Source organism: Pseudoxanthomonas sp. PXM04 (assembly GCF_014851695.1).
GTDB classification, from domain to species: domain Bacteria; phylum Pseudomonadota; class Gammaproteobacteria; order Xanthomonadales; family Xanthomonadaceae; genus Pseudoxanthomonas_A; species Pseudoxanthomonas_A beigongshangi.
The window spans coordinates 166,787-369,693 of the sequence record NZ_JACVAG010000007.1 but is presented as its reverse complement, the minus strand read 5'-3'; the positions used below and the strand labels follow the sequence as shown (position 1 = coordinate 369,693).

General features: G+C 66.4%; 204 protein-coding genes and 1 riboswitch (1 of these 205 cut by a window edge). Of the genes, 93 read left to right on the top strand and 111 right to left on the bottom strand.

Annotated features, from left to right (window positions below; genetic code table 11):
* Window positions 1-774 precede the first annotated feature (774 nt).
* Complete coding sequence (locus IB228_RS18180) at window positions 775-2,334, bottom strand: phospholipase D family protein (protein WP_192199437.1); 1,560 nt, start codon at window positions 2,332-2,334, stop codon at window positions 775-777.
* A gap of 157 nt (window positions 2,335-2,491) precedes the next feature.
* Between IB228_RS18180 and IB228_RS18175 the strand changes: the two genes are divergently transcribed.
* From IB228_RS18175 to aqpZ, 4 genes are all read left to right on the top strand, one after another.
* Window positions 2,492-3,013, top strand: coding sequence for a phosphoglycerate mutase family protein (locus IB228_RS18175; RefSeq protein ID WP_192199436.1), 522 nt, complete (start codon window positions 2,492-2,494; stop codon window positions 3,011-3,013).
* 53 nt (window positions 3,014-3,066) lie between these two features.
* The gene (gene nfi / locus IB228_RS18170; protein WP_192199435.1) at window positions 3,067-3,765 is read left to right on the top strand and encodes a deoxyribonuclease V; all 699 of its coding nucleotides are present in this window, start codon (window positions 3,067-3,069) and stop codon (window positions 3,763-3,765) included.
* 253 nt (window positions 3,766-4,018) lie between these two features.
* On the top strand, window positions 4,019-4,879 hold the full coding sequence (locus tag IB228_RS18165) for a pirin family protein (protein WP_192199434.1): 861 nt from the start codon (window positions 4,019-4,021) through the stop codon (window positions 4,877-4,879).
* Between the two features lie 124 nt (window positions 4,880-5,003).
* Window positions 5,004-5,720 (top strand): aquaporin Z, encoded by a 717-nt coding sequence (gene aqpZ / locus IB228_RS18160; RefSeq protein WP_192199433.1) that lies wholly within the window; start codon window positions 5,004-5,006, stop codon window positions 5,718-5,720.
* Window positions 5,721-5,921: 201 nt separating this feature from the next.
* Here the strand turns inward: aqpZ and IB228_RS18155 are convergent, their stop codons facing one another.
* From IB228_RS18155 to IB228_RS18110, 10 genes are all read right to left on the bottom strand, one after another.
* Complete coding sequence (locus IB228_RS18155) at window positions 5,922-6,782, bottom strand: pirin family protein (RefSeq protein WP_183637825.1); 861 nt, start codon at window positions 6,780-6,782, stop codon at window positions 5,922-5,924.
* Window positions 6,783-7,014: 232 nt separating this feature from the next.
* Window positions 7,015-8,376: an NAD-dependent succinate-semialdehyde dehydrogenase gene (locus IB228_RS18150; protein ID WP_192199432.1), complete on the bottom strand. Its 1,362-nt coding sequence runs from the start codon at window positions 8,374-8,376 to the stop codon at window positions 7,015-7,017.
* Window positions 8,377-8,444: 68 nt separating this feature from the next.
* The gene (locus IB228_RS18145; protein WP_183637831.1) at window positions 8,445-9,287 is read right to left on the bottom strand and encodes an ABC transporter permease subunit; all 843 of its coding nucleotides are present in this window, start codon (window positions 9,285-9,287) and stop codon (window positions 8,445-8,447) included.
* Window positions 9,284-10,198 carry an ABC transporter permease subunit gene (locus IB228_RS18140; RefSeq protein ID WP_183637834.1) on the bottom strand — a complete coding sequence of 305 codons (915 nt, stop codon included), beginning with the start codon at window positions 10,196-10,198 and terminating at the stop codon, window positions 9,284-9,286. The genes IB228_RS18145 and IB228_RS18140 overlap by 4 nt, the downstream gene beginning before the upstream one ends.
* Window positions 10,195-11,343, bottom strand: coding sequence for a polyamine ABC transporter ATP-binding protein (gene potA, locus IB228_RS18135; RefSeq protein WP_183637837.1), 1,149 nt, complete (start codon window positions 11,341-11,343; stop codon window positions 10,195-10,197). Before potA ends, IB228_RS18140 begins: the two co-directional genes overlap by 4 nt.
* A gap of 97 nt (window positions 11,344-11,440) precedes the next feature.
* Window positions 11,441-12,577: a polyamine ABC transporter substrate-binding protein gene (locus IB228_RS18130; RefSeq protein ID WP_192199431.1), complete on the bottom strand. Its 1,137-nt coding sequence runs from the start codon at window positions 12,575-12,577 to the stop codon at window positions 11,441-11,443.
* A gap of 160 nt (window positions 12,578-12,737) precedes the next feature.
* Window positions 12,738-13,865 carry a polyamine ABC transporter substrate-binding protein gene (locus IB228_RS18125; protein WP_192199430.1) on the bottom strand — a complete coding sequence of 376 codons (1,128 nt, stop codon included), beginning with the start codon at window positions 13,863-13,865 and terminating at the stop codon, window positions 12,738-12,740.
* Between the two features lie 88 nt (window positions 13,866-13,953).
* The gene (locus IB228_RS18120; protein ID WP_192199429.1) at window positions 13,954-15,318 is read right to left on the bottom strand and encodes an aspartate aminotransferase family protein; all 1,365 of its coding nucleotides are present in this window, start codon (window positions 15,316-15,318) and stop codon (window positions 13,954-13,956) included.
* A gap of 702 nt (window positions 15,319-16,020) precedes the next feature.
* Complete coding sequence (locus IB228_RS18115) at window positions 16,021-17,412, bottom strand: glutamine synthetase family protein (protein WP_192199428.1); 1,392 nt, start codon at window positions 17,410-17,412, stop codon at window positions 16,021-16,023.
* 43 nt (window positions 17,413-17,455) lie between these two features.
* Window positions 17,456-18,235 (bottom strand): gamma-glutamyl-gamma-aminobutyrate hydrolase family protein, encoded by a 780-nt coding sequence (locus IB228_RS18110; protein WP_183637851.1) that lies wholly within the window; start codon window positions 18,233-18,235, stop codon window positions 17,456-17,458.
* 209 nt (window positions 18,236-18,444) lie between these two features.
* On the opposite strand from IB228_RS18110, the gene IB228_RS18105 reads away from it, so the two are divergent.
* The 3 genes from IB228_RS18105 (at window position 18,445) to IB228_RS18095 (ending at window position 21,685) form a co-directional block, all read left to right on the top strand.
* On the top strand, window positions 18,445-19,839 hold the full coding sequence (locus tag IB228_RS18105) for a glutamine synthetase family protein (RefSeq protein ID WP_192199427.1): 1,395 nt from the start codon (window positions 18,445-18,447) through the stop codon (window positions 19,837-19,839).
* The gene (locus IB228_RS18100) at window positions 19,836-21,125 is read left to right on the top strand and encodes an FAD-binding oxidoreductase (RefSeq protein ID WP_192199426.1); all 1,290 of its coding nucleotides are present in this window, start codon (window positions 19,836-19,838) and stop codon (window positions 21,123-21,125) included. Before IB228_RS18105 ends, IB228_RS18100 begins: the two co-directional genes overlap by 4 nt.
* Before the next feature lie 98 nt (window positions 21,126-21,223).
* Window positions 21,224-21,685 carry a bacteriohemerythrin gene (locus tag IB228_RS18095; RefSeq protein ID WP_141456210.1) on the top strand — a complete coding sequence of 154 codons (462 nt, stop codon included), beginning with the start codon at window positions 21,224-21,226 and terminating at the stop codon, window positions 21,683-21,685.
* Between the two features lie 181 nt (window positions 21,686-21,866).
* On the opposite strand, the gene IB228_RS18090 is transcribed toward IB228_RS18095, so the two are convergent.
* Complete coding sequence (locus IB228_RS18090) at window positions 21,867-23,150, bottom strand: MFS transporter (RefSeq protein ID WP_192199425.1); 1,284 nt, start codon at window positions 23,148-23,150, stop codon at window positions 21,867-21,869.
* A gap of 334 nt (window positions 23,151-23,484) precedes the next feature.
* On the opposite strand from IB228_RS18090, the gene IB228_RS18085 reads away from it, so the two are divergent.
* Window positions 23,485-23,769: a hypothetical protein gene (locus IB228_RS18085; protein ID WP_192199424.1), complete on the top strand. Its 285-nt coding sequence runs from the start codon at window positions 23,485-23,487 to the stop codon at window positions 23,767-23,769.
* Between the two features lie 402 nt (window positions 23,770-24,171).
* Here the strand turns inward: IB228_RS18085 and IB228_RS18080 are convergent, their stop codons facing one another.
* Window positions 24,172-25,674 carry an aldehyde dehydrogenase gene (locus IB228_RS18080; RefSeq protein WP_192199423.1) on the bottom strand — a complete coding sequence of 501 codons (1,503 nt, stop codon included), beginning with the start codon at window positions 25,672-25,674 and terminating at the stop codon, window positions 24,172-24,174.
* A 59-nt stretch (window positions 25,675-25,733) separates the two neighbouring features.
* The gene (locus tag IB228_RS18075; protein WP_183637868.1) at window positions 25,734-26,282 is read right to left on the bottom strand and encodes a cupin domain-containing protein; all 549 of its coding nucleotides are present in this window, start codon (window positions 26,280-26,282) and stop codon (window positions 25,734-25,736) included.
* A gap of 443 nt (window positions 26,283-26,725) precedes the next feature.
* Between IB228_RS18075 and IB228_RS18070 the strand changes: the two genes are divergently transcribed.
* From IB228_RS18070 to IB228_RS18060, 3 genes are all read left to right on the top strand, one after another.
* Window positions 26,726-28,102, top strand: coding sequence for an aspartate aminotransferase family protein (locus tag IB228_RS18070; protein WP_192199422.1), 1,377 nt, complete (start codon window positions 26,726-26,728; stop codon window positions 28,100-28,102).
* Window positions 28,103-28,181: 79 nt separating this feature from the next.
* Window positions 28,182-29,297 carry an alanine dehydrogenase gene (gene ald / locus IB228_RS18065; RefSeq protein WP_183637874.1) on the top strand — a complete coding sequence of 372 codons (1,116 nt, stop codon included), beginning with the start codon at window positions 28,182-28,184 and terminating at the stop codon, window positions 29,295-29,297.
* Window positions 29,298-29,319: 22 nt separating this feature from the next.
* A complete protein-coding gene (locus IB228_RS18060) occupies window positions 29,320-30,813 on the top strand; it encodes a CoA-acylating methylmalonate-semialdehyde dehydrogenase (protein ID WP_192199421.1) in 1,494 nt (497 codons plus the stop codon).
* Window positions 30,814-31,616: 803 nt separating this feature from the next.
* On the opposite strand, the gene IB228_RS18055 is transcribed toward IB228_RS18060, so the two are convergent.
* Window positions 31,617-32,738, bottom strand: a complete 1,122-nt coding sequence (locus IB228_RS18055; RefSeq protein WP_183637880.1) for an efflux RND transporter periplasmic adaptor subunit — start codon at window positions 32,736-32,738, stop codon at window positions 31,617-31,619.
* Window positions 32,735-35,962: an efflux RND transporter permease subunit gene (locus IB228_RS18050; RefSeq protein WP_183637883.1), complete on the bottom strand. Its 3,228-nt coding sequence runs from the start codon at window positions 35,960-35,962 to the stop codon at window positions 32,735-32,737. Before IB228_RS18050 ends, IB228_RS18055 begins: the two co-directional genes overlap by 4 nt.
* A 249-nt stretch (window positions 35,963-36,211) precedes the next feature.
* Here IB228_RS18050 and IB228_RS18045 point away from each other — a divergent pair, with 249 nt between their 5' ends.
* Window positions 36,212-37,147, top strand: a complete 936-nt coding sequence (locus tag IB228_RS18045; RefSeq protein ID WP_183637886.1) for an AraC family transcriptional regulator — start codon at window positions 36,212-36,214, stop codon at window positions 37,145-37,147.
* 4 nt (window positions 37,148-37,151) lie between these two features.
* Here the strand turns inward: IB228_RS18045 and xth are convergent, their stop codons facing one another.
* Both xth and IB228_RS18035 read right to left on the bottom strand, forming a co-directional pair.
* On the bottom strand, window positions 37,152-37,973 hold the full coding sequence (xth, locus tag IB228_RS18040; protein WP_225562523.1) for an exodeoxyribonuclease III: 822 nt from the start codon (window positions 37,971-37,973) through the stop codon (window positions 37,152-37,154).
* Complete coding sequence (locus IB228_RS18035; RefSeq protein ID WP_183637892.1) at window positions 37,970-38,350, bottom strand: VOC family protein; 381 nt, start codon at window positions 38,348-38,350, stop codon at window positions 37,970-37,972. The genes xth and IB228_RS18035 overlap by 4 nt, the downstream gene beginning before the upstream one ends.
* 132 nt (window positions 38,351-38,482) lie before the next feature.
* On the opposite strand from IB228_RS18035, the gene IB228_RS18030 reads away from it, so the two are divergent.
* Window positions 38,483-39,049 carry an isochorismatase family cysteine hydrolase gene (locus IB228_RS18030; RefSeq protein ID WP_225562522.1) on the top strand — a complete coding sequence of 189 codons (567 nt, stop codon included), beginning with the start codon at window positions 38,483-38,485 and terminating at the stop codon, window positions 39,047-39,049.
* Window positions 39,050-39,061: 12 nt separating this feature from the next.
* Here IB228_RS18030 and IB228_RS18025 read toward each other — a convergent pair whose 3' ends face one another.
* Entirely contained in the window at window positions 39,062-39,808 is a 747-nt protein-coding gene (locus IB228_RS18025; protein WP_192199419.1) for a metallophosphoesterase family protein, read from the bottom strand.
* 143 nt (window positions 39,809-39,951) lie between these two features.
* Between IB228_RS18025 and IB228_RS18020 the strand changes: the two genes are divergently transcribed.
* From IB228_RS18020 to IB228_RS18010, 3 genes are all read left to right on the top strand, one after another.
* A complete protein-coding gene (locus tag IB228_RS18020; RefSeq protein ID WP_192199418.1) occupies window positions 39,952-40,356 on the top strand; it encodes a VOC family protein in 405 nt (134 codons plus the stop codon).
* A gap of 171 nt (window positions 40,357-40,527) precedes the next feature.
* Entirely contained in the window at window positions 40,528-40,929 is a 402-nt protein-coding gene (locus tag IB228_RS18015; protein WP_192199417.1) for a VOC family protein, read from the top strand.
* Complete coding sequence (locus tag IB228_RS18010; protein ID WP_192199416.1) at window positions 40,929-41,474, top strand: dihydrofolate reductase family protein; 546 nt, start codon at window positions 40,929-40,931, stop codon at window positions 41,472-41,474. Before IB228_RS18015 ends, IB228_RS18010 begins: the two co-directional genes overlap by 1 nt.
* Before the next feature lie 102 nt (window positions 41,475-41,576).
* On the opposite strand, the gene IB228_RS18005 is transcribed toward IB228_RS18010, so the two are convergent.
* From IB228_RS18005 to IB228_RS17980, 6 genes are all read right to left on the bottom strand, one after another.
* Window positions 41,577-43,187 (bottom strand): PepSY-associated TM helix domain-containing protein, encoded by a 1,611-nt coding sequence (locus tag IB228_RS18005; RefSeq protein ID WP_192199415.1) that lies wholly within the window; start codon window positions 43,185-43,187, stop codon window positions 41,577-41,579.
* Window positions 43,188-43,208: 21 nt separating this feature from the next.
* Window positions 43,209-43,511 carry a hypothetical protein gene (locus IB228_RS18000; RefSeq protein ID WP_192199414.1) on the bottom strand — a complete coding sequence of 101 codons (303 nt, stop codon included), beginning with the start codon at window positions 43,509-43,511 and terminating at the stop codon, window positions 43,209-43,211.
* Complete coding sequence (locus IB228_RS17995; protein ID WP_183637908.1) at window positions 43,508-43,795, bottom strand: hypothetical protein; 288 nt, start codon at window positions 43,793-43,795, stop codon at window positions 43,508-43,510. The genes IB228_RS18000 and IB228_RS17995 overlap by 4 nt, the downstream gene beginning before the upstream one ends.
* Entirely contained in the window at window positions 43,792-45,162 is a 1,371-nt protein-coding gene (locus IB228_RS17990; RefSeq protein ID WP_192199413.1) for an alpha/beta hydrolase-fold protein, read from the bottom strand. The genes IB228_RS17995 and IB228_RS17990 overlap by 4 nt, the downstream gene beginning before the upstream one ends.
* Window positions 45,159-47,378, bottom strand: a complete 2,220-nt coding sequence (locus IB228_RS17985) for a TonB-dependent siderophore receptor (protein WP_192199412.1) — start codon at window positions 47,376-47,378, stop codon at window positions 45,159-45,161. The genes IB228_RS17990 and IB228_RS17985 overlap by 4 nt, the downstream gene beginning before the upstream one ends.
* A 268-nt stretch (window positions 47,379-47,646) precedes the next feature.
* A complete protein-coding gene (locus IB228_RS17980; protein ID WP_192199411.1) occupies window positions 47,647-48,282 on the bottom strand; it encodes a DUF6348 family protein in 636 nt (211 codons plus the stop codon).
* A 388-nt stretch (window positions 48,283-48,670) separates the two neighbouring features.
* On the opposite strand from IB228_RS17980, the gene IB228_RS17975 reads away from it, so the two are divergent.
* On the top strand, window positions 48,671-49,876 hold the full coding sequence (locus IB228_RS17975) for an acyltransferase (protein ID WP_192199410.1): 1,206 nt from the start codon (window positions 48,671-48,673) through the stop codon (window positions 49,874-49,876).
* 73 nt (window positions 49,877-49,949) lie between these two features.
* Here the strand turns inward: IB228_RS17975 and IB228_RS17970 are convergent, their stop codons facing one another.
* Both IB228_RS17970 and IB228_RS17965 read right to left on the bottom strand, forming a co-directional pair.
* Window positions 49,950-50,570 (bottom strand): glutathione S-transferase, encoded by a 621-nt coding sequence (locus tag IB228_RS17970; RefSeq protein ID WP_183637923.1) that lies wholly within the window; start codon window positions 50,568-50,570, stop codon window positions 49,950-49,952.
* A 101-nt stretch (window positions 50,571-50,671) separates the two neighbouring features.
* Window positions 50,672-51,568, bottom strand: coding sequence for a LysR family transcriptional regulator ArgP (locus tag IB228_RS17965; protein ID WP_183637926.1), 897 nt, complete (start codon window positions 51,566-51,568; stop codon window positions 50,672-50,674).
* Window positions 51,569-51,669: 101 nt separating this feature from the next.
* Here IB228_RS17965 and IB228_RS17960 point away from each other — a divergent pair, with 101 nt between their 5' ends.
* A complete protein-coding gene (locus tag IB228_RS17960) occupies window positions 51,670-52,287 on the top strand; it encodes a LysE/ArgO family amino acid transporter (RefSeq protein ID WP_192199409.1) in 618 nt (205 codons plus the stop codon).
* A 19-nt stretch (window positions 52,288-52,306) separates the two neighbouring features.
* Here the strand turns inward: IB228_RS17960 and IB228_RS17955 are convergent, their stop codons facing one another.
* From IB228_RS17955 to IB228_RS17945, 3 genes are all read right to left on the bottom strand, one after another.
* A complete protein-coding gene (locus tag IB228_RS17955) occupies window positions 52,307-53,722 on the bottom strand; it encodes a GGDEF domain-containing protein (RefSeq protein ID WP_183637932.1) in 1,416 nt (471 codons plus the stop codon).
* A 287-nt stretch (window positions 53,723-54,009) separates the two neighbouring features.
* Window positions 54,010-55,464, bottom strand: coding sequence for a serine hydrolase domain-containing protein (locus IB228_RS17950; protein WP_192199408.1), 1,455 nt, complete (start codon window positions 55,462-55,464; stop codon window positions 54,010-54,012).
* A gap of 100 nt (window positions 55,465-55,564) precedes the next feature.
* Window positions 55,565-56,335 carry a hypothetical protein gene (locus IB228_RS17945; RefSeq protein ID WP_192199407.1) on the bottom strand — a complete coding sequence of 257 codons (771 nt, stop codon included), beginning with the start codon at window positions 56,333-56,335 and terminating at the stop codon, window positions 55,565-55,567.
* Between the two features lie 230 nt (window positions 56,336-56,565).
* Here IB228_RS17945 and IB228_RS17940 point away from each other — a divergent pair, with 230 nt between their 5' ends.
* The gene (locus tag IB228_RS17940) at window positions 56,566-57,360 is read left to right on the top strand and encodes a winged helix-turn-helix domain-containing protein (RefSeq protein WP_192199406.1); all 795 of its coding nucleotides are present in this window, start codon (window positions 56,566-56,568) and stop codon (window positions 57,358-57,360) included.
* A gap of 101 nt (window positions 57,361-57,461) precedes the next feature.
* Here IB228_RS17940 and IB228_RS17935 read toward each other — a convergent pair whose 3' ends face one another.
* Both IB228_RS17935 and arr read right to left on the bottom strand, forming a co-directional pair.
* A complete protein-coding gene (locus IB228_RS17935) occupies window positions 57,462-57,911 on the bottom strand; it encodes a hypothetical protein (RefSeq protein ID WP_192199405.1) in 450 nt (149 codons plus the stop codon).
* A gap of 95 nt (window positions 57,912-58,006) precedes the next feature.
* On the bottom strand, window positions 58,007-58,408 hold the full coding sequence (gene arr, locus IB228_RS17930; RefSeq protein ID WP_225562539.1) for an NAD(+)--rifampin ADP-ribosyltransferase: 402 nt from the start codon (window positions 58,406-58,408) through the stop codon (window positions 58,007-58,009).
* Between the two features lie 322 nt (window positions 58,409-58,730).
* Between arr and IB228_RS17925 the strand changes: the two genes are divergently transcribed.
* Window positions 58,731-59,213 carry a LuxR family transcriptional regulator gene (locus IB228_RS17925; protein WP_225562521.1) on the top strand — a complete coding sequence of 161 codons (483 nt, stop codon included), beginning with the start codon at window positions 58,731-58,733 and terminating at the stop codon, window positions 59,211-59,213.
* A gap of 37 nt (window positions 59,214-59,250) precedes the next feature.
* On the opposite strand, the gene IB228_RS17920 is transcribed toward IB228_RS17925, so the two are convergent.
* The 5 genes from IB228_RS17920 to IB228_RS17900 form a co-directional block, all read right to left on the bottom strand.
* A complete protein-coding gene (locus tag IB228_RS17920; RefSeq protein WP_192199403.1) occupies window positions 59,251-60,822 on the bottom strand; it encodes a serine hydrolase domain-containing protein in 1,572 nt (523 codons plus the stop codon).
* A 142-nt stretch (window positions 60,823-60,964) separates the two neighbouring features.
* Complete coding sequence (locus IB228_RS17915; protein WP_183637953.1) at window positions 60,965-62,497, bottom strand: M56 family metallopeptidase; 1,533 nt, start codon at window positions 62,495-62,497, stop codon at window positions 60,965-60,967.
* Window positions 62,494-62,886, bottom strand: a complete 393-nt coding sequence (locus IB228_RS17910) for a BlaI/MecI/CopY family transcriptional regulator (RefSeq protein ID WP_183637956.1) — start codon at window positions 62,884-62,886, stop codon at window positions 62,494-62,496. Before IB228_RS17910 ends, IB228_RS17915 begins: the two co-directional genes overlap by 4 nt.
* A gap of 97 nt (window positions 62,887-62,983) precedes the next feature.
* On the bottom strand, window positions 62,984-63,388 hold the full coding sequence (locus IB228_RS17905; protein WP_192199402.1) for a VOC family protein: 405 nt from the start codon (window positions 63,386-63,388) through the stop codon (window positions 62,984-62,986).
* 544 nt (window positions 63,389-63,932) lie between these two features.
* Complete coding sequence (locus IB228_RS17900; protein ID WP_192199401.1) at window positions 63,933-64,325, bottom strand: GFA family protein; 393 nt, start codon at window positions 64,323-64,325, stop codon at window positions 63,933-63,935.
* Window positions 64,326-64,502: 177 nt separating this feature from the next.
* Between IB228_RS17900 and IB228_RS17895 the strand changes: the two genes are divergently transcribed.
* The gene (locus tag IB228_RS17895; protein WP_192199400.1) at window positions 64,503-65,594 is read left to right on the top strand and encodes an alpha/beta hydrolase; all 1,092 of its coding nucleotides are present in this window, start codon (window positions 64,503-64,505) and stop codon (window positions 65,592-65,594) included.
* 31 nt (window positions 65,595-65,625) lie between these two features.
* Entirely contained in the window at window positions 65,626-66,024 is a 399-nt protein-coding gene (locus IB228_RS17890) for a hypothetical protein (RefSeq protein WP_192199399.1), read from the top strand.
* A 78-nt stretch (window positions 66,025-66,102) separates the two neighbouring features.
* Here the strand turns inward: IB228_RS17890 and IB228_RS17885 are convergent, their stop codons facing one another.
* Complete coding sequence (locus IB228_RS17885; protein ID WP_192199398.1) at window positions 66,103-66,972, bottom strand: type II toxin-antitoxin system RelE/ParE family toxin; 870 nt, start codon at window positions 66,970-66,972, stop codon at window positions 66,103-66,105.
* Between the two features lie 280 nt (window positions 66,973-67,252).
* Between IB228_RS17885 and IB228_RS17880 the strand changes: the two genes are divergently transcribed.
* Window positions 67,253-67,864 carry a DUF1294 domain-containing protein gene (locus IB228_RS17880; protein WP_192199397.1) on the top strand — a complete coding sequence of 204 codons (612 nt, stop codon included), beginning with the start codon at window positions 67,253-67,255 and terminating at the stop codon, window positions 67,862-67,864.
* A gap of 84 nt (window positions 67,865-67,948) precedes the next feature.
* Entirely contained in the window at window positions 67,949-68,689 is a 741-nt protein-coding gene (locus tag IB228_RS17875) for a hypothetical protein (RefSeq protein ID WP_192199396.1), read from the top strand.
* A gap of 146 nt (window positions 68,690-68,835) precedes the next feature.
* Here the strand turns inward: IB228_RS17875 and IB228_RS17870 are convergent, their stop codons facing one another.
* Complete coding sequence (locus IB228_RS17870; protein ID WP_183637986.1) at window positions 68,836-69,732, bottom strand: SDR family oxidoreductase; 897 nt, start codon at window positions 69,730-69,732, stop codon at window positions 68,836-68,838.
* A gap of 26 nt (window positions 69,733-69,758) precedes the next feature.
* Window positions 69,759-70,502: an SDR family oxidoreductase gene (locus IB228_RS17865; protein WP_183637989.1), complete on the bottom strand. Its 744-nt coding sequence runs from the start codon at window positions 70,500-70,502 to the stop codon at window positions 69,759-69,761.
* Between the two features lie 106 nt (window positions 70,503-70,608).
* On the opposite strand from IB228_RS17865, the gene IB228_RS17860 reads away from it, so the two are divergent.
* The 5 genes from IB228_RS17860 to IB228_RS17840 all read left to right on the top strand — a co-directional run bounded on the left by IB228_RS17860 (window position 70,609) and on the right by IB228_RS17840 (window position 73,302).
* The gene (locus tag IB228_RS17860) at window positions 70,609-71,502 is read left to right on the top strand and encodes a LysR family transcriptional regulator (RefSeq protein WP_192199395.1); all 894 of its coding nucleotides are present in this window, start codon (window positions 70,609-70,611) and stop codon (window positions 71,500-71,502) included.
* Between the two features lie 110 nt (window positions 71,503-71,612).
* Window positions 71,613-71,909, top strand: a complete 297-nt coding sequence (locus IB228_RS17855; protein WP_183637996.1) for an autorepressor SdpR family transcription factor — start codon at window positions 71,613-71,615, stop codon at window positions 71,907-71,909.
* Entirely contained in the window at window positions 71,906-72,280 is a 375-nt protein-coding gene (locus IB228_RS17850) for an ammonium transporter (RefSeq protein ID WP_183637998.1), read from the top strand. The genes IB228_RS17855 and IB228_RS17850 overlap by 4 nt, the downstream gene beginning before the upstream one ends.
* 46 nt (window positions 72,281-72,326) lie before the next feature.
* Complete coding sequence (locus tag IB228_RS17845; protein WP_192199394.1) at window positions 72,327-72,692, top strand: cupin domain-containing protein; 366 nt, start codon at window positions 72,327-72,329, stop codon at window positions 72,690-72,692.
* 115 nt (window positions 72,693-72,807) lie between these two features.
* Window positions 72,808-73,302: an SRPBCC family protein gene (locus IB228_RS17840; RefSeq protein ID WP_225562520.1), complete on the top strand. Its 495-nt coding sequence runs from the start codon at window positions 72,808-72,810 to the stop codon at window positions 73,300-73,302.
* Between the two features lie 39 nt (window positions 73,303-73,341).
* Here IB228_RS17840 and IB228_RS17835 read toward each other — a convergent pair whose 3' ends face one another.
* The 3 genes from IB228_RS17835 to IB228_RS17825 are packed head-to-tail and all read right to left on the bottom strand — an operon-like array spanning window position 73,342 to window position 76,537.
* Window positions 73,342-73,908 carry a gluconate 2-dehydrogenase subunit 3 family protein gene (locus IB228_RS17835; protein ID WP_183638008.1) on the bottom strand — a complete coding sequence of 189 codons (567 nt, stop codon included), beginning with the start codon at window positions 73,906-73,908 and terminating at the stop codon, window positions 73,342-73,344.
* Window positions 73,905-75,587, bottom strand: a complete 1,683-nt coding sequence (locus tag IB228_RS17830) for a GMC family oxidoreductase (protein WP_192199393.1) — start codon at window positions 75,585-75,587, stop codon at window positions 73,905-73,907. The genes IB228_RS17835 and IB228_RS17830 overlap by 4 nt, the downstream gene beginning before the upstream one ends.
* Before the next feature lie 2 nt (window positions 75,588-75,589).
* Window positions 75,590-76,537, bottom strand: coding sequence for a DUF1080 domain-containing protein (locus IB228_RS17825; RefSeq protein WP_192199392.1), 948 nt, complete (start codon window positions 76,535-76,537; stop codon window positions 75,590-75,592).
* A gap of 407 nt (window positions 76,538-76,944) precedes the next feature.
* On the opposite strand from IB228_RS17825, the gene IB228_RS17820 reads away from it, so the two are divergent.
* Entirely contained in the window at window positions 76,945-77,271 is a 327-nt protein-coding gene (locus tag IB228_RS17820) for a YciI family protein (protein ID WP_141456158.1), read from the top strand.
* A 423-nt stretch (window positions 77,272-77,694) separates the two neighbouring features.
* Here the strand turns inward: IB228_RS17820 and IB228_RS17815 are convergent, their stop codons facing one another.
* Entirely contained in the window at window positions 77,695-78,510 is an 816-nt protein-coding gene (locus IB228_RS17815) for a trypsin-like serine protease (RefSeq protein ID WP_192199391.1), read from the bottom strand.
* Between the two features lie 280 nt (window positions 78,511-78,790).
* Between IB228_RS17815 and IB228_RS17810 the strand changes: the two genes are divergently transcribed.
* The 3 genes from IB228_RS17810 to IB228_RS17800 are packed head-to-tail and all read left to right on the top strand — an operon-like array spanning window position 78,791 to window position 81,528.
* Complete coding sequence (locus tag IB228_RS17810; RefSeq protein WP_192199390.1) at window positions 78,791-79,942, top strand: SPFH domain-containing protein; 1,152 nt, start codon at window positions 78,791-78,793, stop codon at window positions 79,940-79,942.
* A gap of 21 nt (window positions 79,943-79,963) precedes the next feature.
* On the top strand, window positions 79,964-81,280 hold the full coding sequence (locus IB228_RS17805) for a TFIIB-type zinc ribbon-containing protein (RefSeq protein WP_192199389.1): 1,317 nt from the start codon (window positions 79,964-79,966) through the stop codon (window positions 81,278-81,280).
* A complete protein-coding gene (locus IB228_RS17800; RefSeq protein ID WP_192199388.1) occupies window positions 81,277-81,528 on the top strand; it encodes a hypothetical protein in 252 nt (83 codons plus the stop codon). Before IB228_RS17805 ends, IB228_RS17800 begins: the two co-directional genes overlap by 4 nt.
* Window positions 81,529-81,633: 105 nt before the next feature.
* Here IB228_RS17800 and IB228_RS17795 read toward each other — a convergent pair whose 3' ends face one another.
* Together IB228_RS17795 and IB228_RS17790 are read right to left on the bottom strand one after the other, a co-directional pair.
* The gene (locus IB228_RS17795; RefSeq protein ID WP_192199387.1) at window positions 81,634-82,467 is read right to left on the bottom strand and encodes an alpha/beta hydrolase; all 834 of its coding nucleotides are present in this window, start codon (window positions 82,465-82,467) and stop codon (window positions 81,634-81,636) included.
* 358 nt (window positions 82,468-82,825) lie between these two features.
* Entirely contained in the window at window positions 82,826-83,191 is a 366-nt protein-coding gene (locus IB228_RS17790; protein ID WP_183638035.1) for a hypothetical protein, read from the bottom strand.
* Between the two features lie 12 nt (window positions 83,192-83,203).
* Between IB228_RS17790 and IB228_RS17785 the strand changes: the two genes are divergently transcribed.
* From IB228_RS17785 to IB228_RS17765, 5 genes are all read left to right on the top strand, one after another.
* Window positions 83,204-83,698, top strand: coding sequence for a hypothetical protein (locus tag IB228_RS17785; protein ID WP_192199386.1), 495 nt, complete (start codon window positions 83,204-83,206; stop codon window positions 83,696-83,698).
* Between the two features lie 404 nt (window positions 83,699-84,102).
* Window positions 84,103-84,765 (top strand): methyltransferase domain-containing protein, encoded by a 663-nt coding sequence (locus IB228_RS17780; protein WP_192199385.1) that lies wholly within the window; start codon window positions 84,103-84,105, stop codon window positions 84,763-84,765.
* Window positions 84,762-85,082 carry a YkgJ family cysteine cluster protein gene (locus tag IB228_RS17775; RefSeq protein ID WP_183638045.1) on the top strand — a complete coding sequence of 107 codons (321 nt, stop codon included), beginning with the start codon at window positions 84,762-84,764 and terminating at the stop codon, window positions 85,080-85,082. The genes IB228_RS17780 and IB228_RS17775 overlap by 4 nt, the downstream gene beginning before the upstream one ends.
* A 9-nt stretch (window positions 85,083-85,091) precedes the next feature.
* Complete coding sequence (locus IB228_RS17770; protein ID WP_192199384.1) at window positions 85,092-85,358, top strand: hypothetical protein; 267 nt, start codon at window positions 85,092-85,094, stop codon at window positions 85,356-85,358.
* 18 nt (window positions 85,359-85,376) lie between these two features.
* The gene (locus tag IB228_RS17765) at window positions 85,377-85,607 is read left to right on the top strand and encodes a hypothetical protein (protein WP_192199449.1); all 231 of its coding nucleotides are present in this window, start codon (window positions 85,377-85,379) and stop codon (window positions 85,605-85,607) included.
* A gap of 83 nt (window positions 85,608-85,690) precedes the next feature.
* Here the strand turns inward: IB228_RS17765 and IB228_RS17760 are convergent, their stop codons facing one another.
* Window positions 85,691-86,275 carry a hypothetical protein gene (locus IB228_RS17760; RefSeq protein ID WP_225562519.1) on the bottom strand — a complete coding sequence of 195 codons (585 nt, stop codon included), beginning with the start codon at window positions 86,273-86,275 and terminating at the stop codon, window positions 85,691-85,693.
* A 51-nt stretch (window positions 86,276-86,326) separates the two neighbouring features.
* Here IB228_RS17760 and IB228_RS17755 point away from each other — a divergent pair, with 51 nt between their 5' ends.
* The 4 genes from IB228_RS17755 to IB228_RS17740 all read left to right on the top strand — a co-directional run bounded on the left by IB228_RS17755 (window position 86,327) and on the right by IB228_RS17740 (window position 90,121).
* Complete coding sequence (locus IB228_RS17755) at window positions 86,327-86,728, top strand: helix-turn-helix domain-containing protein (RefSeq protein WP_183638050.1); 402 nt, start codon at window positions 86,327-86,329, stop codon at window positions 86,726-86,728.
* 259 nt (window positions 86,729-86,987) lie between these two features.
* Entirely contained in the window at window positions 86,988-88,856 is a 1,869-nt protein-coding gene (locus tag IB228_RS17750) for an alpha/beta fold hydrolase (protein ID WP_192199383.1), read from the top strand.
* Window positions 88,853-89,383 carry a hypothetical protein gene (locus IB228_RS17745; protein ID WP_192199382.1) on the top strand — a complete coding sequence of 177 codons (531 nt, stop codon included), beginning with the start codon at window positions 88,853-88,855 and terminating at the stop codon, window positions 89,381-89,383. Before IB228_RS17750 ends, IB228_RS17745 begins: the two co-directional genes overlap by 4 nt.
* 300 nt (window positions 89,384-89,683) lie before the next feature.
* Window positions 89,684-90,121, top strand: coding sequence for a hypothetical protein (locus IB228_RS17740; RefSeq protein ID WP_192199381.1), 438 nt, complete (start codon window positions 89,684-89,686; stop codon window positions 90,119-90,121).
* Between the two features lie 94 nt (window positions 90,122-90,215).
* On the opposite strand, the gene IB228_RS17735 is transcribed toward IB228_RS17740, so the two are convergent.
* The 5 genes from IB228_RS17735 to IB228_RS17715 all read right to left on the bottom strand — a co-directional run bounded on the left by IB228_RS17735 (window position 90,216) and on the right by IB228_RS17715 (window position 94,079).
* Window positions 90,216-90,530, bottom strand: coding sequence for a hypothetical protein (locus tag IB228_RS17735; protein ID WP_192199380.1), 315 nt, complete (start codon window positions 90,528-90,530; stop codon window positions 90,216-90,218).
* A gap of 582 nt (window positions 90,531-91,112) precedes the next feature.
* Window positions 91,113-91,547: a hypothetical protein gene (locus IB228_RS17730; RefSeq protein WP_192199379.1), complete on the bottom strand. Its 435-nt coding sequence runs from the start codon at window positions 91,545-91,547 to the stop codon at window positions 91,113-91,115.
* Window positions 91,544-92,152: a hypothetical protein gene (locus IB228_RS17725; RefSeq protein WP_192199378.1), complete on the bottom strand. Its 609-nt coding sequence runs from the start codon at window positions 92,150-92,152 to the stop codon at window positions 91,544-91,546. The genes IB228_RS17730 and IB228_RS17725 overlap by 4 nt, the downstream gene beginning before the upstream one ends.
* Window positions 92,153-92,208: 56 nt before the next feature.
* The gene (locus tag IB228_RS17720; protein ID WP_192199377.1) at window positions 92,209-92,694 is read right to left on the bottom strand and encodes a nuclear transport factor 2 family protein; all 486 of its coding nucleotides are present in this window, start codon (window positions 92,692-92,694) and stop codon (window positions 92,209-92,211) included.
* Between the two features lie 212 nt (window positions 92,695-92,906).
* Window positions 92,907-94,079 (bottom strand): serine hydrolase domain-containing protein, encoded by a 1,173-nt coding sequence (locus IB228_RS17715; protein WP_192199376.1) that lies wholly within the window; start codon window positions 94,077-94,079, stop codon window positions 92,907-92,909.
* A 271-nt stretch (window positions 94,080-94,350) separates the two neighbouring features.
* On the opposite strand from IB228_RS17715, the gene IB228_RS17710 reads away from it, so the two are divergent.
* Window positions 94,351-94,572 carry a SymE family type I addiction module toxin gene (locus IB228_RS17710; protein WP_192199375.1) on the top strand — a complete coding sequence of 74 codons (222 nt, stop codon included), beginning with the start codon at window positions 94,351-94,353 and terminating at the stop codon, window positions 94,570-94,572.
* A 72-nt stretch (window positions 94,573-94,644) separates the two neighbouring features.
* On the opposite strand, the gene IB228_RS17705 is transcribed toward IB228_RS17710, so the two are convergent.
* From IB228_RS17705 to IB228_RS17685, 5 genes are all read right to left on the bottom strand, one after another.
* Complete coding sequence (locus tag IB228_RS17705) at window positions 94,645-95,154, bottom strand: hypothetical protein (protein WP_192199374.1); 510 nt, start codon at window positions 95,152-95,154, stop codon at window positions 94,645-94,647.
* Between the two features lie 181 nt (window positions 95,155-95,335).
* The gene (gene rlmKL, locus IB228_RS17700; protein ID WP_192199373.1) at window positions 95,336-97,468 is read right to left on the bottom strand and encodes a bifunctional 23S rRNA (guanine(2069)-N(7))-methyltransferase RlmK/23S rRNA (guanine(2445)-N(2))-methyltransferase RlmL; all 2,133 of its coding nucleotides are present in this window, start codon (window positions 97,466-97,468) and stop codon (window positions 95,336-95,338) included.
* Window positions 97,469-97,573: 105 nt separating this feature from the next.
* Window positions 97,574-99,187, bottom strand: coding sequence for an ABC-F family ATP-binding cassette domain-containing protein (locus IB228_RS17695; RefSeq protein ID WP_192199372.1), 1,614 nt, complete (start codon window positions 99,185-99,187; stop codon window positions 97,574-97,576).
* A 182-nt stretch (window positions 99,188-99,369) separates the two neighbouring features.
* On the bottom strand, window positions 99,370-99,912 hold the full coding sequence (locus IB228_RS17690; RefSeq protein ID WP_192199371.1) for a hypothetical protein: 543 nt from the start codon (window positions 99,910-99,912) through the stop codon (window positions 99,370-99,372).
* Window positions 99,909-100,400, bottom strand: a complete 492-nt coding sequence (locus IB228_RS17685; RefSeq protein ID WP_141456144.1) for an MOSC domain-containing protein — start codon at window positions 100,398-100,400, stop codon at window positions 99,909-99,911. Before IB228_RS17685 ends, IB228_RS17690 begins: the two co-directional genes overlap by 4 nt.
* 86 nt (window positions 100,401-100,486) lie before the next feature.
* Between IB228_RS17685 and IB228_RS17680 the strand changes: the two genes are divergently transcribed.
* From IB228_RS17680 to IB228_RS20105, 5 genes are all read left to right on the top strand, one after another.
* Window positions 100,487-101,053 (top strand): N-acetylmuramoyl-L-alanine amidase, encoded by a 567-nt coding sequence (locus IB228_RS17680; RefSeq protein ID WP_192199370.1) that lies wholly within the window; start codon window positions 100,487-100,489, stop codon window positions 101,051-101,053.
* 724 nt (window positions 101,054-101,777) lie between these two features.
* Window positions 101,778-102,692 carry an acyl-CoA thioesterase II gene (gene tesB / locus IB228_RS17675; RefSeq protein WP_318287498.1) on the top strand — a complete coding sequence of 305 codons (915 nt, stop codon included), beginning with the start codon at window positions 101,778-101,780 and terminating at the stop codon, window positions 102,690-102,692.
* 6 nt (window positions 102,693-102,698) lie between these two features.
* The gene (locus IB228_RS17670) at window positions 102,699-103,223 is read left to right on the top strand and encodes a pathogenicity-like protein (RefSeq protein WP_192199368.1); all 525 of its coding nucleotides are present in this window, start codon (window positions 102,699-102,701) and stop codon (window positions 103,221-103,223) included.
* 68 nt (window positions 103,224-103,291) lie between these two features.
* Entirely contained in the window at window positions 103,292-104,530 is a 1,239-nt protein-coding gene (locus tag IB228_RS17665) for a sigma-70 family RNA polymerase sigma factor (protein ID WP_192199367.1), read from the top strand.
* A gap of 660 nt (window positions 104,531-105,190) precedes the next feature.
* Window positions 105,191-106,336: an RNA polymerase sigma factor gene (locus IB228_RS20105; protein WP_192199366.1), complete on the top strand. Its 1,146-nt coding sequence runs from the start codon at window positions 105,191-105,193 to the stop codon at window positions 106,334-106,336.
* A 239-nt stretch (window positions 106,337-106,575) separates the two neighbouring features.
* On the opposite strand, the gene IB228_RS17655 is transcribed toward IB228_RS20105, so the two are convergent.
* Both IB228_RS17655 and IB228_RS19960 read right to left on the bottom strand, forming a co-directional pair.
* On the bottom strand, window positions 106,576-107,292 hold the full coding sequence (locus tag IB228_RS17655) for an EF-hand domain-containing protein (protein ID WP_192199365.1): 717 nt from the start codon (window positions 107,290-107,292) through the stop codon (window positions 106,576-106,578).
* A gap of 16 nt (window positions 107,293-107,308) precedes the next feature.
* The gene (locus tag IB228_RS19960; protein ID WP_255431451.1) at window positions 107,309-107,440 is read right to left on the bottom strand and encodes a hypothetical protein; all 132 of its coding nucleotides are present in this window, start codon (window positions 107,438-107,440) and stop codon (window positions 107,309-107,311) included.
* On the opposite strand from IB228_RS19960, the gene IB228_RS17650 reads away from it, so the two are divergent.
* The 3 genes from IB228_RS17650 to IB228_RS17640 are packed head-to-tail and all read left to right on the top strand — an operon-like array spanning window position 107,439 to window position 110,023.
* A complete protein-coding gene (locus tag IB228_RS17650) occupies window positions 107,439-108,026 on the top strand; it encodes a phosphatase PAP2 family protein (RefSeq protein ID WP_192199364.1) in 588 nt (195 codons plus the stop codon). The genes IB228_RS19960 and IB228_RS17650 overlap by 2 nt on opposite strands.
* Window positions 108,026-108,763, top strand: coding sequence for an arginyltransferase (locus IB228_RS17645; RefSeq protein ID WP_183638119.1), 738 nt, complete (start codon window positions 108,026-108,028; stop codon window positions 108,761-108,763). The genes IB228_RS17650 and IB228_RS17645 overlap by 1 nt, the downstream gene beginning before the upstream one ends.
* A 45-nt stretch (window positions 108,764-108,808) precedes the next feature.
* Complete coding sequence (locus tag IB228_RS17640) at window positions 108,809-110,023, top strand: endonuclease/exonuclease/phosphatase family protein (RefSeq protein ID WP_192199363.1); 1,215 nt, start codon at window positions 108,809-108,811, stop codon at window positions 110,021-110,023.
* Window positions 110,024-110,225: 202 nt separating this feature from the next.
* Here the strand turns inward: IB228_RS17640 and IB228_RS17635 are convergent, their stop codons facing one another.
* Both IB228_RS17635 and purT read right to left on the bottom strand, forming a co-directional pair.
* On the bottom strand, window positions 110,226-110,519 hold the full coding sequence (locus IB228_RS17635) for a hypothetical protein (protein WP_141456134.1): 294 nt from the start codon (window positions 110,517-110,519) through the stop codon (window positions 110,226-110,228).
* 10 nt (window positions 110,520-110,529) lie between these two features.
* On the bottom strand, window positions 110,530-111,714 hold the full coding sequence (purT, locus tag IB228_RS17630; protein WP_192199362.1) for a formate-dependent phosphoribosylglycinamide formyltransferase: 1,185 nt from the start codon (window positions 111,712-111,714) through the stop codon (window positions 110,530-110,532).
* 131 nt (window positions 111,715-111,845) lie between these two features.
* Here purT and IB228_RS17625 point away from each other — a divergent pair, with 131 nt between their 5' ends.
* The 9 genes from IB228_RS17625 to IB228_RS17585 all read left to right on the top strand — a co-directional run bounded on the left by IB228_RS17625 (window position 111,846) and on the right by IB228_RS17585 (window position 118,701).
* Window positions 111,846-112,730, top strand: a complete 885-nt coding sequence (locus tag IB228_RS17625; protein WP_183638129.1) for an SPFH domain-containing protein — start codon at window positions 111,846-111,848, stop codon at window positions 112,728-112,730.
* Window positions 112,731-112,751: 21 nt separating this feature from the next.
* A complete protein-coding gene (locus IB228_RS17620) occupies window positions 112,752-112,940 on the top strand; it encodes an Arc family DNA binding domain-containing protein (RefSeq protein ID WP_183638132.1) in 189 nt (62 codons plus the stop codon).
* 57 nt (window positions 112,941-112,997) lie between these two features.
* On the top strand, window positions 112,998-113,177 hold the full coding sequence (locus IB228_RS17615) for a DUF4177 domain-containing protein (RefSeq protein WP_183638134.1): 180 nt from the start codon (window positions 112,998-113,000) through the stop codon (window positions 113,175-113,177).
* 1 nt (window position 113,178) lies between these two features.
* The gene (locus tag IB228_RS17610; RefSeq protein WP_183638137.1) at window positions 113,179-114,483 is read left to right on the top strand and encodes an alpha/beta fold hydrolase; all 1,305 of its coding nucleotides are present in this window, start codon (window positions 113,179-113,181) and stop codon (window positions 114,481-114,483) included.
* Between the two features lie 2 nt (window positions 114,484-114,485).
* Entirely contained in the window at window positions 114,486-115,025 is a 540-nt protein-coding gene (locus IB228_RS17605) for a PH domain-containing protein (protein WP_183638140.1), read from the top strand.
* A 10-nt stretch (window positions 115,026-115,035) separates the two neighbouring features.
* Entirely contained in the window at window positions 115,036-115,866 is an 831-nt protein-coding gene (locus tag IB228_RS17600; RefSeq protein WP_183638143.1) for a M15 family metallopeptidase, read from the top strand.
* Window positions 115,856-117,286, top strand: coding sequence for an FAD-binding oxidoreductase (locus IB228_RS17595; RefSeq protein ID WP_225562518.1), 1,431 nt, complete (start codon window positions 115,856-115,858; stop codon window positions 117,284-117,286). The genes IB228_RS17600 and IB228_RS17595 overlap by 11 nt, the downstream gene beginning before the upstream one ends.
* Window positions 117,287-117,337: 51 nt before the next feature.
* A complete protein-coding gene (locus tag IB228_RS17590) occupies window positions 117,338-118,057 on the top strand; it encodes a DUF4328 domain-containing protein (protein ID WP_192199361.1) in 720 nt (239 codons plus the stop codon).
* A gap of 104 nt (window positions 118,058-118,161) precedes the next feature.
* Window positions 118,162-118,701 carry a cytochrome b/b6 domain-containing protein gene (locus tag IB228_RS17585; protein ID WP_192199360.1) on the top strand — a complete coding sequence of 180 codons (540 nt, stop codon included), beginning with the start codon at window positions 118,162-118,164 and terminating at the stop codon, window positions 118,699-118,701.
* 249 nt (window positions 118,702-118,950) lie between these two features.
* Here IB228_RS17585 and IB228_RS17580 read toward each other — a convergent pair whose 3' ends face one another.
* The 5 genes from IB228_RS17580 to IB228_RS17560 form a co-directional block, all read right to left on the bottom strand.
* Window positions 118,951-119,625, bottom strand: a complete 675-nt coding sequence (locus IB228_RS17580) for a DNA-3-methyladenine glycosylase (protein WP_183638152.1) — start codon at window positions 119,623-119,625, stop codon at window positions 118,951-118,953.
* 4 nt (window positions 119,626-119,629) lie between these two features.
* Complete coding sequence (locus IB228_RS17575; RefSeq protein WP_192199359.1) at window positions 119,630-119,998, bottom strand: DUF423 domain-containing protein; 369 nt, start codon at window positions 119,996-119,998, stop codon at window positions 119,630-119,632.
* 145 nt (window positions 119,999-120,143) lie between these two features.
* On the bottom strand, window positions 120,144-121,322 hold the full coding sequence (locus IB228_RS17570; RefSeq protein ID WP_183638158.1) for a polyketide cyclase: 1,179 nt from the start codon (window positions 121,320-121,322) through the stop codon (window positions 120,144-120,146).
* A gap of 241 nt (window positions 121,323-121,563) precedes the next feature.
* Window positions 121,564-122,205, bottom strand: a complete 642-nt coding sequence (locus tag IB228_RS17565) for a response regulator transcription factor (RefSeq protein ID WP_183638160.1) — start codon at window positions 122,203-122,205, stop codon at window positions 121,564-121,566.
* Window positions 122,202-123,443, bottom strand: a complete 1,242-nt coding sequence (locus IB228_RS17560; RefSeq protein WP_183638162.1) for a sensor histidine kinase — start codon at window positions 123,441-123,443, stop codon at window positions 122,202-122,204. The genes IB228_RS17565 and IB228_RS17560 overlap by 4 nt, the downstream gene beginning before the upstream one ends.
* 205 nt (window positions 123,444-123,648) lie before the next feature.
* Between IB228_RS17560 and IB228_RS17555 the strand changes: the two genes are divergently transcribed.
* The 10 genes from IB228_RS17555 to IB228_RS17510 all read left to right on the top strand — a co-directional run bounded on the left by IB228_RS17555 (window position 123,649) and on the right by IB228_RS17510 (window position 132,735).
* A complete protein-coding gene (locus IB228_RS17555; RefSeq protein ID WP_183638165.1) occupies window positions 123,649-124,245 on the top strand; it encodes a GNAT family N-acetyltransferase in 597 nt (198 codons plus the stop codon).
* Window positions 124,246-124,247: 2 nt separating this feature from the next.
* Entirely contained in the window at window positions 124,248-125,027 is a 780-nt protein-coding gene (gene minC, locus IB228_RS17550; protein WP_192199358.1) for a septum site-determining protein MinC, read from the top strand.
* 42 nt (window positions 125,028-125,069) lie between these two features.
* Entirely contained in the window at window positions 125,070-125,879 is an 810-nt protein-coding gene (gene minD, locus IB228_RS17545) for a septum site-determining protein MinD (RefSeq protein ID WP_183638169.1), read from the top strand.
* Between the two features lie 3 nt (window positions 125,880-125,882).
* Entirely contained in the window at window positions 125,883-126,137 is a 255-nt protein-coding gene (gene minE, locus IB228_RS17540; RefSeq protein WP_141456118.1) for a cell division topological specificity factor MinE, read from the top strand.
* An 81-nt stretch (window positions 126,138-126,218) separates the two neighbouring features.
* Window positions 126,219-127,013, top strand: coding sequence for a tetratricopeptide repeat protein (locus IB228_RS17535; protein WP_192199357.1), 795 nt, complete (start codon window positions 126,219-126,221; stop codon window positions 127,011-127,013).
* On the top strand, window positions 127,010-127,522 hold the full coding sequence (locus tag IB228_RS17530; protein ID WP_183638173.1) for a hypothetical protein: 513 nt from the start codon (window positions 127,010-127,012) through the stop codon (window positions 127,520-127,522). Before IB228_RS17535 ends, IB228_RS17530 begins: the two co-directional genes overlap by 4 nt.
* A 1-nt stretch (window position 127,523) precedes the next feature.
* On the top strand, window positions 127,524-128,213 hold the full coding sequence (locus tag IB228_RS17525; RefSeq protein ID WP_192199356.1) for a YrbL family protein: 690 nt from the start codon (window positions 127,524-127,526) through the stop codon (window positions 128,211-128,213).
* Between the two features lie 43 nt (window positions 128,214-128,256).
* Window positions 128,257-130,281 (top strand): M2 family metallopeptidase, encoded by a 2,025-nt coding sequence (locus IB228_RS17520; RefSeq protein ID WP_192199355.1) that lies wholly within the window; start codon window positions 128,257-128,259, stop codon window positions 130,279-130,281.
* Window positions 130,282-130,406: 125 nt separating this feature from the next.
* Window positions 130,407-131,945 (top strand): hypothetical protein, encoded by a 1,539-nt coding sequence (locus IB228_RS17515; protein WP_192199354.1) that lies wholly within the window; start codon window positions 130,407-130,409, stop codon window positions 131,943-131,945.
* Window positions 131,946-132,195: 250 nt separating this feature from the next.
* Window positions 132,196-132,735 (top strand): metal-dependent hydrolase, encoded by a 540-nt coding sequence (locus IB228_RS17510; RefSeq protein ID WP_192199353.1) that lies wholly within the window; start codon window positions 132,196-132,198, stop codon window positions 132,733-132,735.
* A gap of 372 nt (window positions 132,736-133,107) precedes the next feature.
* Here the strand turns inward: IB228_RS17510 and IB228_RS17505 are convergent, their stop codons facing one another.
* The 3 genes from IB228_RS17505 to IB228_RS17495 are packed head-to-tail and all read right to left on the bottom strand — an operon-like array spanning window position 133,108 to window position 135,265.
* On the bottom strand, window positions 133,108-133,536 hold the full coding sequence (locus IB228_RS17505; protein ID WP_192199352.1) for a hypothetical protein: 429 nt from the start codon (window positions 133,534-133,536) through the stop codon (window positions 133,108-133,110).
* A 20-nt stretch (window positions 133,537-133,556) separates the two neighbouring features.
* Window positions 133,557-134,813 carry a multidrug effflux MFS transporter gene (locus IB228_RS17500; protein WP_183638186.1) on the bottom strand — a complete coding sequence of 419 codons (1,257 nt, stop codon included), beginning with the start codon at window positions 134,811-134,813 and terminating at the stop codon, window positions 133,557-133,559.
* Window positions 134,810-135,265: a VOC family protein gene (locus IB228_RS17495; protein ID WP_183638188.1), complete on the bottom strand. Its 456-nt coding sequence runs from the start codon at window positions 135,263-135,265 to the stop codon at window positions 134,810-134,812. Before IB228_RS17495 ends, IB228_RS17500 begins: the two co-directional genes overlap by 4 nt.
* A gap of 166 nt (window positions 135,266-135,431) precedes the next feature.
* A riboswitch (glycine riboswitch) is annotated at window positions 135,432-135,545 on the top strand.
* Between the two features lie 40 nt (window positions 135,546-135,585).
* Here IB228_RS17495 and gcvP point away from each other — a divergent pair.
* Window positions 135,586-138,516, top strand: coding sequence for an aminomethyl-transferring glycine dehydrogenase (gene gcvP / locus IB228_RS17490; RefSeq protein ID WP_192199351.1), 2,931 nt, complete (start codon window positions 135,586-135,588; stop codon window positions 138,514-138,516).
* Window positions 138,517-138,904: 388 nt separating this feature from the next.
* Here the strand turns inward: gcvP and IB228_RS17485 are convergent, their stop codons facing one another.
* The 4 genes from IB228_RS17485 to IB228_RS17470 all read right to left on the bottom strand — a co-directional run bounded on the left by IB228_RS17485 (window position 138,905) and on the right by IB228_RS17470 (window position 140,879).
* Window positions 138,905-139,378, bottom strand: coding sequence for a GNAT family N-acetyltransferase (locus IB228_RS17485; protein WP_192199350.1), 474 nt, complete (start codon window positions 139,376-139,378; stop codon window positions 138,905-138,907).
* 47 nt (window positions 139,379-139,425) lie between these two features.
* Window positions 139,426-139,728 (bottom strand): hypothetical protein, encoded by a 303-nt coding sequence (locus IB228_RS17480; RefSeq protein ID WP_192199349.1) that lies wholly within the window; start codon window positions 139,726-139,728, stop codon window positions 139,426-139,428.
* A 192-nt stretch (window positions 139,729-139,920) separates the two neighbouring features.
* A complete protein-coding gene (locus IB228_RS17475) occupies window positions 139,921-140,262 on the bottom strand; it encodes a cupin domain-containing protein (RefSeq protein WP_141456105.1) in 342 nt (113 codons plus the stop codon).
* A 125-nt stretch (window positions 140,263-140,387) separates the two neighbouring features.
* A complete protein-coding gene (locus IB228_RS17470) occupies window positions 140,388-140,879 on the bottom strand; it encodes a pyridoxamine 5'-phosphate oxidase family protein (RefSeq protein WP_192199348.1) in 492 nt (163 codons plus the stop codon).
* A 165-nt stretch (window positions 140,880-141,044) separates the two neighbouring features.
* Between IB228_RS17470 and IB228_RS17465 the strand changes: the two genes are divergently transcribed.
* The 9 genes from IB228_RS17465 to IB228_RS17425 all read left to right on the top strand — a co-directional run bounded on the left by IB228_RS17465 (window position 141,045) and on the right by IB228_RS17425 (window position 151,421).
* Window positions 141,045-141,554, top strand: a complete 510-nt coding sequence (locus tag IB228_RS17465) for a DNA-binding protein (protein WP_192199347.1) — start codon at window positions 141,045-141,047, stop codon at window positions 141,552-141,554.
* A 337-nt stretch (window positions 141,555-141,891) separates the two neighbouring features.
* Complete coding sequence (locus IB228_RS17460; RefSeq protein WP_192199346.1) at window positions 141,892-143,337, top strand: hypothetical protein; 1,446 nt, start codon at window positions 141,892-141,894, stop codon at window positions 143,335-143,337.
* Between the two features lie 258 nt (window positions 143,338-143,595).
* On the top strand, window positions 143,596-143,928 hold the full coding sequence (locus IB228_RS17455) for a hypothetical protein (protein ID WP_183638197.1): 333 nt from the start codon (window positions 143,596-143,598) through the stop codon (window positions 143,926-143,928).
* Between the two features lie 281 nt (window positions 143,929-144,209).
* Window positions 144,210-146,120 carry a hypothetical protein gene (locus IB228_RS17450; RefSeq protein ID WP_192199345.1) on the top strand — a complete coding sequence of 637 codons (1,911 nt, stop codon included), beginning with the start codon at window positions 144,210-144,212 and terminating at the stop codon, window positions 146,118-146,120.
* Window positions 146,117-147,403: an MBL fold metallo-hydrolase gene (locus IB228_RS17445; RefSeq protein ID WP_192199344.1), complete on the top strand. Its 1,287-nt coding sequence runs from the start codon at window positions 146,117-146,119 to the stop codon at window positions 147,401-147,403. The genes IB228_RS17450 and IB228_RS17445 overlap by 4 nt, the downstream gene beginning before the upstream one ends.
* 32 nt (window positions 147,404-147,435) lie before the next feature.
* Entirely contained in the window at window positions 147,436-148,641 is a 1,206-nt protein-coding gene (locus IB228_RS17440) for a patatin-like phospholipase family protein (RefSeq protein ID WP_192199343.1), read from the top strand.
* An 18-nt stretch (window positions 148,642-148,659) separates the two neighbouring features.
* On the top strand, window positions 148,660-148,938 hold the full coding sequence (locus tag IB228_RS17435) for a hypothetical protein (RefSeq protein ID WP_192199342.1): 279 nt from the start codon (window positions 148,660-148,662) through the stop codon (window positions 148,936-148,938).
* Window positions 148,925-150,145, top strand: coding sequence for a hypothetical protein (locus IB228_RS17430; RefSeq protein WP_192199341.1), 1,221 nt, complete (start codon window positions 148,925-148,927; stop codon window positions 150,143-150,145). Before IB228_RS17435 ends, IB228_RS17430 begins: the two co-directional genes overlap by 14 nt.
* A gap of 178 nt (window positions 150,146-150,323) precedes the next feature.
* Window positions 150,324-151,421, top strand: coding sequence for a DUF3578 domain-containing protein (locus tag IB228_RS17425; RefSeq protein ID WP_192199340.1), 1,098 nt, complete (start codon window positions 150,324-150,326; stop codon window positions 151,419-151,421).
* A 111-nt stretch (window positions 151,422-151,532) separates the two neighbouring features.
* Here IB228_RS17425 and IB228_RS17420 read toward each other — a convergent pair whose 3' ends face one another.
* Entirely contained in the window at window positions 151,533-151,802 is a 270-nt protein-coding gene (locus IB228_RS17420) for a hypothetical protein (RefSeq protein ID WP_192199339.1), read from the bottom strand.
* A gap of 571 nt (window positions 151,803-152,373) precedes the next feature.
* Here IB228_RS17420 and IB228_RS17415 point away from each other — a divergent pair.
* Together IB228_RS17415 and IB228_RS17410 are read left to right on the top strand one after the other, a co-directional pair.
* A complete protein-coding gene (locus IB228_RS17415; RefSeq protein WP_192199338.1) occupies window positions 152,374-152,772 on the top strand; it encodes a hypothetical protein in 399 nt (132 codons plus the stop codon).
* A 95-nt stretch (window positions 152,773-152,867) separates the two neighbouring features.
* Window positions 152,868-153,152 carry a hypothetical protein gene (locus IB228_RS17410; protein ID WP_192199337.1) on the top strand — a complete coding sequence of 95 codons (285 nt, stop codon included), beginning with the start codon at window positions 152,868-152,870 and terminating at the stop codon, window positions 153,150-153,152.
* A 273-nt stretch (window positions 153,153-153,425) separates the two neighbouring features.
* On the opposite strand, the gene IB228_RS17405 is transcribed toward IB228_RS17410, so the two are convergent.
* From IB228_RS17405 to rlmE, 13 genes are all read right to left on the bottom strand, one after another.
* Window positions 153,426-155,684, bottom strand: coding sequence for a P-loop NTPase fold protein (locus tag IB228_RS17405; protein WP_192199336.1), 2,259 nt, complete (start codon window positions 155,682-155,684; stop codon window positions 153,426-153,428).
* Between the two features lie 401 nt (window positions 155,685-156,085).
* Window positions 156,086-156,373 carry a YrhB domain-containing protein gene (locus tag IB228_RS17400; protein WP_192199335.1) on the bottom strand — a complete coding sequence of 96 codons (288 nt, stop codon included), beginning with the start codon at window positions 156,371-156,373 and terminating at the stop codon, window positions 156,086-156,088.
* 130 nt (window positions 156,374-156,503) lie between these two features.
* Window positions 156,504-157,796 carry an adenylosuccinate synthase gene (locus tag IB228_RS17395; protein WP_141456083.1) on the bottom strand — a complete coding sequence of 431 codons (1,293 nt, stop codon included), beginning with the start codon at window positions 157,794-157,796 and terminating at the stop codon, window positions 156,504-156,506.
* Between the two features lie 390 nt (window positions 157,797-158,186).
* Complete coding sequence (locus tag IB228_RS17390) at window positions 158,187-158,372, bottom strand: DUF2065 family protein (RefSeq protein WP_183638220.1); 186 nt, start codon at window positions 158,370-158,372, stop codon at window positions 158,187-158,189.
* Window positions 158,373-158,551: 179 nt separating this feature from the next.
* The gene (locus IB228_RS17385; RefSeq protein ID WP_183638223.1) at window positions 158,552-159,415 is read right to left on the bottom strand and encodes a protease modulator HflC; all 864 of its coding nucleotides are present in this window, start codon (window positions 159,413-159,415) and stop codon (window positions 158,552-158,554) included.
* A complete protein-coding gene (hflK, locus tag IB228_RS17380) occupies window positions 159,412-160,542 on the bottom strand; it encodes an FtsH protease activity modulator HflK (RefSeq protein ID WP_183638227.1) in 1,131 nt (376 codons plus the stop codon). Before hflK ends, IB228_RS17385 begins: the two co-directional genes overlap by 4 nt.
* Before the next feature lie 321 nt (window positions 160,543-160,863).
* Entirely contained in the window at window positions 160,864-162,165 is a 1,302-nt protein-coding gene (gene hflX / locus IB228_RS17375) for a ribosome rescue GTPase HflX (protein ID WP_141456079.1), read from the bottom strand.
* A gap of 119 nt (window positions 162,166-162,284) precedes the next feature.
* Window positions 162,285-162,566, bottom strand: a complete 282-nt coding sequence (hfq, locus tag IB228_RS17370) for an RNA chaperone Hfq (RefSeq protein ID WP_141456078.1) — start codon at window positions 162,564-162,566, stop codon at window positions 162,285-162,287.
* Window positions 162,567-162,683: 117 nt separating this feature from the next.
* Window positions 162,684-163,640 (bottom strand): tRNA (adenosine(37)-N6)-dimethylallyltransferase MiaA, encoded by a 957-nt coding sequence (miaA, locus tag IB228_RS17365; RefSeq protein WP_192199334.1) that lies wholly within the window; start codon window positions 163,638-163,640, stop codon window positions 162,684-162,686.
* 219 nt (window positions 163,641-163,859) lie between these two features.
* The gene (folP, locus tag IB228_RS17360) at window positions 163,860-164,759 is read right to left on the bottom strand and encodes a dihydropteroate synthase (RefSeq protein WP_192199333.1); all 900 of its coding nucleotides are present in this window, start codon (window positions 164,757-164,759) and stop codon (window positions 163,860-163,862) included.
* Window positions 164,759-164,929, bottom strand: a complete 171-nt coding sequence (locus IB228_RS17355; RefSeq protein WP_181444283.1) for a hypothetical protein — start codon at window positions 164,927-164,929, stop codon at window positions 164,759-164,761. The genes folP and IB228_RS17355 overlap by 1 nt, the downstream gene beginning before the upstream one ends.
* A gap of 104 nt (window positions 164,930-165,033) precedes the next feature.
* Window positions 165,034-166,959 (bottom strand): ATP-dependent zinc metalloprotease FtsH, encoded by a 1,926-nt coding sequence (gene ftsH / locus IB228_RS17350; RefSeq protein WP_181444286.1) that lies wholly within the window; start codon window positions 166,957-166,959, stop codon window positions 165,034-165,036.
* A 49-nt stretch (window positions 166,960-167,008) separates the two neighbouring features.
* Complete coding sequence (gene rlmE, locus IB228_RS17345; RefSeq protein WP_183638255.1) at window positions 167,009-167,641, bottom strand: 23S rRNA (uridine(2552)-2'-O)-methyltransferase RlmE; 633 nt, start codon at window positions 167,639-167,641, stop codon at window positions 167,009-167,011.
* A 99-nt stretch (window positions 167,642-167,740) separates the two neighbouring features.
* Here rlmE and yhbY point away from each other — a divergent pair, with 99 nt between their 5' ends.
* From yhbY to IB228_RS17330, 3 genes are read left to right on the top strand one after another with little or no spacing between them, the layout of a single operon-like run.
* Entirely contained in the window at window positions 167,741-168,046 is a 306-nt protein-coding gene (yhbY, locus tag IB228_RS17340) for a ribosome assembly RNA-binding protein YhbY (protein ID WP_183638258.1), read from the top strand.
* 28 nt (window positions 168,047-168,074) lie between these two features.
* Window positions 168,075-168,458 (top strand): Mth938-like domain-containing protein, encoded by a 384-nt coding sequence (locus IB228_RS17335; protein ID WP_192199332.1) that lies wholly within the window; start codon window positions 168,075-168,077, stop codon window positions 168,456-168,458.
* Window positions 168,455-169,066, top strand: coding sequence for a D-Ala-D-Ala carboxypeptidase family metallohydrolase (locus tag IB228_RS17330; RefSeq protein ID WP_192199331.1), 612 nt, complete (start codon window positions 168,455-168,457; stop codon window positions 169,064-169,066). Before IB228_RS17335 ends, IB228_RS17330 begins: the two co-directional genes overlap by 4 nt.
* A 501-nt stretch (window positions 169,067-169,567) precedes the next feature.
* Here IB228_RS17330 and IB228_RS17325 read toward each other — a convergent pair.
* The 4 genes from IB228_RS17325 to surE are packed head-to-tail and all read right to left on the bottom strand — an operon-like array spanning window position 169,568 to window position 172,441.
* Window positions 169,568-170,338 (bottom strand): peptidoglycan DD-metalloendopeptidase family protein, encoded by a 771-nt coding sequence (locus tag IB228_RS17325; RefSeq protein ID WP_183638267.1) that lies wholly within the window; start codon window positions 170,336-170,338, stop codon window positions 169,568-169,570.
* A 31-nt stretch (window positions 170,339-170,369) separates the two neighbouring features.
* On the bottom strand, window positions 170,370-170,981 hold the full coding sequence (locus tag IB228_RS17320) for a YqaA family protein (RefSeq protein ID WP_192199330.1): 612 nt from the start codon (window positions 170,979-170,981) through the stop codon (window positions 170,370-170,372).
* A 6-nt stretch (window positions 170,982-170,987) separates the two neighbouring features.
* A complete protein-coding gene (locus IB228_RS17315; protein ID WP_183638273.1) occupies window positions 170,988-171,665 on the bottom strand; it encodes a protein-L-isoaspartate(D-aspartate) O-methyltransferase in 678 nt (225 codons plus the stop codon).
* A complete protein-coding gene (gene surE / locus IB228_RS17310) occupies window positions 171,662-172,441 on the bottom strand; it encodes a 5'/3'-nucleotidase SurE (protein ID WP_141456067.1) in 780 nt (259 codons plus the stop codon). Before surE ends, IB228_RS17315 begins: the two co-directional genes overlap by 4 nt.
* Before the next feature lie 90 nt (window positions 172,442-172,531).
* On the opposite strand from surE, the gene IB228_RS17305 reads away from it, so the two are divergent.
* On the top strand, window positions 172,532-173,068 hold the full coding sequence (locus tag IB228_RS17305; protein ID WP_183638276.1) for a Smr/MutS family protein: 537 nt from the start codon (window positions 172,532-172,534) through the stop codon (window positions 173,066-173,068).
* 97 nt (window positions 173,069-173,165) lie between these two features.
* On the opposite strand, the gene truD is transcribed toward IB228_RS17305, so the two are convergent.
* The 10 genes from truD to IB228_RS17255 all read right to left on the bottom strand — a co-directional run bounded on the left by truD (window position 173,166) and on the right by IB228_RS17255 (window position 182,091).
* On the bottom strand, window positions 173,166-174,212 hold the full coding sequence (gene truD / locus IB228_RS17300) for a tRNA pseudouridine(13) synthase TruD (protein WP_192199329.1): 1,047 nt from the start codon (window positions 174,210-174,212) through the stop codon (window positions 173,166-173,168).
* On the bottom strand, window positions 174,209-174,700 hold the full coding sequence (ispF, locus tag IB228_RS17295; protein ID WP_183638283.1) for a 2-C-methyl-D-erythritol 2,4-cyclodiphosphate synthase: 492 nt from the start codon (window positions 174,698-174,700) through the stop codon (window positions 174,209-174,211). Before ispF ends, truD begins: the two co-directional genes overlap by 4 nt.
* 164 nt (window positions 174,701-174,864) lie before the next feature.
* Window positions 174,865-175,563: a 2-C-methyl-D-erythritol 4-phosphate cytidylyltransferase gene (gene ispD / locus IB228_RS17290; protein ID WP_192199444.1), complete on the bottom strand. Its 699-nt coding sequence runs from the start codon at window positions 175,561-175,563 to the stop codon at window positions 174,865-174,867.
* Window positions 175,560-175,931, bottom strand: a complete 372-nt coding sequence (gene ftsB, locus IB228_RS17285) for a cell division protein FtsB (RefSeq protein WP_183638287.1) — start codon at window positions 175,929-175,931, stop codon at window positions 175,560-175,562. Before ftsB ends, ispD begins: the two co-directional genes overlap by 4 nt.
* 3 nt (window positions 175,932-175,934) lie before the next feature.
* Window positions 175,935-177,221 carry a phosphopyruvate hydratase gene (gene eno, locus IB228_RS17280; protein ID WP_192199328.1) on the bottom strand — a complete coding sequence of 429 codons (1,287 nt, stop codon included), beginning with the start codon at window positions 177,219-177,221 and terminating at the stop codon, window positions 175,935-175,937.
* Window positions 177,218-178,486, bottom strand: coding sequence for a hypothetical protein (locus IB228_RS17275; RefSeq protein WP_192199327.1), 1,269 nt, complete (start codon window positions 178,484-178,486; stop codon window positions 177,218-177,220). Before IB228_RS17275 ends, eno begins: the two co-directional genes overlap by 4 nt.
* A 97-nt stretch (window positions 178,487-178,583) precedes the next feature.
* On the bottom strand, window positions 178,584-179,090 hold the full coding sequence (locus tag IB228_RS17270; RefSeq protein WP_192199326.1) for a hypothetical protein: 507 nt from the start codon (window positions 179,088-179,090) through the stop codon (window positions 178,584-178,586).
* A gap of 25 nt (window positions 179,091-179,115) precedes the next feature.
* Window positions 179,116-179,949 carry a 3-deoxy-8-phosphooctulonate synthase gene (gene kdsA, locus IB228_RS17265; RefSeq protein ID WP_192199325.1) on the bottom strand — a complete coding sequence of 278 codons (834 nt, stop codon included), beginning with the start codon at window positions 179,947-179,949 and terminating at the stop codon, window positions 179,116-179,118.
* 91 nt (window positions 179,950-180,040) lie between these two features.
* Window positions 180,041-181,702 carry a CTP synthase gene (locus IB228_RS17260; protein ID WP_141456059.1) on the bottom strand — a complete coding sequence of 554 codons (1,662 nt, stop codon included), beginning with the start codon at window positions 181,700-181,702 and terminating at the stop codon, window positions 180,041-180,043.
* Window positions 181,703-181,833: 131 nt separating this feature from the next.
* Window positions 181,834-182,091, bottom strand: a complete 258-nt coding sequence (locus tag IB228_RS17255; RefSeq protein ID WP_141456058.1) for a hypothetical protein — start codon at window positions 182,089-182,091, stop codon at window positions 181,834-181,836.
* Between the two features lie 245 nt (window positions 182,092-182,336).
* Between IB228_RS17255 and parE the strand changes: the two genes are divergently transcribed.
* The 3 genes from parE to IB228_RS17240 all read left to right on the top strand — a co-directional run bounded on the left by parE (window position 182,337) and on the right by IB228_RS17240 (window position 187,561).
* Window positions 182,337-184,226: a DNA topoisomerase IV subunit B gene (gene parE, locus IB228_RS17250; protein ID WP_183638303.1), complete on the top strand. Its 1,890-nt coding sequence runs from the start codon at window positions 182,337-182,339 to the stop codon at window positions 184,224-184,226.
* A 143-nt stretch (window positions 184,227-184,369) separates the two neighbouring features.
* On the top strand, window positions 184,370-186,322 hold the full coding sequence (locus IB228_RS20100) for a S9 family peptidase (protein ID WP_192199324.1): 1,953 nt from the start codon (window positions 184,370-184,372) through the stop codon (window positions 186,320-186,322).
* A 105-nt stretch (window positions 186,323-186,427) separates the two neighbouring features.
* Complete coding sequence (locus IB228_RS17240; protein WP_192199323.1) at window positions 186,428-187,561, top strand: carboxylate-amine ligase; 1,134 nt, start codon at window positions 186,428-186,430, stop codon at window positions 187,559-187,561.
* 6 nt (window positions 187,562-187,567) lie between these two features.
* Here IB228_RS17240 and mdtD read toward each other — a convergent pair whose 3' ends face one another.
* The 5 genes from mdtD to IB228_RS17215 all read right to left on the bottom strand — a co-directional run bounded on the left by mdtD (window position 187,568) and on the right by IB228_RS17215 (window position 194,343).
* On the bottom strand, window positions 187,568-188,995 hold the full coding sequence (gene mdtD, locus IB228_RS17235; RefSeq protein WP_192199322.1) for a multidrug transporter subunit MdtD: 1,428 nt from the start codon (window positions 188,993-188,995) through the stop codon (window positions 187,568-187,570).
* 60 nt (window positions 188,996-189,055) lie between these two features.
* Window positions 189,056-190,036 carry a DMT family transporter gene (locus tag IB228_RS17230; protein WP_183638314.1) on the bottom strand — a complete coding sequence of 327 codons (981 nt, stop codon included), beginning with the start codon at window positions 190,034-190,036 and terminating at the stop codon, window positions 189,056-189,058.
* Between the two features lie 111 nt (window positions 190,037-190,147).
* A complete protein-coding gene (locus IB228_RS17225) occupies window positions 190,148-191,614 on the bottom strand; it encodes a DUF418 domain-containing protein (protein ID WP_192199321.1) in 1,467 nt (488 codons plus the stop codon).
* A 123-nt stretch (window positions 191,615-191,737) separates the two neighbouring features.
* Window positions 191,738-193,099 carry a glutathione-disulfide reductase gene (gorA, locus tag IB228_RS17220; RefSeq protein ID WP_192199320.1) on the bottom strand — a complete coding sequence of 454 codons (1,362 nt, stop codon included), beginning with the start codon at window positions 193,097-193,099 and terminating at the stop codon, window positions 191,738-191,740.
* The gene (locus IB228_RS17215) at window positions 193,096-194,343 is read right to left on the bottom strand and encodes an FAD-dependent oxidoreductase (RefSeq protein ID WP_192199319.1); all 1,248 of its coding nucleotides are present in this window, start codon (window positions 194,341-194,343) and stop codon (window positions 193,096-193,098) included. The genes gorA and IB228_RS17215 overlap by 4 nt, the downstream gene beginning before the upstream one ends.
* A gap of 303 nt (window positions 194,344-194,646) precedes the next feature.
* On the opposite strand from IB228_RS17215, the gene IB228_RS17210 reads away from it, so the two are divergent.
* Window positions 194,647-196,251: a M4 family metallopeptidase gene (locus tag IB228_RS17210; protein ID WP_192199318.1), complete on the top strand. Its 1,605-nt coding sequence runs from the start codon at window positions 194,647-194,649 to the stop codon at window positions 196,249-196,251.
* Between the two features lie 69 nt (window positions 196,252-196,320).
* Here the strand turns inward: IB228_RS17210 and IB228_RS17205 are convergent, their stop codons facing one another.
* Window positions 196,321-197,595, bottom strand: a complete 1,275-nt coding sequence (locus IB228_RS17205) for a DUF418 domain-containing protein (protein ID WP_192199317.1) — start codon at window positions 197,593-197,595, stop codon at window positions 196,321-196,323.
* A 159-nt stretch (window positions 197,596-197,754) separates the two neighbouring features.
* Here IB228_RS17205 and IB228_RS17200 point away from each other — a divergent pair, with 159 nt between their 5' ends.
* Window positions 197,755-198,258 (top strand): RidA family protein, encoded by a 504-nt coding sequence (locus IB228_RS17200; RefSeq protein ID WP_192199316.1) that lies wholly within the window; start codon window positions 197,755-197,757, stop codon window positions 198,256-198,258.
* Window positions 198,259-198,348: 90 nt separating this feature from the next.
* Here the strand turns inward: IB228_RS17200 and IB228_RS17195 are convergent, their stop codons facing one another.
* On the bottom strand, window positions 198,349-198,828 hold the full coding sequence (locus IB228_RS17195; protein WP_183638327.1) for a peptidylprolyl isomerase: 480 nt from the start codon (window positions 198,826-198,828) through the stop codon (window positions 198,349-198,351).
* Between the two features lie 81 nt (window positions 198,829-198,909).
* Here IB228_RS17195 and IB228_RS17190 point away from each other — a divergent pair, with 81 nt between their 5' ends.
* Both IB228_RS17190 and IB228_RS17185 read left to right on the top strand, forming a co-directional pair.
* On the top strand, window positions 198,910-199,470 hold the full coding sequence (locus IB228_RS17190; RefSeq protein ID WP_192199315.1) for a C40 family peptidase: 561 nt from the start codon (window positions 198,910-198,912) through the stop codon (window positions 199,468-199,470).
* Between the two features lie 116 nt (window positions 199,471-199,586).
* Window positions 199,587-200,366 carry a C40 family peptidase gene (locus tag IB228_RS17185; RefSeq protein ID WP_192199314.1) on the top strand — a complete coding sequence of 260 codons (780 nt, stop codon included), beginning with the start codon at window positions 199,587-199,589 and terminating at the stop codon, window positions 200,364-200,366.
* 338 nt (window positions 200,367-200,704) lie between these two features.
* Here the strand turns inward: IB228_RS17185 and IB228_RS17180 are convergent, their stop codons facing one another.
* The 3 genes from IB228_RS17180 to IB228_RS17170 all read right to left on the bottom strand — a co-directional run.
* Window positions 200,705-201,199: an acyl-CoA thioesterase gene (locus IB228_RS17180; protein WP_141456042.1), complete on the bottom strand. Its 495-nt coding sequence runs from the start codon at window positions 201,197-201,199 to the stop codon at window positions 200,705-200,707.
* A gap of 122 nt (window positions 201,200-201,321) precedes the next feature.
* Window positions 201,322-202,737: a pitrilysin family protein gene (locus IB228_RS17175; protein ID WP_225562516.1), complete on the bottom strand. Its 1,416-nt coding sequence runs from the start codon at window positions 202,735-202,737 to the stop codon at window positions 201,322-201,324.
* A gap of 11 nt (window positions 202,738-202,748) precedes the next feature.
* On the bottom strand, window positions 202,749-202,907 hold the 3' end of the coding sequence (locus IB228_RS17170) for a pitrilysin family protein (protein ID WP_192199313.1). Its footprint extends 1,215 nt past the window's final position; the window shows 159 of its 1,374 coding nt (coding positions 1,216-1,374); the start codon falls outside the window, past its right edge; it ends in the stop codon at window positions 202,749-202,751.

The window sequence follows — 202,907 nt, the reverse complement described above, 5'->3', positions numbered from 1 at the left end:
TTGTGGGAGCGACGTGAGTCGCGATTGCCGTTGGCCACATGGCTGAAAAGCATTCGCGACTTACGTCGCTCCCACAGTTGGAGAATTGCCAACGCTACAACTGCGATTCGATTGGCAGCCATTCCAGCGGCTTAGCGGTGCCTCTACTCCACTGGCCGATGCCTGCCGGATTTGTGGGAGCGACGTGAGTCGCGATTGCCGTTGGCGACATGGCTGAAAAGCATCGCGACTGACGTCGCTCCTACAGTTGGAGAATTGCCGACGCTACAACTGCGATTCGATTGGCAGCCATTCCAGCGGCTTGGCGGTGCCTCTACTCCACTGGCCGATGCCTGCCGGATTTGTGGGAGCGACGTGAGTCGCGATTGCCGTTGGCGGTCTGGCTGAAAAGCATCGCGACTGACGTCGCTCCCACAGTTGGGGAATTGCCAACGCTACAACTGCGATTCGATTGGCAGCCATTCCAGCGGCTTGGCGGTGCCTCTACTCCACTGGCCGATGCCCGCCGGATTTGTGGGAGCGACGTGAGTCGCGATTGCCGTTGGCGACATGGCTGAAAAGCATCGCGACTGACGTCGCTCCCACAGTTGGGGAATTGCCAACGCTACAACTGCGATTCGATTGGCAGCCATTCCAGCGGCTTGGCGGTGCCTCTACTCCACTGGCCGATGCCTGCCGGATTTGTGGGAGCGACGTGAGTCGCGATTGCCGTTGGCGACATGGCTGAAAAGCATTGCGACTGACGTCGCTCCCACAGTTGGGGAATTGCCGGCACTACAACTGCGATTCGATCGGCAGCCATTCCAGCACCTTGACGGTGCCGCGGCGCCACAGGCCGACGCCGGGTTCGTGGTCCCAGGTCCGCGGCGGGGTCACCGAACCGTCGTCCCAGCGCAGCTTGCCGTCGGCGAGCCGCAATTGGTAGCTGTGCGCGGGCGAGGTCTTGTCACGGTAGCGCTGGGCCAGTTCGGCGGCGGTGTCGGCGTCCTCGAAGAACACGCCCATCTCGGTATTGAGGCTGACCGAGCGCGGATCCAGGTTGAATGAACCGACGAAGCCGGAAGCGCCGTCGACCACGAACGCCTTGGTGTGCAGGCTGGCACCGCTGGACCCGAACAGGCTGTTATCCTCCTGCGCGCCGCGCGGCATCAACTCGTACAGCTTCACGCCCTCGCGCAGCAGCGGCACCCGATAAGGCGCATAGCCGCTGTGCACGGCGGTCACGTCGGTGGCCGCCAGCGAATTGGTCAGCACGCCCACCTCCACGCCGCGCCGGCGCAGCCCCGCCAGCCACGTCACGCCGTCACGGCCGGGCACGAAGTACGGCGAGATCAGCCAGACCCGTTCGCGCGCCCCGGAGACGGCCGGCACCAGCCGGTTGATCAGCCAGCCGTCGCCGCCGTTGCCCTCGCCTTTCTCCGGCGGATCGGAATGCACCTGGGTCGACGCGGGCCAGTGCAGCGGCATCTGCCCCTCGACGAAGGCGCGCACGCCGGGGGAGTTTTCCACCCGCTTCAGATACGGCGCGGCGCGGCGCGATCGCTGCGCCTTGTCCACGTCGGCGCGCAGTTCCGCCAGCGCGTTTTCGTCCGCGCGCGCCAGCGCATGCAGCGGGATCACCGAGCCGCTGTTCCAGAACGCGTCGAAAATCGCTTCGGTCTGCCGCACCGCTGGTCCCAGCAGGGCCGCGTCCAGGTCCAGGAAATTGGTATCGGTGGCCGCGTCGAAATACTCGTCGCCGATATTGCGTCCCCCCACCACCGCAATCCGCCCATCGGCGATCCACGCCTTGTTGTGCATGCGCCGGTTGAGGCTGACACCGCGCAGCAGCATTTCCATGCCGCGTCCCAGGAAGCCGGCCCGGTTGCGCGACGGATTGAACATCCGCACTTCGATGTTGGGATGCTGGTCCAGCGCCACCAGCAGCGAATCGCGGCCATGCGCGTTCATGTCGTCCAGCAGCAGGCGCACGCGCACGCCGCGGTCGGCGGCGCGCAGCAGTTCGCGATCGAGCAGTTGTCCGGTGAGGTCGTCGTGCCAGATGTAGTACTGCAGATCCAGGCTGCGCCCCGCCGCCTGCGCGGTCAGCGCGCGGATCGCGAAGGCATCGAGGTTGTCCGACACCAGGCCAAGCCCGCTCCGATCCGGATGCGCTTCGGTCAGCGGCGCGATGGCGCGATCCAGCGTGGTGGCGTTGGCGGCGATCGGCAGGGCCTGCGTCGCCGGTCCGTGCACGCGCGCGGCGAACCGGCCGTAGCTGTAGAGCGACACCAGGCTGGCGATGACCAGCGTCAGCAGGATCAGGCCCAGCAGGCGAAGCTTGCGTGCCATCATGGGCTCCTCGGTGACATGCATCGATTCTACCGGGTGTGTCCTGACGGATGTGTTGGCGCCTCCCCGGCGGCCGGCCTCGCCGGTTCGCTGCCGCCACCTCAGGACCGCCCGCCAGGACGCCTGCGATATGCTGCGTGCGTCTTCGCCGGAGTTCTCCATGACGATCCCGCTGAACCGCTTCCTGTGCCTTCTGCTCGCGGCGGCCGCGTTGGCCCTGTCCGGCTGCGCCAGCACGCCGTCTTCCGACGGCACCACCTTCGTGGTGGTCCGGCATGCCGAGAAGGCCACCGACGATCCGGAGGATCCGCAACTGTCGGAGATTGGCCTGCGCCGCGCGCAGCGGCTGGCCGAGGTCCTGGCCGACGCGCCCGTGGTCGCGGTCTACGCGACCGAGTTCAAACGTACCCGCCAGACCGCCCAGCCCACCGCGGATCGCCGGCATATTCCCGTCAACGCCTACTTTTCGCGCGGCCCCGCCGCCGAAAGCGCCGCCCGCTGGCGTCGCGATCACGATCACGGCACGGTGCTGATCGTCGGCCACAGCAATACCGTGCCGGATCTGGTGACCGCCCTCTCCGGCCAGCCGGCCGCGCCGATGCCGGACACCGAGTACGACCGCCTGACCCGCATCCACGTCGGCGCGGATGGCCGCGTGCGGGTCGAGATCGCGCGCTACTGACCGCGCGCGCCGCCTGCACGGAGCGCACAGGCGGCATCGGTTACCCTGCATCGATGAACGACGCGACCAACGTGTTCGGCGCGTGGGACGGCAGCGCCCGCCACGCCCGCCTGCTGCAGAAGGAACTCGCCCGCCAGGTCCGCCTGCGCGACGACTTTGATCCACCGCGTCACCTGGCGGGTTTCGATGTCGGTTTCGAGGATGGCGGCGCAACCACGCGCGCGGCGGTGGTGCTGCTCGATGCGCGCGATCTGCAGCCGATCGAAACCCATGTCGCGCGCGTACCGACCTCGATGCCCTACGTGCCGGGCCTGCTCAGTTTCCGCGAACTGCCGGCGTTGGTCGCGGCGCTGGCGATGCTGCGGCAGGCTCCGGATCTGGTGATGATCGACGGCCAGGGCATCGCCCACCCGCGCCGGCTCGGCATCGCCGCGCATTTCGGCGTGGCGACCGGCCTGCCCAGCATCGGAGTGGCGAAGAAACCGCTGTGCGGCCGCTTCGATCCGCCCGGCGATCGCGGCGGCGACCACACCCCCCTGCTCGATGGCGGCGAACAGATCGGCTGGGCGCTGCGCAGCAAGCCGCGTTGCCTGCCGCTGATCGTCTCGCCCGGCCACCGCGTCTCGATGGCCGGTGCGCTCGACTGGACCCTGCACTGCCTGCGTGGCTACCGCCTGCCGGAACCCACGCGCCTGGCCGACCGGCTGGCGTCGCGGCGCGGCGACGTCCCGCTCGCGCCCGCCTCGCGATAGCCAGGTGGATAGGAGCGGCCTCCGGCCGCGAGCTTTTCCGCTGAATTCGCGGGGGACACGTTCATGCCGTTCGTCCCCCTCTCATGGCGAACGAAGAGCTCGCGGCCGGAGGCCGCTCCTACCCCTCCAGGTCGGGCGACGGGGATGGATGCGGGGCGATGCATCCATCGCGGAAACAATCCGTTGCCGCCGCCGGCCCTGCGCGCGTCATGACGCTGTGCCATCCTGCGCGCAGCCACCCACGGAGGACGCCATGACCCTCATCATTCCCCCCCGCACCCACGATCTGGGCGGATTCCAGGTCCGTCGCGCGGTGCCCAGCCTGCAGGCGCGCAGCGTCGGCCCGTTCGTGTTCGTGGACCACATGGGTCCGGCGACCTTCGACGAGGGCCGCGGCGTGGACGTGCGCCCGCACCCGCACATCGGTCTGGCCACGGTGACCTTCCTGTGGAGCGGCGCGATCAATCACAAGGACACGCTGGGTTCGGAGCAGGTCATCCTGCCCGGCGACGTCAACTGGATGACCGCCGGCCGCGGCATCGCCCATTCCGAGCGCACGCCTTCCGACGTGCGCGCGCATCCGCATCCGCTGCACGGCATGCAGACCTGGGTCGCGCTGCCGAAGGCTTACGAGGAGGTCGCGCCCGAATTCCACCACCACAAGGCCGACACCCTGCCGCAGCGACGCCATGACGGCACCTGGCTGCGGGTGATCGCCGGCCGCGCCTATGGCGAGGAATCGCCGGTGCGGGTGTTCGCCGACACCTTCAACGTGGCACTGGATCTGGAGCCCGACGCCGAGCACGCCATCGATGGCGGTCATGCCGAGCGTGCGCTGTACTTGCTGGAGGGCGACGCGCAGCTCGACGGCGCCGACATTCCCGACAAGCACCTGGTGGTGCTGGATCCCGGCACCCGGCCGGTGCTGCGCGCGAAGACACCGGTGAAGGCGCTGCTGCTTGGCGGCGAACCGCTCGACGCGCATCGGCACATCTGGTGGAACTTCGTCTCCAGTTCGAAGGAGCGGATCGAACAGGCCAAGGAGGATTGGCGCGAAGGAAAATTCGGCCAGGTGCCCGGCGAGACCGAGTTCATTCCCTTGCCCGATCATTAATCAAGAGTGATAGCTGTCACACTTTTTTGAGTTACCCAAGGCATACTGGTGCCGCACCCGCGCGATCCTCGTGCGCGTGCGGCCCGTCGGACGACGGTTCCATCCATTCCTTGGGGGATTACAGATGAGTCTTGGAAAGAAACTCGCGGCGGAGTTCCTGGGTACTTTCTGGCTGGTGCTGGGCGGTTGCGGAAGCGCCGTGCTGGCGGCCAAGTTCGGCGGTGACGCCAATCCACTCGGCATCGGATTCCTCGGCGTGGCGCTGGCCTTCGGCCTGACCGTGCTGACCGGCGCCTACGCGTTCGGCCACATCTCCGGCGGCCATTTCAATCCGGCGGTGAGTTTCGGCCTGTGGGCCGGTGGCCGCTTTTCGATCAAGGAGCTGGTGCCCTATCTCGTCGCCCAGGTGCTGGGCGGCATCGCGGCCGGATTCATCCTGCTCCAGATCGCCGGCGGCGCCAGCGGCTTCGCGATTGATCCGAATGCAGCCGGCGCGTTCGCCAGCAACGGCTATGGCGCGATGTCGCCGGGCGGCTATTCGGTGGCGGCGGCGTTCCTGACCGAAGTGGTGCTGACCGCGTTCTTCCTGATCGTCATCATGGGTTCCACCCACGGCCGCGCCCCGGCGGGTTTCGCGCCCATCGCGATCGGCCTGGCCCTGACCCTGATCCACCTGATCAGCATCCCGGTCACCAACACCTCGGTGAATCCGGCCCGCTCCACCGGCGTGGCGCTGTTCGCCGGCCCGACCGCGATCAGCCAGTTGTGGCTGTTCTGGCTGGCGCCGATCCTCGGTGGCCTGCTCGGCGGCGTGATCTACAAGGCGATTGGCAAGGACTGACTTCGCCGCATCCGTTGCAAAAAAAGCCGGGCATTGCCCGGCTTTTTTTCTCCGTTCATCTCTTCCCTGTGGGAGCGACGTAAGTCGCGATGACCATCAGCCGCGGGATGGCGGGAAGTAAGGCTCCCTTCTTTCGGAACTCGATGCCGGAAACGGTTCGCGACTTACGTCGCTCCCACAGGCCGGCATCTCGGGATGCGATCAGAACCGCCCTTCCTGGAAGTCGACGAAGGCTTGCATGATTTCCTGCTTGCTGTTCATCACGAAGGGGCCATGCCGCACCACCGGTTCGCGCAGCGGGCGCCCGGCCACCAGGATGGCGCGGGCCGGCTGGTTGCCGGCGCGCAGGCTCAGTCCACTGCCACCGCCGAGCACGCCCATCTCATGGGTTTCCAGTGCGCGCGCATCCTCGCCCTCGCCCACCGTCAGCGCGCCCTCGAACGCATACACGAACGCGTTGTGGCCTTCGGGCAGCACGTAGTCCCATGCCTTGCCGGCGTCGAGCGCGATGTCGAGATAGACCGGATCGGTGGCCGGTTGCGAGATCGGACCTTCCACGTCGCCGACCCGGCCGGCGATCACCTTGATGCCCACGCCCGGTCCGGGCGAGGCGGTCGGAATGCGTTCCGGCGCGAATTCCTGGTACTTCGGCGCGGTCATCTTCTCGCGCGCCGGCAGGTTCACCCACAGTTGGAAACCGCGCATGCGCCCGGATTCCTGCTCGGGCATTTCCGAATGCACCAGGCCGCGGCCGGCGGTCATCCACTGCACCGAACCCGGCGTCAGCAGGCCCTCGTTGCCGTGGTTGTCGCGATGGCGCATGCGCCCGTCGAGCATGTAGGTGACGGTCTCGAAGCCGCGATGCGGATGTTCCGGGAAACCGGCGAGGTAGTCCTCGGCGCGATCGGTGCCGAACTCGTCCAGCAGCAGGAACGGATCCAGATCCGGCAGGTCCGGGCCGCCGATGACGCGGGTCAGCTTGACGCCGGCGCCATCGGAGGTGGCGCGACCGCGCACCTTGCGCAGGACGCGGGCGGGATGGATATCGACGGGGGTGTGCATGGTGACCTCCTGGGCAATGCCGGAAAGATGGCAGCGCGGCACCGGTTTCGGAATGCCGGCACCCGTAACCATCTGTTCCAGCCATGGACCCGGTAGCCCTCAAGGAGCCGACCCACCCGGTAGGAGCGGCCTCCGGCCGCGAGCTTTCGGCGGAATGCCCGCACACGCGGTTCGTCCGCCTGGCACGATGAGAAAGAGCTCGCGGCCGGGGCCGCGCCTACCATTCGCGGCGTCAGGCCACGTAGACGGACTTGATGTTCATGAACTCGTGGATGCCGTGCTCGGCCAGTTCACGCCCGAAGCCCGAACGCTTGGTGCCGCCGAACGGCAGGCGCACGTCGCTGCGCACGATCGCGTTGACGAAGGCCGCGCCGACCTGCAACTGGCGCGCCACCCGATCGCCGCGATCGGCATTGCCGGTCCAGACGCTGCCGCCCAGGCCGAACGTGGTGTCGTTGGCGACCCGCACCGCTTCGGCCTCGTCGCGCACCCGCAGGATGCTGGCGACCGGACCGAACAGTTCTTCCTCGTAGGCCGGCATGCCGGGCTTCACTCCATCCAGGATCGAAGCGGGGTAACCGGCGTGCGAGGCATCCGGCTCGCAACCCAGCAGGGCCTTCGCACCCTTGGCGATGCTCGCCTGCACCTGGCGATGCAGTTCGTCGCGCAGATCCTGGCGCGCCATCGGCGCCAGCGTGGTCGCGTCGTCCTGCGGGTCGCCCAGGCGCAGTTTCGCCGCCGCTTCGCTGAAGCGCTGCACGAAGCGATCGGCGATCGCCTCGACCACGATGAAGCGCTTGGCGGCGATGCAGGTCTGCCCCGCATTGCCGAAGCGGGACGCAATCGCGCCGGCCACGGTCTTGTCCAGGTCCGCGTCCTCCAGCACCACGAAAGCATCGCTGCCGCCCAGCTCCATCACGCACTTCTTGAGCTGCTGGCCGGCGTTTCCCGCCACCGAGCGGCCCGCGCGCTCGCTGCCGGTCAGGGTCACCGCGGCGACGCGCGGATCCCGGATGACCTCGGCGGCCTGGTCGTTGTCGATATGCAGCACGCCGAACACGCCGGCCGGAACGCCCGCGCCATGCAGCGCGTCGGCGATGACGTCGGCGCAGCCCGGCACATTGCTGGCGTGCTTGAGCACGGCGACATTGCCCGCCATCAGCACCGGCGCCAGGAACCGGAACACCTGCCAGATCGGGAAGTTCCACGGCATCACCGCGAACACGCAGCCAATCGGTTCGTAGCGCACGTAACTGCGGCTGCCATCGGTGTTGATCGGCTCGTCCCTCAGGTAATCGGCCGCATGGTTGGCGTAGTAGTCGCAGGCGCCGGCGCACTTGTCGATTTCGGCCAGGGCCTCCTTGCGCAGCTTGCCCATTTCGGCGGTCATCACCCGCTGGATGTCGTCGCGACGGCGGCGCAGTTCCGAGCCGACCCGGCGCAGCAGTTCGCCACGCTCGGCCAGCGGACGCGCCGACCAGGCACGGAAGGCCGGCTGCGAGGCCGCCAGCACGGCCTCGACCGCGGCGGCGTCCATCAGCGGTTGGGAACGGTCGACCTGGCCGGTCGCGGGATTGACGATGTCTACCTTCATGACGATCTCTGGGTTCTCGGGCAGGCGCCCATTCTGGCGCCCGCCGCGTTAGCGCCGGGTGGGCCCGGTCAGCCGTTTTCCTGCAACGCCAGTTGCATGTCGCGCTGGCGGCGCTTCTCCTCGCGGTACATCAGCCACCAGCCGGCCAACGCCGCGAGCGAGACGATCGCGATCATCAGCGTCGCCAGCGCGTTGATTTTGGGACTCAGGCCCAGGCGCACGGAGGAGAACACCTTCATCGGCAGGGTGGTCGAACTGGGGCCGGCGACGAAGCTGGCGATCACCACGTCGTCCAGCGACAGGGTGAATGCCAGCAACCAGCCCGACACCAGCGCCGGCGCGATGATCGGCAGGGTGATCAGGAAGAACACCTTGAGCCGGTTCGCGCCCAGGTCCATCGCCGCCTCCTCCAGCGACTTGTCCAGTTCGGACAGACGCGAGGAGATCACCACGGTGACGAAGGAGACGGTCAGGGTGACGTGGGCGATCCAGATCGCGATGACGCCCTTGGACGGCAGGCCCAGCAGTTCGCCCATCGAGACCAGCATCAGCAGGATCGACAGGCCGATGATCACTTCCGGCATCACCAGCGGCGCGGTGATCAGCGCGCCGAACAGGGTCTTGCCGGGGAAGCGCCGCATCCGGGTCATCACCAGCGCCGCCAGCGTGCCCAGCACCATCGCCGCGGTCGCGGTCCAGAACGCGATCTTCAGGCTGATCCAGGCCGCCTGCAGCATCTGTTGATCGCGGAACAGCTCGCCGTACCACTTCACTGAAAATCCCGACCAGACCGTAGCCAGGCGCGACTCGTTGAACGAGTACACCATCAGGATCAGGATCGGCAGGTACAGGAAGGCGAAACCGAAACCCAGCACCAGCCAGGTCAGGCTGCGTTGGCGCAGGCGGCTCATGTCAGCCTCCCTTCCAGCTCGCGCTGCTGCACCCGGTTGAAGATCAGGATCGGGATCATCAGCAGGATCAGCATGACGATCGCCACCGCCGAGGCCGCCGGCCAGTCACGGTTGTTGAAGAACTCGTTCCACAGCACCCGGCCGATCATCAGCGTGTCCGGACCGCCCAGCAGTTCGGGGATGACGAATTCGCCCACCGCCGGAATCATCACCAGCATGCAGCCGGCGATGATGCCGGCGCGCGACAGCGGCAGGGTGATGGTGAAGAACGCCTTCCACGGCTTGGCGCCCAGATCGTAGGCCGCTTCCAGCAGGCGCTGGTCGTGCTTGACCAGGTTGGTGTAAAGCGGCAGCACCATGAACGGCAGGTAGGCGTAGACGATGCCGATGTAGGCGGCCATCGGCGTGTACAGGATCTGCAAGGGTTCGCTGATGATGCCCAGCTTCATCAGCAGGTTGTTGAGCAGGCCGTTGTTCTTGAGGATGCCGATCCAGGCGTAGATGCGGATCAGGAACGAGGTCCAGGACGGCAGCACCACCAGCATCATCGCGATGTTGCGGCTGGAGGGCGGCAGGCGCGCGATCACGTAGGCGATGGGATAGCCGATCAGCAGCGCGAAGAAGGTCGAGATGGCCGCGATCTGGATCGAGCTCAGGTAGGCCTGGATGTACTGGGAATCGGTGAACAGCGCCGCGTAGTTGCCCAGGTTGAGCTTGAGCGAGAGCGCCTCGTCCACGTATTCCAGGATCGGCGTGTACGGCGGCATGGCGATGGCCAGCCGCGAGAACGAAATCTTCAGGACGATCAGGAAGGGAATGGCGAAGAACAGCAACAGCCACAGGTAAGGGACCGAGATCACCGCCCAGCGCGGGCCCGGCGTGGCTTTCTTGATCAGGTCGCGGAGTTTCATGAGGTCAGCACCACCCCGTCGTTGTCGCCCCACCACACCCAGACCTCGTCGTTCCAGGTCAGGCCTTCGCTGGCCCAGCGCTGCACGTTGGCGAAGTTGGCCATGAACTTGTAGCCGCCCGGCAGGCGCACGTGATAGACCGAATGGCTGCCGAAGTAGGCGATGTCCTCGATCACGCCCTTGGCCTTGTTGTACTCCTGCGCCGGTTCCGCCTTGCCGATGCCCAGCTTCTCCGGGCGAACGGCGAACGAGACTTCCTGGCCCTCGAAGCCGGAGATGCCATGGCCCACGTAGACCGGCACCGGCAGTTGCGGGCTGCGGATGGTGACGTAGTCGGACTCGTCCTCCTCCACCACGCCATCGATCAGGTTGACCGAGCCGATGAACTCGGCGGCGAAGCGGCTGGTCGGTTGCTCGTAGATTTCGTCCGGCGTGCCGACCTGGCGGATCCAGCCCTGATCCATCAGGGCGATGCGGGTGGCCATGGTCATGGCCTCTTCCTGGTCGTGGGTGACCATCACGCAGGTCACCCCGGATTTCTCGATGATGTTGACCAGTTCCAGTTGCATCTGCGAGCGCAGCTTCTTGTCCAGCGCGCCCATCGGCTCGTCCAGCAGCAGCAGCTTCGGCCCCTTGGCCAGCGACCGCGCCAGCGCCACGCGCTGTTGCTGGCCGCCGGAGAGCTGGTGCGGTTTGCGCCTGGCCAGCTTGCCCAGCTGCACCAGCGCCAGCATTTCCTCGACCCGCTTCTTGATGGCCTCCCTGGACAGGCCGTCCTGCTTCAGGCCGAAGGCGATGTTCTGTTCCACGGTCATGTGCGGGAACAGCGCGTAGGACTGGAACATCATGTTGAGCGGCCGCTCGTAGGGCGGCAGGTCGTTGAGCAGTTGCCCGTCCAGGTAGATCTTGCCGGCCGTGGGCTTCTCGAACCCGGCCAGGCAGCGCAGCAACGTGGACTTGCCGCTGCCGGAACCGCCCAGCAGGGCGAAGATCTCGCCCTTGCGGATGGTCAGGTTGGTGTCGTCCACGGCGACGAAGCCGTCGAATTCCTTGCGCACGTCGACGATGCGCAGGTAGGCATCGACACCGGCCTTGGCGGTCGCGGTGTCCTTGCCGTTGCCGGGAGGTGGGTTGTCAGCCGCCATCGGGTTCCCCTGTACCGCGCCGTGCATGCGGCGCCGGTATTTTCTTGAAAATGGAAACGCTCCGGGGCGGGCGTCGTCGCCCGCCCCTTCGCATGGGTTACTTGCCGGTCTTCAGTTCCGTCCAGATCCGGGTGTACTGGCGATCCACTTCCGGCGGGAGCACCGCGAAGGTGAACAGCTTGGCTTCCACTTCCGGTGGCGGATACACGGTCGGATCCTCGACGATCGCCTTGTCCATCAGCGCCTTGGCCTTGGGAATGGCGTTGGGGTAATGGATGAAGTTGGAATTGTTGGCCATCACCTGCGGATCCAGCAGGTAGTTGATGAAGGCGTAGGCGTTGTCCACGTGCTTGGCGTCCTTGGGGATGGCCAGCATGTCGAACCACTGCGGCGCGCCTTCCTTCGGGATGGCATAGGCGATCTTGATGCCGTTGCCGGCTTCCTCGGCGCGATCGCGCGCCTGGATGATGTCGCCGGACCAGCCCACCACCAGGCAGGTGTCGCCGTTGGCCATCGCGTCGATGTACTGCGAGGAGTGGAAGTTGGTGATGTAGGGGCGCACCGACTTCAGCAGCGCGGCGGCCTTGTCGATGACCTTGGGATCGAAGCTGTTGGGATCCTCGCCCAGGTAGTTCAGCGCCATCGGGATGATTTCCGACGGGGTGTCCAGCAGGGTCACGCCGCAGTCCTTGAGCTTGGACACGTTCTCCGGCTTGAACACGATATCCAGGCTGTTGGCGATGTCGGTGTTGCCGAACGCCGCCTTGACCTTGTCGATGTTGTAGCCGATGCCGGTGGTGCCCCACATGTACGGAATGGCGTACTGGTTGCCGGGATCCTGCCGCTCGATGCGCTTCATCAGCTCCGGGTCGAGGTTGGCGTAGTTGGGAATCCTGCTCTTGTCCAGCGGCATGAACACGCCCGCCTGGATCTGCCGGCCGAGGAAATTCAGGGTCGGCACCACGATGTCGTAGCCGCTGGAGCCGGCCAGCAGCTTGGTCTCGACCACCTCGTTGCTGTCGAACACGTCGTAGGTGACCTTGATCCCGCTCTGTTTCTCGAAATTCGGGATGGTGTCCTCGGCGATGTAGTCCGACCAGTTGTAGACGTTCACTTCCTTGGCCCCTTCGGCCTTGGCGGTGCCGGCCGCCCCCTTGTCGGCATCGGGCTTGCCGCCGCAGGCGGCCAGGGTGGTACAGAGGAGGACAGCGGTGGCCAGGATTCGCAGTTTCATCAAGCTCTCTCCAGAGTTGCGCCAGGCATGGCAGTGATGAGTGGTGCGTTCTTGCGGTTTGACTGCGGGCATTCCGGGGAATGCCCTGTTCGTGCCCGGGACCGAGGCCCCGGCAATCCCCCCCAAAGACCAGGGCCGCGCGAGGCGGCCCTGCTCCGGCTTACTTGCCCGTCTTCAGTTCCGTCCAGATCCGGGTGTACTGGCGGTCCACTTCCGGCGGCAGCACCGCGAAGGTGAACAGCTTGGCGTCGACCTCGGCCGGCGGATAGATGGTCGGATCGTTGGCGATCGACGGCTCGATCATCGGCTTGGACGCCGGCACCGCGTTCGGATAGGTCACGAAATTGGTGTTGGCCGCCGCCACCTTCGGGTCCAGCATGTTGTTGATGAAGGCATAGGCGTTGTCCACGTGCTTGGCATCCTTGGGAATGGCCATCATGTCGAACCACTGCGGCGCGCCTTCCTTCGGAATCGAGTAACCGATGTGCACGCCGTTCTGCGCCTCGTCGGCGCGATCGCGTGCCTGGATGACGTCGCCCGACCAGCCCACCACCAGGCACACGTCGCCGTTGGCCAGGTCGTTGATGTAGGACGAGGAATGGAAGTTGCGGATGTAGGGACGGATGCCCTTCAGCAGCGCCGCGGCCTTGTCGATGACCTTGGGATCGAAGCTGTGCGGATCCTCGCCCAGGTAGTTCAGTGCGATCGGGATCAGCTCGGACGGGGTATCCAGCACGGTCACGCCGCAGTCCTTGAGCTTGGACAGGTTCTCCGGCTTGAACACCAGGTCCCAGCTGCCGGTGACGTCGGTGTTGCCGAACGCGGCCTTGACCTTGTCCTCGTTGTAGCCGATGCCGCTGGTGCCCCACAGGTACGGCACCGCGTACTGGTTGCCCGGATCCTGCAGGGCGATGCGCTCCAGCAACTTGGGATCGACGTTCTTCAGGTTCGGGATCTTCGACTTGTCCAGCGGCAGGAACACGCCGGCCTGGATCTGCCGGCCGAGGAAGCTCAGCGAGGGCACCACCACGTCGTAGCCGCTGGAACCGGCCAGCAGCTTGGTCTCGACCATCTCGTCGCTGTCGAACACGTCATAGGTAACCTTGATCCCGGTCTGCTTCTCGAAGTTCGGGATGGTGTCCTCGGCGATGTAGTCCGACCAGTTGTAGACGTTGACGACCTTCTCGTCGGCCGCCTTGGCCGCCTTCTTTTCCCCGTCCCCGCCGCCGCCACAGGCCGCCAGGGCACCGGCCGCGGCCAGCGCAATCGTCAATGCTCGGAACTTCATGGGGCTTCTCCTGGAAGAAAGGTGATGGCGGACATGATACGCCCCGCCACCCGCCTGGGAACCCGTTGACGGGCCGGCGTTCCCACCGTCAGCGGCCCAGCGCCTGGGCGGTGTCGTCCAACGCCTTCCAGGCCTTGTCGAACAGTTCGTCGACCTGATCGCGGGTGATCACCAGCGGCGGCGACAGCAACATCGCATCCCAGGTGGCGCGCAGGATCAGGCCGCGCTTGAGGGCGAAGTCGCGGCACATCACCCCGACCGAACCGCGATCCGGGAAGAACCCGCGCCTGCCCTTGTCCGGCACCAGTTCCAGCGCCCCGACCAGGCCGGCGATGCGTGCCTGCCCGACCAGCCGGTGTTCGCCCACCTCGGCCCAGCGCTGCGCCAGGTAAGGCGCGATCTCGTTCTTGGCCCGTTCGACGATCTTTTCTTCCTGCAGGATGCGGATGTTCTCCAGCGCCACCGCCGCGCACACCGGATGGCCGGAATAGGTGGCGCCATGCGCCAGCTCGCCGCCCTGCGCCTTGAGCACGTTCGCCACGCGGTCGTTGAACATCGCCGCGCCCAGCGGGATGTAGCCGGAGGTGATGCCCTTGGCCACCGGCATGATGTCCGGCTGGAAACCGAAGTATTGCGAGCCGAACCATTCGCCGGTGCGGCCGAAGCCGCAGATGACCTCGTCGGCGATCAGCAGCACGTCGTACTTGCGGCAGATGCGTTCGATTTCCGGCCAGTAGGTGCGCGGCGGGATGTACACCCCGATGGCGCCCATGATCGGTTCGCCGATGAAGGCGGCGACCCGTTCCGGCCCCAGCTCCAGGATCTTGTCTTCCAGCCGGCGCGCCGCGACCCGACCGTACTCGTCCTCGGACAGCTCGCCGCCGTCGGCGAACCAGAACGGCGGATCGATGTGGTGGATGTCCGGAATCGGCAGCCCGCCCTGCTTGTGCATGCCCTTCATGCCGCCCAGGCTGGCACCGGCCATGGTGGTGCCGTGGTAGCCGTCGTGGCGACCGATGAAGATGTTCTTGCGCGGCTGGTCCTGCACCGCCCAGAAGTGCCGCACCAGCCTCAGGATGGTGTCGTTGGCCTCGGAACCGGAATTGACGAAGAAGGAATGGTTGATGTCGCCAGGCGCCAGTTCGGCCAGCTTGGCCGCCAGTTCGATGGTCGGCTCGGTGGTGCACTGGAAGAAACTGTTGTAGTACGCCAGTTGCGTCATCTGTTTCGACGCGACCTCGCCCAGCTCCTTGCGCCCATAACCGATGTTGACGCACCACAGGCCGGCGAAGGCATCGAGCAGTTGGTTGCCTTCGGCGTCCCATACATAACAGCCCTCGCCGCGGGTAAGGATGCGGGTGCCTTTCTTGGCCAGGGCGGCGTTGTCGTTGAAGGGGTGCAGGTGGTGTTCGGCGTCGAGTTTCTGGAGGGTGCGGATGTCGAGGTGTTCCATGGGGACTCCGGGACGGTGTTCTTGTGGGATCTGCGCTCAGGCGCATGCGGATGGTGAGCGGGCGCTGCCGCGCAGGATTGCTACCGACGATTCGTCATGGCGCGCTCGCCGCGGGGCGTCACTTTCTTTGCTTGTGCAAAGAAAGTAACCAAAGAAAGCACACCCCGGCCTTCGCGCCCCAACGGCTACGCCGTCGGGGTCCGTGTCGCCGGCGGGAATTTTGGGAAGGCACATCCCTGTGCCTGCCCAAAACGCCGCGCGTCGTGCGCGGCGCCCTTCGGGTTTACCCACCGTCGCCACCGCTGCGGAAGGGGCCCCCGGAGCAAAGGCAGGAGCACAAGCAAAGGCGGGCGAATGCGTGAACGCCACCGCTGTTGTCGTTGCTCCTGCTTTTGCTTCCCGGGCCCCCGTTAAGGCGTGGCAAGCGGGCCGGGTCAAACCCGCAGGGCGGCGCACAGGACGTGCGCCGTTTTCGGCAGGGGCAGGATGCCCCTTCCGAAAATTCCCGGAACGATTGCGAACCCTTCGCGAAGCGAAGGGCACGCCGCCAGGGGTGTGTTTCTTTTGGTTACTTTTCTTTGCACAAGCAAAGAAAAGTGACGCCCGCGGCAGCGCGTGCGCCGCAAGCGAACGGGCGCTCCGCCGCGCCAGCGCCCGGACATGCGTTCTACGGCAACCCAAAAAATCTCGCACCATGAACACTCAGACGTTCAACAACAGGAATTCCCGCTCCCACGAACTGATCACGCGGAAGAAGGTCTCGTACTCCTTGCGCTTCACCGACACATACGCCCGCACGAACCGCGGCCCCAGCATCTCCTGCAGCGGCTTGCACGCCTCCAGCCCGTCCAGCGCCTCGCCCAGCGAACGCGGCAGGTCGTAGCCGATTTCCTTGGCGCTGCCGGCGGTCGGCGCGGTCGGCTTGAGCTTCTCGCGGATGCCCAGCAGGCCGCAGGCCAGGGTCGCGGCCATCGCCAGGTAGGGATTGGCATCGGAACCGGCGAAGCGGCTTTCCACCCGCATGTTCTCCGGAGTGTCCATCGGCACGCGCAGGCCGCAGGTACGGTTGTCGTAGCCCCACTGCACGTTGCTGGGCGAGACCTCGCCGAACATCAGCCGGCGGTAGGAATTGACGTTGGGCGCGAAGAACGCCATCGCCATCGGCACGTACTTCTGCAGGCCGGCCAGGTAGTGCCCGAACACCGGACTGAACTTGCCCGGATCCTTGCCGGTGAACACGTTGTGGCCCTTCTTCGCGTCCACCACGCTCTGGTGGATGTGCATCGCGCTGCCGGGCTCGTTCTCCATCGGCTTGGCCAGGAAGGTGGCGTAGACGCCGTGCCGCATCGCCGCCTCGCGCATGGTGCGCTTGAACAGGAACACCTGGTCGGCCAGCGCCATCGCCCCGGCGTGGGTGAAATTGACTTCCAACTGGGCCGCGCCGGATTCGTGGATCAGCGTGTCCACGTCCAGTTCCATCGCCTCGCAATAGTCGTACATCAGGTCGAGGATCGGATCGAACTCGTTGACCGCATCGATCGAGTACGACTGGCGCGCGGTCTCCGGGCGCCCGGAGCGGCCGGCCGGCGGCAGCAGCGGGAAATCCGGGTCGGTGTTCTTCTGCACCAGGAAGAATTCAAGCTCCGGCGCGACCACCGGTCGCAGGCCGGCCTTTTCGTACTCGGCCAGCACCCGCCGCAGCACGTTGCGCGGCGCCAGTTCGTGCGGCTGTCCGGCCTTGGTGTAACAGTCGTGGATGATCTGCGCGGTGGGATCGGCCGCCCACGGCACCATCCGCACCGTGTCCGGATCCGGGCGCAGCATCATGTCCGAGTCCGACGGCGAGGTCAGTTCGTAATAGTCGTCCGGATAATCACCGGTGACAGTGGTGGCGAAAATGCCTTCCGGCAGGCGGGTGCCGTAGTCGTGCGAGAACTTGTCGGCGGGAATGATCTTGCCGCGCGCGTTGCCGGTGATGTCCGGCACCAGGCATTCGACCTCGGTGATGCGGCGTTCCTTCAGCCAGCGCCGCAGCGCGCTCTCTTCGGCCTGCTGCGGCGTGGTCTGTTTTCGGGAGTTCTTTTTCTGGCTCATGGGAATACGGTTCGGAGAGGGGAACGGGAAGGACGCAATCGCTTCACGCCGCGCGGGGCGGCGGGCGTTCCCGCGCGCGCCGTTCGGCGCGCTCCCGGCAGGCGGCTCCGAACGCCTGGAAGATCGACAGGTAGAACGGGTTTTCGGCGACCCGCCATTCCGGATGCCACTGCACGCCGAGCAGGAAACCCGGGCCGGCGTGGCGGAAGGCTTCGATCAGCCCGTCCGGCGCGGTGGCTTCCACGATCAGATCACGGCCGAGCCGGCGCACGCCCTGTCCATGCAGCGAATTGACCTTCACCCGTTCCACGCCGGCCCAGTGCGCCAGCAGGCCGTCCGGCGCCAGCGCGACGTCGTGCGCGGGGCCGTACTGGACGTCGAGCGGATCGTCCGGGCGTTCACGGTGATCCATGAAGCCCGGTTGCTCGTGCACCTTCTGGTACAGGCTGCCGCCCAGGGCGACGTTGACTTCCTGGAAGCCGCGGCAGATCGCCAGCAGCGGCACGCCCATGTCCATCGCCAGCGGAATCAACGCCAGGTTGGTGGCGTCGCGGCGCGGATCCAGCAGGTTGCCTTCGTAGCTGGATTCGTCGCTGTAGTGATGCGGTTCGATGTTGCTGACCGAGCCCGTCAGCAGGATGCCGTCGACGCCGCGCAGGAACTCGCGCAGCGGCAACGCCGGGTCCAGGGTGGGCAGCAGCACCGGCATCGCGCCGGCGCCGTCGACCACCGCGCGGATGTACTTCTCCCCGACCGCGAGGAAGGGATGCGCGCCGATTTGTTTGTGATCGGTCGGCAGGCCGACCAGCGGCTGGCTGGTCATGCAGGGGGCTCGGGATGGCTTGGAGCCACCTTAGCCCGGCCGTTTTATTTTTACAACACAGGGGGCGAATCAGCGCCCGTGCGCCCCGTAATGGTGCGCAGCAGCACCGGTTTCGGGCGTTTTCGGGGTACGAGGCCGCGAGTGTCGTTGAGTATTCTTGACAACACATCTCCTCTGCTAAGCTGCCTCCGGCCTTCCGGAGCGCCTGCATGAACCTCCCTTCCCACCCCGAATCGACTACCGTCCCGGGCCTTCCCGAAGACGACGCCGCCACCCTGCGCGGCATCGACGGCTGCGAACTGATCGACCTCATCCTGCCCGACATGAACGGCCTGCTGCGCGGCAAGCGCATCACCCGCGACGCGCTGGACAAGGTCTACGCCGACGGGGTGTGCCTGCCGATGTCGCTGATCGCCACCGACATCACCGGCAACACGGTGGAGGAGACCGGACTGGGCTACGACATCGGCGACGAGGATCGCATCTGCCGGCCGGTGCCGGGTTCGCTGCGATCCGTGCCATGGGCACCGCGGCCGATGGCGCAACTGCTGCTGGCGATGGAGGACGCGGCCGGCGGCCTGTTCGAGGCCAATCCGCGCGAGGTGCTGCGGCGCGTGCTGGCGCGTTACGCCGCGCGCGGGCTCACGCCGGTGGTGGCGGTGGAACTGGAGTTCTACCTGTTCGAACAGCGCCCGGACGCCGACGGCCGTCCGGTGGCGTCGCGCAATCCGGCCACCGGCGCGCCCAACCGCAGCACGCAGGTCTACTACATGGAAGACCTCAACGATTACCGCGGCTTCACCGACGCGGTCGCCGCCGCCTGCCGCGCCCAGCGCATTCCCGCCGACACCGCCGTCGCCGAATACGCACCGGGCCAGTTCGAGATCAACCTCAAGCACCGCGACGACGCGTTGCTGGCCTGCGACGACGCCATCTACCTGAAGCGCGCGATCAAGGCGATCGCCCAGCAGCAGGGCGCGCTGGCCAGCTTCATGGCCAAGCCGCTGGTCGACCAGGCCGGCAGCGGCATGCACATCCACGTCAGCGTGCTGGATGGCGAGGGCCGCAACGTGTTCGCCTCGCCGGTCGGACAGCCGGCCGACGCACTGCGGCATGCCATCGGCGGCCTGCAGCGCAGCGCCGCCGACTGCCTGCTGCTGTTCGCCCCCAACGCCAACAGCTACCGGCGCTTCGTGCTCAACGCATTCGTGCCGCTCAATACCTGCTGGGGCTACAACAACCGCACCGTCGCCATGCGCATCCCGCACGGCGGCGAGGCCAACACACGGGTCGAACATCGCATCGCCGGCGCCGACGCCAACGTCTACCTGGTCACCGCCGCGGTACTGGCGGGGATGCTGCACGGCATCGAGAACGGCTTCGACCCCGGCCCGCCGATCATCGGCAACGCCTACGAGCAGACCGAGAACCTGACCCCGTTCTGGCGCGACACCATCGACGACTTCCTCGCCAGCGGGTTCGTCGCCGAATGGTTCGGTACGTCGTTCCGGCACATCTACGGCCAGCAGAAGCTCAAGGAGATGCGCAGCTTCAATACCCAGGTCACCGACCTGGAGTACGACTGGTACCTGCGGTCGGTATGAGCCGGCGCGACATCGCCGCCTATCCGCCGTCCTGGTACGCGGCCAGCGCCGCGCCGCTGCCGCCGCAGCCGCGGCTGGAGGGCGAACTGCAGGCCGACGTGTGCATCCTCGGCGCGGGCTATACCGGCCTGTCGGCGGCGCTGGAGCTGGCCGAGGCCGGTTATCGCGTGATCGTGCTGGAAGCCGAGCGGATCGGCTGGGGCGCCAGTGGCCGCAACGGCGGCCAGGCGATCGTCGGCTATGGTTGCGAGCAGGACACCCTGGAACGACTGGTCGGGCGCGCCGACGCGCGCCGCCTGTTCGATTTTTCGCGCGAGGGCATGGCGCTGATGCGGGATCGCATCCATCGCCACGCCATCGCCTGCGACTGGCGCGACGGGCACGCCAGCGTGCCCATCAAACCGCGCCAGGAACAGGCGCTGAAGCGCTGGCAGGCGCACATGGCCGAGCACTATGACTACCCGATGGAATGGTGGGACCGCGAACAACTGCGCGCGCAACTGGCCAGCGATCGCTATCTCGGCGCCATCTACGATCCGCTCAGCGGCCATCTGCATCCGCTCGAATACGCCTTCGGGCTGGCCCGCGCGGCGCTGGCGGCGGGCGTGCGCATCTTCGAGCATTCGCGGGTCGTCCGGCTGGAACGTGGCGCCGCGCCGATACTGCATACCGACGCCGGGCGGGTCCGCTGCGAGTTCGCCGTGCTGGCCGGCAATGCCTGGCTGCGCGGCGTCGCGCCGGAACTGGAATCGCGGATCATGCCGGTCGGCACCTACATCGGCGCCACCGCGCCGCTGGGCGAGGCACGCGCCCGCGCCCTGATCCGCAACGACATGGCGGTGGCGGACGTGAACTGGGCGCTGGACTATTTCCGCCTGAGCCGCGATCACCGCCTGCTGTTCGGCGGCCGCGCCAGCTATTCCACCCTGCCCCCGCCCAACCTGCGCGGGACCATGGCGCGACGGATGCGGCGGGTCTTCCCGCAATTGGCCGATGTCGACATCGAGTACGTCTGGGGCGGCTACGTCGACATCTCGCTCAACCGCGCCCCGCACTGGGGCCGGCTGGCGCCCAATGTCTATTTCGCCCAGGGATTCAGCGGCCACGGGGTGGCGTCCACCGGCCTGGCGGGCAAGGTCATCGCCGACGCCATCCGTGGCCAGGCCGAGCGCCTGGACGCCTTCGCCCGTATCCCGCACCGCCCGTTCCCCGGCGGCCGCCTGCTGCGCACGCCGATGCTGGTGGCGGCGATGGCCTGGTACAAGCTGCGCGATGCGCTCTGGTAGGGATTTCCCGCCGGTTTGATCGGAATCAATGCCCGGTGGACGGGTCCTTCCTAGAGTATTTCCAGGCACGCACACCCCGGCGTGCGGGAAGTACCGACATGGCCCTACTCGTCTGGCAGGACGACCTCAACACCGGCGTGGACGTGATCGACGCCCAGCACCGCCGCATCGTCGAGATGATCAACCGCCTGCACATCGCCAACCGTTCGATGGAGCGGATCGCGGTGGCCGAGGTGATCGAGGAACTGGTCGACTACACCCTCTCCCACTTCGCCTTCGAGGAGGAGCTGATGGAGGAGGCCGGCTATCCGTTCTCGGCCGCGCACAAGCGCGTGCACCAATTGTTCGCCAAACGCGTGGGCGAATACCGGATGCGCTTCGAAGCCGGCGACGACATCGGGGACGAGCTGCGTTCCATGCTCGCCCGCTGGCTGTACAACCACATCCGCAGCGACGACAAGGACTATGCCGACGCGGTGAAGCACCACCTCAACCTGTTCGCCCGCGAGCACCAGGAAGGTGGCTGGCTGGGCCGTACCCTCAAGCGGCTGTTCCGGTGAGGCGGCGCTTGCTCCGCTGACCGGCCAGCGGCTTCGGACGCAGCCCGCCGAGCAAGCTCGGCGCTACACGCCGGCTTCGCTCCGCTGCGCCACCAACACATTCGGACGCATTCCGCCGAGCAAGCTCGGCGCTACACGCTGGCCTCGCTCCGCTGCGCCATGCCCGGCCAAGCCACGCCCCTCAACGAGAACGCGGCATCAGCCAAAGCGCCAGCAGGGTGAGCACCGCGGCACCACACAGGTAATACCCCACGTAGGCCAGGCCGAACTGTTCGGCCAGCTTGGTCGCCACGTAGGGCGCCAGCGACGCGCCGAAGATACCGGCCAGGTTGAAGGCCAGCGACGCGCCGGTATAGCGCACCTCGGTGGGAAACATCTCCGCCAGGATGGTGCCGCACGGGCCGTAGGTCAGGCCCATGATGCCCAGGCCCAGGGCCAGGAACAGCAGTACGCCGCCGGCACTGCCGGAGGAGAACAGCGGCGCGAACGCCAGCCCGAACGCGAAAATCGCGACGCTGGCGAGGATCATCGCCCGCCGCCGTCCGCGTCGGTCCGCATACAGTGCGGCCACCGGAATGCCGATGGCGAAGAACAGCACGCCGACCATCTGCAGCAACAGGAACTGCTCGCGCGAGTAGCCCAACCGCGAGGTGCCCCAGCTCAGCGCGAACACGGTCATCAGGTAGAACAGCACGAAGGTCGCCATCGCCGCGAAGGTACCGGCCAACAGCGCGCGTGGATGCTGCTTCAACACGGTGATCATCGGCAGGCGCACGCGCTCGTCGCGGTCCAGGGTCTTCTGGAAATCCGGTGTCTCGGTGATGCGCAGGCGTACCCACAGGCCGACGATCACCAGCGCCGCGCTGGCCAGGAACGGGATGCGCCAGCCCCAGGCGAGGAACTGCGCGTCGGTCATCAATTCGGTCAGCAGCAGGAAGATGCCGGTCGAGCACAGGAAGCCAATCGGCGCGCCCAGTTGCGGGAACATGCCGTACCAGGCGCGCTTGCCCGGCGGCGCGTTCTCGGTGGCCAGCAGCACCGCGCCGCCCCATTCGCCGCCCAGCCCCAGGCCCTGGCCGAACCGGCACAGCGCCAATAGCAGCGGCGCGAAGATGCCGATGCTTGCGTAGGTCGGCAGCAGTCCGATGGCGACGGTAGACAGGCCCATCGTCAGCAGCGCGGCCACCAGCGTCGCCTTGCGGCCGATCCGGTCCCCGTAGTGGCCGAATATCGCCGAACCGACCGGTCGTGCGAAGAACGCCAGTGCGAAGGTCGCCAGCGATTGCAGCGTCGCCGCCCCGGCGTCGCCCTCGGGGAAGAACAGTTTCGGGAACACCAGGACCGCCGCGGTGGCGTAGATGTAGAAATCGAAGAACTCGATGGTGGTGCCGATGAGGCTGGCAAACAGGACGCGGCGGGGCGAGTTACCCGGCAAGGCGGGATCGGCGACGGCGGTGGCGGTCATGGAGGCGTGGAAGGGGGTGACGGTCCGATTCTGGCAGATCCGGGTGGGGCGCAAAGGCAAATCCCCCTCAATCCCCCTTTTACAAAGGGGGAGGATCTGCGGTTCGATCGGCTTGCCTCTGGCGCAAAAGGCAAATCCTCCCCGGTCCCCTTTGCCGCTTTTGCCCCCTTTGCAAAAAGGGGGCAGGCGTCTGCGAGGCAGGCGACGGGGGAATGACCCGCCATTCGGCGGTTGTGAAGCGCTTGCTCCTGGCGCCATCCCACCGGGCCAGCAACATCCCTTCCCCGCATTCATGCGATCCTCGTCGCGTTCCCCTTCATGCAGGAGCCCGACCATGGATGAGGACCTGGACACCCTTTCGCGCGACGAACTGATCGCCGAAGTACGCCGCCTGCGCGCCGGCATCCGCGAGCACCGCGACAGCACCGGCCACGACCTGTGCTGGCACCATCCGGCGCTGTGGGGCCTGCTGCCTGAGAAAAGCGATCCGCAACCGGACGTCCCCGACTGGCCGCAGTTCCTGCGCGGCTGCATCCGCTACCGGCAATCGCTGGATCGGCAACTGCCCGATGCCCCGCGCACGAATCGCCCGTTCACCCCCGACGATACGGATCGGTAGGAGCGACGTCAGTCGCGACCGTGGTCCCGATGAACGTCCTGTGGGAGCGACGTGAGTCGCGAAAACTCGCAGCGATCCGCAAAGTCTCTCGTATGCGGAACAAAAGCATCGCGACTCACGTCGCTCCCACAGGGAAACATGTTTTTGGCCGTATCAATCCGCCAGATTGATCCAGGTCGCCTTGATCTCGGTGTGCTTGTCGAAGGCGTGCAGCGATTTGTCGCGGCCGTTGCCGGACTGCCCGTAGGAGCGACGTCAGTGTCGCGACCGTGGTCCGAGGAACTTCCTTGTGGGAGCGACGTCAGTCGCGAAACTCGCAGCGATCCGCAAAGTCTCTCGTATGCGGAGCAAAAGCATCGCGACTCACTTCGCTCCCACAGGGAAACATGTTTTTTGGCTGTATCAATCCGCCAGATTGATCCAGGTCGCCTTGATCTCGGTGTACTTGTCGAAGGCGTGCAGCGATTTGTCGCGGCCGTTGCCGGACTGCTTGTAGCCGCCAAACGGTGCGGTCATGTCGCCACCGTCCCAATAGTTCACCCACACGCTGCCGGCGCGCAGCTTGCGGGCGACGCGGTGGGCGCGGGCGATGTCGCGGGTCCAGACGCCGGCGGCCAGGCCGTACTCGGTGTCGTTGGCCATGCGCAGCGCCTGTTCCTCGTTGTCGAAGGCGATCACCGACAGCACCGGGCCGAAGATTTCCTCGCGCGAGATGGTGTGCTCGTGGGCCACGCCGTCGAACACCGTGGGTTCGATGTAGCAGCCGCCGGACACCACCTCGGCGCGCCCGCCGCCCAGCACCAGCCTGGCGCCTTCGGCCACGCCCTTCTCGATATAGCCGAGCACGCGGTTGGTCTGGCTCTCGTCCACCATCGCGCCCATCGGCGCACCGGGGTCCAGCGGATGACGCGGCTGCATCTTCCGTCCCGCCTCGACCACGCGGGCGACGAACTCGTCCTTGATCGCGCGCTCCACCAGCAGGCGCGAGGCGGCGGTGCAGACTTCGCCCTGGTTGTAGAAGATGCCGCCGGCCGCGGCCTCGGCCGCCTTGTCCAGATCCGGCGCGTCGGCGAACACGAGGTTCGGGCTCTTGCCGCCGCACTCCATGTAGGCGCGTTTCATGTTCGACAGGCCGGCGCACTGCAACAGGCGCTTGCCGACCGCGGTGGAGCCGGTGAACACCAGCCCGTCCACGTCCATGTGCAGCGCCAACGGTTCGCCCGCTTCCTTGCCGAAACCGGGCACCACATTGAATACGCCGGCGGGAATGCCCGCCTCCATCGCCAGTTCGGCCAGCCGGATCGCGCTCAGCGGCGATTTTTCCGAAGGCTTCAGCACGATCGAGTTGCCGGTCGCCAGCGCGGGCGCGAATTTCCACGCCGCCATCAGCATCGGGAAATTCCACGGCACGATCGCGCCGACCACGCCCAGCGGCTCGCGGGTCACAAGGCCCAGTTCGTCCGGGCCGGTCGCGGCGATTTCGCCGTACACCTTGTCCAGCGCCTCGCCGGTCCAGCTCACGCAGCGGATCGTCGCGGCCACGTCCACCTGGCGCGCATCGGTGACCGGCTTGCCCATGTCCAGCGACTCCAGCAGCGCCAGTTCATCGCCGTGCGTTTCGATCAGCCGGGCGAATTTCAGCAGCACCTTCTTGCGGTGGGTCGGTTTCGCGTTGGCCCAGGCGCCGGTCTCGAAGCTGCGGCGCGCCGCCGCCACCGCGCGATCGATATCCTCGCTTCCGCCCTCGGCCACCTTCGCCAGCACCCGCCCGTCGATCGGACTGACGCAGTCGAAGGTCTTGCCGCTGGTCGCGTCCACGTAACGGCCGTCGATGAAGGCCTGGCTGCGGATGGACAGACCGGCGGCCATCGCCAGCCAGTCTTCGCGGGTGCGGGGTGCATTCATCGTCGGCTCCTGGGGGAAGGGGGTGCGATACCGTCGCCGCGCGGGCGACGGCGATGGAATCAGAACGTGGCGGGCGTGTTCGCGCTGACGATCACCGCATCGCCCTCGCCCACGTTGCGGAAACGGTGCGGCACCCGGCTCTCGAAGTAGTACGCCTCGCCGGGGCCGAGCACGCGGACCTGGTCGCCGACGGTCACCTCGACCTGTCCGGCGATGATCACCCCGCCCTCTTCGCCGTCGTGGCGCAGCATCGTCTCGCCGGTGTCGGTGCCGGCCGGCATCACCTCGCGCAGGATGCACATCTGCCGCTGCGGGCGGTGCTGCCCGACCAGGAAGTAGTGCACGCCATTGCTGCCCACGTCCGGCAGATCCTCCACGCCGTAGAACGGGTTGTCCGGCAGGCCGGCTTCCAGGTCCAGGGTGAAGAAATCGGCCAGCGAGATCGGAATGCCGTCCAGCACCTTCTTCAGCGAGCTGACCGAGGGGCTGACCTTGTTCTGTTCGATCAGCGAGATGGTGCTGTTGGTGACGCCCACGCGCTTGGCCAGCTCGCGCTGGCTGAGGTGCTTGGATTTGCGGACCAGTTGCAGGCGGGCGCCGATGTCCATTTCCCGTGGGCGTACCGGTGGCGGATGTTGCGGATACTTTACACCTGGTGAGAAGGGCGTCAATTTGATTGGCCGCACGCGCTTTTGCCTTTGCTCCTGCCTTTCGGTCCCCCGTGAAGCCGGCAGGCCGGGCGGGCGAATACCCCGAAGGGGCGGCGCGCAGGACGCGCGCCGTTTCGGGCAGGCACAGGGATGTGCCTTCCCGAAATGCCCGCCTGGACTGCGAACCCGGCCCGCGCAGCGGGTCGGGCGGCGCCTGAGGGGGTGTGCTTTCTTTGGTTACTTTCTTTGCACAAGCAAAGAAAGTGACTCGCGCCCGCAGGCGCGAAAGCCGTTGCCTTTGCTTCAAGGGCTCCCGAACCGCCATCGGGGCTACCAACGGCAGTTGTAAAGTTTATTCAACGCGGTAAGCTGCGGCCCTACCCCCGCAGCCAGGAGCCGCCATGAGCGCCGACGCCCCCTCCTCCTCCCGCGCACTGGCGGATTTCTACGAGACCCAGGCCCTGCAGGCGCCGGAATCGCTCAATGCGTTCTGGATGCCGTTTACCGCCAACAAGCAGTTCAAGGCGGCGCCACGCCTGCTCGCCAGCGCCTCCGGCATGCATTACCGCTCGGTCGATGGCCGCGAGATTCTCGATGCCACTTCGGGTCTGTGGTGCTGCAACGCCGGCCACGCGCGGCCGCGCATCGTCGAGGCGGTGAAGAAGCAGATCGAGACGCTCGATTTCGCGCCCAATTTCTCGATGAGCTCGCCGCTGCCGTTCGTGCTGGCCGAGCGGCTGGCGGAGCTGACGCCGGGCGATCTCAACCATGTCTTCTACACCAACTCCGGATCCGAATCGGTCGACAGCGCACTGAAGATCGCGCTGGCCTACCACCGTGCGCGCGGCGAGGGCCAGCGCACCCGCCTGATCGGCCGCGAGAAGGCCTATCACGGCGTTGGTTTCGGCGGCATCTCGGTCGGCGGCCTGCCGAACAACCGCAAGTGGTTCGGCAGCCTGCTGCCGGGCGTGGATCACCTGCGCCATACGCTGGACCTGGAGCGCAACGCGTTCTCGCGCGGACTGCCGCCGTCCGGCATCGAACTGGCCGAGGATCTGGAGCGGATGGTCGCCTTGCACGACGCCTCCACCATCGCCGCGGTGATCATCGAACCGATCTCCGGCTCGGCCGGGGTGATCATCCCGCCGGATGGCTACCTGCGCCGGATCCGCGAGATCTGCGACAAGTACGGCATCCTGCTGATCTTCGACGAGGTCATCACCGGCTTCGGCCGCCTGGGCCGCGCATTCGGCGCGCAGCGCTTCGACGTCACTCCCGACATCATCACCGCCGCCAAGGGCCTGACCAACGGCTGCGTACCGATGGGCGCGGTGTTCGTCTCGGAGAAGATCCACGACGTATTCACCCACGGTCCGGACAACGCCATCGACCTGTTCCATGGCTATACCTATTCCGGCCATCCGCTGGCCTGCGCCGCCGCGCTGGCGACGCTGGACACCTATGCGGAAGAGAACCTGTTCGAGCGCTCGCTGGAACTGGGCGACTACTGGGAAGACGCCATCCACGGCCTGCGCGGACTGCCCAACATCGCCGACATCCGCAACTTCGGCCTGGTCGGCGCCATCGAGATGGTGCCGCGGGCCGGCGCGCCGGGCGCCCGCGCCTACGACGTGTTCAATCGCGCCTTCCACGAGGGCAACCTGCTGACCCGGGTCACCGGCGACGTCATCGCGCTGTCGCCGCCGCTCATCGCCGAGCGCGGCCACATCGATCGCATCTTCGCCACCCTGGCCGATATCATCCGCACCACTGCCTGATCCCCTGCTCCAGTTCCCGCTTCCCGACCACGCCCCGGCGCTCCCCACGCGCATCCATCCTCACGCAACGGAGAGAAACATGCTGATCGGCGTTCCCAAGGAAATAAAGAACCATGAGTACCGCATCGGCCTGACCCCGGCCGGTGCGCGCGAACTGATCGCCCATGGCCATCAGGTGATGGTGCAGAAGGACGGCGGCAAGGCGATCGGCCTGACCGACGAACAGTATGCGAAAGCGGGAGCGGAAATCGTCTCCGGCGCCGAGGAAATCTTCCGCCGCGCCGACATGATCATCAAGGTCAAGGAGCCGCAGCCGGTGGAGTGCGCAATGCTGCGGTCCGGCCAGGTCCTCTACACCTACCTGCACCTGGCACCGGATCCGGAACAGACCAAGGCGCTGGTCGCGTCCGGCGTCACCGCGATCGCCTACGAGACCGTCACCGACCACCGCGGCGGCCTGCCGCTGCTGGCGCCGATGAGCGAAGTGGCCGGGCGCATGTCGATCCAGGCTGGCGCGCATGCGCTGGAAAAGGCGCAGGGCGGATCCGGCATCCTGCTCGGCGGGGTACCGGGGGTGAAACCGGCGGAAGTGCTGGTCATCGGTGGCGGCGTGGTCGGATTGAACGCCGCGCGCATGGCGATGGGGCTGGGCGCGCACGTGACCATTCTGGATCGCTCCATCGATCGCCTGAAGTACATCGACGAGTTGTACGGCGATCGCCTGACCACCATCTACTCCACCCACGACGCGATCGAGGAGCGCCTGCCGTACACCGACCTGGTGATCGGTGCGGTGCTGATTCCCGGCGCGGCCGCGCCCAAGCTGGTATCGCGCTCGCAGCTGAAGCTGATGCGTCCGGGTTCGGTGCTGGTGGACGTGGCCATCGACCAGGGCGGCTGCTTCGAGACCAGCCATCCCACCACCCACCAGGATCCGACCTACGAAGTGGATGGCGTCATCCACTACTGCGTCGCCAACATGCCCGGCGGCGTCGCCCGCACCTCCACCTTCGCCCTGACCAACGCCACCCTGCCCTTCGCCGTGCAGCTGGCGAACAAGGGCGCGCGGCGCGCGTTGCTGGACGATCCCCACCTGCTCAACGGCCTGAACGTGTACGCCGGCACGGTGACGTACAAGGCGGTGGCCGAGGATCTCGGCTATCCCTATGTGCCGGCGGCGCAGGCGCTGGGCTGATCCGCTTCCCAAGACATCCCCCATGACCGAACTCCTGCACCATTTCATCAACGGACAGCCGGCGGCCGGCACCAGCGGCCGCCACGGCGAGGTCTTCGATCCGGCCAGCGGACAGGTGTCGGCGCACGTGCCGCTGGCATCGGCGGCGGAAGTCGGTGCCGCGGTCCAGGCCGCGCAGGCGGTGTTCCCGGCCTGGAGCGCGGTCACCCCGCTCAACCGCGCGCGGGTGATGTTCCGGTTCAAGGAACTGCTGGAACGCCACGCCGACGAACTGGCGCTGCGCATCACCTACGAACACGGGAAAGTGCTGTCGGACGCGCGCGGCGAAGTGACCCGCGGACTGGAAGTGGTGGAGTTCGCCTGCGGCATTCCGCATCTGCTCAAGGGCGAGCATTCGATGAACGTCGGCCGCGACGTGGATTCCTGGAGCGAGTACGCGCCACTGGGCGTGGTCGCCGGCATCACCCCGTTCAATTTCCCGGCGATGGTGCCGCTGTGGATGTTCCCGGTGGCGCTGGCCTGCGGCAACACCTTCGTACTCAAGCCATCCGAACGGGATCCGTCCGCCTCGCTGATGCTGGCCGAACTGCTGCGCCAGGCCGGCTTGCCGGATGGCGCGTTCAACGTGGTACACGGCGACAAGGAAGCCGTCGATGCGCTGCTGGACGATCCGCGCGTGCAGGCGGTGAGTTTCGTCGGTTCCACCCCCATCGCCGAATACATCTACGCGCGCGGCAGCGCCAACGGCAAGCGGGTACAGGCACTGGGCGGTGCCAAGAACCACATGGTGGTGATGCCCGACGCCGACTTCGATGGCGCCGCTGCCGCCCTGCTGGGTGCCGGCTACGGATCCGCCGGCGAACGCTGCATGGCGATCTCGGTGGCGGTGTGCGTAGGCGATCACACCGCCGATGCGTTGATCGAACGGCTGGCGCCGAAAGTCGCCGCGCTGAAGATTGGCCCGGGCGCCCAGGACACCGAGATGGGGCCGCTGGTCACCGGCGCGCACCGCGACAAGGTGCGCGGCTATGTCGACCTGGGCGTGGCCGAGGGAGCCACGCTGCTGGTGGACGGACGCGGGGTGACGGTGGAAGGCGCCGGCAACGGTTTCTTCCTCGGCGGTTGCCTGTTCGACCACGTCACCCCGGACATGCGCATCTACCGCGAGGAGATCTTCGGTCCGGTGCTGTGCGTGGTGCGGGTGCCGGATCTGGACACCGCGCTGCGGCTGGTCAACGAACACGAGTACGGCAATGGCGTGGCGGTGTTCACCCGTGACGGCGGCGCGGCGCGCGAATTCGCCCACCAGGTGCAGGCCGGCATGGTCGGCATCAACGTGCCGATCCCGGTGCCGATGGCTTTCCACAGCTTCGGCGGCTGGAAGCGCTCGCTGTTCGGCCCGCTGCACGTGCACGGCCCGGACGGCGTGCGCTTCTACACCCGCCTGAAGACCATCACCGCCCGCTGGCCCGAAGAACCCCGCCACGCCGAATTCGTCATGCCGACGATGAAGTGAGTGTCAGTGCTCCTTACCAGCTGATTGTGGGAGCGACGTAAGTCGCGAGCTTTTCGCGATTTTCCCGGCTCCGTCATCGCGACTCACGTCGCTCCCACAAGGGGTACTTTGGCTGGCGTCACGTCTTCATCGCATTGACCCTGGCCGTGACCATTGGCCCGGCCGGAGCTAGCGTCGGCCCATCCTTCCGTTTGACTGTGGGAGCGACGTAAGTCGCGAGCTTTTCGCGATTTTCCCGGCTCCGTCATCGCGACTCACGTCGCTCCCACAAGGGGTACTTTGGCTGGCGTCACGTCTTTATCGCATTGACCCTGGCCGTGACCATTGGCCCAGCCAGAGCGAGCGTCGGCCCATCCTTCCGTTTGACTGTGGGAGCGACGTAAGTCGCGAGCTTTTCGCGTTTTCCCCGGCTCCGTCATCGCGACTCACGTCGCTCCCACAAGGGTACTTTGGCTGGCGTCACGTCTTCATCGCATTGACCCTGGCCGTGACCGTCGGCCTAGCCGGAGCGAGCGTTGGCGCATCCTTCCGTTTGACTGTGGGAGCGACGTAAGTCGCGAGCTTTTGTGCGTTTTTCCCGGCTCCGTCATCGCGACTCACGTCGCTCCCACAAGGGGTACTTTGGCTGGCGTCACGTCTTCATCGCATTGACCCTGGCCGTGACCATCGGCCCAGGCGGAGCGAGCGTTGGCGCATCCTTCCGTTTGACTGTGGGAGCGACGTAAGTCGCGAGCTTTTGTGCGTTTTTCCCGGCTCCGTCATCGCGACTCACGTCGCTCCCACAAAGGCAAGAATGGTGGAGGTTACTTCTTCACGACATTGGCCTTGGCCGTGACCTTCTGGCCGGCGGTCAGCATGGCGTTGGGGGCCAGGACGACCTGTTCGCCCGGCTTCAGGCCGGAGAGCACTTCGGCTTCGTTGCCCAGGTTGCGGCCCAGCACGACCTTGCGGAACTGCAGCAGCGCGTCGCCGCCGACCACCGCCACCTGCGCGCCGCCGGCGTCCTGCGTCACCGCCGAGACGGGCACCAGCACCGCTGGCACCGCGCGCGGCACCTTCAGGCCGATTTCACCCAGCATGCCGGCGGGAATCCGCCCTTCCGGATTGGGCAGGCGCAATTCGATCCGCATCGCGCCGACGCTGCTGGAAATGTTCTGCGCGCTGCGCACCACTTCGACCTCGAACGCCTGATCGGCCAGTTCCAGGAAACGCATCTGCCCGGCCATGCCCGGACGCACCTGCAAGGCCGCGTTCTGCGGCACGTCGACCACGATGCGCAGCGGATCCAGCGCGTTGACCTCGAACATCGGCAAGGTCGCCGAGGCCGAATCGCCGACCACGCGATCACCGCGTTCGACATTGCGCGCCACCACCACGCCGTCGAACGGCGCACGCACCACCTGGAAGCCCTGGCGCTCGCGGGCACTGGACAGGCGCGCCTGCGCCGCCGAGGTGGCCGCGCGCGCGGCGCTCAGGCTTGCCAGGCGTTCGCTGTGCAGTTCCCTGGAGATGGCGCCGGATCCGACCAGCACGTCGGCGCGATCGAAGTTGGCCTTCGCCAGCGCCTGGTTGGCCTGCGCCAGTTCCAGATCCGCGGCGGCCTCGCGCACCGCCTGATCGACTTCCGGGGTGGCGATCGTCGCCAGCACCTGGCCGGCTTTCACGTGATCGCCGAGGTCCACCCGGCGCTCGCTGACGAAACCGGTGGCGCGCGCATACAGCTTGGCCGACTCGCCGGCTTCGGCGCGCGCCGGCAGCCTCAACTCGGATTGCGGGTCCGCGGCCTTGGCCGGAGTGGTCAACACGTCCGGCACGGCGGTTGCGGGCTGGGTGGCGGCGGAGCTGCGGCCGCAGCCGCTGAGGGTGGCGATGCCGGCCACGACGGCGGCGGCCAGCAACAGGCCGGTAACGGGAACGGTCTTCATGGGGAGACTCCTGCACCGGCAGCGTCGCCGGTGGCGGTGGGGGAGGAAACATCGGAGATATCGATGGCCCGCGCGGCTTCGGCGCGTCGCTTCTGCCGGCGGCCGACCACGGCCAGGATCGAGGGCACCAGCACCAGCGTGGCCGGGGTGCCGAACAGCAGGCCGCCAATCACCGCGCGGCCCAGCGGCGCGTTCTGCTCGCCGCCGTCGCCCAGTCCGATCGCCATCGGGATGATGCCCAGCACCATCGCGCTGGCGGTCATCAGCACCGGGCGCAGGCGCACGGCGGCGGATTCGTACGCGGCCAGTTCCGGATCGTGGCCGTCGGCGATCAGGCCACGTGCGAAGCTGGTCACCAGCACGCTGTTGGCGGTGGACACGCCGATCACCATCATCAGGCCCATCAGCGCGGGCACGCTCAGCGGCGTGCCGGTGACGAACAGGCCGATCGCCGCGCCGGCGATCGCGACCGGCAGGCCGGACATCGCCACCAGCGGCTGGATCCACGACTGGAAGTTGATCACCAGCACCAGGAATACCAGTACCGCCGACATCAGCAGACCGCCGGCCAGTTCACCGTAGGCGCTCTGCATCTCGCCGGCCTGGCCGGTGATTTCGATCCGGTTGCCCGGCTTCATCCGCGCCTGCACGTCGGCGGTGATGCGGGTCAGGCGCGAATACACCGAACCCAGGTCAGTGCCCTGCACGTTCGCCAGCACGCTGACGGTGGGCGCGAGCGTGGTACGGGCGATGCTGGCCGGCACGTTGCGCGGCGTGACGGTGGCGATGTTGCGCAGCAGGACCGCCTGCCCTTCCCCGCCGATCCGCAGCGGCATGTTCAGCAGGGTTTCGGCATCGGGCAGGCTGGCCGGCGGCGCCTGCACCTGCACGGTGTAGGCGATCGCGTTGACGGTGTCGGTCCAGTACACCGGCGTGACCGTGCCGGAGGTGCCGAGCACCGACAGCACCGCGCGGCTGGCCTGCTGCGCGTCCAGGCCCAGCTGGGCGGCGCGGGTGCGATCGATGTGCACGCGGTACTCGGGTAGATCCAGGATCTGCCGCAGCGCCACGTCGACCGCGCCCGGTTCCTGGCGCAGGCGGCTTTCCACTTCCCGCGCCAGCGCCAGGTTGCCGGGCACGTCGCGCCCGATCAGGCGCACCTCGAAGGCGGCGGCGGCCGAGCCGGCCAGGGTCCGGCTGGTGGCGTCCGGCGGACGCTCGAATACCTTCACATCGGGGAAGCGCTCGGCCATGCGCTGGCGGATCTGGGCCAGGTAGTCGCGGGTCGGCGCATGCGGCGAGCGCAGCTGCAGCATCAGCTCGGCCTCGAACGATCCGACCACCGCGCTGTCCACCAGCGACAGGTTGATCGCGTCCGGCACGCCGATCTGTTCGTACACCGTCTGCAATTCCCCGGCCGGGATGATCCGGCGGATCTCGCGCTGGATTTCGGTCAGCCGCTGGGTGGTCTGCTCCAGCCGCGTGCCCGAGGGCATGCGCACCTGCAGGCGCAGCTGGCCGGCATCGACCTGCGGGAAGTACTCGCGTCCCAGCAGCGCGCCGGCGCCCACGCCCACCGCGACCACCAGCAGCGCGGCGATCGCCAGCACGCCGCCGTGATGGCCCAGCCGCACCAGTAGCGCGTGATGGCGGTCGCGCAGCGCATCCAGGGTGTGCTCGACCCTGTGGTTGATGCCCAGCAGCAGTTTTTCTGGCGCCCAGCGCGGGTTTTCGCGGCTGCGGATGTCGGCCGGCAGCAGCAGGTAGCACAACACCGGGATCAAGGTGCGCGAGAGCAGGAACGAGGCAATCATCGCGAAGATCACCGCCAGCGCCAGCGGGGTGAACACCCACGCCGACAGGCCGGTCATCAGCAGGATCGGCGTCAGCACGATGCAGATGGAGACCGTGGAGACGAACTCGGGGAACACCACCTCGCGGGCGCTGTCCAGGATCGCCGTGCGCACGTCCTTGCCCAGGGCGATGTTGCGGTTGGTGTTCTCCACATCCACCACCGCGTTGTCGACCAGGATGCCGATCGCCAGCGCCAGGCCGCCGAGGGTCATCACGTTGAAGGTGTAGCCCAGCAGGTCCAGCATCGCCACGCTGGCCAGCAGCGCCAGCGGGATGGCCGACAGCACGATCAGGCTGGAACGCCAGGAGCCGATGAACACCAGCACCACCAGCGCCACCAGCAGGCCGACCAGCACCGCCTCGTGCTGGATGGAGGCGATGGCATTGTCGACGAACACCGACTGATCGAAGATCGGCGCGATGCGCATGCCCGGCGGCGCCGAGGCCTCGATTTCCGGTAGCCGCTCGCGCACCGCGCGCACGATTTCCACCGCCGAGGCGCCGCCCAGCTTGATCAGCGCCACCGACACCGCGCTGGAACCGTCCATCCGCGCCACGTTGGTCTGCAACGCACCGCCGTCACGCACCGAGGCGACGTCGCGCACGTACAGCACGACGCCGTTGCGGGTGGCGACCGGCAGGTCGAGGAATTCCTGCACCGAAGCCGGACTGGCGTCGAGCGAGATCTGCAGTTCGCGCGCACCCTCGCGGATGGAACCGGATGGCAGGGTCGGGCTGCCGCGCTCCAGCGCGCCAGTGATGTCGGACGGGGTCAGGCCGTAGGTCTGCAAGGCGGACGGATTCAGGTCCACCATCACCTGCCGCGCGGCGCCACCGTAGGGCAGCGTCATGCGGATGCCGGGAATGGTCTGGATCTGCGAGCGCAGTTGCAGGCGCGCGTAATCGTACAGCTGCGCTTCGGTCAGCGAGTCCGACGACAGCACCAGTTGCAGCACCGGCGTGCTGGACACGTTGTTGCGCACCACCAGCGGCGGTGAAGTGCCCGGCGGCATGCGCCGCAGGATGGTCTGCGACACCGCGGTGATCTGGCCCAGCGCGCGGTCCAGGCTGACGTTGGGCTGGAAATCGATGCGGATGATGCTGGCGCCGTTGATGGTTTCCGAGCGCACTTCCTTCAGGTCATCCACGGTGTTGAGGATGGCCGCCTCGGAGAAGGTGGTGATCTTGGCGGCCATGTCCGCGGCCGACAGGCCGTTGTAGGTCCAGACCAGGTTGATGGACGGAATGCCGACCTCGGGCAGGATGTCGGTCGGCATGCGCCGGGCCGACAGGGTGCCGAACAGCAGGATCAGGATGGCGAGCACCCCGATGGTATAGCGACGGTTGAGCGCGTACTGGACGATCCACATGGGGCGTGCTTCCAACGGCGGGGGAAGCCGGTACGCGGGCGGCGCCGCTGGCGAGCGGGCACCGACCCGCGTCGCGAGGCGCGCGGGCGCCTCATCCGGTGGGGGGCCTTTACGTTAGTCGGCTCATCGGCACACTGGTTAGTACATTGCTGTCCAATGCTTGCCTATTTCTGCAAAACCGCCGCCCGGGCTTTGCACCGCCGCGCCGGGTTCCGAATAATCGGCCTACCCCCACCCCCACGCATCGCCATGAGCGCCAATACTTCCGCGGATACCCTCGCCCAGCGCGCGACCTGCGCGGCGAAGGCCGAACTGGCGGATCGGATTGCCCAATTGGCAACCTCCGACGGCAGCCACGCCACCGTCATCCCGCAACTGCACCTGATGCGGCGCAATTCGCCCACACCGTGCATTCCCACGGTCTACGAACCGCGCCTGTGCATCGTCGCCCAGGGCAGCAAGGAATCGACCCTGGCCGGGCAGACCTACCGCTATGACCCGCTCAACTACCTGGTGGTGTCGGTGACCCTGCCGATGATCGGCCAGGTCATCGAAGCCACGCCGGAGAAGCCCTACCTGTCGCTGCGCCTGGACATCGACCCGGCGGTGATCGCCTCGCTGATGCTGGACGCCGGCCCGCAACCCACATCCAACCGCCTGGACCCCGGACTCTACGCCGCCAAGGTGACGACGCCATTACTGGACGCGGTACTGCGGCTGATGCGCCTGCTCGACACCCCGGCGGATCTGCCGGTGCTGGCGCCGCTGGCGATCCGCGAGATCTTCTACCGCGTGCTGGTCGGCGACCTCGGCCACAGCCTGCGCGAGATCGCCGCCGCCGACACCCGCTCGCACCGCATCTCGCGCGCGGTCGCGCACCTGCGCCAACGCTTCCTGCATCCGCTCAACATCGAGGAACTGGCGCAGTCCGTGCACATGAGCACCTCGTCGCTGCATCACCAGTTCAAGGCGGTCACCACGCTCTCGCCGCTGCAATTCCAGAAACAGCTGCGCCTGCACGAGGCGCGCCGGCTGATGCTGGCCGACGGCATCGACGCGGTCGCCGCCGCGCATCGGGTCGGCTACGAGAGCCCTTCGCAGTTCAGCCGCGAATACAAGCGCCTGTTCGGCGCGCCGCCGCGTTCGGAGATCGGGCAGGTCCGCTTCAACGCGCGCCAGGTCTGAGGTTTCAGGCGCCGGCCTTTTTCCGCAGTTTGGCGGGCCGGGTCATCCGGATCCAGGTCGGCGCGTGATCGCTGGGCTTGGGCAGCCCGCGCACCCAGCGGTCCACGCCCGCCTCCTTCAGGCGCATGGCGGCCGGCGGATTCAGCAGCAGGTGATCGATGCGCAGTCCGGCGTCGCGCTCCCAGTGCTGGCGGAAATAGTCCCAGAACGTATAGACGCGCTTCTCCGGATGCCGCTCGCGAAGCGCGTCGACCCAGCCCGTCTCCAGCAGCTTCGCGTAGCGCTCCCGGCTTTCCGGTTGCAGCAACGCGTCCTTTCGCCAGGAGCGCGGGTTGTAGATGTCCTCGTCGGTGGGCACCACGTTGTAGTCGCCGGCCATCACCACCGGCTGTTCCAGCGCGTACAGCTTGCGCGCGTGGCGGATGAAGCGATCGAACCACTTGAGCTTGTAGTCGAACTTCGGTCCCGGTTGTGGATTTCCATTGGGCAGGTACAGGCAGGCCACGCGCAGGTCGAAGGCATCGACTTCCAGATAGCGCGCGTGGCTGTCGCCGGGATCGCCCGGCAGGCTGCGGCGCACCTCCGTGGACGCTTCGCCGCGGGTCAGCACCGCCACGCCATTCCAGGAGCGCTGGCCCACCCAGCGCGCGTGATAACCCTCCGCTTCCAGTTCCGCGCGCGGGAACCCCTCGTCCACCGCCTTTAGTTCCTGCAGGCAGGCCACGTCCGGCGTCTCCCGCCGCAGCCATGCGATCAGATGCGGCAGGCGGGTGCGGATGCCGTTGACGTTGAATGTCGCCACGGCCAGCGTGCGTCGCCGGTTCATGGCCATCGATGGCCTTCTTTCGGCAGGTCGTCGCGCTGCTGGCGCAGCACGCAGAAGCGGTGTCCGGTCGGCGCCTGCATCACCCACCAGTCCCGGACCTGCGCGACCCGCCGCGCGCCGAGCGCTTCCAGCCGGCGCACTTCTGCTTCCACGTCGGTCGATTCGATGTCCAGGTGGACGCGGCTGGGATGCCGGACCGCCTGCAACAGGATGCCCGGCTGGCCGGGCGCGGTGTCGAGCTGTCGATAATGGCCATCGTCCGGATCCGGCAGGCGCCGCCATGGCTGGCCCAGCGCGCCGGACCAGAACCCGGCCGCGGCATCCAGTTCCGGCTGCCGGCAATCGATGACCAGTTGTGCCAGGCGGCTACGGTGCATGCCCTACTCTCCATGCGGGTGTGCTTCCAACCTAGGGTCGGCACCATCACGGACGGGTGAAAAGCGCGCGCCTTCACGTGCCGCTGGCATCGCCCGAACGATGCTGCGGGAAGATGCCACCGGAGACACCGCTTGGTTTCGCGCCTTTCCACTCCGCCTGCGCCCGCCGCGCTGCTGATCATCGACATGATCAACTTGTTCGACTTTCCGGGCGGTGCGGCCCTGGCGCGCCAGGCCCGGCCGCTGGCGCGTCGCCTGCAGGCGCTCAAGCAGCGCTTCCACCAGGCCGGCGCGCCGGTCGTCTACGTCAACGACAATTTCATGCACTGGCAGGCCGACTTCAAGGAACTCGTCGCGATCTGCGCGCATCCGCGCGCGCCCGGCGCCGAAATCGCCGAACGCCTGCGCCCGGGACCCGAGGACTACTACGTCCTCAAGCCCAAGCATTCGGCCTTCCTGTGCACCCCATTGGCGCTTTTGCTGGCGAAACTGGGCGTGCGCCGGCTGGTGCTCACCGGCATCGCCGCCGACGCCTGCATCCTGGCGACCGCGATGGATGCGCACGCGCGCGAATACGCGCTGGAAATCCCCCGTGACGGCGTGGCCTCGCGCACCCCGCGCCTGCGTGATCTCGCGCTGGCGACCCTGCAGGGAGCCGCAGGCATCGGCATCAGCCGGGTGTCGCGCGTCCGGCCCTGAGAGCGGGCCACATCACTCCGGGACGTAGCCGGTCAGCAGCGCTCGTTCCCATTCCGGTCGCCCGCGTTTGCGCGCCAGCCGGGCCATCGCGAGGTGGTCATAGGGCAAGGCGATGTGCTCCACCTGCCAACCGTGCGCGCCCTTCTCCAGGATCGCGTAGCGCGCATCCGGTGAACCGTTTTCGACCACATAGGGCACAGGATGATCGTCGCGATACGCCTGCAGGCCGACGCTGCCGGGATTGAAGAGCAGTTGCCCGGCCGGCGTACGCAGCGCGCGCGGCACGTGGGTGTGTCCGCACGCAATGACGGGAGCGGTTTCGCCCGCCAGGCGCCGAACCACTTCCTCCGCCGAGGCCATCCGCGTCCCCGGCCCCACCACCGTTTCCAGCAGGTGTTCGCAATCGCTGCGCGGAGTGCCGTGGCAGAGCAGCAACGCGTCGTCCACATGCACGCATGGCGACAGCGAACGCAGCCAGTCCAGTTCCGCCTTGCCCAGTTGCGAGGCCGCGTGGCGATCCGATTCCCCGCCCCGCCCGTCACGCAGCAGTTCCAGGATCTGGCGCTCGTGGTTGCCGGCCAGCGACAGCCAGCCGGAGTCCATCAGGAAGCGGGCGGTTTCGAGCGGCAGCAGCGGCCCGGACAGGTTGTCGCCCAGGTTGACCACCCGCGCCACGTCACGGCGGTGGATGTCCGACGCCACCGCCTCCAGTGCGGCGAGGTTGCCATGGATGTCGGAGACGACGGCGATGCGGGTCATGCGGACACCAGCGTGTCGGGAGGCCGGTGAATCTAGCAGAATGCTGCGCCGCGGACGGTGCGATACTGCGACGCCACCGTCCGCGGACCGGTCCCGCTCGTCCGCCGCCGGGAACACGGACATGACCGCCGCTGGAGAACATCATGAGCATCGAAGTGCGTGGCGTGTGCGCCTTGCTGCAGGTTTTCGACATGCCGACCTCGGTCCGCTTCTATCGCGACGTGCTGGGGTTCGAGATCGTCCAGACCTCGGCACGCGAGGGCGACCGGTTCGACTGGGGATTGCTGCGGCTGGGCGAGGCGGAGCTGATGCTGAACACGGCATACGAGGCGGATGACCGGCCGGCATCGCCGGATCCACAGCGCCGGTCGCAGCACCGCGACGTCTGCCTCTACTTCGGTTGCCCCGATCCGGACGCGGCCTACCGGCAGTTGCGGGAGCGCGGTGTCGACGTGGAGCCCCCCAAGGTGGCGCCGTATGGGATGAAGCAGTTGTACGTCAGCGATCCGGATGGCTTCCTGCTGTGTTTCCAGTGGTCGGCGGAATAAGCCGTCCCTGTTGCCGCAGCCATGATCGGCATCGCCCGGCGGTTGTCCTGATCGTCGACATTCGATCATCGTGCACTCGGCAGATGATCGATGCCGTCCAAACTGTCCATTCACCGGCAACGCTGATACTGTTTCCGCCCACAAAAAATCACCGTTCCCGGAAGAGGTTCCATGTTCAGCCACGTTACCGTCGGTGTCAGCGATCTGGATGCCGCGGCCGCGTTCTACGACGCGATCCTGTTGCCGCTGGGTTTGCGGCAGCGTGAAGTGATACCGGATGGTGGCCCCGCGGCCCGCTGCTGGATCAAGCCGGGCCAGGCATTGCCCCGGTTCTATGCCTATCAACCATTCGATCGGCAGCCCGCCAGCGCAGGCAACGGCAGCATGCTGGCATTCCTCGCCGGTGATGAGCAGCAGGTGCGGCAGGCTTATGCCGCCGGCCTGCTGGCGGGTGGCAGAAGTGAAGGCGAGCCCGGTGAGCGCCCGCACTACGGCAAAGGCTATTTCGGCGCCTACCTGCGCGATCCCGATGGCAACAAGATCCATCTGGTCCATCGTGGGGATCTGGCGTGATGAAGTGTTCGGTCTACATCGCCACCAGCGTGGACGGCTACATTGCCGGAGCGGATGGCGATATCGATTGGCTGCTGCGCCCCGAATACGCCGTCTCCCTGCTCAACGGGCTCAGCTACGAAGCCTTCATCGCCGATGTCGACGTCCTGGTGATGGGACGTCATACCTACGACAAGGTCCGCACCTTACCAGAGTGGCCCTATGGCGCCCTGCCGGTCGTCGTGCTGTCGTCGCTGCCGCCTGACACCTCCGCCGGCCAGCCCGCCGACGTGCGATGGATGAGCGGTTCACCGGAAGAAATCACCCGGCGACTGGCCGAAGAAGGATGCCGCCACCTATATATCGACGGCGGCAACACTGTGCAACGCTTCCTGCGGGCCAGACTGATCGATGAGCTGACCATCACCCGCGTCCCACTGCTGCTGGGCAATGGCATACCGCTGTTCGGTGCCGATGTCCCCGAACAAAACCTGCGCCTGATCGCGGCAACGCATTCCGAAAATGGTTTCGTCCAGGAACGCTACGCCGTTCAGCACCCGCGGTAGCGCGCCGTCCTCAAGCGCTTTGCGCGCCGCAAGGCAATGGAGGCTCCCTTTCTTCGCATCGCCTTGCCGTATTGGCCCGGACATGCCTGTCGCGCGGAATGGCTACTCCGATGCGAGAGGTTCCGGTGATGCCACCAGGGCGCCTGTGTCCGGCCCGGCCCACACGCTGTCACGCGGACCGAAGCGCGCGCGCCGTCGTGCATGCAGCGCCATCAGCATCAGCGCGCCGGCTCCCAGCAACGCGATGCCATCCACCCATGGCAGAACGCCCGGCGGGAACCACGCGCCCCCCAGATGCCAACGACCGGCCAGACTGCTGAGCGGAATCAGCAGGGTGGTCGCCGCGGCGAACAGCGCCAGTTCCGACGACGCGCGACCGGCGCCACGCAGGAACGCCCATCCGATCGTCCCCAGGAACACCGCGTAGTAGGCGATGCGATGCCACAGCGCCGGATCCTCGACGCGCCCCGGCAGCCATTTGGCCGCGGCGAGCGTGGCGGAGATGCCGGCCACGCAACCCAGCGCCACGCCCACGGTCAGGCAGGCCATCACCCGGCTCGAACGGCGCTGCGCGACGATGCCCTGGCCACGTTCCTTCCTGCGCCGCGACTCCAGCCAAAGCACGTTGCCGGTGTAGAACAGCATCGCCCCGGCCAGGCCCAGCAGGAAATAGGCCCAACGCACGGGCAGGCCACCGAAGTTGCCGAAGTGCAGGCTGAAGAAGCTGGCGATCGCGGTCTCGTAGCCCGCATGGCGCCCGGGAATGTCGTCGCGGTGCAGTTCACCGGTATAGGGATTGGCGCCGACCAGGGTGGAGACGCGGCCACGGATCGGATGGCGCGGATCCACGCCCTCCAGCCGCACCTGGGTCACCCCGCCACGGCTCTGGTAGTTCACCGCCAGCACCTCGAAGCCCGGCGCCTGCAACCGCGCCTGCCGTACCAACTCGGCCGGCGCCAGTACCTGTGCGCCGGGTGGCCGTTCCGGAGGCGGCTCCCTGCCCCATTCGATCGCGGTCGGATACACCGCCCGTTCCTGCAGATCGTAGAACTGGTCGTGGAAGGCGAACACCACGGCGGTGAGCGCCATCACGATGTGGAATGGCAGACTCAGGATACCCAGCGCGTTGTGCGCGTCCAGCCACATGCGCTTGAGGTTGTGGCCGATGCGCAGCGCGAACAGATCCTTGACCAGGGTCGGCAGCAGGACGATCACGCCGGACACCAGCGCCACGCAGTACAGCAGCGCGATGACGCCCATGATCGGCATCGCCACTTCGTGCGGGAACGGCAGGCCGACCTGCTGGTGCAGAACGTCGATCCATTCGGCGACTTCGGCCTTCTCCAGCGCCTGGGTCCGCAGATGGCCGTCGCCATCCAGCGACGCGGCGAAGCTGGCGACCTCGCCACTTCGCTCGCCTCGCACGTGCCACAGCATCCGCGCCGGCTTGTCCGGGGTGGGCGTGACGCGGATTTCGTAGTCGCGCGCGGCTTCCGGATGTGCGGCGACAGTGGCGGCGACGAGTTCGGGCGCCCGTTCCAGCGGCACGGCGGGCGCGAGTTGGCTCGGTGGACTGGCCCAGCGCTCGATCGGTTTTTCAAACATGGTCAGCGCGCCGGCATAGAACGCGATGAACAGGCACAGCCCACTGAGGATGCCCACCCAGATATGGACGTCCTTGTAGACCTTGATGATGTCGTTGCGGATGCGCATGCGAAAAACCGGTGGAAGGAGTCAGCCCAGCAGCCCGCGGCTGGCATGCAGCAGGCCGAACGCCAGCGCGTTGGCCAGTGACAGCCACAGCCACGCGCGCAACGAGGTGCGGAACAGGAACACGAAACCCAGCACGACCGCCCAGATAGGCGCCATCAGCCACATGTTGAATTGCAGCTTGCCCGGCCCGCCGGCGATGCCGCCCGGTCCCCACCAGGCAAACAGGCCCGACAGCGCCAGCGCCAAACCGAAGCCCAGCAGCAGGCCCGCGCAACTCTTGCCCAGCCAATGCCGGCTCTGCAGTTTCGGCGCGGCCCGGCTCATCGCGCCGCCCTCTTGCGGTTGCGCGCGCGCCATGCGCCGAGGAACGGCATCAGCGACCACACCAGCATCAGCAGGGTCAGCCAGGTGAACGTGGCGGCGAGCGCGCCCAGCAATTGCAACAGCGCCAGCAGCGAGATCAGCAGGCACAGGCCGCCCGGCCAGCCGCGTGCGCGCGCCGGCCACGGCCCGGCGGCGCGCCACGCCTGTTGCGGCGAGGCCAGGTAAAGCAGCGCGGCGCCGGCGATGCCGGTACCCGCGGCCAATGCGATCAGGATGGGATTCATGGCGGCGCCATGCCTGCGAACGCGGGCAGGAACAATGGCAATGACGCGCCCAGCGTCTGTCCGTGCGAAAGACCCGGCAGCGGGACGTAGCGCGCTTCCACGCCACGCGCCCGTTGCCGTTCCACCAGATCCTTCGCCGCGCCCGGTGGTACCGCGTCGCGTGCGCGCCGCATCGGGGCGTGATCCGGTCGGTCGGCGTTTGCGGGTCGGGGTTCGGCTTCGATGGCCCCCACCCCAACCCTCCCCCGCACGCGGGGGAGGGAGCTGTCTTCGTCGTTTGCGGGTCGGGGTTCGGCTTCGGTGGCCCCCACCCCAGCCCTCCCCCGCACGCGGGGGAGGGAGCTGTCTTCGGCGTTTGCGGGTCGGGGTTCGGCTTCGGTGGCCCCCACCCCGGCCCTCCCCCGCACGCGGGGGAGGGAGCTGTCTTCGGCGTTTGCGGGTCGGGGTTCGGCTTCGGTGGCCCCCGTCCCGGCCCTCCCCCGCACGCGGGAGAGGGAGCTGTCTTCGTCGTTTGCGGGTCGGGGTTCGGCTTCGGTGGCCCCCACCCCGGCCCTCCCCCGCAGGCGGGGGAGGGAGTCATTGGGCATCCCGCTTTCGCCCCTTCCCCCGCTTGCGGGGGAAGGCTGGGATGGGGGCGCCTTTCCCGAAGCGGCATCAGCGCCGTTCTCACCCGCCGCCAACCACAACGTCACAGCCGTGGCGGATGCAGCATTGCCGGCCTCCTTCAACAGATACCCCTCCCCCCACCACAACGAAGGATCCACCGCCGCATAGGTGGCAAACGCATCCGGCCGCGAGAACAGCGCATGCAACACGAACACGCCGCCGTAGGAATGTCCCCAGATCGCCTGCCGCGCATCGTCCAGTGGCACCACCTGGCGCACGCGCTCGCGCGCGGCGCCGGTGAGGAGGTCGAGGAAACCGTCGGCGCCACCGTTGCGCCGCCCCAACGGATCGACCTGCGCGGCCTCCCCGCCAGGCAAGCGCGGGGTGTAATCATGCGCGCGCGCCGCGCTGTCGATGCGCAGATCGTTGTCGTGGGCGACGAACACCAGCAGCGGCGGCGAAGGTGCTTTCGCCAATGCCTGCAACAATGCTGCCGGGATCTCCATCAGCGCCGCGTTGCCGTCCAGCAGCCAGACCGCCGGATAGCCCGTCGCGTGTGGCGGCGCCAGCGGAATCGCGAGATTGAACCGATATCCCTGCCCGCCTCCTTCGCCAGGCAGGATGACGCGTTCGAAGCGGTATCCCGGCGCGCCCGTATCGGCGACGGTGGTACCGATGCGCCGGCTCAGGTCCGGCTGCGCGACCACAGGCATCGCCGTCGCCAGCAACACGGCCGCGATGAGGACAAGCAGCGCCCTCACCAGCTGAACCTCGCCGTCGCCGTCACCGTGCGGCCGCTGCCGTAGTAACAGGAAGAGATGCCACCGCAGGTCGAGACATACAGTTTGTCCGACAGATTGCTGACGTTGAGGCTGAACTGCGTATGCACGCCACCGAGATCGCCCAGGTCGTAGCGCAGAGCCGCATCGAACAGCGTGTAGGCGGGAATCCGGAACACGTTGGCGCTGTCGCCGTAGCTTTCGCCGTTGTAGCGCACGCCCGCGGCCAGGCTCAGTCCGCCCAGCGCACCGCCCTGGAAGGTGTAATCCGCCCACAGCGACGCGGTGTAGTCCGGCACCATCGCGATCTGCTTGCCCCGGTAGAGGTCGCTGCGGGTCATCTCCGAATCCATCCGGGTCGCCGCGCCGATCACGCTGAAGCCTTCCAGCGGGGTGATGCGGCCTTCCAGTTCGATGCCGCGCACGCGGCCCTCGCCATCCTGGATGGAACAGCGATCCTGGCCGGTGGCGCCGCAGTTGCTGTGCGCGGTATCCGGATCCTGGGTCAGCACGTTCTGCTGGCGCAGGTCGTACACCGACAACGTCACCAGGCCATCGAAACCGGCGGGCTGGTACTTCAGGCCCGCCTCCCACTGTTTTCCGGTGATCGGATCGAACGGCGTGCGGGTGAAACTCTGCAACACGCTGGTGGTGGACGGCTGGAACGACTCGGCGTAGCTCACGTACGGCGTGAGTCCGTTGTCGAACAGGTACACCACGCCGGCACGGCCGGTGAACGCCTCGGCGTCCAGTTGCGTGCGCGTCCACGGACCGGTAACGCCGGTGGGCACGGTATGGGTGGCGGTCGCGGTGTCGTCCTTGGTCCAGTCGTAGCGGCCACCAAGAGTGAAGCGCCAGTTGTCTAGCGCGATCTGGTCCTGCAGGTACACGCCGGTCTGGCGGTTGATGCCACGCGACAGGCTGATGCTGCGGGTGACCGGGACGTAACCGGTGTAGACCGGACGGAAGATGTCGATCGGCGCGGGATTGGTCATCGCTCCACGCTGGGCGTCCCAATCGGCCTTCTGCCAGTCCATGCCCAGCAGCAGCGTGTGCGAGGCCGCGCCGGTGTCGAACTTGCCCTGCAGGCGGGTATCGACGGTATCACCATCCGAGTTGCCCGTGCCCCAGGTCGCGCGCCGGTTCTGGGTACGGCCATCGGGATTGAGGCCGCCACTGGTGACTACCGTGCGGAACAGCGAATCCACATGCGTGCGCCGCGCGCTCTGGCTCACCGTCCAGTTCGCATTGAACACGTGCTCGAACAGCCAGCCGGCGGTCCAGATGGTGCGATCGAAGGTGTTCCAGTCCGGCTCGCCGATGAAGGTGGTGTTCTTCATCCGGCCATAGCGGGTCGGTCGCAGGGTGCCGTCCATCGGCAGGAACTGGTAGGTCGATCCACCATCGTCCTTCTGGTACAGGCCCAGCAGGGTCAAGCGGGTGCGCTCGGCAATCTGCCAGCTGTAGCTGGGCGCGAGGAAGCCATGCTTCTGCTCGGTGTGCTTGATCTGGGTATCGCCGTCACGGTACAGGCCAACCAGCCGGAAAAGGTGCGCGTCGCCCTGCTTGCCCGTGCCGACGTCGAACGCCGCGCTGGCCTGGCCGTGACCATCCACGCCGATGCGCAGCTGCTGCTCCGCGTCCGGCCGCGGGGTCTTGCTGACCTGGTTGACCATGCCGCCCGGGGCGACCTGCCCGTACATCACGGCGGACGGTCCCTTCAGCACTTCCACCCGTTCCAGGTTCCAGCTGTCGAACATGGTCCGGTTCCACTGCCCGCCCTGCGGCGCGCGCATGCCGTCGAGGGTGACGTTGTTGCTCCAGCTGCCGGCATCGAAGCCGCGGATGCGGAAATCGTCGACGCGGTTGTCGATACCGGTGCTTTCCAGGCTGACACCGGCCACGTAGCGCATGGCGTCGTTGAGGTTCTGCACGCCGCGCGCATCCAGTTCCTCGCGCGCGATCACCGACACCGACTGCGGCGTCTCGGCGATGGTGGTATCGGTCTTGGTCGCGCCTTGCGCGTGGGAAGTGGTCCGGTAGGCGTTGACCCGGACGGTATCGAGCGTGGTGGGCGCGGGGGCGTCCGCCTCGCCTGCCGACGGCAACGTGGTCTGCGCCGTGGCGGCGCCGGACAATGCCAGAAGCGAGGCGAGGGAGAGGGAAAGCGGGGTGCGCGCGAAAGCGCGCCGTTGCATGCTGGACACGGAACCAACCTGGAATGAAGAGGGTTGGCTGACTGCGTCCGCAGCGGCTATTGGGGCAATTCTACCTTGATGAGAATGATTCGCAATTGATTTGAATCAAGCCGGCGCTCGGTTGTGGCGGGAAAGCCTGTCCCCCGTCGTCCCGGCGAACGCCAGGCCCCATTTTTTCGCGCGAGTGGGAACCACTGGAATCCCGCGGCATCACGCAAAGAGCGATTCCAGCATTTGCTGGAGTGACGAGGACTGGGATTTGGCCCCCTCAGACCGCCCGCAGCATCAGGAACAGGCGGACGCTGTAGTACCCGTCCTGCGCCGCCCAACCCGCTGACGCCAATGCCTGTTCGCCCACATTCCACGGCTCGCTGTCGCGCAAGGCCTCGACGGTGAACGCACCATTGAGATTGCAGAAGAAAAACCGGAACCAGTGCGTATGCCCCGACAACGGCTCGGCGCGGATGGCAGCTTCCAGCCGCGCGAACAGCCCGTCAGGTATCGGCGGCTGCATGCCCGCCGAACCACGCGTGCCGAAGTTGCCGATGTGCGCGGCGTAGTCCCTGCCGCCGATCGACCAGGTCTCCACCGTCACCTGCTCCTCGTCCACCCGACCCCAGAGCGCCGACAGCAACACATGGAAGGAATTGCGGGTGAAATTGGCCAATCCGTCATTGAGCCCATCCTCGCCCTCGCCGATACCGGCGAAGTTCTCCTCGACGATGGTCTTGTCCGGCAGCACCACGTGCACGTCCAGTCGTCCGGTCGTTTCGCCTGGATGCCAGACCGCGCGCATCGCCGGCAGCTCGCCGTTCGGCGCGATCCAGTCGCCCTCCACCACATGGGCGATGCCATGGCCGTCGAACAGTTGGGACAGCGCTTCGGTAACGGTGGAGATAATCATCAAGGCTTCACTTCATTTCCAGCCGCCATCATCGCGGCTACCACCCGTTCCGCCAAGCACTCCCAGAACTCCCTTCCCCCGCTTGCGGGGGAAGGTGCCCGAAGGGCGGATGGGGGCACGCGATGCCGTGAAGCGGAGCTCCACCGATACCGGCACGCCCTCCCCGGACAGGCTCGGGCTGAACATCGGAGCGCCGTGATTTTTTCCGTCCCGGCGCGAATCACGGTCGTACCTTCATCCGGAATCGCCTCCATGCCATCCGTCGTCCACCCGCCGGACCGCTGATCCGCCCAGCGGCCGCGTGCCGCGTCATTCCCTGTTTCCACGCGTGCTCCTGCCGTCCCACGGCGGGCCGGGGACGCGCATGTCCCAAAAAAGGAATCCTGCCATGTCTTCCTCTTCACTTCCCGCTTCCCCCGCCGACGGCGAGCGCCTGCATGGCCTGGACGCACTGCGCGGGCTCGCGCTGCTGCTGGGCCTGGTGGTCCACGCCAGCATGGCTTTCATGCCGGGCGCGAAGGCGTTCTGGATCGCCCACGATCCGGATCCTTCCGCCTGGATCGGCCTGGGCTTCTACATCCCGCACATGTTCCGGATGGTGCTGTTCTTCCTGCTGGCCGGCTTCTTCGGCCGGCTGGCTTGCGAACGATTGGGAACCGGCGGTTTCATCCGCGATCGCGGCAGGCGCATCACCCTGGTCCTGCTGGCCGGCTGGCCGCTGGTGATGACCGGCATCGTCTCGGCGCTGGCGCTGGGTGCGATGCTGGACAACGGCGGCACCCTGCCGCCGTCGCCGCCTCCGCCACCGCTCACGCCGGAGACGTTTCCGCTGACCCACTTGTGGTTCCTGTATGTGCTGACGCTCTGCTACGCGGTGCTGCTGGCGCTGCGCGCCGTCATCGGCCGCCTGCCGTTCTCGCCGGTCCTGCTGCGATGGGGCGACGCGGTCACCCGCGTGCTGGCATCCCGCGCCGGACCGGCGTTGCTGGCCCTGCCGCTGGCGATCGCATTGGCGACCACGGCGAAGTGGTACGCGTTCTTCGGCATTCCCACTCCGGATCAATCGCTGTATCCCCCGCTGGCCGCGTGCGTCGCCTTCGGCAGCGCATTCCTGTTCGGCTGGTGGCTGCATCGCGGGCGCGATCTGCTGCCCGGATTGGCGCGACACTGGCGAGCACAGCTCGTCATCGCGGCGGCATGCACGCTGATCTGCCTGGCACTACTGGGAGGCCAGGTGGTGCTGGTCCCCGCCGCGCGGGAGCCGCGCACCTGGCTATACGCGGCGCTTTACGCGCTGGGCGCGTGGAGCTGGACCTTCGGCCTCACCGGCGCGGCGCTGCGGGCATTCGCGCAGGCACATCCCTTCCGTCGCTATCTGGCCGACGCGTCCTACTGGATCTACCTGGCACACATCCCGGTGGTGATGGCCCTGCAGGTGCTGATCGTGCGCGTGCCCGGCCCGGCCGGCTTGAAGTTCATCGCCGTCCTGCTGATCGCGCTGGCATTGCTGCTGGGCAGCTACGGGCTGTTCGTCCGCACCACCCGGCTGGGCGGCTGGATCAACGGGCGTCGGCATCCGCGCCGCTGGTCGTGACGGGTAATTCGTGGACGAATCCGCCCCACGCCGTCGCGGGGATGCCGGTTCCCTCACGCGCTTCGTTGGCGCGTCAGGTCAACGCGGTCATCACCGCGGCCCGATAGGCGGGCCGCGCCTTCAGACGCTCATACCAGGCGGACAGATGCGGCGTGGCCGCGCGCTCAATCGGCATCTCGAACCATGCATAGATGAAACTGCCCAGCGGGATGTCGCCCATGCCGAAACGCTCGCCGGAAAGGTAAGGCTGTCCGGCCAGCGCCTGCTCGGGAATCCGCAGCAGTTCGTCGATTTCGTGGATGGCGGCATGGATCGCATTCCAGTCCTGCTGCTCGGGCGGGGTGCGCAGGACACCCCAGAACACGGTGCGGAACGGTCCGGCGAAGGTGGAGGTGGTCCAGTCCATCCATTTGTCCGCGACCGCCCGCGCCATCGGATCCGTCGCATACAGATCCGCGGTGCCGTACCGCGCCATCAGGTAGCGGACGATGGCGTTGGATTCCCAAAGGACGAAATCGCCATCCTCGATCATCGGCACCCGGCCATTGGGATTTTTCCGCCGGTACTCCGGACCATCCACAACGCCGAACGCGCCGCCGGCATTGATGGATTCATGGGCCAGGCCCAGTTCCCGCGCCGCCCACAACACCTTGCGGACGTTGGAGGAATTGATGCGGCCCCAGATCTTCAGCATGTCGCGGGTTCCTTCGGCAGAGATGGGCGGCGGATGTCCGACGCCCGGTTTGTCGGGCACGCAGTATAGCGACGGCCTGATGATCTCTTCGTTCTGTTTCGTCAGCCGCGCAGTGTTTCCGCCGCCACTTCGCGCAGTGCATCGCTGATTTGCCTGAGCGTGGTGGACCGCACCGCCGCGTGCTGCCAGTACAGCGGCACGTCGATCCAGCGTGACGGGGCGATGTTGACGATCGCCTTCGCTTTCAACGCGGGCGCGGCCATGGAGGCCGGTGCCAGACACCAGCCCAGGCCGAGCGCGGCGGCGTCCACGAAACCTGTGGACGTGGGAAGGTAATGCGTGGGTGGGGCGATGCGCGCGCGGGTGATGCGGCGGACGAAGCGCGCCTGCAGCTCGTCCTTGCGGTTGTAGACCACCATCGGCGCCCGCGCGAGCGAGGCGGCGTCCACGCCCGACGGGAAATGCCGCGCGGCAAAGTCTGGCGAGGCGATCGCGCAGTAGCGCATGGTGCCCAGCGGATGCACATTGCAGCCCTGCAGCGCGCGTGCTTCGGCGGTGACGGCGCCCAGTACGGTGCCGTCGCGCAGCAGTTCCAGGGTGTGATCCTGATCGTCCACGCGCACATCGAACAGGTAGCCGTGGCGCTGGTGCAGGCGTGCCAGCGCGACGATGAACCAGGTTTCCAGCGAATCGTCGTTCACCGCGATGGCGATCGAGCGCGTGGCTGGCGCCGCGCTGGTCTCGGGCAGGAAGTCCGCCAGCGCCTCGGCTTCCAGCGCCTGCATCGGCCGGACGCGCCGCAGCAGTTTTTCCCCGGCGGGCGTGGGCCGGCATGGCGCCTGGCGCACGACGATGACCTGGCCGAGGCGGTCTTCCAGTGCCTTGATCCGTTGCGAGATGGCCGAAGGCGTGACCGAGAGGCGGCGTGCCGCGGCTTCGAAGCTGCCTTCTTCCAGCACGGCGGCGAATGCGGCCAATTGGGGATGGATGAGGTCCATGGGTGGCCTTGATTAGATTTGCTTCATTGCGTGAAGTAAAAACAGTTTGCCTTAATCCAGCGGGCGCGACAGGCTCCCTTCCCGCCCAATGGAACACCACCATGCTGTTTGCCCCCGCCTCCGCCGGATTCGTTGCCGGCGCCGGCCTGATCATCGCCATCGGCGCGCAGAACGCCTTCGTGCTGCGCCAGGGCCTGCAACGCCGGCATGTCGGCCTGGTCGTACTGACCTGCATGTTCGGCGACATCCTGCTGATCGCCTGCGGCGTGGCCGGCATCGGCGCACTGGTGCGGCAGTGGCCGGCGTTGCTGGAAACGCTTCGCTACGGCGGCGCCGCGTTCCTGGGCGTCTACGGATGGCTGGCCGCGCGGCGCGCCTGGCACGGCACGGGTTCACTCTCGCCTTCGACCGGCGCGGAAGCCGACTGGCGCCGGGTGTGGCTGGCCTGCCTGGCCTTCACCTTCCTCAATCCACACGTCTACCTGGACACGATGGTGCTGCTGGGCAGCCTGTCCACCCGCTATGCGGGATCGGCACGGACCGCGTTCGCGGTGGGCGCCTGCCTCGCCAGTGTGGCGTGGTTCTCGACCCTCGGCTACGGCGCACGCCTGTTGCTGCCGGTGTTCCGCAATCCGGTAGCCTGGCGGGTGCTGGATGCGCTGATGGCGGTGTTCATGGGCGCGCTGTGCCTGCTGTTGTTGCTGCGGCCGCTGGACTGAGTTCCGGCTTGCGAGCCCGCTATCGCGCGCCCCGCTCCCGCACCCGGTTCCGTCCCTCGGCCTTGGCCTGGTAGAGCGCCTCGTCCGCTTCGGTCAGCACTTCGTGCGCGCGTCCGCCCTGCACCGCCGCGATGAATCCCACGCCGATGCTCACGGTGACCCGCCCTTCGGGCGTGGGAGACGGCAGCGCAAGTTGTTCGATGGCCTCACGCATGGCCGTGGCAACGTTCAGCGCGCCCGCCCGGCTGATCGACGGCAGCAGCGCGGCGAACTCCTCGCCGCCATAGCGCGCCACCGTATCGGACGACCGCGAGGCGCAGCCCGCCAGCGCATGCGCGACCGCCTGGAGGATGCGATCCCCTTCCGGATGCCCGTAGGTGTCGTTGAGCTGCTTGAAATGGTCGATGTCGATCAGCAGCAGCGCCAGCGAATCGCCCGAGCGCATCGAGCGCCGCCACTCGCGCTCCATGGTTTCCTCGAAGTGGCGGCGATTGGGAATCCGGGTCAGTCCGTCGATGCGCGAGAGCGCGTCGAAGTAGTCGCGTTCCTCGTAGGTCTGGATTTGCAGGAGAACCCCGCGGATGCCTGCACCCAGCGTCGCCAGCACGAAGCCCACGGTGCCCAGCAGGGGCTGCGCCTGCACCACCAGCGCGGAAATCAGCATCAGTGTCAGCGGCAGGAACAGATGGCTGCCGGCCCGCGCCAGGTGGCTGCGGCGCGGCGGATAGACGCGGATGGGTTCCTCTTCCGGAACCTTCCACGCCAGCACCGCCAGCCACAGGAAGGGAAGCGGGATGATCAGATCGGCCCAGTGGCCGAAATCGACATCGGCGAAGAAGTGGTTGATCGCCACCGCGACCAGCAGGTAGGCGATCGCGAAACACGACAGCGCGCGGAAAAACGCGCGGGCGCGGGATGCGGTGGCAGTCACCAGCCGGGTCACCGCGAATACGGCGATGAACAGGTTCTCCAGGTCCAGCATCATCCGCAGATCCAGGAAACCGGCGCTGCCGACGTCCTGATCCGTCGCCAGCGCCGCGGTGCGCATTGCGTACAGCACGCCCAGCGCGAGCGCCAGCACCGCGTCGATCAGCCGCAGGTACCAGGCTTCCCTGCCAACGCTGGCAATCGCGAATGTCAGCGGCACTCCGTAAAGCACGTACAGCAGCAGGCTCGCGGTGCCGGCGGCCGGGCTGCCGGTGCGGACCTGCCACATCGCCATGAACATGCCTGACGCCCATAGCAGCATGGCGACCCCGACGGCCGGCCAGCTCTGGTCCCACCGGCGCGTTCGCCACATCCGCGCCACGCAACTCGCCGCCGCGATCGTCGGCGCGGCCACCAGGAATGGAAACGACGCCATCGGCGCCGCGGCCGACAGACCGATCGCGCACGCATGCGCCGCGACATACAGCATCATGATCAGGTAGGCCATGTCGGCGCCGGTATCCTTTCTCCCCCCGTCATCGCCACTAAAAATTGATCTTCGTGATGCCGGGGTCAAGAGGGGGCGCCGGCAAGCGGACCGGAGCGCCATGTCGTTCAGGTCCACGGGGAAATGACGCTATCCGGATTCCCCTTCGGGCGCCAAGCGTAATGCTGCCCGTCATCCCTCCCCTTGCTCCTGCTGCCGCCAGAGGTGCCTGCCTTGCGCGCATCGGGTTGTCCGGAGACATCAGAGATGTCCTCTAATCCCTGCGCGACGTGTATTCCCGAGTTCCACTATCGCGGCGGCGGCTCACCCGCTGGCACCGCGAGTTGCCGCGCCTTGTCGCGCAGTGCGCTCGCCTTGTCCATGTCGCCTTTAGCCGCGTGGGCCTCCGCCAGGCTGTCCCAGACATTGGCCGACGCGGGAAACAGGACGGTATTCAGTTCGAACACGCGCAATGCCGCGTCCACGCCCAGGTTCTCGCGCACGGCGTAGCCGGTGGTGTTGACGAGTCGTTCCAGTTCAGCGGCGTCGAGGACGCCGCCTGCGCGAATCGTCCGGGCCTGCGCCTGCACATCTCCCTCGACGGGAGCCTGCAACGCGTACGTCACCAGCCTTTCCGACAACGCCTCCGCCGTGAACCGTTCCGGCGCCGTCGCCGCCATCGCGCTGTCCACCAGCACGCGCGACCAGACATTCCGGGTACTGCCATTGGTCAGATAGGCGAAGACATGGACGTCTTCGTCCAGCGAATTCTTGAACACGATGCGGACCCGCACGCGGGCGCCACCGTCATGGCCAACCTGCCGGTAGCCGTCGCTCTCGCCGTACTCCCAGCCGGCGGCGAACCAGCCGCGCTTTCCGCCGGACAGCGTGCGCGGCTGCCAGAGGCGGCGCAGTGTCGCCTTGCCCACCAATTCACCCGAGGTCATCGCCCGCAGGAAACGGCCCAGGTCGTCCAGCGTCAGATACAGGCCGGCATGGCCGTAGGCATAGGCGGGCCAGGCCAGATCCTGTTCCTGTTGCAGGCGACCTTCCTTGCCGATGTAGCTGGTCACCACGCCTCGAGGGGGCAATCCGGCCGGACCCAGCCAGGTGTGGCGCATGCCGAGTCTGCCGAGGATGCGCGTCTCCACGATCCGCGGATACGGCTTCCGGTAGCGGGCTTCCAGCAGCGCGGCCAGCACCAGATAGTTGGTCTGCGTGTAGCGCGTGTCGGTGCCGGGAGCGAACTGCATCGGCCTGTCCGCCAGCGACGTGAACACACCCGCCAGATCCGGGGCGAACACCGTGTCCGCCGCCGCGCCGGCACCGTTCCGGTTGTCGAAGTATTCCGGCACGCCGGAGGTGTGATCGAGGAAATTCCGCACGGCAATGGTCCGCCAGGTCGCCGGAAGTCCGGGCAGGTAGGTGCTTGCCGGCGTATCCGGATCCACCTGCCCCTTCTCGACCAGTTGCATGATCAGCGTGCTGGTGAACAGCTTGGCCAGTGAATAGGCGGGAAAGACATCGCCGCTCGCGACCCGTCGGCGCGTTTTCACGTCGGCCTCGCCGTCCACGCCCCGGAACACCACCTTGCCATCATGCGCGACCAGCAATGCCTGGCCGGCGATGCCGTAGCGCTCGCGGTTGAGCGTCATTTGCCGTTCCAGTGAACGGGACAGCGTGTCGTCGTCGCGCGCGAAGGCGGCACCCGGCAACACGGCAACCAGCACGATCAGCATCGCCATCAACCTTTTGCACTTCATTCCGTCGCTCCTGTTGCCGGGCCCCCACCCAACCTCCCCCGCAGGCGGGGGAGGGGCAGTTTTTTGCTTGCCTTGTGATGCATGCGATCTGGCCAGGCGCTCACTGGACGAAGAAGGCGGTGCGCGCCACGCCCGCATTGTTGCTCGGCCCCATCCAGGCGCGCACTTCCAGCTCATGCAGCCCGGGCTGGTCGGCGGGAATGTCCGCGCCGAACAAGCCGCTGTCCGGATCGAACCGGAGCGGGTAGCGGCGCGGCGCGCCGCCGTCGACCGTCACATGCAATTCGACCTCGGTGTCGGCCACGCGCCACGGCCCCTGCGCGGAAATCGTGCAGCCGCACAGCATCGTGACCCCCGCCCGCACCGGCACGTTCGTACCGGTCTTGATCCACTGATAGGCGACCGGGCTGGCCAGATCGACAATCAGGCCCGGCAATTCCAGCAGCCAGCCATCGCCCGCGGTCAGGTGGCGGCCCGGCAGGATCCACTGCGTGCTGGTGGCGGTCGTGATGGCCTGCGGTTGGCCGAGCGGCCCGGTCACGCTCGCGGTGACCCGGCGCGGACCATCCAGATCGAGGGTCGTCCGGAACAGCGCCGAATCGGCGGTGGAAACTTTCCCGCCCGGTTTTCTTCCGGCGTCCATGATGAGCCGGGTGTCGCCGGTGCTGCCCGATGTCTGGCCCCGGACCAGGATCTCGCCGGTGTCCGCATCGCTCAGGACCACCCGCACCCGCGCGGTGTAGCCGCCGAGGAACTTGGCGCCCCGCGCCAGTACCCGGACTTCCACGTCCGTCCGTTCCGCATGGGCCGGACCGGCCACGCCGGCGCAGACGAGAAGAAGGCACCACGCAACACGGATGGGAAAATGCATGAACAGGCTCCAGGGGAATGTGGAAAGACGACAGCGACGACCGCCCGATATCACCGGCATGCCTGCCGTCAGGGCGGACTCGCAGGGGGAAACCCTTCCCGACCGGATACCGGCGGCGCGGTCCGGAAAAGCCTGGGGCCATCTGGCAGAATCGGCCACTGACATGTCGTGACATCGGCTGACATGTCGTCACCGCAAGGCTTTCGGGCCACGGGAATCAGGAGAAAGCGATGCTGTGCTTCGATGACGTCCGGCTGGACACCACCACCTTGCAGGCGTTCCGGAACGACGTTCCGCTGGATGCGCCGCCGCAGGTGGTGGAAGTCCTGGCCTACCTGATCGAGCACCGGGATCGGATCGTTCCCCGCCAGGAACTGCTCGAACGATTCTGGCCACGCGCCGGCACCGGCGGCGACGCCGCCCTCAACACCTGCATCCGCCGCATCCGCACCCTGCTGGAAGACGACGTCGAAGCCCCGCGTTACATCCAGACCCGACCTCGCGCGGGCTATCGCTTCATCGCCACGCTGGCCAGCGAAGTCGATGCGCCGGGACCACCGCCCCCGACCGCGCGCACCCCGAACCGGTGGCCGCTGGCCGGCGGCCTGCTCGCCGTGGCGCTGGGCATCGGCGGCGCGCTCTGGGCGCACGCGGCGCTCTCCCCGCCCCGGCATCGCATCGCCATCGAACCGGTGCAGGGTCTGTGCGAATACGTGCTGTTCCCGAAATTCAATGCCGGCCTGCGCGAAAGCCTGACCGCGCGGCTCAGCCACCACCTGCCCGCGGGCTACAGCGTGGCCGCCGACAGCCGGGAAGCGGATCTGCATGCGCGCGTCAGCGTCCGGCAGACGCCCCGGCGGACCGTCGTGGTGCTGACCCTGGTCGACAAGCGGGACGGGCGCCTGCTGTGGTCGGACGAATTCACCGGCGACACGGACATGGACGACTATGTGCCCTTGCAGCGCTCGCTGGCCGAGCGCATGGCGGCGGGACTGACCGGCGCGCTGGAAAACAAGCGCTCGTGACCGCAACGATGCGGCCGTGATGGCGCATCGCGACACCGGCGGCGGATGGGCGGCCCGCTGACGTCACTGGGAGCGACGACTCCACACCCGCTTCGCCCGCATCATTGCCCGACCATTCGATACTCCCCGGGCGCGCCGAGGACGGCCTGGAACGTCCGCGCCCCCCGCGAATACGTATGCGTGGTGTCGATGGTCAGCGTGCTGTTGATCGGCATGCTGTGGGTAGGCGCGTTGTTGGTCAGCGCGATCGCCTTGCCCCCGGGGTCGCACGACCAGAATCCGGTCGAGACCTCGGCGAACGGCACGCGCGCCGCCACCCGGGCAGGTTGTCCGGGTTCGGGCAAGCTCATCCATTCGATCCACACCCGGCAACTGACATGTTCGAAACCGACGCTTTCGACCACGACGCGGTAGGTTCCCTCCCGGGCGTCGGCTTTCCAATGTCCGCCGCTGATGGTCGTCGCGGGCGTGGTTGCTTCATCGGGCCAGGCCATAGCCGTGGGCGCGGCGGGCAGGAAGATCGCATACAGCAACGCGGTGGACGTCTTCATGATTGACCCGTGCGATCCCGGGATGCGGCCGATGGAACGTCATTACAGCGCCCGGCGCGCCTTGGCACAACGACGGCACCGAAGCGGCACGCGGTTCACTCCTCGATCGCCTCGATACCCTGCTGGCGCAGGCTCTCAAGATGCGCACGCATCTCCGCCACCCGCTCGGGGGCATGCCCCTCCCACGCCGCGACCTCGCCGATGACGCGGAAGGGATGCGAAGAACGGTATGAGCGGGTGGGATTGCCGGGAAACCGCTTGTCGGTGAGGTTGGGGTCGTCTTCGATCGGCCCGGTCGGCGCCACGAGGTAGATCCTGCCCGGTCCGTCCCCCACCGCCAGTTCCGCGCCCCAGATCGCCGCGTCCAGGGTGGCGGAAAGGTAGACGAACCGGGACGGTCGGCGACTGCCGTAGTTGGAGGTGCGCCCCGGCGCGATCAAATCACCCGCTTTCAGGTCGGCCTTGGTGCCGTGGTAATAGGTTTGCGAATCCGCCATCGCCTTGTTCCGGTGTCCTGCCGTTTCGACAGGGCGGCGATGCTGACGCATGGGCGGGGCCTTGCCGCAAGTCCCCCGCCGTTATATAAATTTGTGGCGGGAGGCGCGTGGCGTCTCCCGTTTTCGTTTTCACCGCCTTGGTTTGGCCCGGTTCTCACTGGGCGACTGGAAAAACCGTCCGGAGGCCGTTCCCGGCCTTCCCGAAGCAGACTCGACCGTGGTCTCGGGCAGAATGTCGCAATCTGCCAATTACATTCCCCCGGGCCGGCGGTACGCTTGCTTCCTTGCGCCCGTACCTCATCCCTCCCCTTCGGAGATTCCCATGAAGACGATGTTCGCCATCCTGCTGACCGCCGTCGCACTGCACGCCGCGCCAGTCCTCGCCGACTCGCCGGTATCGTCTCCCTTGACCGGAAAGTGGGCGATCGACGTTGCCAAGCTGCCGATGCCTCCGGAAGCGCGGCCGAAGAGCGTGACCCTGGAGTTCAGCACCCAGGCCGACGGCAAGTGGAACACACAGGTCAAGATCGTCAATCCGGATGGCAGCACGATGCACTCCGATGCCACGCTGCCCTTGGACGGTACGCCGGGTCCGGTCACCGGCGACTACTGGGCCGACGTGTCGGCGATGAAGATGCCCGCTCCCAACGTGCTGGTGCTGCAACTGGCGTACAAGGGCACGCCCTCCTCCACCCGCATCTACACCGTCACCGGGGACGGCAAGACGCTGACCGAAACCAAGGCCTTCTTCAGCAAGGAAGGCAGCCCGATGCTGCAGACCACGACGTTCAGTCGCGTTCCCTGACAGCCTGGCCAGCGGTGGAGAATCAATATCCGCCGCCCTACCGGGTCGGGCTTGCACCCGCGTCCGGCGACATCGGCGGTGTTGCCTGCCGCCGGTAGTAGGCGCGAGCGGTGGGCGTTTCCACGCTCAGCGCCCGCACGACGCCATGAGCGTCGCGATGGAAGCGCAGTTCCGCGTCGTAGCGCGCGGCCAGGAAGCGCACCGGCGTCAGCGGCAGCAGCGGCGATGATTCCTCCGGCTCGTCGGACGGGCCGACCGTGAAGGCGCCATCGGCCCGCTTGACTTCCAGCGCGTCGAATTCGAACCGGTCGGCCAATTCACCACGCAGGTCCATCGGAACAGCCGCATCCAGCCGATAGGTGCCGGCGTAATCGGCATAGGCCGGCGCGCTGGTATCCAGCGCGATCGTGCGGACCAGCGGCTTCACGCCGTGCCCCAGCGCATCCGACAGCGCATTGCGGATTTCACCGCGCAGTCCCTTGCTGTTCTTGCCATTGGTCAGGATGACGAAGCCATCGCCGGAGTCGAGATAGCCCTCGAACCCGGCGTGGTAGCTGTCGTTGTCGCCATTGTGGAAGAACCGGCGCGTCGCGCCGGTACCGGACAGTTCCGGGCCCAGCCCGCGCGTGCCCGGTGAAACCTCGCTCATCATCTGTATCGCCGTGTCACGCGGCAGGAAGTCGCTCCGGCCCTGATAACTCTTGATCAGCGCGCCGACGAATGCGCCCAGCTCGTTGGCGCTGGTCCACAGGCCCGAGGCGGCCTGCTCCGGAAACGCTTCCCAGCCACGCGGCAATGCGGTTGGCCGGCCCTGTTCGTCGTGTGCCTTGGCGATGTTGCCGCGCCGCGCCGGCAGCGGATTCTCGAAGGTGCTGCGGCGCATGCCGATGCGTTCGAAGACCTGCGCCCGCGCCGCTTCGACGAACGACGTGCCGGTCACGTCCTCGATGACCTGCTGCTCGACCATGACACCGCCACCGGAGTAATCGCTCTCCGTACCCGGTTCGCGCTTCAGGCGGACCGGATCGTTCTTGGCGGGCGGGGTGCCGTCGAGGGTCTGCACCAGCGTGGGCAGCTTCTCGCCGGGCAGATAGTCCTGGAATCCGTGCACGGTCAGCCCGGAGGTATGCGACAGCAGCATGCGCATCGTCACCGTGGGATTGCGGATGCCTGGGGCTTCCGGGATCCGCCACGACGTCATGTAGCGATTGACGTCGCGATCCAGATCGATCCTGTCCTGCGCGACCAGTTGCAGCGACGTCGCCGCCGCGACCACCTTGCTGACCGAACCCACCGAGAACAGCGTGTCCGCATCCACCGCATCTGGGGTGCCGGCTTCGCGCACGCCGAAGCCGGCGGCGTAAACCACCTCGCCATTCCTCAGCACCGCCACGGCCACGCCGGGCACCTTGTAGTGCGCCATGCGCTCCTGCAATGACCAACGCGGCACGGGTTCGCCCGCCTTGAGTAGACTGGGGCGCAGGCCCTGCGCCAGAGCGGTTTTCAGTGGCGCGGTATCGCCACCGGCCGGCGCCTGCGCGCCCGCCATGCCCATCACGCCCGCCAGCATCAGCGCCGACAGCATGCGGACCGATCTCCTGTTCTTCATCTGCAATCCTCCGTTGATGCGTTGATGAGTGTTGTCGCGCGGGGCTTCAAGCACGGCGCCGCCCGCGTTGCCGCGCGTTTCGCGGCGACGGCGGCTTTTTCTGCATCCATCGGGTGCCCTCCCGCCCGATGTCGCGCGTTCTTCAACCTCCGGCTTTCGCGCCCTGCTCCAGCAGATAGGCACGCACCGCCGGATCGCGGGTCTGGTTCAGCGGTGTGCGCCAGCGTCCCAGCCAGCCGTCGGCTTCCACGCCCAGATTGACGTCGGCACCGCGTTCGACCAGATAGCGGACGGTCGGAAGATGGCCGGCGCGGGCGGCATTGATCAGCGGCGTTTCGTCATAGGTCACCACGCGGTTGACGTCGGCACCGGCGGCGACCAGGCGCTCCACGATTGGCTGTGCGCCCAGGCCCGAAGCCACGATCAACGGATTGCCTTCGCCGAGCGAGGCCCGGTTCGGATCCGCACCGAGTTCCAGCAGCGCATCAACGGTCCCCACATCCCGCGAGCGGACCGCCTGGATCAGCGCCGTGCCTTCGTCGAGCACGCGCGCATCCACGTCGGCGCCCGCCCGGACGAGTTCGCGCGCCATCTCCCGATCCCCGTCGCGGGCGGCGGCGAGCAAGGCAGTGACCTGCGCATCGGGTTTGGCGGCACATCCCCCGGGCACGTCCAGGCGCGGCGTAGCCGCTACCGCCAGGCCGGTGCACGCCGTCAGCAGGGCGACACTGAGCGCCATCGCGCCACGGCGCCGGGCGAAGCCGGCTCCCGCACCGTCCTGGATCAACCCATCAATGCGCTGCGCGAGATGGCCGCGATGCTCGACCATGCCCACTGCAAGCCACTCGCGCTGTTCGCCCAGATCCAGCATGGCCTCGGCGCTGGCCAGCAACGAGTCGGCGTAGTCGGTCGGCGCATCGCAATCCTGCGCGGCGCGCGCATCGCAGGCCATTTCCCGCGCCAGTTCCAGGCGTGCATTGATGGCGCGCAGGAACGGATTCCACCAGAACAAGGCCAGCAGGCCGCGCAAAGCGGCGGCGAGCCAGAGATCGCCACGCCGGATATGCGCGATCTCGTGCCGCAACACGTCGCGCAGCGCGTCCACCGGCAGGCTCTCCACCAGGCCGCACGGAACCAGAATGCGTGGACGAAGCAGCCCGACGACCATCGGCCCGTCGGCGGCGGTGCTGGCGATGCGCGCGTTCCGTGGCAAGGCCACGCCCAGCGTCGCTTCCAGCGCGGGCGCGGGCTGTGCCACGCGGCGCAGGCGGCGCGTTTCCCGCCATCCCTCGAACAATCGCATCCATTGCCATAGCAGGCCGAGCCCCCACGCCAACACCAGCACCGTCGAGAAGGAGCGCGGAACTTCCAGATACATCGTGTCAGGATGTTGTCCCGCCTCGTACACCGCCTCATCCGCGCGCGCGCCTTCTCCCGGCAGCACGACGACGTGCTCGGGTTCGGTGACCCGCGCCGGCAGCGTGGTCGTCCAGTCCGGCAGGAACGATGCGAACGGCAACGCCACCGCCAGCGCGAACACCCCCAGCAGCAGCCATGAGCGACGTTCGGCACCCAGCGCGCGCAGGCGCATCAGCCACACCGCGACGCCGAACAGCACGATGCTCAACAGCAGGTGCCGGACCGCGAAAGCCAGCACCATCTCGATGATGTTCATTTGCGTCCCTTGGCCCTGGCCTGGTCGACCTTGTCTTGGAGTGCCTTGATTTCCTTGCGGCCGATGCCTTGGTCCTGCAGCAGATGCTGGGCCAACAGGTTCGGCGACCCTTCGAAGAACTGCGACAGCAGATGGTCCAATGCCTGCTGGCGGGCTTCTTCCCGGGTGATCACGGCCCGGTAGATGAAGGCTCGCCCTTCCTGGCGATAGCTGACGAAGCCCTTCTTGCCAAGAATGTTGAACATCGTCAGCACCGTCGTATAGGCCGCTGGCTTCTGCTTGGACAACTCGTCGGCAACTTCGCGGACGGAAGCCTCGCCGCGGTCCCACAACACCTCGAGGATCGCCTGTTCGGATTTCGTCAGCGTGGGCGAAGCGGGTCTGGCCATGCCGGATCTACTTGTTAATTAGTTGGCGGATGGAATCACGGGCCGGGACGGCTGTCAACTAGTTAATTCGTAGATTCGATTGCCCCGTGCCGGGCGGTCAGGCTCCCTTGTTCTTCTCGTCCCAGGGCATGGGTTCCCACAGTTCGACCTTGTTGCCGTCCGGATCCATGATCCAGGCGAACTTGCCGTTCTCGTGCGATTCCGGGCCAGCCACGATCTGCACATCCTCCGCGCGCAGCTGGGCGAGCAACTCATCGAGGTTGTCGACGCGGTAATTGATCATGAAGGACGATTCGCTGGGACTGAACCACTGGCTGTCCCGCTGGGCGAGATGCCACACCGTCAGTCCGCCGTCCTCGGCCTTGTCGTCCGGCCAGCGCAGGACGGCGCCGCCCCAGGACTCCAGCGGCATGCCCAGGTGTTTCTCGTACCAGGCGGCCAGCGCGGCGCTGTCGCCCTTGCACTTCAGGAAGACGCCGCCGATTCCGGTAATCCTTGCCATCTCCGCCCCCAACCCGTTGAGTTGCCGATGCCGAAAACCAGCCCGCGCGGGCGAATGCTCGGTGGGTCGCCGCCGGGAGTCAATGGGCAACCGGCCACCGCACCCAGGGGTTCACCAGGAATTCGTCAACGCGTGTCCTCATTGGCACAGGCCAGGGCACCCGGAGGCATGAATGGCCCGCCATTTTCGGCGACGTCCTTATCGGTGTATACGCCAGGGGAACACAGATGTTGGCATCCCCCGCCGATGTGTTTGGCACCTCCGCCAAGCTCGCACTGGACCAAGCATTTGTCCGATTTCGTGCTGCATCGCAGCGCTGCATGTTTGACCGTGCACCAGGTGCCCCGGAGGTAGTCGCTCGCATTCAGGGACGAAATGTCGCACTCACCGGAATAGGGCGACTCTGGACGGGAAGCGCACCCCATCGTCACCAGTGCGACGACACATGTGCCTATCCTGAAACACCAGACGGCCAATCCTTTGCTACGCATCAAAGTACCCCTGGCACCGAATGAACGATGTCGCGACCCTATACCATGGCGGGCTATTCCTCGAACCTCCCCCCTTCCTCGCGATCCCGCTCGTATCGCTTCCCCAGCGGGAACGCCGGCAGCCATGCCTCCCGGCGGACGGTCCAGCACTCGTAGGTCGGCACCAGCTGATCGGGGACGTCCAGCGCCCCCAGATGCAGTTCGATTTCATCACCACTGCGGGCGAACACCGAAGAGCCGCAACGCGGACAGAAATGACGCCCGGCGTAGTCGCGGGTTTCACCTTCGATGGTCACCGCTTCCTGCGGGAACATCGCAGCCGCAAAGAACAGCGCGCCATGATGCTTGCGGCAATCCAGGCAATGGCAGATGCCGACCCGATAGGGACGTCCCGACGCCACCAACCTGACGTCGCCACACAGGCAGCCGGCAGTGAATCGCTCCATGGGCGCATGTCCTCGTATCGGTCGGTCTGCCCTTTTACAACATCGGTGTTCGGTTCGCATGTCCGGGCACGCGGCTTGGCCGAAGCACGATCCGCCACGCTTTTCCGCATTTGCGGTGTAGTGGAACAGACCGGACGGATGCTATGTTCGCCCGGCCGCCAATCCAGGATGGACGCCATGCCCGTAGTTGCACGACTCGCTCTTCTTCTCGGCATCTCCCTGTTCGCACCGCACGCGCTCGCCGGGGCGCCGGTTTCGGAAACCGGCGAACTCCAGGGCGCCCCGTGGCGCATCGATGTTCCGGACAACTGGAACGGCGAACTCATCATGCTGGCGCATGGATTCGAACCCGTCGGAACGCCACGCCCATCCGCCTGGCCCGCGAACGAGGCCACGCCCGCGCTGCTCGGCGCCGGCTACGCCGTGGCGCAAAGCGGTTACCGCACCCAGGGCTGGGCGGTCGCCGACGCGATCGCGGATACCGAACGCCTGCGCCAGCATTTCATCGCCGGGCACCCGGACACCCGGCGCACCTGGATTCTCGGCTACTCGATGGGCGGCGCGATCGCGGTCGCCAGCCTGGAGCGGCAGTCCCGCCATTACGACGGCGGGGTCGCGCTGTGCGGCGCCACCCTCCCCGGCGACACGCTGGCCGGCGACTTGCTGACCACGCTGGTGGCCTTCGACTACTTCTTCCCGAAGGCGGAAGGATTGCCCATGGATGGCCTGGCCTCGCCGGCGGCGGCCGCGCTTCCCCAGATGCAGCTCCACCAGGGCATCGCGGCGGCGCTGCAAACGCAGCCGGAAACGGCGCAACGACTAGCCACCCGCATGGAAGTGACACCCGAGGAACTCGCGGGCGTGATCAGCCTGCATGCACTGGTGTTCCATGACATGGCCACGCGATACGGCGGCATGCCGGTCGGAAACCAGGACACGGTCTATGCCGGATTCGGCGATGACGCGGCCTTCAACGCCGGCGTGAAGCGCTACCCGGCGGATCCGGCGGTCAGTGCCAGGTTCGCCGACGAACTGGCGCTGACCGGCGCGCTGAAGCGACCGCTGGTGATCCAGTTCAATCACCGCGATCCCACCATCGTGCCGCGCATGCAAGGCGTCTATCCGCAGCTGGCGGCCAAGGCAGGGGCAACGCCACTCCCCACGGTGCTGCCGGCGGCGGGCGAAGGACACTGCGGCTTCTCCGACGAGCAGACCGTCGCCGCATTGAAAGTGCTCGCCAACAAAGCTGAGGAAACGCCAGCTCCTTGATCGCCCAACAACGGATGGACCAGTACACCCCATGGACCTGCTCGTCTATTTTCTGTTTGTGCACACATTTGCGGCTGGCATTCTGGGCATCTTCGTCTTGAAGCATGTGGCCGCATGGAAACTCTCCACCGAGTCCATCGAAAGCCCGGATTTTGGCAGGCGTTGGTTCTATCGTTACCTGACCTTTTCGTTCTGGTTTCTACTTTCGTTTCTTTCCCTAGGTCCACTCACCACCTGGCAGGTTATTAAACTTCCAGAAATCCAAGCATTCGGACGCAATCATCCTTGGCTCATTTTTGCCCTGAATATTCCGCCGACAATGCTTCTTTATTACTTCTACCGGAAGTTCACGATTTGGGCAGACGCTCGCAAGATAGAGGGGCGAAAACGGCTGGCCGCCAAGTTGTCGGCAAAAGCCCGCAGCCGCTAGTGCCCAGTCGAGGGCTGAAGCCGTTGTCGTAGGAATCAACCGGTGGAACGAGAGAGCATGCGGCTACGCCCCGGACCCTCATCGGTAAGGCCCGGGTCCGTTCCAGACTAGTTCGCCCTGTTTGTAGACCTGCATCATGTTGACGGCCTGGCGGGCGTCGCCGATGGCTTTCATTTCCGGTGCGTCCGGATCCAGCGCGCGGCATTTTCCCGAGCCGCGCTTCAGCGCGATCTCCAGCGGGCAGACCATGTAGTAGCGTGTTCCCGGCAGCGGCAGGAACAGTTCCTTCATGCCCTGGTCGGCCCAGGAGCGCAACTGGACTTCGTTGCGCACGTCGTAATAGACCAGATAACCGCCCAGTTCCATGCTGGGTCCGTTGGCCGTCATGTCGCGGCCGCGTCCGTTGCGGATGGCGGGGCTGTTGGTCATCCCGGCGTTCTCCGGCGCGGCGTCTTCCGCCATCAGGCCCGGCGGCCGTCCCGTCCATGTCTCGGGACGGCGGCGGGCCGACGAGGGCGTGCTGGGCGGCTGTGGCTGCGATTGGCTCTGGCGCGAGACCGTGCTGGGGCTACGTCGCGCATCGCGACTGTCGGACGGCATCCGCGCCTCGGGCGGTACCGGATCGTCGGCCCGGTCGACCAGCCTGGACGGGATGCGCGACGCCGCGGGCGGCGGCGGGACGGGTTCGGGTGGGCGCGCTGGCGGCGGGCTGGGCGGCGCCTGCACGGGCTGGTCGGACTGGTTGGGTTCGCCGATGAAATCCACCCGGACCCGGCTGCCCCCGGCAGCGCTCTGCGGTGCAGTCACCGTGGGCTTGGAGGAATACAACAGGATGAACAACATCAACAGATGCAGCAGCGCGCTGAACAGCGCGGCGATCCAGGATTGCGAGCGTTCGACCCTGGGATCGGCTACCCAGGTCTCCACGCGCTTCGAGGCGTTGCTCATGCCGCCAGGGGTGCGTGGGGGATACGGGCCATCATGGGGGAGATCGACAGTACGCGACGTGGGGAGTTCCGCATGGTAACGCGTCAGGGTGCGGCTTCCGATCCGGAACTTGTATAGGTTCCCCACTTTCCCGTCGCCGGTCCGCGTCTCTTCCCCCCAACTCGACGGGCCGGCGCCCGCGCGGCTTGTGAGCCAGCCACCGGAAACATAGGATCGCCCGCATCAGGGGATGGCGCGCCCACCGGCGCCCATGGACAAATCGCGTGGCCGGAGCACTTCCATGAGGTTCGCAGGACGCATCACCGACTGGAACGGCGAACGGGGCTTCGGTTTTGTCGTCCCCCACGGAGGCGGCGACCGCGCCTTCGTTCACGTCAGCGAATTCCAGCGAGGTTCGCGACCGCCGGTGGTTGGCGATCTGATCTCGTACGAAACCAGGAAAGACGCCAAGGGCCGATTGAACGCAAAGACCATCCGTTTTGCCGGCCAGAAGATTGAAGCCCCCGGGAAGCACCGACGCATTCCACGCCTGGGCATCGCCCTGGCGTTCTTCCTTCTGGTGGCGATTTTCACTCTTTTCGGCAAAGTCCCCGTCATGGTTTCGCTAGCCTACCTGGGCGTCAGTCTGGTTTCCTATGTGCTGTATTGCCTCGACAAGGCAGCGGCGGAAAAGGAATATCGCCGGATTCCGGAAACGACTCTCCATTTCATCGACCTTCTTTTCGGTTGGCCGGGCGGGCTGGTCGCGCAGCAACAATGCCGGCACAAAACCGCGAAGGATTCATTCCAGCGCACTTTCTGGCTGACGGTCCTGTTGAATCTCGCAGGTGCGTTCGTGCTGGTCGCGAGCGGCATCGCCCAGCGGCTTTCCAGCGCCTTGCTCGGGGCCTGACAAGGCGCGTATCCGAAGTCGTTCGACGATCCGGCGCGGTTCGTCGTCCGGTATCACGACATCGTCCATCCGACAGCCCGCGACATGAAACCGATCCGCAGATTCAATCTTCACCTGGCTCCCCTGCTGGACTTTCCGACGATACGAAGCGGTCGGGTCATCGACAGGCTGAATCGCGTCGATAGCACGGAGTGCCCTCTGTTCATCGCCGCGCTGGAGAGCGGTTTCCTGCACGCGATGCCGAAACTGCGCGAGGTTCACCTGACCTTGCTGGCATCGGACCGGGAGGAGGTGGCGGAAGCGCCATCGGAGCGTCGAGGTTCCGCCCGCGTCACGGTTCGTTTCGACGCGACGTCCGTGCTGGACGCAAGCGACGCCGACCTCGGCTGGCGGCTCTACCGGGCCGGCCTGTTGGGCCTGCTCGCGATATGCGATCACGGAATCCCCGATCACGCATCGCGATCCGCGCTCGGCTCCCTCCACGCATCGATCCCGCTTCCCCGGGCGCATCCCTTCCCGACCGCCACGAAGGAGCAATGGGCGCTCTTCCATGCCTACTCCCTTCATTCGGAGGGGAAAGCATCAGGAAGCCTCACCATCGAACTTGCAGCGCCGGAAGGCAGTCCTCCGGGCTACGACTTCCAGCCCGTCTTCGACCAGCTGACCGCCGCACTCGCCGACAGGAAACTCGGTACTTGGGTGGGAGACAGCGGAAACGACATCGAATTCAAATCGAAAGACCTGAACACCGCGCGGGCTTTGGTGGAGGACCTGCTTGCAGGCAGCTTCGCGGGCAGCTTCAAGATTGGTCTGCTGCACGACTAGCGTCCCGCCAATCGGGCGGCTTCGGGCATCGCCGTCGACGGATCGCGTTCGCCCCCGCACGGTATCGGGCCGGGCAGTGCCCGGCCCAGGCCGAATTCGCATCTTGCGGCTTCGGACGTTCCGCGAAGTCGTTCCAACGGGTTCGTTCAACGCGATACCGGCTTCAGCAGATCCTCCATGCCGAGATTCCGGTACATCTCGCGGCGCACGCGGTCACCCACGGCGTTGACCGTTTCCGCGCCGTCCTGCGAAGGATCCACGTGCACGCGGAAGGGGCGTTGCCCGTGCGGCAGGTCGACCACGCGGGCGATGGCCGCCGCCACGTCGTCCACGTTGGCGTCGGCGGGTTCCAGCGCCTTCAGTCCTTCCAGGATCCGCTCGGGCACGCCGGCATAGGGACCGGTGTCGTACTCGGCCGCACGCGCCGCGTCGGCCGGCTTGCCCGAATGGGCGAAGTGGTTGGTGCCGGCGGTATAGGCGCCCGGTACCACGATGGTGGTTTCGATGCCCCAGCGGGACAGTTCGGTCGAGTAGGACACCGCCAGCGAGTCCATCGCCGCCTTGGCGGCGAAGTACGGCGCCAGATAGGGCGGCGTGCCGCCGCGCGTGCTGCTGGAACCCACCCACACCAGCAGTCCCCTGCCCTGTGCGCGCAGGTGCGGCAGCGCCGCGCGGTTGACCCGCTGCGTCCCGACCACATTGACGTCATAGAGTTGCAGGTATTGCTCGGGCGAGAACGCTTCGGCCGGTCCCAGCACCATGTGGCCGGCGTTGTGCACCACCCCGTCGAGGCGGCCGGCATCGGCCAGGATGGCACGCACGGCGGCGTCGGCCGAAGCGTCGGACTGCACGTCCAGTTCCAGCGTGCGCAGGTCCACGCCTTTCTCGCGCGCGTACCGCGCCGCCGCTTCCACCTGCGGCGCGTTGCGCCCGGCGGTGTCGCGCATGCTGGCGTACACCGTGTGTCCCCGGTCCGCCAGATGGCGGGCGGTCAGGGCGCCGAAGCCGGACGAAGCGCCGGTCACCAGGATGATCTTGTTCATTGCGAAGTCTCCGGAAGGAAAAGGGTTCAGACCATGCCGCCGTTGGCGCGGATGACCTGGCCGTTGATCCAGCCGCCCTGCGGGCCGGCGAGGAAGGCCACGACCGCGGCGATGTCCGCCGGCGTACCCAGACGCTCGAGCGGATTCATCTTCGCCAGGCGTTCGATCAGTTCCGGCGACTTGCCTTCCAGGAACAGATCGGTCGCGGTCGGCCCCGGCGCGACGGCATTGACCGTGATCGCGCGCCCGCGCAGTTCCTTGGACAGGATCGCCGTCATGGTTTCCACCGCCGCCTTGGTCGCGGCGTATACGCCGTAGGTTTCCAGCTTGGTACCGACCAGGCTGGTGGACAGGTTGACGATGCGGCCGCCGTCGCGCAGGCGGCGCGCCGCTTCGCGCATGCCGTTGAAGCTGCCCTTGAGGTTGATGGCGATCAGCCGGTCGAACGCGGCATCGTCCACCTGTGCAAGAGTGGCCTGTTCCAGGATGCCGGCGTTGTTGATCAGCGCATCGACGCCGCCGTAGCGGGCCTCGGCCGCATCGAACAGACGCTGCACCGCGACCGGATCGCTGACGTCGGCCTGCAGGGCGATGGCTTCCGCGCCTCCGGCGACGAGGCGGCTCGCCAGCGCCTCGGCGTCGTCGCGCCGGCCGGCGTAGTTGATGACCACCGCATGGCCATCGGCGGCCAGGCGTTCGGAAATGGCGGCGCCGATGCCGCGGGAACCGCCGGTGACGATGGCGACCGGACGGGAGGTTTGCGTGTTCATGGAGGGGGCTCGTTGGACCGCCCGATTGGCGGTGGAGCTACCTTATTGGCGGAGCTGTTCCGGATAATCTGGCAATATCCGCCAACACTATTCGGGAATCCGGACAATGGACCGCTTCGACGCCCTGCGGGTCTTCGTCAGGATCGTGGAACGCCGCAGCTTCACCCGCGCCGCGGAGGATCTGGCGCTGCCCCGCGCCACCGTGACCGACGCCATCAAGGCGCTGGAATCGCGCCTGGGCGTGCGCCTGCTGCAACGGACCACCCGCCAGGTCAGCCTCACCCTGGAAGGGGAAATCTTCTACGCCCGCTGCCTGCGCCTGATCGCCGACATGGAGGACGCGGAAGGCGCCTTCCGTGATACGCGCCCGAAAGGCCCTCTGCGCATCGAAGTGCATGGCACCCTCGCCCGCCATCTGCTGTTTCCACGGCTTCCGGCGTTCCTGGAGGCCTATCCCGACATCGAACTGGATGTCAGCGAAGGCGACCGCTACGTGGACCTGGTGCGCGAAGGCGTCGACTGCGCGGTGCGCGTCGGCGAACTGCGCGACAGCGATCTCGTCGCGCGCCGCCTGACCCTGCTGCCCGAAGCCACCGCCGCCTCGCCGGCCTACTGCGAGCGGCACGGCATGCCGACGGACGTGGATACCCTGGAAACCGGCGGCCACGTGATGGTCGGCTTCAAGTCGACCGCCATCGGCGCGCTGTTGCCGCTGGAGTTCCAGCAGGAAGGACGCGTCCGCCACCTCACCCTGCCCACCCGCGTGCGGGTCAGCGGCGCCGAATCCTACGTGGGCGCGGCCTTCGCCGGATTCGGCATCATCCAGGCGCCGCGCTACCGGCTGGACGGCTATTTCGCCACCGGCGCGCTGGTGCCGCTGCTCGAACGTTTCCCGCCGCTGCCCAGCCCGGTCAATATCGTCTACGCGCGCACCCGCCTGCCGTCGCCACGGCTGCGGGCGTTCATCGATTGGGCGAGCGGGGTTTTCGACGCGGGCTGACTCCGCGCCCGAACGCGGAGGCGGCGCCGGCCGAGCGCCATCCCGAACCAGTCGTCGGCTTCCCGGTCTTTCCACTTGACACAATTAGATATTTAGCTAATTGTCGCAACATGAGCCAAGTATTCAGAGCCCTTTCCGATCCCACCCGCCGCCGGGTCCTGCAACTCCTCCGGCAGGGGCCGCTGAGCGCGGGCGAGCTCAGCGACCAGTTCGATGTCTCCAAGCCCACCATGTCGGCGCATTTCGCCGTGTTGAAGGAAGCCGATCTGGTCCACGCGGAAAAGGCCGGCAAATCCGTGATCTACCACCTGAAGCTCTCGGTGCTCGAGGAAGCGCTGCTGGGCTTCGTCCATTCGTTCGGCGTCGGCGCCGGGTCGCCGAAGTCCAAGAAGGAGACGGCACGATGAACAAAGAACTGATTTCGGATCTCGCGTGGGGCGTCGGCATCGTGCTGCTCGCACTCGGCGCCACCTACGCGCGCAAGCTCGGCTACATCGATGGCGAAACCGTCACCCGTCTGGTCATGGGCGCCATCGGCCTGATGGTCGCCTGGTTCGGCAATCGCATGCCCAAACGCTTCGTTCCGGAGGCCTGGGCGCGCCGGGTCACGCGGGTCGGCGGTTGGTCCCTCGCCCTGAGCGGCCTCGTCTACGCCGGACTCTGGGCATTCGCCCCGATCCAGGTCGCGGCGGCGGGCGGTTCGCTGGCCGTGTTGCTGGGAATAGCCGTGACCATCGGCTATTGCCTGTCGCTGCGTGGCAAGACGAAAGCGTCCTAGCCGATACGGCAGAATCGGGGTCCAACCGTCAGGGAGTCAGGTGCATATGTCGGATACCGCAATCAACCTGCGGGACAAGCTGGCCCGGTTCTCGGACCACTGGTCGCCCCGCGTCGTCGCCGAGATGAACGACTACCAGTTCAAGCTCGCCAAGGTGCAGGGCGAATTCATCTGGCACGCCCACGCGGACACGGACGAAGTGTTCATCGTCCTGGACGGTGAAATGACGCTCGAGTTCCGGGACAAGGCGGTCCCCCTCGCCGCCGGCGAAATGTATGTCGTTCCCAAGGGCGTCGAACATCGTCCGGTCGCCCCACAGGAGTGCTGCATCATGCTGGTGGAGCCGCGTGGTGTGGTCAACACGGGGGATGCTGGGGGCACGTATACCGCGCGGAATGATGTGTGGGTTTAGTGCACGCGCGTTATTCGGGCAAGCGCACTTTATTTCGTGGAGGCGACCCTGCGTCGTCGAAACCTTTGCTTCACGCGACCACGGGTAGCGTGCTCTCCAACATTCAGGAGGCCTCATGGACAAGTCACCATCAGGCGGAAAGGCCATAGCGAGAACCGGCATGCTCATCCGCAAACCCGTAGCAGAAGTATTCGCCGCCTTCATCGATCCCCGCATCACCACCCGATTCTGGTTCACCAAGAGCAGCGGTCCGCTCGAAGCGGGCACGCCGGTGACCTGGGAATGGGAAATGTACGAAGCATCGACCCACGTCGTACCGAAGGTTATTGAGCCCGAACAACGCATCGTCATCGAGTGGGACGGTTACACCGGACGTACGAACGTGGAATGGGAGTTCGTGCCCATGGGGCCGGACGCCACGTTCGTCGGCATCACGGAATCCGGCTGGACCGGGACCAGCGATGAACTGCTGGAACATGCGACCAACGCCACGCAGGGCTTCACCTGGACGCTGGCGGGCCTCAAGGCATGGCTGGAACACGGCGTGGAACTGAACCTGATTGCGGGTCGTTTCCCCAACGGACCCGAGGATCCCTATCCCACCCGCTAGCCTGCGGATGGTCGCTCCGCTATCCGCAAAAAACCTTCATCACGCCCACGCCGGCTGCCCCGGCTCCAGCGGCACGCAACCGTCGTAGCGTCCGGGCACCGGGATATAGCGCAGGGCCTGGGTGAGGCCGACTTCGGAATTGAAATAGGTCTGCAGCGCAAGCGCGCGCACGCTGTTGAACCAGTGTTTGTCCCCGGCCTTCTGTGCCGCCGCATCCAGTTCCGTGAGCAGGCGTTCGCGTTCCGCAACGGGCAGCGAGGCGAAACTGCCGCCGCGCTCGCGGCAGGCGGCGCGGAGTTCCTGCAAGCCCGTGGCGACACGCTGCTGCGTTTCGGGGCTCTCGCAGTCGGCCAGCATCAGCACCATCATCGCGCCGACGCCGGCGGCCCTGGCACCGGGAGATGCAGGCGTCGTCGGCAGCAACGTATCCGCGATGTCCTCCAGCAAGGTCCGGTCGTCCTGCGCCGGGGACGGCGTCGCGGGAGCGGCCTCGGTGTCGCCGGGCATGCCGGCACCCAGCAACAAGCCGGTCGCAGCCAGCGCACTGCCGGCCAGCGCGGTCTTCAACGCCTCGCGGCGGGTGATCTTTTGCTTGGCATCGCTCACAGGTTCTGCCTCCCCAATTCCTCGACGGCGCGGTTCACCGCGCGCGCGGTCAACGCCATGTAGAGCAGCGACGGCGACTGGTTGCCGGTGGAGGTCATGCAGGCGCCGTCGGTGATGAAGACATTCGGGCATGCATGCAGCTGGTTCCACGCATTGAGCATCGAGGTGGCCGGATCGCGTCCCATCCGGCAACCGCCCATCTCGTGGATGTCGCGTCCGGGATACCACTGGGTATCCGCGGTTTCGATTTCACGGCAACCGGCGACTTCCATCATCTCCTTCGCCTGCTCACGCCAGTCGCGGACCATCTTTTCGTCGTTGTCGTCGTACTCCACCGACGTGACCAGTTGCGGGATGCCCCAGGCATCCTTGAGCGTATCGTGCAGGCGGACGTGGTTGCTTTCCTTGGGAACGGTCTCGCCCTGCATATACATGTAGACCTTCCACTGTCCCGGTCGCGCCTGCGCATCCTTGTAGACACCGCCCATGCGCGCGGACGAAGGCGCGCCACGCTCGCGGAAGGCGCCGGTGAAGGTGGTGTAACCGCCGACGAAATCCATCTCGTGCCGCTTGAGATTGCGGAAGTTGGGGATGATGCATTCCGAAGGACGGCGCCCGTAGTAGTAGCCGTCCTCGAACCCGTCGATCAGACCGCCGCCGTTGGCACGATAGCTCTGGAAGGCCACGTACTTGCCGAGCAGGCCATTGTCGTTGCCCAGTCCGTGCGGAAAGCGCGCGGAGATCGAGTTCAGCAGGATCAGCACGGAGTTCAGCGCGGATGCATTCACGAACACGATGCGCGCGCGGTATTCGGTGATCTCCCCGGTATGCGCATCGACCACCCGCACGCCCGCCGCGCGACCCTTGCGCTCGTCGTGGATGATCGAGTGCACCACCGCATCGGGCCGGATGGTCAGGTTGCCGGTCTTGGCCGCCCACGGCAGCGTGGACGAGTTGGAACTGAAGTAGGCGCCATAGGGGCAGCCGCGCCAGCACATGTTGCGCGACATGCAGGGACCGCGCCCCTGATCCAGATGGATCTGCTCGGGCTTGGTCAGATGCGCCCAGCGGCCCTGCACCACGTAGCGGTCGCCGTAGTGTTTGCGGATGCGTTCGCTGTAGGCCTTCTCGACGCAGTTGAAATCGAACGGCGGCTGGAACTCGCCATCAGGCATCGAATCCAGGCCGTCCAGGTTGCCGGACACGCCGATGAATTTCTCCACGTGCGAATACCACGGTGCGATGTCGTCATAGCCGATCGGCCAGCCGATGCCGTAGCCGTCACGTTCCGGCGCTTCGAAGTCATAGCGGCTCCAGCGCTGGCAGGCGCGTCCCCACATGATCGATTTCCCGCCGACCTGATAACCGCGAATCCAGTCGAACGGCTTTTCCTGCACGTAGGGATGATCGGCGTCTTTGGTGAAGAAGTGCAGCACATCCTCGGCGGCGATCCGGGAAGCCACCGGGTTCTCTTCCCGGTACTTGCGCGTCAGCGCCCCGCCATGTGGCAGCTCCCACGGCGACAACCACGCGGTCGGATAGTCCTTGATGTGCTCGACGTTGCGGCCGCGTTCCAGCACCAGCGTCTTCAAGCCCTTCTCGCACAGTTCCTTGGCGGCCCAGCCGCCGGAGATCCCGGAACCGATGACAATGGCGTCGTAGGTATTGTCGTCGGCCATGCTCACAACGCCGGGGTCAGGGTGATGTTGCGGAACTCGACGGGGCCATGGTCGCCTTGGAGCATCAGCGGACCCGGCGCGCCTTCGTCGCTGTCCAGCGCGCCGCCGGTGATGCCGGGAATCTCGCGATCGCAGATCACGGTCTTGCCGTTGACCGCGACGGTGACCTTGCGCCCGACCAGGGAGATGTCCAGCGACTGCCATTCGCCGGGCTTCGCGGAAGCATCCTCGCTGGGCGCCAGGAAGCCATAGATGGCGCCGAGGCTGTCGCTGGCCGGCTCGCCGAAGGTGTCGGCGATCTGCACCTCATGGCGTCCGCGCAGGTACACGCCGCTGTTGCTGCCCTTGGGAAAACGCAATTCCACGTGCAGCTTGAAATCGGTGAAGCGCTGTTCGCTGACCAGGTTGGCGCCGGCCTTGGCATTGCGCAGCACACCGTCTTGCACGGACCATTGCGACGACTGGCCGATCGCACGCCAGCCTTCCAGCCCCTTGCCGCCGAGCAGGCGGATCGGCTGTCCCCAGCGCGGCGGTTCCGCGCGCTGCAACGACGGCGCGCGCACCGCGCTCCAGTCGTGGCGTTTGCCATCCGGCAATTGCATCGCTCCGGAGAGCTTGCCATCCCGCAGATGTCCCTGGAACGACAGGTCGTCGTTGCCTCCCTCCCATTGCGGCGGAATGGCGAAGCGCATTTCGCCATTGTCCGTTTCCACCCGCGCGATCGGTCGCGCGCTGCCGGCCGCGCCGACGAACTGTCCGACCAGCGCACTGGCGCCGGAGCGGCGGATTTCCAGCCAGGAAGGCACGTCGCCGGTGGGCGTATGCACGGTGATATCCCAGCGTCCAGTCAGCGCGTCGGCGGGATTTTCCGCAGCCGTCGCGGAAACGGCGGACAGGCTCGCGAGCAGACCAAGCGCGAGCAGTGCTGGCGGGGTTCGGCGTGCGGCCATGGCGTTCCCGTTTGCTGGCAGAGGCGACCGACTTTAAATGACAGCGCTGGACAACGCTACGTGCCAGGCCGGACATTTCCACGAATCCAGTACTGGAGAAGGTATCGGATTGGCATCGGATTTCCATTCGCAACGCGCCGTCGGAAGCGGTCTTTCATTTTGTGCGGTGCGAGAAAATCCGTATCCGGCAGGAGGCGCGCCCTGTTCAGATAAAGGAAGCTTCGTCCGTCAGGGTCCTGCCGGGACCTCGGCGCTTTGATGCGACGTCGATTCGGGCATCATGCAATCTCCCTCTCGCCAGGCATACGGTCCGGAATGGGAGCGACCGGCTCTCTCCGGAAGGCGGAAGGCAGCGGAGCAAGCTCCGCTCTACGCGGCGTTGTTTCCCCAGACAAGACGAGGGCACCATGGCGATGTACCTGATTTCCTTTCCCAGCGCGGCGATGGTCGTGCCCGATGACGAAATGCAGGCGGTGGGCCGTGACGCCAATGCCGTGATCGACGAGGCCAAGGCCGCCGGCGTCTACCTCTTTGCCGGCGGCATCGAGGAACGCGTGTCCCCCGTGCTCGTTTCCGCCAACGGCACCTTCGCCGAAGGTGGCTACTCCTGGGCGCCCCCGCTTACCGGCGGCTTCACCGTGCTGGAACTGCCTTCGCGCGAGGAAGCCATCGCATGGGCCGCACGTATCGCGAAGGCTTGTCGCTGCGATCAGGAGTTGCGGGTCATTGTTTGAACCGCGATCTTGAAGCCACCAGAGAAAGTGCGTACCAACCGATACGCCCCAGGGTAGATTCGATGTCTGATTCTGATCAGGATCTGGAAAAGCGACTAATGGCAGCCGCAGTCTTTGAGTTGCGGGTGCTTCTTGCGTCTTATATTGGCGGTGACCAACCGCCCTCCATCCGTGCCCCGGCCGAGTTTGCGTATGCCCTCCACAACCAGGCCCTTGCGATTCTGGAAGGGAAACCTGTCGATGTCCCGGCAGCCCTCAGGTCGTTGGAACGTTTGACCCCCCTCCTAGGTGAGAGGTATCTGAGTCATTTCCATCGCGTTGTGTTCGCAGATTCGGACACACCATAAGCACACACGGAATGATGTTCCGACCAGCGAACTTTGCTCGTTCGCCCATCCATCTGGGTGAACCCTCAGGCTACGCCTACGGTTGCCCCGACATCACGCCTTCAATCCACTCGCGGTAATGGCTCACGCGGACATTGCAGCTGATCTGCCCGTAGCGTCCCGGCCGTGCCGTCATGACGTGGCCGTGGACGAATTTCCAGGACGCCAGTCCGGCCAACGCCCGTTGGCCCTCGTTCTGGATCAGCACCGGGCCGCCGCTGTCCCCGTTGCCCAGTATGCCCTCCAGGGGCAGGGCCGCAGGCGGTTCGTCGAATTCGTAGCAGAACCAGCGGTCATGCGCGCTGCTGACTTTGTTGAACGCGCGGCGAAGCTCCGTCCGATGGGGACTTTCCGGAGCGTAACCGCTCGCGCCCGTGCCCGTCGCGCCCTTCCCCACGATCTCTACAATCTGGCCGAACTCCTTGCCGTCCTTGTAGAGCGCGACGGGAGCGACGTCCTCGACAGGCTGTTTCAACCTGACAAGGGCGACATCGTCGGAGTTGGCAAGAAACACCACGATCAGCATGGCCTCTCCGGTGGCCGTGGCCTGTTCGATCAGCTCGTGCGGCAGCGTCTTGTAGCCAGGATGGGTGACGACGCGTTCAACGCTTCTGGATACGCCGTTGACAACGACCTGCTCAAGTTTTGAATCCGCGGGAATCGTGTGCGCCGCCGTGATAACCCACTGCGGAGCAATCAATACCCCGTGCCCTTCGCCCGGCATGTCGACGAGCGCGGGAAGCTCGGAGGCCGGAATCCGGTACTTCGCATCATCGACGTCATGCCGGATGACGATGGCGGTCGCCGCCGATGACATCATGAGGAGCGCTGCGAGCAACAAGGTTCGGGTCATGTGCGGGGCCGGAGCGGGAGTGCGTTTCTGGTGAAGCGGCAAGATACTTGAATCCGTTCCCGCACGCCTGCCCGGCATCTACCCACGACGCACGACGGGGCTTCGCGCAGCCCCCGGGGAGAACCCGAGTCCCGTGCACAGGACTTTCGGTCCTTGCATGACAAGCGGCGGATCGGTGGCTTCGACCTGCCGCCCCGCAACCTTTCCCGACCCACCGCACTGGTATAGTGCGGCGAGCATAGGGGCACGGTGCCCGTCCACGAACAGAAGGGAGTTGGTCATGGGTCTTGTACAGGCGGTGGCAGGCGCGGTTGGCGGTGTTCTGGCCGACCAGTGGAAGGATTTCTACACCGTGCCGGAAGGATTGCCGGCAACGGCGGCACTGTTCGCGGCGGTTCCGCGCGGGACCAATGCCGGACGGGGTTCGAACACCCGCGGCTCCTCCAACATCATCACCAACGGGTCGAAGATCGTCGTGCCCGAGGGCTACGGACTGCTGCTGTTCCAGGACGGCGCGGTGACCGGCTTCGTCGCCGAACCGGGTGGCTATGAATGGCGCTCGGACGACGTGAACTCGCAGTCGATCTTCGCCGGCGACGGCCTGGTGAGCCCGCTGATCAAGCAAAGCTGGGAGCGCTTCAAGTTCGGCGGCCAGCCGGGTTCCCAGCAGGCCGCGTTCTTCGTTTCGCTGAAGGAACTGCCCGACAACCGCTTCGGCACCCAGTCGGAAATCTACTGGGACGACAGCTTCCTCAATACCCAGGTCGGCGCGGTGACGCGCGGTTCCTACACGCTGAAGATCACCGACCCCATCCTGTTCGTGAAGAATTTCGTGCCGGCGCGCTACCTGCAGCCGGGCGAAGTATTCGATTTCACCGACATGGACAACGCCGCCGCCAGCCAGTTGTTCAATGAAGTGGTGGGTTCGCTGGCGCCGGCCTTCAGCCTGTACACGAACGATCCGGCCAAGGGCAATCGCATCACCAAGCTGCAGCAGGACTCGCTGGGCTTCGCCAAAAGCCTGTCGGACGCGGTCGAGCAGGGCTACCAGTGGAGCTCGCAACGCGGGCTGGCGATCGTCAAGACCGCCATCGTTTCGATCGAGTACGACGCCAACACCCGCGAACTGCTCAAGACCGTGCAGCGCGCCGACGCGCTGTCCGGCGGACGCGGCAACTCCAACCTGCAGGCCAGCGTGGCGCAGGGCATCCAGTCGGCCGGCGAGAACGGCGGCGCCGCCGGGCTGGTCGGACTGGGCATGGCGACCGGCATGGTCGGCGGTGTCGGCAGCCTGCAGCAGCCGGTGGCCCCGGCCGCGCCAGCGGCCGAAGACCCGGTGGCCCGGTTGAAGAAGGCCAAGGAGATGCTGGACCTCGGCCTCATCACCCAGGCCGACTACGACGCGCTCAAGGCCAAGGCATTGGGTCTGTAAGCGAGCAGGCGTTCCGCATCCATGTCCGATCCCAAGACCCCGCCGCCGTTGCCGGCGGCGCCCGTGACCGGCCCCGGCTCGCCGCGGGACGTGCCGCCCCTGCCCGGCCAGTTCCCGGTCGTTCCGGCCACCCTGCCCGGCGCCATCCGCGATGAGCTGGAGGCGCCTGATCCGGTGGCGCTGGACACGGCATCGGCCGAACTCCGGGACGGCCTGAACCGCTGCCCGAAATGCGGCGCCACCGATGTCCGCCTCAGGCTCGGCACCGACGTGCTGGTCTGCCAGTACTGCCGTCATGAATGGCACGGCGCGCGCGTGGAAGAGGAATTCGGGCTGGGCGAAGGCCTCGACCAACTGCGCGGCACCGTCATCGCCTCGGGCGCGCGGGACATCGAGGCCGACGCGTCCAGCCTGATGAGCTTCAAATGCACCGGCTGCGGCGCCGAGGTCACCGTCAATACCGAAACCACGATGACGGCGCGCTGCCACTGGTGCCGTCACGTGTTCGGCGTCAACGAACAGGTCGCCAACGGCGCGGTGCCCGATGCCGTGCTGCCGTTCCACATCGGCAAGGAGGATGCGGTCGCGCGCATCCGCCAGTTCGTGGACAAACGCCGCCTGTTCGCGCTGAAGGCGTTCAAGGAACAGTTCACGCCCGAGAATGTCGTCGGCGTCTACCTGCCCTACATGATCGTTGACGGCAACGCGAGCGCCGCCGTCACCGGCAAGGGTGAAATCAAGACCCGCGAATACACGCGCGGCAGCGGCGACAAGAAGAAGACCTACTACGACGCCGACGTGTACCAGGTCAGCCGCGCGGTGGATTTCACCGTGGACGACCTGCCGCTGGAATCCTCGTCCGATCGCGGCAACCTGGACACCCGCGTCAATACCAACAACATCATCAATACCATCCTGCCGTTCGACACCAAGAACGCGCTGAAGTGGAACGCCTCGTACCTGCTGGGTTTCACCTCGGAGAAGCGCAACCTGGACGTCGAACGGATGCGACCGAGGCTGGAAGACCAGCTGCTGTCGATCGCGCGCGCGCAGGTCGAAAGCTCCGTGCGCCGCTACGACCGCGGCGTGCGCTGGGAGCGCGAGCAGCTCGAAGTCCACGGCACCCGCTGGGTGTCGATGTACCTGCCGGTGTGGCTGTACTCCTATCACCAGCCCGGCCGCAACGGCGGCATGCTGCACTACATCGCGGTGAACGGCCGTACCGGCGAAACCATGGGCAGCGTGCCCGTGCAGCAATGGAAACTGCTGCTGGCCGCGCTGGCCACCGGCACTTTCATCGAATCCCTGGTCCTTTGGTTCCTGGTGGTGGCGTCATGAGCGACGACGGCGGACTCTGGTTGCTGGCGGCCGGCCCGGTCGGCGCGACGGCACTCTATTGGGCCCTGTACCGGTACTACCGCAACACCGACAAGTCACACGCCTTCGAGCGCGAGACCACGATCGAAGCCAAGCCGGTGACCGGCTCGGATTCGAAGGTCGATACCGTGACCGGTACGCAGGAGACCCGTATCCGTGGCGACAATGTGCATGACTATCGGGCGCGGGTGCAGCGGGATGATGGGTGACGGCGGCGCATATCAGTCGCCGCTGTTCCTGATCCGAACACTTCCCTTGCAATCGACACACGCCCCGCCTTCAATGCGGGGCGTGTGCTTTTGTACCAACGAGGATCAACCTTCCTGCAGGAACGCCAGAAGATCCGCGTTGATCTGATCGGCATGCGTGGTGGGAAGGCCATGCGGCCCGCCCTTGTAGGTGTTGAGCCGGCCGTTCTTCACCAGCTTCGCCGACAGCACGCCCGAGTCATCGTAGGGCACGACCTGATCGTCGTCGCCGTGAATCACCAGCACCGGGATGGAAATGCCTTTCAAATCCTCGGTGAAGTCGGTCTGCGAGAACGCGACGATGCCGTCATAGTGGGCCTTGGCGCCGCCCATCATGCCCTGCCGCCACCAGTTCCAGATCACCGCTTCCGACGGCTTGGCGCCGGGGCGGTTGTAACCATAGAAGGGACCGGCGGGAACGTCGTAGTAGAACTGCGCACGATTCGCCGCGACCTGCGCCTGGAAGTTGTCGAACACCTCCTTTGGCGTCCCGCCCGGATTGCTCTCGGTCTTGACCATCAGCGGCGGCACGGCGCTGATGAGCACGGCCTTGGACACCTTGTCCTGGCCGTGCCGCGCGATGTAGCGCACCACCTGGCCCCCGCCGGTCGAGTGCCCGACATGCATCGCCCCGCGGGTGCCGAGCTTCTCGACCACCGCCGCCACGTCGTCGGCGTAGTGATCCATGTCGTGGCCGTCCCAGACCTGGCTGGATCGGCCATGCCCGCGCCGGTCATGCGCGACCACCCGGAAACCCTTGTTCAGGAAGAACATCATTTGCGCGTCCCAGTCGTCGGAACTGAGCGGCCAGCCGTGATGGAAATGGATGACCTGCGCATCGCGCGGGCCCCAGTCCTTGTAGAAGATCTCGACGCCGTCTTTCGTCGTTACGTATCCCATGGGTCTTCTCCTGAGCAGTGGTTGGGAGGGGAGTCGCCAGTTGCGAAACGAATGTCCCGGACGCGGTTTGCATGCGCATGACACGCCGGGACGGAGCCGGCCCGGCATCCAGCTTCGGGCCACTCCGGATCATGCCTTCCGGAGCGTTGCGCCACTGTATGTTCAAGGCAGGCCTCCGGACGGACGGCATGATGAGCGACGACTGCCGAAGCTGACAGCCTTCCCTCCTACCCTATCCGCTTCCACGAGAGCGCCGGACTGCTCCAGGCGGTCGCATGCATGATCAACCGTTGTCGTGATTACCCTGCCGGTTCGGCCACAATGCCGGACATCATCGACAGCGCGGCTCCGGACAAGTTCAGCCACGCTCCCGGATGGCGTTCAACGAATTACGAGCGAGGAATACGACAAAGAAACCCACAAAACACAGTTCGATGAGCGCGGCGACCGTAAGCAAATAGGAAACCGGGCTGGTGGCATACGAGAACCGTTGCTTGAAGCACCTGCGGCAGACTTCGCTCACATCACCCGCGGCAATCGCATGGAGCACCACCAGCAGCATCCCGACGCCGATGACCACCCCAACCAACATGAGCAGCCATGAAACCCGGGGGCTGGTCGTCAGAAAACGGAGGTTGCCTGGGCCAATCTCCCTGGCCTTCCTGACCGTCTCACGGACAGCGAGGAAGAAGATCACGTTCCAGCAGACGGCAACTACCGGCATAGGAACTCCTTAGTGGATCTGTCAATTGCGCTCATGCCCGTCTATATAGTCAAAACGATACATCCTGCCATTGAAGTCAATGGCTTCGACATGATCACCGCGCAGGGTGACCGCTCCCGTAAAGGCATCTTCGCCGGATTTCGACCAGACGATCTGCCCGGATTCTGTAAAACGGGAGATATCAAGCTCTCCATGGGAAACAAGCGCATCTGCTTCGTCACCGTAATGAACGCCAAAACAGGTGACCTCGTCTATCCGCAACGTCCAGAGATACTCAAACGGTTTCACTCCAAAGCAAACGACGTGCGATCCTACCGCCAAGTAGCAACGGTCCTCCGCCCGGATGAAGGAGTGGTCATGGACGCCGGTGGCGCCGCCGCTGGCGGCGAAGACAGCCGTTGGCACGCCATCCACGAGGACTCGATGAATGGAGCTCGGGGAATATTCACCGGAGAGATCCAGTTCGAAGGCGTACCGCCGGGAATTGTCTTGGGAGCCAAGGTGTAGGCCAGCTCATTCACGATTTCGATGCTTTCCATCGCCATAGCGTCAGGTCTTCGCCTGATGCGTTATGCCCTGAATACCATACGCTGTAAATGCAGATGCATTGCGAAAGCCGCCTTGGACCAGTGGTGCAGCCTGTCCCGGGTGCGGAGCGGCAGGAATCGGTCCCTGCGGGCCGCCATCGCCGGAAAGACCGGCAGGGCGGACCGATGACCGCATGGACGGCCGTGTAGACCTCGGGGCTACCGTCCGTCTTGCTCCCTGGTCCGCTTCAGGTTCGCGCACGTCTTATGGCGTACGATGGCGCGGCAACATCGTGCGTCCCGTCCGACCGTCCCTGCCGTCGCTCGCTGCGCTTTTCTTCACGCGTCACCGTCCTTCCGGCAGACGCACCTCCTGGAGTGCCCATGACGGGCTACCAAGTCCGCGAGACCCGCCACGCCGTGGGTGGTCACGTCTATCGCCTGCGCGTATTGAGCGACAAGCAGCAATTCGCCGACCCCGACGGCCATGGCGCGCGCATCGGTATTTCGTCGGCGCAGTGGAGTCTGTTCGGGCAGCTTTGGCCTGCGGGCCGCCTGCTGGCCCAGGCAATGCAGCGTTTTGACATCGCCGGCAAGCGCATCCTGGAGATCGGCTGCGGTATCGGCCTGGCCAGTCTGGTGCTGCAGAAGCGCGGCGCCAACGTGGTCGCATCGGACATGCATCCGCTGGCGGAGGTATTCCTGGCCTACAACGCCGCGCTGAATTGCCTGCCGGCGCTCAACTACCGGCAGCTCCGCTGGGATACCCCGCTGCCGTCACTGGGTCGCTTCGATGCGATCGTCGCCAGCGATGTCCTGTACGAGCGCGACAGCGCGGACGTACTGAGCGCCGTGATCGAACGCCATGCGGAACCCCGTGCGGAGGTGCTGATCACCGATCCCGGGCGCGGCAACAGTGCGCGCTTCAGCCACATGCTGGCGGCGCAGGGGTTCGGGGTGGAGGCCACGCCCTGTCCGATGGACGACCGCGACGCCCCTCCGCATCGCGGCCGGCTGCTGCACTACCGGCGGGGACTGGCCGCATGAGCGCCATCCCTGCTTCCGAATTGCCGCTGTGCGCGAGTTGCGATGCCGTGTGCTGCCGCCTGACGGTCGTGTTGCAGCCGGAAGACCGTATTCCCGCGCATCTGACCGAGCACACGCCGGCCGGCCTGACAGTGATGGCGCGCGATGCGGAAGGTTGGTGCGTGGCCATCGACGCGGCACGCATGTGTTGTTCCATCTATGACACACGACCCGATGTGTGTCGCCGCTTCGTCATGTTGGGACCCTACTGCCGCGCGGTGCGCACCGAATATCTGGACAGCACCTCGCGTGGCATCCCCCTGACGCTGTACTCATAGGAGAGCCGCATGTCCCGTCCCCACAAGCAGATACCGAACGCCGCGACCTCGCCGAAAGGCCACCGCGAAGTCAGCCGGATGTTCGCGCGCCACCCGGGCAGCAGCGACCGCGTCCCCCTCACGCACGAAACCCTGGCGGCCGACCTGGTCGCCTTCCACCGCGACGGCGGGACCATCGAAGTACTGGGCACGACGTACACGCGGAGCAAGCCAGGCCAGGACGGCAAGCCCATCCCGCCCGCTGACGGCAGCCCCGCCGCCAAACACCGACGCTGAGCGAACAGGAGTATCTCCTTGCCCGTTACCCCCAACTACGCCTTCGAGAAGCGCCAGCGCGAACTGGCCAAGAAAAAAAAGCTGGAAGAGAAGAAGAGCCGCAAACGCGATGCGGCTGCGTCCATGCCCGACACACCTCCACCCGATGCGGCGGCGCCCGGTACGGGAAGCGACACGGATCCGGAGCGCACGCCCGTGACGGCGTCGCCGCCGGAGCAGCCACGCATCTATCGCAAGCGTTCCCCTTGACCCGATCGCTACCGCGTTCCCGTCACCGCCCAGGTCCTGGAATGCATTGCCGAAGCGGGTCTTGAGGGTGTGATTCCGCCGCTCTACTCCGCATCCCCGATGCGCGTATCGACCGCAATCCAGTTGGTCTCCCAGTTGCGTCCGCCGTCGTCCGAATAAGCCTGCTCGAATCGCGCCGAGTCGGGGGTGATGTCGGAGATGACGAAGCGCACGAGGATGGCCTTGCCGTCTAGGTCTTCCTGGCCGTAGAACTCGCCGCGGCCGTTGCGGAAGACGCCGTGGACCGGGCGGGTCAGGGTGCCGCTGCGGGCGCCGGCGTAGTGCAGGCTCCACTGCCCGGCCTGCGGGTTGTACAGGCGCAGACTCACGCCTTCGATGTTTCCGGTCGGGCCCGCCACGCGCAGTTCGACCAGGTTGGCGCGTCCGTCCAGCACTTTCCGGACGACGCTGGTGCCGGCGTACTCCACCCACTCCTGCGAGCCGGACAACGGCTTGGCCAGCCGCCGCAGTTCGGTCTTCCAGGTGCCGATTTCCCAATCGAAGTCGTGCTGGCCGTCGCCCGGCGCGGCGGCGGGAGCGGCCTGCGGTGGCTGTGCCGGCGCGTTCATCGCCAGCAATGCCATGGCCAGGCAGGTGCCGCCGAGCCAGCTTCGTGCGGGGTTTTGCATCGTCTCGTCCCGTCTCCCATGATGCGCGCAGGATAGGAACGCGAGGCCAGCATGAACAAGAAGGTACCTGCGGGTAACCATGCCCGGCCCAATCCGCTCGAAGGCTGCCCGCTGGCGGCCGCCTTCGCGGCCATCGGCGGCAAATGGAAACTGACGATCCTCTACTGGCTGGCGCACGGCGAACTGCACTTCGCCGGCCTGCAACACCGCGTCACCCCGATCTCGAACAAGGTCCTCGCCGAACAGCTGCGGGAGCTCGAAGCCGATGGCCTGGTCGATCGCACTCCCACCGGCAGCGTGCCTGCGCCGGTGATTTACCAGCTGACGGCATACGGCAGGACCCTGTTGCCGATCGTCGAGGGGGTGCGGGTGTGGGGGGAAGGCCATTTGCGGCGAGCAGCGGCTGAACCACGATCAGACAGCATGGGATGTGGTGCAGCGGTCCCTGGTTGAAAGCACAACAAACGCGAGCAACAAAATAAAGCACGAATGGACCGATGCGGCGGGCATCTGTCCTAAGCGAAACGTCCTGAGGGGTTGGAAGCCCGATCCCACCCCGGCTAGACTTGCCATGGGGAACATCCAGGCATCCGGGGCAAAGGGAATTCAGAACATGGGGAAGGTTCCATCCACGGTACGCGTTGCTGCTGCCGTGATTTGTTTCGCTTGCGCAGCTCATTCCGGGTCCATACGGGCAGATGAGCCTACCGGTATGTCGCCGGCCTGGCTGGCCTTCCTCAAGCGCCCGACCATCGAGAATGTCCAGATATCGCCGGACGGAACGCGTCTGGCGGTCGCGGAGCGCGCGGATGACCGCACCTTCGTCACCATCCGCGAAACCAAGACGCTGACGTTGCTGACGCGCTTCAATCCAGGCGATGGTGGCGAGATCCATACGCTGCGCTGGCTGGATGATACGCGCTTTCTGGTATCGGCCAACGCGGTGATGGCGCGATACAACCTCGCGATCAACAAGCCGGTCATGGCAATCGTCCAGAGTGACGGCAAGGGTCGCTACATGGTGCCCGCCAACTTCCTGGCCACCATCGACGGCGATCCGGATCATCTGCTGGTCACGCAATGCACCAACTGGGGTGAAGGTGGCTGCTTCGACGCCGTGCACAAGGTGGAGATCGGACACACCAACCGCATCGGCGATGCCATCATCACCGCACCCGATCGCGACTCGGTGCTCTTCCCCGACCGGCGGGGCAACGTGCGATTCGCCACCTCCGTCGACGACAAGGCGGATACCAAGCTCCATGCACACATCGGCGAGGACAAGGGCTGGACGCTAGTCAATGACAGCAAGGAGAGTGGTGTCGACGTCTGGGCCATCGGCGTGGACCGTGACGGCGCCTCTGGTTTCCTGCAGGCGGAAAGGTCCAGCGGTCCGGACGTCATCGAGCGTTACGACTTCGCGACCGGCAAACGTACCGAGGTATATCGCCATGCGACTTCCGACCCCATCCGCTACATCCTCGCGTTCGACAAGTTGACCCCCATCGGGGCGTACTACGGCGCGACCCGGCCGCAGGCGGTGATCTGGAATGCCGCGCATCCCGACGCGCAGGCCATCGCCTCGATCATCGCGGCCTTCCCCGGACGTATCGTCAGTATCACCAGTACCTCCGCCGATGCCGGCAAGGCCATCGTCAGCACCGTTGGCGATCGCGACCCCGGCACCTGGTACCTGTATGACCGCGCGACCCAGAAGGCATCGCTGCTTGCACGCGCGAAATCATGGCTGACGGAAACAAGCCTCCCGAAGAACCAGGAAGTCGTTCTCACCGCGCGCGACGGCATCACGCTCCATGGCATCCTCACCCTGCCCCCCCAGGCGCCGGAGACCGGCTTGCCGATGGTCGTCGTGCCCCATGGGGGGCCGCATGGCGTGTACGACTCGGCCATGTATGACAGCGAAGCCGCGCTGCTCGCCAGCCAGGGCTATGCGGTTCTGCGGGTGAATTTCCGGGGCTCCGGCGGTTACGGCCGGCAATTCCAGCAGAGCGGCTGGATGCAATGGGGCCGCGCCATGCAGGACGACATCACCGACGCCACGAAATGGGCCATCGCCGAAGGCATCGCCGCACCGGACCGCATCTGCATCTCCGGCTGGAGTTACGGCGGCTACGCGGCGCTGATGGGCGCGGTTCGCGAGCCGTCGCTGTACCGCTGCGTCGTCGGTGGCGCGGGCCCCTACGATCTCGCCAAGCTGTACAAGTGGGGCAATATCCGCCGCAGCGATTACGGCCTGGAATACCTGGCGAAAGTGGTGGGGAAGGACCAGAAGGTGCTCGCGGAGCGCTCCCCGGTGGGTAACGCGGCCGCGGTCAAGGTGCCGGTGCTGATCGTGCACGGCAAGCTGGATGCCCGCGTCGACATCGCCCACGCCAGGCGCATGACCAAGGCGTTGCGCCAGGCAGGTGTCGAGGTGGAGTCCCACGAGTATACGAATGCGGGACACGGGTTGATGCTCGATGCCGACAAGGTCGATTTCTATACGCGGCTGCTCGCCTTCCTCGCGAAACACACGCAGGCGCGTACGGGTGCGGGTGCCCGTACCGCGGACGCGCAATGAGCGCCGAGGCCCGGATGTGGAAATGGCTATGGATGATGGGGATCACCCAGGTGCTGCTGATTGCAGTCCTGGCGACACTCTGGAGTTCGATGCCAGCAGCGGTACCAGCCGCTGATTCGGACCCTGCCCCCATCTGCTTCAACCGCGTGCCTGGCTCGGACAAACCCTGTCTCACCAGCTTCACCCGACTGGCGACCGCGCCGGGCGAGGTCGCCGGACGCAGAATCATCATCACCGGGTATCTCGCCATGCGCTACGGCGTCCCGATGCTGTATGCCAGTCAGCACGACTATGAGAACGACATCGCGGTCAACGCCCTGGCCATCGAGGGCGACCACCCAGCGCTGGAACAGTTGATCCGGCAATTTTCCTACCAGTATGTCGTCATGGACGGCGTCTTTCGCGAGAACGAACAGAATCTGGCATGGCTGGGGCGGCTGACTCCGCCATTCAAGGCATCCAAGCCCATCACACCGCTAAGACAGACGCACGAGGATGTGCTGGTGCCGGTCGAATTCATGAAGTAGCCGCGCGACAGGTCGGCCCTGATCTTGGCTCAAGATGGCGCCAATGCCGGCCAGCCTCAGGAACCGCGATCAGAGCGCGGTCTCGTCAGGCAAGTAGAGTCCTCTTCCTCTTTTTTTTTCGGCCCCATTCTTTACCCGCCCGACAGATTTCATGCATATGAAACTTACCGCGCTAGCCACCTTGTTGTTGTTGAGCACTCTGGTTGCGGATGTCAGCAGCACCGCCCCCGAGGCACCGCCCACCGGAGTGTTTTCCACCCTTACATGACGGTGAGCAGACCTGCGGGAGGAAATTGGCGGATGCAAAGCGAATCCGATTTCGAGGTGCGGTTTTCCCGTGGCGAGGCGACCAATTCCTTTGTCGCGGCCGTCGCGCTGTTCCGAATGGGACCCGCCGGCTCGCCCGAGGAGTATGAGGAGCTGATTAGAAGGTCATCCGCGAGCGACACCGACCCTCGGATGCCTGACCGGTATGAACTGCTGGAACAATCCATCAAGTATTCAAGCGAGCGAGCGTACCCATGCGTACGCTATCGGGCGACTTCAAAGGACCGGGGAGCCAAAGGCGCAAATGGACCGCTACTGTTGGAGCTGGATGGCCTGTATTGCCGTCATCCGGCGGATGAGTCCGTAGGCGTATCCATCCTGTATTCGCACCGTGGCCTGACGCGCCACGCGCACCTGAAAACCGACGCGGATGAGTTCATTCAGAACGTCGTCCTGCATGGATCCGAATAGCCTCATGCGTCACCCAGATGCCCCTCTTTCTAGCCGCTCTGGAACAGAAAAAGCACATCCTGTTCCGCAATGACAGTGCTTTGAACCCGGTCTTTTACCAGAACCGCTGTCCCTTTCGCGGTTTTGCGATCAGCTGCCAATCGTCCTCATAGACCACTGAACCCGGCTCCGAAGTCCTGAGTACTTCGACATGGTGGCCATGGCGGTCAAGCAGGTACTTGAGGTGCCACATGCGTCGGATGGCGTCCTCCGCCGCTGGCTTGAACCAGGAGATCGCTCGGCGATGCTCTAGCCGCTCCAGCACCCTGGGCACGAACAGCTGCTCGTTGAACCAGGACAACGCTTCGCGCAACTCCAGATGCTCATCCGAGGTCAGATCACCTTCATCGCGCAAGGTATGTGCAGCCACCAAGATTCCGCTGGCATAGCCAGAGTCTCGGTCCATTGCAAGCGTGGCGAATCGAATGAGCATTGATAGTGACCGAGAATCCGGCTCTCTTAACAACAAAGTACCGTGAACCGACCTTTCCGAAAATGGCATTGGCAAAGCGTGTTGCCCAGGGTATCTCGAAGCGCTGCCTGTGACGATGGATCTCGACGAGTCTGTCGTCGTTGAAAGTCAAGCGGACCGAATTTAAGAACTTGTCCGACCCATCAAGAAGTACGTCCCATTGGTCGTGCGCTTGCAGTTGTTCTATTCGTACCTGCGAAGGCGCGATGCTGAAGTGGTCCCCGGTTCTCGGACCGTAGCTGATATACACGACTGCACGCCGGTGGTCATTGAGGCTTCTGGCCGCCGCCAGCACTTCCTGCCTGGAAGCGCCGATGGTAAATCCGTAGGCCGTGCCGGAGACAACCGTCTCATCAAGATAGGTGGCCCAGAGATAACCCGTGTATCAGGCGACTGCCAGGAGGGGGGCGAGCATGGCAATGACCAGCATTCTTTTCCACGGTCGCATGGCGATATGTCTCCCTATCCCGATATCGCACTCTAAACGGGCGCTTCCGTAACAACCAATGCTACGGACTCCGCGCCCACCTTGATGCTCAAGCCGCTCATGAACATCGCAGCCACCTGTGTGCATCCCTCTATGGGTTCGTTCCTGGCAAAACCATTCATTTCCTCAACCATGTCGTCCCACATGAATCCGATTGCGCTCAGGCAGTCGTCCTCGGTGTATGGCATGTCCGGATCCCGCTCGCGGACCTTGAACAGGTAAACGCCGGAAAAGGCAAGACGAAGTTCAACGGGATCCGTTGGCTTCACCCATTTACGGGAGCGACGATGCCAGCGCAGTACCAAGGTCCGCTTCGTGGGGTTGTACAGGAACTCAACGAATTCGAAATCGTTATGAAGATCGAAACGCCTCGCATCGCACTGAAGCGAAATGAAATCATCCACGATTGATAACCCGAGCAACTTCACGAAGCGCTCCCTTTTGAAGGCACTTCCGCAACCAGTAGGCCCGCGAGTTCCGGGAGGGGCAAGTACCCAGTGGATTCGGGGCTGGATGGCAATGCCGTCACCTCGATGTACTGCACCTGCTCGGCGAGCGCGAGCTCACCGATGGCGCACTCCAGCATGATGAAGGTTCCTGTCAGGAATGCCTGCTCTCGGGCCGCATCGTAGTGTGCGTAGCCGACGCGAACGCCCAGTCCAGTCGGGTCGCTGGCGGATCGGAGTGGCATGAACCATGTCGCCTCTGGGCTGAATGTGATGTCTTCGTAGTCGGTGACGAAGCCGAATCCGCTGCCGGGCTTGAACGCGATGAACCTCCACCCTGGAATCGATGGCGCGGTTGCAACGAGGGTGCGGACCGCTGAGAAGTGGCGCGTGTCGCCTTCCGCCGAGATGATCAGCTCGTTGTGTCCGTCCTCTGCCCTCCCGGTCTCGAACCAGAGATGGGGGCAATACTCGTGCAGGGCGTCCAGCAATTCGTCGAGCAGTTGCTCTTTCTCCGGCACCTCAATGTCACGAAACCTCGCCTCGCTTCGCTCGAACCAGGACCAGAATGTACGTTGTTCTTCCATGCGATGCCCACTGCCTCATATCCGAATCCCGGGATGTTTGATAGCCGCCCCGCTCTTCAAGGCGTATCCGAAGCACGCCGGGGCTTCGGCGGTGCGTTCTGATTGTCCATGTCCGAGAAGATCAGCCACGGCTGGCCGGGGGTGCGGCGGAGCGTGAGGGTGAACTTGCCGGTGTCGCCGGGTCCATCGCCGTAGCCGTAGGCGCCGACGATGTAACCGCTCGTAGCTTCGGTGTGAAAGGCGAGCGCGCGTAGCCGCAGCGGGCCGCCGCTTCCGCCTTCATAGGCGGCCTGGATGGCCTTGCGTCCGCGGACGGGCGGACGATTGCTTTGCAGGATGAAGCCATCCTCCGCGAACAGCGCCGCCAAGGCCGCCGCATCTCCTGCGCGCCAGGCGCGCTCGTAGTCGCGGAGTATCCGGTCCAGTTCGGGTGGCAGCGCGATGCTGGGAACGCTTGTGGGCTCTGGAGCATCTTGTGAAAAAGCCGGTCCCGCAACCAGCATCAGGGCGAAGGCGACAACAGCAAGAAAAGGACGGCTCATAGGTCTCAACCCAATTGGAGTTCGCTAGTTGGAACAACGGAATGGAGCCTCAATAGGCGGATCAGTATCACGGAGTCAGAAAACCCACACCGCCTCTGTTTTTTCAACCGTGCTACCCCCCTGTCGAGTGGATGTCCTTTCGGCCAGAAACGGTCATTCAAAACTACTCAGCCAAGCCGGGGTGCAAAACGCGACCGGGACAGGCTCTAACTCTAACCGGAGACGTTTTCTCGCGCAGCGATTCGCTCAACCAATGTATTGATCGCTGCCTCCATGGCGCCGGCAGTCTGGTCGCCGCTTTGGTTGGTGATTACGAAAATTCCCAAATCGTACTTCGGCAGGATGTAGATGTAGCACTGCGAGCGGGGCACGCCGCCATGATGGGCGTAGTAAACACCCTTCAAGCGGTCGCCGGCGACGATGTTCCAGAAATAGCCGATGCTGAACTCGTAATCGAATTTCACAAGCGTACGATGCGACTCCTTCACCACGGGCCCGTCGGCCAACTGGAATTCAAGGTACTTCACCATCTCCGGGACAGTCGCCTTCACGTTTCCGGATGCGCCCCAGGGCAACTGGGGCATCGGCGTTGTCGGTACCGCGTTGTCGCTGTGATAGCCGATCGCAAGTCGGGGAATTTCGGCATCGCTCAGTCTGATTCCGAGGTCCGTCATCGCCGCGGAATCGCGAAAGAATCCGCGCAACAGAGACTCGTAGTCGCTCTTGTATACCGTTTCCAGAATATGCGCCGTCAACTCGGTTCCGGCACTGGAGTAGGCGTAGTCTTTTCCGGGCGCCTCGTGAATCTCGACAGCGTGCAGGTCCCTGAAGAAATCAGCCTTGTCGTAGCGCGCATAGATGGCATTGAGCTCTTGGGGCGTACGCTGATCGGTGAAGTCCGCGAGTACCGTGTTCGCGCGTTCCGGCAACATGTTCGGCAGCCCGCTCGTATGCGACAGCAGGTGACGGATGCGAATGGGATCGCCCTTGTACTGCAGGTTCGGATAGTCCCCTTGCAGATACCTCCGAACATCATCATCCAAACCAAGCCTGCGCTCCAGGACGGCATTGGCCATCAGGGTTCCCGCCAGGGTCTTGCTCAGCGAACCGATTTCGTAGAGGGTCGCATCGGTCGGAGGGCCCGGCCTGCCAGCTTCCATGTCGCCGCGATGACGGATGAATTGCTGGCCCCGATATACGACTGCGATCGAGGTCGAGTGCAGCAATGGCTGCTCTATCAGTGTTGCGGCGACCTCATCGATGTCCGCTCCCAGATCCTGCGCCGGCACATGCTCGCCCTTGCAGCCCGCAGCCAAGAGCGTGGCGGACAATACGAAGTAGTTGAACCACGGCCTGTTTCGAACAATCCTCGAAATCGCTTGCATGCGTCAGTGCTTGAAGGGCCGTGGAAAGGATTCCCAAGATAGCCGATTGCCGGCGCCAGCGCCTGCATCTGTTCTCGCAGAAGCCGCCCCAGGCGCCAACCAGAAGACGGGTGTGGAAGTCCGCTTCGGGACATAAGCCGTCAACCGACAAACAGCGTCATGGTCTTCAGCCTTTGAGGGACTAGTTTAGTCCCCGGTGCTCAACACACCTCCCCCGCTAGCGGTGTCCGCGTCCGTCCTCGCGGTTTTCCGATATCGACCGGAGGCCAACATGGCAGGCAACAAATCCCGCCGCCCCTTCCCGCGTGAGCGCCAACTCAAAATCGGCTACGCCTATTACCCTCACACCGGCAAAGGCCGCCCCACCCCGCCCTTCCCCTCGCTGCGCCTGCAAGGCCGCTGGCTGGAACGGGCCGGCTTTTCGATTGGTCAGAGCATCCAGGTACGCATACGCGCCGGCCGTCTGGTGCTGGAGCCGGTGAAGTCGGATTGAGGAGGTAAGCCCGCCGCCCCGCTCTGCGGGGCAGCGTTGCCTGGATCCGGAGGAGAGTCTCAAGTCGGGAAGCTAGTCGCTCTTGATCCGATTGAGCACGCGGTTAAGCACATCAAGCTGGCTCTCCAGGGTAGGCGCCGCCTTTGAGCTCAGTGACTTCTTTGTTTCCGCCCGAGCGATCAGGTCAAGAACGAAGTGTTCGATGCTTTCCATCTTCCGAGCCATTGCAAGATTTCTATCCGTTTCGTTATCGAACAGGGAGGCCAGATCTCTTGCAATACCCAGTAGTTCGTCCACGGCGTAAGGCTCATGCGCGATCTCGACGGCACTTCCTTGGACGGTCCTTTCCTCCCAATCCCCATCAGACATGGCTGAGAATGAGACTGGGGTAGCCGAGTAATCGACAAGCAAGGACTCGCGAAACACCTCGAAGGCCTGGGTTGCGGCCAAGCGGTCTATCGGCTCCACTACCGTTACCACAAGAACGGGGCAATCGGAGTTCGGAAGGAAGGTGTCGGGAATGAACCTCGCAGTTATCCTCTTTTCGGCTTCTGTGATGCCTGCCAGCATGTACCAGGACATATAGAGATCGCTGCCTCCTTGGTAACGAATGTGGGTGCGGACTTTTGTCTGAGCCCTAGCCTCGGCAAAGTTTAAGAAACGCAGCTCATGTCAACAATCGCTGTTCCCCGGCTTCGACACCGGTTAAGCCGGATCAGGAGATAGACCCACCGCCCCGGTCTACGGGGCGGCGGTATCCGGCTCAGAAGCGGGTGAGCTTCCAGCAGCGGTGGATGCGGGCGTTGCGCTCGAAATCCGGGGGGATGGTCTGCGGGGTGATGTCCTCGCAACGGGCGAAGGCGGCGATTTCGTTTTCGTCCAGGCGGAAGCGGCGGAAGTTGTTGCTGAAGTACAGCACGCCGTGGGGCGCCAGCCGGGCGACCGCCGCGCGCAGCAGGCGCACGTGTTCCTTCTGGATGTCGAAGTCGTCGGCGCGGGCGGAGTTGGAGAAGGTGGGCGGGTCGCAGAAGATCAGGTCGTATTCGCCCTGCTCGGCTTCCAGCCAGCGCACGGCGTCGGCCTGCACGAGGCGATGCTGGGCGCCGCCGAAGTTATTGCCGGCCAGATTGCGCCCGCACCATTCCAGGTAGGTGCCGGACAGGTCCACGCTGGTGGTGGTGGCCGCGCCGCCGACGGCGGCCTGCACGCTGGCGACACCGGTGTAGCTGAAAAGGTTGAGGAAGCGCTTGCCGCGCGCTTCCTGGGCCATGCGCCGGCGCAGCGGGCGGTGATCCAGGAACAGGCCGGTGTCGAGGTAGTCGAACAGGTTGACCTGCAGGCGGGCGTTGTTTTCCCGCACCCACAGGGTCTGGTCCTTCTGGTCGAAGCGGCCGTATTTGCTGCCGCCCTTGCCGCGCGCGCGCGACTTGATCGCCACCCGCTCCGGCGGCGCGGCGAAGACTTCGCGCGCGGCGGCCAGCAGTTCGCTGAAACGACGGCGCACGTCGGTTTCCGGGATGCTGGCCGGGGCGGCGTATTCCTGGATGTGCAGGTAGGTGCCGCCGTCGTTCTCGGCTTCGTACACGTCGATGGCGGCGGCGTATTCGGGCAGGTCGGCGTCGTAGGCGCGATAGCAGGTGACGTCCTCGCGGGCGCGCCAGCTCTTGAGCTTCTTGAGGTTCTTGCGGATGCGGTTGGCGACCATCTGCGCGCCTTCGCTGAGCGGGCGCGGTTCGCTGCGCTCGCGGGCGGGCGCGGCGACGGGGTCGCAGACGATCAGCGCGCACTCGATGGCGCCGTTGAATACCTGGTATTTCTTCTGCGCGCGCAGGCCGGTGGCGTGGGCCAGATCGGCGTTGCCGCACAGCAGGCTGGCGCGCCAGCCGGGCACGGCGCGTTGCAGCGCGTCACCGAGCATGCGGTACAGCGCCGCGTCGGCGGCCAGACGCTCGTCGTAGGGCGGATTGCAGACCACCAGGCCGCCGCCTTCGCCGGGGGCTTCCAGTTGGGCGACGTCGCGGGTCTGGAATTGAATCTGTCCGGCCAATCCCGCCAGGGTCGCGTTCTCGCTGGCGGCACGGATGGCGCGTGAATCCAGATCGCTGCCGAAGAAGCGCGGTTGCAGCGCGCGGCGGCCCTCGGCCTCGCGGGCGACGGCGTCGGCGAACAGATCGCGCCAGGCCTGCGTGTCGAAGCCCAGCCAGCGCGTCGGCAGCGCGTTGCCGTGGCGTTGCAGGCCGGGGGCGACGTCGGCCGCCATCAGCGCGCCTTCAATCAACAGGGTGCCGCTGCCGCACATGGGATCCAGCAGCGCGCCACCGGCGTGGTACAGCGCCGGCCAACCGCCGCGCATCAGCACGCCAGCGGCGAGGTTTTCCTTCAGCGGCGCCTCGTTCTGTTCGCGGCGCCAGCCGCGGCGGTGCATCGGACCACCGCCGAGATCAATCGACAGCGTGGCGCGGCCTTTGCGCAGCGACAGGTTGATGCGCACGTCCGGCTGTTCGACATCCACCGAAGGACGTTCCAGTCCCTGCTGGCGCAGGCGATCCACCACCGCGTCCTTGATCCGCTGGGCGGCGTAGCGCGCGTGGGTGATGGTCTGGCCGGAGACGTGCGCGTCCACCGCGAGGGTGAGTTCCGGGCGCAGGTGGTTTTCCCAGGCGATGGCAGCGGCGCCGTCGTAGAGCGCCTGTTCGTCCGGGCAGTCGTAATCAGCGATGGGCCACAGCACGCGGCTGGCCAGGCGCGACCACAGCACGGCGCGCTGGGCGTCGCGTAGTTCGCCTTCGACGTTGACGCCGGCGATGGTGGCGGTGGCGCGGTGGGCGCCCAGCGCCGTCAGCTCGTCGGCGAGCAGGTACTCCAGGCCCTTGGCGCAGGAAACAAAGAACTTCAAGTGGACTCCGGAACTCGGGACGACGGGGCGCGGACGGGCGCGGTTTTGCCGGGCAATTTTGCCGGATCGGGGGTGGAAACACACGGAAAACCGGCTCCGTGCGCGTCAGGCGAGCGACAGGGCCCAGCTTTCCCGCGACAGCTCCAGGCGGTGGGTCAGGTCCAGCCGCTCCAGCAGGGCCTCGTCGTGGGAGACCACGGCCAGCGCGCCGCGGTACTGGCGCAGCATGCTTTCCAACGCCTCCAGCCCGGCCAGATCCAGATGGTTGCCGGGTTCGTCCAGCAACAGCAGACCGGCCGGCTGCGCGGCGTACAACACGCAGGCCAACGCGGCCTTGAGGCGCTCGCCGCCGCTGAGTTTCGCGCTGGGACCGTCGATGTGGCCGGCGTCCAGTCCGAGCAGCGCCAGCCGGGTGCGCAGTGCCGCCTCGCCCGCGTCCGGGTTGGCCTCGCGCAGCTGCGCCAGCACGCTGGCGTCGGGATCCAGCCCGGCCAGGCGCTGATCCAGCCATGCCACCGGCACGTGCGCGCGGCGGCGCCCGGACAGCGGCGGCACCTGCCCGGCCAGCACCTTGAGCAGCGTGGATTTTCCGCTGCCGTTGGCGCCGGTGATGCCGATGCGCTGGCGGCCGGTGATCGACAGGTTCACGCCGTGGGCGGTGGCGGGCACGAACGGCAGCACCGCGTCTTCCAGGCGCAGGGCGATGCGGTCCTGCGCGGAAGTCGCATCGGGCGCGAACAGGGCCAGTTCCACCGTCGGCTCCTGCCTGCGCGCGGCCTCGCGCAACTGCGCGCCGAGTTGTTCGCGCGCGGCCTGCTGGCGGGCGGCGAAGCGGCCGGCGCTATCCTCGCTGCGATCCTTGCGCAGGCCCATCAGGATCGGCGCCTGGTTGGCGTCGCGCGCGTCGCGGTTGCCGCGTGCCTGCCGACGCTGCTGGCGTTCGCGCTGTTCGCGCAGCGCGCGTTCCTGGCGCTGCACGGCGGCTTTGGTCTGTTCGAGCTCGCGTTGCGCCTGCGCCTGTTCCTCGTCCTTGCGCGCGGCGTAGAAACCGTAGCCGCCACCGTAGGTCCGCAGGCCGTGCGGCGACAGTTCCTCGATACGGGCGAAGGTGTCGAGCAGGCGGCGGTCGTGGCTGATCACCAGCAGGCCGTTCTGCCATTGCGCGAGTTGCGCGTGCAGGCGCTGGCGTTGCGGCGCGTCGAGGTGGTTGCTGGGCTCGTCGAGAATCAGGAAGTCGGCCTCGGACAGGAAGGCGCCGGCCAGCGCCACGCGCATCGCCTCGCCGCCGCTGAGGGTGTCGGCGGCGCGATCCGGCGCGAGACCCGGCAGGCCCTGCGCGTCCAATGCCTGCGCGAGTTGCTGGCGGATGTCCCAGCGATCGCCCAATGCATCGAAATCGCGCACGTCGGCGCTGCCGGCCTCGATGCGCGCGAGCGCGTCCAGCGGGCCATCGACACCGGCGAGCGAGGCGACGGTGGCGCCGGGCGGCACGCGGATCTGTTGCGGCAGGTAGTGCACGCGGCCGCTGGCGGCGCGCTTGCCGGCGGTCGGTTCGACCTCTCCGGCCAGCAGGCGCGCAAGCACGCTCTTGCCGACGCCATTGCGCCCCACCAGCCCGGTCGGACGGCCGTCCAGGTGCAGGTCGAGATCGGAGAAAAGGATCCTGCCGTCGGGCAGGGACAGCGACGCGCGGTCGAGCGTCAGGAAAGGATTCGTCATGCGGATTCCATGTGATGCCACAAGAACTCCCTCGGCGCGGGGCCGGCGGGAACCTGGGCCGTCTGAAGCGACGGCGGCATCAATGGCGCATGGGCGTGGACACCTGGGACGAATCGAGGCCGCGATTCTAGCGGCAGTCGCGCGCCCGCGGCCAGACGCGGGCTGAACGCGGTGCGGAGGAGTTACAGCGAGGCCAGCAGTTGGCCGAAGGCGTCGGCGGAAGCTTCGACGTGCGAAGACAGGCGATGCGCGTCGTCGACCATCAGCAGGCGCGCGCGGCGGGCGTGGGCCCAGTCGACGACAAGCTGCGCGGGAATCAGTTCGTCATCCCAGCCGTGGATGACCGAAATCGGCACGGGCGCGGCGTCCAGCCCCGGCAGCGGGCCCATGGTGGTGGGCGGCGCCATCAGGAACAGCCCGCGCACCGGCACTTCCAGCGAGATGCGGCCGGCAATGTAGGCGCCGAGACTGGAGCCGGCGAGCACCAGCGGGCCGCGGCTGGCGGCGGCGAGCGCGAGGCCGCGCAGGCGCTCCAGCCGCGCGGGCACGTCGCCGAGCGAGCTGATGTCGCGGCGGGCGTCCAGATCGGTGTAGTCGGGGCGTTCGTGGGTCCAGCCCAGACGCTCGGCGACGTCCGCCAGCGCGGTGACCTTGGTGGCGTCGGGGCCGCTTTCGAAACCGTGCGAGAGGATGCAGTGGCCACGAAGCCGGGAGGGCTGGCTCACAGCGCCTCCACCCGATCGCCGATGCGGAACACGCCGCCTTCAAGGATGCGCGCGCACAGGCCGCCGTGGCCGCGCATGGCGTTGTAGCCGCCGGGGCCGAGCGCGTCTTCCATGCGCGAGCAGGGATCGCATTCGTCGGTGCCTTCCAGTACGACGTCGCCGATGCGGAAGCGGCGCTCCTTCAGCGCGATCAGCGGAATGCCGGAGACCACCACATTCCGTCGCAGCAGCGCCGGTTGCAGATCCGCACGCGCGGCCAGCGCGGCGATGGCCGGCAGGTGTTCGGCCTGGATGAGGGTGATGCCGCGCTTGCCGCTGCCGCCGGCATAGCGATCGCCGACCAGGCCGATGCCGGTGACGGCTTCGACCTGCTGCACCGGCACCATCGCCACATCGCGGGCGGGACGCAGGCCGATCCATTCGACCTGGCCGGCGCGCGGCAGGCGGGCCATCAACTGGGCAAGCGGGGAATCGGGAGACAGGGGCATGGGGGGCATCCCGCCGCGACGGCCGCGGCGCAGGCCGCCAGTTTACTTGAGCCGCGCGCGGGTATCGGCCTGCTAGCATGCCCGGCATGTCCGACGCGCCCGCCATCCACTCCGCTCCCCTGCCCTATGAAACCCGGCTGGAGCCGCGCCCGCTGGCACAGGTGGATCTGGTGGTGATCCATTGCACCGAGCTGCCGGATCTGGCGACGGCGCGGCGGTTTGGCGAGGAGATCCTGTATCCGGGGTCGGGCACCGGCAACAGCGGGCACTTCTACATCGATCGCGACGGCAGCGTGCACCAGTACGTGGCGCTGGATCGGGTGGCGCACCATGTGCGCGGTTACAACCCGCGGGCGATCGGGATCGAACTGGTGAACATCGGGCGCTATCCGCATTGGCTGGCGAGTGATCACCAGCGGATGGAGGAGTCGTATACCGCGGCGCAGATCGAGGCATTGATTGCGCTGCTGCGCTGGCTGCCTTCGCAGTTGCCGGCGTTGCGGTGGATTGCCGGACACGAGGATCTGGATCGGACGCTGGAGCCGGCGAGCGATGATCCGGCTGTGCAGGTGCAGCGGAAGCTGGATCCGGGGCCGATGTTTCCGTGGGAACGGGTGATGGCGGCCGTGGGGCTGGCGCGGTTGGAGCCCTGATGGGGTTTTCTTGTGGGAGCGACGTCAGTCGCGACCGGAAGCCATCGGTCGCGACTGACGTCGCTCCTACAGGGTGGTTTCCCGCCAAAAGCAAATCCCCCTCGGTCCCCCTTCTGCGAAGGGGGAGGCAAAGCTTGCTTCCGAGCGGAATTTTGGGCGGCGCATGTTTTCCGCAGGTACAGGTGATGGCAGCAGTGGGACTGGTGCGGTGGGTGCCCTGATGGGGTTTCCTTGTGGGAGCGACGTCAGTCGCGATTCGGGATCCCGGATTCGCGACTGACGTCGCTCCCACAGGTGGGGGTTGTGGGTTTCCCGCCAAAAGCAAATCCCCCTCGGTCCCCCTTCTGCGAAGGGGGAGGCAAAGCTTGCTTCCGAGCGGAATTTTGGGCGGCGCATGTTTTCCGCAGGTACAGGTGATGGCAGCAGTGGGACTGGTGCGGTGGGTGCCCTGATGGGGTTTCCTTGTGGGAGCGACGTCAGTCGCGATTCGGGATCCCGGATTCGCGACTGACGTCGCACCCACAGGTGGGGGTTGTGGGGTTTCCCGCCAAAAGCAAATCCCCCTCGGTCCCCCTTCTGCGAAGGGGGAGGCAAGAGCGGGGCTGTTCTCGATCTGATGCTCCAATCCCGAATCCCGAATCCCGAATCCCGAATCCCGGCCCTGAGGCCCCAAGCCCCTGCCCCGTATAATCCCCAGCCTCCCGCACCCGCCCTGCGAGCCGCCGTGTCTTCCAATCCTGAACCCGTCGTCAGCGAACTCATCGACCTGCTCTCGCTGGAGCGGCTGGAGGACAACCTGTTCCGGGGCCAGAGCCGCGATATCGGCACCAAGTACGTGTTCGGCGGGCAGGTGCTGGGACAGGCGCTGTCGGCCGCGCAGGCGACGGTGGAAGGCGAAGGCGAGCGCCGCGCGCATTCGCTGCATGCCTACTTCCTGCGCGCCGGCAACATCGAGGCGCCGATTGTCTACGAGGTGGATCGCACGCGCGATGGCGGCAGTTTCTCGGTGCGCCGGGTCACGGCGATCCAGCATGGGCGGGTGATCTTCTTCTGCGCGGCCTCGTTCCAGGGCGAGGAAGCCGGCGCGGAACACCAGTTGTCGATGCCCGAGGTGCCGCAGCCCGAGGACGTGACGCCGGCGCCGCCGGTGCCGGCCGAGGTGATGGCGACGCTGCCGATCAAGGTGCAGCGCTGGCTGTCGCGGCGCGGGCCGTTCGAGTTCCGCCACGTGTATCCGCGCGACGAACTGAATCCGCCCAAGCGGCCGCCGTTCCAGCAGGTGTGGTTCCGGCTGAGCGAGAAGGTCGGCGATTCGCCCGAGCTGCATCGCGCCCTGCTGGCCTACGCCTCCGATTTCCAGTTGCTGGGCACGGCGACCTATCCGCACGGCATCAGCTATTACCAGCCGAACGTGCAGATGGCCTCGCTGGATCACGCGCTGTGGTTCCACCGCCCATTCCGCGCCGACGACTGGCTGCTGTACTCGATCGACAGCCCCAGCGCACAGGGTTCGCGCGGGCTGGCGCGCGGGCAGATCTTCGATCGCCATGGCCGGCTGGTCGCCAGCACCGCCCAGGAAGGCTTGATCCGGGTGGTACCCGACGCCCACGCCGCGGCCGCCGTGCCGGCGAAGGACTGATCGACGATGCGCCAGATTTTCACCAGCCAGCGTCTGGAAACCGTCGAGGGTGTGGCCAAGCTGCTGCGCGACGCCGGCATCGAGGTCCACATCAGCAACGAGCGCTCGTATCGCGGCAAGCGCGGCAGCCAGTTCCGCTATACCGAACCGGTGCCGAAGGGCCTGCAGCCGGCGGTGTGGGTGCGGCATCCGGAAGACCAGCCGCGCGCGCGCCAGATCCTGCGCGACGCCGGGCTGCTGGAAACCACCCGCCCCGGCGCGGGTCCGGCGCCGCTGACCTTCACCAGCACCCAGGACGATCCACCGAAGCGCAACTCCTGGGCCTGGCGCATCCGCCTGATCCTGCTCGGCCTGATTGCGGTGGCGGCGGTGTTCACGGTGTTGCGCCACCGCGCGCCGCGCCCGGCCGCGCCCGCTCCGCCACCGGCCACGGCGCCGGCCACGCCCACGCAGCCGGCACCCGCGCCCGCCGACGAGACCGAGGAAGACGACGCGGTGCGGGTACAGGTGAAGCCGGCCTCCGAAGGCTGATCCGGCTCGGTCACATTTTTCGGGCGGTCTCGTCCCGGGGACCAGGAACCCAAGGAAGCCCCGCCCCGATGAATGCCCAGACCCTCGACCTGATGCTGCAGCACGAGCTGCCCGCCGCCGCGCGCGGCAATCAGGATGCCTATGGCCGCATCGTCAGCGCCTGCCAGAACACGGTCACCGCGATTGCCTACGCCATCACCCGCGACGTGCAGGCCAGCGAGGACATCGCGCAGGAAGCCTTCCTGCGCGCCTGGCAGCGGCTGGACCGCCTGAAGAACAGCGCCAGCTTCCTGCCCTGGCTGCGCCAGATCACCCGCAACCTGGCGCGCGACTACCTGCGCACCCAGCACCACAAGCCGATGTCGGGCGAAGCGGCGGAACTGGCGATCACCCTGACCGCCGATCCCTCGCCCTCGCCGGCCGAACGCCTGCTGCGCACCGAGGAGGAAATCGCCGCCGCCGACATCATCTCGTCGCTGCCGGAGGACGCCCGCGAAACCCTGCTGCTGTTCTATCGCGAAGGGCAGAGCTCGCTGCAGGTGGCCGAATTGCTGGGCCTGAGCGACGCGGCGGTGCGCAAGCGCCTGTCGCGTGCGCGTGGCATCGTGCGCGAGGAAATGCTGAAGCGTTTCGGCGAGTTCGCCCGCTCCACCGCGCCCGGCGCGGCCTTCACCGTGCTGGTGGTCAGCGGGCTGATGGGTGCGGCGCCGGTCGCCAGCGCCGCCATCGCCATCGGCGCCGGCGCGGTCGGCGTGGGTTCGGCCAGCGCCGGCAAGCTGGGCGCCAGCGGGCTGGGCATTTCGTCGCTGTCCGGCGGCACCGCGATGGGCACGCTGATGGGCGCCTACGACACGCTGGCCCACGGCGGCGTCACCGCCGGTTTCTCGCTGGGCGCGGTGATCGGCGGCGTGGTCGGTGGTGCGCTGGGCACGTACTTCGGTGGCCGCCTGCTGCTGAGTTTTGCCGATACCGAGACCGAACGCGCGCAGTTGCGTCGCTTCATCCGCATGAACACCGCTACCGCGGCGGCGGTCGGTGTCAGCATCATGGCCGCCGCCGCGCTCAGCCGCAGCTGGTTGCCGATGACGCTGGCGGCGGCGATCGGCATGGCCGTCATCAACTACCAGTGCCTGGTGCCGCTGCGCCGGATGATGAAGCCCATGGTGGCGCGCGATATCGCCCGGCGTGGACACAAACGCGGCGCGTGGCTGTACGAGAGCATGTACGGCGCGACCGGCGTGGTGCTCGCCTCGGTGCTGGCATTGGGCGGGATGATCGTGTCGATGAAGGTGTCGGGGCGGTTTTGAGTTTTCTGGGGCGTTGCAGGTTTCCGGAGGCTTCGGTTTTTCCAGTCGTCATCGCTTCCTTGCCCGTCGTCCCAGCGAACGCTGAAGGATCCTGCCCCCATCCCAACCTTCCCCCGCATGCGGGGGAAGGGGCGGAGCACGCATCAGCCCGGCAGCGTACGGATACCGCTCCCTCCCCCGCTTGCGGGGGAGGGCTGGGGTGGGGGCCAACGCACGCGGCCCACTCCCCGCAAACGTCGATGCATCGCGCCGGAATGACGATGATGGGGTTTCCGGATTGCCCTGCCCCGTCATTCCGGCGAACGCTGGAACCTTGCCCCCATCCCAACCTTCCCCCGCACGCGGGGGAAGGAGCGGAGCAGGCATCAGCTCCTTCAGGAAAATGGCAGCGTACGGATACCGCTCCCTCCCCCGCGCGCGGGGGAGGGCTGGGGTGGGGGCCAACGCCGCAGCCCACTCCCCGCAAACATCGATGCATCGCGCCGGAATGACGATGACGGGGTTTCCGGATTGCCCTGCCCCGTCATTCCGGCGAACGCTGGAACCTTGCCCCCATCCCAACCTTCCCCCGCACGCGGGGGAAGGGGCGGAAACGGCACCGGGTCACATCGCGTCTCCCCGGGCGTCTGTGCTTCCATAGCCGCCTGGAGCCGAACACCGATGACCGCCGCCACGCTGGAACTGACCCTGCGCCATGAGTTTCCCGCCGCCCAGCGGGGCGACCGCGATGCCTACGGGCGGATCATCGGTGCGTGCCAGAACACCGTCACCGCGATCGCCTACGCGATCACCCGCGACGTGCACGCCAGCGAGGACATCGCCCAGGAAGCCTTCCTAAAGGCCTGGAAGCACCTGGGCAGCCTGAAGAACCCGGACAGCCTGCTGCCGTGGCTGCGCCAGATCACCCGCAATCTGGCCCGCGATCACCTGCGCGCCGGGCAATACCGGCCGATGACCGGCGAAGTGGCCGACATCGCCATCGAACTGGCCACCGACACCGCGCCAACCCCGGCGGAAATGGTGCTGCAGACCGAGCAGGAACGGGTGGCCGCTGATGTCATCGCCGCGCTGCCGGAAGACAGCCGCGAAGTGTTGTTGCTGTACTACCGCGAGAGCCAGAGTTCACAGCAGGTCGCGCAGTTGCTGGGACTGACCGACGCGGCGGTGCGCAAGCGCCTGTCGCGGGCGCGTGGCTACGTGCGCGAGGAATTGATGAAGCATTTCGGCGAGTTCGCCCGCAGCAGCGCGCCGGGCGCGGCGTTCGCCAGCATCGTGCTGGGCGCGTTGGCGGTGGGCGCGCCGCCGACCGCCGCCGCGGCGGTACTGGGCACCGGTTCGGCGCTGGCCGGCAAGGGCCTGCTGAAGGTGCTGGGCGCGTCGTTCGGCGCGGTGGCCGTCGGCCTGGTTGGCGGCATCGGCTCGGTCTGGTTCGGCATCCGCAAGCAGTTGCGGGATCCGCTGGATGCGCGGGAACGGCGGGCGCTGATTGCCTACGGCACGGTCAACACGGCGATGATCCTGGCGTTCCTGGCCGGCGCCCTCGCATTGCAGAAGGTACCGGGCTGGATTCCGCACCTGCTGCTCACCGCCGCCTATTGCGGCGGCATCATGTGGTCGTGCAACCGCTGGCTGCCGCGCATCCTGGCGCGCCGACGCGCGCGCGACATGCAACTGGACCCGGTGACCGAAACCGCCGACGCGGCACGCCGGCGCAAGTGGCAGATCATCGGGGTGACCGTGGGACTCGTGCTGGGGTTCGGCGGTCTGTTGTATGGATTGGTTGCGAGCGGGCGGTTGGTGTTCTGAGCGGGTTGTCTTTGGTGTCATGTAGGAGCGACGTCAGTCGCGACCGTGGTCGATGCCGATTGAAGGACGCTCTGCCGGGGATGGATGGCCGAGCGCCGGAGGGTTTCGGGCGCTTTGATTTTCCCGTCGCGACTGACGTCGCTCCTACAAATAATCCAGCAACTGCCAGGGAGCGGTGGCGAATGCGACACCGGCCGCGCGTGGCGGCCGGTGTGCGATGGAACGGTGGACTGCGCGGCTCAGCGCGGCGAACGCGGCTTCAGTTCGTCCTGGCTGAGGAAGCCGTCCTTGTTCGCGTCGAGCTGTTCGAAGCGCTCGGCCAGGCGTGACTTGCCCTTGGCTTCGTCACGGCTGATGCGGCCGTCCTTGTTGGCGTCGGCGGCGGCGAAGCGCTCGGCGCCACGCGCCTGCATGCGCTGCTGGAACTGCGCGCGCCGGTTGGCGTCGGCGGCGTCGATCTCGGCGCGGGTCAGCTTGCCGTCCTTGTCGGTGTCGGCGCCGGCGAACCATTCGTCACGGCGCTGTTTGCCGCGCAGTTCGCGATCCTTGGCGTCGACATAGCCGTCGCCATTCGCATCCATCCTGGCGAAATGCTCGGCGAAGCGGGGCTGCTTGCCGGCCTCGGCCTTGCTGATGCGGCCGTCGCCGTCGGTGTCCAGTTGCTTCATCATGCCGCCTTGACCACGACGGTGGCCGCCGCCGTCCATGCCGTGCCGGCGATGCGGGCGTTCCTCGGCACTGAGCTTGCCGTCCTTATTCTTGTCGAGCGTGTCGAAACGCTCGGCCAGGCGCGGATGCGCGGCGGCTTCGGCGCGATCCACGACGCCGTCGCCGTTGTTGTCCAGGGCCGGGCGCGAGACGCCTGCGGCCGGCGCGGACTGGGTGGCGGCGAAGGCGGTGCCGGCGGCGAGCGCGGTCAGCACGGCCACCAGGAGCAGGGTCTTGTTGCGGGTCATGTTCGGGTTCTCCTGATCACGCGGCGCGGTTGCGCCACTGACCGGGAAAACGCCCGGCGGCCGCCACGGTTGACGCGGCGACGAACGGATTCAGCTTCCAGCCGGTCGCATGCGCCGCGACGACGGCCGCGCAGTATGCTGGCCGCATGGTCCACGCCTTCGCCCGCGCCGTTTCCATTCTCGGACACCCGATGCTGGTGCTGCCGGTGGCGGCGCTGTTGCTGGCCACGCGCACCCTGGGCGTGCGCGAGGCGGCGTGGATGGCGTTGGGCTTCGCCGGGTTCGCCGCACTGGTGATGGGCTGGTCGGGATGGCAGGTGCGGCGTGGCCGCTGGCAGCACGTGGACGCGAGCCGGCACGAGGAACGCCGGACCTTGAACCGCTTCCTGCTGGTCGCGCTGGCGCTGGCGGCGGTGCTGGGCTGGGTCGCCGGCCAGCCGGTGCAGCTGGCGCTGGGACTGATCCTGGCGGCGGCGCTGATCGCGGTGGCGATGGTGGGCGCACGGTGGTGCAAGCTGTCGCTGCACATGGCCTTCGTCATCTATGCGGCGATCCTGCTGTCGCAGCTCCATCCGGGCTGGGGCATCGCCGGGTTGGCGTTCGCCGCGTTGGTGGCGTGGTCGCGGCTGAAACTGCGCCGGCACGTGCCGCGCGATCTGGTCGCCGGCGCGTTGGCCGGCGCGACGGCGGGCGGCCTGTTCGTCTGGCTCGCCCCGAAACTGGCGGGGGCGTGATGGGCAACAATCCTCCGCAGCCGGCCGAAGACCTGCGCCTGTTCCATACCGGCGAACATCCCTGCGGCTACTGGCCGGATCGCAACGCGCGCGATCTGGTGCTGGACCCGCGCGACCCGCGCCTGCCGATGTTCTATCCGAACGCGCTGGCGTGGGGTTTCCGCCGATCCGGCGACATCGTCTACCGACCGCATTGCCTGGGCTGCCAGGCATGCGTGGCGGTGCGGATTCCGGTGGAACGGTTCCAGCCGGATCGCAGCCAGCGCCGCTGCGCGCGGCAGAATCCGGACGTGGACGTGCGGGTAATGGTGGCCGAGCGCAGCGAGGAGCACGTCGCGCTGTACCAGCGCTACCTGACCGCACGGCATCCGCTGGGCGGCATGGACGATCACGGCGCGGTCGAGTTCGAGCAGTTCCTGATCGGCAGCTGGGCCAACAGCCGCTTCCTGGAACTGCGCGAACACGGACGGCTGCTGGCGGTGGCGGTCACCGACGTGTTGCCGGAAGCGCTGTCGGCGGTCTACACCTTCTACGATCCGGATCTGGCCGCGCGCGGGCTGGGCACGTTGGCGATCCTGCGCCAGATCGCCTGGGCGCGCCGCGAGGGCCTGCCGCACCTGTACCTGGGCTACTGGATCCACGGCCATCGCAAGATGGACTACAAGCGCCGCTTCCAGCCGCTGGAAGCCTACGACGGCCGCGGATGGCGGGACTTCCAGCCGCCGCCGGATCCGTAACCGCGCTGTCATCGGCGGCGCTGGCGCCCATGTCAGAATGGCGGCATGCGAACCTTCCTCCTGCCCGCCTGCCTGCTTTCCCTGCTCACTGCCTGCGTGAACGTCAACGTGCACGGTGATCCCGCCGCTACCCTCGCCGACAGCCCCGCGCGCCTACGCGTGGCCACCTACAACACCTCGCTGTACTCGGACGAAGCCGGCGGCGTGATCCGCGAACTGGAAGGCGACAGCGCGCATGCGCGCAAGATCGCCGCGGTGCTGCAGAAGGTGCGGCCGGATCTGGTGCTGCTCAACGAATTCGATTACGACGAGGCACATCGCGCGGCGGATCTGTTCCAGCAGCGTTATCTGGAAGTGGCCCAACCCGGCGGCGGCGAAGCGCTGCGCTATCCCTACCGCTACCTCGCGCCGGTCAACACCGGCGTACCCAGCGGGCTGGATCTGGACGACAACGGCGAGGCCGGCGGCGAAGGCCGCGCGCGCGGCAACGATGCCTGGGGCTACGGCCTGCATCCGGGCCAGTACGGGATGCTGGTGCTGTCGAAGCATCCCATCGATGCCGCGCAGGTGCGCACCTTCCAGTTGCTGCGCTGGAGCGCCCTGCCCGGCGCGGCGCGTCCGATCGATCCGGCCACCGGCAAATCCTGGTATCGCGACGAGGTGTGGTCCAAGCTGCGGCTGTCGTCGAAGTCGCACTGGGACGTGCCGATGCGACTGCCCTCCGGCGTGGTGCATTTCCTGGTCTCGCATCCGACCCCGCCGGTATTCGACGGTCCGGAGGATCGCAATGGTGCGCGCAACCACGACGAGCTGCGCCTGTGGCACGAATACATCAGCGCGGGCGACAAGCCCTGGCTGTGCGACGACGCGGGCGTCTGCGGCGGGCTGGCGCAGGAGGCGCGCTTCATCATCGCCGGTGATCTCAACAACGATCCGGTCGATGGCGACGGCCGCCACGAGGCGATCCTGGAATTGCTGGAACATCCGCGGGTGATGCGCCACGCCACCCCGCAGAGCCGCGGTGGCGCCGAGACCGCCGAAGCCTATGCCGCCAAGGGCATCGCCCGTCGCGGCGCGCCCGGCCACGTCACCGGCGATTTCGGTCCGAAGGCCGGCGCGATGCGGCTGGACTACGTCCTGCCCTCGACCGGCTTCGCCTACGAGGGCGGCGGCGTGTTCTGGCCCGCGAAAGCGGAAGCCGACGCCGCCATCGCCGACGGCAGCGACCATCATCTGGTGTGGGCGGATCTTCTGCCCTGAGGGCTGTTCTTTTACCCGTAGGAGCGACGTAAGTCGCGACCGCAATCCGACCGACTGAGATAAAGCGCAACACATGGGGATGGTTGCTCGCGCGTCCCCGACATTCCCGGCCCATCTGTTTTCCCGTCGCGACTCACGTCGCTCCTACAAGGGGGTTTTCCTGTGGGAGCGACGTGAGTCGCGAATACGGGATGTGGGGCGCCTACGACCCCACCACCGTCGTGCGCGGGCTGAAGCCGATGGCGCCGTCGCTGCGTGCGGAGACGATCATCTTGACCATGCTGCCGGGGATCATCACTTCGATCTGCACGGTCTTGCCGTCCGGCGCGAGGCCTTCCAGGGTCATTTCGATCAGTGCGCCGGCGGTGTCGATCTCCCGGCACAGGATGTGCGGTTCGCCACCTTCCACCTGTACCAGATAGGGCTTGATCGCCTCGCCCAGCGCTTCCAGCGCCTGCGGGAAGAAGAACACCGCGTAGCCTTCATTTCCGTTCATGGTCCGATCCTTACTTGAGTTCGATGCCGAGGGCTTCGGCGGCGTCGCGCGCGATGGCGCGGGCGGTGTCGATGTCGGCGGCGCGCGCCAGGGTCACGCCGACCCGGCGATGGCCTTCCACGCGCGGCTTGCCGAACAGGCGCAGCGCGGTGTCCGGCGCCACCAATGCCTTGTCCACATTCGAGAACACCGGCACGCCATGGCCGTGCGCCAGCACCGCGCACGAGGCCGACGGGCCCTGCTGGCGGATGACCGGAATCGGCAGGCCAAGGATGGCGCGCGCGTGCAGCGCGAATTCGCTCAGTTCCTGCGAGACCAGGGTGACCAGGCCGGTGTCGTGCGGACGCGGCGAGACTTCGCTGAACCACACCTCGTCACCCTTCACGAACAGCTCGACCCCGAACACGCCCCAGCCGCCCAGGTTGTCGGTGACCGCGCGCGCCACCGCCTGCGCGTTTTCCAGCGCGCGCGGCGACATCGGCTGCGGCTGCCAGCTCTCGCGGTAGTCGCCGTCGCGTTGCAAATGACCGATGGGTTCGCAGAACGAGGTGCCGCCGGCGTGGCGCACGGTCAGCAGGGTGATTTCGTAGTCAAAGTCGATGAATCCCTCGACGATGCAGCGGCCGGCGCCGGCACGGCCGCCGGTCTGCGCGTATTCCCAGGCCGGCGCGATGTCGGCGGCTTCGCGCACCGTGCTCTGGCCCTTGCCGGAGGAGGACATCACCGGCTTGACCACGCACGGCAGGCCGATGGCGGCGATGGCCTCGCGATACTCCGCCTCGGTGTCGACGAAGCGGTACGGCGAGGTCGGCAGGCCGAGGGTTTCGGCGGCCAGCCGACGGATGCCTTCGCGATCCATGGTCAGGCGGGCGGCGCGTGCGGTCGGGATGACCCGGGCCGCGCCCTCGGCTTCCAGCGCCACCAGGGTGTCGGTGTGGATGGCCTCGATCTCCGGGACGATCACGTGCGGGCGTTCCCGCGCGACCAGCGCGCGGACCGCGACCGGATCCAGCATGTCCAGCACGTGGGAGCGGTGCGCGACCTGCATGGCCGGCGCGTCGGCGTAGCGGTCGGCGGCGATGACTTCCACGCCCAGCCGCTGCAGTTCCAGCGCCACCTCCTTGCCCAGTTCGCCCGACCCCAGCAGCAGGACCCGGGTGGCGTGGGGGCTAAGCGGGGTGCCGAGGTCGACCATGGGACGGAATTCCGATGCGGGGAGGGAGCGGCATTCTACCGGCCCGGCTCCCCCGCCTTTCCCGGCCGACGGACGGCACTTGCCAAGTGATATCATTTTGATATCTTTCCAGCCAACAAGGAGAGACCACCATGAAAGAGAACCCCATCCGCTCGCTGCCCGGCATCCCCTTCCTGCTCGCCCTGCTGGCCGTGACCGCCCTGGCCGTCTGGCTGTTCGTCACCGGCATCGGCCCCGATCCGAAGTATTCCGGCGTCGTCTCCGGCATGCGGATCGCCGCCGGCGTCATCCTGGGCGTGCTGGCTTTCTTCAGCCTGATCGGCCTGTACACCGTGCAGCCCAACCAGGCCGCGGTGGTCAGCCTGTTCGGCAAGTACGTCGGCACCGTCAAGGACAACGGCCTGCGCTGGAACAACCCCTTCTACTCCAAGAAGAAGGTCAGCCTGCGCGTGCGCAACTTCGAAAGCGGCAAGCTCAAGGTCAACGAGCTGGACGGCAGCCCGATCGAGATCGCCGCCGTCATCGTGTGGCAGGTGGTCGATGCCTCCGAGGCCGTCTACAACGTGGACGACTACGAGAGCTTCGTGCACATCCAGTCCGAATCCGCGCTGCGGGCGATGGCCACCAGCTATCCCTACGATCAGCACGAGGAAGGCCAGCTGGCCCTGCGCAGCCACGCCACCGAGATTTCCCAGCACCTGAAGAACGAACTGGCCGAACGCCTGGCCGACGCCGGCGTGCAGGTCATCGACGCACGCATCAGCCATCTGGCCTACGCGCCGGAAATCGCCCAGGCGATGCTGCAACGCCAGCAGGCCAACGCGGTGATCGCTGCGCGCACCCGCATCGTCGCCGGCGCGGTCGGCATGGTCGAGATGGCGCTGGCCGAACTGCAGAAGAACGGCGTGGTGCAGCTGGACGAGGAGCGCAAGGCGCAGATGGTCAGCAACCTGCTGGTGGTGCTGTGCGGCGATCGCAGCACCCAGCCGATCGTCAACACCGGCTCGCTGTACTGAGCCGGGCGGAAGGCAGGCGTCGTGGCCGAGAAGAAAGCCTATCCCCTGCGCATCAGCGCCGACGTGCTGAACGCGGCGCAGCGCTGGGCGGATGACGAGTTGCGTTCGCTCAACGCGCAGATCGAATACGTGCTGCGCGATGCGCTGCGCAAGGCCGGGCGCCTGCCCAAACCGTCGCCCTCGCCAGACGCCGACAGCGACGACGAGTAATCGCGCCACGACAGGCGCAAGCTCGCGGTCCACCGCGACCCGGACAAGGAGAAGGACATGAGCAAGCGTTGGACCTACCAGGTCATCGAAGTGAAGCCCGGCCTGATGGGCGGCCTCAAGCGCGAGGATCTGCAGAACGAACTCAATCGCCTGGGCGCGCAAGGCTGGGAACTGGTCAATACCATCGTGCCCGCCCCGATGGCCGCGGTGCAGATGGTGTTCAAGAAGGAGGCTTGAGATGCGCGTTGCGTTATGGATTGTGCTGGCGCTGGGCGCGCTGTTCACCCCGCCCGCTTTCGCCGCCGACACCGCCGATGCGATTGCCGAACGCCTGCTGGATCGCCTGCAGGCCGGCGACTACGCCGCCGCCGAGGCGATGTTCTCGCCGGAGATGGCCGCCGCCGTGCCGCAGGACAAGCTGAAGGCCGTGTGGGAATCGCTGCCGGCGCAGATGGGCGCGTTGCGCACGCGCGGCGAGCCCAGGGTCGCGGCGCATGAGGGCATGCAGGTCGCACTTACCCGGCTGGAGTTCGCCAATGGCGCGATCAACGCGCAAGTCGCGGTGAATGCACAAGGCAAGGTCGCCGGCTTCCTGCTGCAACCGGCACCGCCGGAAGCCGCCACGCCGGTCCCCGCCGACGCGGCATACCAGGAGCGCGAACTCACCGTGGGCACCGGTGGACAGGCGCTGGCCGCCACCCTGGCGATGCCCAAGGGTGCGGGTCCCTTCCCCGCCGTGGTGCTGGTGCACGGTTCCGGTCCGCAGGATCGCAACGAAACCATCGGCCCCAACCGCCCGTTCCTGGATATCGCCCGCGGCTTGGCCGCGCAGGGCATCGCGGTGCTGCGTTACGAGAAGCGCAGCAAGGCGCGTCCGCAGGATTTCACCGGCGGCAAGTCGTTCACCGTCGATGACGAAGTCACCGACGATGCGGTCGCCGCGATCGCCACCCTGCGCGCCCAGCCCGGCATCGACGGCAAGCGCGTATTCGTGCTCGGCCACAGCCAGGGCGGCATGCTTGCGCCGCGCATCGCGCAACGCTCCGGCCAGGTGGCCGGTCTGATCCTGTTCGCCGCGCCCGCGCGTTCGCTGCTGACGATCCTGCCGGAACAGAACCGCTACCTGCTGGCCAAGCGGGGGCCGACGACGCCGGAAGCGCAAGCGTTCCTGGACAAGCTGGATGCGCAGATCGCCAACGTGCGCGGCAACGCGCCCGACGATTCCACCGACACGCCGCTGGGCCTGCCGGCCCGTTACTGGCGCTCGCTGGAGGCCATCGACCCGGTCGCCGAGGCCAAGGCGCTCGACCTGCCGCTGCTGCTGTTGCAGGGCGGCCGCGACTTCCAGGTCGTCGATGCGGACTGGCAGCGCTGGCGCAGCGGACTGGCCAATGATCGCCAAGCGACCTTCCGGCACTACCCGGCCCTGAATCACCTGGGCATCGCCGGCGAAGGCGCCGGCACGCTGTCCGAGTACCAGCGACCCGGCCAGGTCGATCCGCAACTCATCGCCGACACCGCCCGCTGGATCAAGGAACACTGAGCATGACCCGCGATTTCACCGTTGCCCCGCTCGACCGCTGGACCCTACTCGGCCTGTGGCTGCCGATGACCAGCGCCATGGCGATTGCGGCGGGCGCCGTGCTGTGGAACACCAGCGAAACCGTGCCGCGCGGCCTGCTGTTCACCCTGCCCTTCATGCTGCTGGTCGGCGCGGTCCTGCACGTACTGCTGCGCCGCCGCCGCATCCAGCTGGAACATGATCAGTTGCGGATCACCGCGACCATGTTCCGCAAGCAAGTCCCGGTCAGCGCCATCGATCTGGACAAGGCCCGCATCGTCAATCTCGACGAGCACACCGAACTCAAGCCCGCCTTGAAGACGAATGGTTTCAGCCTGCCCGCGTTCACCGCCGGGAACTACCGCCTGCGCAACAAGGCCAAGGCGTTCTGCCTGATCAGCGACCGCGCGCGGGTGCTGGTGCTGCCGCTGCGGGACGGTCCGCTGGTGCTGCTGAGTCCCGAGAAACCGCGGGAATTGCTGGACGGACTGCGCGAAGTGGCGGCCTCCGCGCCGCGCCGCTAAGCTGCCGGGCATGCACACGCCCCCGGTTCCGCTCAAGACCCGCCTGCTCAACACGCCCGACGTGGAACTGTGGCCCGGCGGCCTGCTGCGCGCGCGCGGCAACGCCGATGCGCGCATCCTCGCCCGCGCCCGGCGGGTGCTGCGACGCAAGCGCGACGGCCGCTACCTGGCCGCGGAACTGCCCGAGGGACTGATGCCGTTGATACCGGGCCTGCCTCGCGAGCCCGGCATCGAGGCGGCGCTGGATCGGCTGGACCACGACGGCGGCGGACGCGGCCCCTGGCGGGGCGAAGCCGGCGAACTGCCGCTGGACGCACTGCGCGACCATCTCCATGCGCTGGGCCTGGACGACAGCTACGGCGAACGCACGGGCCTGCCGCTGGTGGCCGAGCCGGACACGCTGGCCTTCGCCGGTTTCGATCGCTACCGCCGTGCGCTGTGGCTGATCCACGCCGCCGCGCGCGCCTGGCTGGGCCTGCGCGACGCCGCCGCGCGCGAGGGCGTGGTGCTGGAGGCCATTTCCGGCTACCGCAGCCACGACTACCAGCTCGGCATTTTCGAACGCAAGCTCGCGCGCGGACAGACGGTGGAGGAGATCCTCTCGGTCAACGCCGCGCCCGGCTACAGCGAGCATCACAGCGGCCGTGCGCTGGACATCGGCGCGCCGGACGAGCCTCCCGCCGAGGAGAGCTTCGAGCACACCGCCGCATTCGCATGGCTGGTGGCGAACGCCGGCGCATTCGGCTTCTCGCTCAGTTACCCGCGCGACAACCCGCACGGCATCGTCTACGAGCCGTGGCATTGGTGCTTCGCCGCTGATGTCGCGGCCGATGCGGACTGAAGCCGAACGCCAGCGCCGAAGGCTGTTGCAGGCCATGGCATTCGGCGGCGCGGCCGCCGCCGCCGGCTGCCGTCGCGACGACGCGGAGGCCGGTGCGGTCAGCGATGTCACCGACATCGACCACATTCCGGTCGCCGGCCAGCTCCGCCCCACCACCACCGCCGTCCTGCAGCAGGCGCTGCGCCGGACCCGCGGGCCGATCTCGATTGGCGGCGCACGCTACAGCATGGGCGGGCAGATCGCCGCCGACGGTTCCACCCACGTCGACATGCGCGGCATGAAGCGCATGCTCCACCTGGATGTCCAGGCACGCACCGCGCGCGTGCAGGCCGGCATGTGCTGGCGGGATCTGCAGGATCATCTGGATCCGCACGATCTGGCGGTGCGGATCATGCAGAGCTACAGCAATTTCTCGATTGGCGGCTCGCTGTCGGTGAACTGCCATGGCCGCTACGTTGGCGCCGGTCCACTCGCGCACTCGGTGCGCGCCCTGCAACTGGTGACCGCCGATGGCGGGGTCCGCGAACTGGATCGGCAGCGCTCTCCGGAACTGTTTTCCGCCGTGCTGGGTGGCTATGGCGGCCTGGGCGTGGTCACCGAGGTGGAACTGGATCTGGACGAGAACTTCCCGATCCGGCGCGACGCGCAGCGGGTGGCGCTGGACGAGTATCCGGAGTTCTTCCGCGAACACGTCCATGCGCGACCCGGCATCCTGCTGCACAACGCCGATCTGATGCCGCCGGATTTCAACCGCCCCCTCGCGATCAGCTGGACCCGCACCGATCAGCCGCTCACCCTCGCCGAACGGCTGGTGCCGCGCCATCTCGACTACGGGCGTGAGCAGAACCTGATCTGGACCGCGTCCGAACTGCCGGGCGGCGGAGCGTTGCGGGAGAAATTCCAGACCGATCGGATCCTGCGCGAGCCCGTGGTGGTCATGCGCAACCACGAGGCCAGCCTTGACGCCGCTTCGCTGGAACCACGCACGCGAATGGTGTCCACCTACCTGCTGCAGGAGTACTTCATCCCGGTGCGGTCATTCGCGATCTTCGCCCGCAGGATGGCGGCGATCCTGCGCCGGCACGAGGTCAACGCGCTCAACGTCTCGATCCGGCATTCGCCGGCCGATACGGTATCGCTGCTGAAATGGGCGCCGCAGGAGGTGTTTTCCTTCGTGCTGTACCACAAGCAGCGCGCCTGGTCCGGCGCCGACCGGCAGGCCGGCACCTGGACCCGGCAACTGGTCGACACCGCGCTGGCGCTGGGCGGACGCTACTACCTGCCCTATCGGCTGCATGCCACGCCGGAGCAGTTCCACCGCGCCTATCCGGAAGCCGCCGCCTTCGCCGCGCTCAAGCGCCAGGTCGATCCGCAACGCCGTTTCCGCAACCGCCTGTGGGACAAGTACCTGCCCGCTTGAACGGCACTCTCCTTCCGGCGTAACGTAGCGGGCATCATTCGGGGGAATGGCATGGAAAATCCGTATCAGTCGTCGGCCACCAGCGCCGGCGCGGTGGCACCGCTGCGCTCGTCCGCATACTTCAAGAATCCCAGGCTGCTGACCGTTACGACCCGGATTTTTCTGTGCCTGGGCGTACTGGTGTCCCTCGGTGCGGGTGCGCTCGCGCTCACCGAGCTTTCGCTCATGGAGGAATACTCGCCGACGGACGGCCTGGACGATGTCTACGACGATCTGATCATTCCCACGCTGCTGCTGGGATTGACCCAGTTCGCCACCGGTATCGGCACCATCGTGGTCATCGCGATGTGGGTCTACCGCATGGCCTGGAATGCACGCTACTTCGCCGGCGCGCGCAATATGGACTACACCCCGGGCTGGGCGGTGGGCTGGTATTTCATTCCTTTCGCCAATCTCTGGAAGCCCTATCAGGCCATGAAGGAAATCTGGCGCGCGAGCGACGAGCCGGCCCGCATGAACCAGATCCCGGTTCCATTCTGGCTGCCGCTTTGGTGGTGCCTCTGGCTGGTCACCAATATCCTCTCCAATGTCTCCACGCGGCTCACTTTCCGTGCCGACGATATTTCCGAGGGCATGTTGGCCAACCAGGCGTCGCTGCTGGCCGAGGCAGTCAACATCCCGCTGTGCCTGGTGTTTCTCCTCATCGTCAACCGGCTGTCGCGGATGCAATGGCATCAACAATCGCTGCGCCAAGTACAGGCCGTCGCCTGAACGAGGCAGCATGCCTGGCCCTTCGCCGGGGACTTGAGCGAGATCAATGAGGCATCGGACCCGGGTGGGGATACTCACGGCGTTCTCCCGACGTGGCCGCCCCGATGTTCTCCACGCACGCCCGCTATCGTCCATCGCTGGTCGCGCTGCACTGGCTGACCTTGCTGTTGCTGAGCGGCGTCTACGCCACCATCGAGTTGCGCGGCCTGTTCCCGCGCGGCAGTGATGCGCGCGAGCTGATCAAGACCGCGCATTTCTTCCTGGGTATCAGCGTATTCGGCCTGACCCTGCTGCGCCTGCTTGTGCGGGTGTCGTCACCGACACCGCCGATCGCGCCGGTGCCGCCGACCTGGCAGAGACTGGCGGCCGGCACGATGGCGCTGGCGCTGTATGGGCTGATGCTGGTCACGCCGGTGCTCGGCTACCTGCTGCTCAATGCGGAAGGTACTTCGCCCACGTTGGGCGGCTGGGCATTGCCGTCGCTGATGGCCGCACAGGAAACCCTGGGTGACGGGCTGAAGGAATGGCACGAAACCATCGCCGTCGCCGGCTACTGGCTGATCGGGCTGCACGCGCTGGCGGCGCTCTATCACCATCATGTCCGGCACGACGACACCCTGCTGCGCATGACGTTCCGGCGCTGACGCGCAACGCGGAGCCTGTTCCGCCGCGGCGCCCAGGGACCGGACGCCGGGGGTTCGGCGGAGCAGGCTCCGCCTTGCGCACCGCCGCGTAGAGCGGAGCTTGCTCCGCTTCCACGGTACGCCGGAACTCCCAAAAGCAGCGGAGCGAGCTCCGCTCTACATTGCCCCATTGCGTAGAGCGGAGCTTGCTCCGCTTCCACGGTACGCCGGACCTCCCAAAAGCAGCGGAGCGAGCTCCGCTCTACGGGGTCAATCCTGGGAGCGCTTGGTGGGCGTTTTGGCCTCGGTGCCGAAGTCGGCGATGCGCCACAGGTACTGGGCGGCATAGGTGCGGTACGGGCCCCAGCGTTCGCCGCGGGCCACCAGTTCCTTCGGGGTCGGCGCGGTTTCAAGCTTGTCGACGAACTGCGCGCCCTTGCGTACGCCCAGATCGTCCACCGGCAGCACGTCGGGGCGACCGAGCCGGAACATCAGCATCATTTCCACCGTCCAGCGGCCGATGCCGCGGATCGGCACCAGCGCCTCGACGATGGCGTCTTCGCTCATGGTCGACATTCGTCGCAGGTCGGGAATCTCGCCGCGTGCCTCGCGCGCGGCCAGGTCGCGCAGGGCCAGGGTCTTGTTGCCGGACACGCCGCAGGCGCGCAGCGCGATGTCGTCGATCCGGCCAAGTGTGTCGAAATGCAGCCGGTTGCTGCCGATCGCGGTTTCCACCCGTCCGACGATCGTTGCCGCCGCCTTGCCGCTGAGTTGCTGGTACAGGATGGCGCGGGCCAGCGCATCGACCGGATCGAACGGCTTGCGCCAGGTCGGTTGCGGTTCGATGTAGCCGATCCGCTTCATCCAGGTGCCCAGCTTGCGGTCGCGCCGGCTCAGGTGATCGAAGGCCGCCTCGGTATCGAATCCGCGCGAATAGCGGGGCATGGACTTACCTGCGCACCGCGTCGATGGCCCACAGCAGCCAGCCCGCCATCAGCGCCATGCCGCCGGCCGGCGCCAGCTGGGTGGACAGGCCGGCGAACACCGCCGCGATCAGGCTGCCGGAAAACAGCAGGGTGCCGGCCAGCAACAGGAACAGGCCGGTCTTGCCTAGCCAGCGGGTCGTTCCCGGCGCCAGCGCGGCCAGGGCGATGCCATGGCCGAACGCGAACAGCGCCGCGGTTTCCAGCCGCGACTGGGCCGCCGCTTCGTTGATCGCATGGGCGGCGTAGGCCGACAGGCCGACCGAGGCGCCGGCCAGCAGGCCGCCGCACAGGGCGAACACGGAGGGTTTGCGTTGGCGTCGGTCGTAATGCATCAGCGTGGCGTCCTGCGGGTGCCGGCAGCCGTCCTTCCGCGCGGGAAAAACGGCCGTACAAAAAAACAACGCGCCGCAATGAGCGGCGCGTTGTCGGGTTCACGCATGGGACCTTGCACGAACAAGGCAGGAATCCCGAAGCGGATTACTTGATGGCCCAGTAGATGTCGAACTGGCCGTCGGCCTCGAACGACTTGTCCACGCCGCTCTTCCAGGACTCGTACGGACGGTCGACCACTTCGTAACCGTTGGTGACGGCCCAGGCGCGCAGCGCGCTGCGGTTGGCGTCCAACTCGGCCATGAAGCCGGTGTAGTTGGCGAACGCGGAGCGGTGGGCCTTGGTGACCACGTGCTCGACCGGGGCGCCGGACGGGATGGTGACCTTCAGGTCGCCGGTCGAGGCCACCGGAGTGGAGGTAGCCGGCACCGGAACCGGGATCGGGTTGCCGTCCTTGTCCTTGGCGTCGGCGCTCGGGGCCTTCGGACCGGTGCCCGCCTTGCGGACCGGCAGGGCGACGTCGAACGCGTACTTCTCCGCGCCGAAATCGGTGGTGATGATGCGGACCGGGCCGGCGGCTTCCAGGCCATTGGCGTCCATCACCCGCTTGATCCACTCTTGGTTGGACTTGATCGAAGCCTTGATGGCGTCATTGTTGCGGTCGATGTTGCCGGCGTTGACGACCAGCAGGTCCTCGGCGGGCAGCTCGACGATCTTCAGGCCCGTCAGCTTGCTGCCTTCGGTGCGGTAGTCGAAGTTCGGCACGGTGGCCAGCATGTTGGTCAGCTTTGACAGACCGGCCTTGACCGCGTCGCCGACGTGGCGGCTGACGTACATGCCGGCGTAGCGGCCGATCAGGTTCCAGCCGTAACTGACTTCATAGGTCTGGGTGATCTTGACGTTGCGGTTGTTCTTGCCGGTCGGCTCCAGGTTGAACGCGGTGACCTTGTCCGTACCCAGCTTCTGATCGGTGATCGCGTAGACGATCTTGCCGGTGCCGCCGTTCGGCGCCGGACGCTCGCTGGCGGTGATTTCCCAGCTGCCCTTGCCCCACTGGCCCTTGGAATCGTAGTCGACGCGGGCACCGACGCCGGCGTGGCCTTCGTCGCCACCGGAATAGGAAAGTTCGTTGGCAGCGTGCGGCAGCAGCGGGTTCCAATCCTTCAGACGGCGCACGTTGTTCAGCGTGTCGAACACGATGGTCATGCGGCGGTTGGTCTCGGCGCTTTCCTCAAGCTGACGCTTGGAAGGCAACACCAGGCCGATCACCAAAAACAGCGCCAGGACCAGCGCCAATGCAATCAGGAACTCGATCAAACGGGTCATTCAGGGAGTCTCCGGGGGCCGGTGCCTCGGCCATTGAAAATGTGCACCGCGCATCCTATCAGGCTTGGCGGGTTCCGCGCAGCCCATTCCGGCGACGGATCGCGCCCTTGTTCCGAACGCCCGGAAACACGCGCCCTTCACGCCCTTTTCGGGACAGCAACGGCCCCGTCGGCGGCGCCGGGATGCCGGCGCCTCATAGGCAGACCAATCGCGACCGGACCGCCGCCGGTCGCCGCCCCGCTCAGACCAGTTGCAGCTCGAACGCCTTCAGGACCGCGCGGGTGCGGTCGCGCACGCCGAGCTTGGAGAGGATGTTGGAGACATGGTTCTTGATGGTGCCCTCGGCCACGCCCAGCGAGTTGGCGATCTCCTTGTTGGAGAAGCCGCTGGCCATCAGCCGCAGGATTTCGGTCTCGCGATCGGTCAGTGGGTCCGGGCGATCCAGGCTGACGAAATCGTTGCGCATGTGCTCCAGCCCGGACAGCAGTCGCTGGGTCACCGCCGGCTGCACCAGGGATCCGCCATCGGCCACGGTCCGGATGGCACCCACCAGTTGTTCCAGCGACACGTCCTTGAGCAGGTAGCCCTTGGCGCCGGCCTTCAGCCCGGCCAGCACCAACTGGTCGTCGTCGAAGGTGGTCAGGATGATCGCCGGCGGCAGCTGGCCGGCGCGGGCCAGCGCCTGCAGGGCCTCCAGGCCGGACATCACCGGCATGCGCATGTCCATCAGGACCACGTCCGGCTTGATCTGGGGAATCAGCTCCACCGCCTGCTTGCCGTCCGCGGCTTCGGCGACGACCTCGATGCCGTCGTCCAGCGCCAGCAGCGAGCGGATGCCCTGGCGCACCAGGGTTTGGTCATCGACCAGGCAAACACGGATCACAGGCTACCTCCAGGGGCTGTCTCGGACAGCGGTTCGGTTTCGGGTTCGGCGCGCAGCGGGAGCACGCCGGTGCTCTCGGCCGCGGGGAGCCGGATGTGCAGGCAAAAGCCCTTGCCGGGCTGGGTTTCGATGTCCAGGGCGCCGCCGTACTGGGCCAGGCGCTCGGCCATGCCGCGCAGGCCGTTGCCGGAGATCACGGCGTCGGCGCCGGCACCGTCGTCGCGGGCGTCGATGAGAATGCTCCCGGCCTCGCGCCGGCAATGCACCCACAGGTTGCGGGCGCCGGCGTGGCGGACCGCGTTGGTGATGATTTCCTGGGTGCAGCGCAGCAAAACGTGGGCGCGCTGGGGGTCGTCCAGGGTCAGCGGCTCCTCGATGTCCATGTGGATGGCCAGCGCCGGCACCTTCTCGGCCAGCGGCAGCAGGGCCGCGCCCAGATCGATGGCGCCGCTGTCGCGGAGCTGGCTGACCGCCTCGCGCACGTCGGTCAGCAGCAGCCGGGCCAGGGTATGGGCCTGGCGCACGTGTTCCTGGGCCCGGCCCTCGGTGATGTGCCCGGCCACTTCCAGGTTCAGGCTGAGCGCGGTCAGGTGATGGCCCAGCAGGTCGTGCAGTTCGCGGGAGATGCGGGTGCGCTCGTTGACCCGCGCGCTCTCGGCCAGCAGTACCCGGGTGGCGCGCAGTTCCGCGTTCAGCCGGCGCTGCTCCTCGCGCGCCTCGGCCTGCTGGCGGGCCACGTAGGCGGTGATCAGCACGAACGCGGCGAAGCCCACGTAGAAGGCCGACTGGAACAGGGCCTCCCAGAAGTTGAAGTCCTCCAGGGCCATGAACGACCACACCAGCGGCGCGTGCCCCAGCAGCAGCCAGGCGATGGCCACCCGCAGGTTGAGCAGCCAGGGCAGCACTCCGGCCACGATCACCATCAGCATGGCGCTCAGGCCGGTCCGGCTGTAGACGCCCACCGCCACGGCGGCCAGGGTCAGCACCAGCGCCAGCGGGATGTTCCAGGCCTGGGACACCCGCGCCCCGCGCGCTCCCAGCGAACGGGTGGCGAACCAGTAGCAGATGCCGAAGGTGAAATAGGCCAGCGCGGTCAGCGGAATGTCCACGCCCTTGCCGTCCGCGCCGCTCGACGGCGGCAGGAACCACACGTTCAGGACGATCGGAATACCGACCAGGGCCCAGGTATACAGGCCGGTGGCGCGTAGCAGGCGGGTGTGGCTGAGTCGTCCCAACATGGGCGCAGTTTAGGCGCAATCCCCGGCCCCGGCCGTCCATCGAAAGTCATGCGACAGGCCGCCGGTCCGTCCCGGCCGGTTCACGGACCGCTTACCCGGAAGCTGCCACCCTCCCGCCACAAATGCGATAATCCGCCGTCGGCCGCCGCGCTGCGGCCGCCCGAACGAAAGCCTTTTGCAAGACCTCCCGCCCCGGAGCCGAGTAATGTCGATTGTCATCCGCGACGTGCGCGAGCACGAGCTGGATTCCGTTCTAGCCCTCAACAACAATGCCGGACTGGCGATCCTGCCGCTGGATTCGGCCAAGCTCCACCGCTTCTACGCGCAGGCCGAATACTTCCGCGTCGCCGAACGTGATGGCAACCTGGCCGGCTTCCTGGTGGGCTTCGGCTCCGATGCCGACCATGACAGCAGCAACTTCGCCTGGTTCCGCGAACGCTATCCGCAGTTCTTCTACATCGATCGCATCGTGGTCGCCAGCCGCCGCCGCGGCGGTGGCGTCGGCCGCGCGTTCTACGCGGACGTGCAGAGCTATGCCGAACTGCGCTACCCGCAGCTGGCCTGCGAGGTGTTCCTCGATCACGGCGCCGATCCGGCGCTGCTGTTCCATGGCAGCTTCGGTTTCCGCGAGGTCGGCCAGAACACGATGGCCGACGTCGACGTGCGCGCCAGCATGCTGATGAAGGAACTGTGCAGCTACCCGTGGGTGCAGGAAACCTACGGCGACGCCCTGCCCGATCTGCCCTGGGCCCGTACCCGCGCGCTGGCCGCCTCGCGCACCGAACGGCCCACCGGGACATGAGCGTGACCTCAGCGAACCTTGACTACGAACAGGCCGGCGAACTGAAGATCGGCCAGGTCGGCATCGCCAACCTGCGGGTCCGGACCCTGGATGTCGAGCAGCTCGTGCGCGAGATGCGCGAACGGGTCGAACGCGCGCCCAAGCTGTTCGGCCGCGCCGCCGTCATCGTCGATTTCGGTGGCCTGATCCGCACCCCGGACGTGGACACCGCGCGCGCGCTGATCGACGGCCTGCGCGGCGCCGGCGTCATTCCGGTGGCGCTGGCCTACGGCACCCGCGAAATCGAGCAACTGGCCGAACAGCTCGGCCTGCCGCTGCTGGCCAAGTTCCGCGCCCAGTACGAACGGGTCGACGCGGCGCCACCCGCGCCCGCCCGCCCGGCGTCCGCGCCGGAGCCGGCTCCCGCACCCGCCAAGCCCGCCGCGGCTGCCAAGGCGGCCGCCAACGCCGGCAAGCCGGGCCTGATGCAGAAGACCCCGGTGCGCTCGGGCCAGCAGCTGTACGCGGAAAACCGCGACCTGACCGTGCTCAGCACCGTCGGCGCCGGCGCCGAAGTCATCGCCGACGGCTCCATCCACATCTACGGTGCCCTGCGCGGCCGCGCCCTCGCCGGCGCCCAGGGCAACACCGATGCACGGATTTTCTGCCGCGAATTCCACGCCGAACTGGTCGCCATCGCCGGCCACTACAAGGTGATGGAGGAAGTACCCCAGGAACTGCGCGGCAAGTCCGTGCAGATCTGGCTGGACCAGGACCAACTCAAGATCGCCGCCCAGGACTGACGCGGCCCTACCTCACTAGAAGAACGACCAAGGAGAACACCATTGGCTGAAATCATCGTAGTCACGTCCGGCAAGGGCGGCGTCGGCAAGACCACCACCAGCGCCAGCATCGCCTGCGGCCTTGCCCGTCGCGGCAAGAAGGTCGCGGTCATCGACTTCGACGTCGGCCTGCGCAACCTCGACCTGATCATGGGCTGCGAACGCCGCGTGGTGTACGACTTCGTCAATGTCACCCAGGGCGAGGCCACGCTGAAGCAGGCGCTGATCAAGGACAAGCGTTTCGAGACGCTGTACATCCTGGCCGCCTCGCAGACCCGCGACAAGGACGCGCTGACCAAGGAAGGCGTGGAGAAGGTGCTCAAGGATCTGGGCGACGACGGTTTCGACTACGTGGTCTGCGATTCGCCGGCCGGCATCGAGAAGGGCGCGTTCCTGGCGATGTATTTCGCCGACCAGGCCATCGTGGTGGTCAATCCGGAAGTGTCCTCCGTGCGCGACTCCGACCGCATCCTCGGCCTGCTGGATTCCAAGACCCGCCGCGCCGAGAACGGCGAGCCGCTGAAGGCCAACCTGCTGCTGACCCGCTACAGCCCCGGCCGCGTCGAAAGCGGCGAGATGCTGAGCATCAAGGACGTGGAGGAGGTGCTGGGCCTGAAAACCCTGGGCGTGGTTCCCGAATCCGGCGACGTGCTCAACGCCTCCAACAAGGGCGAGCCGGTGATCCTGGATCTGGAGTCGCCGGCCGGCCAAGCTTACGACGACACGGTCGCCCGCCTGCTGGGCGAGGAGCGTCCGTTGCGTTTCACCACCCTGGAGAAGAAGGGCTTCTTCAGCAAGCTGTTCGGAGGTTAAGGCATGGGTCTGTTCGATTTCCTGCGTACCAAGAAGAACACCGCCGAAACCGCCAAGAACCGCCTGCAGATCATCATCGCGCAGGAACGTTCCTCGCGTGGCGGTCCCGACTACCTGCCGCTGCTGCGCCGCGAGCTGCTGGAAGTCATCAAGAAGTACGTCAACGTGGATGCCGAGGCGGTCAAGGTCGATCTGATCAAGGACGGTGAACACGACGTGCTCGACATCTCGGTCGCCCTGCCGGAAGGCCAGGGCTGACCGGAACGTCCGTCCCGAGCCGGTCCGCACCGGGCCGGCTCATGCCATAGTCGGCAAACCTACACCCGCCGGGATTCCGACATGGATGCCACATCGTTTCGCCGTTGCCGGTATGCCCTGGTCATGGTCAGCGCGTTGTCGGCGGGGACCGCGATGGCACAAACCCCGGCTGCGTCCCCCGCGCCGCCAGCGGATTCCCCGACGGCGGATGCCCCGGCCGAAACCAAGGCCGACCCTTGGCAGGCGCAACAGGACCGACTCATCGTCATCGGCGACGAGTTGCTGAAGAAGCGCCAGCCCGAGGCTGCCATCCGGGAAGCTTTCGATCCCGTCATCCAGGCGCATGAAGCCCGCTACGCCGGCGACGGCACGATCTACTTCTGTTCCCGCGACCCAGCGGAGGCGCTGCTGTACCTGCTGGGCGTGGCCGCCGATCATACCGAGGGCAAGGGGGGCAGCGATGCCAGGGTACTGGGGCCGACCTGGGCCTATGGCTACTACGGCAAAGCGTACGCGCTGATCGAACTCAACCGCTTCGACGAGGCCGCCGCGGCACTGGACAGGGCCCTGGAGCTCTCGCCGGCCAACCCGCAGTTCCTGACCGAACGCGGCTACCTGTACCGTGCCAGCCGCGAGTGGGACAAGATGCTGGCCAGCAACCAGGCAGCGCTGGAACATGTCGCGCTTGCCCCCGAATCGCTGCGGGATACCGAACGCGCGCGCGCGCTGCGCGGCGCCGGCTATGCGCTGATCGAACTGGACCGGCTGGACGAAGCCGAACGCCATTTCCGCGATTCGCTGAAAATAGAACCCAAGAACCAGGTCGCCCTGGGCGAGCTGGACTACATCAAGCAACTGCGCAAGAAAAAACCATGAACGCACCCGCCCCGCCCTCCGCCGAACCCGAAGTCCTGCGCGTGCGTGATCGCGTGTTCGCGGATCTGGCGGATCTGCTCGCCCGCTACGATCTTCGCCTGCATCAGGTTGCCGACGGCGAGAAGATTCCCGGCAGTTTCTGGGGCGAGCCGGAGGCCGGCGTGATTGCCGACAACGTCTACGTCCGCGGCGACACCCCGCTGCATTCGATGCTGCACGAGGCCTGCCACCTGATCGTGCTGCCCCCGGAACGGCGCGCGGCGGTGCATACCGACGCCACCGATTCGGACATCGAGGAAGACGCCACCTGCTACCTGCAGATCCTGCTGGCCGACGGCATTCCCGGCGTCGGCCGCGAACGCCTGATGGCCGACATGGATGCCTGGGGCTATTCGTTCCGGCTGGGCACCACCCGTGACTGGTTCGAGGGCGACGCCGAGGACGCGCGCCAGTGGCTGGGCGAACGCGAGCTGCTGGCACCGCGCTTCGGCCAGCGGCACGCGGCCTGAGATGTCCGCCAGGCCGCACGCTCCCTACCCACCGCTGGGCGCGCACTGGGGTGGCCTGACGGTATTGGCACGCGGCGCCAACCGCCTTTGCGCGCTCGATCCGGACGACGCCGGGCATTGCCTCAAGTTCGAACTGCATCCCGATGAACGCCCCGCGGCGGGCCTGCGTGCGCGCCTGCGGCGTTCGCTGGCGCGGCGGCTGCCGGCGCTGGGCGAAAACGCCACCGAACTGCGCGCCTGGCGGCGCCTGCGCGCGCGCATCGGTTCCGTGCTCGACGGCTGGCTCGCGCCCTGCACCGGCATCGTCGCCACCAGATGGGGCCCGGCGCTGCGCTGCGTGCTGGTGCGCGATGCCGACGACGCGATCGCACGCAGCCTGTACGCGCACCTGTTCGAAGGCACCCGCTCCTCGCCCGACTCGCTGTGCGCGGCGGTCGACGCGATGGAACGTGAATTGCTGGCCCACGACGTGCCGCTGTTCGATCTGAATGCCGGCAATTTCGTCGTTGCCGGATCCGCCACGCAGCCCCGGCTGGTCTGCGTCGACGCCAAGTCCACCCTGAGCGGCAAGGAGATCCTGCCGTTCTCGCGCTGGTCGCGACGCTTGATGCACCGCAAGATCCGGCGCCGGGCCGGGCGGTTGCGCCAGCGCATCCGCGCCGCCCTTGCGGACGCACCGCCGCCGCACTAGCCTTCCGGGTTCCTGCGCCTGCCGCACCCTCGAAGGACTTCCCGTGAAGCAACGCCATCTCCTGCTCGCACTCGCCGTCGGCGCCAGCGTGCTGGCCCTGTCCGCCTGCAAGAAGGACGAATCCAAGGATGCCGCCGCACCGGCCGCCGCCCCCCAGGGCGAAACCGCGGATCAGTTCATCGCCCGGGTGAACCAGGAACTGCGCAAGATGTATCCGGAGATCACCGCGTCGCAGTGGTTGTCCAACACCTACATCAACGACGACAGCCAGTTGCTGGAAGCCAAGTACAACGAGCGCTACCTGGCGCAGCTGAACGTGTGGATCGAGCAGGCCAGGAAGTTCGAGGGCCAGCAGATGTCGCCGGAAACCGCGCGCGCCATCCAGTTGCTCAAGCTCTCCACCGCCATGCCCGCGCCGAAGGATCCGGCCAAGCTGGAGGAAATCACCAAGCTGGCGTCCAAGATGGGCGGCATGTACGGCGCCGGCAAGTACTGCACCGGCGAAGGCGACGCGAAGAAGTGCCGTGACCTGGGCCAGCTGGAAGACGTGCTGCGCAGCAGCCGCGACTACGACGCGCAGCTGGACGCCTGGCAGGGCTGGCACACCATCGCCCAACCGATGCGCAAGGACTACACGCGCTTCGCCGAACTGGTCAACGAAGGCGCCAAGGAACTGGGCTACGCCGACGCCGGCGAGATGTGGCGCAGCGGCTACGACATGACCCCGGCGGAAATCGCCGCCGAGACCGATCGCCTGTGGGGCCAGGTCAAGCCGCTGTACGAACAGCTGCACTGCTACACCCGCACCAAGCTGCAGGCCACCTACGGCGTGGAGAAGGGCCAGGTCAACGGCATGCTGCCGGCGCACCTGACCGGCAACATGTGGCAGCAGGACTGGGGCAACCTGTGGGACATGCTGCAGCCGTACAAGAACGCCGGCAGCCTGGACATCAGCGAAGCACTGAAGGCGCAGTACCAGGCCGATTTCGTCAAGGAACTGGGCAAGGCCGGCCCGGCGCCGACCACCGAGCAGCAGTTCCAGGCCGAACGCGCCGCGCAGTTGGCGGTGGCCAAGCAGATGACCGAGCGCGCTCAGGATTTCTACGTCTCGCTGGGGATGCCCAAGCTGCCGGAAAGCTACTGGTCCAGGACCCAGTTCATCAAGCCGCTGGACCGCGACGTGGTCTGCCACGCCAGCGCCTGGGACATGAACATGGGCGGCGATCCGGGCGGCGGTCCGGACGTGCGCACCAAGATGTGCATCAAGCCCAACGAGGAAGATTTCACCACCATCTACCACGAACTGGGCCACGTCTATTACTACTTGGCCTACAACAAGCTGCCGCCGCTGTTCCAGAACGGCGCGCATGACGGCTTCCACGAGGCCATCGGCGACACCATCGTGCTGGCCATGACCCCGGACTACCTCAAGTCCATCGGCCTGGTCGGCGATCAGCAGCAGAGCCACGACGCGCTGATCAACGCGCAGATGCGCATGGCGCTGGCGAAGGTGTCGTTCATGCCGTTCGGGCTGATGATCGATCGCTGGCGCTGGGGCGTGTTCGACGGTTCGATCAAGCCGGCCGACTACAACAAGGCATGGTGGGATCTGAAGGCCCGCTACCAGGGCGTGGCGCCGGTGAGCGCGCGCGGCGAGGACTTCTTCGATCCGGGCGCCAAGTACCACGTGCCGGGCAACACCCCGTACACGCGCTACTTCCTCTCGCACATCCTGCAGTTCCAGTTCTACAAGGGCCTGTGCGACGCCGCCGGCTACAAGGGCCCGCTGTACAACTGCAGCTTCTACGGCAACAAGGTCGCCGGCCAGCGCTTCTGGGCGATGCTGGAGAAGGGCGCCAGCCAGCCGTGGCAGGCCACGCTGAAGGAACTGACCGGCACCGAAAAGATGGACGCCAACGCGGTGCTGGAGTACTTTGCCCCGCTGCAGGAATGGCTGAAGCAACAGAACGAAGGCCAGACCTGCGGCTGGCAGCCCACGCCGCCGGCCACCACCGCCGCGGCGCCTGCCGCGCCGGCGAAGGCGGAACCGGCCAGGAAACAGGGCTGAGATTCTCGCGAAGGGTTACGAAAAGGCCGGCGGAAGCCGGCCTTTTCAATGTTACGCGCATGCACATCAGGCTCGTCCTTATCGTTGATACCATTCCCGGACCATGGACGAATCAGGGGAAGCAGATGGGCAAGCGGATATATCTCGGCCTGGGAATGCTGGCATTGGCGTGCGCCATCGCCATGCCAGTCGGCTGGGCCCAGAGCGTGCCCGGCGAAACCAGCCGCACGCCGGCGCCGCCGGCAACGCATTGGCGCACGCCAGATTTCAATGCGCTGCAAAGTGCGCGCCTGCGTTATCGCGAGATGCCGGTGCAGCGCCTCTTCGACGTGCAGAACCGCAATGCGCTGCGGCAGATGAAGGCCGTGCAGATCGGCGTTGGGCGTCGGCTGGATTCCGAAGGCACGACCCTCCTCGCCCAGCCCGCGCTGAGCTGGCGCGCACTGGCGCACGGCGCATCGGCACGAATCGAAATCACGTCTCCGGACGCGCTGGCGGTGCGCACCGGCCTGCAGGTAGCCTCGCTGCATCCCGACGTGGAACTGCGCTTTGCCGGTTCGGACAATCCGAATCGGGTCATCGCTGTGGTGACCGCAGGCGAAGCGCAGCGCCAGTTAGATGCGCAAGGCCTGTACTGGACGCCCAGCACCGACGGCCAGACCCAGCTGATCGAAATTTACCGTCCCGCCCACGTCAATGCATCGATGGCGCGCGTCGGTGCCCCGCAACTGACGCACCTGCTGACCAACAGCCGCAGCGACTTCAAGATTCTGGAGAAAATCGGCGAGTCCGCCAGTTGCAACGTCGATACGGCATGCCGCGTCAATGAACTGGGCGAACGCTTCGTCAAGGCGAAAAACGCGGTCGCGCACATGGTATTCATCAAGAGCGAGAATGGCCAGACAGGCGCTTTCATCTGCACCGGTACGCTGCTCAACGATACCGTCACCGGCACTCAGGCGCCCTACTTCTACTCCGCGCATCACTGCATAAGCGATCAAGGCACCGCCTCCACGCTCAATACGTTCTGGCGCTACGAAACCACCAGTTGCAACAGCGGCGTGTCGCAAAAGGTGACCCAACTGACCCGCGGTGCCACCTATCTGTATTCCAGCGGCGAGACCGATGCCCTGCTGTTGCTGCTGGCCGAACCCGCGCCCGCCGGTGCCGAATTCAGCGGCTGGGACGCCGCCGCGCTCCCCGCTTCCAGTGCCATCCTCGGCATCCATCATCCGTCGGGCGACGCCAAGAAGGTTTCCTCGGGTCAGCAGATCCCGGCCAGCAGTAACGCCACCCACAACGGCGTCGCCTGGCTGAGCGGCAGCACCGAGGGCGGCAGCAGCGGCTCCGGCCTGTTCACCCTGCATCCGGAGGGCTACCGCCTGCGCGGTGGCCTGTATGGCGGCGATGCCGCCTGCACCAACAGCGGCGCGATCAACAACTCCGGAAATCGCGACTGGTACTCGCGCTTCGATGTGGCCTATCCGCATATCCGGCAATGGTTGGCGCCGACCACGCCCATCCGCATGCACGGCGCTCAGCCGTTGATCCCCGGCCAGGCCAACGCGGCATCCGCCCGCGCGATGCCCACCCGTGCCGCCACCCAGATCAAGGCCCGCCCCGTATTCAAGCGCCGCCCCATCTATCGCCACCGGACTCCGTAGAGCGGAACCTGCTCGGCTCGGCACTCCGGCTGCCATGGCGGAATTTTGCTCAGCCCCGGCGTTCCCTTGGAACGGAGCTCACTCCACTCCGGTTCCATATCCGGGTGCTGCGCAGGCGAGCGCCTGACGTGAGTTTATGGATGCATGGAATGTCGTCAGCGGAGCAAGCTCCGCTCTACGGCTCGGGCTTCACCGTTACTTCAAATGCAGCGGCGATGGTGAGCACCTCTCATCCATGCCGGAGTTCCAGATGCCCACCGTGTTTGCCCACGCCCTGGTTCCCGTCGCCGTTGGTCTTGGTCTGGGACGCCGGCGTATCCCCGCACGCTTGCTGATTACGGGCGCGGTGGCGGCGATGCTGCCGGATGCGGATGTGGTGGCGTTCAAATTCGGTATCGCCTACGCCGATGCGCTGGGGCATCGCGGCGCCAGTCATTCCCTTGTGTTCGCGCTGCTGCTGGGCGCGTTGGCGGCGTGCTTCCATCGTCCGCTGCGCGCGCGGGCCTGGACGGCGTTCCTGTTCGTCGCCTGCTCGGTGCTGTCGCATCCACTGCTGGACATGCTGACCAACGGCGGCCTGGGCGTGGCCCTGCTGTGGCCTTGGTCGGAACAGCGTTTCTTCGCCCCTTGGCAGGTCATCGAGGTATCGCCGTTCGCGCACAGGTTCTTCAGCGCGCGCGGCGTGGAGGTGCTGTGGTCGGAAGCCCGCTGGATTGGCGTGCCGGCGCTGCTGCTGATGGCCGTGCTCGCCGCCCCGCGTCTCTTGTGGGAGCGACGTCAGTCGCGATGAAGCATCCGGATCACTCCTGTCGCGACTGACGTCGCTCCCACAGGATGGACGATGGAACGACTCATGCCATTGTAGGAGCGACGTGAGTCGCGACGGAACATCCGGAGCATCCCAACCGTCCCGGTCGCGACTTACGTCGCTCCTGCAAGGGGGTTGATGGAATGCGGCTCATGCCATCTGTAGGAGCGACGTGAGTCGCAACGGAACATCCGGAGCATCCCAACCGTCCCGGTCGCGACTTACGTCGCTCCTGCAAGGGGGATGATGGAATGCGGCTCATGCCATCTGTAGGAGCGACGTGAGTCGCAACGGAACATCCGGAGCATCCCGACCGTCCCGGTCGCGACTTACGTCGCTCCTACAGGAAACCATTCAATGCTGGGTGGGGGCGGCGTCCGGTTCGGAATCGGCGTCTTCGGCGCCGGCACTCATCTCCGCTTCCAGCTTCTTCTCGAAATCTTCCAGGCTCATGCCCTGGGCGGCGGCTTCGATGACGGCGGTGTCGCGCAGCTCATCCGAGTAGACCAGCCGCACCGGCTGGCCGTTGGCTTCGTGCAGGGCGGCGGCGCGCTTGATCATCGCCAGCACCTCGGCGGCACTGTCGGAACTGCCGGCAATGCGGCCGTCCATGCCCAGCACCCACACGCCGGCCTGGCGCACGATGCCGGCCAGCAGGTCGCCCTGCGGATTGCGCAGCTCGGCGTGCGGTTCGATCGCCGGGGCGTTGGCGCGGGCCAGGTTGCGTGCCTTGATCGCCCTGCGCTTCTTGGCGTCGCGGCGGGCCTTTGAATGGGTAGACATCGGGGATTCCTTGTCGAAGGTCAGATCTGATCGGTGGGTTCAAGCGCGGCGGGTTCTTTCGGACAGGCTTCGGCGCGCCGGCTCACCTGCGCCTCCCAGCGCCACATCGCCCAGCCGGCCAGCGTCAGCACGCCCGCGCCCAGCGCCAGCCACAGGCCGTGCCGGCTCAACAGCGCCGAAACCACGCCGGCGATGATCGTGTTGATGAACAGGTTGCTGAAGGCCTGCAGCGACGACGCCGCACCGCGCTGGCGCGGATACATGTCGAGGATGGCCAGGGTGAGGATCGGGAAGATCAGCGCCACGCCGAATGCCGACAGGCACATCGGCAGCACCGCCCACGGGATGGTGATGGCATCGCCCACCCACGCGTTGTAGGCAAGGTTGGCGAGCGTCGACACGCCCATGCAGGCGAAACCGATGCGGGTCAGCTGGGTGCCGCTGATGCGGCCTGCGGCGCGCCCGGACACGAACGCGCCCAGGGTCATGCCGCCGATGGTCGGCAGGAACAGCCAGGCGAACTGCTGCTCGTTCAAGCCCAATCGATCCATCACGAAAATCGGCGCCGAGGCGATGTACAGGAAGATGCCGCCGAAGCTCAGCGAGCCGGCCAGCGCCAGCCGCTGGAAGCGCGGGTTCAGGGCGATGGCGAAGTAGTCACGCAACAGGTGCTTGGGCGAAACCTTCACCCGCACTTCCGGCGGATGGGTTTCCGGCAGCCACAGGCCGACGGTCAGCAACAGCAGCAGCGAGAAGCCGGCCAGGAACCAGAAGATCACCGGCCACGCGCTCCAGCCCAGGATCCAGCCGCCGATGATCGGCGCGATCGCCGGGGCGATGCCGAAGATCATCGACACCTGGCTCATCAGCCGCTGCGCGTCGTCGCCATGCAGCACGTCGCGGATCACCGCGCGGCCGACGATGAAACCCACGCCGGCCGAGAAACCCTGCAGCGCGCGGAACAGCAGCAGCGTGGTCATGTCGCGCGACAGCGCGCAGCCAATCGACGCCAGCAGGAACAGGAACAGCCCGCCCAGGATCACCTTGCGCCGGCCGAACGCATCCGACAGCGGGCCGTGCACCAGGCTCATCAGCGCGTAGGTCAGCAGGTAGACGCTGATGACCTGCTGCATCGCCAGCTTGTCCGCGCCCAGCTGCGCGCCCATCGCGTTGAACGCGGGGAAGATGGTGTCGATCGAGAACGGGCCGAACATCGCCAGCCCGCCCAGCAGCAGGGCCAGGCGGCGGTTGGACGGCAGCTTGCGAACGCCGGTCATGGCGCGCTCCCGGCCACCGAAGGGTCCACCGGCGGCGAAGTCGGCGGGCCCTTCAACTCGACCGTGTTGCCTTCCGGGTCCCGCAGGTACTGGGACGGCCCCATGCCGTCAGCGCCGTAGCGCTCACCGAATTCGGCCAGGGTCGCCCCGGCCGCTTCCAGGTACGCCGCCAGCGCCTCGCGGTCGAAGGGTTCCACCCGCAGGCACAGGTGGTCGACGTTGTGGCCTTCGGGCCCCGGCGCGGCCCCGCCCAGCCGGCCCAGCTTGCCGTCCACCGGCACCAGATCGATCAGCGACTCGCCGGCCCGCAGTTGCAACAGGCCCAGCTCCGGCCGGTCCCGCTCCACCGTGCAGCCCAGCACCCCGCAATAGAAGGCGCGCATGGCCGCCAGGTCGCGGACGCGCAGGACGATGTGGTCCAGGCGCAGGAGTCGGAAAGGGGGCGCATTCATGAACAGGGATGGCCGGCGCGGGGGGCCGGACATGGTAAGGCCAACCGGGACGATGCGGGCGGCCGCAGGCTATAATCCGCGCCGCAAGACCAGGTGGGAGAAGCGGGGAAACCCGCTGCCGAAGGCGCAAACGCCCGTAATCGCTCAGGCCCGATACCACCCCCGCTGCAAACACTCTGGAGAGATCGGCCACGCGCCGGCGCCGAAGGGGCACGAAGCACCACCGCGACCTCGTCCGCGGCGCTTCCAAACTCTCAGGCAAAAGGACAGAGGGGCACCCACGTGCGCACTTCGCACGCCCGGCTTCATGCCTTTTCCGGATGCCCCTGCCCATGTCCCAGACTCCGTCCTCGCTTCGCGATCTCGAGCACCACGACGCTTTCATCGCCCGCCACATCGGTCCCAACGACGCCGAAATCGCGCACATGCTGCGCGTGGTCGGCCACGACTCGCTGGAGGCGATGACCGATGCCATCGTGCCGGCCAACATCAAGTCCGCCGCCCCGCTGGCCCTGCCCGAAGCGATGACCGAGGAAGAGGCGCTGGCCAAGATCCGCGCCGTCGCCGACCGGAACCAGGTGTTCAAGAGTTTCATCGGCCAGGGCTACTACGGCACCCACACCCCGAAGGTGATCCTGCGCAACATCCTGGAGAACCCGGCCTGGTACACCGCCTACACCCCGTACCAGGCGGAAATCTCGCAGGGCCGCATGGAAGCGCTGATCAACTTCCAGACCATGATCACCGACCTGACCGGCATGGAAATCGCCAGCGCCTCGCTGCTGGACGAAGCCACCGCCGCCGCCGAGGCGATGACCCTGGCCAAGCGTTCGGCCAAGTCGAAGTCCAACGTGTTCCTGGTCGCCGGCGACACCCATCCGCAGACGATTGAAGTCCTGCAGACCCGCGCCGAGCCGCTGGGCCTGACCGTGGACATCGTCCGTTCGACCGAAGCGTTCCATGAAAAACTCGCCGCCGGCGATTACTTCGGCGTGCTGGTGCAGTACCCCGCGTCCAGCGGCTGGCTGGAGGAATGGGGCCGCGACGCGGAGATCATCCACGGCCACCAGGCGCTGTTCGTGATGGCCACCGACCTGCTGGCGCTGACCCTGCTCAAGACTCCGGGCGAGATGGGCGCCGACATCGTGGTCGGCAACACCCAGCGCTTCGGCGTGCCGTTCGGCTTCGGCGGCCCGCACGCGGCCTTCATGGCCTGCCGCGACGCCTACAAGCGCTCCATGCCGGGCCGCCTGATTGGCGTGTCGGTGGATGCCGACGGCAATCCCGCCTACCGCCTGACCCTGCAGACCCGCGAGCAGCACATCCGTCGCGAGAAGGCCACCTCCAACATCTGCACCGCGCAGGTGCTGCTGGCGGTGATGGCCTCGATGTACGCCGTCTACCACGGTCCGGAAGGCCTGACCCGCATCGCCCGCCGCGTCGCCCGCCTGACCGCCATCCTGGCCGAAGGCCTGCGCACGCTCGGCCACGCCACGGTGCACGCCAGCGCGTTCGACACCCTGTGCATCGACGCCGGCGACGCCGCCGAGGCGATCCTGGCCCGCGCCAAGCAGGCCCGCATCAACCTGCGCGTGCGCGGCAACGGCACGCTGTGCATCTCGCTGGACGAAACCACCACGCGCGCCGACGTGAAAGCGCTGTGGGGCGTGTTCGCCAATGCCGGCGCCACCCTGCCGAGCATCGACGCGCTGGACGCCAGCGCCCCCTCGCTGATCCCGGAAGCCCTGCGCCGCACCAGCCCGTTCCTGACCCACCCGGTGTTCAACACCCACCACAGCGAACACGAACTGCTGCGCTACATGCGTGCGCTGGCCGACAAGGATCTGGCGATGGATCGCACCATGATCCCGCTGGGCAGCTGCACCATGAAGCTCAACGCCACCGCCGAGATGATCCCGGTGACCTGGCCGGAGTTCGGCAACCTGCATCCGCTGGCCCCGGCCGATCAGGCCCAGGGCTACAAGGAACTGATCGACGGCCTGGAAGCCATGCTGGTCGAATGCACCGGCTATGACTCGGTCAGCCTGCAGCCCAACTCCGGCGCGCAGGGCGAATACGCCGGCCTGCTGGCCATCCGCGCCTACCACCGCTCGCGCGGCGAGGCCAAGCGTGACATCTGCCTGATTCCCGAATCCGCGCACGGCACCAACCCGGCCAGCGCGCAGATGTGCGGCATGCAGGTGGTGGTCACCAAGTGCGACAGCAACGGCAACGTCGATGTCGAGGACATCCGCCGCGCCGCCGAGAAGTACAGCGATCGCCTGGCCGCGATCATGATGACCTACCCCTCCACCCACGGCGTGTTCGAAGAGGACGTGGTGGAGATCTGCAACATCATCCACCAGCACGGCGGCCAGGTGTACACCGACGGCGCCAACATGAACGCGCTGGTCGGCGTGGCCAAGCCGGGCAAGTGGGGTTCGGATGTCTCCCACCTCAACCTGCACAAGACCTTCTGCATTCCGCACGGCGGCGGCGGCCCGGGCGTGGGCCCGTGCGCGGTCAAGTCGCACCTGGCGCCGTTCCTGCCGCGCACGCTGGGCGGTGAGGGCGACGTGGGCATGGTGTCGGCGGCCAGCTTCGGCAGCGCCAGCATCCTGCCGATCAGCTGGATGTACATCACCCTGATGGGCTCGGCCGGCCTGCGCAAGGCCACCCAGGTGGCGCTGCTCAACGCCAACTATGTCGCCAAGCGCCTGGCCCCGCACTACGAGACCCTGTACACCGGCCGCAACGGCCTGGTCGCGCACGAGTGCATCCTGGATCTGCGCCCGCTCAAGGACGCCACCGGCATCAGCGCCGAGGACGTGGCCAAGCGCCTGATCGACTTCGGCTTCCATGCCCCCACCCTGAGCTTCCCGGTGGCCGGCACGCTGATGGTCGAGCCGACCGAGAGCGAATCGCAGCACGAACTGGATCGCTTCATCGACGCGATGATCCAGATCCGCGAGGAAATCCGCGCGGTCGAGGACGGCCGCCTGGATCGCGAGGACAACCCGCTCAAGCACGCCCCGCACACCGCCACCCAGGTCAGCGCCAGCGAATGGACCCACGCCTACCCGCGTGAACTGGCCGCGTTCCCGCTGCCCAGCCTGAAGCTGCAGAAGTACTGGCCGCCGGTCGCACGCGTGGACAACGTGCACGGCGACAAGAACGTGTTTTGCAGTTGCATCCCGGTGGAAGCCTTCGCCGGCGAACCGGAAGCCTTCAGCGAGCCGAACGTGATGTAAGAAAAAAAGCCCCGCGATGCGGGGCTTTTTTTTGGGGAGTACTCGCACGCTGCGACGCCCCCTTCCCCCGCCCGCGGGGGAAGGTGCCCGAAGGGCGGATGGGGGCAAGTTCGTATGCTTCCTCTTCCCGACCGCGCCAAAAGCAAGCGCTTCTCAACAGCCGAATGGCTGGTCAATCCCCCGTCACCCGCTTCGCGGGCGCCCGCCCCCTTTTTTCGCTTTCAACAGCCGCATGGCTGATCACGGGGGCTTTCTAGTGCAGTTCAACGGTCGCCGCCTTTCCTCCCCCTTCGAAGAAGGGGGACCGAGGGGGATTTGCTTTTGTGCTCCCATACCCACGCCCTTCCCAACCAGCGAGGGAAACTGTCCAAAAAAGATAAGAGCAACCCTAAAGCTGCTTGATGAGGTTATGACTTACCGTCAAATACCCCAATTTCGCATACAGCGCCTGCGCACCCGCGTTGTGCGCAAACACATGCAGGCCAATCCGATCGATGCCCTGCGCGCGCACCTGCGCCTCCATCGCCGCGAACGCGTCTGCCGCGTAACCGCGGCGGCGATGCGCGGGATGCACAAGCACATCATAGACATGCACCTGCCGCTGCTCGCCTTCGGAATACACGCCGTACCACAGCGATCCGACCGTGCCCTCCGTGCTGGCAACGATCTCGAACAGATAATGATCCGGCGTGGCGACGCCCTGCGGCAGCAACTGCGCAAAGGCCGCCTGCGAACGCTCCCGCGCGCCGTCTGCCGGCCAGCGTCCGGCGGAGACATTCTCCCCGGCGTAATTTTCCACCGCGGTGTGCAGGAACGTGCGGAACGCGCGCTCACTCATCGGGACCAGCGAAACCTTGGACATGGACGAAAGCCGCGGGACGGGAGCGGCGACTCTATCCCAGTCCGGCGTCACACGCGTGGCGGCGGCGCGGCGGGAACCGGAATCGACGGGCGGGTCCCGTCGCTCAGCGCCATCAGCTGGCAGAACGTGGCGTCATAGGCCGCCGCTTCCTCCTGATAGCCGGCGACGGCCCGCAGCGAACCGCGCGCGGCCAACTTCTGCGCGACTGCGCGCAAGCGCTCGCCATCCGGATGGGTCTGTACCAGCGCCGCCATCCAGACGGTCAACGCTTCCAGTTGACCGATGGCGCGCGCATCGGTGGCCTCCAGCCGGCACAGATGGGTATGGATCTGGGTGTCTGACAACAGCATGCAATCGACTTCCGACATAAGGGGGGCACCGCCGCAAAGCCCCCTCTCCGCGCCGTTGGTTTCCCTCACGCGGCGGGCACGACGGATCGGACAGGCCGCACGCGCCGTGGTCATTCACCGTTCGGGCCGGTGAAGCCGGAACTGAATATCCGGCTCCCCGTATTCAGCCACATGCCGGCCCGCCCAATTCCCTCAGCCCTCGCCCGCCGGCAGGGTTTCCTCGTCCTGGTCGTAGGCCGGCGGGTAATAGAAGTTGAGCGTCTTCAGGAAGGTCCGCCCGGTATTGCGGATCTCGTGGCGCTCGCCGTGTTCGATCACCAGCAAGCTGCCCGCGCGCAGCGTCTGCCGCTCACCTTCAATGGTGGCCACGCCCGTACCGGACACCACATACAACCACTGGTCCGCACCGCGATGCCGGTTGTCAGGCCCACCCTCGGCCTCGCCCGGCGCGATCACCATCTCCGCCGCCTGCACCTCACGCACCGCGAACGCGGTGCGAAAGCCTTGTCCGAAACGCAGGTGTTTGTATTGCATGCCGGTTCCAATGACCTTGTCCTGACGACCGAGAAGTTCCCTTCCCCCGCGCGCGGGGGAAGGTGCCCGAAGGGCGGATGGGGGCAAACCGTCCAGCATCCGCAATGACGGCCTCACCCAATCCCTCAATGCCGCAGATTCACCTCGGCCACGCGATCGCGGTAATGCTTCTTCGGATCCATGCCCAGCATCAACTTCACCCCGGCCAGCATCGAGTTCTCGTTCAACCAGATTTCCGCGTGCTCGGCATCGAAGCGCAGCAGCGCCAATCGTGGATCCTCCATCCCGCCTTCGTACCAGGCGGCCAGGTAGGGATTCCACAACCGGTCGACCACTTCGCGATCCGTATGCTCCACCAGCACCCCGTTGACGCTGGCGAACAGGTCATGGCCCTTCGCGCAGAACGTGGCGATGGCGCGCTGCGGCGTGCCCACGCGCTGGGCCAGGCGATTGTCGGTGGTGGTGAAGAACCAGATGGGCCCGTGTTCCTCGTCCTCCATCTGCGCAGTCATCGGACGGGTGTGGCCGTCCTCGGCGCCCTCCAGGCCAATCATCATGACCATGTCGGACTTCAGCAGCTTCCAGAATTTCTTTTCGAGTTCCTGTGGCGTATGCATGACGATACTCCCTCGAAACAGGTGGCTTCACGCTAGCCCCGCGCATGTCACGCCGCCGTCAAGCAAGCGTTATCGCCGTGATAGTCGCGCCCGCCAACCGTCCTTCGCCGCCTGTTCACGCCGACGGGACTAACACAGGCTCGTTGTCCGAAGGAGGACGCCGCCATGCCGGAAGAAAAAACCCGCCGCGCGGTCGAACGCGACAAGCGCGAAGGCAAGTCCGCCAGCACCCAGGCCGGCGAATTCGTTCGCGAGGAAATCGAACACGTGCGCGAAGGCAAGCACGGCGTCCAGAACACCAAGCAGGCCATCGCCATCGGCCTGTCCAAGGCCCGCCGCGCCGGCATCGATGCCGAACCCGGCGACAACGCCTCTCCGGCGGTCAAGAAAAAAGCCCGCAAGGACATCGCCAAGGGCAGGAAAACCGCTACGAAACGCCCCGCCGCCAAACGCTCGGCCGGCGCCAAGAAGGCGTTGAAGGCCACCAGCAAGACGACCGCCAAGAAAGCCGTCAGCCGCACCGCTCTGTCCAAACAGGCCAAGAAGGCGGCCAGCAAGCGCACCGCCGCCGACCGTTCCGCCGCGGCAAAGAAAGCCGCCCGCACCAAGGGCCCCGCCAAGCGCTCGGCCGCCGCCAAGAAGGCCGCGCGTACCCGCGAGAAGTCGTCCTCCTGATCCTCCGGTGGGCCTCGGCCCACCATTGCCGTCGCCGGGCGCCGGTACCGGGTGAAGCCACGAAGGCTCACCCACCGCCCGGCACCGCGATGGTGGACCCAGACCCACCCGACCACGGTCCGCGGACTCTCCCCCTGCACCGTCCAACACCCGCGTAGAGCGGAGCTTGCTCCGCTGCCGTTGCCCCACCCCGGCCGCCGGGCAAGCCCGGCGCTACAGTCCTGGTATACGCTTGCCGATATCGCCGATACGGCCCTGGGGAGGGCCGGCGAGGAAGTGGAGCTGGCGGCCGCGCGCCACCGGCAAGGATGTTTGAAGGATCAACCGGGGAATCGCCATGCACCTGTTCCGTCCGCTCGTCGCGGTCGCCTGCCTGTGGCTGGCCGGTTGCGCGCACAACGTCGCCTATCGCGTGCAGCCTGCATCGGCCACGCCCTGCCAGGAAACCGAGCAGCGCGACTGCCGCGCGGCGATCCGTCATCCGCTGCGCAGCGGGCCGGACGGCGCCTACATCACCTATGTCGAATTCGATGACCAGGGTGCGCTGCACGATCGCGCGCGCACCCGCCAGGCGCTGGACCTGGTGCGCGAACGCACCCGCCAGCGCGCCACCCTGCTGGTGTTGTTCGCGCACGGCTGGAAACACAACGCGGAGGTGGGCGACGAGAACGTGCGCGACTTCCAGGCCCTGCTGGTCAAACTGCGCGCCAACCTGGCCGCCTACGAGGATGAGCACAAGGTTCCACCGGAACAGCGCCGCCAGGTCGAAGGCGTCTACCTGGGCTGGCGTGGCCTCAGCGCCAAGTGGGAACCGGGCAAGGAACTGACCTTCTGGCGCCGCAAGGCCACCGCGCATCGCGTGGGCACCGACGGCGCTATCGAGGTCATCTCCGAACTGTCCGCGCTGCGTTCGCAGCCGGCGGCCAACGGCGGTCGGCACGCGCTGGTCGTCGCCGGCCACAGCTTCGGCGGCGCGCTGGTCTACAACGCCACCGAACACCTGCTGATGCGCGAGCTGGTGGAAGCCCAGCAATGCGTGCCCGCCGCCGGACCCGGCGGCCCGCAACTGAAGATCGCACCGTTCTCCAATACCCGCGTGGAATCCGCCGACGGCGCAGCGTTGCAGAAAGACGCCTGCAAACAGGTACCGGCCTCGGTCGCGGACATGGTCATCCTGGTCAACCCGGCCTTCGAAAACACCCGCTACGACCCGCTGGAAGCGCGCTCGCGGCAGACGCCCTTCGCGCGCGGGCAGATGCCGATCCTGGCGGTGTTCATGTCGGAAAAGGACAAGGCCACGCGCTACGCCTTTCCCGCCGGTCGTTTCTTCTCCACCCTCACCAACAACTACACCACGCAGGGCCAGCGCAAACGCGACCTGGTCGCGCTGGGCCACCTGAAGGAAAAGTGGACCCACACCCTGGATGTGCCCAACCGGACCCGGCAGCTATTGGGCATCCAGAGCCTGATGGGCATGAAAACGCTCAGCCAGGTTGCCGACGCCATCCGTCCCAACTATCCGGGCTGGGATGACTTCATCTGCGGCAACGAAAACACCTGGAGCCTGGACGGCGTCGAACTCAAGCGCTACCAGGACAACCCGGTCGATCCGGATCCGCATTCGCCCTACATGGTCGTGCGGGTGAAGGGAAAGCTGGTCAACGGTCACAACGCGATCTGGGGCGAAGCCTTCAACGGCTTCGTGGAGAATCTGGTCACGGCGCGCTTCGCCGGTGGCTCCGAGATGCGTTGTCAGGGTAACCGCCCCAGCCGCGTCCCCTAGCCGGTTCACGGTCTACCATCGCCACCGCCGGCTCTCGTCTGCGCAAACCATCGCGCCGCATCGGAACGTCCGCGCTTCCCATCCCACAGGGCGAGCCGAGCCCCCTGTGTGCTTGCGGTCACGCAGCCTGGGCGGTTCGTCATTCCTTCGGTGCCGTTCGCACCAGCGCGCTCCCGGCCGTCGCCGCCACTGGATAGCCTCCTGTCGCCGCTAATGGCACCGCTCGCCGCGCCCGCGGTGATGACCAAGGAGATGAACATGAAAATGTGGAAGATGATGTGGAAGCCGGCACTGGTGCTGCTGGTATTGCAGGCCGCCGCCTGCAGTTCGATTGCGCAGAAGACCAACAACCTCAGCGACGACAAGATCAAGTCCCAGACCGGTGGTGCGCTGGGCTACATGCCGGAAGACCTCACTCTGGTCAGCCGCCGCACCGAAGGCACCAACACCTACGTCGCCCTGAAGGCCAAGGACGGCAAGGAATTCAACTGCATCGTCAACGGCGGCAACCTGCTGTCGATGGGTATGACCAACCCGCCGGTCTGCTCGCCCAAGGGCCAGCCGGTCAAGGCCGCGCCGTTCGGCCAGTAATCCGTGGTGGCGCCGGGCTTGCTCGGCGCCGTATGTCTGGGCCATCCCGCGAACCGCAGCGGAGCAAGCTCCGCTCTACGCCAATGGTGAGCCTCGCTGTCCTTACTGCGACAGTACCTGCCGTCCGTCGGACAACCACCGGATCCGATTGCAGCGGCCATTCACTCCTGATAAATGGCAAAGCTCGCGCCGTGATGGGGACACAGGGGCCGGCGCGCGGCTGACAGAGACTGGATGCTTGCCGTCGCATCGCCACGGAGGTCGTTGTGCGAAAGTCGCCCTTGGATACGCGCCCGGAGCGGCGCCCGCTGCGCATCTTTGCGTTCGACCCGATGATTGCCCGAGGTGGCGATCACCGGGTGACCATCGAGATCCCCTACCGCCCCATCGAACGCGACGAGCGTTCCTTCCGCGATGATCGGCTGGAGGTGGTGGACTACGACGCCGCCACCCAGCGCTACTACCGCGCCGTGGATCTGGGCGATGACGACATCGCCATGGTGCATGGACTGGAGCCGGCGGAACATGACCCGCAGTTCCACCAGCAGATGGTCTACGCAGTGGCCTCCAAGGTGCTGGAGAACTTCGACCGCGCGCTCGGCCGACGGTTGCGGTTCCGCCGGGGCGAGCGGCTGCGCCTGTTCCCGCACGCCTTCCAGGCGCGCAACGCCTACTACGACAAGAAACTCAACGCGGTCCTGTTCGGCTACTTCCCCGCCGACGATGACGATCCCGGCGCCAACCTGCCCGGGCAGACCATCTTCACTTGCCTGTCGCACGACATCATCGCCCACGAAGTCGCCCATGCCGCGCTGACCCGCCTGCACGAGTACTACAGCGAGCCCACCAACCCGCAGGTGCCCGCGCTGCACGAAGCCTTCGCCGACATCGTGGCGATGTTCCAGCGCCTGACCTTTCCCGAACTGGTGGCGCCCGCCATCCGCGAGACCCGCGGCGATCTGCTGGCCGAAAACAACATCCTGCTCAACATCGGGAGCCAGTTCGGCGCGGCCACCGGCAAGGGCCAGGCGCTTCGCCGGATCGCCGGAAAACCCGATCCGGCGCTGTTCGCCGCCACCCGCGAACCGCACGCGCTGGGCTGGATATTGGTATCCGCGGTGTACGAAGGTTTCGTTCTGACCTATGTGCGCCGCACCCGCGATCTGCTGCGCCTGGCCACCGGCGGCAGCGGCCGCCTGCCCGAGGGCGAACTGCATCCGGATCTGGTCAACCGGCTGACCACCGAATGCGTGCGCACGGCCCAGGCCGTGCTGTCGATGTGCATCCGCGCCACCGACTACCTGCCGCCGGTGGATCCCACCTTCAGCGATTTCCTGCGCGCCATGGTCACCGCGGATTTCGAGCTCAACCGTTCCGATGATTCCGGCCTGCGCGCCGACATGATCGAAGCCTTCCGCGCCCGCGGCATCCGGCCCGAGGCGGTCGGCTCGCTGGCCGTGCAGTCCCTGCTGCTGCGGCCCGAGGAACCCGACGACCCGGCCCCCGCGGAATCGGCCGAAGACACCTCCAACCTGGAACTGGCGGACATCGTCCGCACCCTGCTGGGCTTCGGCGCGCGCGAACTGGATCGCAACGTCAATCGCCGGGAATCGCGTCGCCGCAGCCAGAAGCGGCGGCTGAGCGAATTCACCCTGTCGCAATCCTGGCCGGAACTGGCGATGAAAGCCGAATCCACGGCCGCTCCCGCCGAAACCGCACCTCCCGAATCGACCGGCGCCGACGAGGAGGAAGAGGAAGAAACCGAACCGGAACTCAGAAGCATCGGCGTGCGCCTGCACAAGTGGGCCGATGCCAACCGCACGCGCCTGAAGCTGGACACCAATCCGGAGATAAAAGTCGCCATCCGCGGCTTCCATCCGGTCCACCGCATTGCCCCCAACGGCGAACTGCTCATCGAGATGGTGGTCCACGTCGTGCAGAAATCGCCCAGCGACCGTCCATTGGGCGGCCTGGTCTATCGCGCGGGCGCCACCGTCATCGCCAGCATCGACGGCCATGTCCGCTACCTCATCTGCAAACCCTTCCAGACCACCCGCGAGGAACGCATGGTCAGCTGGCTGGGCGCATTCGACGAAGCCTGCGGCCATTCCTGGAAAACCGATCAACTGGCACCCAGACGCCTGCTGGACGCGTACTCGGCACGGGCCATGGATGGGAGGCGCTGGCGATGAGCACCGTCAAGATACGCATGTACAACGTCGGCTTCGGCGACAGCTTCCTGATCACGCTACCTGACGGCCAACTGATCCTCATCGATGCCGGCTTCCACAGCCGCGGCAAGGGCGAGTTCAGTGGCGACGAGTTGGTCGAGCAGATCACCAAGGACGTCAAGAGCATCACCGGCGCGGAAGAAGCGCATATCGACGTGGTGATCTGCACCCACCGCCACGCCGATCACCTGTTCGCGTTCAACTCCTCGCTGTGGGATGAAGTTTCAGTGGGCGAGGTCTGGCTACCGTGGGTGGAAGACCGCAAGAACGAAAAGGCGGCTCGACTATGGAAGAAGCAGGCCAGCTTCGCGATGAACCTGGCCACTGCGCTGAGCTCGTTCCAGTTGAATGCGGCAGATCGCGAAAGCGTGGAATTCATGCTGTGGAACGCCGGCGTCGAACTGCCCGGCATGGCCGCCGCCGGCGGCTGGAGCAATGCCAAGGCGCTGGACTGCCTGCATGAGGGCTTCGCGTACCGCCGGCGCACCAAGCCGCGATTCCTGCCCGCCACCCAGAAGTTTCCGGAATCCTTTTCCTGTCCAGACCTGCCCGATGTGGTCATCCACGTGCTGGGCCCGCCCCGCGATCCGGAACTCATCGAGGAACTGGATCCGGAAGCCGACGGCGAAACCTACCGCGCCCTGGCCATGCGCGCCGCAGCCGCCGCTAGCGGCGAAGCGGTGGCCGACATGTCCGCCCTGGCCGCGTTCGGGCCGGAATGGCAGGTGCGCGAGGACGAGGACGGCGCCGAAGACCTGCTCACCCGCAACGAGAAGAAATGGCTGGAGAACCTGGCTACCGGCGCCGATGCCCTGCTCGCTGCCACCCACGTGGACGACATGATCAACTCCACCAGCCTGGTCCTGGTGATCGAAGTGGGCAAGGCGCGCCTGCTGTTCCCCGGCGACGCCGAGTGGGGCACATGGAAGCGCATCCTTGCCGACGACGACGCGCGTGCGCTGCTGCACAACGCCACCTTCCTGAAGGTCGGCCATCACGGCAGCCACAACGCCACGCCCAAGACCCTGGTGGAGGAAGTCTTGCCGGAAGGCATCCCGGCCATGATTTCTACCCAGGAAGGCTCCGGCAGCTATCGCAACAACATTCCGCTCCCCGATCTGGTCACCGCGCTCGGAAAACACCATTTCCGCCATGTGCGCAGCGACCAGTTGCCCGAGCGGCTGCCTCGCGGATTCCGCAAAGGCGATGACGGCAAATGGATTGAACTGTCGATTCCCTGCTGATTTTCCGTCCGTCCCCGCACAGGAGTGCCGCGATGATCGAGCTCGATCAACTGGTCCGCGAACCCACGCGCGACAACGCGCCGCCCAGCCCCGGTGCGGCCATCGCGCTGTCCGGTGGCGGTTATCGCGCCATGCTGTTCCATACCGGCGTGCTGTGGCGGCTGGGGCAGTTCGGATTCTTTTCGGGCCAGCCGCTGCAAGGACTCACCGCGCCCGGCAAGCTGTCCACGCTGGGCCCGCTGGCGCGGGTGTCCAGTGTGTCCGGTGGCTCTATCGTCTCGGCGGTGCTGGGCCTGGCGATGGCGCAGCTCAAGCCGTTGTCCGGTGTCGCTTTCGACCAGGCGTTCCAGAGCGCGGTGGTCGCGCCCGTGCGGCGCATGGCCGCCACCACCCTGGCCGGCACCAGCGCCGCCGGTATCTGGCAGGTCATCAAAGACATCCTGCTGCCGGGCAGCATCAACGACCACATCGCCCGGGCCTACGACAAAGCGCTGTATCGCGGCAAAACCCTGCAGGATCTGCCCGATGACGTGCGCTTCGTCATCAACGCCTCCAACCTGCAGTCCGGCGCGCTGTGGCGTTTCTCGCGCCCCTACATGCGCGACTGGAAGGTGGGTGAGGTGCCCAATCCGGTGCTGTCGCTGGCCAGAGCGGTCGCGGCCTCGTCGGCATTTCCGCCCGTGCTGGCGCCCGCGGAACTCAAGCTGGAAGCCTCGCAATACACGCCCCATACCGGCTTCTTGCAATATCCGCCGTACACCACCCATCCCGTCCTGGCCGACGGTGGCGTCTACGACAACCTGGGGCTGGAAACCTGTTTCAAGGGCTTCATGACCCTATTCGTCAGCAACGCTGGCAAACCGTTCGCACCGCTGCCCGAACCCTCCCGGAATTGGGTCTCCATCGGCTCGCGCTGCATCGACGTCATGGACAACCAGGTGCTGGCGCAGCGCAAGATCCTGCTGGTAGGCGCCCTGCGCGACAAGCAACGCTACGGCGCCTTCTGGGACATCCAGCAGGACATCGCCAGGCATCCCTGTCCGGATCCCCTGCCCTGCCCGGCCAAGCGCACCGCCGAACTGGCCGCCGTCCCCACCGATCTCGCCCACAAGGACAAGACCTTGCAGGAGCGGCTGATCAACTGGGGCTACGCCAATGCCGACGCCGCCGTGCGCGCGTGGTTCAACCCCACCTATCCACCGCCGGCGGACTTTCCGTATCCGGCGACGAAGGTTTGACATCCAACAGGAGGCGACATGGACGAGGAAACCATTGAATTATTGCGCAGTACCGCATGGACAAAAGCCTCCGTCGCCATCTGGAGTGGCATACCGCCTTCGGAACTACGCCTGTCGCAGAAGCTCATGTCGCCTCCATTCCCATCTAATCAAGAGCTTCTCCGCCAGATAGCAAATGGAGTATTCAAGGATAGAGATCCCAACTACACCGATGTTCAGCGGGCGCGCTGGCAAGCGGCCATTACGCCAAATTCCACCATCAGGGATGTGAGGGACCTTTGTCATGCGAACCGCTAGCGCCCTCCTTCTCTTTCTTCTTTCGCTCATGGTGAACGCCAAATTACTGGCCCAAACTCCCACGCCCTCCGGTGCGCCAATTTGTGGCGAAGTGGAAAAGCGAACCAAGTTCGATGCCGCGCAGGTGACCCGTGACGTGACGGCATATGATTCCGACAACGATCAATCCATGACGGAAGCCGAGTATCGGAGCTACCTGCTGGCGTGCGACAGATCCGTACGTTCGAAGAAAGACGACGCGGAAAAGGAGAAGGAGGTACAGACCATCCTTTTTGACCTAGTCACTTCCCGCGACGGCCTTGATTGCGTGGACAGGCCTACCCGCTGCGCGTTTGGCAAGCGCCCCATTCATGTCGTACAGGCGTTCTCGGTCGGCCGGGACGGCGATCTGTTCGTGGCCTTCAAACCCAAGATCACGGAAATCGCCCCGTCCATGGGCATCGGAAGATCCGTGCTTGATGCCACCAGCCCGCTGTCCAGTGACCCGGTGGCGAAGGTACCTTTTCTCGTTTCCTACAAGCGTGACTACGCCAAAAAGGAAGAAGCTGGGCTGCTGCTGGGCAAAATCACCTATGGCCCTTGGTTCTGGGGCGAAAAGGAAAGGTGGGACGGCAATGTGAGCGCGACACTGGACGTCAACACCGGCAAGAAGCGCGAGGAATCCACCGTGGCCTTCGGTACCACGGCGACCTACACCCGGACATTGGGCGGGAACGGGTTTTCGTTCTCGATTACGCCCGAATATGGAACCGACGGCAACGGCGACCGTGATGTGGTCACGCTGCGGACCCAACTGGCGGTAATGGGAGAGGACTTCCTGGGCGCGGGCCAGTGGAAGCGTCTGGGGCGCGGCGACTATTCCTGGGACCCCAGTCTGACGTTCTACTGCGGCGAAGTACGCGACGACGGCGGCAATATCGCCCTCGCAAAAATAGCCCAGCAGGGAAGCTATTGCCGCGCGCAACCGGGCATCCAGATGCGTTGGCGAGCCGACAGGATGGCGGAATACGCGTTCGGCATGCGCCTGGCGTACAGCCAGACCTATGACCTGCAGGACGATTGGGACCGCGGCTACGGCGAGCTCGAGGCGACGCTGGGCATCAAGGAAAGCCCGCTGCAATTGATTCTTCTCTACCGGAAGGGACGCAAAGCCCCGGCTTTCGAAGACGAGAGGGCCTTGATCTTCGGCATCGGCATCCAGCTCTAGCCTCCCCGCGCCGATTAGGGCTCTTAGTTCGCAGGGGCCCGCACAGCCAGCACGGCCGGTTCACCGCCTGTTTCCCGTCAATTTTCCGTGGCCCAAATCTTGCAGGATCCGGGCCTGAGGGCCGACCCACCATCGGGTCTTCCTGGTCTGACACGGCAACTAGGGGAAATGAATGGACTTGTCCCAAATCCTGGCGGAGGTCATCGCGCTACAGGGCCACTACACTAGTGAAAACACGGAACAAATGCAGGACCGGGGCATCCGAATTCGAGACGTGCTACCCGCAGCCCTAAGAACCAGAGCCCACCAACTTCCTCAGCTTCTCGATATTCCGGCAAATGACCTATTGATCGAAGGTAAAGATGGGGCGGGACGCAAGTCAGAGGTCCCGTGGGTACGATTGGCGTCTAGGTCACGCTCACCCAGCGCAACGGCTGGCTGGTATGTCGTCTGGCTGTTCCGGAAGGATGCCGCGGGTGTCTATCTAGCCCTGGCACACGGTTCCACACAGTTCCAGCATGGCTCTTTTGTCTCGCGTTCCAACGAGGAACTCAAGACGCTCATGGGTTGGGCGCGCAAGCGGCTCTCCGCGGAGATCGCGACAAACCCACGTCTCGTTCAAGACGTGAATCTTGCAGCGCCCGGATATCGAAGCCTGGGTGATGCTTACGAGAAATCTTGCGTAGCGGCCTTCTACTACCCTGCAAGCCAGCTACCTAACGACGACATCCTCTTCCAGGATCTTTTCACCCTCGCCAAGATGTTATCTGCCTTGTATCGAACTGAGGCAAAGGGCGAGGTTCCCACCACAGATTCGCTGGAAGTATTTCAAGCGGAAATAGCTGCGGCAGCGATCTCTCGTCCAAGCTCCGCGGCGACTCAAGGCTACGGCCTTTCGCATCCAGAACGCCTCGCGGTCGAAAGACGCGCAATGGAACTCGCCACCAACCATCTATCCTCCCAGGGCTATACCGTATCGGATGTCAGCGCTAAAGAGTCATACGATTTGCTCGCCAAGAGGGGGTTGGAGATTCTTCACATAGAGGTCAAAGGAACGACCGGCGGGCTCGGCTCCATTCTTCTTACCGCCAACGAAGTTGAGCTCCACAAGCAACGTCATCCGAAAAATGGGCTAGTCGTCATTCACTCTATGTCGGTCGCCACACAGAATGGACTTCCCACTGCGCATGGTGGACAGCTGGAAGCGTGGATGCCATGGCGCATTGATAGCGAGCGCCTGCGTGCTCTCACCTATGCCTACACGCTATCGGGATAGCAACTACCTGCTTGGAAACCTGCGGGATGAGCGCCGTTCGGCCCTTACCCGCTTGTTCCTGCGCCCCTCAATAACCGGACGACATTCCGCCGCCCGGTCAATATGTGCCGCCTAGCGCGGCTGCCAGCTCGTGTGTTTCAACACGAAGTCCAGCTCCTCGGTCCACTTTTCCAGCACGTAGGCCCAGTCGCCCACCGGCGGGGTGGGTTCGTAGCGGTTGGACAGCTCGCTGCGTGAGCGGGCCAGCGTGGTGGTCAGGCGGACGCGTTCGCGCAGGCCGTACAGCAGGTGGTAGGCGTCCTGGGTCAACAGGTAGCCGGTGCGCTTCTTTTCGCGCGGGGGATGGCGGTTCGAGTGAGAGTGATGGCGGTCGTCGCCCATGGCGTTGCTCCCTTGCAGTGCAGAGGCCCGCCTGCATGCGCAGGCGGGATGTCGGGAGGCTCGAAACCGCAAACAGCCGGCGGGCGTATTCCCCTTGTGGGGTGTTGTATTAGCCGCCCTCCCGACACAGGAAGCCTGCGACGGGAAATTATGCCCGAACGTGAGTTCGGGCATAAAAAAGCCCACCAAATGTCGGTGGTGGGTACCGCTGTTTGCGGAGTTTCGAGGCTCCGGGGGTAATGGTTAGGGGCTGGGGTGGGTGGTGTCAACGCACATTGAGCGGATCTTCATGCTGCGTCAGCTATCGACCCAAAGCTGACGCTCGGCCGAAGAAAGGGCGGATCCAGCTCACCCGATAAGGGTCTCGCAAGTGGGGGGCAACCCCGGGGAGCACACCGTTAGACACAGTCTCTGTTGGTCCGGATATACGTCGCCTTGTTAGCCGGACCCAGCGGCCATAAGATCGAGCGGTATCAAGGGGATAGCTCACCATCCGGTGGGCTGTAGATAAGTCGTATAACCTGCCCCTGGGATCCGGCTATTAGGTAGTCAGGCTGCGGAAGGGGGTTCAATGCAATTGATACTCTTAGCAATGCTCGCGCTTGCTGGCGGTGAGGCGTCAACTACAGCTGAGGATGCCGTGACGGTCGCTACTACCGGCGTTGCGAACCAACACGTCGCCGTAAGTTTGCTGTCCGCGATGTACTACTGCGAAAACAAGAGTTGGCCTGAAAGCATCGAGGCCGTTCAAGCATTCCACCAAAAATCAAAGTTTCCGCTGCCCGTCCAACCAGACTGGGTCATGCTTGGTGCGGACGGATCTAGCTACATCATTGACCAAGACACCTTGACACTGACTACTGGCGCTAACGCGATCGCAAAAGCGCATAAAGTCATGTCTACAAACAAGCCGCCAGGTTGCGCTGGTCACAATCTTGACGTCAACGCGGGGATTCACATCGGTGAGTAGCCCGGAGCCTAATAAGTCATTCAAGCCGCCCCCGCTTCGCGGGTCGACTTAGCTAGGGCGTTAGGCCATTTTACTAATAGCCAATGGAGATGATCATGATCGGAACATGGACGACACACTATGACGGCTCTGTTGAGGGGCGTAGCGTCATTGTTCAGACGCACTCAGATGGCGGGTATCGCGTCAAGACAACTCAAGGCGAGGACTACGGTGGGAACGTTTTCGGCGATGAATCAAGCACCGCAATCATCTCGCCAACTCCTAGGGGAACACCTATGGACGTTGATGGAGAGACTATTGATGAGGTGAAGGAACAGCTCACCCAAGAGGGTTTCAGTGAGAGTGCAATCATCGAGATTGTTGGCCATTTCCCGGCCTAAAAAGTCATTCAAGCCGACGCCGCTTCGCGGCGCGGCTTCATTCAGGCGTTGATCCCAATTTCCGCTTCTGGCCGAAAGCGGTCCTGCCAGCCCGGGCTGCGGTAATTACCCATAGCGGCCATGGCCAGTGCACTCGGCCGTCATCGCCCGTCGCACATCCCGGATACCGCCGGTACTGGGGTTAGGTCCGTGCAGCCTGAGAAGGGGGCTATCTATGGACCAGGGTGTGGGTGGGCCATGAGCACCCGAGCTGGAAATGGGCTTCAGCTAAAATCATCGCTCGTCTGGGAACTGCTCCTCCGATTGCTCGTTTTCCTGCGCTACGACCATGTTATGAACATGCATAAACTGATGAGCAAATCGAAGCGTCAGCGAGACTTGGGCGCTGTGATGGTACTGCGGACTGTCTAATTCCGTCCCGTATCGCGCTCGTAGCCGCTGTGCGACTACCTCTGGGTCTATCAGGCGTGCAATGTTTTCATAAGTATCTCGGTCCAAGTCGGATCGATGAGGCACACCAGTGCTCATATCCCACGCCTCGCCGACAAACGCATCCAGGAAAGCGTTGACTTCGCTGATGTCGACGTCAAGGCAGGCAACGAGACGGTTAGCCAAGCCAGCGGCATCGACATCGTGCCACCAGTGATACAGCATGACCGCCTGCCGGCCGAACTGCCGATAGAGCGGTTCAGTAGCATCCGAAGGAATGATGGATTCATTCACAAGCTGCGCCCTGAGGTCATTGAAGTCAGTATCTTCAAAGACCTGTTCCTCAGGCGTGCGGCTCGGACTGGGGAACATCCAACGAAGGCTCTCACTGGCAAACGGCACAGGCGATGCAGAGCGCAGTACTTCCCGTGCAAGTGCCAGCCTGGCATCTGAATCTCTAATGCCCCTGAGCAAGAAATAGATGACAACGCCGGCTTGGGTGAAGACGCCGCCGGTAGAGAGCATGCCGCGCTCGTAGGGGAAAAGACGACCATTCCGCGCCAGCAAAGGCGCCAATGCGGTTGCCACTGCCTCAGGCAACTGGTCTTCCTGTTGACGTAGACGTTGAATGAGGGACGCAACTGCCGCTGGCTTTGCCAGCTCCTGTAATGCGGCATCCTGCTCGGCGTTGGTCTGTGTGGTCAGCTCATCGAGAAATTGCTGCAGAAGACGATCGGAGAGCTGACTGCCCGAGACCCCGTAGGCAAAAAATTTCTGAAAATAGGAGCTGGAGCACACCCGCTGTTCGCGCGACCATTCGCTCTCCCATTCCGATCCATAACCCGTCAGTCCCATGCGCGGGAACAGCGCATGCAACACACCAGACACCACGCGCTCACGCCGCGGTGGCGTCAGCTCTGGCGTGGCATCTTCGATCAGCTGGACGAACTGATGCTGGCGTTCCTCGCCATCGCGGTCAATCTTTCTCAAGAGTAACGAGGGGTTTTCGCGGAGTGCTTGGTAGAGCCGCGGATGGAAGAGCCTCAAGGCTTCCAAGAGCATGAACTCCCCGATATGCACCTCACCTTTGACCAGAGGCAGGGAGAACAAGAGCGCGTTCGTATACAGGTGGGCTTGGCGCGGTGTGCTCAAGCTCTCTTCGATCACCCCAAAGCGAACAATGAATGCATCAACCTGCTGCTGCGGCAACGAGATCTCCGCAACGCTCAAAGCCTGATTAAGGCCTTCGTAGACGAGCCCGCGTAGCGCCGAGATCTCGGCCGATGGGAGGTGCAACGGTACCTGGATGATCTTTTCCAGGAACGCCCGGCCGGAAGCATCACCGCCAGCGCCATAGCGCTCGCCTAATGCAGCGGCTACTACGGCATCATCGAAGGCGAGCAGATATGTCGTGCGCGAGAAACCTGCCGAGAGCTTGACTAGCTTGAAGATAAGATGTGTCTCAGCCCGGTCAAGTCTGTCGATGTCATCAATGAGAACGACCACACGAAGATGTCCTTCTGCCAAGAATCCTTCAACTCTGGCCTTCAGGTCATCCAACGTGGTCGTCGAGAGCGCCTCTCCCAGTCCCGTAGCCGCATCGCCACCGTTGACCACAGACAACACGCTTCCATACTTCTTCAAGGCTGCACCAAATTCCTCCTTCTTTGACGTCAGTCGGGCCCCGACCGCTGTCGACAATGTGTCGAAGAACCCACGCAATAGTTGGTCTTCGGATGTGAACTGCCATGGATTGAAGTGGGCAACCACGACATCGGAGTGTTCCTTTAGGCGCTCCTCGATCATGTGCAAAACGGAGGTCTTGCCGTCGCCCCATGGTCCGTATAGACCAAGGACGAGTCCGGAAGTATCGGCACGCCCAGAGATCGTGTCAGCAATTCGATGTGCAAAGTGCACCCTGGAGAACCGATCGTGCGCACTGGTATGAATCGGCCGGTCCGCCGAATAGCTGCGCCCATCCGCCTTAGGCGCCGCCTCACCGGCGGCTTGATCTTGAGTTGGTGTATTTCCAGTCTTATCGTCCGATCGAAGCGAACGGGCGAAACCTGCGGCCCATGACTTAAGCCTAGTCGTAACTCTCATTGACACATCCCTCCGATAGTCCCTTAAGTCGAGAAGATAGGTGCAGTATCCCCGCCTGGCCCTAGTCTTCATTGTCGCCGAAATCCAAGGCGTAGCCGCTTCGGCATCAGGCGGACGTAGGGTGCGCTCAGAAGAACACTAGACCCAAGCAAGCGATGTCCGCATCTGGCCGAAAGGAGACACCAAGAATTTCGCTGTCCAGTACTAAAATGGCCTCCCGCAAACCCTGCCTATTTTCGGCTTCGTTATACCGATTTCAAGCAAACGATTCCTGCAACATCATCGTATAGTCGCGTTCCAGGCCGGTGGAAACGGTGGCCAGTAGGCGACCTGATAGTTCTTCCAGGGTGCGCAGGTGTGCGCGGACGGCCAAGTGGAGTTTGATCACTTTCGGTGCCCAACTAAGACGCCCCGCCTCTCATGCGTTCGATTTCGTCTCCCCAGTCGTCCGAACTGGAGAGAGCTGTTAAACGACCACCTCGCTCAACAAACAACGGTCCATTGCCGGCCAATGCGTGGCTAATGTTCCCGCTGCCAATGTAAGCGGAAGTGTTGTAGAAGAAGATCCATCCGCCATCTGCGCCCACAGGCTCATAGCTCGCGATGGACAGTTCCTGCCCTACTTCGGATTCCAGAGCTTTCAGGTAGCCAAGGGCGATTTCCTGGGCCTTGTCCAAATCGATGCTCACGATTTCCGTCCTTTTTATCGGACTGATATAACGCAGCCCGCCAGAGTTTTCGTCTCGGACATCCTTACAAAAAAAGCCCCGCAATGCGGGGCCTTTTCCACTACTCTGTGGGCCTAAGCCCAACCACAACTCAAGCAAACGGATCCTGCAACGTCATCGTATGGTCGCGGTCCGGGCCGGTGGAGACGATGGCCAGCGGGCAGCCGGACAGTTCTTCCAGGGCGCGCAGGTAGGCGCGGGCGGCCGGGGGCAGCTTGTCCCATTCGGTGATGCCGTGGGTGGTTTCGGACCAGCCGGGGAATTCCAGGTAGACCGGCTCGCATTCTTCCCAGCCCTGGGCGTCCAGCGGGGCGTACTCGGTTTCCTTGCCGCGGTAGCGGTAGGCGATGCACATCTTCAGCTTTTCCATGCCGTCCAGCACGTCCAGCTTGGTGATGCACAGGCCGGTGATGCCGTTGATGGCCACGGCGCGCTTGAGGGCGACGATGTCGATCCAGCCGCAGCGGCGGGGCCGGCCGGTGGAGGCGCCGTATTCCTGTCCGCGGTCGCGGATGCCCTGCCCCACTTCGTCGTCCAGTTCGGTCGGGAACGGGCCGCCGCCGACGCGGGTGGCGTAGGCCTTGGCGATGCCCAGCACGTAGTCGATGGCGTCCGCGCCCACGCCGCTGCCGGCCAGCGCGCCGCCGACGGTGGTGTTGGAGCTGGTGACGTAGGGATAGGTGCCGTGGTCGATGTCCAGCAGGGCGCCCTGCGCGCCTTCGAACAGCACGCGCTTACCCTGCTTGCGCAGGTCGTGCAGGATGCCGGCCACGTCGGACTTCATGGGCTGGACGTATTCGCCGAAGGCCAGTGCTTCGTCGTAGACCTGCTGGAAGTCCACTGCGTCCACGCCCAAGTACTTGGTCAGGACGAAGTTGTGGTAGTCCAGCGCGGCGCGCAGCTTTTCGGCCAGTTGGTCGGGGTAATGCAGGTCGGCGATGCGGATGCCGCGGCGGGCCACTTTGTCTTCGTAGGCGGGGCCGATGCCGCGGCCGGTGGTGCCGATGGCCTTGCCGCCGGCGGCCTTCTCGCGGGCCTGATCCAGGGCGATGTGGTACGGCATGATCAGCGGGGCGGCCGGGGAAATCTTGAGGCGCGAGCGCACGTCCACGCCGCTGGTTTCCAGTTCCTCGATTTCCTTGCGGAGGGCGGCCGGGCTGATGACCACGCCGTTGCCGATCAGGCACAGGGCGTCGGGCCGCAGGATGCCGGAGGGAATCAGGTGGAGGACGGTCTTCTTGCCGTTGATGACCAGGGTATGGCCGGCGTTGTGGCCGCCCTGGAAACGGACGACCGCACCGATTTCCTCGGTGAGCAGGTCGACGATTTTGCCTTTGCCTTCATCGCCCCACTGGGCGCCGAGAACGACGACTGACTGACCCATGACGGGTAACTCCTTCGCTTGTTGGCGACCATCGGGGCCGCCGGGATGGGCCGGACCGGGCGCGGCGTTACCGATGCGGGCCGTCTCCATCGGGGAGGGGTCCACTACGCTGTGCCCAGACACGGAAAAAGCCGGCGGGGTTGGCTCTGGCGAGCGCCCGTCCGGCTTTTGTGCATTATCCGGGTTTTGGGTGAAGGGGGCTACCCCGATTGGCTGAATGGGGGGCAATCCGGCCAAGGGCCCCTGCCCCGTTTCTTGTGGGAGCGACGTGAGTCGCGAGGGGCGACCTGGCTTCCGGAGCCGGTTGAGCGGCCGGGCATCGCGAATCGCGACTCACGTCGCTCCCACATTCCTACACTCCCTCAGGACGGGGAGAGGGCTGCGGGCACCTCAGTGCCGCAGCCACCACAGCAGGGTCAGGCCGATGATCAGGACCAGGCCGCCGGCCTGGCGGATCTGGGCGTCGGGCAGGTTGAGCAGTTGCAGGGCCAGACGCTTCCACAGGCCCGGCGAGACCAGCAGGAACAGGCCTTCCAGGACGGCGACCAGGCAGAGGGCGGACCAGAGATCGGGCATTGGGGCCGGGATTGGGTAGGAGCCGGGATTGGGGATTAGCAGAAGCGTTGCTGGCGGATAGCTTCAGGTATCGGGGCTTCTCTTCAGTGCGGGGCATCACCCGCCCTCAGCCATTCGGCGACCAGGATTCGCTGTTGCGAATCCCGAATCCCCACTCCCCAATCCCGGAGCGACCGCGCTTAGCGGTCGCTCTTCAAGTACTGCAAAAACGGATCGTCCTTGTCCAGGACGATGACGCTGTTGCCGTCGGCGAAGGACTTCTTGTACGACTCCAGGCTGCGCTGGAAGGCAAAGAACGAGGGGTCCTTGTTGGCGGCGGCGGCGTAGATGCGGGCGGCTTCGGCGTCGCCTTCGCCGCGCAGGCGCTGGGCGTCGCGTTCGGCTTCGGCCACCAGCACGGCCTGGTCGCGATCGGCCTGGGCGCTGATGGTTCGGGCCTGCTCTTCGCCTTCGGCGCGCAACTGGCTGGCGACCTGCTTGCGCTGGGCGCGCATGCGCTCGTAGACGTCGGTGATGACCTGGCTGTCGGTGGGCAGGTCGATCTGCTTCAGGCGCAGATCGGTGATGCGCATGCCCAGGGTGGCGGCGCCCTCGTTGATGGCCTTGAGCTGGGCGGTGACGATCTGGTTGCGATCGCCGGAGACCAGCTGGGTCAGGGTGCGGGCGTTGATTTCGTTGCGCAGCGAGTCGGTGATGATCGGCGCCAGGCGATCATTGACCAACTTCTCGTCGCCGCCGGTGGCGCGGTAGAACGCGCGCACGTCGGAGATGTGGCCCACGGCGAAGAAGTCGATGCTGACGTCCTTGCGCTCGGAGGTCAGGTAGCGCTCGGGCTGGGTTTCCAGCACCTGGAAGCGGCGGTCGAACACGCGCGCGGTTTCCACCAGCGGCCACTTGAAGTGCAGGCCGGGCGGGATGTCGGCGCGGGCCACGCGGCCCAGGTTGAGGACCAGGCCGGTCTGGTCCTCGCGGACCACGTACACCGAGCCCATCAGGCCCAGCACGATGGCGACCAGCAGCGCCACGATTGCGGGAAGTCTCATCGTCCACTCTCCTCACGTCCGGCCGATCGCGCGGGACGCTCGGCACTGCGCAGCGGGGTTGTCGCGCTGCTTTCCACGGCGGGCATCACCACTTCCGGCGCCGGGGCGCTGGACGATGCCGGTGCGGCACCCGTCTGCGCGGGCATCGGCAGGTAGATCAGCTGGCGGCTGTCGCCGCCGATGACCTTGCGGTTGTTCTGTTGCAGCACCTGCTGGACGGTATCCAGCCACAGGCGCTTGCGGGTCACGTCCGGCGCGTTCTTGTACTGCTCCTGGAGCAGGCTGAAGCGGTCGGCGTCACCCTGGGCGCGGGCGACGGTGGCGGCCTTGTAGCCTTCGGCCACGGTGCGGGTACGCGCCGCGGTACCACGTGCCTCGGGCACGATGCGGGCGGCGTAGGCACGCGCTTCGTTGACCAGGCGATCCTTGATCTGCTGGGCCGAGTTGACCTCGTCGAAGGCCGGCTTCACTTCTTCCGGCGGACGCGCGTCGGGCAGGTTGAGTTCGGTCACGACCAGGCCGGTCCGATAGGTATCCAGCGAGGCCTGCAGGCGCTCCTTGGCCTGGCTGCCCAGCGGGCCGCGCTCGCCGAGTACGGTGTCCAGATCCGAGCGGCCCACCTGTTCGCGCACGGCGCTCTGCGCGGCCTGCTGCAACACGTCGTCGGCGTTGCGCGAGCCGTACAGGTACAGGCGTGGATCGGCGATGCGGTACTGCACGTTGACCGACACGGTGACGATGTTCTCGTCGCGGGTCAGCACCGGCATGGTGTTGCTGAAGTTCTTGATCTCGGTGGCGTTGACCTTGGTGACGCTTTCAATTGGCCACGGCCACTTGAAGTTGGGTCCCGGCTGCATGACGCGGGAGAACTGGCCGAAGCGCAGGACCACGCCGCGCTGCTGTTCGCCGATCAGCTGGAAGCTGGAGAACAGGACCAGCAGCAGCAGCGCCACGCCGATCCAGCGCAGCGGGCCGTTGCCGTCGAAGGAACCGCGCAGGCGATCCAGCAGATCGCCCAGTCCGCCGCCACTGTTGCCGCCGCGGGGATTCCAGCCCCGTCGGTTGTCGTTGTTGCCGTTTCCGCCGCCGCTGCCAGAGCCGCCGCTTCCAGGGGTGTTCCAGGCCATGCCCACTCCGTCGTCAATGATGCGTGGGCCGAAACCGACGCGTTTCCGATTCTACAAGATAGGGCCGCCCGGCCGCCGGACAAGGGCTGAAGGGCATGGGCCGGGCGGTTTTTTGCCGGGTGGCTGGCGGGATGCGGGGATGTTTTGCGGGGTGGGCGGGTTTCCGGTCGCGACTTACGTCGCTCCTACGCGGGCGGCGGGGCTTTTTGTGGGAGCGACGTCAGTCGCGACCGGGAAGCTGGAAGACCACTGGAGGTTTCGTCACGTCGGTGGGATTGCGGTCGCGACTGACGTCGCTCCCACAACGCACAGGGTGGGTGATCAGAAGGTGTCTTCGACGGGTTCGGGGAGCAGGGTTTCCAGGGCGTGGCCGCCCGCTTCGGCGGCCAGCCGGCGCGCGTCGGCCAGGGCCATGTCCAGGTCCAGATGCCAGCCGGTTTCGTCGTGGCGTTCGCCGCGCACCGCGCCGAGCGCGTGCAGGCGGGAACGCAATCGCGCCGAGCGCTCGCCCAGGTGCACGGTGCCGATGATCCGTTCCAGCCCGAGTTTCTGTGCCAGCGCTTCCTTCAGCACATCCAGCCCTGCGCCGTCGCGCGCGGAAATCCACACGCGCTCGTGGCCTTCGTTGGGCTGGTCGTGGCGCGGTTCGGCGCCTTCGATGCGATCGATCTTGTTGAACACCAGCAACTGCGGAATGTCGCCGGCACCAATCGCCTGCAACACTTCATCGACCTGGGTGATGCGTTCCTCGCGCAGCGGATCCGCGGCGTCGATGACATGCAACAGCAGATCCGCCTCGCGCGCCTCGGACAGGGTGGAGCGGAACGCGGCGACCAGTTCGTGTGGCAGATCGCGGACGAAGCCGACGGTGTCGGCCAGCACCACGCCGCCGCCAGGCAGTTCGATGCGGCGCACGGTGGGATCCAGGGTGGCGAACAGCTGGTCGGCGGCGTAGGCCTCCGCGCCGGTCAGCGTATTGAACAGGGTGGATTTGCCGGCATTGGTGTAGCCGACCAGGGCCACGCGCGGCAGTTCGCTGCGCACGCGGGCGCGGCGCATCTGGGTGCGCTGCACTTCGACTTTTTCCAGCCGCTTCTGCAACTGCTCCACCCGCTTCTGCAGCAGGCGGCGGTCGGTTTCCAGCTGGGTTTCACCCGGGCCGCGCAGGCCGATGGAACCACCGCGCTGGCGCTCCAGATGGGTCCAGCCGCGCACCAGCCGGGTGGCCATGTGCTTGAGCTGGGCCAGTTCCACCTGCAGCTTGCCTTCGTGGCTGCGGGCGCGCTGGGCGAAGATGTCCAGGATCAGGCCGGTGCGATCCAGCACGCGGCGTTCCAGGAATTTCTCCAGGTTGCGCTCCTGGCCGGGCGAAAGCGGATAGTTGACCAGTACCAGATCCGCGCCGGTGGCTTCGGCCGCGGCCTTGACCTCTTCCAGCTTGCCGCTGCCGATCAGGGTGGACGGATTGGGCCGATCGATGCGGGCGGTGAGCAACGCCGCGATGCTGGCGCCGGCGGAGCGGGCCAGATCGGTGAATTCCTCGGCGGCGCCATCATCCGGCGGGCCGCCGGCGTGGGGCTGGATCAGGAGGGCGTGTTCGCCTTTGCGGGAACGTTCGAACATGGAAAGCGGTTTGGACTCGATTTCAGGGAGGATCCGGTCGCGTCAGGCGCCCGGATCCCATCACATGGGGGCGGTCGCCCCCGATTTCACCCTGGAATCTCCACCGGTTCCCCGGGTGTTTACTCGGTGTCTTCTTCTTCTTCGCCCGCCGCGCCGCCCTCATTGGACTGCACATAGCCGCCACCCGGTCCCACGCGCACGTTGCGCGCCGGCACCACGGTGGAAATGGCGTGCTTGTAGACCATCTGGCTGACCGTGTTGCGCAGCAGGACCACGAACTGGTCGAACGATTCGATGGTGCCCTGCAGCTTGATGCCGTTGACCAGGTAGACCGAAACCGGCACCCGCTCGCGGCGCAGAGCGTTCAGGAAAGGATCCTGCAAGGATTGCCCCTTGGACATTGTGGCGAACTCCCGAAGTGTTGCTTATAGGAATAATTGTGGTGTTTCCGGGTCCGCGCGCTTGTATCCCCTGGCGGCCCGGCCCCCGATGTTACACAACCGGGGCGGTTTGACCAGCTACGGGGCGCCCAGAAATTGCTGTCGGGCCCGCTCCAGGGCGGCCTGGTCGCGCCCGGGGTCGAACCAGCGGGCATCCAGTTCGCCCCGCAGCCAGGTCAATTGGCGCTTGGCGAGCTGGCGGGTGGCGTAGATGGCGCGGTCGCGGAATTCGGTGGCGGAGACGGCGCCGTCCAGGTGTTCCCAGGCCTGGCGGTAGCCCACCGCGCGCACCGCCGGCAGGTCCAGCGGCGCGGCCACGGCCTGCATTTGCGGCAGCGCGCGCAGCCGACGGACCTCGTCCAGGAAGCCCTCGGCCAGCATGGCGTCGAAGCGCTGTTCGATGCGCGCATGCAGCACGGCACGCTCGGCCGGCGCCAGCACCAGTTTGAGCACGCGGAACGGCAGGCGCGGCGGCCCGGGTTCGCGCTGCCACTGGCTGATCGGCTTGCCGCTGAGCCGGTAGACCTCCAGCGCACGCTGGATGCGTTGGGGATCGGTGGCGTGGATGCGCGCGGCCGCCTCGGGATCGACCCGGGCCAGCTCGGCATGCAGGGCTGGCCAGCCGCGTTCGGCGGCTTCGGCGGCCAGCGCGGCGCGGGTGTCCGGGTCGGCTTCGGGCATCGGCGCCAACCCTTCCAGCAGCGCACGGAAATACAGCCCGGTCCCGCCGGCCAGAATCGGCAGCCTGCCACGCGCGGCGATGTCGGCCAGCACGGCGCGCGCGTCGGCGGCGAATTCGGCGGCCGAATAGGTCTGCCACGGATCCCGCACGTCGATCAGGTGATGCCGCACCCGCGCCTGCATCGCCGCATCCGGCTTGGCCGCGCCAATATCCAGCTCGCGATACACCAGCGCCGAATCGATGCTGACGATTTCGCCATTGCAGCGCTCGGCCCATTCCATCGCCAGCGCCGTCTTGCCCGAGGCGGTCGGGCCCATCAGGGCAATGGCGAGGGGGCGGGTGTCGGCGGGCATGGGGGTGGTTGGGGATTGGGGATTCGGGATTCGGGATTGGGGATTGAAGGAGGTTGGGCTTTTGCCTCCCCCTTTGAAAAAGGGGGATTGAGGGGGATTTGCTTTTGGCGCCAAGAGCAAATCCCCCGTCACCTGCTTCGCAGGTGCCCGCCCCCTTTGTAAAAGGGGGCTATGCATTTCTCCCGATCGAAGGAAGGCTGCGGAGAGCTGTCGTCTCCCTCAATCCTCATCCGGCCAGCGAATCGTCGGCGCCGCGGATTTGGCGCGCGGTTGCGGCACCGCGGCCACCGCATTCCACACCTTGAGCGCATCCACCGTGGCGGCCACATCATGCACGCGCACGATCGCCGCGCCACGCTGGACGGCAATCAGGTGCGCGGCGACCGATGCGGCGACGCGCTCGCTGGCGACATCACGCCCGGTGAGTTCTCCCAGCGAGCGCTTGCGCGACAGCCCCGCCAGCACCGGCACGCCGAGTTCGACGAAGCGCTCCAGCTGCGCCAGCAATGCAAGGTTGTGCCGGGTGTTCTTGCCGAAGCCGAAACCGGGATCGACGATCAGGTTCTTCTTGGCGATGCCGGCCATCTCCGCGGCGAAGATGCGCTCGGCCAGGAAGCGATGGACGTCGCCGACCACGTCGTCGTAATCCGGCGCTTCCTGCATGGTGCGCGGCTCGCCCTGCATGTGCATCAGCACTACCGGCACGCCGAGGGCGGCGGCGGCTTCGAGCGCGCCTTCGCGGCGCAGGCCGTAGATGTCGTTGACCATGCCGGCGCCGGCATGCACCGCCGCGCGCATCACTTCCGGCTTGAAGGTGTCGATGCTGATCGGCAGCGTGGTTTCCTTCGCCAGCCGCTCGATCACCGGCACCACCCGACGCAGTTCTTCTTCCACGGAAACATCCGCGGCGCCGGGACGAGTCGACTCACCGCCGATGTCGAGGATGTCCGCACCCTCCTCCGCCAGCTTCAGACCGTGGGCGACCGCCGCCTCCAGGGTGTCGTGCGCGCCACCGTCGGAGAACGAATCCGGGGTGACGTTGACGATGCCCATCACCCGCGGGCGATCGAGCTTGAGAATGCGACCGGCACAGTCGAGTTGCGGGGTGGTGTCGAACATCAATCGGGATCCTTGGGTTTGCGGGAAGCGGCCGCGGCGGACAGACCGCCGCCAATCGCCACGCCCAGCGCCAGCCACAGGGCCAGGTTGCCGGTGGCCACACCGACGGCGGCGCCGATGGCGATGCCCAGCGCGATGGCCACGCCGGGGTTGGTCTTGAAGTTCTTCATGAAGGACTCCTGCGCGCGTTCGGCCGCCCGATGCGGCCCATTATCCACGCAAAACAAAAGACGGCCGAAGCCGTCTTTCGTGACCTTCCGGATGAGCGCCCGACTCAGGTCTGGGCGGCCGGACCGCCCAGCGGCGGCAGCGGGCGCGATTCCGGCTTGTCGCCGTCCTTGCCCGACTTGCCCCAGCCGGCCGGCGGCGGCGGCTCGCGACCTTCCATGATGGCGTCGATCTGCGGCGCATCGATGGTCTCGTATTGCAGCAGCAACTGGGACATCGAATGCAGCTTGTCGAGGTTTTCGGTCAGGATGCCCTTGGTGCGCAGGTAGGCGCGATCCAGGATGGCCCGGACCACTTCGTCGATGCGGCGCGCGGTCTCGTTGGAGACGTTCTTGTGCTGGGTGACCGAACGGCCCAGGAAGACTTCGTCCTCTTCCTCGCCGTAGGCGATCGGACCCATCTCGTCGCTCAGGCCCCACTTGGTGACCATGTTGCGGGCCATCTTGGTGGCGCGCTCGATGTCGTTGGAGGCACCGGTGGTGACCTTGTCGGCACCGAAGATCAGCTCCTCGGCCACGCGGCCACCGTACAGCGAACACAGCTGCGACTCGATGGCGACGCGGTTGAGGCTGTACTTGTCGCCTTCCGGCAGGTACATGGTCACGCCCAGCGCGCGGCCGCGCGGGATGATGGTGACCTTGTAGACCGGGTCGTGCTCCGGCACCAGCCGGCCGACGATGGCGTGGCCGGCCTCGTGGTAGGCGGTGAGGGTCTTCTCGTCCTCGCTCATGGCCAGCGAGCGGCGCTCGGTGCCCATCAGGATCTTGTCGCGCGCGCGGTCGAAGTGATCCATGCGCACTTCCTTGGCGTTCTCGCGGGCGGCGAACAGCGCGGCCTCGTTGGCCAGGTTGGCCAGGTCGGCGCCGCTGAAGCCGGGGGTACCGCGGGCGATCACCATCGGCTCGACGTCGTCGGCCAGCGGCAGCTTGCGCATGTGCACGCGCAGGATCTGCTCGCGGCCCTTCACGTCGGGCAGGCCGACCACCACCTGACGGTCGAAGCGACCCGGGCGCAGCAGCGCCGGGTCCAGCACGTCCGGACGGTTGGTGGCGGCGATGACGATCACGCCCTCGCCTCCCTCGAAGCCGTCCATCTCGACCAGCAACTGGTTCAAGGTCTGCTCGCGCTCGTCATGACCGCCGCCGAGGCCGGCACCGCGATGGCGGCCGACCGCGTCGATTTCGTCGATGAAGATGATGCACGGCGCGTGCTTCTTGGCCTGCTCGAACATGTCGCGCACGCGGCTGGCGCCGACGCCGACGAACATTTCGACGAAGTCGGAACCGGAAATGCTGAAGAACGGCACGCGGGCTTCACCGGCGATGGCCTTGGCCAGCAGGGTCTTGCCGGTGCCGGGCGGGCCGACCATCAGCACGCCGCGCGGAATCTTGCCGCCCAGCTTCTGGAACTTGCCCGGATCACGCAGGAACTCGACCAGTTCGCCGACTTCCTCCTTGGCCTCGTCGCAGCCGGCGACGTCGGCGAAGGTGATCTTCACCTGGTCCTCGCCCTGCAGCTTGGCGCGCGACTTGCCGAAGCTCATGGCGCCCTTGGCGCCACCGCCGCCCTGCATCTGCCGCATCATGAAAATCCAGAAGCCGATGATCAGCAGGACCGGCAGGAAGTTCAGCAGGATCACGCCCAGGCTGATGCCCGATTCCGGCGCGTCGCGGGTGATGGTGACGTTCTTGCGGACCAACTGGTTGACCAGTTCATCGTCGGCCGGGCCGTAGACCGTACCGGTCTGGCCGTCGGCGCGCTTGTACTCGATGGCATTGGTGGTCAGGTTGCCGTCCTTGGTGAAGCGCACCGAGGACACGCGGCCGTTGTCGACCTCGCGCAGGAACTCGGAGTAGGTGACTTCACCACCACCGGCACCCGCGCCCATCTTCGGCGAAAAGCTCTGGAACACCACCATCAAGACGACGGCGACGACTACCCACAGCAGCAGATTCTTGGTCAAGTCGTTCATCCTCATCGGCCCCGCCGTTCCTCTTTCACGATATCCACGTTAAGCCACCTTACTTCATCCGGGCACGTTTGCCCTGCCCCAGCGCATAGACCTCCGGCGACCGCTTGCGCGAGGCGTCCGGCTTGCGGATGACCACCTTGTCGTACCGGCGCCTCAGTTCCTTGACGTAGTCGTCGAAACCGGTGCCCTGGAACAACTTGATCAGGAACGCACCACCGGGCTTGAGGTGGCCATCGGCGAATTCCATCGCCAGTTCGGCCAGATACATCGCCCGCGGCTGGTCCACCGCATCCACACCACTCTTATTGGGGGCCATATCGGACAGCACAAGGTCCACCGGCTGCCCGTCCAGCATGGACTCCAGCTGGGATAACACGGCCTGTTCCCTGAAGTCTCCATGAAGGAATTCGACGCCGGCCAGCGGCGGCATGTCCAGGATGTCCATCGCCACCACCCGGCCGCTGTCGCCCATGGCCTGGCGGACGAACTGGGACCAGCCGCCCGGGGCGGCCCCCAGGTCGACCACCACCATGCCCGGCTTGAGCAGGCGATCGCGTTCCAGCAGTTCTTCCAGCTTGTAGGCGGCGCGCGAGCGCATGCCCTCGGCCTGCGCCTTCTTCACGTAGGGGTCGGAAAAGTGCTCGCGGAGCCAGCGTTGGCTGCTTTTGCTGCGTGTGGCCATGAGGGCGTCAATCTCCGCCGGCCTTGCGACAGCGGGCGGAACGGCGGCGGGAAAGGCCGCCATGATACCCTGAACACCCTTTCCCACCCTGATTTGTGCATGCCCGTCGTTCTGACCTCCGCCCAGACCCGTTTCCTGCGTGGCCAGGCCCATGACCTGAAAGCGCTGCTGCAGATTGGCGGCAAGGGAGTCACCCCGGCGTTCATCGCCGAACTGGACGGCGTGCTGGAACACCACGAGCTGATCAAGGTGAAGGTGGCGGGCGAGGACCGCGAGGCCCGCGACGCGATGATCGCCGAACTGGCCGAGCAGACCGGCGCGGCGCTGGTCCAGCGCATCGGCCACACCGCCGTGCTGTACCGCCCCAGCAAGGAACGCCGCCAGATTGTCCTGCCGCGGGCCTGACGGCCTGCCCGGCTCCGAGTCGCCTCCCATGCAACTGAGCCACGAACTCCCCGATTACGCCTACACCCTGCGCGCGGCCGACGGCCGCAGCGCCAAGGTCAACGATCGCGTGCTGACCGCCAGCTTCGTACTGTCGCCGTCGGAGCTGCGCGAGGACTGGGGCCCGCGCGACGTCGCCTCGCTGACGCCCGAGGACCTCACCCCCCTGCTGGCGTTGCAGCCGGAGGTCATCCTGCTGGGAACCGGTGACCGCCAGATCTTCCCGCCGGCCGCGGTCATGGCCGCCGGCCTGACCCGCGGCGTGGGCATCGAGGTGATGACCAATGCCGCCGCCGCCCGCACCTTCAACGTGCTGGCCAGCGAGTCGCGCCGGGTGGTGGCCGGATTCCTGCTGGACGCCCCGGCCGCGTGAACCGGCGGCGGGCGCTGATCGCGCTGCTGTCGCTGCTCCTGCTGGCCGCCTGCCAGCGCGCCCTGTTCCCGCCGGAAACCGTCGAACAGCGCTTCGCACGCTGGCACCGCGACCACGCCGCCGAGGCTGGCGCCTATCAAGACTGGCTGGCGTCACAAGGCGTGGCCGAGGTCATGCCGTTGTCGTCGCTGCTGCGGACCTCGCGGCGTTGGCAACGGTGCGAGGCCGCCGAGTTCGCCGTGCCGCCCCAGGCCGAATGGGCCGGGATCCTGCCGACCCTGCGGTTGCTGCGGCAACTCCAGACGGAAGGGTTGGTGGATGGCCGGCGCATCCGCTCCGGCTGGCGCGACGCGCACACCAATGCTTGTTCCGGCGGCAGCACGCGCAGCCAGCATCTGCGCAACCGTGCGCTCGATCTGGATCTGGATCCTGCGGTGGCACCCGAACGTCTGTGCGGTTACTGGCGGCGGCATGGACCTGCCTTGCGGATGGGCCTGGGTTTCTACTCCGCCGGACACATCCACATCGATACGGCGGGCTTCCGCACCTGGGGCAACGATCACACCCGGCGCACCTCGTTGTGCATGCAATCGCCACATTCCCTGTAGGAGCGACGTAAGTCGCGACCCGATAGGCTTCCGCTCAAAAGGCATCGCGACTGACGTCGCTCCCACAGGAGGGCCCGTTGCGCCGTGACGTTTGACCCAATATGCAGTGGCGAGCGTGATGTGAGTCGCTGGCCTGCGGCGTGCCGATGATTTCCGGTCGCGACTTACGTCGCTCCTACAAGGCTTGGCCTATGCGCAAGGCAGCCTGGCATGAACCCACCATTGTAGGAGCGACGTAAGTCGCGACCCGATAGGCTTCCGCTCAAAAGGCATCGCGACTGACGTCGCTCCCACAGGAGTGGTCATGGCGCCGTGGCGCAGACCCAATATGCAGTGGCGGGCGTGATGTGAGTCGCTGGCCTGCGGCGTGCCGATGATTTCCGGTCGCGACTTACGTCGCTCCTACAGGGCTTGGCCCATGCGCAAGGCAGCCTCGCATGAACCCACCATTGTAGGAGCGACGTCAGTCGCGACGGGTGTTTCGCCCGCAGGAAGGAAAGCTCAGCGCTTGGGCAGGTACAGCTGCGGATCCACCGGCTTGCCGTTGTAGCGGATCTCGAAGTGGAGCATCTCGCGGGCGGCACCGGAGCTGCCCATTTCCGCAATCTGCTGCCCGGCCTTCACGTTCTGGCCTTCGTTGACCAGGCGCTTGCGGTTGTGACCATAGGCCGACAGCCAGGCTTCGCTGTGCTTGACGATGATCAGTTCGCCGTAGCCGACCAGGCCGGCGCCGGAATACACCACCACGCCGTCGGCGGCGGCGCGCACCGCCTGGCCGCCGGAGCCGGCGATGTCGATGCCCTGCTTGGTGGCGTCGCCGGCGATGAAGCGTCCGATCACGTGGCCGTCCGCGGGCCAGCGCCAGTTGAAACCGCTGCTGACCGGTGCGGCCTGTGGCGGTGGCGGCTTGGGCGCGCTGGTGGCCGGCGGCGTCGTGGGACGCGGCGTGGTACCCGCCGTGGCGGTGCCGGTGCTGGCCGGCGGGCGGCTGCCGGAGGATGGATACAGGCGCAGGGTCTGGCCGGGATAAATCGTGTAAGGCGAGCCGATGCCGTTCCAGGCGGCCAAATCACGGAAGTCGATGCCGTTGCGGAAGGCCAGGCCGTACAGGGTGTCGCCGCGCTGCACGCGCACGGTCTGCCCATACTTGGGCTGCGACACGATCCTGCCACCGCCCGAGGAACCGGTCTGCCGGACCACCGTGCTGTGGCAGGCCGCCAGACCGGCCATCACCGCGATGCTCAGAACAAGGGCACGTGTGGCTTTCGTCATCCGTTCACTCACCTTCTGCGGATACCAGGAATCAGGTGGAGGCGCGCCAGACCAGCCAGCCGACCAGCGCCACCACCAGTGCGGTGGCAATCCAGCCCACCGGTTCGATCCAGCGGCGCAGCGCCGCCTCGGCACGCGCCCCGCCCAACCGGATCGCGATGCCCAGCAGGTACACCCGCTTGCCGCGTCCGATCAGCATGCTGAGCACGTATTGCAGCATAGGCACGCCCACGATACCCGACGCCCACGTGAACACCTTCATCGGGATCGGCATGAAGCCACCGAGTACCAGGAAGGTGAAGACCGCCCACGGCGACTCGGCCATCTTGGCCTTCACCAGGCCGATACCCGCCTCGATGCTGTCGAGCATGCCCAGCGCGGCGAACAGCGGCTTGAGCGCCTCGAAGGCGTAGTGGCCCAGCGCGTAACCGACCAGCGCGCCGGCCATGGAGCCGGCCAGGCTGAGGGTGGCGAACCACAGCGAGCGCTTCGGATTGGCCACGCACATCGGGGCCAACATCACCTCCGGCATCACCGGGAAGATGATCGCCTCGATGAAGCTCAATCCGGTCAGCAGCGCGGGCGCGCGCGGATGCCGGGCCCACTGGATCGCGCGCTCGTACAGCGGTTTGAAGATCTGCATCCGCGATCAGTCCAGGGTGCCGGACAACAGGGGAACGAACACGACCGGCGCCAGGGTTTCCTCCTGCACGCTGCCGTCCTCGCGCTTGGTCAGCTTGACCAGCGATTGCGAACCGGAGCCACCAACCGGGGCAATCAGATGACCACCCACCGCCAGCTGATCGATCAGCGCGTTGACCAGCGCCGGCGCGGCGGCGGTGACCAGGATGCCGTCGTACGGCGCATGTTCCGGCCAGCCGATGCGGCCGTCGTCATGCTTGCTGCGCACGTTCATGCCGAGCTGGCGCAGGCGCTTGCGCGCCTGGCGCAGCAGGTCGCCGATGCGTTCGACGGTATAGACCTCCAGTCCCAGCGCGGCCAGCACCGCGGCCTGGTAGCCGGAACCGGTGCCGATTTCCAGCACCTTCTTCGGCGCGCCCTGCAGCAGCGCCTCGGTCATGCGCGCCACCACCCACGGCTGCGAGATGGTCTGGCTGTGGCCGATCGGCAGCGCGGTGTCCTCGTAGGCGCGCGTGGCCAGCGCCTCGTCGACGAACAGATGGCGCGGCACCAGCCGGATGGCGTTGAGCACGGTCTCGTCGCGGATGCCGGACTCACGCAGGCGCTCGACCAGGCGATCGCGCACGCGTTGCGAGGTCATGCCCATGCCCACGGCTTCCGGTTGCAGGCGCAGCCGCGGGGTCACGCCGGGTTCTCCAGCGAGGAGGTCAGGCCATCGACCCAACCGGCGACCTTTTCCAGCGCCTGGTAGCGGGTCAGATCGACGTGGATCGGGGTGATGGAGATGTTGCCCATGCGCACGGCATGGAAGTCGGTGCCCGGGCCGGCATCCTGTTCCGGACCGGCCGGGCCGATCCAGTACACGGTGTTGCCGCGCGGATCCTGCTGGGTCACGCAGGGTTCGGAGCGATGGCGGTTGCCGAGCCGGGTGACCTCGAAGCCACGCACTTCGCTCCACGCGCGATCCGGCACGTTGACGTTGAGGATGGTGTCGGCGGGCAGCGGATCGGCCTTCAGCCGGGCAACGATTTCCACCGCGGCGCGCGCGGCGGTTTCGAAATGGCGCGGCTCGTGATTGCGCGAGACCAGCGACATCGCCACCGCCGGCAGGCCGAGGAAGCGCCCTTCCATCGCCGCCGACACGGTGCCGGAATAGATCACGTCGTCGCCGAGGTTGGCGGAATTGTTGATGCCGGACACCACGATGTCCGGTTCGAACTCCAGCATGCCGGTCAGCGCCAGGTGCACGCAGTCGGTCGGCGTGCCGGCGACGCTGCAGGTGTAGTGGTCGATCCGCTTGAGCCGGATCGGCAGATCCAGGGTGAGCGAGTTGCTGGCGCCGGAACGATCGCGATCCGGCGCGATGACGAACACTTCATGGCCGGCCTCGCGCAACCCCTCCGCCAGAATGCGGATGCCGGGGGCGTCGACGCCGTCATCGTTGCTGACAAGTACGCGCATGTGCTTCCTCGGGGGACGGCCCATGATACCGGAAGCGGATGACCGCTTCCCGCGCTTGCGTCACGCGCCCGCCGCGCTACGCTGTGGGCCATGTCCGATCCCCCCGAAGACGACGACGCCGCCTTGTTCCGCCAGGCCATCGGCGAGGTGAAGCCGATGGCGGACGCCGCACCGCCTCCGCGGCCGCCGAAGCCGCGCCCCGCCGCGCGCATGGCCGAACGCGACGAGGTGGACGCGCGCAGCGAGTTCCAGCGCGGGCTGGACGACCTGGCGCTGCTGGAGGCCGGCGACGTACTCAGTTTCCGCCGCGACAAGGTGCCGCCGCGGGTGTTCCAGCGCCTGCGCAAGGGCCAGTTCTCGGCCCAGGACGAACTGGATCTGCACGGCGCCACCGCCGCCGAGGCCGAACGCCTGCTGCGCCAGTTCATGCAGGAGGCCCATGCGCACGAGCATGGTTGCGTGCGCATCATCCACGGCAAGGGCCGTCGCAACGAGCGCGAGATTCCGGTGCTGAAGAACCTGGTGGATCGGCTGTTGCGCCAGCGTGGCGACGTGCTGGCGTTCCATTCCGCGCCCGCCACGCAGGGCGGGACCGGCGCGGTGCTGGTGCTGCTGGCGCGGCGCTGACGGGTCGGCGCGATACAGGACGCCCATCGAATCGACGCATGCGGCAACCACCGGCCCCGCTCCGCCATGCCTTCGCGCATGACGCGCGGCCGCCCGCTCAGGATGCCTGCGCCTCGCGATCCGCTTCCACGACTTCGCCCAGCTCATGCAGCAGCGCGGTGGCGTAGCTGCCCGGCGGCAGCGCGAACCCCAGCGACAGCACGTCGTCGGCGAGCCATTCCCAGGCCATTGCCTGCGGGCGCAGGCGCAGCGCGCGGCGTTCCTGGCGCAGCTCCGCCTGCTCGAGTCCGCCGCGCAAGCGATGGGCGGTATCGTCGGCCAGCGCGGCCAGTTCCAGTTCACGGCATTCCCCGGTGGTGCGCAGTTCCCCGGCGCCCCATAGCGGGCCGCTGGGATGGATGTCGAATGCGGCCAGGCGCTGCGCCAGGGTGTCGTTCCACGGCTCCGGGCCGAATACGCTGCGACTGCCGTCCAGCATCCACACTTCGCCGTCCATGCCCTGGTTCCAGTTGCCCGCGGTGATGCGGGCGGTCAACACCCGGTTGAACAGCTCCGAACGCGCGGCCGACAGCAGCATCGAGCGCTGATCGCGGCGCAGCCGGCGGCCACCGAACATCGCCAGCGCCGCGGCGACGTTGCCGCCGTCGCGGCCGAACCGTTGTTCGCCGAACCAGTTGGGCAGACCCTGCGCGGCGATGTCCGCCAGACGCTGTTCGATCTCCGCGCGATCCCCGCGCACATCGCGCAATACCAGCACGAAACGGTTGCCTGCCAGCGCGCCGCGCGGCAGCTTGCGGTTATGCCAGGTCGATTCCAGCACCTGCAGGTCGTCCGCGTTGAGGGCGGCGATGTCAGGGGCATTGCGCCTGGGCAGGTGCACGCTGAAGCGCTGGCGGGTCACCGCGTGGCGATCCTTCAGGCCCGCATAGCCAATCGCCATCTCCTGCAGTCCGGCCCAGGCGGCGATGCGCTTGGCCGCGAAGGCGGTATTCATGCCGCGCTTCTGCACGGTCAGCAGCAAGTGCTCGCCCTCGCCGGTGGGTTCGAACCCGGGCAGTTCCTCGACGAAGAAATCCTCCGGCGTGGTGCGGAAACGCGCCGCCAGCACCGATGCGCCGAAGGCGCGCGGCAGTTCCGAGCTCACGCACGCACCAGCAGCACCACCGCCTGCGCGGCGATGCCTTCGCCACGGCCGGTGAAGCCGAGCTTCTCGGTGGTGGTCGCCTTGATGGCGATGGCGTCGATGTCGGTTTCCAGGTCCTGGGCGATGGCGGCGCGCATCGCGTCGGCGTGCGGGCCGACCTTGGGCCGTTCGCCGATCACGGTGACGTCGGCGTTGCCGACGCGCCATCCGCGCTCGCCGATCAGGGCATTGCAGTGGCGCAGGAAATGGCGGCTGTCCGCGCCTTTCCAGCGCGGATCCGAAGGCGGGAAATGCTTGCCGATGTCGCCCAGCGCGAGCGCGCCGAGAATGGCGTCGCACAGCGCGTGCAGGACCACGTCGCCGTCGCTGTGCGCCAGCACGCCGCGATCGTGCGGCACGCGCACGCCACCCAGCATCAGATGGTCGCCATCGCCGAAGGCGTGGACGTCGAATCCCTGGCCGATGCGGATGGAAGGAAGGTCGTGCATGTGCATATCCAACAAAAAAAGAAGCCGGGTCGCCGGGCATTCTCGCATCCGGGGGCCTTGAGGGATCGGGTGCGATTGCTGGCGGCTGAACGCTCCATCGGGAAAAGCCCGCACCCAGGAGGGAAGAGCTCGCGCCGGGACGGCGCTCCTACCCGATGGGTGGGTCAGCGGCCGCGCTGGGCCAGTATGAACTCGAAGCGCGCCAGATCCGCCGGGGTGGTGATCTTGAAGTTGTCCTCGGCGCCTTCGATCAGCAGCGGGCGCAGGCCCTGCCGCTCCATCGCCATCGCCTCGTCGGTGACTTCGATGCCATTGCCGGCGGCGGCTTCCAGCGCGCGTTGCAGGTGCAGGCGGCGGAACAGCTGGGGGGTGAAGGCACGCCACAGCCGCTCGCGCGGTTCGGTGCCGTCGATGCCGCCGTCGTCGCCGGCCCGCTTGAGCGTGTCGCGCACCGGCGCGGCGAGGATGGCGCCGACCGGATCGTTGCGTCCGCGTTCAAGCAACTGGGCCAGATCGGCCAGCCCGAGGTTGGGCCGTGCGGCGTCGTGCACCAGCACGAAATCGTCGGCGCGCACGTCGTCGGGCAGCGCGTTGAGCCCGGCCAGCACCGACTCGGCGCGGGTCGCGCCGCCGGTGCAGGTCCGCAACGGCCGGCCGGCGAACGAGGTCCAGCCCGGCCAGTCCGCATCGTCGGCCGACAACGCCAGCACCGCGCCCAGCACGGCATCGTGCGCGAACAGCGCCTCCAGCGTGTGTTCCAGCAACAGCCGGCCGGCCACGCGCAGGTACTGCTTGGGAATCTCGCCACCGAAGCGCGTGCCGCGCCCGGCGGCGGGAATCACCGCCCAGATCCCGGCCATCAGGGCTGGTGCTCCGGTTCGGCGATCGGGGCCGGTTCGGCGGCGGCTTCACCGTCCTCCGTGGCCACGGGCGGCGCCGGCACCGGTGCGGTCGGTTCCACCACGCGGTAGAACTTCTCGCCAGGCTTGATCATGCCCAGTTCGCTACGCGCGCGTTCCTCGACCGCCGCCTCGCCGGACTTGAGGTCTTCGACTTCGGCGGCGAGCGCGTCGTTGCGTTCCTGCAGGCCGGCGTTCTCGCGTTTCTGCACGACCACCTGGCTTTCCAGCGCGACCACTTCACCCGAACTGCCCGCGCCGAACCAGAACCGGTATTGCAGCCAGGCCAGCAGCAGCGCCAGTACCAGCAGCAGCCAGACCAGTCGGCGCATGGCTTACTTCTTCAGCGAGACGAAGGCGTTGCGGCCCGCATAGCGCGCCGCGCTGCCCAGTGCTTCCTCGATGCGCAGGAGCTGGTTGTACTTGGCCACGCGATCGCTGCGGCACAGCGAGCCGGTCTTGATCTGGGTGGCGGTGGTCGCCACCGCGATGTCGGCGATGGTGGTGTCTTCGGTTTCGCCGGAGCGGTGGGAGACGATCGCCGCGTAGTTGGCGTGATGGGCCATGGCGATGGCTTCCAGCGTTTCGCTGAGGGTGCCGATCTGGTTGACCTTGATCAGGATGGCGTTGGCCGTGCCGGACTCGATGCCTTCCTTGAAGATCTTCGGGTTGGTGACGAACAGGTCGTCGCCGACCAACTGCACCTTGTTGCCGATGCGATCGGTCAGCAGCTTCCAGCCGGCCCAGTCGTCCTCGGCCAGGCCGTCCTCGATGGTGACGATCGGGTACTGGGCGGCCCAGTCGGCCAGGAAGTCGACGAACTGCTCGCTGGTCAGGCGCTTGCCCTCGCCCACCAGGTGGTACTTGCCGTTGTCGAAGAACTCGCTGGAGGCCACGTCCAGGCCCAGCAGCACGTCCTCGCCGGCGGTGTAGCCGGCGCGGCCGATGGCTTCCAGGATGGTGTCCAGCGCTTCGACATTGCTGCGGAAGTCCGGGGCGAAGCCGCCCTCGTCGCCCACCGCCGTGCTCAGGCCGTGGCCCTTGAGGACCGACTTGAGCGAATGGAAGATTTCGGTGCCCGCGCGCAGCGACTCGGCGAAGGAGTCGAAGCCCACCGGCAGCACCATGAACTCCTGGAAGTCCACGTTGTTGTCGGCATGCGCGCCGCCGTTGATGATATTCATCATCGGCACCGGCAAGGTCACCGCGTCGCCGCCGGCCAGATAGCGCCACAGCGGCTGTTTGCGCGAGGCGGCCATCGCATGGGCGTTGGCCAGCGACACGCCCAGCAGCGCATTGGCGCCCAGGCGCCCCTTGTTCTCGGTGCCGTCCAGGTCGATCAGACGGCGATCCAGGCCTTCCTGATCGGCCGAATCGAAGCCATGCAGAGCATTGGCGATCGGGCCGTTGACGTTCTCGACCGCCTTGCGCACGCCCTTGCCCAGGTAGCGGGTCTTGTCGCCATCGCGCAGTTCCACCGCTTCCTTGGTGCCGGTGGAGGCGCCGGACGGCACCATCGCGCGGCCGAACGAGCCGTCGGCCAGGGTGACTTCGGCTTCGAGGGTGGGATTTCCGCGGCTGTCGAGGATTTCGCGGGCGTGGACTTTGGCGATCGTGGTCATGAGGGGTCGGCCAGACTGTTCAGTTTGAGTAAGGGGACGAAATCGTTCGGAAGGTTACAGGTTTCCGGGGCCAGACGGGCGATGTAGAGGGCCAGCAGGCCAGTGGCCTGCAATTGGCGCGCGCCCGCCGGCGAGCTGATTTCAGCCCCTTCATGATACTGCTCGACCATCGTTCCGACGTTCAGCATGCCGGCCAGCAGGTCATTGGCGCGGCCCTGGGCATCGGCCGGCAGCTCGTAGCCGAACGACTTCGAGATACCCACATGGGCCAGCAGTTCGTAGGCGGCCTTGAACAGGCGCGGCAGTTCCGGGCTGTCGGCGAAGCGGGCGTTTGCTCCCTCCAGGTCGAAACCATGGTCGTTGCCCCGCGCAAGGCACTGCCTGACCTGCGGCATCGCCGCCATCAGGCGCGTGTATTCGGCTTCGCTCCACACGCTGGAATAGGCCGGTCCCGTCCTGCAGCGCAACCGGTCGTCGGCGGTGCGCAGGCCGCGCGGGTTGTCCGGTGTGGTCATCAACAGGCGGACGAACGTCTCCGAAGGGGCGCAGCGGCCACCCATCATCTGCGAACCGAACAGCCGTTCCATGCCGGCACCGCGCAACTGGTGCGCGGCCCGCGGCCCGGTCAGCGGCCCCAGCATGGAGGCGGCCATCGGCAGCATCGCCAGCTCGCGCATCTGCTTCATCAGTTCCGTGCGACCACAGCTTGGCGCGTCAAGCGGAGTCGCCAGTTCCGGCACCTCCACCAGGCGGGCGTAGTCACGGATCTGCCGTTCCAGTTCTCCCGAGGCCATCACCGCCTCCATGCGTTCACCGAACTTGCTGTCGTCCCGATCCTCACGGCCACGTCCGGCTTCGCACTGCCGGAGCTGCTCCAGTTCGGTGACAAAGGCGTCGCGTTCGGCCGGCGTCCAGGGCACCACGGACGCCTTGCGCAGGAGGTCGACCAGTTCGGCGCGACGCACGGGATCGGATTCGGCCCTGGCGGCGAATGCGGGCAGTTCGGATTCGGTCAGCGGCAATACCTTGGAGCCGGCCAGATCCTCGGGGTCTTCCGGCATCCTCCATGCGTCGGATTCCCGTGCCTGGGCCATCGACATGCCGGCCACTACCAATGCCAACGCCCATGCGCAACGACGGCCGGAAAAACGAGTGGGTACAGGACGGAGGAATTGGAAGCGGAGCGTGCGCGGGGAAGCGCCGGGGATACGGATCATGCGTAGACAAACACCGGAAATGAAAGAAGAACAGCCGGATTCGGCCACGCCTCGATTATCCCCACCGGGTTGGCCCCTGCCAAATCACAATGACGCGCGCAGTGGATGCTTGTCGTACGAATCACACGCTCGCCCGCAAAACCGTTCAACGCGTCTTCGGCGAGGCGGATTGCTCATGGAGGCGCAGGATGATCTCCAGCCCTTCATCCATCCCCTGCTCCGGAGCCGACACGCGCCGCGAAAACGGATGCACGCGCAGGTGGCGCGCATCGACCGCACCATCATCATCCGCCATGACCAGCGCCAGGGTGCCCACGTTTCCACCATGCACCAGCCAGGGACCGCAGGCCGGCCCGGGCGCATGCCCCGGCAGCGGAGAACTCGTATCCGATTCGATCAGCACGCCGTGCGGGGCGGGATGGCCCTTGATGGCCTCAACGAGTTCGTAGTCCGCTTCGACCTGCATGTAGGTGCCGCCTGAGGGTGGCGCCACTTTCCGATAGCGGATCAGGCGCGCGACGAAGACGTGGCTGCTTTGCCGGTAGCCTTCCGCCAGGTCGTCCTCGGGAATGCCACTGCCGATCGAACAGGCGAGCGCGGGAGTCCCTGCCCCCGCGATGCCCAGGATGCTCAGCAACCACAGCGATTTCATCGCCGGCCGCATGTCCGTGGATGGCTTACAGCGTCTGTTCCAGGAACGCCGAACGCTTGGTGACCGAATCCAGCGCCAGCAGGGTTTCCAGCAGCGCTTCCATCTTGTCCAGCGGCCACGCGTTGGGGCCGTCGGACAGCGCCTTGGACGGATCCGGATGGGTCTCGGCGAACAGGCCGGCCACGCCGACCGCAACCGCCGCGCGCGCCAGCACCGGCACAAACTCGCGCTGGCCGCCGGAGCTGCTGCCCTGCCCGCCCGGCAATTGCACCGAGTGGGTGGCATCGAACACGACCGGGCAACCGGTATCGCGCATCACGCTGAGCGAGCGCATGTCGCTGACCAGATTGTTGTAGCCGAAGCTGGCGCCGCGTTCGCACACCATGATGTCGTTGTTGCCGGTGGACTTGGCCTTCTCGACGACCGGCTTCATGTCCCACGGCGACAGGAACTGGCCCTTCTTGATGTTGACCGGGCGGCCGGCCGAACAGACCTTCCTGATGAAGTCGGTCTGGCGGACCAGGAAAGCGGGGGTCTGCAGCACATCCACCACCGAGGCGACTTCGTCCATCGGGGTGTATTCGTGCACATCGGTCAGCACCGGCACGCCAATCTGCTTCTTCACCTCGGCCAGGACCTTCAGGCCCTCTTCCATGCCGGGGCCGCGGAAGCTGGTGCCGGAGGTCCGGTTGGCCTTGTCGAAGCTGGACTTGAAGATGAAGTTCATCCCCAGCTTGCCGGTGATTTCCTTGAGCCGACCGGCGACATCCAGTTGCAGTTGCATGGACTCGATCACGCAGGGACCGGCGATCAGGAACAGGGGCTTGTCCAGGCCGACTTCAAAACCGCAGAGTTTCATTGCAGTACCTCGTAGGAGCGACGTCAGTCGCGACCGTAACACCAGGACACCGGCCCGGATCGCGACGCGTCGCGACCGGTCCGGAGCGCGTTCAGGCGCGCGCTTCCTTCAGCAGCTTGCCACCGGCCTTGCGCTCGCGCGCGGCGCGGATGAAGCCGACGAACAGCGGATGGCCGTCGCGCGGGGTGGACAGGAATTCCGGATGCGCCTGGCAGGCCAGGAACCACGGATGCACCGCGCGCGGCAGTTCGACCATTTCCACCAGCAGGTCGTCCATCGACTTGGCGGAAACCACCAGTCCGGCGTCTTCCAGCTGGGTGCGGTAGCGGTTGTTGAACTCGTAGCGGTGGCGGTGGCGTTCGGCCACCACGTCCTTGCCGTACAGCTCGCGCGCCAGGGTGCCGGGCTTGAGCCGGGCTTCCTGCAGGCCCAGGCGCATGGTGCCGCCCAGATCCGAGCGCTCGTCGCGCTTCTCGACATCGCCGCTGGCGGTACGCCATTCGGTGATCAGCGCGATCACCGGGTGCGGCGACTGCTTGTCGTTCTCGGTGCTGTTGGCGCCTTCCAGGCCGGCCACGTGGCGGGCGTAATCCACCACCGCCGCCTGCATGCCGTAGCAGATGCCGAAGTACGGCACGCCGGTCTGGCGGGCGTGACGCGAGGTCAGCACCTTGCCTTCGAAACCGCGATCACCGAAGCCGCCCGGCACAAGGATGCCGTCGACGCCGTCGAGCAGCGACATGTCGCTGTCTTCCAGTTCCTGGGCCTCGATCCACTTCAGGTTGACGCGGGTGCGCTGGCGCAGGCCGCCGTGCTTGAGCGCCTCGCCGACCGACTTGTAGGCGTCCTGGTGATCGACGTACTTGCCGACCACCGCGATGGTGACTTCGTCCAGCGGGTTGAGGGTGGCGTCGACCGCCGCCTCCCACTCGGACAAGTCCGCCTCGCGGGCGCCGTCCAGGCGCAGCTGGCGGATGGCGATCTCGTCCAATCCCTGCCCGTGCAGGCCCAGCGGAATCTTGTACAGCACGTCCACGTCCGGAACGCTGATCACCGCGCGCTCGGGCACGTTGGTGAACAGCGAGATCTTGCGACGCTCGGAATCCGGAATCGGCTGCTCGGAGCGGCACAGCAGTACGTCCGGCTGGATACCGATGGAGCGCAGTTCCTTGACCGAATGCTGGGTCGGCTTGGTCTTGAGTTCGCCGGCCGCGGCCACGAACGGCACCAGGGTCAGGTGCATGAACAGCGCCTTCTCCGGCCCGCGTTCGGTGCGGATCTGGCGGATGGCCTCCAGGAACGGCAAGGATTCGATATCGCCCACGGTGCCGCCGATTTCCACCAGCGCCACGTCATGGCCCTCGGTGGCCTCGTCGATGCAGCGGCGGATTTCGTCGGTGATGTGCGGAATCACCTGCACGGTCGCGCCCAGGTAGTCACCGCGGCGTTCGCGGCGGATGACGTTCTCGTAGATGCGGCCGGTGGTGATCGAATGCTTGCGGCTGAGCCGGGTGCGCACGAAGCGCTCGTAGTGGCCCAGGTCCAGGTCGGTTTCGGCGCCGTCGTCGGTGACGTACACCTCGCCGTGCTGGAACGGGCTCATGGTGCCCGGATCGACGTTGATATAGGGGTCCAGCTTCATCATCGTGACCTTCAGGCCACGTGCTTCTAGGATGGACGCAAGCGAAGCGGCGGCGATGCCCTTGCCTAGCGAGGACACGACGCCGCCGGTGACAAAAATAAGGGGAGTCATTGGCAGGGCTCCGGAAAGCCATAGTCTACCGGCAACGCCGCGTTTCTAAAAGCCGAACGCCCCGCTCAGGCGGGGCGTCCGGGGGTGCCGAACAGGCTTGAAAGCCTTGTGCGGCAAAGGTTTGGAGGGAATCAGGGCTTGCGCTCTTCTTCCTCTTCCTGGCTGCCGGATTTCTTGCCCTGCTCGCCCTTCTGCTTGGCGCGCTCGGCGGCGGCGGCCTCGTTGGCGGCCCGGCGCTGCGCCTTGCGGTCGGCATCGGAGGAGTCGGACTGCGAGGACCCGGACTTGTCGGCGTCCTGGCTGCCGGACTTGGACTGCGCCAGCGCCAGGCCGGCGGCGGCGGCCGTCACGGCGGCCAGGGTGAGGATCAACAGCTTGCGCGGTTTCATGGCTTGTCTCCATTCACTCGTTGCATCGCCAGATGGGGGCCGGAACGGCGGCATTCAACTGACGCGCGCACGATACCGCATTGGCGCTCGCCCGCTCCTGAACGTGCAAAAACGGCGCGCTGGCCGCACACTTCGCGTCTCGCCGCATCGCGGGACCGACACGTTCCCGATGCGCAGCCGCCCGGGCCTATCGCCTGGCCGGCCTCCCTGCCGCGCCCCGACACACGAGCATCCGACCACCGAACATGAGCAGTCGCTACAACGCCGCCGACATCGAAGTCCTTTCCGGCCTGGATCCGGTCAAGCGCCGCCCGGGCATGTACACCGACACCGCGCGCCCGAACCATCTGGCGCAGGAAGTCATCGACAACTCCGTGGACGAGGCGCTGGCCGGCCACGCCGGCGAGATCGAGGTCACCCTGTACAAGGACGGCAGTTGCGAGGTCAGCGACGACGGCCGCGGCATGCCGGTGGACATCCACCCGGAAGAGAAGATCCCGGGCGTCGAACTCATCCTCACCCGCCTGCACGCGGGCGGCAAGTTCAGCAACCGCAACTACACCTTCAGCGGCGGCCTGCACGGCGTCGGCGTGAGCGTGGTCAATGCGCTGTCGAAGAAGGTCGAGATCTTCATCAAGCGTGAAGGCAACGAGTACCGGATGGAATTCCGCGACGGCGACGCTGCCTCGAAACTGGAGGCCGTCGGCACGGTCGGCAAGAAGAACACCGGCACCCGCCTGCGCTTCTGGCCGGACGCCAAGTACTTCGACACGCCCAAGTTCAACGCGCGCGCCTTGCGCCACCTGCTGCGCGCCAAGGCGGTGCTGTGCCCTGGCCTGACCGTCAAGCTGTACGACGAGGCCACCGGCGAGCGCGATACCTGGCATTACGAAGACGGCCTGCGCGATTACCTCAAGGGCGAGATGCAGGGCCGCGAGCTGCTGCCACCGGAGCTGTTCGTCGGCCAGCTGAAGAAGGACACCGAGATCGTCGACTGGGCCGTGGCCTGGGTGCCGGACGGCGAACTGGTCCAGGAAAGCTACGTCAACCTGATTCCGACCGCCCAGCACGGCACCCACGTCAACGGCCTGCGCAGCGGCCTGACCGATGCGCTGCGCGAGTTCTGCGACTTCCGCAACCTGCTGCCGCGCGGGGTCAAGCTGGCCCCGGAGGACGTCTGGGACCGGGTGGCCTTCGTGTTGTCGCTGAAGATGACCGACCCGCAGTTCAGCGGCCAGACCAAGGAACGCCTGAGCTCGCGCCAGGCCGCCGGTTTCATCGAGGGCGCCGCCCACGACGCCTTCAGCCTGTGGCTGAACCAGCACGTCGACCTGGGCGAACGCATCGCCCAGATCGCCATCGAGCGTGCCGCCGCGCGGCTGAAGACCGAAAAGCAGGTCGTGCGCAAGAAGGTCACGCAGGGTCCGGCCTTGCCCGGCAAGCTGGCCGACTGCATCAGCCAGGACCTGTCGCGGACCGAGTTGTTCCTGGTCGAAGGCGACTCGGCCGGCGGCAGCGCCAAGCAGGCACGCGACAAGGACTTCCAGGCGATCCTGCCGCTGCGCGGCAAGATCCTGAACACCTGGGAGGTCGCTTCCGGCAGCGTGCTGGCCTCGCAGGAAGTGCACGACCTGGCCGTGGCCATCGGTTGCGACCCGGGCAAGGAAGACATCTCCGGCCTGCGCTACGGCAAGGTGGTGATCCTGGCGGACGCGGACTCCGACGGCCTGCACATCGCGACCCTGCTCAGCGCATTGTTCCTGCGCCATTTCCCGGCGCTGGTGCAGGCCGGCCATGTGTTCGTGGCGATGCCGCCGCTGTTCCGCGTGGACGTGGGCAAGCAGGTGTTCTACGCCCTGGACGAGGAGGAAAAGCGCCTGCTGCTGGAGAAGATCCAGCGCGAGAAGATCAAAGGCGCGGTCAACGTCACCCGCTTCAAGGGCCTGGGCGAAATGAATGCCTCCCAGCTGCGCGAGTCGACCATCCACCCCGATACCCGCCGGCTGGTCCAGTTGACCGTCGAAGACGGCGACCAGACCCATTCGCTGATGGACATGCTGCTGGCGAAAAAGCGCGCGGGCGAGCGGAAGAGCTGGTTGGAGACCAAGGGAGATCTGGCTTCGCTGGAAGTCTGATTCGAACGCGCTGGCACTCACGACGCCATCGCCAGGCCGCAGAGTCATCTCCCTCTTTCCACCTTGGTGCGACGCCCGGTGACAAGCCCCGGGCCACGTGGCAGCATCATGCGTACACCCGCACCTGTTCCTGGGGAGGAACCGTGTACGTATCAAATGGACTGAAATGGGTCGCACTGCTGTGCGGCCTGCTGGTGATGCCTGCCTGGGGCCAGGCAATTCCCGTGGAGAGTTTCGCCAAGCATGGCGAGATCAGCGGCATCGCCATGTCGCCCAGCGGCAAACACGTCGCCATGGCCGTACCCACGGCCGATGGCCTGGAAACCCAGTTGCAGGTAGTCCCCCTGGATGGCAGTGGCAAGGTCCAGGTGCTGCGCTTCGGACTGCAGCAGCACGTGGCCACGCCGATCTGGACCGATGACGAGCAGATCGTGGTGTCACGCGCCAAGATGGAGCCTCTGCACGCTCGCCCGTACAGCTACGGCGAACTGATTGCCTCGGACATCAACGGCAAGACCCAGGAAACCCTGTTTGCCTACGTCAAGGACGACGGTGTTCGCAGCGGACGCCGCAAGGATCAGGGATTCGCGGCGGTGGACTTCATCCTGGACGGCGAACCGGGCAATGTCCTGGTGGACTTCACCTGCTGGCCCGGCGTCTGTGGCGAGGAATCGCCAACCGTCGTCTACAAGGTGGACACCCGCACCGGTACCCGCAAGGAAATCGAGCGATCGTCCAAGCCGGCCAGCTTCTATTACGACCGCGCCGGCAAGCCCAGGCTGCGCATCACCCGCGACGCCAGGGACGAGCCGGTGCTGCACTATCGCCCCACGCCGGGTGCGGACTGGCAACCGGTACCCGCCGCGATGGCCGGCTACATGATGTACGGCCTGAGCTTCGACACCGACAACAACACCGCCTATGCGCTGGTTTCCGACAAGAGGGAACCGGCCCAGCTCTTCCGCATCGATTTCGCCACCGGCTCGCGCAATCTGCTGATCGGTCGCGACGACGCGGCGGTCAGCCGCCTGCTGTACGCCGGCTACGACGGCGTCCCCTTCGGCGTGATCTTCGATTCCGACAAACCGTCCATCCGCTATGTCGACAACGGTTCGGAATGGGCAAAGCTGCACGCCGGCATGCTCAAGGCTTTTCCCGGGCAGATGGTCAGCATCATCGACTTCAGTCGCGACAATCGCAAGGTGCTGTTCAGCACCTGGTCCGACCGTCATCCCGGCAGTTACTACGTGCTGGATCGCGATGCGGGGAAAGTGCAGCTGATCAGCGAGGTCAGGCCGTGGATCAAGCCCGAGCAGATGGCGCCGATGCGCCCGTTCGAGTTCAAGTCGCGGGATGGCCTGAAGCTGTTCGGCTTCTACTCCGCCAAGGCGGGGGCGAGCGGTCCGCAGCCCCTGATCGTCATGGCCCATGGCGGCCCTTACGGCCCGTATGACAGCTGGACGTTCGATGACGACGTCCAGTTCCTGACCAGCCGTGGCTACGCGGTGCTGCAGGTCAACTTCCGTGGTTCCGGTGGACGTGGCGAGGCCTTCGAGCAGTTGGGTTACCGCGAATGGGGCGGCAAGATGATGGATGACATCGCCGATGGCGTGCGTTGGGCGATCGACAACAAGCTGGCCGACCCCGAACGCATCTGTACCTATGGCGCGAGCTTCGGCGGCTATGCGGCGCTGATGAACCCGATCCGGTATCCGGAACTGTACAAGTGCGCGATCGGGTACGTCGGTGTCTACGACCTGCAGGTCATGCACAAGGAAGGCGACATCAACGACAGCAAGTCCGGACGTCGCTATCTTGACCGGGTGCTGGGCAACGATCCGGCCACCCTGGCCGCCAATTCGCCCGCCCGCAATGTCGACAAGATAAAAATTCCGGTGATGCTGGTGCAGGGCCGTCTTGACCAGCGTGTCCCCATGGACCAGTTCAACGCGCTGGAAAACGCGTTCAAGAAACAGGGGACTCCCGTGGAAACGCTGGTCGTCGGCGGCGAAGGCCATGGTTTCTACAAGCCGGAGAATCGCGCCGAGTTGTACCGGCGCATGGAAGCGTTCCTGGCCAAGCACCTGGGCAAGTGAGCTGAGCCTTCACGCCGCGTCGCCGTCATCGGCGACGCGGCCCTGAACAATACGTTTACCCCGGCAATGCGATAAACGACCTGCTCCTTCCCGGACAGGCCACGCGTGCAATCACATCCCTACACCTTCGGACTCGAAGAGGAATACTTCCTGGTCCGTCGCAATCGTCGGCGCCTGCGGCACATGCCGCGGGCGTTCTTCGACCGTTGCCACGAGGCGTTGGGCGATCGCGTGGGCAGCGAGCTGCTGCAGACCCAGGTGGAGGTGCAGACCAACGTCCACCACGATCCGCACGAGGCGCGACGCGATCTTCACCACCTGCGCCGCACGGTTGGCGCCGTCGCGGCCGAGCATGGCCTGGCCATCCTTGCCGCAGGCACGCATCCCATGGGCCTGTGGCGCGATCAGCGCAGCACCGACAAGCCGCACTACGACCGGGTGATGGAGCAGCTGCAGATGCTGGGCCATCGCAATCTCGTCTGCGGGCTGCACGTGCACGTGCAACCGGCCGACACATCCGCGCGCATCGACCTGCTGCGGCGCCTGCAACCCTTCATGCCGCTGCTGCTGGCGGTCAGCACCTCCTCGCCGTTCTGGATGGGCCATCCCACCGGGTTGATGGGCTACCGCCAGACCGCCTACCAGGAAATCCCGCGCACCGGCCTGCCGCCGCTGTTCGCCAACCAGGCCGCCTACGACCGTTACGTGGCGCGGATGGTGCAATCCGGCACCATCGAGGACGCCAGTTTCCTGTGGTGGGCGATCCGCCCTTCCCTGCGCTTTCCCACCCTCGAGTTGCGGGTGCCGGACTGCTGCACCGATGCCGATGACGCGCTGGCGCTGGCGCAGCTGTTCCGCTGCCTGGTCCGGCACCTCGAACACCATCCGGAGCGGCACGCCGGCCTGGATGCCGGCGTGCAGGCGATCATCTCGGAAAACCTGTGGCGGGCACAGCGCCACGGCTATGACGCCGGCCTGATCGATCTGGCCAGCGGCCGACTGGTGCCGGTGCGCGAAATGCTCCGCAACCTGCAGCAGGTACTGGAAGAGGACATCGTCGCGTTGGCGGCAGGAGAAGCGTTCGAACAACTGTGGAAGATCCTCCAGCACGGCACCAGCGCGCATCGGCAGTTGGCGATCTACCGCGATCGTCGCAATGCCGGCGAAGGCCGGCTGGACGCGTTGCAGGCGGTGGTGGACTGGTTGGCCGACGCGAGCATGCCGGCGGCGGAGACCTGACGAAGCTCAACCCGGGTCGGCGCGCTTCACGCTGGATGGCGGGATGCGGTGGGTCGGTTGCAGCTGGGCGAAAATCGCCGCCGACGCCATCGTGATCAGACCCACGCAGACGAAGGTCCAGCGGAAGGCCGACAGCGCCTGGCCCTGCAGGGGGTGCAGGACGATATTGCCGAACACGCCCAGCAGGCTGCCCGCCAGCGCAACGCCGATACTCATCGCCAGCATCATTGTCATCGACAGCAGGCTGTTGCCGCCGCTGGCCAGATCGCCGTCGAGATCACGCAGGGCCAGGGTGTTCATGGCGGTGAACTGCAGCGAGTTGACCGCGCCGAAGATGGCGAAATGCAGCAGGTGCAGCCACAGCGGCTGGTCGGCCGATATCAGCGCGAAGCTGGCCATCGCCAGCCCCACCAGCACGGTGTTGCCGACCAGCACCTTGCGATAGCCCAACCGCTGCACCAGCGGCACCACGATGCGCTTGGAGAACATGCCGGCCAGCGCGGCCGGGATCATCAGCATGCCCGCCGACATCGGCGAGAAGCCCAGGCCGACCTGCAGCATCAACGGAATCAGGAACGGCATGCCGCTGCTGCCCATGCGCGAGAACAGGTTGCCCAGCAAGCCGATGCTGAAGCTCGGCACCCGGAACAGCGCCAGCGGGAACAGTGGCCGTGGCGCGCGCGCGGCGTGCAGCCAGTAGGCCACCAGCCCGGCCAGTCCGAACACCAGCAGCACCACCATCGCGCCGCGGCTCCCGGCGTGGTCGGACAGGCTGTCCAGCGACAGCGACACCGCCACCATGCCGAATGCCAGCAGCACGTAGCCGAGCGCGTCGAAACGCACCCGCGGACCACGCAGGTCCGGCATCCAGCGCAACGCCGCCACGGTGCCCAGCACACCCAGTGGCAGGTTGATCAGGAAGATCCAGTGCCAGGAAGCGACTTCCACCAGCCAGCCACCGAGCGTGGGGCCGATCAGTGGCCCGATCAGGCCCGGCACGGTGACGAAGCTCATTGCCGCCAGGAAATCCTTGCGCGGCACTGCGCGCAGCACCGCCAATCGTCCCACCGGCAGCAACATCGCCCCGCCGATGCCCTGCAGCACGCGCGAGGCCACCAGTTGCGGCAGGTTCTGCGAGAACGCACAGGCCAGCGAGCCCAGGGTGAACAGGGTCACCGCGGCGATGAAGATCCGCTTGGTGCCGAAATGATCCGCCAGCCAACCCGAAGCCGGAATCAGCATCGCCACGGTCAGTGCGTAGGCGACCACCACGGCCTGCATGCGCAGCGGCGACTGCGCGAGATCACGCGCCATCGCCGGCAGGGCCGTATTGACGATGGTGCTGTCCAGCATCTGCATGAACACCCCGGCCGCCACCAGCCACAGCAACGGCCGAAGGGCGGTGTCGGGTGTCGGCGGGCCGGAGGCGTTCATGCGTTCATTGTGCCCGCGCCGGTCCGGCGGAAGGATGAAGGCCGTGGCCGCATCCGCGCCTCATGCGGCCTTCTGCCGCGAGACCACGAACACGCCGGACATCACCAGCACGGTGCCGGCGACCTGCCACGGCCCCATCGGCTCGCCCAGCAGCAGCAGGCTCAGGACAATGGTCGAGACCGGACCGATCATGCCGATCTGCGCGGCCAGCGCCGAACCGATGCGCGATACCGCCATCATCACCATCAGTACCGGCAGCACCGTGCAGACGGTGCCGTTGAGCAGCGAAAGCCACCACACCGTCGCCGGTACCGCCAGCAGATCCGCCGGCGGCCGCAGCAACAGGAACTGGCCGATGCACAGCACGCTGGCCACGCTGCTGGCGTAGGCGGTCAGGCGCACCGCGCCGACCCGGCGCACCATCTCGCCACTGCCGACCAGATAGATCGCATAGGCCAGCGCGCTGCCGAACACCAGCAGGCTGCCCAGCGCGATGTTGCCACCGCCCAGCGACCAGTCGTGGCCGAACGCCAGCAGTACGCCCGCATAGCTGATCACCAGCGCCACCAGTTGCGCGCGGCTGGCGCGGCGACGGAACACCAGCAGGCCGATCGCCAGTACCAGGGTCGGGGTGAGGTACAGGATCAGCCGTTCCAGGGTGGCGGTGATGTAGGCCAGCCCGGCGAAGTCGAGGAAGCTGGCGAGGTAATAGCCGAAGAAACCCAGGCCGATGATCTTCAGCCCGTCACCCCGCGCCAGCGGTTCGGCGCGGCGCGCGGCCCAGGCCCCCATCAGCAGGAAGAACGGAAGCGCGACCAGCATGCGCAGCGCCAGCAGCGTGATCGCATCCACGCCGTGCCGGTAGCCGAGTTTGACGATGATGGCCTTGCCGGAAAAGGCGATGGCGCCCAACGCGGCCAGCGCGAACCCACCCAGCAGCGGGCGCGGCGCGGCGGCGCCGGAAGGCGCCGCCTCCGGATCCAGTACCGCGCTGGCGGATTCGTCCTGCTGTGCCTCGTCGTCCTGCCCGACCCTGCTCATCGGGGAGCGGGCGCGGCGGCGCGAAAGCAAGGAAGGCGTGACGCGGGGGGGGAAATGCGCTCAACCATGCGCGCATTCTAAACCCGGCGCGATTTGACCAGGCCGGTCGGCTCAGGCCGGATGCACCGTTCCATCCGTCGCCGCCGCGACATCCGGCCTCCGGCGCATGGGGGGCAGGTGCCAATAGGTCAGCGCGCGCCACGCCCATTCCAGCGGTCCGTAGCGGAAATGGCGCAGCCACAGCCAGCTGAAGGCGACCTGCAGGGCGAACACCACCGCCACGAACGCCATCTGGCCGGGGCGGGACAACTGCCCCCAGTAACCCAGGCCATAGCCGAAGAAGAACAATGTGCTGATCACCGATGCGCCGATGTAGTTGGTCAGCGCCATCCGGCCCGCGAAGCCCAGCGGCGCCAGCCAGCGGGCGGCGCGCGTGCCCAGCAGCAGGACCATGCCCGAGAAGTAGCCCAGGCATAGCAGCAGCGCGCCGAGCTGGAACAGCGACATCGCGGCCATCCGCGCCGGATCGCGCCCGCCCAGGCCGTCGCCGGGGAAGCTCGGCACCAGCCACGCGCTCAGCAAGGTGATCGCCATGCCGATCGGCAGGGTCCACGCCGCCAGCCGCCGGAACAGTGCCGCGTGTTCGCGCAACCGCGCAACCACGCCGGAACGGACGAACCAGAATCCGATCATGAACATCGGCAACGCCATGAAACTCAGTCCGGCGGCCTGCGGCATGTCCTCGGCGAACTTGTCGGCACGGTAGCGGACCGCCTCGGCGTAGCTGCCGCGGCTGTCGATGCGGATTTCCTCGACCCGTTCCTTCGCGCGCTCGGCCAGGCGTTCCTGGCGCTTGGCCGCCTGCTCGGCGGTTTCCGGGGAGCGGATCTGCGGATACACCGCGGTCACGCCGGCGCCGATCAAGCCCAGCACGAACATCAGCGAGTACAGGGTCACGCCCCACTTCCAGTAGCGCGCCACGCTGCCGCGATGCAGGAAGAACATCATCACGCCGACCAGCACCAGCAGTATCAGCGCCCCGACCACGGCGTCGGACTTCAACACCACCGCCATCACCGCGAAGGACACCAGCAGGCCCAGCCAGAGCTTCCAGTTGCGGGTGACCACCAGCAGCAGCGCCAACGCGGTGATGGCGTAGTTGTGCAGGATGTCGCCAGTCCAGATCAGGACGAAATGCGCGCTGCCGAACAGCAGCAGGCCCAGGATGCGGCGCAGGTACGGCGCCAGGAACGGGCGTCCGCGCGTCTCCGCGCGCCCGAGCATCACCGCGAAGCCGATGCCGAACAGCAGCGAGAACAAAGTCCAGAACTTGCCCTGCACGAATACATACACCAGCCAGCTCACCGCGTAATCGATGCCGTGCAGCGACGGGTCGATGCCCCGGCCCAGTTCGCTGATCGGGCGGGTGAACCACTCGATGTTCATCAGGAAGATGCCGATCAGGGCGAAGCCGCGAATGATGTCGAGGGCGGCGATGCGTTCGCCGGCATCGACGGGTTCCAGCGCGGCACCGGCTTGCCCGGGCGTTGCGGCGGTGGCGGAAACGTCCTGGTGCATGGCGGCTCTCCTGTGTCGGCGCACCATAGCGCCGGCACCCGCACCTCTCAGGTGCCGGAGGTCACCCAACTGTCGGCACGGCCCGCCGCCGGTCGGATCGGCGACTTCGACCCGATGGACCCTTCAGCGCAGCAGCACCACTTCCTCGGCCGAGGTCGGATGGATCGCCACGGTGTCTTCCAGATCCCGCCGGGTGATGCCGCGCCGGATCGCCACCGCGAAGCCCTGCAGGATCTCGTCGACGCCCTCCCCCAGCAGATGCAGGCCGACCACCTTTTCTTCCTCGCCCACGCACACCAGCTTGAACAGGCTGCGCTGCGGCGAATCGGCCAGCGCATGCAGCATCGGGCGGAAGCGTGCCCGGTAGACCCGTACGGCGGCGTCACCGAAGCTCGCGCGGGCCTCTTGCTCGGTCATGCCGACCTTGCCGATGGGCGGATGCGAAAACACCACCGTGGCGATATCGCGGAACTCCAGCCGCGACTCCGGCTTGCCACCGTACAGGCGATCCATCAGCCGACGCGCGGCGGCGATCGCCACCGGCGTCAGCGCGGGTCCGGCGGTCACGTCGCCCACCGCGTGGATGTTCGCCATGGTGGTGTCCTGCCATTCGTCGACCCGCACGTAACCGCGCGCATCCACTTCCACGCCGGCATTCTCCAGGCCCAGGCTGGCGGTGCTGGGTACCCGGCCGGTGGCGAAGAACACCTTGTCGAAGGGATCACTGCGTTCGCCGTTCGCGTCGACCAGTACCACCTTGCCGTCACCGGCCGGCCGCAGTTCCGCCAGCGCGTGGCCGAAGTGCGCGCGCAGGCCATGCTGGCGATTGTCCTCCAGCAGATCCGCGGCCAGCTCGTGATCGAATCCCTCCAGCAGGCGCTGGCCACGCACGAACAGTTCCACCTGGCTGCCCAGCGCCTGCATCACGCCGCCCAGTTCCACCGCGATGTAGCCGCCGCCGATCAACGCGACCCGCGCCGGCGGATCGCAGAGCTGGAAGAAGTCGTCGGACACCAGGCCCAGTTCGGCGCCCGGCACCGGCGGACGGCGCGGGCGGCCGCCGGTCGCGAGCAGGATGCGCTCGCCCCGCAGTCGCGCGCCGTCGCTGTTCTCCACGGTATGCGTGTCGACCAGTTGGCCGCGACAGGGCATCCAGACGATGCCGCTTTCGTCCAGCCGCTTGCGGTAGCTGGTATGGATGCCGGCGATGTAGCGCTGGCGATGGACGATGAACTCGCGCCAGTCGAGCGGCTGCGATTCCAGCTTGAATCCCAGTTGCGCGGCCAGCGCGATGCGCTGGGCGGTGTCGGCGGCCAGCCACATCGCCTTCTTCGGCACGCAGCCGACGTTGACACAGGTGCCGCCCAGATCCGCCGGTTCCAGCAACGCCACCCGCGCGCCATGGGCCGCGGCGCGGAAAGCGCCGGCGAGCCCGCCGGAACCACCGCCTATCACGATCAGGTCGAAGTCGGTCTGCGGCTTCATGAAAAACGCTCCGGTCGATAAGGAAGGGGATCGATGGCCGGCGGCCGGCCGGTGATCAGGTCGGACATCAACTGGCCGGTGGCGGCGCTCATGCTGATGCCGAGCATGCCGTGGCCGGCGGCCAGCCAGAGCCGTTCATGGCGGGGAACCCGACCCAGTAGCGGCAGATCGTCCCAGGTCATCGGTCGCCAGCCGCACCAGCGCTCCTGCACCACCTCGCCCACCGGATCGCGCAGGAACTCGCGCGCGCCGCGCTCCAGCGCGGCCAGCCGGACTTCGTTGAGGCGGTCGTCGTAGCCGGAAAATTCCATCGTGCTGCCCAGGCGGAAGCCGCTGTCCCAGACGGTCACGCAGACCGAACGGTCTTTCAGCACCAGTGGGCGCTTAGGCACCCGCTCCGGACGGCTGTAGGTCACCGAGTAGCCCTTGCCTGGCTGGATGGGAATCGACAGGCCGAGCCGGCGCGCGAATTCCGGCGTCCACGCGCCGAGCGCGAACACCGCTTCACGGCACTGCCGCGTTCCGCGCGCGGTGTGCACGCGCACGCCGTCGCGCGCCTCGTCGAAACCGAGCACGCGGCACTGCGTTTCGATCACCCCGCCACGTTCGCGCACGGCGCGCGCGAGTTCGGCGACGTAGCGATCCGGACGCAGACGGGCGTCGTCGGGGAACCGGATCGCGCCGGCGACGCCTTCGCGCATGGCCGGTTCCCGGGCTTCGTACTCGGCGCCGGCAATGATTTCGCTGTCGATGCCGAATTCCCGCAGCGCCTGGCATTCGCGCACGTAGCGCTCGAAATTACGCGGATCGCGGAACACGTAGTCCAGCCCTTCTTCCTGGAACTCGCAGCGCAACGCGTAGCGTTCGACCCAGGTCACCAAGCGGGCGCGCGAATCATCGAGGATGGCCGCGCGTGCGTGCGTGCTCTCGCGCCAGTCGCGTGGATTGCAGCGCGCGGCGAACCGCAGCAGCCAACGCCACAGCGCGGGATCCACGCGCGGTTTCAGGTACAGCGGCGCGTCCGGCGTCAGCATCCAGCGCAGCGCCTGCCGCACCACGCCCGGCGCGGCCAGCGGCGGCGCGTGGCTGGGCGTGATGGTGCCGCAGTTGCCGTGCGAGGCACCGGCGCCCACCTCGCCCGCTTCCAGCACCTGCACCGTCCGCCCGGCTTCCAGCAAGGCCAGCGCGGTGGACAGCCCGATCGCGCCGGCTCCCAGGACCAGAACGTCGTCATTGCGATGCATCAGGCGTGCGTCCCGTTCATCGGCCATCGCCGCGCGCACGCATATGTCCCCACCGACGACCCGGCGTTCCATACGGAGACAGGCAGTGTGGACATGTCAAGCGTAATCCGTGGAAGGTAACGGTCATTCTCTGTCTTTCTTCACATGGTTTCTATTGACACCAATTGTCCCGGGACAACATCGTTGGGACATCGCCGGTCGTGTCCGCTACCGCGCGATGGAACGCGCCCCACCGCTTCCGATCCTGTTCCGAATCCTGCTGTCGCAACACCCACATCCACACATCACAGGGGTCAGCAAGCAATGCAACGGAAGATCAGCGTCATCACCACGGCCATCGCCACCATCCTCGTCACCTCTCCGCTCTACGCCGCCAACGCCGACCAGACGCCCGCCGCCAGCCGCGCCAAGGGCCTGGCCGTCGGCCATGCGGCCGCGCTGAAGAGCAGCGACGGCGACGAGTTCGTCGCCCGCGATGTTATCGTCGATCGCGACGGCACGGAGCACGTGCGCCTGGATCGCCGCTACAAGGGACTGCCCGTCATCGGCGGCGACGTGGTGATTCACTCCAGGAATGGAAAGCTCAAATCCACCAGCCTCACCCTGCGCGGCAACGGTCGCCCGGCACTCAAGGCCGGCATCGATGCCGATGCCGCGGTGATCTCGGCCGGCGCCGACTTCAAGGGCCAGATCGACGACATCGGCAGCCAGGGCCTGGTGATCTATGCGCGCGGCGCGCAGCCGGTGCTCGCCTACGAGGTGCGGGTACGTGGCGTGTCCGACAGCCAAGGCGAGGCCGACATGCGCTACTTCGTCGACGCGCACAGCGGCAAGGTGCTGGATCACTGGAACATCATCCACACCGCGGCGGCGGTCGGCACCGGCCAGACCCTGTTCCTGGGCGACGTGGCCATCACCACCAATTCGATCAGCGGCGGCTACCAGATGGTGGATCCCACCCGTGGCGGCGGCAATACCCGCGACGGCCTGGGCAAGGAGATCAGCCGCGTCTACAGCACGGCCGCGATCATGACCGACGCCGACAACAACTGGGGCAACAACACCGAGTCGCAGGTGGCCAGCGAGGCTTCCGACGCGCACTTCGGCGTGGCCGCGACCTGGGACTATTACAAGAACACCTTTGGCCGCAATGGCATCTACAACGATGGCGTCGGCGTGAAGAGCATCGTCAACGTCACCTTCCGCGGCGGCGGCGGCCCGGCCACCGGCGGCAACGCGGGCTGGTACGGCGCGCCGTACAAGTTCATGGCCTACGGCCTGGGCACCTCGACCTGGTACCCGGTGGTGTCGATCGACGTGGCCGGCCACGAGATGACCCACGGCGTGACCGAAGCCACCTCCAACCTGGCCTACTCCGGTGACGCCGGCGGTCTCAACGAGGCGGCCTCGGACATCATGGGCACGATGGTCGAGTACTACATCAACAACGCCAACGATCCGGGCGACTACCTGATTGGCGAGAAGATCTACCGCAGCAATCCGGACGGCAAGAAGGCGCTGCGCTACATGTTCCGTCCCGGCGACGCGGACGCTGGCCGTTCCTACAACTGCTATCCGGCGGCGGGCTTCGCCGGTGTGGATCCGCACTACTCGTCCGGTCCGGCCAACCATTTCTTCTACCTGCTCGCGGAAGGCGCGGTTTCGCCGGCCGGCTTCAGCTACACCGCCAGCCAACTGGTCTGCAACGGCGATACCGGCGTGACCGGCATCGGTCGCGACGCCGCCCAGCGCATCTGGTACCGCGCCCTGACCGTGTACATGACCTCCAACACCACCTATCCGCAGGCCCGCACCGCCACGCTCAACGCGGCCAGCGACCTGTACGGTGCCGGCTCGGCGCAGTACAACGCGGTGGCGCGTGCGTGGAGCGCGGTCAGCGTCAACTGATCCGGTTTCGTCAACGCTGCAAAGGAAACGGCCCGCGCGAGCGGGCCGTTTTCTTGTCCGGAGCCACCCTCAGGCGGATGCGGGGCTGGCGCGCATCGGCTGTGGCCGCAGGTAGGTCAGCGAGCGCCAGACCCACTCCGCCGGACCGAACCGGAACCGCGCCAGCCACCAGCGGCTGTACAGCACCTGGATCAGGAACAGCGTGAACACGAACACCACCTGCCACGCACGCGGCAACTGGTCCAGGTAACCGAATCCGTAGCCGTTGAAGATCAGCGTGCACACGATCGATTGCATCAGGTAGTTGCTCAGCGCCATCCGGCCGGCCGGCGCCAGCCAGTGCAGCAGCGGCGCGGTCGCCGCCGACTGCACGCCCTTCACGATCCAGCCCACGTAGCCGAACGCCATCAGCACGCTGCCGACGGAACTGGCCACGAACGCCAGCGACGCGTGCAGGTTGATGTTGTTGAAATCCGCAGTGGGCTCCATCCAGAACGACAGCAGCATCAGGGCCAATCCCAGCGGCAGCGCGCCCCAGCGCAGGAACGCGAACAGGCGCGGAAAACGATCCGGCGCGGCGATGGCGCCGCTCTTCACGAACCAGGTGCCGAACAGGAACATGCCGAACACCGTGGGCCCGATGAACAGCAGGTTGCTGAGCATGAAGCCGACGTCCCTGGCGCGCTGGATGACGGCTTCCAGGTAGGTGCCCGAGCCGTAGGCGCTGCGCTGGGCTTCCAGCATCGCGTTCATCTCCGCGCCCGCCTTCGCCATTTCGCTGTTCCAGTTGGCGCCTGCGGCCGGATCCATCTGCATCGCCGATCCCACCAGTCCCAGCAGCAGCATCATTCCGGACGATGCCAGATAGGTCAGGCCCGCGATCCAGGGCAGCCACTTGGCAGGCACGTTGCGGAACGCCAGCAGGAAAAACGACAACAGCGCGTACATCAACAGGATGTCGCCCGACCAGATCAGCAGGCCATGGATCACGCCGATGATCAGCAGCACCAGGCTGCGCCGCCAATACACGCCCGCGAACGGTTGCCCGCGCGCCTCGGCGCGGGTCGACATCACCGCGAAGCCCATGCCGAACAGCAGCGAGAACAGGGTGTAGAACTTGCCCTGCACCAGGATGTAGATGAGCGCATCGGCGGTACGGTCCACGCCGGTCAATGCCGGGTCGAGCCCGGAGAACGACTGGAACAGCGGGCCGGCCATGCCCTCGATGTTCATCAGCAGGATGCCCACCAGCGCGAAGCCGCGCAGCACATCCATGGTCTCGATGCGTTCGCTGGCGGCGACGGGCCGCAGCGGTGCGTCCGGATTCGACGATATGGCGCCCATGTCCTTGCTCCCTGGAATCGTGGCGCATTAAAGCATGTTGACGCTTCCCGGCCAGCCATCCGCCGGAACGGAAGCGGGTGTAACCTCGCGCCCATCGCGCTGCCTCCCGCGTCCGTCCCGCCGCCGTTCCCCGCCTCAACGCCTTCGGAGAAATCCGCCATGACGCCCTTCCGCCTGCGACTTGCCGCCCTGTTGCTGGCCGGTCCCGGTCTGCCCGTGTTCGCCGGCACGCCGGATGGTGCGCTGCTGCACCCCGTCAACCCGCCCGGCGCCACCATTCCCAATGTCTCGCAGGCCATGCGCGTCGATGGCGGCAAGCTGTTGCTGCTGTCCGGCCACGTGCCGTTGCGCGCGGACGGCAGTCTGGTCGAAGGTTCGCTGGAGGAGCAGCTGGAACAGGTCATGCGCAACCTGGACGCCACCCTGCGCGCGGCCGGCAGCGATTTCTCCCACGTGGCCCGGCTGACGCTGTACATCCGCGACTTCGATCCCGCGCAGTTGCCGGCCATCCGCAAGGTGCGGGATCGCTGGATCGACCCGAGGCGGCCGCCCGCCAGCGCGCTGGTCGGGGTGCAGGCGCTGTTCCAGCCCGGCGTCCGCATCGAGGTGGACGCCATCGCGGTCATTCCGGAGTCCGACGGCGGTGCCCCGCGCGCGCCCTGAGCGGAAAGAACGCGGACACGCCGGACACGGAAACGAGAACGGCCCGCTCGCGCGGGCCGTTTCTTTTGCATCGCGGGAAAGTGCGTCCGCTCAGTGGTGATGGCCGCCGTCGCCGTGCACGTGGCCGTGCTCGACCTCTTCCGGCGAGGCTTCGCGCACCTCGACGATTTCGACGTCGAAATGCAGATCCTTGCCCGCCATCGGATGGTTCAGGTCGACGTCGACCACGCTCATGCCGATCTTCTGGATGGTCACCGCGCGCGGGCCGAAATTGGTGTTCAGCACGACCTGCTGGCCCGGCACGAGCTTCTGGGTGCCGAAGTGCTTCTTGGGCACGCGCTGGCTCAGCCCGTCGCGACGCTCGCCATAGGCTTCGGCGGCGGTGACGTCCACGCTGAAGCTCTCGCCGGCTTCACGGTCCTGCATCGCGTTCTCCAGACCCGGGATGATATTGCCGTGGCCGATCAGGATGGCGAGCGGCTCGCGGTCCTTCGAGCTCTCCAGCGGCTCCTGGCCGACTTCGGAGACGGTGTAGTGGAAACGGACGACGCTGTCTTTTGCGATTTTCATTCGGGACTCTGGAATAGGGGCTGCCGGCGGCAGGCGTGGTGGCTTGTCGGCCAGGTGGATTGCGGGCGAAGATGCGCCGCAATGAAGACCGTGCATTATCCCGGCTTGGACCGCCTGCCGCCACCCGCGGCCTCCCGCGCAACGGTCGTGGTCGCCGTGCTGCTGGCCGCCCTGCTGGCCGGCTGCGGCGGCGGCAAGGAAACCGTCCGCCGCCCCGCCCCGCCCCCGGTCCGGGAGTGGCCACGGGTCGAGGCCGAGGACCCGGCGGCGGCCAATGCGGTGCTGATGCGGGCCATCGGCCTGGTCGGCACGCCCTATCGCTACGGCGGCAATACCCCCGAATCCGGCTTCGACTGCAGCGGGCTGGTGGCCTACGTTTTCCGCGACATGCTGGACCTGAAGCTGCCCCGCACTTCCGGCGAACTGGCCAAGGTGCAGGGTCCGCGCATCGAGCCGCGCCGGCTGGCGCCGGCCGATCTGGTGTTTTTCGGCAACCGCGGCAGCGTCAGCCACGTCGGCATCTATGTGGGCGAAGGCCGCTTCGTGCATGCCCCCAGTACCGGCGGGACGGTCCGGCTGGACCATCTGGATGGGAGCTACTGGCGCGACCATTACACCGGCGCCAAACGGGTTCTGCACTGAGCCCGGCCATTTCTGTGACCCAGGCCCGACATAATTAACGAATAAATAACGATTTGTGAACCAAATCGAGGCGATATGACGGCACTATTGCCGCTTCGCATTTTTCCCGACCCCGCGTGACGACCGACGACCTGCCGCCAGGCCAGCCCGCCGCCACCCACCGCACCCCGCGGGGCGTGAACCGTTTCCTTTCCCTGGTGCTGCTGGCCGCCGCGAGCATCCCCGCGTGGGCCCAGCAGCATGCGCCGGGCGCCGATGCGGTGGAGACCGACGTCGTGGAAGCCGCCGCGGCGGTCAATGCCCCGGAAGCCGTTGCCACCAAGCCGGCCTCGTTCAGCATCAAGGAAAAGGCGGCCGAAGCCGCCACCGCAACCCTCACCGCCCTCCTGCCCCGCCTGGCGGCCAGCGACAGCCTGCCGCTGCTGGACCGGTCCACCATGGTGGCCGGCGACCTCAGCCGCCTGCTGGCCGGCTACGACCTGAGCAAGGACGGTGTGGTCAAGGACGAGGGCGGCAAGATCCAGGCCGTGCTCAAGCGTGCGCTGACCCTGATGGGCACGCCCTACCGCTGGGGCGGCACCTCGCCGGACAGTGGTTTCGATTGCAGCGGGCTGGTCGGTTACGTATTCCGCACCGCGCTGGGCATCGAACTGCCGCGCGTGTCCCGCGACATGGCCTCGCAGGCCAACGGCCAGATGATCGCCAGCCGCGACGAACTCCAGCAGGGCGACCTGGTGTTCTTCGGTCGCAAGGGCCGGATCAACCACGTCGGCATCTACGTCGGCGAAGGCCGCTTCCTGCATTCCCCCAGCACCGGCAAGGACGTCCGCGTGGACAGCCTGACCACCGGCTATTGGGCGCCGCGCTTCATGCAGGCCCGCCGCGTCGCGATGTAAGCGGCTCCGGGACGCCCGTTGCACGCGTCTCGACCCAACTCTTCGAATACAGGATGCGGATGTGGGAGCGACGTGAGTCGCGAGCTTTTCGTTTGTCCACGCTCTGTCAGAAACAAGCTTGCCGGACTGGCGGTGGATTTCCAGACGCCCAGGCCCATCTCGTCGCGACGCACGTCGCTCCCACAATGGGCGGTTCCTGGGATCTCCTTGTAGGAGCGACGTGAGTCGCGAGCCTTTTGCGCGTTGTCCAACACATGGGGCGGCCCTCCCGCCTGTTGCCGCGCGCCTATCATCCTCCCGGTCGCGACTTACGTCGCTCCTACAGAGGAAGCCGCGCCTCAGGTCGTCGCGCCCGCGCTCTGGTAGTGGGCGACGGTTTCCTCGATGCCCTTGCTCAGTTCCATCACCTTGAGCGCGTACTCGGCCAGGCGGCAGTCCTCCGGCGTTTCCGGTTTCCAGGCCGGCACGGCGGTCGGCTTGCCCTCGACCTGGTCCAGGGCGACGAACACGATGATGCAGTGCGTGCACAGCCGCGATTCGCCACCCATCGGGTCGCGGGCGCGCACGTCGACCGCGAAGTGCATGCTGCTGGTGCCGGTGTAGACCAGCTTGGCCGACACCGTCACCAGATCGCTGGTGCGGATCGGCGCGACGAAGCGGATGCCGCCCACCGCCACGGTCACGCTGTAATGGCCGCTCCAGCCCACCGCCGCGGCATAGCCGACCTGGTCGATCCACTTCATCACGATGCCGCCGTGCACCTTTCCGCCGTAATTGACGTCGGTCGGCTGGGCCAGGAAACGGAAGTTCAGTTCGCGCTGTTCGCCGCTCATGGGCTTCTCCTCGGGGGAGTGGCAAAGATACGCCAGTCGCTACCGGACCGGCACAGGGACGCCGATAAAAAAAGCCGGCGCGGACGCCGGCTTCGAATGACAGGGAGTTGCGGTCCTGCGGATTACTTCTGCGAGGTCTGGAACGTACCGTAGGGCTTGAGCTGCTCGGCGATCGCCTTGCCATCACCGACCACGATGATCGACTGCCGCTTCGGGTCGAAATACTGTTTCGCCACCGCCTGCACCTTGGCGGCATCCACCTGGCGCAGGCGTGGCACGTACTGGCCCAGGAAATCCGACGGCAGGCCGATCAGCCAATTCTTCGCCAGCGTGCCCGCGACCGCGCCCTGCAGCTGGTTGCTGAGGACATAGTCGCCGGCGATGTAGCGCTTGGTGTCGTCCAGTTCCCTGGCCGGTACCGGTTCGTTGCGCAGGCGATCGAATTCGCCGAAGAACTCCTTCAGCGAGGCGCCGGTGACCTCGTTGCGCACGTCGGCCTGCGAGACCAGGTCACCGCCCGCGCGGGAAGTCGACAGGCGCGTGCCAGCGCCATAGGTGTAGCCCTTCTCCTCGCGCAGGTTGAGGTTGACCCGACTGCTGAAACCGCCGCCCAGCACGATGCGGGTGAGCTGCAACGGGATGTAGTCCGGATCGGTGGCGGCGAGCGCCGGCTGGCCGATGCGCAGGGTGGACTGTACGCTGCCGTCACGTTGAAGCAGCACGAACTTCGGCGTGGCGGTACGCGCGGGAGCCACGGTATCCGCCACTTCGCCGCCGGTGCCCTTCCAGTTGCCGAATGCCTTCTCCGCCATCGCGAAACCTTGCGCGGGCGTGACCCTGCCGGTGATCACCAGCAGGCTGCGATCCGGATGGAAGCGGCGCGCGTGCTCCGCGCGCAGCGCGGGCGTGGCAAGTGCTGCGATGCCGGCTTCGCTGAGCTGGGTGCGCGCATACGGATGGTCGCCGTACACCGCCGCCAGCATCGCGCGGTTGGCGCGGAACGACGGCTGCGCCTCGTTGGCCTTCAACTGCTGTGCCGCATTGGCCTGGGCCAGCTTGACCTCGTTTTCCGGGAAGGTCGGCTCGCGCACGACCTCGGCCAGCAGGTCCAGCATCGGCGCGGCCTGGCTGGCGAGCGCGTCGGCGTACACGGTGACGCCGTCATTGCTGGCACCGGCGCCGATGCTGCCGCCGTAGCCCTGCGCGGTTTCGGCGATGGCGCGCGAATCGCGGCGCGCGGTGCCCTCGGTCAGCAGGCCGGCGAACAGGCTGGCGAAGCCGGAAGCGTTCGGCGCATCCGCGGCCAGGCCGGCGTTGCGTACCGCCAACACGTAGTCCACGCGCGGGATACCGTCGCGCGGCACCACCCACACTTCCAGCCCGTTGGCGAGCGTCTTCTTTTCAATCTGCGGCACCGGCAACGGCTTGTCCGGCGCGTATGACGGCAGATCCTTCGGCAGCACCGGCTCGGCGGCGTACGCCGCGCCGGCGAACAGCGTGGTCAGGGCGAGGGCAATCGCGGTCTTGTGCAGGCTCATCGGGATTCTCCTCATTCCTTCTTCGCCGACGGCGCCAGCATCGCCGCGGGCTTGCGGTCGATGACGGTGCGGTTGGCCGGGGTCAGGTAGGTGGCGGCGACGCGCTTGACGTCCTCGGAGGTGACGTTCTGGATCCAGCCGGGAATCTGGTTGGCGACGTTGGCATCGCC

Bases quoted from the DNA above. Each gene is read 5' to 3' on its own strand.
- IB228_RS18180 (WP_192199437.1), bottom strand. From the start codon at position 2,334: ATGATGGCACGCAAGCTTCGCCTGCTGGGCCTGATCCTGCTGACGCTG.
- IB228_RS18175 (WP_192199436.1), top strand. From the start codon at position 2,492: ATGACGATCCCGCTGAACCGCTTCCTGTGCCTTCTGCTCGCGGCGGCC.
- nfi (WP_192199435.1), top strand. From the start codon at position 3,067: ATGAACGACGCGACCAACGTGTTCGGCGCGTGGGACGGCAGCGCCCGC.
- IB228_RS18165 (WP_192199434.1), top strand. From the start codon at position 4,019: ATGACCCTCATCATTCCCCCCCGCACCCACGATCTGGGCGGATTCCAG.
- aqpZ (WP_192199433.1), top strand. From the start codon at position 5,004: ATGAGTCTTGGAAAGAAACTCGCGGCGGAGTTCCTGGGTACTTTCTGG.
- IB228_RS18155 (WP_183637825.1), bottom strand. From the start codon at position 6,782: ATGCACACCCCCGTCGATATCCATCCCGCCCGCGTCCTGCGCAAGGTG.
- IB228_RS18150 (WP_192199432.1), bottom strand. From the start codon at position 8,376: ATGAAGGTAGACATCGTCAATCCCGCGACCGGCCAGGTCGACCGTTCC.
- IB228_RS18145 (WP_183637831.1), bottom strand. From the start codon at position 9,287: ATGAGCCGCCTGCGCCAACGCAGCCTGACCTGGCTGGTGCTGGGTTTC.
- IB228_RS18140 (WP_183637834.1), bottom strand. From the start codon at position 10,198: ATGAAACTCCGCGACCTGATCAAGAAAGCCACGCCGGGCCCGCGCTGG.
- potA (WP_183637837.1), bottom strand. From the start codon at position 11,343: ATGGCGGCTGACAACCCACCTCCCGGCAACGGCAAGGACACCGCGACC.
- IB228_RS18130 (WP_192199431.1), bottom strand. From the start codon at position 12,577: ATGAAACTGCGAATCCTGGCCACCGCTGTCCTCCTCTGTACCACCCTG.
- IB228_RS18125 (WP_192199430.1), bottom strand. From the start codon at position 13,865: ATGAAGTTCCGAGCATTGACGATTGCGCTGGCCGCGGCCGGTGCCCTG.
- IB228_RS18120 (WP_192199429.1), bottom strand. From the start codon at position 15,318: ATGGAACACCTCGACATCCGCACCCTCCAGAAACTCGACGCCGAACAC.
- IB228_RS18115 (WP_192199428.1), bottom strand. From the start codon at position 17,412: ATGAGCCAGAAAAAGAACTCCCGAAAACAGACCACGCCGCAGCAGGCC.
- IB228_RS18110 (WP_183637851.1), bottom strand. From the start codon at position 18,235: ATGACCAGCCAGCCGCTGGTCGGCCTGCCGACCGATCACAAACAAATC.
- IB228_RS18105 (WP_192199427.1), top strand. From the start codon at position 18,445: ATGAACCTCCCTTCCCACCCCGAATCGACTACCGTCCCGGGCCTTCCC.
- IB228_RS18100 (WP_192199426.1), top strand. From the start codon at position 19,836: ATGAGCCGGCGCGACATCGCCGCCTATCCGCCGTCCTGGTACGCGGCC.
- IB228_RS18095 (WP_141456210.1), top strand. From the start codon at position 21,224: ATGGCCCTACTCGTCTGGCAGGACGACCTCAACACCGGCGTGGACGTG.
- IB228_RS18090 (WP_192199425.1), bottom strand. From the start codon at position 23,150: ATGACCGCCACCGCCGTCGCCGATCCCGCCTTGCCGGGTAACTCGCCC.
- IB228_RS18085 (WP_192199424.1), top strand. From the start codon at position 23,485: ATGGATGAGGACCTGGACACCCTTTCGCGCGACGAACTGATCGCCGAA.
- IB228_RS18080 (WP_192199423.1), bottom strand. From the start codon at position 25,674: ATGAATGCACCCCGCACCCGCGAAGACTGGCTGGCGATGGCCGCCGGT.
- IB228_RS18075 (WP_183637868.1), bottom strand. From the start codon at position 26,282: ATGGACATCGGCGCCCGCCTGCAACTGGTCCGCAAATCCAAGCACCTC.
- IB228_RS18070 (WP_192199422.1), top strand. From the start codon at position 26,726: ATGAGCGCCGACGCCCCCTCCTCCTCCCGCGCACTGGCGGATTTCTAC.
- ald (WP_183637874.1), top strand. From the start codon at position 28,182: ATGCTGATCGGCGTTCCCAAGGAAATAAAGAACCATGAGTACCGCATC.
- IB228_RS18060 (WP_192199421.1), top strand. From the start codon at position 29,320: ATGACCGAACTCCTGCACCATTTCATCAACGGACAGCCGGCGGCCGGC.
- IB228_RS18055 (WP_183637880.1), bottom strand. From the start codon at position 32,738: ATGAAGACCGTTCCCGTTACCGGCCTGTTGCTGGCCGCCGCCGTCGTG.
- IB228_RS18050 (WP_183637883.1), bottom strand. From the start codon at position 35,962: ATGTGGATCGTCCAGTACGCGCTCAACCGTCGCTATACCATCGGGGTG.
- IB228_RS18045 (WP_183637886.1), top strand. From the start codon at position 36,212: ATGAGCGCCAATACTTCCGCGGATACCCTCGCCCAGCGCGCGACCTGC.
- xth (WP_225562523.1), bottom strand. From the start codon at position 37,973: ATGAACCGGCGACGCACGCTGGCCGTGGCGACATTCAACGTCAACGGC.
- IB228_RS18035 (WP_183637892.1), bottom strand. From the start codon at position 38,350: ATGCACCGTAGCCGCCTGGCACAACTGGTCATCGATTGCCGGCAGCCG.
- IB228_RS18025 (WP_192199419.1), bottom strand. From the start codon at position 39,808: ATGACCCGCATCGCCGTCGTCTCCGACATCCATGGCAACCTCGCCGCA.
- IB228_RS18020 (WP_192199418.1), top strand. From the start codon at position 39,952: ATGAGCATCGAAGTGCGTGGCGTGTGCGCCTTGCTGCAGGTTTTCGAC.
- IB228_RS18015 (WP_192199417.1), top strand. From the start codon at position 40,528: ATGTTCAGCCACGTTACCGTCGGTGTCAGCGATCTGGATGCCGCGGCC.
- IB228_RS18010 (WP_192199416.1), top strand. From the start codon at position 40,929: ATGAAGTGTTCGGTCTACATCGCCACCAGCGTGGACGGCTACATTGCC.
- IB228_RS18005 (WP_192199415.1), bottom strand. From the start codon at position 43,187: ATGCGCATCCGCAACGACATCATCAAGGTCTACAAGGACGTCCATATC.
- IB228_RS18000 (WP_192199414.1), bottom strand. From the start codon at position 43,511: ATGAGCCGGGCCGCGCCGAAACTGCAGAGCCGGCATTGGCTGGGCAAG.
- IB228_RS17995 (WP_183637908.1), bottom strand. From the start codon at position 43,795: ATGAATCCCATCCTGATCGCATTGGCCGCGGGTACCGGCATCGCCGGC.
- IB228_RS17985 (WP_192199412.1), bottom strand. From the start codon at position 47,378: ATGCAACGGCGCGCTTTCGCGCGCACCCCGCTTTCCCTCTCCCTCGCC.
- IB228_RS17980 (WP_192199411.1), bottom strand. From the start codon at position 48,282: ATGATTATCTCCACCGTTACCGAAGCGCTGTCCCAACTGTTCGACGGC.
- IB228_RS17975 (WP_192199410.1), top strand. From the start codon at position 48,671: ATGTCTTCCTCTTCACTTCCCGCTTCCCCCGCCGACGGCGAGCGCCTG.
- IB228_RS17970 (WP_183637923.1), bottom strand. From the start codon at position 50,570: ATGCTGAAGATCTGGGGCCGCATCAATTCCTCCAACGTCCGCAAGGTG.
- IB228_RS17965 (WP_183637926.1), bottom strand. From the start codon at position 51,568: ATGGACCTCATCCATCCCCAATTGGCCGCATTCGCCGCCGTGCTGGAA.
- IB228_RS17960 (WP_192199409.1), top strand. From the start codon at position 51,670: ATGCTGTTTGCCCCCGCCTCCGCCGGATTCGTTGCCGGCGCCGGCCTG.
- IB228_RS17955 (WP_183637932.1), bottom strand. From the start codon at position 53,722: ATGGCCTACCTGATCATGATGCTGTATGTCGCGGCGCATGCGTGCGCG.
- IB228_RS17950 (WP_192199408.1), bottom strand. From the start codon at position 55,464: ATGAAGTGCAAAAGGTTGATGGCGATGCTGATCGTGCTGGTTGCCGTG.
- IB228_RS17945 (WP_192199407.1), bottom strand. From the start codon at position 56,335: ATGCATTTTCCCATCCGTGTTGCGTGGTGCCTTCTTCTCGTCTGCGCC.
- IB228_RS17940 (WP_192199406.1), top strand. From the start codon at position 56,566: ATGCTGTGCTTCGATGACGTCCGGCTGGACACCACCACCTTGCAGGCG.
- IB228_RS17935 (WP_192199405.1), bottom strand. From the start codon at position 57,911: ATGAAGACGTCCACCGCGTTGCTGTATGCGATCTTCCTGCCCGCCGCG.
- arr (WP_225562539.1), bottom strand. From the start codon at position 58,408: ATGGCGGATTCGCAAACCTATTACCACGGCACCAAGGCCGACCTGAAA.
- IB228_RS17925 (WP_225562521.1), top strand. From the start codon at position 58,731: ATGAAGACGATGTTCGCCATCCTGCTGACCGCCGTCGCACTGCACGCC.
- IB228_RS17920 (WP_192199403.1), bottom strand. From the start codon at position 60,822: ATGAAGAACAGGAGATCGGTCCGCATGCTGTCGGCGCTGATGCTGGCG.
- IB228_RS17915 (WP_183637953.1), bottom strand. From the start codon at position 62,497: ATGAACATCATCGAGATGGTGCTGGCTTTCGCGGTCCGGCACCTGCTG.
- IB228_RS17910 (WP_183637956.1), bottom strand. From the start codon at position 62,886: ATGGCCAGACCCGCTTCGCCCACGCTGACGAAATCCGAACAGGCGATC.
- IB228_RS17905 (WP_192199402.1), bottom strand. From the start codon at position 63,388: ATGGCAAGGATTACCGGAATCGGCGGCGTCTTCCTGAAGTGCAAGGGC.
- IB228_RS17900 (WP_192199401.1), bottom strand. From the start codon at position 64,325: ATGGAGCGATTCACTGCCGGCTGCCTGTGTGGCGACGTCAGGTTGGTG.
- IB228_RS17895 (WP_192199400.1), top strand. From the start codon at position 64,503: ATGCCCGTAGTTGCACGACTCGCTCTTCTTCTCGGCATCTCCCTGTTC.
- IB228_RS17890 (WP_192199399.1), top strand. From the start codon at position 65,626: ATGGACCTGCTCGTCTATTTTCTGTTTGTGCACACATTTGCGGCTGGC.
- IB228_RS17885 (WP_192199398.1), bottom strand. From the start codon at position 66,972: ATGAGCAACGCCTCGAAGCGCGTGGAGACCTGGGTAGCCGATCCCAGG.
- IB228_RS17880 (WP_192199397.1), top strand. From the start codon at position 67,253: ATGAGGTTCGCAGGACGCATCACCGACTGGAACGGCGAACGGGGCTTC.
- IB228_RS17875 (WP_192199396.1), top strand. From the start codon at position 67,949: ATGAAACCGATCCGCAGATTCAATCTTCACCTGGCTCCCCTGCTGGAC.
- IB228_RS17870 (WP_183637986.1), bottom strand. From the start codon at position 69,732: ATGAACAAGATCATCCTGGTGACCGGCGCTTCGTCCGGCTTCGGCGCC.
- IB228_RS17865 (WP_183637989.1), bottom strand. From the start codon at position 70,502: ATGAACACGCAAACCTCCCGTCCGGTCGCCATCGTCACCGGCGGTTCC.
- IB228_RS17860 (WP_192199395.1), top strand. From the start codon at position 70,609: ATGGACCGCTTCGACGCCCTGCGGGTCTTCGTCAGGATCGTGGAACGC.
- IB228_RS17855 (WP_183637996.1), top strand. From the start codon at position 71,613: ATGAGCCAAGTATTCAGAGCCCTTTCCGATCCCACCCGCCGCCGGGTC.
- IB228_RS17850 (WP_183637998.1), top strand. From the start codon at position 71,906: ATGAACAAAGAACTGATTTCGGATCTCGCGTGGGGCGTCGGCATCGTG.
- IB228_RS17845 (WP_192199394.1), top strand. From the start codon at position 72,327: ATGTCGGATACCGCAATCAACCTGCGGGACAAGCTGGCCCGGTTCTCG.
- IB228_RS17840 (WP_225562520.1), top strand. From the start codon at position 72,808: ATGGACAAGTCACCATCAGGCGGAAAGGCCATAGCGAGAACCGGCATG.
- IB228_RS17830 (WP_192199393.1), bottom strand. From the start codon at position 75,587: ATGGCCGACGACAATACCTACGACGCCATTGTCATCGGTTCCGGGATC.
- IB228_RS17825 (WP_192199392.1), bottom strand. From the start codon at position 76,537: ATGGCCGCACGCCGAACCCCGCCAGCACTGCTCGCGCTTGGTCTGCTC.
- IB228_RS17820 (WP_141456158.1), top strand. From the start codon at position 76,945: ATGGCGATGTACCTGATTTCCTTTCCCAGCGCGGCGATGGTCGTGCCC.
- IB228_RS17815 (WP_192199391.1), bottom strand. From the start codon at position 78,510: ATGACCCGAACCTTGTTGCTCGCAGCGCTCCTCATGATGTCATCGGCG.
- IB228_RS17810 (WP_192199390.1), top strand. From the start codon at position 78,791: ATGGGTCTTGTACAGGCGGTGGCAGGCGCGGTTGGCGGTGTTCTGGCC.
- IB228_RS17805 (WP_192199389.1), top strand. From the start codon at position 79,964: ATGTCCGATCCCAAGACCCCGCCGCCGTTGCCGGCGGCGCCCGTGACC.
- IB228_RS17800 (WP_192199388.1), top strand. From the start codon at position 81,277: ATGAGCGACGACGGCGGACTCTGGTTGCTGGCGGCCGGCCCGGTCGGC.
- IB228_RS17795 (WP_192199387.1), bottom strand. From the start codon at position 82,467: ATGGGATACGTAACGACGAAAGACGGCGTCGAGATCTTCTACAAGGAC.
- IB228_RS17790 (WP_183638035.1), bottom strand. From the start codon at position 83,191: ATGCCGGTAGTTGCCGTCTGCTGGAACGTGATCTTCTTCCTCGCTGTC.
- IB228_RS17780 (WP_192199385.1), top strand. From the start codon at position 84,103: ATGACGGGCTACCAAGTCCGCGAGACCCGCCACGCCGTGGGTGGTCAC.
- IB228_RS17775 (WP_183638045.1), top strand. From the start codon at position 84,762: ATGAGCGCCATCCCTGCTTCCGAATTGCCGCTGTGCGCGAGTTGCGAT.
- IB228_RS17770 (WP_192199384.1), top strand. From the start codon at position 85,092: ATGTCCCGTCCCCACAAGCAGATACCGAACGCCGCGACCTCGCCGAAA.
- IB228_RS17760 (WP_225562519.1), bottom strand. From the start codon at position 86,275: ATGCAAAACCCCGCACGAAGCTGGCTCGGCGGCACCTGCCTGGCCATG.
- IB228_RS17755 (WP_183638050.1), top strand. From the start codon at position 86,327: ATGAACAAGAAGGTACCTGCGGGTAACCATGCCCGGCCCAATCCGCTC.
- IB228_RS17750 (WP_192199383.1), top strand. From the start codon at position 86,988: ATGTCGCCGGCCTGGCTGGCCTTCCTCAAGCGCCCGACCATCGAGAAT.
- IB228_RS17745 (WP_192199382.1), top strand. From the start codon at position 88,853: ATGAGCGCCGAGGCCCGGATGTGGAAATGGCTATGGATGATGGGGATC.
- IB228_RS17740 (WP_192199381.1), top strand. From the start codon at position 89,684: ATGCAAAGCGAATCCGATTTCGAGGTGCGGTTTTCCCGTGGCGAGGCG.
- IB228_RS17725 (WP_192199378.1), bottom strand. From the start codon at position 92,152: ATGGAAGAACAACGTACATTCTGGTCCTGGTTCGAGCGAAGCGAGGCG.
- IB228_RS17720 (WP_192199377.1), bottom strand. From the start codon at position 92,694: ATGAGCCGTCCTTTTCTTGCTGTTGTCGCCTTCGCCCTGATGCTGGTT.
- IB228_RS17715 (WP_192199376.1), bottom strand. From the start codon at position 94,079: ATGCAAGCGATTTCGAGGATTGTTCGAAACAGGCCGTGGTTCAACTAC.
- IB228_RS17710 (WP_192199375.1), top strand. From the start codon at position 94,351: ATGGCAGGCAACAAATCCCGCCGCCCCTTCCCGCGTGAGCGCCAACTC.
- IB228_RS17705 (WP_192199374.1), bottom strand. From the start codon at position 95,154: ATGTCCTGGTACATGCTGGCAGGCATCACAGAAGCCGAAAAGAGGATA.
- IB228_RS17695 (WP_192199372.1), bottom strand. From the start codon at position 99,187: ATGACGAATCCTTTCCTGACGCTCGACCGCGCGTCGCTGTCCCTGCCC.
- IB228_RS17685 (WP_141456144.1), bottom strand. From the start codon at position 100,400: ATGCCCCTGTCTCCCGATTCCCCGCTTGCCCAGTTGATGGCCCGCCTG.
- IB228_RS17680 (WP_192199370.1), top strand. From the start codon at position 100,487: ATGTCCGACGCGCCCGCCATCCACTCCGCTCCCCTGCCCTATGAAACC.
- IB228_RS17670 (WP_192199368.1), top strand. From the start codon at position 102,699: ATGCGCCAGATTTTCACCAGCCAGCGTCTGGAAACCGTCGAGGGTGTG.
- IB228_RS17665 (WP_192199367.1), top strand. From the start codon at position 103,292: ATGAATGCCCAGACCCTCGACCTGATGCTGCAGCACGAGCTGCCCGCC.
- IB228_RS20105 (WP_192199366.1), top strand. From the start codon at position 105,191: ATGACCGCCGCCACGCTGGAACTGACCCTGCGCCATGAGTTTCCCGCC.
- IB228_RS17655 (WP_192199365.1), bottom strand. From the start codon at position 107,292: ATGACCCGCAACAAGACCCTGCTCCTGGTGGCCGTGCTGACCGCGCTC.
- IB228_RS17650 (WP_192199364.1), top strand. From the start codon at position 107,439: ATGGTCCACGCCTTCGCCCGCGCCGTTTCCATTCTCGGACACCCGATG.
- IB228_RS19960 (WP_255431451.1), bottom strand. From the start codon at position 107,440: ATGCGGCCAGCATACTGCGCGGCCGTCGTCGCGGCGCATGCGACCGGC.
- IB228_RS17645 (WP_183638119.1), top strand. From the start codon at position 108,026: ATGGGCAACAATCCTCCGCAGCCGGCCGAAGACCTGCGCCTGTTCCAT.
- IB228_RS17640 (WP_192199363.1), top strand. From the start codon at position 108,809: ATGCGAACCTTCCTCCTGCCCGCCTGCCTGCTTTCCCTGCTCACTGCC.
- IB228_RS17635 (WP_141456134.1), bottom strand. From the start codon at position 110,519: ATGAACGGAAATGAAGGCTACGCGGTGTTCTTCTTCCCGCAGGCGCTG.
- purT (WP_192199362.1), bottom strand. From the start codon at position 111,714: ATGGTCGACCTCGGCACCCCGCTTAGCCCCCACGCCACCCGGGTCCTG.
- IB228_RS17625 (WP_183638129.1), top strand. From the start codon at position 111,846: ATGAAAGAGAACCCCATCCGCTCGCTGCCCGGCATCCCCTTCCTGCTC.
- IB228_RS17615 (WP_183638134.1), top strand. From the start codon at position 112,998: ATGAGCAAGCGTTGGACCTACCAGGTCATCGAAGTGAAGCCCGGCCTG.
- IB228_RS17610 (WP_183638137.1), top strand. From the start codon at position 113,179: ATGCGCGTTGCGTTATGGATTGTGCTGGCGCTGGGCGCGCTGTTCACC.
- IB228_RS17605 (WP_183638140.1), top strand. From the start codon at position 114,486: ATGACCCGCGATTTCACCGTTGCCCCGCTCGACCGCTGGACCCTACTC.
- IB228_RS17600 (WP_183638143.1), top strand. From the start codon at position 115,036: ATGCACACGCCCCCGGTTCCGCTCAAGACCCGCCTGCTCAACACGCCC.
- IB228_RS17595 (WP_225562518.1), top strand. From the start codon at position 115,856: ATGCGGACTGAAGCCGAACGCCAGCGCCGAAGGCTGTTGCAGGCCATG.
- IB228_RS17590 (WP_192199361.1), top strand. From the start codon at position 117,338: ATGGAAAATCCGTATCAGTCGTCGGCCACCAGCGCCGGCGCGGTGGCA.
- IB228_RS17585 (WP_192199360.1), top strand. From the start codon at position 118,162: ATGTTCTCCACGCACGCCCGCTATCGTCCATCGCTGGTCGCGCTGCAC.
- IB228_RS17580 (WP_183638152.1), bottom strand. From the start codon at position 119,625: ATGCCCCGCTATTCGCGCGGATTCGATACCGAGGCGGCCTTCGATCAC.
- IB228_RS17575 (WP_192199359.1), bottom strand. From the start codon at position 119,998: ATGCATTACGACCGACGCCAACGCAAACCCTCCGTGTTCGCCCTGTGC.
- IB228_RS17570 (WP_183638158.1), bottom strand. From the start codon at position 121,322: ATGACCCGTTTGATCGAGTTCCTGATTGCATTGGCGCTGGTCCTGGCG.
- IB228_RS17560 (WP_183638162.1), bottom strand. From the start codon at position 123,443: ATGTTGGGACGACTCAGCCACACCCGCCTGCTACGCGCCACCGGCCTG.
- IB228_RS17555 (WP_183638165.1), top strand. From the start codon at position 123,649: ATGTCGATTGTCATCCGCGACGTGCGCGAGCACGAGCTGGATTCCGTT.
- minE (WP_141456118.1), top strand. From the start codon at position 125,883: ATGGGTCTGTTCGATTTCCTGCGTACCAAGAAGAACACCGCCGAAACC.
- IB228_RS17535 (WP_192199357.1), top strand. From the start codon at position 126,219: ATGGATGCCACATCGTTTCGCCGTTGCCGGTATGCCCTGGTCATGGTC.
- IB228_RS17530 (WP_183638173.1), top strand. From the start codon at position 127,010: ATGAACGCACCCGCCCCGCCCTCCGCCGAACCCGAAGTCCTGCGCGTG.
- IB228_RS17525 (WP_192199356.1), top strand. From the start codon at position 127,524: ATGTCCGCCAGGCCGCACGCTCCCTACCCACCGCTGGGCGCGCACTGG.
- IB228_RS17515 (WP_192199354.1), top strand. From the start codon at position 130,407: ATGGGCAAGCGGATATATCTCGGCCTGGGAATGCTGGCATTGGCGTGC.
- IB228_RS17510 (WP_192199353.1), top strand. From the start codon at position 132,196: ATGCCCACCGTGTTTGCCCACGCCCTGGTTCCCGTCGCCGTTGGTCTT.
- IB228_RS17505 (WP_192199352.1), bottom strand. From the start codon at position 133,536: ATGTCTACCCATTCAAAGGCCCGCCGCGACGCCAAGAAGCGCAGGGCG.
- IB228_RS17500 (WP_183638186.1), bottom strand. From the start codon at position 134,813: ATGACCGGCGTTCGCAAGCTGCCGTCCAACCGCCGCCTGGCCCTGCTG.
- IB228_RS17495 (WP_183638188.1), bottom strand. From the start codon at position 135,265: ATGAATGCGCCCCCTTTCCGACTCCTGCGCCTGGACCACATCGTCCTG.
- gcvP (WP_192199351.1), top strand. From the start codon at position 135,586: ATGCCCCTGCCCATGTCCCAGACTCCGTCCTCGCTTCGCGATCTCGAG.
- IB228_RS17485 (WP_192199350.1), bottom strand. From the start codon at position 139,378: ATGTCCAAGGTTTCGCTGGTCCCGATGAGTGAGCGCGCGTTCCGCACG.
- IB228_RS17480 (WP_192199349.1), bottom strand. From the start codon at position 139,728: ATGCTGTTGTCAGACACCCAGATCCATACCCATCTGTGCCGGCTGGAG.
- IB228_RS17475 (WP_141456105.1), bottom strand. From the start codon at position 140,262: ATGCAATACAAACACCTGCGTTTCGGACAAGGCTTTCGCACCGCGTTC.
- IB228_RS17470 (WP_192199348.1), bottom strand. From the start codon at position 140,879: ATGCATACGCCACAGGAACTCGAAAAGAAATTCTGGAAGCTGCTGAAG.
- IB228_RS17465 (WP_192199347.1), top strand. From the start codon at position 141,045: ATGCCGGAAGAAAAAACCCGCCGCGCGGTCGAACGCGACAAGCGCGAA.
- IB228_RS17460 (WP_192199346.1), top strand. From the start codon at position 141,892: ATGCACCTGTTCCGTCCGCTCGTCGCGGTCGCCTGCCTGTGGCTGGCC.
- IB228_RS17455 (WP_183638197.1), top strand. From the start codon at position 143,596: ATGAAAATGTGGAAGATGATGTGGAAGCCGGCACTGGTGCTGCTGGTA.
- IB228_RS17445 (WP_192199344.1), top strand. From the start codon at position 146,117: ATGAGCACCGTCAAGATACGCATGTACAACGTCGGCTTCGGCGACAGC.
- IB228_RS17440 (WP_192199343.1), top strand. From the start codon at position 147,436: ATGATCGAGCTCGATCAACTGGTCCGCGAACCCACGCGCGACAACGCG.
- IB228_RS17435 (WP_192199342.1), top strand. From the start codon at position 148,660: ATGGACGAGGAAACCATTGAATTATTGCGCAGTACCGCATGGACAAAA.
- IB228_RS17430 (WP_192199341.1), top strand. From the start codon at position 148,925: ATGCGAACCGCTAGCGCCCTCCTTCTCTTTCTTCTTTCGCTCATGGTG.
- IB228_RS17420 (WP_192199339.1), bottom strand. From the start codon at position 151,802: ATGGGCGACGACCGCCATCACTCTCACTCGAACCGCCATCCCCCGCGC.
- IB228_RS17415 (WP_192199338.1), top strand. From the start codon at position 152,374: ATGCAATTGATACTCTTAGCAATGCTCGCGCTTGCTGGCGGTGAGGCG.
- IB228_RS17410 (WP_192199337.1), top strand. From the start codon at position 152,868: ATGATCGGAACATGGACGACACACTATGACGGCTCTGTTGAGGGGCGT.
- IB228_RS17405 (WP_192199336.1), bottom strand. From the start codon at position 155,684: ATGAGAGTTACGACTAGGCTTAAGTCATGGGCCGCAGGTTTCGCCCGT.
- IB228_RS17395 (WP_141456083.1), bottom strand. From the start codon at position 157,796: ATGGGTCAGTCAGTCGTCGTTCTCGGCGCCCAGTGGGGCGATGAAGGC.
- IB228_RS17390 (WP_183638220.1), bottom strand. From the start codon at position 158,372: ATGCCCGATCTCTGGTCCGCCCTCTGCCTGGTCGCCGTCCTGGAAGGC.
- IB228_RS17385 (WP_183638223.1), bottom strand. From the start codon at position 159,415: ATGAGACTTCCCGCAATCGTGGCGCTGCTGGTCGCCATCGTGCTGGGC.
- hflK (WP_183638227.1), bottom strand. From the start codon at position 160,542: ATGGCCTGGAACACCCCTGGAAGCGGCGGCTCTGGCAGCGGCGGCGGA.
- hflX (WP_141456079.1), bottom strand. From the start codon at position 162,165: ATGTTCGAACGTTCCCGCAAAGGCGAACACGCCCTCCTGATCCAGCCC.
- hfq (WP_141456078.1), bottom strand. From the start codon at position 162,566: ATGTCCAAGGGGCAATCCTTGCAGGATCCTTTCCTGAACGCTCTGCGC.
- miaA (WP_192199334.1), bottom strand. From the start codon at position 163,640: ATGCCCGCCGACACCCGCCCCCTCGCCATTGCCCTGATGGGCCCGACC.
- folP (WP_192199333.1), bottom strand. From the start codon at position 164,759: ATGTTCGACACCACCCCGCAACTCGACTGTGCCGGTCGCATTCTCAAG.
- IB228_RS17355 (WP_181444283.1), bottom strand. From the start codon at position 164,929: ATGAAGAACTTCAAGACCAACCCCGGCGTGGCCATCGCGCTGGGCATC.
- ftsH (WP_181444286.1), bottom strand. From the start codon at position 166,959: ATGAACGACTTGACCAAGAATCTGCTGCTGTGGGTAGTCGTCGCCGTC.
- rlmE (WP_183638255.1), bottom strand. From the start codon at position 167,641: ATGGCCACACGCAGCAAAAGCAGCCAACGCTGGCTCCGCGAGCACTTT.
- yhbY (WP_183638258.1), top strand. From the start codon at position 167,741: ATGCCCGTCGTTCTGACCTCCGCCCAGACCCGTTTCCTGCGTGGCCAG.
- IB228_RS17335 (WP_192199332.1), top strand. From the start codon at position 168,075: ATGCAACTGAGCCACGAACTCCCCGATTACGCCTACACCCTGCGCGCG.
- IB228_RS17325 (WP_183638267.1), bottom strand. From the start codon at position 170,338: ATGACGAAAGCCACACGTGCCCTTGTTCTGAGCATCGCGGTGATGGCC.
- IB228_RS17320 (WP_192199330.1), bottom strand. From the start codon at position 170,981: ATGCAGATCTTCAAACCGCTGTACGAGCGCGCGATCCAGTGGGCCCGG.
- surE (WP_141456067.1), bottom strand. From the start codon at position 172,441: ATGCGCGTACTTGTCAGCAACGATGACGGCGTCGACGCCCCCGGCATC.
- IB228_RS17305 (WP_183638276.1), top strand. From the start codon at position 172,532: ATGTCCGATCCCCCCGAAGACGACGACGCCGCCTTGTTCCGCCAGGCC.
- ispF (WP_183638283.1), bottom strand. From the start codon at position 174,700: ATGCACGACCTTCCTTCCATCCGCATCGGCCAGGGATTCGACGTCCAC.
- ftsB (WP_183638287.1), bottom strand. From the start codon at position 175,931: ATGCGCCGACTGGTCTGGCTGCTGCTGGTACTGGCGCTGCTGCTGGCC.
- eno (WP_192199328.1), bottom strand. From the start codon at position 177,221: ATGACCACGATCGCCAAAGTCCACGCCCGCGAAATCCTCGACAGCCGC.
- IB228_RS17270 (WP_192199326.1), bottom strand. From the start codon at position 179,090: ATGAAATCGCTGTGGTTGCTGAGCATCCTGGGCATCGCGGGGGCAGGG.
- kdsA (WP_192199325.1), bottom strand. From the start codon at position 179,949: ATGAAACTCTGCGGTTTTGAAGTCGGCCTGGACAAGCCCCTGTTCCTG.
- IB228_RS17260 (WP_141456059.1), bottom strand. From the start codon at position 181,702: ATGACTCCCCTTATTTTTGTCACCGGCGGCGTCGTGTCCTCGCTAGGC.
- IB228_RS17255 (WP_141456058.1), bottom strand. From the start codon at position 182,091: ATGAAACCGCGCAAGCTGTTGATCCTCACCCTGGCCGCCGTGACGGCC.
- parE (WP_183638303.1), top strand. From the start codon at position 182,337: ATGAGCAGTCGCTACAACGCCGCCGACATCGAAGTCCTTTCCGGCCTG.
- mdtD (WP_192199322.1), bottom strand. From the start codon at position 188,995: ATGAACGCCTCCGGCCCGCCGACACCCGACACCGCCCTTCGGCCGTTG.
- IB228_RS17230 (WP_183638314.1), bottom strand. From the start codon at position 190,036: ATGAGCAGGGTCGGGCAGGACGACGAGGCACAGCAGGACGAATCCGCC.
- IB228_RS17225 (WP_192199321.1), bottom strand. From the start codon at position 191,614: ATGCACCAGGACGTTTCCGCCACCGCCGCAACGCCCGGGCAAGCCGGT.
- gorA (WP_192199320.1), bottom strand. From the start codon at position 193,099: ATGAAGCCGCAGACCGACTTCGACCTGATCGTGATAGGCGGTGGTTCC.
- IB228_RS17215 (WP_192199319.1), bottom strand. From the start codon at position 194,343: ATGCATCGCAATGACGACGTTCTGGTCCTGGGAGCCGGCGCGATCGGG.
- IB228_RS17210 (WP_192199318.1), top strand. From the start codon at position 194,647: ATGCAACGGAAGATCAGCGTCATCACCACGGCCATCGCCACCATCCTC.
- IB228_RS17205 (WP_192199317.1), bottom strand. From the start codon at position 197,595: ATGGGCGCCATATCGTCGAATCCGGACGCACCGCTGCGGCCCGTCGCC.
- IB228_RS17200 (WP_192199316.1), top strand. From the start codon at position 197,755: ATGACGCCCTTCCGCCTGCGACTTGCCGCCCTGTTGCTGGCCGGTCCC.
- IB228_RS17195 (WP_183638327.1), bottom strand. From the start codon at position 198,828: ATGAAAATCGCAAAAGACAGCGTCGTCCGTTTCCACTACACCGTCTCC.
- IB228_RS17190 (WP_192199315.1), top strand. From the start codon at position 198,910: ATGAAGACCGTGCATTATCCCGGCTTGGACCGCCTGCCGCCACCCGCG.
- IB228_RS17180 (WP_141456042.1), bottom strand. From the start codon at position 201,199: ATGAGCGGCGAACAGCGCGAACTGAACTTCCGTTTCCTGGCCCAGCCG.
- IB228_RS17175 (WP_225562516.1), bottom strand. From the start codon at position 202,737: ATGAGCCTGCACAAGACCGCGATTGCCCTCGCCCTGACCACGCTGTTC.